The organism is Candidatus Villigracilis vicinus (assembly GCF_016702885.1).
Classification (GTDB): domain Bacteria; phylum Chloroflexota; class Anaerolineae; order Anaerolineales; family Villigracilaceae; genus Villigracilis; species Villigracilis vicinus.
The window spans coordinates 57,672-288,357 of record NZ_JADJDD010000001.1 but is presented as its reverse complement, the minus strand read 5'-3'; the positions used below and the strand labels follow the sequence as shown (position 1 = coordinate 288,357).

Genomic DNA, 230,686 nt, shown 5'->3' with positions numbered 1-230,686 from the left:
GTTGGCGATGAAGCCAAGATCAAACCGGTTCTTGAAAAACAGAACACACAGGGCTTGAAGGTCAGAGTAGTGCATGCGCCAGAGATGTTGACGATGGAAGATAAGGGCGAAGCACTTGTCTTGAAAGCACGTGCAAAAGATGCGCAAAATTCCATGGCGGTCGGTATGGATATGGTCAAACGCGGCGAAGCGGATGCCTTTGTGACGGCTGGCAACACCGGCGCGGGCATGGTCTCAGCCCTCTTTCGCCTCGGGCGTATCCGCGGCGTGGATCGCCCTGCCCTGGCTCCCATCTTCCCGACAGCTACCGGAACCTGTGTCGTACTCGATATTGGCGCCAATCCTGATTGCAAACCTGAGAACTTAATTCAATTTGGCATTCTTGGAAGCATTTACGCAGAAAAAGTTCGCGGCGTCAAAAATCCCAAGGTTGGGTTGGTGTCCAATGGTGAAGAAGAAGGCAAAGGAAACGAATTGGTCAAAGGTGCCACCCCCTTGTTCAAGGCATCCAAATTAAATTACTTTGGCAATGTGGAAGGCAAGGAAGTCATTGGTGGCGCAGTGGATGTAGCGGTGACGGACGGTTTTACCGGCAATGTCATGCTAAAAACTTCTGAGGCGGTTGCAAAATTGATCACAGATACGATCCGCACGCTGATCAAGAACGGCAGCTTGCGCACCAAGATCGGCGGATTGCTTGTTAAACCAGCGCTGGGCGCCATCAAGAAATTATTGGATCCCGGCGAACAAGGCGCCGCCCCCATGTTGGGCGTGAACGGACTGGTATTCATCGGTCACGGAAGATCTGATGCATTCGCCATCAAGAATGCCGTCCGCGTAGCAAAAGAAGCTGTTGACGTAAAAGTTTTAGATGCAATGAAATCTGCCATCGAAGAGAGCCTCAAGAAATAAACATGAAGATCATCAAAAACGAAAAACTGATTAAACGCAATGGAACGATCGGCAACTGGACCAGTCTTGTGGCATTGCTGGTTTTGGGGGGCGGTATGTACATTTCCTTTACCAGACCAGATTGGTTTGTATATTCACTGGCATGTCTTGTCATCGGGTTTGTAATGACGCAGGTGGGTATGTATATGGGGAATCGCTGGGGGCGCTCCCCTCGTCGCGACGAAAAAATTGACGCTGGGCTAAAAGGACTTCATAGCGAATTCAGCATCTATCATTACACCACCCCAACCTCCCACTTGCTGGTTGGACCCTCTGGAATATGGGTAATTCTGGCATATCAACAAATAGGAACAGTAACTTTTGAAAAAAACCGCTGGAAGATCAAAGGCGGCGGCTTTATGCAATCCTATATGCGCATATTTGGACAGGAAGGTATTGGTCGCCCCGATCTTGAAGCCGAAACCGAAGTGGCAGCGATTAAAAATTTCCTTGCCAAAAAAATGGAAGGCAAGGTCGTACCTGAGATCCAGTCTATCATGGTGTTCCTCAACGACCAGGTTGTTATAGAACCAGGCGAAGCTTCGATCCGTGCGATAAAACTCAAACAGCTCAAAGGCTTCATACGGGAAACAGCAAAGCAACGCAAACTTACCAGTGCTCAAGTCCAGGATCTCAACCATATTTTGGAAGCCCAGTAATTCAAGATTGTTCTTTTTATGCCTGAAATTCTAACCTCCCTGCGCAAGCCCCTCCCTGCAACAGTATATTCGATTGTTGTCTTCGTGATCATCATTGCAGCTTCCATCCTGCGCATTAAGTTGTACGGTGACCCATCATTATCCATTGCAGGAAATGACACGATTTCATATGTTGAGGCGTCTCATGCTCCTTTATTTTCAGCGGAGATCATGACGGGGCGGCGCTTATTAACCACCAACCTGGTTTATAAGGTCTTTGAACCCCAAAGTGGGTATGAAATACTTGTGAATGGCTCTGTTGATACGAGTAAACGCGCATTTCAACCGGGGTTCGATAAGATCGTTCTGTTCCAGCTGGTTTTGTCGCTTATAGGATGGGGCATGCTCGCATGGGTTGTTGCAGAAAACCTTCGAAATCCGTGGCTAAAGGTCATCAGCGTCTTGTTCATCCTTGCCTTCGCATATACTCCGCAAATGGCAGATTGGGATAGCATCCTGATGTCCGAGTCGCTGACATTCTCCCTTTTTGCCTTGCAACTTGCATTATTGGTCAAAATAGCGTTCATACTCTACAGAGATCCTAATACAAAAACAACGGGAGTAGTTGTCATTTGGGGCGTTGTGACCTTCTTCTGGACCTTTCTACGTGACACAAACCTCTTTACCGCGCTCATGACCATTGGAATGATCGCAATTCTCTTCGCATCACCGCTCTACCGAAAAAACAAGACTCTTGTTGGAGCAGTAATATTTCTATCTTTGACCTTCGCACTTGGGTTTATCACTTCTTCCATTAGCGTCCGATCTGTAGTTCAGTTGAGAAATCTATACCACGATGATGTATTTCCGCATACCGAAAGAGTGGAGTTCTTCAAGGAATTTGGAATGCCTGCCTACAATACAGCCGAATTCGATATATGGCTGGAGGAAAAAGGATCCTCTACCATGATGCGCTTTATGCTTGCGCACCCCGGGTATCCAACGCTGAAGATAGCAAGAGATTTTCAATATTCTTTTAATGAGATCAAGCAAACCTATTTTAATGCTCGCAACCTTTCTCCGTCTCGAGATATTTTATTCTCCATCGGCGATGCGTTGCACCCGGAAAACACAACCCCATTTCTGATGAGCATCCTTCTGTTATCTGGGCTCCTGCTACTGGCGAGAAAAAATATAGGCACCAGCCGCCCCTGGGCATGGTTGGGGGTATGGCTCTTTTTATCCTCAAACCTCACACTGATTCCCACCATCCTAGGTGACACTTGGGCACTAAACCGACACGCACTTTACTCAACCATGATCTTCCGTCTTGCCATCTGGGTCTTCCCCATCGTTCTCGCGGATATTGCTCTGGCAAAAGAATTGACAACGCCTGACCACAACTTATGAATTTTCTAAAAAAGCAATTCACCAATCTCATCATCCTGCTCGTTTTTGCTATTGGCATTTTTCTTCGGGGAACCTGGTATGGCGACTTAAGATTATCTACAGCCAATGCCGAAACGGACAGTTACATCAACTCATCCCGTGCTCCGATATTTTCCTGGGGCATGTTTGCGGGTCAACGCCTCTTTACCACCAACCTGATCTTCAAAGTTGCCAACGACCCTGCCAACTGCCCGATTATTTCATACAGTCTGCCAGGGCTGGGCGAGGAAGGCAAACGCGAAGTTCAACCCTGCTTTGACAAGATCGCTCTTCTCCAAAATTATCTTTCCATTTTTGGGTGGTGTTTCCTTGGTTGGATGGTCGCTTCCAAACTTAGCAATCCGCTCATAAGGATTTTTAGCGCAACTGCGATCATGCTTTTCGGCTTCACACCGCAAATCGCTGAATGGGATAGCCTACTTAGTCCTGAGTCACTTTCGCTTTCTTTATTTGCGATTACTCTGGGCATCGCTCTCGAACTCATCTTCCGTGTCACAAAATCTGAAATACCATTTAAAACGAGTGCAGAAAAACTATTACTTGCACTTCTAATCACTGTCTTCTTACTTTGGGTCTTCGTGCGTGATGTGCATCTCTATGCCATTCCCATTACGATTATTTTGCTTACCCCTCTTCTCTTGATAAAAAAAATCAAAGCGACCAGAGCCCTTCCGGTCACACTCGCCATTTTACTCATCACCTTTTTGGTCGGTTACGCCTCCGCCCGTGACAGCCTTCGAGCCACACGCTTCCCACTCATGAATTCATTGGATGAATATATCCTGCCACACCCGGCACGTGTTGAATTCTTCCAAAAATTCGGCATGCCCGAAAAAGAAGCAGAAAGCTATTTCGACGCGCCAAACTATCAAACATGGGCAGACGAGAACGCCGCCAAAGCCTATGCCATCTTCCTCGTGACACACCCCGGTTTTGTCATAACAACGTTATGGGAAAATATGGATCTTCTCACCGGGGAATACGGTCAGCCGTACTTCATCACAGACGAAGTTAAGAACCGTAATTTCCTTCTAACCCTCGGCGAAATGGTAAACCCGGATTCAGGCGTGGTGTATTTGCTAAGCCTTGTGATCCTTATAGTATATTTTTTCCAAGCAATGGGCAAACAATATACAGCAAAGCTTTCCGCTTGGGCATGGCTGGCAATTTGTGCATATGGGATCGCAGCCGCCACCTTGTTCATCAGCTATTTCGGAGATACAGCCGGGTTGCGCCGCCACATCATGCCTTCAGTAGAGATGTTCCGCCTTTTCCTGTGGGTATTTCTATTACCATTTTTTGACATGGCATTTAATAAAACTTCGGAATAGAACCACAAACAGCGGGCATACTTCTCATTCAATTCACCTGGAGTAAAAGAATGGAATTAATAAAGAAAAACATCGTATCCATTTTCATTCTGATTGTCATGTCGATCCTTGTTTGGGGTCGACTACATTGGTACGGAGATCTGCGCCTCTCCATAGCCAATGGAGAAACTCACAGCTACATCAGTGCATCACGCGCTCCGCTCTTTTCCTGGAAGATTTTTACGGGAGAGCGCATGTTTACCACCAGTGTTCTCTACAAACTAGCAAACGATACGGTTGCCTGCCCCAGCGTTGCGTACAGTTTTCCATCCTCAGGGACAGAAACTCCACGGGAGATCAGTCCTTGCTTCGACAAGATCGTATTGATCCAAAATCTTTTGGCTGTATTCGGATGGGTAATTCTAGCTCTGGCAATTATCAAACGTCTAAACAACGGTTTGATAAAATTCGTTGCAGCGATAACTATTTTATTATTTGGATTCACCCCCCAACTCGCGGAATGGGAAAGCGCACTGGGACCCGAATCTTTGTCATTTTCTTTATTTTCCATCTCGCTGGCACTCGCCATGGAACTTGCTTTTCAATTATCCGAGAAAGAAATTCCTTTCAAATCATTCTACGAAAAGGCTTTACTCACTAGTTGGCTGATCGTCTTGTTCTTATGGACATTTGTTAGAGATGTACAACTGTACGGCATTTTAGTCACATTTGGGTTGGTCGCCTCCCTCTTATTCATCAAAAAAGTGAGAGTTACAATCCAATTTAAGATCGCTGCCGCCGTCTTGCTTGGAATTTTTATTCTAGGGTATGTATCCGCAAGAGATAGCTTCCGAGCTGCCCTCCCGGTCATCAACGCAATTGATGAATATATTTGGCCCCACCCAGCCCGCGTAGAATTTTTCAAAGAATACGGAATGCCTGATCGCGATGCACCTGCTTACAAAGAGTGGGCAGATAAATACGCCTTTAAAGCTTATGGAGCTTTTCTCGCCACTCATCCTGGTTTTATTGTTACAACGATCTGGGAATACAAAGATTATTTTCGATCTGATTTTGTTCAAGCATATTACCCGGCAGACGATGTGAAAAACCGAGACATCCTCCTGCTCATTGGGCAAATTTTTCATATGGAAAATTTTTCGGTTTATCTACTCGATTTACTCCTGCTTTTAACTCTTCTTATTGGCGCATTCCAGCACCAAACAATAGACAAGTCTGCGTGGGCATGGCTGGCATTATGGGTGTTTGGAATCGCTGCAGTAACACTCTTGCTCAGCTTTTTAGGGGATATATATGGAACCAGGCGCCATGTGATGCCTGGAGTGGAATGGTTTCGCCTCTTCTTCTGGATATTTCTCATGCCTGTTCTTGATATGTCATTGAATACAGGAACAAAGCCCAAAGCTACTGCTTAAAGCAGACACGACCCTCTTTTTCTTTATGGTACACTTGTTCTAATATGACCACAATTGTTTCACTGGATATCGAATCTACCGGCTTGGACGAAGACCGCGATGCGATCATTGAAATCGCCGCGGTTCGCTTTAATGGCAAACGCAAAGAAGATGAATTCAACACCCTCATCAACCCCGGCAGGCAGATCCCTGATTTCATTACCGGGCTGACCGGCATTGACAATGCCATGGTGAGGCAAGCGCCGCGCGTGCAAGATATCATGCATGAACTGGTCGCCTTCGTCGGCGATGCACCCATTCTCGGTCACAACGTCAAATTTGATGTCGGCTTCCTGCGCAAAAAAGGCATGTTCGAATATCAGCAGACGATCGACACACTCGAACTCGCCTCCGTGCTGATGCCCACCGCCAGCCGCTACAACCTTGGTTCCCTCGGCAAACAACTCGGCATTCCCCTCCCTGCCACCCACCGCGCGCTGGACGACGCGCTCGTTACGCACGCTTGTTATCTGAAATTATTTGAAAAAGCACAAGAACTTCCGCTTGAAGTATTGGAAGAGATCGCTGACCTTGGCAACTTCGCCACATGGGATTCAAACTGGGTTTTTGAACAAGTCTTGCGCGCCAAGATCAAAGAAGGCATCAAACCCAAACAGACGAAGACCCGCGCCTCAATTTCCAAGCCGATATTTGATTCTGCGTCCGAGCAGAACGCCCCGCCGGTCACGCGCACTGAAGAACCAATTGCGCTTGACCCCGAAGAAGCCGCCGCCGTTTTAGAGTATGGCGGACCCTTCTCACAATACTTTGACTCTTACGAACACCGCACCGAACAAGTGGAAATGCTCAAGGCAGTGGCAAATGCCCTTTCCAGTGGCGGACATCTCCTCGTCGAAGCGGGAACCGGCGTAGGTAAATCCTTTGCCTATCTCGTCCCTGCCGCATTATTCGCTTATCAAAATAATACTCGTGTCGTTGTTTCGACCAACACCATCAACTTGCAAGATCAACTCATAAAAAAAGACATCCCAGACCTGCAAGCAGCGCTCAATTTAGGCGTCCGTGCCGCCGTACTCAAAGGACGCTCGAACTATATCTGCCCGCGCCGCTTCCAATACCTGCGCACACATGGACCCACCAACGCCACTGAAATGCGCGTACTGGCGAAGATCATCGTCTGGCAGGTGGATAACATAAGCGGCGACCGCAATGACCTGAATTTACAAGGTCCGCTTGAGCGTGAGGTCTGGAGCAGACTCTCAGCGGAGGATGATAACTGCACAACAGAGGCATGCCTCGGCAGGATGGGAGGCGCGTGTCCGTTCTTCCGTGCCAAGCAGGCGGCTCAAAATTCCCACATCCTGATCGTCAACCACGCCCTGCTGCTCTCAGATGTTTCAACGGGCAGTAAGGTATTGCCCGAATACGATTACTTGATCGTGGATGAAGCTCACCACATGGAATCAGCGGTGACAAATGCACTTTCCTTCCGCATGACACAAGGTGATCTTGACCGCATGTTAAAGGAGCTCGGCGGCTCATCGGCAGGTTTGCTCGGAACGATCCTGAACGATTCACATGATACGCTGCGTCCATCCGATTTTGGTTTGATGCAGCAAAAAACAAAACGCGCGACAGACCAGGCGTTTCGATTGGAACAGCTCGCAAAAGAATTCTTTGCATTTCTCGGTGAGTTCATCGCTACTCAACGCGAAGGACAACCACCGAGCAATTACTCGTGGCAAATGCGCATCACACCCTCTGCCCGCACACTGCAAGGCTGGGATGATCTCGAGATGCTCTGGGGGCAGATCAGCGAAACGATGGAAAATCTACTCAAGACTCTGGACGAGATCTACAAAGCGCTTGGCGATCTATATAACGATGGGCACGATAATGTGGAAGATGTGATGGGCAGCCTGGGCACGCTTGTTCGCAGGCTGACTGAAGCAGAAACCGCCGCGTCTGGCTTGATGCACAAACCCACTGCCGACTTGATCTATTGGATCGAAGTCAACCCGCGCGGCGAACGCCTCTCACTTAATGCCGCTCCCCTGCGCGTGGGACCGCTCGTTCAAAAGAATTTATGGTATGAGAAAGCCAGTGTGATCATGGCATCAGCTACATTGACCACGCATGGCGAATTCAATTACATTCGCAATACCCTGGATGCAGCCGAGGTCGATGTACTTGCTCTTGGCTCACCATTTGACTATGAATCAAGCACCCTTCTCTATGTTTCAAACGACATGCCTGAGCCAAATGCGTTTAACTATCAGCAAATGCTGGATAAAACCATTATTTCCACTGCCAAAGCCACTGGCGGGCGAATGCTGGTTCTATTCACCTCGTACGCAGCGCTGAAAAAGACTTCCCAAGCCATCACTGGTCCGCTCGCGCGGGAGGATATTTACGTATACGAACAAGGCGAAGGGACATCTCCCACTGCCCTGCTCGAATCCTTCAAAACTACAGACCGTGCCGTCCTTCTGGGAACCCGTTCATTTTGGGAAGGTGTAGATGTACCCGGCGATTCACTTTCGGTTGTTTTCATCACCAAACTTCCGTTTGAAGTACCGTCTGACCCTATCATCTCGGCGCGATCAGAACTCTACGAAGATTCTTTCAACGAATACTACCTGCCTGAAGCCATCCTCAAATTTCGGCAGGGATTTGGTCGCCTGATCCGCACTGCCTCAGATCGCGGCATCGTTGCCATCCTTGACCGCCGTGTGCTAACCAAACAGTACGGCAGGATGTTCCTTGAGTCTCTGCCGCAATGTACCGCTCGCCAGGGTCCGGTTGCAAACTTAGCAAAAATGGCAGGTCAATGGCTAGGGATGTGAAACTGAAAGAGTAAGACGGCAATCATCAAGGTGATTGCCGTCTTTTATTTTACCGATTAAAATCGCTTGCATGCCCAATATCTACTTTTTTCTATTCGAACTTATAGTTTACATTCTATTCGCTCTTTGCTTCCATCACGCATTCAAACACGGAATTTCAAACTTGCTCAAGCTCGCCTTTGGCATTCTCTTTGGAGTGATGCTTGAGCTTGCCACGATTCGTCAGTTAAACGCTTATGAATATGGTCGCTTCTTGTTAATGGTATTGGATGTTCCTCTTTGCATTGGCGTGGCATGGAGTTGCATCATCTACGCGTCCATGGAATTTTCCGACGCCAGCAGCCTGCCTTACTTCCTTCGCCCCGTTCTAGACGGTCTGTTAGCTCTAAACATAGACCTGGCACTAGATGCCGTTGCCATCCGTTTCGGATTCTGGGATTGGGGTCAGGGGTTGAGAACTCAATATTTCGGCGTCCCCTTCGCTAATTTTTGGGCGTGGTTTTGGGTGGTATTTTCATTCTCGCTTGGGTATCGTGTATTGGCGAGAAACACAAACTGGGTAGGCTTATGGCTTTCTGCGCCATTTGCGTTTCTGGTCGGGCTGGCTGGTGTCCTCGGAACCAACGCAGTTATCGTCTTTGTCGTACCGACCAGCATTCGCCCTATAGTGATCTTTATAACACTCGTCGCTGCCACCCTGCTTGTGTTATCCAAACGCCCAAAATTTTACCTGCGCCCAGTTCACCCCATTGCTTTTTGGGTTCCATTTCTATTCCATATCTATATTCTGATCGCAGGCATGATCTCAGGAGTTATTTTGATCCCGTTATACTTTTTGTAGTCGGCTTGCTCATGTTGGCGATTTCATATTACTTACATGGAAGAACAGCTCAAAAATTATTTTCCTTCTCAAAGTAATTTAGCTGATCGTCACAACCGACCTCAAGGTCTGGTCATCCAGTTCAAGAAAAGCATCCACAACCTGCGGGTCGAAGTGTCTGCCCGAATCTTCGCGAAGCTTTCGTTTTACGTCCTCAGGCTTCATTGCTTTGCGATAAGGTCGGTCTGATACCAAGGCATCCCACACATCGACAACTGCGAAAATGCGTGCTGCCAATGGGATCGTATCACCGCTCAAGCCGCGCGGATAGCCCGTACCATCCCATTTTTCATGGTGGCAATACGGAATATCCAAAGCTGGGCTGAGGAAACGGATCGGGGTAAGCATTTCGTAAGCATAGACCGGGTGCATTTCGATCAGAGTCCGTTCTTCAGGAGATAGAGCCGCGGGCTTGAGCAAAATCCCATCTGGGATCGCCATCTTGCCGATATCGTGCAAGAGAGCCCCGCGCTGAATGTGAACAAGTGCATTTTCGTCCACGCCCATTTTACGGGCGAGTTTTTCAGTCAGCGCCGTTACACGTTTGGTATGCCCTTCCGTTTCTTTATCACGCAAATCCAAAGCACGCACCCAGCCTTCCAGAGTGGCGTGATACGCCTCCTGCAATTCTTCATTACTCGCCTGCAATCCATCAAAGAGACGCGCATTGTCGATCGCCACCGCTGCCTGATTGGCAAACATGGAGATCAACTCCAACTCGTCACTGCTGAAAATTCCGGTCTGAGCACGGTTATCTACATAGATCACACCGATCAACTCATCTTTGACCTTCAATGGTGCGCATAAAATAGAAAGAAGTTGATATGCCGCCACACTTGCCTGTTGCTCAAAACGAGGATCGGTACGTGCATTGGTGGTAAGCACCGTTTCACCTCGCTCCAAGACCTGACGGACAATGCTCTTACTGATCGAAAAGACATCCTCGGTCAGATCTTGATTATTTGCATCACGTGCGATCTGCACCCTAAAATCCCCCTTCTCGTCCTTAAGCATAAGAAAGCCACGTTCAGCCTTCATCAAGACGATCAGCGAATCCATGACCTCATCCAAAACTTTTTTTAGCCCCAAAGAAGAATTGATCACACTTCCAACACCCGCCAATGCTTCCATCCGCTCGCGTTGGGTCGCAAAACGCACCCTGGTATCCTCCTGTAACCTTGCCAGGTTGCGAGCCAATTGCGTCAACTCCAGGTTGATCGATGAAACTTGCGGATTTCCCACACTGGTCAGGCGCACCATCACCTGCATCATCTTCCGCTGAATAGAATCGATCTCATTTAGGATGCTTTCTTCGGTTCGGGTTTGTGTCATGGTGCTGCTCCTATCATGGATACATAGAACACGCAGGAAAGAGTTGCGGTGCTTACAATTTTGGTAACACGATCGATTGCTGCTTCTGATATTTCCCCTTCTTATCGGCGTATGAGACTTCACACTCCTCATCCGCTTCAAAAAAGAGCACCTGCGCCAATCCTTCATTCGCATAGATCTTGGCAGGCAATGGCGTTGTATTCGATATCTCGAGGGTCACGAAGCCTTCCCATTCGGGCTCGAACGGTGTTACGTTCACAATGATCCCGCAGCGCGCATAAGTGGACTTTCCCAAACAAACCGTCAGCACCTTGCGCGGCACTCGAAAATATTCCACCGTGCGCGCCAGCGCGAACGAATTAGGCGGGACGATACATACATCCCCTTTAAAATCCACCATCGAGTTGGTGTCAAAATTCTTAGGATCCACCGTCGCTGAAAAAACATTTGTAAAAATCTTGAATTCATCCGCTACGCGAATGTCATATCCGTAGGAGGAAACCCCATAAGAGATTACCCCCTGCCGAACCTGCTTGTCCACGAACGGTTCGATCATGCCGTGCTCCAATGCCATCTTTCGAATCCAATGATCGGGTTTCAATCCCATGTGTTACTCCTTGTGTCAAGTTTGTTTTGATTTTATCAAAAATGAAAGTCCAACGCCTGCCTGAAACCATTTTGGTATAATTCCAAATATGACAGACAAAACCTACCGCCAGATCATTGAAGAATGGCGCAAAGAACGCAATGAGATCATTCGCCAGGAGAACAGCTGGCTGGCACTTGCCGGGTTGTATTGGCTAAAACTTGGAAAAAACCAGTTTGGCTCAGATCCAAAGAACGAAGTTCAACTTCCTGAGCGCATCCCTGCCAGTGTGGGAGCATTCGAATATAACGGTAGATCCGTCTCGTTGCGTACCAATCCCGGGCAAAAGGTCATGGTCAATGATGCAATGACTGACTTTGCCATCCTCCAACCAGATATCTCCGAGGCTCCAAGTTATATAAAAATGGACGGCTTGCAAATGGTCGTGATTCAACGTGGAAACAGAATGGGCGTCCGCATGTGGGATAACCTCAGCGAAAAACGCGCCTCTTTCCCCGCTCGCACCTGGTACGCCATCGACGAAGTTTTTCGCATCCTAACAGTTTATACTCCCTATGACCGCCCTAAAATGGCTTTCTTCCCCGACCTCACCGGCGAAAAATCCGAGTTCCCCGTCGAAGGTTACGTCATCTTCGAGTTTGATGGCAGATCCCATAAACTGGATATCAACAAAGAAGACGATGAAACTTTTTTCCTGCGCTTTTGGGACCCAACCAGCAAAGATGAAACCTATCCGACCGGGCGCTATCTGGTCGCCGATATTCAACCCGACGGCACGCTCATCCTCGACTTCAACAAAGCCTATAACCCACCCTGCGCCTTCACCGATTTTGCCACCTGCGTCTTTGCTCCCGAGCAAAACCATTTGGATTTTAGAGTACCTGCAGGCGAAACCAGCCCTAAAAAATAAATGCAAGACAAACAAAAAAGACGCTGTTTTGAAAACGGCGTCTTTTTTTATATAAACTAGAATAAGTTCAAGAACCAGTCTGGCACAAAATATTCGCCAATGCCAAAACCGAAACGTAGTACAAAACCGCCTACAAGAATGGTCAACGCCAGGGCAAGCATGAAATAATCACTGCGCTTGTATTTCAGATCATCGGCTTTGATCCACGTCCGTTTGCTCGCGCCAAAGGCGCGCAGGTCCATTGCATCGATCACTTCTTCGCCAGTCACGGTTGATTGCATCACAACCGGGATAATCAAGGGCGCAAGTCGGCGCAGACGGGCGGCGATGCCACCCTTTACTTTCTCCATTTCATACCCACGTGCCCGCTGAGAATCCATGGTAATGGTGAAATCACGAGCAAAGGTTGGCAGGAAGCGAAACGCCAAGTCCATAGTGAACGAAACTTTATCAGAAGCACCCAATTTCCAAAAGGAAGTCCCGTAAATATTGGGGTCGATCGTATACGGGATGGGAATAGCGAGCAAGGTCATGGTCATCATACGAGTAACCTGGGTAAGCGCGAACCAGATCTTGGAGACCGTGATCGGAATACCCAGCAACGTAAAGACAACAGGAGTAACAACGTTGGTCACCGAGGCCGGACCGCCGCGCCCGGAAATCAGGGCATTTAACCCTACAATGGCAAATACTAGGATAAAGATGAAAAGCCAGACGCGTCTGACATCCTTCCACTCAATGCGCGCAAGCAAATACAGGGTCAGCGTCAGCGCAAGCAACGAAAGAATCACGCGATAATCCCAGATATCGGGGAGGGTCAAACCAAAGATCACACAAAAGAAGAAGAGCAATCTTGTGCGCGGATCCAGGCGTTGAATGAACGTATCCCGCGGGCGGTACTTCCAGGTGACCAACATTTAATTTAGCGACCTCGTCGAGATGCAACCGCCGCGAAAGCGATCATAAGGACAGGCAAGAGGACGGCGACCACAACTGCGTTACCGATGAAAGCGGGAACGAAATACCCAACCAAGGCAGTATTGATGTCAATGCCACCGACAAGCATTTCTGTCAGGGAGGAGAACAGCATACCGACCGCCACACCAACGACGCCGTAGATGACTGCCTTGATGATGTCACCCTGAGCGCGGAAGTCCTTGATCTGGGCAGAGACCAAACCGGCAACCAAACCCATCAAACCGTTGCCAATGCTCCAGTTCCAGAAGAAACCCCAACCGCTTATAGCATCGCCAAGCGTGTTACCGATGAAACCGGCAAGGAAACCAACCCAGGGACCATATGCCGTGCCGAAGAAGATCAACACAGCCACAGCCGGGCGGAAGGTAACATTCCCTGCAGCAGGCAGGGGAACGAAATTGGACGCCCATGAAAGGACGCCATACAGCGCTGCGCCGATTGCACCGTACACAACCTGACGGGTTCCAAATTCCCAAGTACTCTTATCGTTCATGACTTCTCTCCTTTTTACAATTGAAATATAACGAAAGCTGACCCTGAATAAATAAACCCTGCACACGCATCGGCGTTGCAAGGAAATTTATTTGGAATAAGCCGCCAGTGCCTCGGCGGATAAGAACCGTCCCGTTTTGGGGAACAGGTCCAGGTTGAGATGCAGAAGCGAGGTTGGGCGCACACGATACTTCTGAAGCATGTCTGTGTCCTTCAAGACATCTTGCGGTTTTCCATCTGCCACAATGTGTTTATCACCGAACAAAAGCACACGGTTCGCATATGTCACCGCAAGGTCAACATCATGCGTGATGAATAAGGTTGCAGCAAAATTCGATGTAAGTATGGATTCTGCTTCTGGCGAAACATCACAAAGCGTATCCATAAAGTGAGTGTAATTGGAAAAATCCTGCCCTGCGGTCGGCTCATCCATGACCATGATCTTCGAGCGCATGGCAAGTACAGCAGCAATGGTTGTGCGTTTTTGCTGCCCAAATGACAAACCCAATGGCGGATACTCCACAAAATTGTTCAAATTAACGGTTGACAGACTCTCGTTCACAAATTTTGGGATCAAGAGCGGGTCAAACTCCAAATTCTTCGGACCAAATTCCAGCTCTTCACGTACGGTCGGCGCATACAACATATGGGTTGGGCTTTGGAAAACATATCCAAGCACGCGCGCGATCTGGGCAACGCTCATCTTGCGAGTATCTTGCCCTTCGATCAACACACGCCCTTTCGTAGGCTTAAGCAAACCAATGGCATGTTTCACCAACGTGGACTTGCCCGCCCCATTAGGACCCAACACCGCGATCAGGTCACCGGGGTAGATTTTCAAATTGACATTTTGAAGAATGAGTGGATATTCATCGTCATATCGAAAATCCACATCTTCAAATACAACCAGTGGCTCGCCTCTCTCTACAACTTTGGGCTTGGGCGCCTCTACCGGAGCGATCGCCTGCGCTTTGACTCGCTGTACCACCCACGGCGCGGGTAATTTCACCTTGGTATGGTCGATCTCTGGAGGCAGGTCATGAATGCCGCCCAGATACTTAATGCGCCCATCCTCCATATAAAGCATACGGTCAGGTTTTGTTGCAATGGCATCTTCTACACGATGCTCAACCAAAATGACGGTCTTACCTTCATCCGCTAAGCTGCGGAAAACCTGCAAGGCTTCATGAGCGGAGGCAGGGTCGAGAGAGGCGAGCGGTTCATCCAACAGCAGGATGGAGGGATTCATCGTCAACACACCGGCAAGTGCCACCTTCTGCTTTTCGCCGCCAGATAAGTTGAATGTCTCGCGTTCACGTAAGTATTCAATGTTTAGGCGTTTCAATGCCTGATCCACGCGCAACATGATCTCTGCACGCGGCATTCCCAAATTCTCAGGACCAAATGCGATCTCGTTATAGACATTACTCGCAACAATCTGACGCTCAGGGTCTTGCAATAGCGTCCCCACAACCTGAGCGATCTCGGGAATCTGCATTTCGGCAACTTCCTTGCCATGCAGCAACACTTTACCTGTTCGCTCACCACGGTAACTGCGAGGAATCAAACCGTTGATACAGCGGGCAAGTGTAGTCTTCCCACACCCACTGGATCCGGCAATTAATAGCAACTCGCCCTGCTTAAGCTCCAGGGAAACATCCTCTAAAGCCAACTCAGGACGAGTTCGATATTTGAATGTCAGGTTCTCAATAACAAGTGGTCGGTTCGTCATTTCAGCTTTATTTTACTCTGAAAAATAACTTTCACAAGGCTGATTAACTTGTCTATTCGTTTTAATTTCCTACCAAATCAATCAAAGCCTGATAATTTGCCGGAATCACTTCGGGCGCCTTAAAAGACTCGGTGATAATGGACGGGTCTTTCATGCCATGCCCTGTACAAACGACAACGATCCGCTTGCCCTTCGCATCCAACGTCCCTTGGCTTGTTTCTGCGATCAACCCAGCCAGCCCCGCCGCAGATGCCGGCTCGACCCACACCCCTTCTGAAGCGAGGATATGTTGCGCATCCAGTATCTGAGCATCAGACACTGCGATGATCTTTCCATTGGATTCCTGCGCTGCGTCCAAAGCTTGTTCACCACGTGCAGGCTTGCCTATGCGAATGGCAGTAGCAATCGTTTCAGGCTTGTCTACGGGGTGCCCCAACACAAGCGGAGCGGCTCCCTCTGCCTGTACACCAAGTACTTGAGGAAGTCCTTTGTTGTATTGTTTAAAGCCTGCCCAATAGGATGTAATGTTTCCGGCATTTCCGACCGGCAGGCACAGCCAATCGGGTGAAGAACCAAGCACATCACAGATCTCAAACGAAGATGTTTTTTGCCCTTCGATGCGGTATGGATTAATGGAATTTACCAAGGCAATGGGGGTCTTTTGCGTGATCTCTACAACCAGAGTCAAGGCATCGTCAAACGATCCTTGAATTTGGATGACTTCTGCGCCGTAGGCAATGGCACCCGCTAATTTGCCAACGGCTACTTTCCCTTCGGGAATCAAAACAATGGACCGTAACCCTGCGCGAGCTGCATAGGCTGCCGCGGATGCAGCGGTATTGCCGGTGGAAGCGCATATGACGGTTTTCGCACCGCGACCGACAGCTTCGCTAATTGCGGCGGTCATGCCGCGGTCTTTAAAGGAGCCGGTGGGATTCAGTCCCTCATATTTGATGAACAATTCGCAGTCAAAATCCCGGCTGAGGCGCGGCATTGGAATCAATGGGGTATTGCCTTCGAGAAGTGAAACGGTCTGAGTGTGGGCAGGTAAGTCGAGATACTGCCTATAACGCTGGATCAAGCCCTGGTAGGTCATATCAACTCCGAGTTTAAGGATGAGCCGATTATAATGTCGGCATGATAAAAATCCGAGTCCCAGCTACCTCCGCAAATTTGGGTCCCGGCTTCGATTGTCTCGGGCTGGCGTTAGACCTTTGGAATGAAATCGCATTTGAAGAAGCCAAGCGGCTAAAATATCGCGCAACTGGAGAAGGTGCAGAGAAGTTAAATAAAGGCAGCAAGAATCTGCTCACCAAATCATATGTGCGGCTTTTTGAGATCTGCGGAAAAAAAATGCCCGGGGTTCATGTTGCCGCCAAAAATGACATTCCCATGAGCAGCGGGCTGGGGTCGAGCGCTGCAGCGATCATGGCGGGGTTATATGGCGCAAATGAAATGCTAGGCAAACCTCTGAACAACATGGAACTATTGAAGCTAGCCACCGACATGGAGGGGCATCCAGATAATGTTGCCCCGGCATTATTCGGCGGCTTGGTGGTATCTGCGATGAACGGTGATGAGATCATTCTGCGCAGGTTTGAGCTTCCAAAATGGACGGTTGTGATCGTTAAACCAGATGTAGAGTGGCTGACCAAAACCGCGCGCGCTGTTCTGCCGAAGTCGGTCTCACGTGCAGATGCGATTTTCAACATCGGTCGAGCTTCGTTGGTTGTGGAAGCCTTGCGTACTGGCGATCTGGAACTGCTGCAAAAGGTGATGGATGATCGCATCCACCAGCCCTATCGCTTGCAGCACATTTCAGGTGGTACAGCAGCTTACAAGAAAGCGTGCCAGTTTGGAGCGGCCGCACTTTCAGGAGCCGGACCATCTATTATCACGTTTGTTCCACCGCAAAAAGCAGAGGAAGCAAAGAAAGAAATTGCGAGGGGTTTTGAGGAGCTTGGCATCATGGCGAAGTCAATCATCACTTCACCGGGTATTTTGGGGACGCACCGAATTTAATAAAAAAGCGGACTCTTTCGAAAGAGTCCGCTTTTTTATTGCAGATTATTTTTTCTTTTTTCCGGATTTTGGTTTAGGCTTCGCTTTTCCGCTTACTACGGCAGGAGCGGATGCGCCAGCCGCCATAACAGGCTGCAGCTCAGGCTTGGCTTCTTTATATGCATCACGCAGATTAACCGGTTTAACGTGCGGGTTACGAACACGAAGGTTAAGCATTTCAACCATCACGGAGAAGCCCATGGCAAAATAAACATAACCCTTCGGGATATGCTGATGCAGTCCCTCCACAACAAGAGTGAAGCCGATTAGCAGCAGGAAACTCAATGCAAGAATTTTGATAGTGGGGTGACGTTCCACAAATTCACCGATGGGGGCCGCCACAAAGATCATGATGGAAGCCGCAATGATAACAGCAATAACCATGATCGTGATGTGATCGACCATCCCAACCGCAGTTATCACAGAGTCGAGTGAGAAAACAATATCCAGCAACATGATCTGGATGATGACACTTGCAAAATTTGCAGCCACCTTTGCAGATGCCGCACCTTCCTTGCCCTCCAATTTTTCATGGATTTCATGCGTGCTCTTCCACAACAGGAAGAGACCGCCAACGATCAGGATCAGATCGCGTCCAGAAATGCCGATGCTATCATGTTCGCCAAACCAGGGAATATAAAAGAATGGTTCTTCGAGGCTGATGATCCATGAGAGAGAGAGTAACAAGAGGATACGCGTGATGACTGCAAGCATAATGCCCGTAGTACGCGCGCGAGGTTGATCTTCCTTCGGCAATTTACCTGAAAGGATCGAAATAAAAATAATATTATCCACACCCAAAACTAATTCAAGCGCGATCAGTGTGATCAGCGCAATCCATGACGCCGGATCGGACACCCAGCCAAATTCAAAGTACATCGCTTCTACTCCTACGAAAAGATTGATGCAATTCTACCAAATTCGATAAAAAAGCCGGGGAGTTGATTGGGGATCTGCTTAAACAACCGTAGTGAAGGGCATTATTTCTTAATTGATCGATCTATTTCGCTCTGTATCCAATACAGCCCATTTGGGGTTCTGGGCATCATAACGAATAAAAACCTTTTTCCCTACGGAATATTTCGCAAATGCAGTTTCACCGATCAACACATCACCTTCCGCCTGAAATGGGAAACCTGCCTTGGGTGTAACCTCAAAATAAATATGCACTGCACGTGAATTTTTCGATGGATAAGGAAGATTCAGGTCATCCACACGGGTGATAACAGCCTCAGCCTGTTCGCCACGGATTTTGAGGTCTTCGTTGCCTTCTGTCATTTTATTGAACGCTGCCCGGCGACCATTAACTTCACGTTCTTTCATGGCTGATTCGTGGTCGTCATCATAATGATCCAGATATGCCCTTGAAGTGTCTTTGGAATCATAGGTCACCCAAATTTTTCGTCCATGCTCGGTGAGCATTTCTTCATTGTTAGCTCGAACAAAGGATGGTCTATAAATTTCATTACGAAAGCGAGTTCGGAAGGGTGCAATATCTTCTGAAAAGACATCCACTTCAAAATCGACCAAATGCCAAGAATGATCTCGGCGATTACGACCGCCCCAGGATACGACTCGTTTAGCAGAAACGATGACAGCCGGAGCCAACATACCGCCGGACAGGAAAATATCTTCCTTGTATTTTGATAAGTCTTCAATGGCTTTGTTTATTTCCTTGATCTCCCCCTCCGCCTCTGTTTTTTCTAAAAAGCCTCCTATGAAATCAGTGAGGTCAAAACCTGTAAAAACTAATATAAACACAATAACTAAAACATAAACAAGTATTGCCTGCCAACTAAAGAAATCTACCATGACGCATCCTCCAATAAAATGAACCCCACTATATCGATAGTGGGGTTCATTTACCAGAGTACTTAAGTCTTAGAGAACTACTTGATCTTGAACATCTGGGTCAACTTCATCGCCAGGTTAAGGTCGCCTGCGAGTTTGAGCTTGCCCTGCATGAACGCCTGCATTCCGTCGATCTCACCAGTGAAAATTTTGACGTAATCAGCAGAATCAGCCGTAAGGGTCATCTTGGGGGAAGCGTGCGTTCCCTTCACAACTTCACATTTGCCGTCTTTGATGGCAGCATACCATTCGCCGGGCTCGGCGCCTGTAAAATTGAACTGAATGGTGGCATCCAGTCCTGCTGCTTTTTCAGGAATGAATGCGCCAGGCATTTTGGACATGAGGGTTTCGATTGTGAGAGCCATTGGTTAGTTTCCTTTTTGTGGTTAGAAAATTACCAATCACTAATTACTGGTAAATGGTAATTAGTGATTGGGGGTTGGTAATTACTGAAGGTTTTCAAAGATCGCCGCCGCACCCATGCCGCCGCCGATGCACATGGTGACCATGCCATACTTTGACTTGCGGCGTCCCATTTCATAGATGAGTTGGGTAGTGAGCTTGGAGCCGGTACAGCCGAGCGGATGTCCGAGGGCGATCGCGCCGCCGTTGACGTTGACCTTATCAGGGTCCATCTCGAGGGTTTGCATCACGGCGAGGGATTGAGCCGCGAAAGCTTCATTCAACTCGAACAAGTCAATATCCCGGAGAGACAGACCCGCGGTTTTAATCGCCTTTGGAATTGCAGCAATAGGACCAATTCCCATCAATTCCGGTGGGACGCCTCCGACTGCGAAGGAGACGAATCTTGCTAGGGGCTTGAGTCCCAGCTCGTGGGCTTTCTCTGCGGACATGACCATGACCGCCGAAGCGCCATCGGACATTTGAGAAGAATTTCCAGCGGTGACAAAGCCACCCTCTTTGAAAGCAGGCTTCAGTTTGGCGAGACCGTCGAGAGTCGAGTCGCCGCGCGGACCTTCATCCCGTTTGACGGTGAAGTTTTTCTTGACTACTTTGCCATCCACATACTCGTTGACTTCCACATCCAGCGAAATCAGCTCCGGGTCGAAGATACCAGAATCAACGGCGTGCGCCGCCTTTTGGTTGCTCTTCAATGCAAACTCATCTTGCTGTTCGCGAGTAATGCCATACTTTGTGGACACATTCTCCGCGGTGAGACCCATATTGGTGTAGTAATGAGGCAACTCCATCGCAAATTGCGGATTAGGCGAGAACTTGTAGCCCATCATCGGCACCATTGACATGGACTCAACACCCGCGCCGATACCGATTTCAATATCGCCAGCTTTGATGGCATGGGCAATATGCGCAATGGACTGCACACCCGACGAACAATAACGATTGATAGTCTCGGCAGGGACGGTATCCGGTAGACCCGCACGAATGGAAATGGTGCGCGCCACGTTCATGCCCTGCTCCCCTTCGGGGAAGGCACAGCCAAAAACCACATCTTCGATCTGAGCAGGGTCAAGATTCGGTGTGCGGTTGAGTAATTCTTTAATTACCGCAGCCCCCATCTCATCGGGACGAACCGTTGCCATGCCACCACGCTTGGCTTTGCCAACAGGAGTGCGGACTGCGCTAACGATAACAGCTTCTTTCATAATATGTTCTCCTTTGTACACGGATTACACTGATTTCACGGAAAAGAACGGATTTATTTCTTATTGGTTTAGCCAGGATAACGAGCCTTTGCGTTCATTATCAAAAACTTTTCTTTTGAAAGTTGCAGATTTTCCAAAATTCATCACATAGCCGACTTCGATTTTAGTTGCCTTGAGGTAGTTCAACAATTGCGCCTCATGCTCTTCAACAATCTGATTAACCGTTTTCAACTCAAGGATAATCAACTCATTCACCAGCAGATCGGCAAATAACTCGCTTATGATCTGCCCACGAAAGTAAACCTTGATCGGAAACTCATCATCTACTTTCAAGCCAATGGATTCCAGCGCAATTTTCATAGCCTTGCGGTAGGTCTTTTCACTAAACCCAAAGCCCAGCTCATTATGGACTTCGTAAAAGACCTTTATGATTTTCTCACTCAACTCCGAGTGCTTACCTTGAAATATCGGTTTTTGTCCTGAGCTGAACTTGTGCATAACTATAACTCCAAGGTTTACCAAATCAAAAGAAAATCCGTGTTACTCCGCGTAATCCGTCAAATCCGTGTCCAGATTTTTTAATTTCTCAATGGTTTGCCTGATTGCAAAATCGACCACATTCTGGCTTGGGTTTTTTCCTCACCACAAAGAGATAAAAATGCTTCTCTTTCCAAATCCAGAATATATTGCTCGCTCACCCAGGTCGGCTTGGTGATGTCGCCGCCCGCAATGATGTGTGCCAGTTTAGTAGCGATGTGCGAATCATATTCGGTGATGTAGTGACCTTCTTTGAACGCCCAGGCACCGATCTTCATCGCGCCAAACATGTCACGCCCTGCAGCATAGATGAGTTCGGGTGTGGGCGGTCTGTAACCTGCATTGACCATATGCAGCACTTCTTTTTTAGCTTCGGTGAGCAGATGGTCGCGGTTGGTCACAATGCGGTCTTGCGGACCGAGGATGCCCATTCCGCGCGCTTCTTCTGCAGAGGTGGCAACTTTCGCCTGACCAATTTGCAGAAAAGCCTTTTGAATGAACGGGAACGGCTCGGCATCAGGAACTTTCACCGCAGGATTAATGATGCGGCGCATGTATTCTTTTGTACCCGCGCCCGCAGGGATGACGCCCGCGCCGAGTTCCACCAAACCGATATAGGTTTCAGAAGCCGCCACCACACGCGAGGCATGCATGGTCACTTCACAGCCGCCGCCGAGTGCCAGCCCAGCAGGAGCGACGACCACAGGCTTGGGCGAGTAACGCATGCGCATGTTCATATTTTGCAGGCGGCGAATGGCATCATCGAGTTGATCCCACATGCCTTGCTGCGCCGCAACGACCACCATGAACAAGTTCGCGCCCGCGCTGAAGTTATCCGCTTCACTGCCGACGACCAAACCGTCGAAATCGGTTTCGAGTTTATCCAACGCTTCAGAGGTGATCGCAAAAATATCGTCATCGAGCGCGTTCATCTTGGTGTGGAATTCCACCAAGCCCACGCCGTCGCCAATGTCAAACAAGGTCGCGCCCGCGTTCTTGCTCACTTCTTTCTTCGTGCCGCGCAAATCCTTCAGGAACACAAATCCTTCAGGCTGCTTGAACTTCACATACTTGCCCTTGGCAACGTCATACGCGCCGATCTTGTTCGCACCTTTGTATTGATAGAAAGTCTCACAACCGTTCTTCAACATCTCGTCCACCCACTTGGCAGCGGGGTAACCTTCCGCCTTCATGCGCTTGACGGTTTCTTTCACGCCGAGCATATCCCAAATTTCAAACGCGCCCGCTTCGTGCATAAAGCCCCAGCGGATGGCATCATCGATCGGCTTGGCAGTGTCTGCCACTTCAGGGATGATGGATGAGACGTATTGGAAACTTTGATATGTGAGCGCCTTGACGAGTTTGGCAGCCTTGTCGTCCGCTTCAAGCATGACCTTGAGCCTGTCACCCAACCCCTCGACATCTTTCGCCGCCTTGACCGAGTCGAAGCGCGGCTTGCTCGCAGGGACATGCTCCAGCGTGTTCAAATCGAGAGAGTAGAACTGCTTCTTCCCCTCCGCGTCGCGGACTTCCTTATAGAAACCGACTTTGGTCTTATTACCGAGCCACTTGCGCTCCATCAACGTATCCATCAGTTTCTGCGGCTTTTCAGCTGCAAGATATTTCTGTCCGAGTTTGTCATGCGGGATCAAGGGCGCAAGATTCTTGCCCACGTGATGCCACACGTCTACACCGACCAGATCTATCAGTCTGAACGTGGCTGTTTTTGGGCGACCCATCAAAGGTCCAGTAAGAGCGTCCACTTCATCCACGGTGTATTCGTTGTTGAGGATAAAGTCCATTGCAAACGCACCCGTACCAAACGCCACACGATTGCCGATGAAGTTGGGTGTGTCCTTGCACAACACAATGCCCTTGCCCAAACGATATTCGCCGAAGTGTGAAATGAACTCAACCACTTCATTCGAGGTATCGGGCGTGGGGATGATTTCCAAAAGTTTCAAATAGCGCGGCGGGTTGAAAAAATGCGTGCCGAGGAAATGCTTCTTGAACTCTTTTGAAAGACCTTCCGCGATTGAAGCGACGGGAATGCCCGAAGTATTCGTCGAAACGATGGCATTCGGCTTGCGGACTTCGTCAATGCGCACCATCAAATCTTGCTTGATCTTGAGGTTCTCGATGATGGCTTCGCAGATCCAATCCGCTTCAGCGACGGCGCCAAAATCATCTTCGAGATTGCCGAGCTTGACCAAGGTCTTCAACTCGTCGCCCATCAAATTGGCAGGGCGGGCTTTGATACAGCGATCCCAACCTTCTTTGACGATCTTATTTTTATCTGGCGAATCTTTCGCAACAATATCGAGCAAGGTCACAGGCACGCCGATATTCGCCAAATGCGCAGCGATCGCTGCACCCATTGTTCCCGAGCCGATTACAACTGCTTTGTGGATGTTGTATTCTCATAGTTTCCTTTGCGAAAAACGATATCGATACTCGTTCTTCGAATATCGAATATCGAATTATCAGCTATCGTAATTCCGCACCGGTATAACCCAAAATCTGCCTTGCCACTACGAGGCGATTGATCTGACCCGTACCTTCATAGATATCGGTGATCTTTGCATCGCGGAACCACTTCTCGAGCAGGAACTCGCGGCTATAGCCGATGGGTCCCAAAATTTCCACGGCTTTCTGCGTGACCTTGGTCGTGACATCACCCGCGCGAACCTTGCTCATCGAAGATTCGAGCGCGTTGGATTTCTTATTATCTGCCATCCAAACGGCTTTCAAGGTCATCAACCATGCCGAGCGCAGTTGGATATCCATATCGATCACATCACGTTCGATGGAGGTCAGTTTATTGCGCGGCAAACCATATCGAATTTGGACGCCGTTCTCGGCGAGTTTTTCCTTGAGGAATTCAAGCGCGGCTCTTGCCACACCCAAGCCTGATGCAGCCACAAGCGGTCGGGTTGCGTCGAAGGTTGCCATTGCACCCTTGAAGCCGGTGTTGTTCTTCTCAACAGTTGGTTTGCCGAGCACATTCTCGAACGGAACGCGCACATCGACGAGGGAGATGGCAGCCGTGTCACTGGCTCGGATGCCAAGTTTGTGCTCTAACTTGCTGATTGTGACACCCTTGGTACCAGACTCGACCACAAAGGCACGCATGCCTGCGCGTCCGGCAGAGGGATCAATGCTTGCCCAAACGACGATGAAGCCCTTGCCAAGTTTTTCATATTCAGTGAAGGATTTATCACCGCCAGTGACAAAAATTTTCTCGCCGTTGATAATCCATTCGTTGGTCTTTTCATCCAACACGGCACGCGAACGAATGGCGGAAGTATCAGAACCTGCGCCGGGTTCGGTCATGCACATGGCGGCGTAGGTCGGCTTGTCGCTGTTGAATCTTTCGAGGAACTTGGCTTTTTGTTCAGGGGTTCCAGCCGCTTGGACAGCCGCTGCACCCAGTCCGCCGCCGGGGGTGATGAGGTAATAGCCCACATCGCCCCACGCCAGCATTTCGATCTGCGCGGCAAGTTTCTGATATCCAAGCGGTGGGCGCTTCTCTTCGCCTTCCTTGGGCTTGGGCTCGGTGACAGTCAAGCCGCCTCCGCCGCCCATCGAGCGCATGGCAGTGTGCATGAATTCAACATAATCCCACGGGATGGCATGTTCGTTCTCGTCCATTTCGCGTGAGGTGGTGCGCATCATATTTTCAGCAACCGTCTTCAGCATGGCTTGCATCTGAGCGATCGGTTTGGGGGTTTCGAAATCAATGGTCATGATTTGTTCTCCTAGTATTCGTCATTGCGAGGGCGCTCTTGCTCTTCGCCCGAAGCAATCTCGTTGTTGGAACATGAGATTGCTTCGTCGGGAAGAACGCCCTCCTCGCAATGACGGAATTAGATAATCACCAGTCCCAACAGCGACGCAAATCCGCGCCCGTTGCGCATGAGCAATTCGACCGGGTTCTCACGGATGTAACCGTGACCGCCGTAAATTTGCACGCCGCGGTCAGTGACCATCATCGCCATATCGGCAGCGCCAGTTTGAGCGAGGTATGCCGCTACACAAGAATCTTCCTTGTTGTTATCGAGCTTCCAAGCGGCTTCCCAAGTGAGCAAACGCATGGCTTCCATTTCAGTCACCATCTCAGCGAGGAAGAAGGCAATGGCTTGCTTCTGGGCGATCTTCACGCCGAAGGCATCGCGCTCTTTGGCGTAATTCTTTGCATACTCAAAAGAGGACTTGGCAACACCCAAAGCAGCTGCAGCGGAGGCAACTCTCATCGCAGACAGGATCAGTTCAAAGTCATGACCGGAAGCGCCACCGAGTCGGCTGGCGGAAACATTCTCGAGTTTGACTCTGTACATGGGCAGGGCGTTGAGTCCCATCAGTTTTTCGCGTTCAGCAGAGATGGATAACCCTGCGCTTCCCTTCTTGACGATGAAACCTTGAGTGACCCCATTGAGATTCGCGTACACGATGAGCGCTTCGGCGTCCTTCGCAAACGGAACGAAAATTTTCTCGCCATTGAGCACATAGGCATTGCCTTCAGCTTTGGCAGTGGTCTTGAGGGCGTTGGGGTCGAAGTCGAAACTCATTTCCATGAGCGCGGCAGTGTACGGAGCCCAATCGCCGCCGACGATCTTGGGGAGATATTCCTGCTTCTGTTCTTCGCTGCCGCCGAGCAGAATCGGCGTAGCGAAAAGCGACGGGGTCAGGACAGCCAGCGTACCGGCGAGATCGCCGAATGCCATCTCTTCGAGAGCCAGCACGCCAGTGACGGCGCTGCGCTCACCGAAACCGCCATACGCCTCAGGCGTGGAGGCTTGCAAAAAGCCGAGCTCCCAGCCTTTACTGACGAGTTTCTTCGGCAGTTCGTGACTTTCCTCGGCATCATGCGCAGCGGGACGCAAGTCATTGGCTGCATACTTCCCCACCGCATCGATCAACATCTGTTGCTCTTCATTGGGTTCGAACGAATACATGTGTCTTCTCTCCTTTGTTAGACGATAGACCAGTGACCGTGGACGGTCGGCGTTTACTTCAACATACCTTTCAATACAAAATCAGAATAATCATCGGCGATCTGCTCGATGGATTTTCCGCCATCGGGGTGATACCAGGTGAGGGTCCAATTCATCACACCCATTAATGCACGAACAGCCAACCCGGTATCTTTTAGGTCAAAAACCTTTGTCTTCACCCCTTCATTAAGAACATCCCGCCAGAGCGCCTCGAACGTATCGCGTTGAGGGACATGGCGGGCATGGGACTTTTTATCGAGGGAGCGGTGCTCGAATAGCAGAACAGCGGTCAGGTCGGCATTTTCGGCAAGGGCAGATAAATATCCGCGGATCATGAGCTTGAGTTTTTGATCGGCGGGCAGGCTTTGCTGGGTAATGGAGGCAATATGGTCTGTTAACATCACCAAAGCGCGGTCAAGCAGAGCAAGCAGCAATTCCTGCTTGGAAGTGACGTGATGGTACAGGCTTGCCTTTTGGACATCCAACGTGGCGGCAATATCAGACATGGACGCGCCATGAAAGCCCTTCTGGCGAAATACCTGTGCGGCAGCATCGAGAATATCGTCTCTAGTCACGAACGTCTCCTTCCCTACCGAACGGTAGGTAGGCAGAGTTTACTACTGTCATCAGGCAGAGTCAAGGGATTTCATCCGCCTCAACACAAATTTATTGGGGTGTAAAAAATACGGCGGTAGAATTGTCTGGGTTCATAACCTACAGGAGAATGAAGATGAAATATTTTGTGACAGGTACAACCGGTTTTGTCGGCGGCGTATTGGCAAAGAAACTTCGTGAAGCCGGGCATGATGTCAACGCCTCCGTCCGCTCGCCAGAGAAGGCGAAAGAACTGCAAGCTCTCGGCGTAAAATTGTTCAAAGGCGATGTGACCGACAAAGAGTCGATGCGTGAGGCAATGACCGGTGTGGACGGGGTCTATCACGTGGCAGGCTGGTACAAAGTCGGCGTAAAAGATAAGAGCGGCGGAGTACAGGTCAACATCAACGGCACGCGCAATGTGCTGGAATTGATGCAGGAATTGAAGATTCCCAAAGGCGTGTACACGAGCACCTTGGCGATCAACTCAGATACCAAGGGCGTGCTGGCAGACGAGAAGTACCACTTCACAGGTGAACACATCAGTGAATACGACCGCACCAAAGCGGAAGCCCATAAACTGGCGGATGAATTCATCGCGCAGGGACTGCCGCTGGTCATCGTCCAACCGGGGCTGATCTACGGACCCGGCGATACGTCATCGGTTCGCGCCTCGCTGCTTAATCTCCTCAAGGGTCAACTGCCCATGCTGCCCCGCCAAACCGCGATGAGTTGGGCGCATGTGGACGATATTGTCCACGGGCATATTCTGGCGATGGAAAAAGGCAAGATTGGCGAAAGCTATATTATTTGCGGTGAAAAATATGAGCTTTATGAAGCCTTCAAACTCGCCGCACAGACGGCGGGAGTCCGCGCGCCGATGGCGGCTGCCCCCGGCATGATGAAAACCATGTCGGTATTGGTCAAGCCGTTCGATGCCTTCATGCCCGAGTCGTACACATCGGAAGGTCTGCGCATCATCTCCGGTGTGACATATATCGGTGATAACAGCAAGGCAAAACGAGAACTTGGTTATGATCCGCGCCCGGTGAGCGAGGGCTGGGTGGAAACGGTCAAACTTGAGATGAAATTGCAGGGTAAGTAATCGCGAAAGAAAAGGCGGATGGACGGAAGCAGGCAGCCCTTAAGGGAGAAGCGCCTGTTTCCGTATCCGGCTTTTTTCTGCATCGCTTATCTGCTATAATTAATTCATGGCACTACCCAACCCCACCGAATCCGTTCCACAAGCTCCCCCTCCGTTAACGCCTGAACAATTGGCTGAACTGCGTGAAAAAGAACGCCAGCAAAAACAGATGATGGCTGGCGTCATTGCCATTGTTGTCGTGCTGGTTGCCCTGCTCGGCGTAGCGATCTATTTCCTGCTTCAGCCCGCCACCCCCACGGACAAGATCCGCGATGTTTTCATTATTGTCGTGGCGCTTGAAACACTGGTGATCGGCGTGGCATTGATCGTGCTGGTCATTCAATTGGCAAGCCTGATCAACCTGCTCCAAAATGAGGTCCGCCCGATCTTACAGGCGACCAGCGAAACCGTGAACACCCTGCGAGGGACCGCCGAGTTTCTGGGTGAAAACGTGGTGGAGCCCGTCATCAAACTCAACGGCTATCTGGCTGGGTTGAAACGCATGATGGAAATGCTGGGCATCAAACCCAAGTAAAGACCGCGAAATTCAGCCGCGAGTGCTATGTTAGAATTAGCGGCATCAAACCTGAACAAAATAACATCAACTGACTAAAAAGGAGAAATACCATGTCTGACCGTGATGAATTTGGAGCCTTTCTTGTAGGATTTGTCGTCGGTGGGTTGACTGGCGCCGTGGTGGCGCTGCTCTTTGCCCCGCAATCAGGCGAAGAAACCCGCGCCCTGATCAAAGACAAGTCGATCGAACTGCGTGACAAAGCCCAGATCAGTGCAGAAGAAGCCTATGCCCGTGCCGAATCTGCCGCCAAAGAAGCCCGCGCCCGCGCTGAAGAACTTGCTCACGAAGCCCGCGCCCGCGCTGAACAGCTCGCCGCTGAAGTAAAAGAACGCGGTAAGGGCGCCATCGAAGCTGTACGCAAGCCGAAAAAAGACGGCAGCGAAGCCACACCCGCGTAACCTCTTTAAAACCGTAACGAGGGTTTGACACATGTCAAACCCTCGTTTTGTTTACATCATGCGCAGTTTCATGCGGCACTTTTTTCAACTGCTCTACCATCCCTTTGCTTTCACTTACGATCTGGTGGCATGGGTCGTTTCTTTTGGTAAATGGAACAACTGGGTCTTGAGCATTTTCCCCTTCATCGAGGGGACTCGCATTCTCGAAGTGGGTCACGGTCCCGGACACTTGCAGCGCTTCCTGCGTGACCGTGGGCTGGCACCTGCCGCGATCGACGAATCATCGCAGATGGGGCGTCTCGCCAGCCTCCGCCTCGGCACGAATCACAAACTGGCGCGGGCGCTCGCCCAATCCCTGCCTTATGCAACAGACTCTTTTGATACGGTCGTATCCACCTTCCCCAGCGAATACATCTTCGACCCGCGCACACTTGCCGAAATCAGACGCGTCCTCACGAATGACGGCAAACTGGTGGTGCTGCCCGCAACATTCCCTTCGAACTCCTTTCTCAAATGGCTGTACAAGGTCACAGGCGAAAGCCCGCAGGCAATAGACTCTTTATTGGTGCAGCGTTTTGCCAAACCTTTTGAACAGGCTGGGTTTAACACCGAAGTCAGGATCCAAGACCAGCAAAAAGGGGCAGTCTTGATCGTGATCTTGGCCAAGAAAGAAACACGATCATTTTAGGCAAACTAAAACTTTAGAAATATAAGGAACCTATCATGGAAGATCAAAAGGACGTTATCCAGAATGAAACGCGCGGCAACAATACAATTAAAATATTGGGGATCATTGTTTTTATAGTTGCCTGCCTGGCGTCTATCAGTGCAGCAATGCTCGACCTGGCTGGCGAACAAGCTGTTGGTAAGGTATCCAATGCCGCCACCAATTGTTCTGGCGGCAAAACCTGCTGGACGGGTAAAGTAGAATTCACCACTACCAACGGCGAATCCATCTCGTTCTATCCCTTCACAGCTCCAATGTTATTTGATGCAGATCCATTTTTGAGCGGCAGATCCTATGCAGATTACGGTAACTATCAGGTTCGCTATCTGGCTGCGTACCCGCAGTTCGCGAAAGTAAAATTAGCATACTTCCTCGAATATACAACTCATATCAGTGGGTTGTGTCTGGGCGGCTTTCTGCTCCTGATCGGCTCGGCGTTTTCAGGCTCGAAGAAACCCAACAAACCTCTCGTCCTTGACTTGAGCAGTTTTAGAAAAAAAGGCGAATGATCCATTCTTAACAGGAACAATAATGAAAAAATATCTTCTCTTCACCGTCTTCATTTCAGGCATGACCACACTCGCGGCAGAACTCGCCGCAGGCAGGCTCATAGGGAACGTTTTTGGCACGAGCAATCTCGTTTGGGCAAGCATCATTGGTCTGATCCTTATCTATCTCACCTTGGGATATTTCCTTGGCGGCAAATGGGCAGACAAGAATCCCACTCCGCTGGCAATGTACCGCATCCTTGCATGGGCGGCGTTCACCGTGGCACTTGTGCCATACGTCGCAGTCCCCGTTCTCAGGTACGCGGCAGATGCATTTCAAGCGCTCAGTGTTGGCATTCTCGCAGGTTCGTTCATCGTGGTGCTGATCCTTTTCATTGTGCCGATCACGCTGCTCGGAACGATCTCACCATTCGCCATTCGCCTCTCCATGGAAGATGCCGCAACCGCAGGGCAGACCTCCGGGCAGATCTATGCCGTTTCCACGCTGGGATCATTCATTGGTACTTTTTTGCCAACACTTATTTTTATTCCCACCATCGGTACGACCAAAACCTTCCTGGTGTTTGGGCTTTTCCTGCTTTTTGTTGCATTGGCTGGGCTCGGTAAATTCGCCAGTAGAAATGAAATGCTCAAACTCATTTGGATGCCCATCGTACTGGTGATCATCGCTGCCATCTTTGCGAATCAGTCGCTCAAGAAAAACACCGGGCAGGTCTATGAAACCGAATCAGAATACAACTATATTCAAGTGCAGGAACTGAACGGCTATACCCTCCTGCGCCTCAATGACGGGCAGGGTATCCATTCCATTTATCATCCCGAACAAAACTACTACAACGGTCCCTGGGAACTTTTCATGGTTGGACCCTATTTCTATGAAAACCGCTCACCGGATGATATTAAGCACATGGCAATCGTTGGTCTTGCGGCAGGGACGGCGGCACGCCAGGCAACCCTTGTTTACGGCGAAGACCTGCTCATTGACGGCTTCGAACTGGATTCAAAGATCGTAGAGGTAGGGTACAAATACTTTCACATGGGCTCGCCTAATTTAAACGTGGTCATTGGCGACGGCAGATTAAACCTCGACCGTTCTCAAGAAAAATATGACATCATCGCCGTGGATGCCTACCGCCCGCCGTACATTCCACCGCATATGACGACACTCGAATTCTTCGAGATCTGCGCCTCCCACCTAGCCGAGAATGGTGTGCTGACCTTGAATGTTGGCTCCACGCCGGGAGACCGCCGTCTCATTGACGGGCTGGCAACCACCATGGCTCAGATCTTCCCCTCGGTTCACATCATGGACATCCCCGGCACGCTCAACACAATGGTCTATGCCACCATGCAGCCGACCACGTCGGAGGCGTTCTACACCAACCTCATCCGTCTGGCTGAAGACAAAAGTTTGGATCCACTGCTCGTCACGACCATGTCATCAACATATGTCAATCTAAACCCCGGCTACGAAACCACCACCGTCTTCACCGACGACCTCGCCCCCATCGAATGGATCGTCAACGACATGGTTGTCCGCTTTGTCTTGAAAGGCGGGCTGGAATTTTTGCAATGACCAACACGCCGAAACTCCCCAACTTCCTTTCCTACCTCGTATCTCTTGCCACTCCGCTCGCGTTGATCGGTCTTGCGCTGCGCATTCTGCTCACTCCGGCTTATTACACCGTTGAATACAACATGCCCTACTTTCCAGCTGATGAATACGGCTTCACCAGAGAAGACCGTTTGAAATGGGCGGAACCTTCCGTAAAATATCTTGTCAACAGCGCGGATATTTCGTACCTCGGCGATCTAAAATTCGATGATGGCACTCCCATCTACGGCGAGCGCGAGCTCAGCCACATGGCAGATGTCAAGAACGTCATTCAGGGCGCCTTGCAGGCTTGGTATATCTCCCTGGCTATTTTGATCCTGCTGGCAGTCTACGCTCAACGCAGCAGCTGGATGCCCACTTATATGGACGGACTTCGCCGCGGCGGGTGGTGGATGATCTGGCTGGCATTGGCACTGGCTTTCATTGCTGGTGCCGGCATTTTGCTCAACCCCGATATTTTCTGGGCATTTTTCACCTGGTTCCATTCCCTATTCTTTGAAGGCGACTCCTGGCTTTTCTATTATTCAGATACCCTCATCCGCCTCTTTCCGATCCGCTTCTGGCAGGATGCCGTCATTGTCATGGCGATTATCGCGCTAGGCGGCGGAGTCGGGCTGGCGTTCGGGCTGAAAACAAAATAAACATTTTTCCCCGAAAGGGGGATTCGTCATGCCTCTCACTGACAGCCAATGCAAGGATTTCTTTGGTCTCTCGCATCAAGAATTGATCCATATCACGGATGCACATACGCTTAAAGTGCAGGCGTGGCTCTCTTCGCGCAGTCCGCAGGCAAAGAAGTGGAAGCCCTCAAGCATTTTTTGCTGAGCGAAACGTCCTTACCCAAATACTAATGGAAGCTTCGAAGATGGAAGCAAACATGATCGCCCTGACCGCCAGCGAGGCAGGCGCAGGTTTGTATTCGCAATTTGGGTTCATGCATCTATTCGATTTCGATTTTTACTCAATTCCAGATGAAGTATAATTTCAATACAGGAGCCCCTTTATGTCCTTCAAATTATCTTTAGAAAATAAAGTCGCAATCGTCACCGGTGGTTCGCGCGGGATCGGACGCGCCATCGCCTTTGAATTTGCCGAACGCGGCGCGGCAGTTGTGGTCAACTACAATAAATCTCCCGAATCTGCCGAAGAAGTGGTCAAGAAAATTCAAGAAACCGGCGGGAAAGCCGCAGCCTTCCAAGCGGATGTTTCAGATTTCAAGCAGGCAGAGGCGTTGATCAAATTCGCCGTTGATACGTTTGGCGATCTCAGCATCCTGGTCAACAACGCCGGGATCACCCGCGATCAACTCATCATGATGATGCCCGAATCCGATTGGGATGCAGTCATCAACACCAACCTCAAGAGCACTTTCAATTGTTCCAAAGCCGCCGTAAAACATATGATGCGAAAACGTACCGGACGCATCATCAACATGGCATCCGTTGCAGGGCAAATGGGCAACCCCGGACAAACGAATTACTCCGCCTCGAAGGGCGGACAGATCGCCTTCACCAAAGCACTGGCGCGCGAAGTTGCCGCACGCAATATCACCGTCAATGCCATTGCGCCGGGGTTTGTCGATACTGAGATCCTCGATGCCATGACCCCCGAAACTCTTGAAGCCGCGCTCAAAATGGTGCCGCTGGCGCGCAAGGGTAAACCTGAAGAGATCGCTTTCACCGCTTCCTTCCTCGCCTCCGATGGCGCCGCGTATATTACCGGTCAGGTCATCGGCGTGGATGGCGGCATGGCAATGATGTAAATAACAGGAGCAAGAATGACAGAAAATACCCAAGGCAAGACCACGGTTTCACCGGAAGTACTCACCGCCATAGCAACCCTCGCCGCTTTGGAAGTCCCCGGCGTCAGCCGCCTCGCACCCGTCAGCGGCGGTGTGAATCGGCTCTTTCGGCGTGGCGTGAGCGACGGTATCCGCATCGAAGTCAAAGACAACACGGTCTTCGCAGATATCTTTCTGATCCTCAAGGATGGAGTCAACATCCGTGAAGTGAGCCGCAATGTTCAGGCGAATATTGCACGCTCGGTTCAGGAAATGGTCGGTATGGATATCGGTGAGATCAACGTTCACATCGAAGACATTGATTTTGAAGGGGACGAGGCGTAACGCATGAAACCCCGAACCCGGGCGCGTGCGCTCGCCCTGCAAGTGTTATATGAGACCGATCTTTCCGCGCACCTGCCCGGTGAAGTGCTAAAAACGCGCCTCGAAGAAACCACCCTGCCGCCAGACCTCGCCGAATTTGCGCGCGGTATCATATTTGGCGTACTACCCATGCGCGAACATCTCGATGGTGTGATCGCAAAGTACGCACCCGAGTGGCCCCTCGATCAGATCGCCGCCATCGATAGGAACATCCTGCGCATGGCATGTTGGGAATTCGCCATCTCGCGCGATACACCCGTCAAAGTTGCCATCAACGAAGCCGTGGAGCTTGCCAAGTTATTCGGCTCAGACTCCACGGCGCGTTTCGTGAATGGCGTACTCGGAACATTGGTGGAGCATGAACGGGAAATCTCTGAAGTCCTGAAAAAAGAAATTCCGCACGAAACGAATCTGGAATCATAAGCAATGGAAATTCTCGGCATAGGAATGCCTGAACTCATTTTTATCGTGATTATTGCCCTGCTCATCCTCGGACCAAAGGATATGCAAAAAGCAGGCAAAACGATCGGAAAATTCCTCCGCGATGTGGTCACATCCGACGGCTGGAAACTTTTCCAACAAACCTCCCGTGACTTGCGCACCCTGCCCAATAAACTGATGCGCGAAGCAAACGAGGAACTCAACCAGTTCAACAAGGACCTGCAAAGCGCCGCCTCCATTCCAGACCCGACACGCCCCACCCCCGCAGGTTCTCGCCCGCAACCCCAGCCGTACGCTGCCACACCTCCAGCCAAAGCAGTCAGCGAGAACCGTATCGCACCTGCTTCTCAAGATAAACAAGAATCCGAAAGCGAACCACAGAACAATGCGTAAGTTCTTTATCGGCGTATGGCGGGTGATCACACTCCCATTCCGCCTTGTCTTTGCCATCATTGCCTTCCCGTTTCGAACCATCCATCGTTTTTACAAACTCCTGAACTCGGAGCCGGATGAACGCCCCATCGCAGATGTATTCGCAGACCTGGTCACAGAAAAAGAAGTGCGCGACCAGCTATGGGAACAGGTCGAAGCGTTTCGCATGCATCTCCTGCGTTCGGTGCTGGTGCTAGCCGCATTTGTTATTGCAGCATTTTGGGTGGCGCAACCTGCAATGGCATTCCTCGCCGAACCCGTGGGCGGACTCGAAAAACTGCAAGCCATTCAGGTGACAGAAGAGATCGGTGTCTTTATGCGCGTGGCAATGACACTCGGAATCGCAGCCGCTTTCCCATACATTGCCTTTGAGCTATGGCTTTTTGCCGCCCCAGGGCTACGTCCACGCGAAAAGAAAATGGGGTTGGTGGGCATCCCGATCGCCTCTCTCCTTTTTTTGACCGGCATGGCATTCACTTTTTATGTTTTGCTTCCCGCGGCATTACCCTTCCTTGGAAGTTTCACCTCCATTTCACAGTTCTGGTCAGCAAGGGAATATTTCTCCTTCGTCACCGGGCTGATGCTGTGGATCGGCGGTTTCTTTGAATTCCCGCTCATCATTTACCTGTTGACCGCCATTGGGCTGGTCAACCCGAAATTTCTTGCCGACCAATGGCGGTTGGCAATCGTCATCATTGCTGTATTGGCAGCTGCCATCACACCCACCGTTGACCCTGTCAACATGGGGTTGGTGATGGCTCCGATGATTTTGTTATACTTTATCAGCATCGGCTTGAGCTATCTCGCCTACGCCGGGCGGAAGAAGAATGCCGAAGCTCAGGAATCAGCCAGTGACGTTGAATTAGGCTAGGGCTTGGTAAGAAGCGCACCATTGTGCGTTGAGGAGAAGAGAATGAACGTTTCATCCATTCCATTGCGCCGTTGGTTATCCGCGGCGGCGCTTGTTGTTCTGGTTGGTCAGGCGTGTACGATATCCCTGTTCAACCCGCCAAGCGACGGTACAGGCACAGCCACCCCTGGACCCGTTGCCATTACAAACACCCCTTATGCTGCAACTCAAACCACATTCATCGTAACCCTGCCAGAACCGCTTCTGCCGGGTGAGACGCTTGCCATTTCCATATTGGATGAAGTCACCGGGCTTTCACTGAATGCCACACAATACCCCATGACTCCGCGCGACAATCTGACATACACCGCCACCTTGCCATTGCCGGTGAGTTCGGTCGTTAAATATCGGTATATTCGTTTGGGCGGCGCAGGCGCTGTGGAAGACACCACCTTCGGTACAGCAATCCGTTACCGCCTGCACAGCGTCGCCAGTTCCGCTGAAGTACATGATGTCATTGCAGATTGGAGCGACAGAAGTTATGCGCGCGCCACAGGTACGATCCATGGTCAGGTATATAACTCTGATACCGGCTCACCGATCCCTAACATTCTGGTTACGGCGGGCGGCATTCACTACATTACCGATTCGCTGGGTCGTTTTGAGATCGCCGGGCTGCCCACTGGCACGCACCAACTCACTGCCTACAGCCTCGATGGACTATATCAACCCTTTCAGCAAGGCGCAGTTGTAGCGGAAGGCAACCCCACCATTGTGGATTTGCGCATCAAGCCGACCAGCCTTGTCAATGTGACCTTTATGGTCTCCGTGCCACAGGATACTGTCCCCGGTGTGCCGGTGCGCATTGCTGGCAACATCTTGCAATTTGGGAATACCTTCGCAGACTTGCAAGGCGGCGAAAGCGTGGTCTCTGACCGTATGCCCATCCTTAACTTGCAGCCAGATGGGCGATACTCCATCACGCTTGGGCTTCCGGTTGGAACTTATATTCAATACAAATACACATTGGGCGGCGGTTATTGGAACGCCGAACACAAGAATGATGGCGGCTGGATCGTGCGTGAGTTCCTCGTCCCCAACCAGGATATCGTAGTGCAAGACACAGTGGCGACATGGCTGGCATCAGACCAATCTGGACCGATATTATTTGAAGCCAGCGTGCCCTCTGTAACATTGGCAGAAGATATTGTTTATATACAATTCAAAGGCGCCGGTTGGATGGAACCCATCCCCATGTGGCCGCTTGGGAACAATCGCTGGGCTTACCAGTTGTACAGCCCTCTAAACTTCCTCGGCTCTTTTTCGTATCGTTATTGCCGTAACGGACAATGCGGCAGCGCCGATGATAATCAAACCGTTGGCAATGCACCAACCGGCAGGATCGCAAGCACCAGCCTGCTCGGTCAGGACATTCAAGATAGTGTCGGTTCATGGAAATGGTTCGAGAACCCCGAAACCTTCCCGCTGGTAGGAACCACCATCACACCGCGCACAGCCGGATTTGTGGCAGGCGTGGAATATCAACCGGTTCACCACCCGAACTTTTCCTACTATGCCCCCCAAGCCTTTGCAAACACCAAAGCCATTGGCTCCAACCTGGTCGTGCTGACACCCACATGGTCAGTAACGAATGTAGCGCCGCTGCGATTCTCCACCACGCCAGGTCAGGATCCGTTCTGGATCGACAGCGCCATCATGATCTCACAAGCGCGCGCACTGGGATTAAATACGGCGATCTTCCCAACTCCGCAATTCCTGCCTTCGGCAGATACCAGCATTTCCGCCAGTACGCAATTCTGGAAGAACGCCCCAAAAGATGCCGCCTGGTGGCAAACCTGGTTCACACGATATCGCGCTTTCCTCGTCAACTATGCAGACCTTGCAACCCAGACCGGTGCTCAAACCATCATCCTCGGCGGAGACTGGGTCACCCCCGCCCTACCCGGCGGACTTCTGCCTGATGGCAGCGCTTCAAACGTCCCGGCAGACGCCGAAGCGCAATGGCGTGCCATCATTCAAGATGTGCGCTCTCATTTCAAAGGGCAGGTGCTATGGGCAATGCCTTATGAAAAATCTAGCTTCACCACACCGGTAAGTTTCCTGCGTGATATGGATGGCATCTACCTTTTGTGGTCAACACCGATCGCACCCAGCCCGACCTCCACAAAAACGGATTACACCAACGAAGCCGGGCGTTTGCTTGATAATGAAGTTGCCCCGCTGGCATCCTTGTTGGGTAAGCCCGTCATCCTTGCAGTGTCTTATCCCGCCGTGGCAGGCGCACCCAACGGATGTGTAGCAAATGGCTCCGGCGGCTGTTTGGACTTTAACGCACTCTCTCGACCCAACACCGACCTGCCATCCGTGAGCCTAAACTTGCAAACTCAGGCGGATATCTACGAAGCCATGCTGACCGCCATCAACGCGCGCCCATGGGTTGCAGGGTTTGTCAGCCGCGGCTACTATCTCCCTGTGACCTTGCAGGACAAATCCACATCCATTCACGGCAAACCTGCCGCCAATGTGGTTTGGTATTGGTACCCAAGGCTTCTGGGAACCGTTCGATAATTTTTTGTTTAGCAGGAACAACGGATGCAGATGGCGAATATCCCATCTGCATCCGTTGTATTAATAGAACCACTGACGCTCCCCGCGCAGTGGATAATTTCCAACTTTGGAGGCGGCATGAAAAAAGCAGGCAAGATCATAGGGCGGATCCTGGTGGGGCTACTCATCATCGTTTTGATCGTCGCATCAGGCGGATTGTTCTACTTCAAAAGTTATCTGCCCAACACCGTTGCGCCGAAATCCTTCCCACAAATTGATGGTGAGATCCAGGCAGATGGATTGGACGGTCAAGTGGATATCTATCGCGACGCAATGGGCATCCCGCACATTTATGCGAGCACACCCCACGACCTCTTCTTTGCGCAGGGGTACGTCCACGCGCAGGATCGTTTCTGGCAGATGGACTCGTGGCGGCATATCGGCTCTGGTGAACTTTCCGAAATGTTCGGCGAAGGTCAGGTTGAAACCGACGCCTTCCTGCGCACCCTTGGCTGGCGTAAAACCGCCCAAGCCGAATGGGACTCGCTCGATGCAGACTCCCGCGCTATTCTGCAATCGTATACAGATGGCGTGAACGCCTACCTCAAAGACCACAGCGATACCGCCCTCAGCCTCGAATATGCCATTCTTGGTTTACTCAGCCCAGACTATGTCATCGAACCGTGGGAACCCGTTCACTCACTCACCTGGGGCAAAGCCATGGCTTGGGATCTGCGTGGCAACATGGGCGAAGAGATCGAGCGCGCCGAACTATTAAAGACGCTCACTCCAGAACAAGTTGCTTTGATCTACCCAAAATACCCTGAAGATCATCCAGTCATTGTCAATGAGATCCCAACCGAAAGCCAAGCCTCGACGGTAAAACCCAACTCTGGGTCTTCAACCTTCGACTATGCTGCCCTGTCATTAGACTCTACTGTCCGCAACGCCTCATTACTGGACCCGATCCTCGGTCCGCTTGGTGATGGAATTGGTTCAAACTCCTGGGCAGTTTCGGGCAAACTGTCTGATACTGGCATGCCTTACCTTGTGAACGATCCGCACCTGGGCATTCAAATGCCGTCGATTTGGTATCAGGTTGGCTTACACTGTGTTGAAACCTCCGATACCTGCCCATTCGAAGTAGCGGGGTTCTCCTTTGCAGGCGTGCCTGGTGTGATCATCGGTCATAACGCAAAGATCGCCTGGGGTTTCACCAATGTAGGTCCAGACGTAATGGATCTGTACATTGAAAAGGTCAATCCTGAAAATCCAAATCAGTATGAAGTCAATGGTGAATGGGTTGATTTTGAAATGTACGACGAAACCATCAACATCGCTGGCGGCGAGCCCGTAACGATCACCGTAAAAAAGACCCGTCATGGGCCGGTCATCTCAGATGCTTACGGACCAACCAAAGATGCTGGTGATCCGGAAGACGAAAAGTTTGTTCCATTCAAAGATCGTGTTGGTATCGAGCTCCCCGATCCATACGTTGTTGCCCTGGCTTGGACAGCACTCACCCCATCGACTCCATTCGAAGCCATTTGGGGCTTTGACAAAGCACAGAACTGGGATGAATTCCGTGAAGCCGCACGCGGTTTCCATGTGCCAGCCCAGAACCTTATCTATGCAGATATTGATGGCAACATTGGCTATCAAATGCCAGGAGACATCCCCATTCGCAAGAATGGCGACGGCACTCTACCCGTCCCCGGCTGGACAGACGAATATGAATGGACGGGCTTCATCCCATTCGAGGAGCAGCCTTACACCTTCAACCCTGCTGAGGGATACATCGTCACTGCCAACAATCAAGTCAACCCCTGGGATTATCCTTACCTCATCACAGAAGATTGGGATTATGGCTACCGCGCCCAACGCATTGTAGATATGATCGAAAGCGCTCCCGGCAAGATAGACAAAGCCTACATCCAATCCATGCAGGGCGATTCGACCGACCTGAATGCTCAAAGCATCATTCCGGTCTGGGATGAGATCACCTATGCAGACGCAACTCCGAATCAGGCGTATGCCCTCGATCTGATGAAAAATTGGGATACCGTCTGCTCACGCGACTCTCAGGCATGCGCCGTCTTCCAATGGTTCTGGTGGAACCTCGACCAGAACACCCTAAACGACGACCTGCCCGAACGTTCTGCCGTCAGCGGCGGTTCAAAAGATTTCGAGACCTTCCGTCTGCTTTTGCCAACTCCCGATAATTTCTTCTGGGACGACAAACTAACCACAGATATTGTTGAAACCCGCGATGATGTCTTTATCGCTTCACTGATTGAAACTGTAGATCAACTGGAAAAGGAATACGGCAAAGACCCTGCCAAATGGCCGCAATGGGGCAACCTCCACACTGCCACATTTGAGAACGGGACACTGGGACAATCGGGAATCAGCCTGATCGAAGACTTGTTCAATCGCGGACCCTTTGAAACCAGCGGTGGTCAAAGCATCGTCAACGCAACCGGTTGGGACTTGGGCACTTCCTACGAAGTGGATTGGCTGCCATCCATGCGCATGATCGTGGACACAAGCAACCTGAACAACTCTCTCACCGTTCATACGACAGGACAGTCTGGTCATGCCTATCACCCGCACTATATAGATATGGCACCGCTTTGGGCGGGTATCGAATATTACCCAATGTGGTGGGAGCAAGACTCCATCATCAACGATGCGGAAAGTCACCTGATCCTCAAACCGTAAAAAGCAAAAACAAAATAGGTCGTGCTTCTGCACGACCTATTTTTGAAGTCGCAAAGCAACCCAGCCGCCAGCAAGAACTCCTAAATAACTGGCGGCGAGATCGATCAAGTCAAATGTGCGGGTGGAAAAATACAGCTGTGAATACTCTTCGGCGGCAATGGCAAGGGCGAGAATCAAACCCACTGCAAGAGCAACCCGATATGAGTTCCGGTTGGGAAGCGCGCGAAGAAACGCCAGGGTAAAGAAAAGGTTGAGCAGTCCAAAAAGGATGAAGTGCCCGAATTTATCTCCATACGGAAAATCATACAGAAATTCCAAAGGACCAAGCTGACCGCGGTCTGCCAATATAACGATACAAATTATAAAAAGAAGAAAAAACGCCGCCAAATATTTCATATAAAAAAGGGCGGGATTCTCTCCCGCCCGCATTGGTTACTTGCCTGCTTTCGCTTCCTGACGGTGTTTCCACCATTCGAAGACCATTGGCAATACTGACACCAGAATAATAACAATGATGACCAGTTCGAAGTTGTTTTTCACGAAAGGGATATTTCCAAAGAAATAACCCAACAGGGTAAAAATAGTGACCCAGGAAATGCCGCCAACAATATTATAAGTAGCGAAGTACCCATAAGACATGCGCCCAATACCAGCCACGAACGGCGCGAATGTACGCACGATCGGGACAAAACGCGCCAGGAAGATCGCCTTGCCGCCATGCTTTTCAAAGAAAGCGTGGGTCTTATCAAGATATTCTTTTTTGATCCATTTGATATTGTAAGCACGGTCACCCAGGTAATGACCGATCGAGTAATTGACTGCATCGCCCAAGATCGCTGCCACCATTAGCAGTCCGATCAGACCCCAAACATTAAAGGAGCCGAGAGCCGCAAAAGTTCCCGCAGCAAAAAGCAGCGAGTCGCCGGGCAGGAAGGGCATAATCACCAAGCCGGTTTCAACAAAGATCACCACGAACAAAATGGCATAGGTCCAGGTGCCGTAATCGGTAATGATCGTCTGCAAATATTCATCGAGGTGCAGAAAAAGGTCAAGAGCGCTTTTCAGGAATTCCATTGTATTTTTGTCTCACTTTCAATATTATTCACAACGGGCGTGGATTATACACTGCTTTTATTTGCCGGTTTGATCTGCATAAGCCAATCGCCCAAGCCGAGAAAGACCAGGCTTCCGATCACACCCAACCCAATATCCAAAACACCCAGTTTCAACAAAACAAAGTTAAACCAAACACCGATCCACTGCCCAAGCCAAAAGCCCAGGGCGCTAAAGCCCATGTTAATGAGCAGGCGCCAGCCATTCCCGCCACGCAGAATGTGAAACAACGTAGCTGCAAGAAATGCGATCACCAAACTGAACAAAATAGCTGGAAGATTCATAATGCCTACTGTGGCGCAACGAACAAACGAACAGATATAAATGATTCAATTCGATAGTTCACAGCCATCTCCTTTACTCGACGTAATCATCAATTCCAACACCTGTATGACTATACGCAAATCATTTATTGGATAATGCCCCCGCCAAGCATTCTCTCGCCTTCATAAAATACCGCCGCCTGACCCTTTGTCGCATCTCGCACAGGCGCATCAAACGTGACCTTTACCTGATTCCCCATCATCGGCTGAACCAACGCCGGAACCTCTTTCGCCGTATAACGGATCTTCACATCCGCACGGAATGGCTCTGCAGGCACTTCTCCGCTCACCCAGTTGACGTCACGTGCAGTCAACTCGGTTGTGCCCATCTGTTCGTGCGTGCCCACGATTAAGGCATTAGTATTTGCATTCTTTGTAATCACATAAAGTGGAACCGCCGAAGCCACACCCAATCCCTTGCGTTGACCAATGGTGTAATTCGCCAAGCCGTTATGTTCACCGATCACTTTACCGTCTGGAGTTTCGATACTGCCCGGTTGTAATATCTCCGGCAGGTTGCGTTGCAGAAAGTTACGATAATCCTCGCCTGCTAAAAAGCACAAATCCTGTGAATCTTTGCGTGAGGCGGTCGGCAGACCAAACCGCTCAGCAATCGCCCGAATCTCCGGCTTGGGATAATCCCCCACCGGAAAGAGCGCGTGCTTCAACTTATCCTGCTCCAACACATGCAACACATAAGACTGGTCTTTAGAATGGTCAACGGCACGAAGCAAAATCCGCATTCCGCCTTCTGCATTCTGAATTCTCACGTAGTGCCCCGTCGCCATGAAGTCCGCCCCTAACGCCAGAGCATGATTGAGCAAAAACGTCCAACGGATCTGGCGATTGCACATCAAGCACGGATTCGGCGTTTCGCCATTGGCGTATCCATCCAGAAAATACTGCACGACCGTCTCGCGGAAAACATCCTTGGCATCCACTACATAAAAGGGGATGTCCAAAATCCCTGCCACACGACGTGCCTGCGCCATGGAGTCGGGTGTACAGCAGCGGTTAGATTCTTCCTTGCCGGGCTCGCTCCACAGGCGCATCATCATACCGGTCACGTCATAACCCTGCTCCTTGAGCAAAGCCGCTGCAACCGAAGAATCCACGCCGCCAGACATGGCGACCACTACTTTCGTCTTTTCAGTCATTAAGAATGATTATAAACCACCGCGGTAAAAGTTTCTCTTGCCCGCCGGTCATAGATAATGTATATTCAGGTCACACAACTCAAGGAGAGTGACGTATGGTTACCAAGGCAGATCTCGTAGTAGAGAACGCGAAAGTTTTCACCAGCAACAAAGACATGCCGCAAGCCGAAGCTGTGGCGGTTAAGGGGAATCGCATCGTGTATGTTGGCACCAATGCAGGCGCAAGTGCTTATAAAGATGCAAACACGCGAGTTTTAGATGGTCAGGGACGTACCCTCACCCCCGGATTCATCGATTCGCATTTTCATCTGCTTTGGGGTTCGATCTCGATGGGTGGAGCTCAGTTGTATGATGCAAAAAATATCGAAGATGTAAAAAATATTCTGCTTGAGTTTGCAGAAAATAATAAGACCGCCGAATGGATCGATGGACGCGGCGTACGCTATGACGTCATCGCGAATCGTCACGAGTTAGACGCTATCATCGCCGATAAACCGATCTACATCAACGCCTATGACGGGCACACCTCTTGGGCGAATACCAAAGCCTTGGAATTGGCTGGCATTCTCCAGCCGGGGAAAGAGGCGGAAGGCAATGGCGTCATCGTCCGCGATGAGAATGGACTCGCCACCGGCGAACTGCGCGAAACCGCCATGGGGCTGGTCTCCGACCTAATCCCTGAACCGAGCGAAGCCCGCAAACGCGAACTGCTCAAAATGACCATGGCACGCATCAACGCCACTGGCGTGACCAGCGTCCACAACATGAACGGCGATATGGAAGAATTAATGACCTACGCCGCTGTGGAAGATGCCGGTGAAATGACCGTGCGCGTTTACGAACCGTATCACATCAAACCGGAAACCACCGAAGCCATGCTCAGCGAAGCCGCGGAGATGGCAAAGGTCAAAGGGGAATTTGTGCGCGGCGGTGCGGCAAAATTCTTTATGGATGGAGTATGGGAGTCGTATACGGCACTCAACGTGGAGCCGTATGCCGATGTTGCAGACGCCAACCCGGATGGTATTTTCTCGCTAGAACATTTCACACGCATGGCAAGCCTTTGCGACAAAATGGGCTTGCAGATCTTCGTCCATTGCTGCGGGGATGGCGCAGTGAGGCGAACGCTGGATGGATACGAAGCCGTTCAAAAGGCGAATGGGAAGCGTGACAGTCGTCATCGCATTGAACATATCGAAGTCTATCATCCCGATGACTTGCCACGTTTCAAACAATTGGGCGTCCTGCCTTCTATGCAAACCAGCCATGCGCCTTTCAGCATTTCAGAAGGAGATGTGTGGCCCACTCGCGTTGGCAAGCAACGCTGGCATCTCTCGTTTGCCTGGCGTGATGTTCTGAATGCAGGCAACCAAATCGCTTATGGCAGTGATTGGCCCGTAGCACCCTTCGACCCGATGATCAATTTACATGTGGGCTTGAATCGTGAGACTTGGGCTGAGGGCATTCCATCGCATAATCTGACTCTTGAAGAACTCATCATCGGATACACGCGCGACGCAGCCTATGCCGAGTTCATGGAAAATGAAAAAGGACAAATAAAAGAAGGCTATCTCGCGGATATGGTCTTGTTCTCGCATGACCTCTTTGCTTTGCCAAAAGAAAATATCATGGAAGCCAAACCCGTCTTGACCATGGTGAACGGCAAAACTGTCTTTGAGGCATAAATGACCACATATGCGTTGCGCCGCATTCTGCAAACGGTTCCGATCTTGTTCATCATCAGTATTCTGCTGTTCCTGATGGTTCGTTCTGCGCCGGGCGGTCCGCTCACGGCGGCGCGACGCAACCCGAATATTTCGAAAGAACAGATCGAAGTTATTGAAGAACAACTGGGGTTGAATGACCCTTTGCCCGTGCAATACGGACGTTGGCTGGGTGACATGTTAAAAGGCGATATGGGCGACTCGATCAAGTTTCGTCGTCCTGTTTCAGAAATGATCGGGGAACGCATCCCCAATACGTTGGTCTTGGTCGGCGCTTCCTTTTTTGTGACCCTGCTGTTGGCGATCCCCATTGGGATTTTCTCTGCGCGCAAACCGTATTCGCCGTTTGATTATGTCATGACAACAGTCACATTCATTGGGCAAGCGATTCCGGTCTACTGGCTGGGATTGGGCTTGATCGTTGTCTTTTACATCACGCTGAAAAATCCTTTCACCGGCGACCCGCTCTTCCCGGTTGGCGGCATGAACTCACGCGGACAGGAAGGCAACCTGCTCGATACACTCTGGCATCTGGTATTGCCGGTTACCGCACTGAGCTTGGGATGGTTTGCTTGGTATTCACGCTTTCTGCGGTCGAGCATGATGGATGTGCTGCATGAAGACTACGTCCGCACGGCGCGCGCAAAAGGCTTGGGGGAACGCGGCGTGTATTTCAAACACGCACTGCGCAATGCCATCCTGCCGTTGGTCACGCTCATCGCACTAGACTTGCCAAGTTTATTTGCAGGCGCGTTATTCGTAGAAACCATCTTCTCATGGCCCGGCATGGGACGTTTATTTTGGGATGCGGCGAAGGGTCGTGATTATCCGGTATTGTTGGGCGTGGTCATGATCACGGCGGTGCTCATCATCGTCTGCAATATCCTTGCTGATCTGGCGTATGGCTGGCTCAACCCACAGGTGAAATATGACTGAGTCCGTCATCGTACAAGAAGAAAATATGACGCTCATCATCCTGCGGCGTTTTTTCAAGCACAAACTCGCAGGCATTGCCGTTGCCGTTTTGTTGCTGTTGATCGTTGCCAGTGCGTTGGCGAGTTTAAATCCGTACAGCCCTACGGATCAAGACCCGACCAATAAATTTCAAGACCCTAGCGGAGCCCATTGGTTCGGCACGGATGAATTAGGACGTGATGTCTTTTCGCGCATTTTGCACGGCGGGCGCGTTTCGTTGGCAGTAGGCTTGCTTTCTACTTTACTTTCGATTTTTGTCGGCGTGGTCGTGGGTTCCTTAAGCGGATACTTCGGCGGCTGGACGGATTCCATTTTGATGCGCATCACTGATGCCTTCTTAACCTTCCCCACCATCTTTGTGTTGATCTTACTAGGCGCTTTTCTGCGTGAACAACAATTGTTCATTTTGCAGAACAGCATCTTTGTGGTGGTCATCATCATCGCCGCGTTATCCTGGATGTGGCCCGCCCGCCTCGTACGCGGACTTTTTCTGGTGTTGCGCGAAAAAGAGTTTGTGACGGCATCCCGAGCCATGGGCGGCAGTCCGTGGCGGATGATCGTGCGTCATATTCTACCCAATTGTGTGGGTCCGATCCTGGTGAGTGGAACCTTGCAAATGGCATCGGCGATCATCACCGAATCGGGTTTGAGCTATTTGGGTTTTGGTGTGCAACCACCCACACCCACCTGGGGCAGCATCCTTTCGACCGCGCAGGATAAAATCCTAACTGCACCGTGGCTGGGATTTTTTCCGGGCTTTATGATCTTTCTGACAGTGATGGCGATCAATTACATCGGCGATGGCTTGCGCGATGCGTTTGATCCGTTTGTGATTCATGCTGAATAAGACCTGACAGGTTTTGAAAACCCGCCAGGCTCTATGATTAAAAGGAGAAGAGATGAAATTAAAACTGTTGACACTGTTCGTTGTAATGGGACTGATTCTCAGCGCATGTGGGGCTGGAAGTGCTGAACCCGCTGCTGGCAGCGAAGGAGGCGGGACAGTCGTCCTAATCCTGCCGGAAGAACCGACCACGCTGAATTTCTATCTAGCAGATGCCGCGATTGTGCGTCAGGTGGCGGATTCAACTTCGATGACGGGGTTGGTAACTATTGACGAGACCGGTAATTTCCTGCCGGTGCTGGCAGAAGGATTGCCCACGATCTCGGATGATTTTCTAACCGTAACGTGGAAGTTGATGGCAGACCTGAAATGGTCCGATGGCGAGCCGATTACATCTGATGATGTGCGTTTCACGATCGAGGTTCTTTCGAACCCGAACTCTGGCGCGTTGGTCGGCACTAGTGGATTCGATTTGATCTCCAATGTCGAAACGCCCGATGACTTGACGATCGTGCTCACATACTCAGAGCCTTACCCCGGCTATCTCGATCAATTTGCTTATGGCTTATTCCCGCGTCACGCCACGGGTGCGGCAGAGGACATGGCGAATTGGGAATGGAATCGCCAACCGGTGTCGGCAGGTCCGTTCGTGGTGAGCAATTGGGAATCGGGCAAGCGCATCACACTCACCCGCAACCCAAACTACTATGAAGAAGGCAAACCCTATCTCGACGAAGTTGTCTTTGAGATCGTGCCAGAAGCCTCGGCTCAAACGGCGATGATGTTAAACGGTGAAGCGCAATTCCATTTGTGGCCCGGTGAATTCACAGCTGAATACAATGAATTGCTTAAGGGCAAAGCCCAGCAATATCTCATCCCCGGCATTTGGAACATGGCGATTGACTTCAACCTGAGCGCGCCCTTCGATGGTGACCCAACGGCTGCGACTCCGCACCCGATCCTCGGTGACATCCGCGTGCGGCAGGCAATTGCGCATGCCATTAATTATGGCTCTCTGCAACAAGATGTATTGCAAGGCAGCGTCGGCGATTCGACCAATCCCTTCGCCTATGGTTGGTACAAGTGTGAACTGCCCCGCAAATACGGTTTCGATGTAGAAGCCGCCAATAAATTACTCGATGAAGCTGGTTGGGTCATGGGCGATGATGGCATCCGTGTTGCGAAAGGCGCGATGTATGCTGAAGATGGAACCCGCCTCTCGCTGGAACTGCAAGGGTATACCGCTTTCGATCCTTTGCAGCTCACTGAAGAATTCCTCGTCGAAAACCTGAAAGCCGTTGGCATTGAAGCGCGCATTCAGAATTATGACTTCTCGATCATCTTCGGCACCTTCGAAGATAATTCTCCGCGTGCCGTCGGCGACTATGACATGCTCATCTTTGACCGTGGCTTCACCACCGAACCGCAGGGCTACAACTTCGATGCCTATCATTCGTCGCGCATCACCACGGCAGAGAATCCCACCGGCGGAAATTACTTCCGCTGGGAGAACCCGGCTGTAGATGCCGCGCTCGAAACGGCTGGCTCCAGCTTTGACCTTGAAACCCGCAAAGCCGCCTACTGTGAAGTCGGTCAGGCAGTGATCGATGACCTGCCGCAGGTGTACCTGTATCTCTTCCAGGATAATTACGGCATTGCCGATAACCTTGAAGGATACGTACTTAATACCTGGGGCAGCATGAGTTGGGGCATTCAGAACTGGAAGTTCAAAGCCGCTCAATAAGAAATAAAAATCCCGCCCTGAAAACAGGGCGGGATTTTTTGTACTAAAAGAACATCGTCATTGCGAGGAGGGTGATCTTCCCGACGAAGCAATCTCGCCCTCAAGTCTTGGGATTGCTTCGCCGCACACCGTCCTGCGTTCGGTGCAGGGAAGACCGCGTCTCGCAATGACGGAATTCTAATTATTTTTGACGACCACTTACTACCGCAAACGGGTGGCTTGCTTTACAAGGTCAACAAATTCTTCCATTTCATCGTCGCGATAGAGATAATCTTCCAAACGGCGGGCTTCATCATAGACATCGTTCAAAGAGCTATCCTCTGCCCAGTAACTGCCTTTCAGGATCTCGGCATATTCAGCCACAATGACAGCCCGCTGGAAATACGGGTCGGTCTCGCGGAAGTCACGCTCAATCTGTTCGGCAAAATAATCCTGCGAGATCTCCACGACTTGATTCGTATCCGGGTCCTGCCAGCGCATGTAGACGGTGGCGATCTTTCCAAAGGCATCGGGGTATAGTTTCACTTCGTAGAGCGCCGTCACAGAGTGACCCGCACCGATCTCGCCTGCATCCACACTATTATCGCGGAATTCATCATCGTCCACGGCGCGGTTCTCGTACCCCACCAGGCGATAATTCTTTACCACCTCGGGGTTGAACTCTACCTGCACCTTGGCATCCATGGCGATAGTTTGCAGTGTACCGGTGATCTCGTCAATGAACAGTTTGCGGGCTTCGTCGCGGTCATCCACATAGGCATAGAAGCCGTCGCCATTATCTGCGAGCTGTTCCATCAAGGTATCGTTGTAATTATCCATACCAAAGCCGATGGTCGTCAACGTGATGCCTTCGGCGACATAGTGGTCGATCTCTTCGAGGATGGCTTCGGGTCCGGTCTCACCGACGTTTGCCACGCCATCCGAGCAGAGGATCACCCGATTAATTCCACCCGGCTTGTAGGCTTCCATCGCCATGCCATACCCAAGGCGGATACCCGCTTCGGCGTTGGTGGCACCTTCGGGGCTAAGGCTGTAAATGGCGTTGAGAATTTTCCCAGAATCTGAACCCCGTGTCGGCTCAAGAACGACGCGCGCTTCTGATCCATAGACCACAATACTGACGGTATCGTCACGGTGCAATTGCTCCACCAGCATCTCAAGCGATTGTTTGACCAAGCCCAGGCGGTTATCCATGTCCATTGAGCCTGAGACATCGATAACGAAGGTCAGAGCCGCGTCTTTTCTTTCATCCTCTGGCACATCATAGCCCTGAATCCCGACGCGGATCATGTCGTAGCGTTCGGTCTGGGTGAATGGGGATGGTCCGCCATCGATATAAATGCCAAAAGTCTGATGCGCGGACGGAAAGTCATAACCTTGATCAAAGTAATTGACATATTCTTCCACGCGCACTGAATCTTCGGGCGGAAGGTTACCGTCATTCAGGTAATTGCGCATGACGGTATAAGAACCGGTATCCACATCCAAAGCAAAAGTAGACAGGTTGTCATCTTCGGTATCTATGGATGGATTGACCCCATAGTCTTCGAAGAACATATCATATGGTTCGTTACTTGCAGGGAGATTTCCGCCACTTTGCTGCGGACCTTTGAGGGACTGTTCTTCAAGGGCAGCTGCCTCTGTGGCAGCAGGGGCAAGATCATATACTTCAGGAAAGGACGGGGATTCAGTGGAAGCGGGAGCACTTCCGCAAGCTGCTAAAAATAGCAGCAAAAATACGGCACAATAACCAAAGGTTTTGCGTAAGGTGGACATTTTTCTTCTCCTTAAGAATATATAATTTGAATACGAACAGGTGAAGAAGATCAGCTGGCGGCGTCCGACTGGTCTTCAAAAGAATTCACATCACATCATGCGCCCTCCTTTCAGGGATGGCATTCCCTACGGGTTCGTTCTGTTTCCTAATGGACGTATCGCTGTTGGGGAAAGTTCCCCCATCGAACGATATGATTCATTTTGACATGTTTCAAGAGGGATTTCAACTTTTATTTTTGATAAGGGAAGACATTACCGGAAGCAATCGCCTCACAAGGAACGCATCCACTCAACTATTTAGCGCCTGAAATGTATTCACGTTTTGGGCTTAATCCCTTTGGCACGATTGGACAATTCATCACAAGCCAGTGGTAGAATTGCCAATTGCCAAACGGAAGAGAGAGAAAAGCACTCCCAAAAAGCTCAAATAAACGCAAAGGTTGCGCCGTTTGGAATACACTGGAGCGGCAGTCATGATCAAATTAAGTTACAGTACCTTCGGATTAACCAACCTGAGCTATCTGGATTCGATCACCGAGGTGGATAAGGCAGGGTATCCGGGGATCGAGTTATCGTTTCACCGGGATCAATTTAATCCCTTTGATATCACAGATGAAAAGATAGCAGCCATCAAGAAGCGTTTTGAGACTGTGCAGGTAAAACCCGCCTGCGTTTCAACCGCCTCGCATTTTTTTACACCCCAACGCCCCCATGAACCCTCCCTAATGACTCCCGACCTGGCAGGCAGGAAACGCCGCATTGATCTTGTCCGGCGCGGAATTGACTTTGCCCGCAAGATGGACGTATCCCTGGTCACCTTTGGCAGCGGTTTCATTCGCGACGAACATGTTGCAAACCCGTCAGTCAACCCGCGCGAACTCCTGATAGACAGCATCCAGCAATGCCTGCGCTCTGTTCATGATGATGAAGACATTACCTTGTTGATCGAGCCTGAGCCGGGAATGTACATCGAAACTCTACAGCAAGGTATGGATCTGGTAAAAGAGATCAATTCGCCTAAATTCCAGCTTCATCTGGACCTGTGCCACAATTTCTGCTCTGAACAGGACTATCTCGGCGCGCTTGCCAAAGCCGCGCCTTATGCAAAATTCCTGCATGTTTCCGATGCACAAGAGGGGTATAACCTCAAACTTGTCAAAATGACCGACGACCTGAAACTCGACATGGATTTTGCGCACTACCTGATCTACTTCCCCGATTCCGCAGAATACCTGTTGGTGGATCGCGATCACCCGATCTATTTTTACGATGGCGAAAAACCGGACAGCAGGAAATTGAAACGCATCGAATCGATCCTGGCTTCTGTCAATATCTCCCAGTCACCCGCCTTCGTAGACTATAACAGTCTATTCGCAGGCACATCCCAATTCGAGAGCGAGATCTTCGTTTATTTAATATCCGTTCCCGGATTAACATACGATGTGCTTGAACGTGCGCGCCCCATTATTATTTACCTGCGCAGCACAAAAGACGCGAACGGCAAATTGTTGATGAACAAAATGGTGGCGAACACCCTGACGGGCATTGTCCACTTTCATGAAATTCCCGGCGAAGGAACAATGGATTTTGCCGCAAGCCTCAAGGCATTGAATGACAATGGATTTTCAGGGTACGCATCCGTTGAACTGTATCACCACGTACAATCCTGGCAAAAAGCCCTGAACGACAGCTACAGGCATTTGTCACAATTCGTATAATAAGCACTTGTTCAGACAGAGGAGTAAGTAAAAATGATAAACGTTGAACAACTCGGTTGGGAACCCGCCACGGTCGGGGAGCTTGACCATCGTTTATTGAAGGCGCCGCATGTCAAACTGCGCTCATTCACAACCGGACCGGCAGGCGATGTGGTTTACGCAGTCGACCTGCGGATCAATGAACCAAATGTTACATTCCTTTCTTCCACCGAAATGCACTCGTACGAGCATTTTCTACTGGCTGGCTTTCAAAAATACCTGCCGCAAAATTTTATCTCCATTGGCTTAATGGGCTGTCAGACCGGTTTTTATTTGACCCTCTTCAACGAAGGCAATGCCGGGAAGATCTGCTCAGTATACGAGAATATTCTGAATGATATTTTAAGCGCCAGTGAAGTGCCGTACGTCAACATCATGCAATGCGGCAATTATAAGAATCACAGCCTTGAACTCGCACAACAGCTTGCCAGGAGGGTGTTGGATGCCAAATCCAACTGGCGCAAAGTAGTATGACAGATAGAACGCAAACATGGCGTGTGACCCATCAACACACGATCGAGTACGAGGTTGTCAATTCACCCAACCTGTTTCATCCGCAAAACCTATCCCTGCTTTCTGCAGGAAAAACACAAAACGCCCGCAGATTTGTGGTGGTGGATACCACCGTCTACAAAAATCATGCGTCACAGATCAGAAGTTACTTTGAGTCCCATCAAATCGAGGCGCAGATATATCCGTTCCCCGGTGGGGAAGAAAATAAGACCCCGGAGAACTTTATCTCCATCGTACGTGCGCTGGACGCCTTCCCGATCCACCGCAGGGATGAGCCGATCATCGCCATTGGCGGCGGGGTACTAACCGATATAGTCGGCTTTGTCGCCAGCACATACCGGCGCGGCATCCCGCACATCAAGGTTCCCACCACACTCATGGGGTATGTTGATGCGTCCATTGGCATAAAGACCGGCTTGAACTTTGACGGTCATAAAAACCGGCTTGGCGCGTTCACGCCGCCGCAAAAGGTTCTGCTCGACCGCTCGCTTCTTAAAACCCTTCCAAGGCGGCACATCCTTAATGGCGTTTGTGAGATCATCAAACTGGCAGTAATAAAAGATATCGAGTTATTCCAAATGCTGGAATGCCATGGCTCACAAAGCGTGGATTCTAATTTTCAGGATGAACAAGGCGGCATCATTCTGGACCGGGCAATTTCAGGTATGTTGGAGGAATTGCAGCCGAATCTCTTCGAAGAAGAACTGGCTCGCAAAGTGGACTTTGGTCATACCTTCAGCTACGGGCTGGAGACCCGCCATGAAGCGCATCTCTTCCATGGCGAAGCTGTGTTGCTTGATATAGTGCTCTCCATGCTGATCGCCAGGTCGCGCGGCATGCTCTCCGAGGCAGAGACCGGGAGATTTTTCAATTTGATCGCCGCATTGGGCATTTCCCTTAACACTGCGATCCTGGATACCGAACTGTTGTGGGAGTCGCTTGAAGAACGAACCTACCACCGCAACCGCCTGCAGCGCGTCCCCATGCCAAACGGATTGGGTGAATGTATATTCCTGAACGATATTTGCAGAGACGAGATCGAATCTGCCGTAAAAAACCTAGAAGATTGGATTGCCATAAAACATGACCACATTTGAAAATGCCGATAACAAAGAGATCGATAAATTCGACCGTGTCTCCCAGATCTGGTGGGATCCCAAAGGAGAAATGGGCACTCTCCATACTATTAATCCACTGCGCACGAACTTTATTACAGAAAAGCTTTCTGTGAGCCAGCCCAAGATCCTGGATGTAGGCTGCGGCGGCGGAATCTTGTCCGAAGCGCTCGCCAAGGCAGGCGCCCAGGTGACAGGCACCGATCTTTCCGAAGCTTCTTTGCAAGCAGCAAGGCATCATGCAAAACAAGGCGGTCTCGAAATTGAGTATTTATACGAACGCGTGGAAGATCTCGCTGAAAAACGCGCAGGTACCTACGATGCCGTGACCTGCATGGAAATGCTTGAGCACGTCCCCGAACCGAACAAGATCATTGCCGCCTGTGTCAAGGCATTGAAGCCCGGTGGGCACATCTTTTTTTCCACCATCAACCGCACGCCCAAAGCTTTCCTCTTCGCCATCGTCGGCGGGGAATATATTCTGCGGCTTTTACCGCGCGGCACCCACTCGTACAGCAAATTGATCCGCCCAAGCGAGTTAAAGGACTGGTCAGCACAGAATGGGCTCACCTATGCACGCATCGCAAGCCTGATGTACAACCCATTCAACGGCACGTTCAAGGTTGCCATGGGTAAAGAAGATGTGAACTACATGATGCACTTCACGAAAAGCAAATAATCCGACGCAAAGGATAATTAATGAAGAAATTTTTCGCACTTTCGAGAACCACTCACGGCGTACTGGATCTCGCCGGTCCCGGATTCATCGCCTTGCTTTGGCTGGGAAAATTCCCGGAAATTGGAACCATCCTACTTTCGATCTTCACCGCTTTTGCCGCCTATACCGCCATCTATGCATTGAACGACCTGATAGGCATTGCAGTAGACAAAGAAAAATTCAGCGGCGGGATCAACGCCGGGTATTCCGTTGAAGCTTCAGACCTGCGCTACCCCCTTGCACAAAATGCGCTCAGCTATCGCAGCGGCTGGCTATGGTTCATTGGCTGGTTCACAATAGCCCTGATCGGTTCTTATTTTTTCAATCCCGCCATAGACATCATCCTGATCGCAGCCGCAATTCTGGAGATCATCTATGTCATGCTTCTAAAAGTCACTTACCTGCGTACTTTCGTGAGCGGGTTTGTCAAATCCAGCGGACCCATTGCTGCGATCTTCGTTGTAGATCCTTCCCCTGCCCCCACACTCGTGCTGCTGGTTCTGGCATGGGTCTTTTTCTGGGAGATCGGCGGGCAGAACATCCCGGCTGATTGGAATGACACTGTTGAAGACAAGCGCGTCAACGCCAAGACCATCCCGATCCACTTTGGCACAAAACGAGCGGGACAGATCGTTGTTGTTACGTTGTCCGTTACATCCGTCTTGAGCCTTCTCCTGCCGATGGCGTCACCGCTAAATCTAGGCTGGGCATATCTGCTCGCAAGCGCCGCCTCTGCCGGCTATCTGCTCCTGCGCCCCGGGCTTCAACTTGCCAATGGACAGGAAGGGCGCCAAGCCGCCGCATTGTTCGACAATGCCAGTTTCTACCCAATGGCACAATTGCTGATCATCACCATCTTCGTTCTCTTCAGTTGATACATTGAAAAAAAGCGCCCCCTGGTATCACACAACCAGCATCTATCATATTTATCCGCGTTCCTACAAAGACAGCAACGGTGACGGGATAGGCGACATTCAAGGCATCATCCAAAAACTGGATTACATCCGTGATCTTGGTTTTGAATCGATCTGGAGTTCGCCTTTCTTCGCCTCGCCTCAAGCGGATTTTGGGTACGACGTTGCCGATTTCACCAGCATCTCACCTGAATTTGGCAGCATGGATGACGCCCTGCAATTGATAGATGAAGTTCACAAGCGTGGGATGCGCATGATCTTTGACCTGATCTTGAACCACACTTCCGACCAGCATGCGTGGTTCAAAGAATCCAGATCGTCAAGAGATAACTCCAGAGCAAACTGGTACATCTGGCGCGATAAACCGAATAATTGGAACAGTATGACCGGCGGCAACGGCTGGCATTTTGCAAAAGAACGCGGTCAATATTACTGGTCAAGTTTCCTGCCCTTTCAACCAGACCTGAACTGGCGCAACCCGGATGTAAAAAAAGCCATGTTCGATATCATCCGCTTTTGGCTTGGCAAAGGCGTGGACGGGTTTCGGTTGGATATTTTCAACACGATTTATAAAGATGCCGAATTTCGAAACAATCCATTCACCTTCAAACTTGCACCCACACCAGATGATCCCTCGGGATATTTCCAGAAGGCGAAATTCTCACAAGACCAGCCGGAAAGTTTCGAGCTTGCCAAAGAATTAAGACAGGTCTGTGAAGAATTCGGCGATACGCTGACGGTCGGTGAGATCACGGCAAAACGGAATATTGTCCGTAAATTTGCCGGGGAAGAAAAAAATGACGGTCTGACGCTCGCCTTCGATTTCGAAATGCTCGAATTCAAATTCACAGCCGGATATTTCCGCAGATTGATCAGCGACATCGAAACCCATTTCCCGCCGCCTTTCATGCCGGTTTATGTATTCAGTAATCTCGACAAACGTCGCAGCATCCACCGGCTTGGGAATGACATGCGCAAGGCAAAACTACTGCACATGCTGCAGCTAACCGTGCGTGGCGTACCCTGCATGTATTACGGCGAAGAGATCGGCATGACCAACCTGCATCTGCCGTTCAAGACCGCCCTGGACCCCATCCCTCACAAATACACATTCGCACCGCGCTTCGTCTTTGACCTTCTCAATGTGACCGTCAACCGCGACGAAGTCCGCACCCCAATGCAATGGGACTCCACCAAACACGCAGGCTTTTCTTCTGCAGAACAGACCTGGCTGCCAGTCCACCCGGAATATGGCAATATTAATGTTGCCAGTGAAAATTTAGACAGCGCCTCACTTCTAAACACCATCCGATCATTGATGCGTCTACGCAGAGAAAACCCGGCGCTGCAGACAGGGACACTCGAATTTCTGGAGGGTCTCCCTGACGAGGTATTTGGATACACGCGCAAGACCGAGACCGAAACATTGCTTGTGCTTTTGAACTTTGGCGAGACCGCCAAAGAGGTCAGACTTAAATTTTCAGAAACAGCGTACAAGCTTTCGGTCGGGGACGAAGCTCAGGGAGAATCCGCCCGCCTGAATGGATTCGGGGGCTTGATCCTCGTCGGCTAGCCTGCATCCAAAGAGCGCACTAGGTATAATTTCACCATGTCCAGATCTAAAACCTTTATTTTGTCATTTGTCACCATCGGCTTTCTGTTTATAACTGCCGCAGTAGTTTTCAACTTCGATGTCGTCATCCGATTGAACAATGCCTATAAAGCAGGAACATTGAGCGAACAAAAAATTCGCTACGAGATCGCCGCTTACAACCTTAATAGTTGGAAGCGGATAACGCCCATCAAAAAACAAGTTTCCCCTGCAGATGGAATGGTACAGGTCTATGTACCTGAGGGCGAGTTTGAAATGGGCAAACCAGGCACTCCAGACGGCAACTCACCCGAACACATGGTTTATCTCAACGCGTTCTGGATCGACCGGGTGGAAGTTTCCAATGGCATGTATTCCAAATGTGTAGCAGCTGGCACCTGCGACCTGCCGATCACGAGTGAAAATCCATATTATGGTCAGTGGGTGTACCGCGACCTGCCAGTCGTGTATGTGAGTTGGTATGCAGCGACAACCTATTGTGAATGGGCTGGGCGCAGGTTGCCTACCGAGGCAGAATGGGAAAAAGCAGCACGTGGTACTGATACACGCAGCTACCCATGGGGCAACCAACTTCCCAACCCGAGGTTGGCAAATTTCACTGGGTCATTGGTCGGAGAGCCTGTTTCGGTATATCGCTACCCCAGCGGCGCAAGCCCATACGGCGCGCTCAATATGGCAGGCAATGTGCGCGAATGGATTGCAGATTGGTTCAGCCTGACCTACTATGTGGAAACTCCCTACGAAAACCCCACTGGACCTGAAAATGGCATTGAACGTTCAATGCGCAGCGGCGCCTATGATGCGGATGCAAATGAGATATATGCCGTCTCACGCTACAAGCATGAACCACAGTCAGCAGGACTTAGCCGCGGGTTCCGCTGCGCTGAATCGGCAAAATAAAAAATGGCGGACGTAACGTCCGCCATTTTTGTTACTTCACTTTTTCTTCGACGACTTTCGGCAGTTTCGCCAGTGCTTCTTTGACATCTCCATTGAGGCTGCCCTGCGCCAGATTAGGACGCCCGCCTCCCTTTCCGCCGATGCCTGTGATCAAGTCCCCAGCCTTGACTCCCCGTTTGACCACGTCTTCGGTCACGGTGGCAATGACGGTGGCGCCGGTGACGAGAACCGCAACGCCATTCTTCGGATACTTCTCGCGGAATTTATCTGCGAGCGAACGCAAGGTATCTGCATCCGCATTGGGGATTTCCACTGCAAGTACATTCACATCTTTCACAACTTGAACCGCTGAAAGCTGCGTGCTAAACGCTGACATCGCCGCTTGCGTGCGCAGATTGGCAAGCTCCTTCTTGAGTTCAGAAACTTCATCCTGCAAGGCATCCACTTTGGCAGGGACTTCATCCAACGAGGTCTTGAGAGTGCCCGCGGTTTGCTTCAAGGTCTTGAAACGTTTCTGGATGAGTTCATACGCGCCGCGCCCGGTGACGGCTTCGATACGACGCACACCTGCCGCCGCCGAACCTTCACTAAGGATAAGGAACGCGCCTACATCAGAGGTGCGGTCGAGATGGGTACCGCCGCAGAGTTCATAGGAATACTTCTCCCCGACAGTAGAACTGTCGGATTCCATAATCGAGATCGTGCGAACGACCTCGCCGTATTTTTCGCCGAAGAGCGCCATTGCGCCTTCCTTCTTGGCTTCATCCAAAGACTTGGTCACTTTGACAACGGGCATATCGGCTGCCACGGCTTCGTTGACCATCTTCTCAACGCGTTCGATCTGCTCGGGCGTCATGCCTTCGGGATGATTGAAATCGAAGCGCAAGTGCGTCGGAGAGACGAGTGAGCCCGCCTGTTTGGCTTGGTCGCTGAGAACTTCATGGAGCGCCTTGTGCAGCAAGTGAGTCGCTGTGTGATTGCGCATGATGTCGTGACGGCGGGACGCATCCACTTCGGCGGTGGCTTTGTCACCCACTTTGGGATGACCGGAGATAACTTCGCCGATGTGAACGATGACGCCTGCCGAAGCGCGGCGCATGCCGTTGATTTCAATTTCCCAGTCCGCGCCACGGATGAAACCAGTATCGTTGACCTGACCACCTGCTTCAATATAGAAGCCAGTCTTAGGCAAAATAACTTCGACCTGGTCATCGAGAGAGGCGGAGTCTACGGACTGTCCGTTCACGACGAGGGCGAGGACTTCAAGATCGGAATAGCGGGCAACGTCCAAGCCGTTATACGGATCATATTCGACGCCATCTTTGCCGAGTTTCTTTTTCGATTGCAAGTCTTTGAGAATGCCTGCAAAGTATTCGGCATCTTCGCCGCCGAGTTTGCCCATGGCTTTGCCGCCGCCGGAGGCTTTGGCGTGTTCTTCTTTCGCGGCAGTGAAACCGGCTTCGTCTACGTCGAGTCCTTGTTCGCGGGCGATGTCGCGGGAAATTTCAAAGGGCAAACCGTACGTGGCATACAGGTCAAATGCTTTGTGACCATCGAGCACGGATTTATTGGCGGCGCGAATCTCAGAGAATAGATTCTCTAAATGAGCTGTACCCGCCTCAACCGTACGTGCGAAGCGGACTTCTTCGCGAGTCAAATTATCTAAAATGGCAGGTTGAGCCTTGACGAGTTCGGGGTAAAAATCGCCGTATTCATTAATCACAGCTTGCGCCACTTTAGCAAGGAAGGGTTCATTGAGACCGATCTTGGAACCAAAACGCGCGGCGCGGCGGATGATCATGCGCGCCACATAGTTGCGACCTGCGTTACCGGGCACAACTCCATCGGCAATGAGGAATGCACCCGAACGGACGTGATCACAGATCACGCGATAGGGTGTGAAGTTCTCAAGCATTTCTTTTTCGGTGTGACCCGTGAGGCTGCGCAATACTTCAAGCGAGCCAGCAAAGAGGTCGGTCTTGTAATTTGAGTCGACGCCTTGCAAGACGGAGACGATGCGCTCAAAGCCCATGCCGGTGTCGACATGCTTAGCGGGCAAGGGTTCAAGGCGACCATCTTCGAAGAGGTTGTATTGAATAAAAACGTTGTTCCACAATTCGAGGTAACGCGTGCATTCACCGTTAACGCCGCAGACGTGATCTGTACCGCGCAGATTGTCGCGTTCTTCGCCGAGGTCAATGTGAATCTCGGAGCATGGGCCACAGGGACCGAACTCAGCCATCTGCCAGAAGTTTTCTTTGCGCCCGAAGAAGAGGACGTGCTCAGGGTCGAAGCCGGGTTGTTCTTTCCAGATGTTCGCCGCTTCATCATCCTGTGGGACGTTGCCTTTGTCGTCTTTGAAGCAGGTGGCGTAGAGTTTGTCTTTGGGCAGCCCCCACACTTCGGTAAGAAGTTGCCACGACCAAGCGATGGCATCCTTCTTATAGTAGTCGCCGAATGACCAGTTGCCGAGCATTTCAAAGAAAGTGTGATGCGTATCATCGCGACCAACATCTTCGAGGTCATTGTGCTTGCCCGCCACACGCATACACTTCTGCGAATCGACGGCGCGCTTGTAAGGACGGGTATCAGTACCCACGAAGACGTCTTTGAATTGCACCATGCCCGAGTTGGTGAAGAGCAGGGTTCCATCCCCACCCGGCACGAGCGGCATGGACGGCACAGCCGTATGCCCGTGTTCGACGAAAAAGTCTATGAAGTCCTGGCGGATCTGGTTGCCGGTTAGTTTTTTGCTCATGAGTACTCCGAAATTTGTAGAATAGCGTGCGAATTATACCAAGTGATTACTCATGTCATTCTGAGCGTAGCGAAGAATCTCTGCGATTGTCCTAGCGACCCTTCGCTATCGCTCAGGGTGACACGTTCTTTACAACAAAAAAGTCCCGAACCTGTTGGTTTCGGGACTTTGGATTTCATTCCATTCGTCTCAAGCCGTGGCAGGTTCACAGGTCGCGCATGTAGCGGCGGCGGTAGCTTGAGCAGCTGCGAACGGGTTGAAGATGGTGTTCATACTGGGCGCGATTATACAGGGCATATGGAGATTTGGGGAGGGAGAACTTTGAAAAATTTGGAGAATAACCTCTTGAATCTTTTGGTCAAATGATCTATTGTGATAGGGAAAAGGAATCAACATGAATACTACTAATCAGCCTACTTTATGGAGTCTCATCCTCAAATCCAGTGTGGCACATACATTGACATACTTCCTGATGGGCATTCTCGCCTATAACTTCCTTAACTATGAGAACAGCTTCGCCTCGGGTGCATTGGAAAATTACATGCGTCCCACGGATAGTCCCTGGGTGGCAGCGGGACCCGGTCTACAGTGGATTCGCGGCATCATTTTTGCGCTGGCGTTCTATCCATTGCGAGATACATTCTTCAGCAAGAAGAATGGTTGGCTCATCCTTGGTTGGGTGCTTACCGCATTGGGAATCCTCTCCACGTTTGGCGCGGCACCTGCATCCATTGAAGGCATGATCTACACCAATTACCCCACCAACATCTTCAGCTATATGGAGGTCGTTCCGCAAGCGTTTCTATTTGCAGGTTTGCTGTATTACTGGATTAACCATCCTGAAAAGAAATGGTTGAACTGGATGCTGGGAATTTTGTTTGTCTTGGTTGTGCTTATGTCTATAATGGGAATACTGGCAGCAACTGGAGCATTAACAGTACCAGAGTAAGGAATGCCTTCTTAACATCCTCTCATAGATGTCCATGTGAAAATGCTATACTCACATGGACATCTATTTTTGGAGAGAGAATGAAAACAAATAATTCACCCATCATGCTCGTAATTGCAACCCTTGTTTTAGCAATGCTGGCTTGCAACCTCGGAGCAAGCGCACCTACAGGCGACGGCAGTAAACCCACAAACGGTTCCACCACCGAAGCACCAAACGCCGAGTCAACAGAATCGGCTCTTACTTCACCAAATGCATGTGACAATCCATACATGCCGATCATCATCGGCGCGACTTGGAATTACAACCTCACAGGTCCTGTGCCTGATACCTATATTCACAGTATCCTTTCAGTGGAAGCGGACGGCTTCACCGAACAGGATGTCTTTGGCACAGGCGTGACGCGCCAAGGTAAATGGAGCTGCGAGAACGGCAACCTAATCGCGCTTAACCCATCAGGCGGAGGCTCTGCCAATGTAAGCGCCGACGGCACCTCTATAGATTTCCAAACCACTGCTCTCGAAGGTGTAACAATGCCCGCCTCCATCAATCCCGGCGACAACTGGACTCAATCCCTGACCTTGGAAGGCACTCAGACGATCAACGGCGAAGCCTTCCCTGCCAGTAACCAGACCACCCAAAACTGCACAGCCGCCGGAGTTGAATCCGTCAGTGTGCCTGCCGGGACATTCGACGCCATGCGCGTGGATTGCCAGGTAACCATGAACATTACTCTCGACATGTCTGGGAGTCCACTTGCCACCACCATCACATTGACCAATACGAACTGGTATGCAGTCAAAGTTGGATTGGTTAAAACCGTATCCACTGGCAGCGGGTTGGATAGCACCATTGAATTGACATCGTACTTAATTCCTTAAACCTTACCCCTCTGTCCTTCGGACACCTCCTCCAAATGCGACGGTAGCTTGTCCTTTGGGGGGGGGGGCGCAACGGAATGATATACTACGCCTATATGAGCCTCCCATCCCTTCACATCGACATCAATCAACCTGGTTTCATCAAAGACCCGTACGAAAAACTGGCTTCCCTGCGCAAGGAAATGCCGGTCTATCATGACCCGGTCTGGGATAAGGTCTTCTTTACCCGTCACAGTGACATTGCTGCCCTGCTCAAAGACAAACGCCTCGGGCGCACGATGCTGCATCGCTACTCACGTGACGAGATCGGCTGGCCCCCGCCTGACCCGCGCGAAGCTCCCTTCCGCCGCTATCAAGATAATGTCTTTATGGATATGGAAGCGGACGCTCACAGCCGCATCCGCTCGCTGGTGACGAAGGTCTTCACGCCCAAGCGCGTGGAAAGCATGCGCGCCACCCTCGAACGCACTACGCACAAACTCATCGATTCTGTCGAAGCCAGCGGCAAAGCGGACTTTGTCCACGATATTGCCGAGCCGTTGCCGGTCATCATGATCGCAAGTCTGCTCGGCATTCCTGATGAGCAGATTCAATATTTACGTCCGTGGTCAAATGCCATCGTCAAGATGTATGAGCTGGGCTACACCGATCAACAAGTAGAAGAAGCCAATCGCGCCGCCACCGAATTCATGGAGATGATCGGCGGGCTCGCTGCGGAACGTCGTGTCAAGCCGCAAGACGATCTCATTACTGAACTCGTGCAAGTGGAAGAAAAAGGCGACAAGCTTACCGAAGATGAACTGCGTGCTACGGCTATCTTCCTGCTCAATGCAGGGCATGAAGCCACGGTCAATGGCTCGTCGCTTGGGCTGCGGGCACTTTTTCAGAAACCCGACCAACTCAAGGCGTTGAAAGAAGCGGTTGCTCAAGGCAACACATCCCTGCTCAAAACGGGCATCGATGAAATGTTACGCTACGAAACTCCGCTGCCGATGTTTGAGCGCTACGTCATCGAAGATATGGATTTCAACGGCGTTCAACTTAAGCGCGGAACGGAAGTGGCATTGATGTACATCTCGGGCAATCGCGATGAAACCCGCTTCACCCAACCGAATGAGTTGATCCTGTCTCGTGAAGATAACCCTTTGCTGACGTTTGGTCTCGGCACCCATTACTGTCTCGGCGCACCGCTCGCCCGCTTGGAGTTGCAGGTGCTGTTTAGCGTGTTGTTCACACGCTGCCCGAACGTCCGCCCGGCGGGAGAAGCAGAATTTTCTTCCGGGTTTGTCATTCGCGGGTTAGAAAAATTGCCCATCGAATTTTAAGTGAATCAAAAATTTATAACTCAGTATCAAAAAAGCAGCCATTTGGAGCTGCTTTTTTGTTGCAAACATATTCTCACAAAATTTTCAGCTAGCTGGGGAAAGATATTCTTCTGATCTTCAATCCATATCTAGCAGACACCACATCACAAAAGGAAGTAATTCATGAGTAAAACAATTTTGATCACAGGCTCGTCCACGGGCATTGGCAAGGCAGGCGCATTGGAATTAGGGCGCCGCGGTTGGAAAGTATTTGTCCATGCCCGTTCAACGGAGCGCGGAATACCTGTTCTGGATGAATTGAAGCAAAATGCACCCAATGCCGATTTTTCGCTTGTCACTGGCGATGTCTCTTCAATAGAGCAGGTCAAGTCTCTTGCTAAACAGGTCAAAGAACAAACCAATACTTTGGACGTCCTCTGGAATAACGCAGGGTTGACGCTGAACGAACGCCAAGTCAGTGTGGATGGATGGGAAATGACGATGGCGATCAACCATCTCGCCCCGTTCGTGTTGACCCGCGAACTGCTCCCGCTTATTGAGCCGGTTCAAGGACGCGTCATTACCACCAGTTCAGGAGCTTATGCATTTGGAAGCTTCAACTGGGATGACTGGATGAACGAGAAAAGCACATACAACTCATTCAAAGCCTACAGCAACAGCAAACTCGCCAATATCCTCTTCACACGCGAGCTGGCACGTCGTGTTAACGCCCAAGCTGTTACAGTGCATTGTTTTCACCCAGGATTAGTCAGCACCGATTTTGGCAAACCGCGTGAAGAAGAAAAGCAGAAGAGTTACATTCCGGGTCCATTAGTCCGATCCCTGTTCATGATTGACGCGAAAGCAGGTGCGGACACAGGTGTATTTCTGGCAGAAGATCCATCCGCGAGAAACATCAACGGAAATTTCTGGTTCAAGCGCAAGGTTCGCAAAACAAATCGCTTCGTAAATGATGTTAATGCCGCCAAACTTTGGGAACTCAGCGAAAAAGCAACCAGCTAACTATGAAATCATCCCTGCTTTTACGGCAGGGATGATTTCATAGTTAAGTTATACTCGCGCCCATGTCTTCACAAAAACCCACTCTCGACCCCATGATCTCCTCGCCCGACAGCAATGAGTATTTCAACTCCATCAGCCACCTGATCGGCGCGATCCTTTCGATCTCTGCTTTGGCAGTGCTGGTCTCACTTGCAGCCATCGCTGACAAACCTGCTCACGTAGTAGGTTTCACCATTTACGGCGTCAGTCTTTTTCTGTCGTTCCTGTTCAGCTGTTTGCTGCATTTCTTTTTGCTGTTCAACAAGTATTATCGGGTCTTCGGCATCCTTGACCATAATGCCATCTACATCCTCATTGCTGGAACCTACACACCTTTCTGCCTGACCATTTTCAGCGGCGCGACAGGCTGGGTGCTGTTTGGCATCATCTGGAGCTTGGCAGTTTTCTTCATCACACTCAAATCCATCTTCTTTGCAAAGATTCCTGTATGGCTTTCGCAGGGATCCTTCCTGCTTATGGGTTGGATCGTGGTCTTTCTCATCCAACCCGCCTACACCCAACTCGGCATGGATGCCATCATCCTCATGATCGCTGGCGGATTGAGCTACACTATCGGCGCGATCAGCTTCGCCATCGGCAAACCGAATCCTTTCCCACCCTATTTTGGCAATCATGAGATCTGGCACATCTGTGTCTTGTCTGGGAATACCTTTATGTTTCTTGTGATGCTCTTGCACGTTTTGCCGTATCCTAAAAGCTAATTTGGACAGTAAAGTTCAAAATTTTCAGTAAGGTCTATAAAATTTAAAAAGCAGGCTTCCATGGACTATCTCCGATTTCGTTCCCTCTGGGGTGTTGAAGAACCGCTGGAAAGTGTTTTACCGAAGATCAAAGCTTTGGGTTATACAGGCGTTGAGTGTCCACTGCCTGAACCGGAAAAATCAAATTCATTCAAAAGCCTGCTTTCAGAGACAAGTCTAAAATACATTCCGCTCATTTTCACCAGCGGAAATACAGTGAGCGACCATATCCAAACCTTCCAATCACAGATCGACTTGGCGTTGTCCTTCGACCCGTATCTCATCAACTCGCACAGCGGACGTGACGCGTGGACGCCAGCAGAACGCAACCGCTTCTTCACTCAAGCACAGAAGGTCGAACAGGCGACCAAAGCCCGGGTGTCGCACGAAACGCATCGCGGACGGATTCTATTCAACCCATGGGTCACGCAAGAAGTTTTGGGCGAATTCCCCGATCTCAACCTCTGCTGCGACTTCAGCCATTGGGTTTGCGTCAGCGAGCGGCTGTTGCTCGACGGTGAAGAGGAATACATCAAAATCGCTGCGGAGCATTGTCTGCATATCCATGCACGTGTTGGGTACGAAGAAGGGCCGCAAGTTCCCGATCCGCGTGCGCCGGAGTATCAAACCCACTTGGATGCACATGAACGTTGGTGGCAAATGGTCTGGGAGGCACAATCTCACCGTGGGTTCACAGCCACAACCCTCACCGCCGAATATGGACCGCCTCATTACCTGCACACCCTTCCACATACAAATCAACCTGTAGCTGATCTATGGGAAGTTTGCGAATGGCAAGCCCAACACACGACAGAACATTATGCAAACTGGAAAACAAAGCTAGTAAAATAGTCAAAACCAAATCAAAAGGATCCGTTCACATGAAAATCGGCATCATCGGCGCATTAGACGAAGAACTTATCCCCATCCGCGCACTCTCGAGTCACCTCGAAAAGATCGAACGCGGTCAGCGCACCTACTGGCACGGCGATATGCACGGACATCAGGTCTATCTCACCCGCTGCGACCCGGGCAAGGTCAACGCGGTCATCGCCACTCAGCAACTACTCGATTTCTTTGAACCGGATGTGCTCTTCAACATGGGCAGTTCCGGCGCACTCGCCCCAAACCTCGAAGTCGGTGACCTCGTCGTTGCCACTGACGCCATTCAACATGACTTCGACCTGATCGGTTGGGGTATGAAGCCCGGCGAAATTCTTTTCGATGTCGTCACCAAACCAGAAACAGGGCAACTCGGCTTCACATCGCGCCACGCCTTCATCACCGATCCCAAACTCACTGACCTGGCATTTGAAACCGCCCGTTCACTAACCCTCGACGAGATCAATGGGCACAAACCTGCGGTCTACAAAGGGCGCGTCGTCAGCGGAGACCAGTTCATCAGCAGTGTTGAAAAAGCCGGTCAACTCCTCACCACCCACAACGCTCTCGCCGTGGACATGGAAGCCGCCGCCATCGCTCACACCTGTGAGATCAACAAAGTACCTTTCCTGTGCGTCCGCGCCATGTCCGACAAAGCGGATCACTCCGCCAATGTCAGCTTCACTGATTTCCTCGTCGCCGCCACCGATAACTACGGCAAGGTCTTCGATAAAATCATTCAACAACTTGGAAAATAGAAATAAGGTGACAGTCACTTCTTTTACAACAAAATAAGTTAAAAATCATTCAAAGTGACTGTCACCTTCTAAATCATGCAACTCTTCTTCTTCGGCTTCACTCTCTGGCTGGGCGCATATCTCATTGCACGCGCATCTCAAAACCGCAGCGTACAATTCACAGGTTGGGGTTTACTTGCATACGCTCTCGCCCTTGGCATCTACATTCTCACCGCGCAATTCTTTTTCATCCTTCTGCTCATCCCCGCCCTGTTATGGATCGGCGCCGCCCTGCACCTGCTCCCCGAAGAAGACCCTCGCCGAAATATCTATATTCGCACCTGGGCAGTGACCGCCATTCCGTTGGCAATCCTCACACAGGTCAATGCCTGGTTCTCTGCCATCGTCGTTTTATGCTTGCTCATTTCGGCAGGCATGGTCACACGGCTCGCATTTCGTTCCCAATATAAAAACACCTACACATTACTCGCCGTCATCGCACTCTTTGTCGCGCTCAGTTCAGGCTTGCTGATCCTCCCGCTCAATTGGATTCCGCTCAACTGGGGTTTCAATTTGCTCGGCTTCGATCTTATTATCCTCGGCATCCTTATCACCACACTAGACGCTTTCGCTGAAGGCGAGGCGATCCGTGCTCATCTCGTCCGCTCGTTGATCTCCAATCTCTACTACGCGGGTGCGCTTCTGCTCATTGGCAGTCTCTTCAACTCCCCTGCGTCGCTCTTGCTTGCCTTGCTAACCTTTGGCATCCTCACTCAAACATTTTCCAATTCCATTCAAAAGGGATTGGACTCACTCACCTTGCCTGCTCGCTTGAACGATCAACGCGCTGCCTTGCGCCAAACAGCGGATGCGCTTCCGCTTCTTTCCCCGCTCGAACCGGACTCTGCCAACGAGGAGCAGTTCACCCGTCTGACGCGACGCGCACTCTCCCATCTCGGTGACCTGCCCAAATTGGCGACCAGCCCGCTCGTAAATCTTCCCGCCGTGCAAGGGACAAATCCGCTCGACCGTGCGCACTCGCTCAAGTCTCTGCTCATTCAAAGCATTCAAAAATTAAAACCGCAAACCGGTGAAGCCTTTGGCACCAGTGACGCCTGGCGTTACTACAATGCGGTTTATTTCCCTTACGTGCTTGGTCTCAAACCCTACACCCGCCGAACAGACCTCGCCTCGCTCGACGAATCCGCCCGCGCTACGCTCGAGTGGTTCCAAACTTCCGTCCCCGAGCGGACGCTGCACAACTGGCAAAATACCGCCGCACGATTGATCGCAGAAGACATTCGCAAATAAACTGGCAGTACATGGCAGTCTTTTTCGTGGACATGGCAGTCCGCGAACTCCTAAAATGGGGCAAAAAAGGAGAAACTCAAAATGAACAAAACAACCAACCTCAACTTCTGGTGGCGCTGGCTCGTCGCCGCCGACATCATCGTGATCGTTTTCGGTACCGCACAATCGCTGCTCCCAAATTTAGTGCGTCAGGGCTTTAGCTTGATGGTCTTCGGCTCAGCGACTTACATGGAATCTTTTCCGCCAGATGCCATCCGATATATCACCCTTGCACATGCCATCATGGGCGCAGTCATGATCGGCTGGGGCATCTCAATGATGTACACCCTCTTCACCCAATTCCGCAGCGGCGAATGGACAGGCTGGGTCAGCATTGCCATTGCCATGACCCTTTGGTTCATTCCAGATACCATTATGTCTATTGCCACCGGCTTCTGGCAGAATGCCGTGCTTAATGTTGGCTTTATCCTGATGTTCGCAATTCCTTTGGCTGCCACCTACAAATCCTTTCGCGCGAAATAAATCCAGCAAAGGACGAGACATGCATAACCAGATCAACCTCAGCCGCTTGCTCGTTTCCAACGGAACCTTCTGCTTCACCAGTGGCATCATCTTCACCCTCGCTGCCAATCCGCTGGCTGGTTTCCTAAACACTCTCCCCAGCGTAATACACATCCTCAGAATGGTGTTGATCCTCTACGGCGCCTTCGTCACATACATGGCAACCCGCCCGACCATCACCGGCGGATTTACCCTCTTCACCGTCATTGCAGACTCCGCATGGGTTTTGCTAAGCATCCTTTTTCTCGTGTTGCCCACCTTCGATTTCACCCCAGAAGCAAAATGGGCAATCGGTATCACCGCGATTTGTGTAGATACCTTCGCAACCCTGCAATTTCTTGAATGGCGCAAGATAGAATAGCAATTAAACGAACAGGCAGACTTTTGAAAGTCTGCCTGTTCGCATTATACAAGTCATTGAGTCGTTAGCCAATGATCCCGCCAAATGTCAGCAGCGCAATTGGAGCAAGGATCCAACCCAACATCATGTGAATATATTTATAGTACCGCGCCCATTTTCTTTCGGGATTAGGTTCCCATTTCGCTGCGATCCCGAGGTCAATATAAGGAAGGAACAAAGCAAAAGAATACCAAACAGGGTGATATTCCACTTGCACATCATCCTGTTCCACAGGCAACATATTTTCCTTGTTGCGATATACAAATGCGCCCATCGCAACAACTAAACCGCTCCAAATAAATGCCAGTGCAGGACGCTGCCCATATCCCGAGAAGATATCTAGAAACCAGGACCAAAGCCATGCCCCAGAAAACGGTCTTAACACCTCATTACGTTCCCGGCGTTTTTGGGCAAGCTCCACCTCTGCTGCCCAATCGGGGTGCCCTTTGTCTATGAGAAACTGCGCCAGAGCTTGATAGGACTGTGGGCTATACGCAGAGTCATTAATGAACATTAGCAATCCACGCCATGTTCTATCTGTAAGACCTTGATCTCCAAGATCAATGTCAGTATATGTCATACCGCGCAAATTAAAGGCTGTCGGTTCGGTTGGTGGAGTAAATTTTTCATCCACCTTAAGAAAGCCGATCTCTGCATTCCGCAGGTCCAATTGATTTGAAATAGCAACTTGATACAAAGTAGTTGACCCGCCAACAGACAGCCCATCTGCCAATAGATCTTGCAAATTGGCATTCTCAATAACAAAATCTCCATCAATTTCTGAACCAGAAATATTTATAAAATGAAAACTAGAACTTTCATCGGTTTCAATACTTAAACTGCCAAAATGGCTATTAGAGAAATCAAATCCTGCCGGGGCAACTATGTTTGTAAAACTGGCAGCGCCATCTACATTTACAATTGCCACAGTAAAAGGTTCATCTGCATACGTATAGGATACATCGATAAATTCAAAGTCCTGGGTGACTTCCATTCCCTCAAATGTCACAGGTCCATTAAACACTGTACCTTCAAAATAAGGGTATCCAGCCAGGGTGTAGTAAAAAAGGAATTCCTCACTAAAAACAGCTCCGCTAAAATCGGCAAAACGTTCCACAGTAAGATACGGAAAACTTGCCGTTCCCTTAAACTGAGTGCCTTGAAAATTTGCATCGCGCCCAATAAACGCGTTTTCAAAAGTGACAGTATTTGCAAATACGGCATCTCGAAAGTTGGCATCACTTTCAGCATGAAAGTTTAAGAAGTCGGCATCTCCTGAAAAATGGGTAGCGTCAAAAGTGGCGGTTTGTTCCACCACCGTTTCACTAAAGCTTACACCATCCTTGAAAACAGCCCCATATGTTTCAAGTCTTTCAAATCGCGAACCATAGATATAGGCATATCCATTTATTTCTGTATAAGCAAGAGATACTACCCCATCTACAGTAGCATTCCATATTTCAACCGGGAATGATGTACCTGACATGGCTTGAGTACCTAATATTTTTGTTTCATCTAATAACAACTCGCCTTCTACATACGAGCCATACATATTCAGTCCTTCAGAAATCGTATTATCACGCAAATCAACATCACCATTCATGTCAGATCGCAAGAAGCTCAGGCTGCCTTTTATAGTATTACTCGAAATATTAACATACCCATTCACTTCAGCTGTTTCAATTCGAACCGTCCCTGCAATTGAGTTGCCCATCAAATAAACCTGACGGCTGACAGAAGAGTCGTTAAGATATATGTCATTTAGAAACGCAGAGTCATACGCTTCAAATGACTGAAGTTGAGTGCCGGAAAAGTTTACAAGCCCGGCAAACTCCACTTCACTAAACACAAGATTGGCAGGGATGATCAGATCGCGCGCCCAAAGGTCATCTATTACAACAACATTGGAAACATAGATCAAAGGCTTACTTTGAACCTCTGGATCTTTTAATGCAGCGAGCAATGCACTCCCGCTAATTCTGCGCTCGTCTTCAGAAAAATTCGTTTGTAGGTCTGCAACACCAGTGGCTCTTAACTCATTAATTAGGTATTGTTCTGCCGCTGGATTGGGTAAAATGTCCTGAGCTGAAACAGGTCTTGTTGCAAAAATTGACCCAAAAACAATACTCAAAGAGACGAAATGAAAAAGGGTTTTATACAAGGCGGTAATTTTCTGCATGGCGACTCCTATGTCAGGAAATTTTATTCTATTTAATAGATAATTTGATATGATATTTAAATCCTAACATAATTAGAAAGTCCATCTTTTTATGAAAGGGTTTAATGTTCAGGCTGATATACTATTTCCCCTATGTTTAAACACATTTCCGGCACTCTCATTCAAGGACATCAAGTTGCATCACGCCCATCGGCAGCTTACCCATACAGCTCACTGGAAAAACAAAAGCCTTTCTTCAAGGCACTAGGGTTGGATTTATCTCCATATTTCAACGGCACATTGAACATCTCCATCGCACCATTTATTTTTGAAATGACTGCGCCCGAATTTACTTTTCCGCTCGTAGAGTGGACAGACCTGCACCCACCAGAGACCTTCTCCTTTTCACGTTGCAAAGTCATCTTTAAAAGTGTTGAATATGCAGGTTGGGTGTATTATCCGCATCCAGAAACAAAAAAGACCCACTTTCAAAATCCATCTCTGGTAGAAGTGATCGCTTTTCCTATCCCGGGTCTCCAATATGGAGATGCGCTTGAGGTGAGGCTGAATTTGGACGAGATCAAGGTCCAGCCGGGTTGACGGATAGAATATTTCTTGCAAAAACCGAAATCTATCACCCAAAAGTTCTATTGAGAGAATAAAATCGGTACTCGTCGTGTACAATTATACAAATTATGCGTATTGGATTTATTTCTGACATTCACGGAAATTTTACAGCCTTACAAGCGGTCCTCTCAGATATTAAGCAGCAGAAATTAGACTTGCTGGTGTGTTTGGGCGATACGATCAGCCTAGGTCCCCAACCCAAGGAAGTGCTCAACGCACTAAGGGAATGGAATGCTGTCACCATCATGGGAAACCATGACCAGGCGATCCTCGAACCCGAAAAAGCTGCCGAGTTTGAGATCACAGAACATCTCATTCCAGACCTGTATTGGGGACGCGATCACATATCCCTGGAAGACCTGAATTTCATAAAAAGTTTCAAAGCAACCCATTCCATTCAGTTTCCAAACGGGATAGAGTTACTTGCATTCCACGGATCGCCAGAATCTACCACGCACCTCATTCAAGCCATCACCCCAACAGATATACTGGACCATTACTTTGCAGAAAGATCCGCTTCGGTTTTCATCGGAGGACACTCTCACATTCAACTACACCGGCGCCTTGGGAAAAAGCTCATATTGAACTCCGGCAGTGTCGGCAATGCATTTGAGTATGTCTTTTCTCCCGGCAACCCGCCAAAACTGCTGCCATGGGCAGAGTACACCATTGTTGAACAGGATAATGATTCTTTGCGTACAGATATGCGCCGCATTTACTTCGACACGAAAACCTTGATCGAGTCCGTCAAAGCCAGTGGGCTGCCCGGCACGGATTGGTGGCTCCAGCAATATCAAAACAAATAAACAAAAGCAGTACAACTCAATGCGGCATGATGCCGCATTGTTGATTCAAACCCACAGGAAGGTATATATTATCCATGACCATTCACGCCCTCAAGAATGCAACACTGATCGACGGAACCGGAGCAAAACCGGTGGAATTCGGAATCGTCGTTATTGAAGAAGATAAGATCGTTCACGTTGGGAAAGCAGAAAATTGGAAAAACCCGGAAGGAAAAACAGTCCATGAAATCGACCTGACGGGCAAATACATCCTGCCAGGCTTGATCGATTGTCATGTTCACATCGCTGCGGAATCTTTGCCAGACAGCACCATGGCGGGACCTTGGGGCTGGTCCACGCTCATCATGTTGAAGCACGCTCAAAACACATTATCAGCCGGAGTAACCACCATCCGGGACGTAGGCGGCAGGCACCACCTCGAATTCTCTTTGCGCAAAGCAGTGGATGCAGGTATGTTCGTTGCACCACGCATGTCCCTCGCCGGAAAATTGCTTTCCATTACCACCACTGGAACCGAATGGTACGACGGCATGTACCGTGAAGCTGACGGGGTGGATGAAGTCCGTAAAGCAGCTCGTGAACAATTAAAAGCCGGTGCAGACTTGATCAAAGTGCTGGCAACTGGCGCGGTGCTCGCCCCTGGTGAAAAACCCGGTGCAGCAACCTTTGAAATGGAAGAGATCCGTGCCGCCGTGGTGGAAGCTGCCAAGGTCGGCAAGATCGTAGCAGCCCATGCCCACGGTATCGAGGGCATCCGTAATGCGGTGGAAGCTGGCGCAAAAACCATTGAACACGGCACCTACCTAAATCAAGACCCACGCATCATGGAACGCATGGCAAGGGAAGAGATATTCCTTGTCCCCACTTTGAAGGCAGGGTTTGACGTGATCTACGGCGATAGACCAGGTATTCCGGATTGGATCATGGAAAAAAGCAAGGAAACACAGGAAGATGCGATGCATTCGATCCGCAAAGCCTATCAAATGGGAGTGCCTATTGCAATGGGTACCGATGCCGCCACACCATATAACTTCCACGGAGAGAATGCGCTGGAGTTGTACTACATGTCGCAGGCAGGCATCTCAACCATGGATTGTATCGTTGCATCCACCAGGAATGCAGCGCGTGCGTTGGGCTGGGATTCGAAACTTGGCACGCTCGAAGCAGGGAAATTGGCAGATCTGATCGTTGTAAAAAAGAATCCTCTCGATGATCTGCGTTCATTGGCAGACCGGACAAATATTGAGTATGTAATGCAAGGCGGTAAATTTGTGGCGCGGCAATTCAGCGATCCTTCAGGCATCCCCGAAGAACTGATGGCAGGCGCCTGGATCTGTTGTGGTTTTTAAATTAATTTGGAGGTTAGAAATGAAGCGAGTTTATTGGTATCTATCATTGATCTTGATTTTCACATTCGCTTGTTCCAGCCTACGCCCGGCTGACTCCGCTGGCACGGGATATCGCTACGACAATCACCCGGTACCAGGCGCCGATTCTGCCGATTTTCGTGCGCTCTCAAAATGGGGCAAAACTGATATCAGCTACTTTTTTATTAACGGTACAGAAAAAATACCCGGTGACACAGAGCAAGCCATTATCGCCCAGGCATTCGCGCTTTGGGCAGATGCAACCTCGTTGACCTTTACAGAAACCTCCTCTCGCCAGAATGCCGATATCGTCATCGGCTGGGCGGAGGGAGAACACGGCGATGGCGATCCATTCGACGGTCCTGGTGATGTTCTCGCCCATGCATCTTACCCCAACCCTTATGAAGATCGTCAGGTCTTTTTGCATTTCGATGATTCGGAGCGCTGGGTGGATAGCAACTCGCAAAATGTAGATTTACTCACGGTCGCTGCGCATGAGATCGGGCACGCACTGGGGTTGGGACACAGCGATGACCCGAATGCCTTGATGTTCCCCTCGTATAGTGAGCCGCACCGCTTCCTCAACAGGGACGATATTGCTGGTATCCAATCTCTTTATGGACTGGCAAGCACCGCCCCTTCTGCACCGGAACAGCCCAAACCCAATGAAACCCCGCCGCAAAGCCCCAGCGCCGATTCAGACAAAGACGGTCTGGCAGATACCGATGAAACCCTCATCACCGGCACCGACCCAAACAATAAAGACACCGATAGAGACGGGCTTGGCGACGGAGTGGAAGTTGTTAACCGCATGAACCCGCTCGACGCGGATATGGATAATGACGGAGCAAAAGACGGCGACGAGGTCACCGCTGGCAGCAATCCATTCCTGCCGGATCAAGCAAATGGCATTTCACCAGACCTTGCGAAAGAAGTGGGAGATTTTCTGACGAAGGCGGTCAAACTCCAGATCGAAGCCTACCGGCAAGGCGATGCTTCCGTGGCGGCTGTCATCATGGCAGGTGAAACACTGCAGCTGCTACAGGAAGAGATCGAGTCGCTTAATGGGCAGGGATTGGTCGAGATCGCAGACATCGACTATTACAAAAGTTATATCGATGATATCCGCATTCTCAGTAACACTCAACTGGAAGTAGATACCTGTGAGGTCTGGTCAATTCAGTTCTACCGCCGTTCCGACGGGTCTCTTGTCCAAAGCAATGAAGCGAGACTCCTGCCTCAAACCATCAAGATCCAAAAAGTGAATAACGGATGGTTTATCACTTCGGTCGAATTTTTCGAAGCGCCTGCGTTTTGTCAATGATACAAAATTTTGGGTAAAAACAAAAAGCTCTAGAAAACGAGATTTTTTTACAAAAAGCGAGGCTTGAGAATTGTTTCCACCTTAAAATATTGCAAGATTATTGCAGATTAAAATAGAGTAAAATTGCCTAAATTAAGTTCGAAATATGGAAAACGGAAGTAATTTCCATGCTTTTTTATAAAACCCCGAACGCAGGAGGCATTTCAGTATGTTTGTTACAAAAAATCTGTACCAAAACGACGAAGCTTGGAAAAACACCCCTCTTGGTTTTTCGTCTGAAACCATTGGTTCGTGGGGATGTTTACTCACTTCCGTCACCATGATGCTGAATGGGATCGGGTATAGCGAGACCCCTGACTCTGTCAACAATAAAATGAAAGCTGCTGGTGGTTTTCAAGGAGCACTTTTCATTCCTAGTGTGCTCCCCTACGTTTGGGCAAATTGTGCATACCGGGATATGCAGCCATGCGAGTCTGTTCCTGCGCCCATTCCACTAATTGATGATGCTGTTGCTCAAGGCAAACCTGTCATCCTTCAGGTGGACTGGAACAAACAGGCTGGAATTCAAACCCACTTCGTTCTGGTCAAAGAAAAGAAGGGCGACGATTACGTCCTTTACGACCCGTACAAATACGGCGGTGACAGCCCCACCAAGGATGTGCTGTTGACAACCCGCTATAAATATAATGGCGCCAAACTCGCGTCTGAGATCAGTGCTGTCTTATGGTTCGAGAATTACAGTGTCGCCGCCCCTGAGCCTCCCGCCAAAGTAGAGCTTCCTGCTGAAAAGTTCATTCTTTATGCTTCCGAAGATGATCTCGCCCTGCGCTCACAACCCGCGACGACTGGTTATCTCTGGAAGCGCATGTTGATGAACACTGAACTCATCTGCCTTGAACCCAAAGCCCAAGCCGCTGCAAAGATCGGTGTGCAGGGGCAATGGATCCAGGTTCAAGATCCGAAAGGCGATCAGGGATATGTTGCCGGCTGGTTCGTCTCCGATAAGAAAGCCGTACCTGCTCCTCCACCTGCCGCCTCATCCACACCGAAACCTGGCACAGCGCCCAAGCCGGGTGCAGCGCCGAAACCAGGAGCAGCCCCAAAACCAGGTGCCGCTCCAACACCGGTCAAGCCTGCCGCTGTTCCTCCTGGCGCACTGGCTTTCTTCCCCACCGAAGAACTTTCCTTCCGCAGCCAGCCGGTTGTGGCAGATAACACCCTTATTCGAAAGATCCCAGTAACAGAACAACTCATCAGCGTTGAACCCGCCAATCAAGTGATCCCAAAAGTAGGTGTGCAAAACCAATGGCTTAAAGTTCGTGCCGCTGACAATAAAGAAGGCTATGTAGCTGCCTGGTATGTCAAATACGCTGGCGGTTCCACTGCCCAGGCAACAGCCGCAGCAGCACCAGCTCCCGCTGCAGGTACGGGTGGTGCCATTAAAGTGCGCGCCACAGCTGAGGGCGTTTCCTTGAGAAACCAGCCCCTCGTCAGTGATGCAACCCTGATCAAACGCGTCCCGATCGGTTACGAATTCACGATCACAGAACCCGGCGGTGAAGCGAAGGTCGGCAAGAATGACCAGTGGATCAAGGTCAAAGACGCAGCGAATGAAGGATATGTCGCTGCCTGGTTCGTTGCCCGCTAGGCATCACACACAAGAGGATACACCATGGAAAATCAAACCCAAGAACCCACCCCCATCCTCCAGATCGCGTGGACCCGTTTCGCGCAAATGGATGCCTACTCAACAAAACGAACAAAAAACCATCTGAGATTTCGCCGCTGGCTCGGCGCACTGAGCATCATAGCCACACTTCTGGCGATTATCACCACTCTTTTCCCATCAGACAATCCGTCACTGATCAGCGTGGTCTTTAAGTTTCTACTTATCATGACCCCGATCCTTTCCTCAGGGTTAGCAGTTTACGGCAGCAAATTCCTCTCTAGCGGTGATTGGCTGGTAACTCGCGCCGGTGCCGAAGAGATCCTCAAAGAGATCTATACCTATCGCACGGTTCTCAAAAATTCCCGAACACGAAATATCTGGCTGGAACAAAGACTTGCTGAGATACAGCGTTCTGTCTTTCGTGGGCTGAACGGCGAATTAACCATCCCTCCATATCAAGGGTATCTCCCTCCGCATTTCAAACAAGACGACCCCTATAGCGACGCTGGTTTCCACGATCTGGCCGGTGACGAATATTTTCAATACCGACTTGAATCCCAACTTGGTTGGCACGTAAGCAAGGTTAATAAATTCCAAAGGGAACGTGTCCGTCTGCAAGTGTTCATTATTATTTCTGGCGTCCTTGGAAGTATCCTAGCCGTTGTGCTGCCCATATGGACAGCTCTCGCCGCTTCCTTTACCGCTGTGTTGCTTGGCTGGCAGGAACTCCGCAATCTGGATTCTGTGGTCCGCAACTACAGCAAGGTCGTAATGGAATTGACCCTTCTTTACGATCACTGGAAAAATCTGCGCCCACACGAAAAGACCCCCTCCGAGTTTTACAAGATGGTCCGCTCCACGGAAGATATTCTCTGGAGTCAGAACGTTGAATACATCAAAGCCATGCAGGAAGCCCTCAAGGAGGCTGACCTCGAAGAGGAAGCCAGCCTGGTCAATCGCGTTATCAAGGAAGCACGCGAATCTGACCGCCGATTAAAGAAAAATATGCAAGATGCGGTCTACGAAGTAACTTCAGATGCTCTGAGAGAGACCGAAGAGACTCTTACCGAGACCTTCGAAGCGGCATTGGCAACACTGGCAGAAGAAGCATCCTCCGAGATCGTTCAGGCGGAACTTGCTGCAATGAAGGAAGCCATTCAAGAATTTGCCGAAAACGCCTTCCAAAGTTTATCCTCCTCTCTTAAGGAAATTGCCGAAGAATACAAAGATGTCGATGTGAGTGAGAATACCCCGCGTGATGTTCTCAATAATTTACTTTCACGTTATCCGAAGACCAGCGAAGTCAAGGGCTAGACATACCTCTCCAGGAGACCACCATGACCGGCACCATAGAAACCTCGCAAAAAACTGAGACTAACAATTCATCGACTCCGGCGGGTAACGCGTCTCCACAGGCGCAGCCTGCTACACCCGGCACTGAAAACAAGGCTGCTCCCGCTCCAATTATTGGGACCACCAGCAATGCTGGCAAGACGACTGAAGATACCGGAGTTTTCAAAGAAGAAAAACCGAAGCTCACCATTGAAGTCCGTCCGCATGCCTTTATTGTGATGCCGTTCGGAAAGAAAAAAGGCGGAGACGGCTCACTTTATGATTTCAACGCCATCTACAAACAGATGATTAAACCTGCCTTGGAAGAAGCCGGTTTCGAGCCCTTCCGCGCAGATGAAGAGACCGCCTCAGGCGACATCCTGACCGACATGTTCCAGGAACTGCTGCTTGCAGATCTGGTCTTATGTGATTTGAGCATAGACAATGCCAATGCCTATTACGAACTGGGGATTCGCCATGCCTTCCGTAAACGCGGTGTAATGCACATTCAGGCTGGGCGTGCCTATATGCCATTCGACATCTTCAATGTGCGCACCCTGCCGTATCACATTACGGCTGAGGGTGTGCCAGACCCGGAACACATCAAAAACGATATTCAAGCCATCGCGCGTATGGCAAAAGACACCTGGGCTTCTGACCGAGACGCCATTCACAGCCCGATCTTTAACCTGCTGCAAGGGTTGAAAGAACCGGAACGAAAAACCCTGCGCACACCTCTCGCAACCGGTTTCTGGCGGGAATATAACGAATGGAAACAGCGAGTGACTGTAGCCCAACGCCAAAAACGCATTGGCGATATTCTTCTGCTCACCGAAGAAATTAGCAATCCACTCATAAAAGAAGAAGCGATCGGCGAAGCGGGCAATGCACTTGCAAATATGGGACGCAACGAACTTGCCCTGACCCAGTATCGCAAAGGATTGGAAGTAAATTCAGGCAATCTCGAATTCCGCCGCAAGGAAGCCTTTCATCTCAATCGCCTGGGACGCGTGGATGAAGCCATCGTCAAAATCGAAAGCCTGCTTGCTGACTTCCCCAATGACAGTGAAGCCATCTCCTATTTAGGGCGCATCTACAAAGAAATGTGGGCAGATTCGTGGAAAGAGATCCCTGACAAAACCAAACGCCTCAAAGCTGCATTTGACGCCTATCACTGGCTCATCAAAGCCATCGATACTTACCTCAAAGGTTACAGGATCGATCTTAACAACCACTATCCAGGGGTTAATGCACTCACCCTTTCTTCCATCGCATTGCATCTCGCTGACAAATTCGACGACAAGAAAGACCCGGACCCTGATATTATCCGCATCCGTGAAGAGTTCCCAGAGTTGAAGGGCGCCCTTATTTTTGCACTCGAAAAACAGGTAAATACCGACAACGCCGATTACTGGACGCTGATCTCGCTGGCAGAATTACGCGCCCTCACAGCAGATAACACCTCTGCAGTTGTTCGCTCCTATCGAAAGGCGCTAACCGCCTCACGCCGTAATATGTTCTTCTTGCAGGCATCGCTCTCACAATTGGAGATCCTGCAAGCTTTGGATATGCGCATGGCATTTGTTGAAGCTGGTATCGGCATTCTTGAAGAAGAAATGGCTCGGATTTCCGGCGAGAAACAACCCACTGCTACGAAAGGCAGCAAACCTGGGCGAGCACCCGAAGGGCAGGTCTTCCTTTTTACTGGATATATGGTCGATTACCCTGCAAAGTCCAAGAATTATTTTCCTGCAAATAAAGAAAAGGGACTTCACGAAGAAATTTCAAGGACATTGACCAGGCTAAATGCAGGACCAGGCGATATCGCCATCCTTGCTGGTCTTTCTGCCGGGAGCGAGATCATTTTTGCTGAGATATGCGCTGAAAAAGGCATCCATGTCAACGTTCATCTTCCTATGTCCGAATCCAAATATATCCGTGAATTCGTTTCGGTTGGCGGTGAAAATTGGGTGGATCGCTTCTACAAGATATGCAGCCACCCAAACGTGGACGAATACTACCAGCTTGAACAGGTGGGTTCTCCTAAGAAAAACGCCGACCCCTACGAACGGAATAACCGCTGGGCACTCTACTCCTCCCTGCTTCGCGGCATATCCAAAACGACCCTGATCGCCGTTTGGAACAATGTTGGCGGACGCGCAAAAGACCGCGACGAATATCTAGTTCAGCACATGGTTGATTTGATGCGCGAGACAGGCGGCAAGATCGAAGCCATCAACACAACGAAATTTCTATTCGAAGGCACCCCGCCCGCTCCAGCCGCTATCACGGGTGGAGTTCCAAAGAAAACAAAAAAACCTTCAAAGAAATAAAAAAACAAAACCCGTCGAGCTTACTCGACGGGTTTCATTATGGTTGCAACCTTCTCCTTGGGAAAGGACCAAATCTCCCCTTTCACGCCGCGCGCCAGATAGAAATCTCCAGCGCGTATGGTTTGCTGTCCTTCCAACGTGTCCACCGTTACCAATCGGTCTGCATCTCCACCTGTTACAGCAGTCATGGGCACCAGCATAGTCACAGCGCTCTTAATACAATAGCCGGGTTCTATGACCAGGTAGGTATCATCAAAGATCACTGCATCTACTGGCCAGACATCATTGGGAGTATCGATCTCGCTCAACAACATATCACCATATTTTGCAATCAGGGTGGCTCCCCAAGGGGTTTTTATCTCTGCTGTTTGAGGCTCTCCCGGCTCAGGCAAAAAAGGTTTCACCCGCCGCATAACAGAATTGCGATAAGCTTTGAAGTTCAAAGTATTCAAAATCGGACTATCAGAGGTTAAAAAAATGGGATCGGTCATGACTACCAACTATTTAGTTTTTTGATGGAAACCAACGCTTTAAATCCAGGCGGTTTTTAGTGAATACGATTATAAGCATCACCACCCCGCCAATAAATATTAGATCACCGAAAGCAATGAAAGTCGGAGGGACATCAATTCCAGCGTCCAATGCGGCATGATAAACAGCTTTATCTACAGCAGTTAACCCAGCCATTAAGCTTCCCTGGGCAATGATCCCGCCAAAGATCAGCAGAGATCTTGAGAACAAGCCGGTGCGTGTTAATAAACTACGGATCATAAAAAATGACAGGGAACCAAATAATAAAGCCCCCGCAACCAGACCGCCGACGATCAAGTTATACGATTCAGGATCAAGAATACTTAATATATCAGTAAAAAACACATAGTCAAGTATAGCACCTACGAAAATCACGGACAACACTAGTATAAAGTAATAAAGCGTGGTAACCATGGGCGGGTATACCGAAAGCGAACTGACCGGACGCATCCCAAGTGCCTTCAACAATTCCCTAGGGTTGGGGAGTAATTGGGCGATCGCATCCAAACCGCGTACACCTGGACGGAAATCGATCCATTGAACTTTGGATAACGTGCTTGAAATTTTCGCATTCTCCTGCACCATTACTGGAAAAACGACCTGCTTGGCGGGTACAGCGCTTGTCTCTGCGTTAAAACGAGAGACGACCACCAAAACAGCTTTTGCATCATGAACGTTCTCCGCCTCAGGATGTCCATATTTTTTGAGGACGGACTTCAGTTCCTCTGCGACAACACGGTCTTCAAAAGCGTGTTCTATAAAAAAAGGTGTTGGTTCAGGGGTATTAATATTTGGCTTGTATGGATTCTTAAATTTAGGCGGCGTGGCTTCAGGTCTGCCCCAACGAAGCATGGCTGGCGACCGAAGCAATGCCAGGAGAATCCAGCCCCACACCCCAAGGATCAAACCAGAGGATAGGGCTGTTAACCAACTGGTAAGAACAGGGTCGCTTGTTTCAATGTGCAATGAGAGTAACTGCCCGTAAAGAGTGTTCCCCAATACCAAATAAGAAAGGGTAATTGCAAATGGCATTGCCAGTAGAGCGGCTTGCACACGCATAAAATCAAAGCTGCGTTTAAATATCTGATAAGGCAGCGGAATCAACAAAAAGGGTATAAAAATCGTCCACAAGGTATTTAACGAGAGGAAAGCAACGATGGCACTAAATACAATTGTGCCCCATACTACTGCTGGTGCCTTAAAGCCTGATTCCGGAACAGGATGTTCCTCCTGTATCGGATGAGCTAATTGTGAGAATAATTCGTTCAAGCCCGCCTGATAATTGCCACGGAAATCCACCCATTCATATTTTTCAAGTTCGGCGGGGATGTCTACTGCTTCAAAGATCAGCAAAATAACACGTTTTTTCGTCTCTAAAAAATGACGCCATTCCAAGGCAACAAATTCTGAAGCCAGCGAAGCCTTTGAAACCACCAAAAGAACTGTATCTGCTTCTTTCAAACCTTTATCGATCTGTTCCGCCCAAGGAGAACCCGGGATCAAAACCCGATAATCCAGCCAGACATCATATTTTTTCTTCCAAATCGCCGACAAGATCGTCAACAAAACCCAGTTCGCGCCGTGAATAACTAATAAAAATTTTGTTTTCATTAAAATTACTCCTAGAGGCGGATTATACCAAGAGCCATGCAATTCGCAGTAAGGTTCAAGGGGGTATCTCAAAAACAGACCTAGTAAAGCCTCTAAACACAAAGGTTTTAAGGGATTTCTCTACGATCTCATTGCAGAAACAATATATAAATGGCATCGAAATTACAACTTGACACATTAAACAAACACACCGCCTTCGGGTAAGGCGGTGCAAAAACTGCTGTCGGGGTGGAGAGATTTGAACTCTCGACCTCACGGACCCGAACCGTGCGCTCTACATCCGATTGTTGGATACCGTTTCTGCTGGTGTGCAGGTTATCCAGAACTTTTTCAGTTGCAACGCCCCAGTATGCATCCAGATTTGGTACGGCGTTGGGCTATCGGCTTGAGGGAAGGTCAAATGGTTTCAATAGACGGATCTCTTAAAAGAGGTGTAGATGCCAGATGACCAACTTAATTTCTTATTGGAAAACGCTCGCGGACTTTCGCCGAGACCTGACGGTCGGTCATTTTGTCCGCCGCTTCCACTGCCAGGACATGTGCTTTGAGTCCTTCATGCTCCAAACGTTTTTCCAGTTCACCCTTCGCCTCACCGGGACCAAAGATTTGAATGGTCTCAGCATCACGAATAGCAGCAATGATCTCATCGTAAAATTTATTGAGGGTGTTTGTAAATTTTCGATCTCTCTGATCTTCTGCTGTAACCTCTTTTAATCCTTGCGGTGTTTTGGAATGCGCACTGCCGGAATAACGGATGTGCTTTCCGCTGCCGGAGGCAATACGCTTCGTCTCTTCCACGCCATCGTTAAGAATTACAATGATGGCTTCTCGATGATCGACCCATAAACCAATTTCTTTTTTCATGGCAATCTCCTTATATCTTTCTGGATGAATTGATTTTTCTAAAATCGATAAAGCCCTTTTGCACATCCACCAATATGAGTTGTACCCTGATCTGGTCTCCTACATCCAAACCTTCAAAACCTTCTTCCAGTTTGCCCTCCACAGGGATCGTAAGCAGCCGAACCCATGTTCCTTTTTCAGAGGCGCCAGTGACAATAGATTCGAACGTCTCTCCAAGACTCGATTCAAGCATGAGAGCAGCGGCGGATTTTTCAACGCGTCTTTCCACCTTTGTGGCTGCATCCTCCGCCTCTGTACAGTGGGCTGCCAATTCATCCAGTTCATCTTTACTATAAGGGCAAGGCTTTCCCTCCAATGCCGCCTTCAATAACCGCTGGGTAAGCAGATCTGGATAGCGACGATTTGGAGCCGTGGAATGGGCATAATCTTTGACTGCAAGTCCAAAGTGTCCTGGAGCGGTTTCATCAGAAGATTCGGCTACATATTCACCAGAACCCAGAAGTTTGATCACAGCCAGAGACAAGTCCGGGAAGCGGATCGGATCCACAGCTTTGGCTTGGACGAGAAAATCTTCCAACGCTTTTGAGTCCGGTTCGGAGGGAAGCTCATAGTGTTGATCCCAGGCGATCTCAATGATCCGTTCCCAGCGTTTTGGCGTTCGCACGACACGCCGGATCGAGGGAAAATCGTTGGCGGCAAGGTAACGCGCCGTGACGCCGTTCGCAGCAATCATAAAATCTTCAATGAGTTCCTTGGCACGATTCTTCTCTTCGATTTCCAGTGTCCTAATCTGGTCACCGTCAAATACTGGTTTTGACTCGACGGTCTCCAGGGTTAACGCTCCATTGGCATGGCGTAGTTTCTTCAAATTTTGGGCGGCTTTATCCTGTAGGAGCAGATTTTCTGCCAAGCCGATCACAGAAGAGACCGCTTCAGGAACAATGCCGCTTCCTTCCAACCATGGGGCAATATTGTTATACGCCAGTTTGGCATGATTACAAACCAACGCCCGATACATACTGGAATCCAAAAGTGAACCATCAGCGCCGAGTTCCATTGCAACTACAAGAGCGAGACGTCCTTCATTAAGATTGAGCGAAGTCAAATTCGTGGAAAGCAGGTCGGGTAGCATTGGGAATATTCTGGCAGCCGTATACACAGAAGTGGTATTGTGGCGGGCATGGTTATCCAACGCCGTCCCATTGTGGACGAGCGCATCCACGTCCGCAATGGCAACCATGATCCTGACTTTGCCATCGGGCATTGTCTGAGCAACAGTCAGTTGATCCAGGTCGAGTGAATCATCATTATCAATAGATGCCCATGGAAGATTGCGCATATCACGGACATTTGAGTCATCCCTGGCTGGTTTATTGATGGACATTTGAATCCTTTTAATTTCAGCAAGTGCTTCATCTGAAAAATCAGGCCACAACCCCCGCTCGATCATCACCCTGCGTGCAATGCTCTGTAGAATAGTGCGGTGATGCTTTTCATTTATATGTATATTCACAGGAACTCCTTTACGATCTTTCCATCCACTACTGCGCTGTATAGCCGCCATCCACCATCAATGCATGACCAGTAATGAACGAGGCAGCGTCCGAACAAAGCCAGGTGACTGCATTGGCGATTTCTTCAGATGTTCCCATACGCTTCATTGGATGAAGATTCGAGATCTGGGTATGCAAGTCTGTACCGGTCTTCATACCCGCTTTCTCCAGCAATGGGGTGTAAATGAAACCCGGGCAAACAGCATTGACGCGAATATTCTGCGTGGCATATTCCAATGCCGCTGTCTCGGTTAGACCTATTAATCCATGTTTGGCTGCCACGTAAGCGGATGCTGTTGCAAAGCCCACCTTCCCCAAAATGGATGCCATATTCACGATCACGCCTCCGCCTTGTTTTTGCATGATCTCAAGCTCATATTTCATGCACAACCACGCCCCGATCAGATTCACATCAATGACTGCGCGCCAATCTTCTTCCTTATATTCGCCAGTGAGCATGGACGGTCCGCCAATGCCTGCGTTGTTGCAGGCGTAGTCCAGCCTGCCGTAATTTTTAAGTGCCGTTGTCATCACTGATTTAACTTCTTCCGATTTTGTGACATCACAAGAAGTAAAAACGGCTTCTCCGCCAGCAGTGTTTATCAAACGGACGGTTTCTTCTCCGCCAGCTACTACAATGTCTGCGACAATGAGCTTGGCGCCTGCTTTTGCAAACATCAACGCACACGCCCTGCCAATGCCTGAACCAGCCCCGGTGACAAGTGCAACTTTATTCTTAAACTCATTCATGGTTTATCTCCTAATAAAATTCATCAACATTCTAAAGGGCACAGTTTTAATTGCGGCTAAACTCACTTATGGTCCGTAAAAAACTAATAATGTCATCCCGACCCAATATGCCCTGGATCTGGTCGCCTATCATGACCGGTAGTTGGCTGACCCCATCTCTATCCATTTCTTCAAGGGCAGGTGCTAATTCCGCATCTGGTCGTATCCATTTCATCTTTGCAATGGGTATCATGGCATGGACTGCGCTTGTCGTTGCCCAATCAGAAGATGGAATCGATTTGATGGTATGCAAGGTCAGCAAACCGATGACCAAATCGTTCTGTTTAATGACCAGGACACGCTGCCCATCCCCAAGAATGTGCTTATTTATTAATTGTTCCAGGGTGGTATCGGGGAAAATTGTTACGTAGTGTTTTCGCATGGCATCTGACACATGATGCCCCGACAACAAGTCATGGATCGTCTGCTGACTGATCTGGGATGATGCAGCACTTTCCAAAAACCAGCCGATAAAGGCGATCCATAAGCCATTGCCAAAATTGCCGGTGAACATCTGCCATACCCCCAGAGCAATAAAACAAAAAGCAATAAAACGCCCCAGGTTTGCGGCGATCAGAGTTGCGCGCCGCAGACTTTGCGTGGCACCCCAAATAACGGCTCTAAAGACACGCCCACCATCTAGTGGAAATCCAGGAATCAAATTGAAAAGCCCCAATGATCCATTGATATATGCAAGGTACTTTGTAACAGCAAGAACGGGCGCCAAAGTGTCGACAAGGGGTTGCATCAAGCTAAAGAAAATTGCCAGGGCAAAACTTGTAACGGGACCGGCTATGGCGATCCATAATTCTGCTCTGGCACTGGGTGGTTCACTTCCCAGTTGGGCGACTCCACCAAAGACAAATAATGTAATACTGCGCACCTGGACTTTAAATCTCTGTGCCACTACCGAGTGTCCCAATTCGTGCAGCAACACACTGCCAAACATCAAAACAACAGTTATTGCGCCCCAAAACCAATACTGTGCTGTACTCCAGTTCTTGAATTCAACAGGATAATAATTTGTTGCCAACGACCAAGTAAGCAGCCCAAAGATCAGGAACCAGGAATAATCCAAGCCGATCGGGATGCCGAGAATGCGCCCTAAAGAAATTGTGCTTCGGTTCATATTCGAACACCTTTCTTCTCCATACTAAGCATGCTATTATGGATACAAATACAAACCAAACCTGTAGCCTGCCCATGCGATCAAAAGTCCACCAAGCAGATCAGCCAGATAATGCTGGCGGGTAAAGAGTGTGGAGAAAATAACAACGATCACCATGCCAACCCAAAGCCACATCAGGCTGGGATACAAGTGTCCATAGAACAGGCAGATCAGTGACGTTTGAGAGACGTGTCCGCTTGGAAAAGCGTTATAGTCGCCGTCATTTTGATAGACCATCTGCAAGATTCGAGTTGTCCAATTACCGCCGGGCAAAACAGGGCGTTTCACATATGTTGGAAAGAAGTAATAGACCAATGCAGCCGAAAGCAGAACGAATAAACAGGCGCTGATAAAGGAACGAAAGAGTTGTTCGTCCATTTTCCAGGCTGCCCAAACAAGCCCGCTTATCCATATGGGCAAAAAAATTAGATAAGGAAGTACCCATACAGACCAGATCGGGATCAAGTCATCAATCCAAATTGACATTTTGAAACCTCCTGTTAATTTCCGATTGAGGGGAAAATACAGACAGGCTGCACAAATAACGAGAACCACCATTACCGATCGAATTATCATGGTATGAGCTCTATCAGAGAGAACATCCTCGTCTACCAGCGCTTGTTCTTCTAATTATGGATGCTTTTCAATATCTTATTGACCTTTTCGCCGTCTGTACTAACAGGCAGACTGCCCAGCAAAAGTGTCGGACTGATACCATGTTCTGTAATAACGATCTTTGAATTCTCGCGCAGAGAATTTTCGATCATCTCCAGCTTCTTCAATTCCTGGGCATTGCCGACAAAATATTTTTCGGCGGCTTCATTGACCAGGCGGATCGCCTCTGCCTTGCCTTGAGCGACCTGAATGACCGCTTCACGCTCACCTTCAGCACGCTGAATGATCGCCAGTTTCTGCTGTTCCGCAGCTTCAAACTCACCTGTCGCCAGGAGGCGCATTGAGCGTCGCTCTTGCTCGGCTGTCTTTTGTTTGTGCATGGCTTTCTTAATATCATCCGGTGGGTCGATCAGGCGGATCTCTACCTTGCTGACGGTCAGCCCCCATTCGACAGCATACGTATTCAGAACACGCTGAAGGTTGGTAGCGATCGTCTCACGTGCGACCAGGCTCTCGTCGAGGGTGAGATCGCCGAATTCCTGCCGCAGGTTGGTCATTGCCAGTTGAACGATCGCCCGCTGCCAGTCATCGATATTGTAGAAAGTTCTTTTGATCGCTTCTTCATCGATGGTTGGTCGCACCCACATAATGCCATCCACCATGATCTCAACATTATCTTTGGTGATGACGGCCTGCGGGTGGATATCCATGGTGTGTTCACGCACATCGCGAACACGGGTAATATGCACCAACGGGATTTGAAATCCCAAACCGGGCATCACAAAGCCATTATATTTACCCAACGTTTCCTGAATACCGCGTTCGTACGGGCGCAGGGTGTAAACAAATCCATAAATTGTTCTCATTGGAACTCCAATCCTTCTTCACAAAACGACTAAGTCTAATGTTTCTTTTTCTTTTTATTCCATCCGCCTGATATCTTTGCGGGATCGTTTTGTGTGGATGTGCCTTTGTCTTTCACCAAGGCTTGCACCGGCGAATTACTGCTGACAGTGATATTGGCATTCGCACTCTGCTTATTCTGTTTCGGCTTACGTTTACTTGTACCTTTGCGTCCCATGGCTTGCTCCTTTTTCTATATCATGATGGTGAAGAATAAAGTTAATCGCGCTTGTTCAAGAAGAAGCACGAGGTCGATCGACATGCAAAAGGGCGCGAATCGCTTCGCTGATCCGTTCATCCGCATTCCCCGAAACGACCGTGATCAATCCGTTACGGTCAAAGTCCCTCGATATTTCATCCGCCAAACGTCCCGTACGACTTAATGCGATGACAGGGCGCCCTCTTTCCAAGCTCAGTTGAATATCTTTTCTTGAAATCTCGCCGCCATTGATCAGAACCGTCACAGATTGAAAACCCTTTGAGAATACAGCCGCAGCATCATCGATCCACGCTGACTCATCTCCGAACTGACTGCCTGGAACCAGAATGAAGTATGGGTAATGCGGCTCCAACTGCCAACGTTCCTTGCCCCACCATAAAAATTTCGTGCTTTGCGGACCGCCCGGCCAGGCAACAAGATCTTCCAGAGTTATTCCCACCAAAGGGAAAGTGTAAGCGTGCTCTGAGCGCACCTGACCGATGACAGCCATAACGCCCATGTCCGTCCCCCCACAAACAACTAGAGCTTTCATTTCCTGCGCCAGTCTGGCGATCGTGTGAATGGCTTTGTCAGCTATGACAGCTTCTTGATCTTCGATCGCACCACCTATTAATACAATGACAGGAAATCCGCTTTCAAGATTCAGTTCTGTTAACGCCTCGGAAAGCTGCAACCGCGCAACCGGGAAAATACACTGCGTTTTTCTGTCGGGGAATTCGATCGTTTGAGTACGCATAATCATCCTTCTTTCAGGTATTCGTTTCAAAAATTATTCACTTATTCAATATGACCAAAGCCACAGGCAATGGGACTCCAGGAACGCCAGCTTCTTTTACTTTTACCAAGCGGCGAAACCTGCCATGTATAAACACAAATGGGTAGATAAGCAGGGTAAGCAGATCCATAACGATAAAAATCATATTTAATTTCATGGTTAGCTCTTCTCTACCTCATTAAAATATTCCTTGATGTGTTTAACTTTCAAACGATTGACCTCATGCTCCGCCACCCGCGTATTAAATTCTTCTTGATTAATAATCACGATATCGGGCGGGTTTTGAGCAGAAAGCAACAAAGCGGCATCATCTCTGAGTTTGATATCTTCGAAAACTTTCATAAAAGCTCCGGCAACCTGACGCATAAATCTGTTATCGGTCAGAACAAGAGTTTCAACCTTCGGGACCGGATCGGGTTGAGGGTCATCCTCAAAAACAACTCGGACCATGACCTTTCCATTATTTACAAATGGATAATCGACATGACTTGGCAGCATTCCGAAACTACCGCGATCCAGAATAAACGCATAACGAAGACTCTCACTGGTACAAGATACCACCTGTACCTGCAGTTCATTTGCAAGGTCATGCAAAAAACGGGGAGCAAAATAATCACTGAAAGGGGTTGAGGTATGTTCAGCGATGTATTTATCATTAAGGACACCAAACAAGACGACCATTCCAGTCTCAGAATCCTGAGTCAGACGCCAGCGTTTAAACCTCGGATTCAGCCCCCATTTTGTAAAAACAGTCATCACCCGGGTTTTAAGTTGCCGGGCTTTTTGATCGTAATGACGCGGATCAATTCCTTTGATCATTATTTTCTTCCTTCTCATCACTGTTGGATAGCTCATCTTTAACCTCGTCCAGCCACTGATGCACTTTGTCTTCCGGCGTTGTAACCTGGTAACCACCTTCATCAAGCACGTCGCTGTCAATATATGTATAAGGTTCAACTTCTACCGCAGCTTCTGGCAGCCTTTTCACCGTATTTTCAAGGATGCGCTGGTTGGTCTGTTGAATATTCAGCCAGCGCCGAAAGCCCCAAAGGGCCGAAACGGTAAGTGCTACAAAAAAGACCAGTGGACACCATATCCAAAATAAGGTCATCGAACCACGCCATTCTTCATCACGCTGACGCTCCTGGTCGGCATACCATTGTGAAGTTGCGGCAGCCGACTGGGTTTGTGTGGCGATCGTATTAGCGATCGCTGTTTGCGTCCCGGCGGCGAGGTCATCTTTATTTTGCTGGGTTTGCATCGCAATAACGCCTTGCGTCCGTGCAGAATCTGTTGCTTGCAGGTTATATTGCGCCTGGGTCATTGCCGCAATTTGCGTTGAACCCGCCGAATTTAACGTGGCCTGCGCATTAGCACGCACAATCTCAGCTGTGGCTGCTATTTGAGCAGCAATAACATTGGAATTGTTTTGTTCCTGGGTCTGAGCGGCACTTAATGTCGCCACTGCAGAATTCAAGGTTGCCTGAGCATTGACTCGCAAGATTTCCGCAGTGGCAGCCGCCTGAAAATCCGCATTCCCCTTCTCTTTTGTAAGAATAACTGCCAAAGTTGCCTGAGCACAGGCTTCGCAGGGAGGTTCGGTGATCAACACCTGGGTTGACATCAGCAAACTATCGTTTGCAGCGTAGGGTGTCGTCGTTACGGCGTCGCATGCATTGATGAGCAATGACAACAAACTTACCCAACAAAACAGGGCAATATGCAGGGAAAGGCGCTTCAGAGTAATAGACGTACCCAGCCAATGAGAGCTTCTCCAGACAATTTGTTTCATTTTTTGCCTATTCTGCAGTTGAAAAATCTACTGTCTTCCTTCAGCTTGTGAAATACTTTTTACCATTTTGGCAGTCCTCTTCGGGTGCTTGCCTCGTGTTGCCACATCCGCCTGGGTGATGATCCCAAGAATTTTGTTTTCTTTGTCGACGATAGGAATACGCCGAACTTGATTATGAGACATCGAATCCAATGCTTATTGGAGATCATCTTTTGCAAAGCAAGTGACCACTTTGCGTGTCATTACTGCCTCCACTTTCATGGATTTTGCATCGAGCCTCGCCTTAAATAGCACCCAACAGATTTAAAATCACTAGGACAACCACGATAACGAGCAGTACGTGGACAATATTGCCTGAACTAGGGAAACCAGCAAAGACGGTCGGTCCGAAATAGCCAAGCAACCATAGAACAAGAAGAATTACGATGATCCAAGTAAGCATAAGATTTTCTCCTTTCAATTGATTTATCTTGTAAATTCATCATAAGCAAAATACCCTCTCAATACATCCTTCCGCCGGGGAGTTTAAAAATCCGCCACTTGGGGGATAAAATTCAGACATTATGCTGCTCCGCCATCGTCCTCCCAGAGTAGGATGCTGCATTTATGGTTCCTATTTTTTCGATTCCTTTTTTCTGTGAAGATAAAAATACTCCTTGAAACCCCGCCCGGATATCGCCGCATAAAAATATAAGGCTGTCTGCTGCGGGCAGGAGTATCATCTTCCATGCTTTCCACCCGGGTTGCCTGCAAAGGCAAATTGTTTATTAAATTAAACCTTTTTCGGTATCGAAAAGAATGAACCTTACTGAGGTGTGTTCCCAATCTAAATGTCGTTTTCATGATTTTCCAAAGAAAACAATACGTCCTCGGGGCAATAGGGATACGGAGGCGTCCAGTTATAAGGAGGAGCCACAAAATGAGCAGGGGCGAAATCCATATACTGATTCCTTTCAGCGCTGGTAATATAAAGAAAACCCGAAGTCTTGGTTAAATAACGGACTGCACTCATGGGAATAACGATCAGCCGCTCCAGAGAAAAGGTTCTTTCATCATCCATTGAAGGAGGTCCATCCAGCTGCCTGATAAATTTCCCTTGAAGCACCATAGCCATTACACGTCGATTATTCGGATTCACGATCACCTGTTTTACTGTTCCGGAGACCCAATCAAGAAAATAAATGGTTTCCCGAATGATCGGCTGGAGGAAGGGCGCATCAGAAAAATTTTGTTTAATTCCCATGAATTGAATGTTATTGATCACGCCACGGGTGTGCGGGTTTTCAGATACACATCTCTCTGCCAGCAATCTAATATTCTTATCCCTGACAATACCGTTTAGAGATACCACCCCATGAGAAGCACCTGTAAAGAATTTGCAGTCATAAGCATGTTCCAAACTTCCCAACGCAGATGCCACATCAAGGACAAGCTGGTCGTCTGAAACAAGAAAATTTTTTACTTCCACGATACCTGGGAGTAGATGGAGAGCGTTTTTAACCCGATTCTGACTCCTTGAACTTGTAATATGTCCACTCAAGGTGACGACCCTGTTTCTGACACGAATATCGATCTCGTAAAAATCCAATGACCGTATGATGGCATCTCCCCAAAGCGCATTAGTAACATCCAGTTTCAACTCCTCATCCTGTTTTTCGACCGGACTGAGGCTTTTCCCATGTACCGGGGTCAGAATACGCTCCTGACACCTCGAAATCTGTGCAGATGTATTCTCGTAGAGTTGTTCACTAAACATGGCTTGTTCCTTTCGCATTAACGCACGATGTAATCCATATTTCACAATAGTGTGCTCAAAACTTTAAAAATGAGACAAAAGCAATGATCAAGATAAAAATCCAGCAATGACCAGGGCGATAAATACAATGGTCAAAAAATAAGTCAAATTGCCTGAGAGGCGTGGACCAAGAGTTTTTGGATGTCCAAAAAATACATATACCCATAACATAAGCATTATTAGGATGGAAAGCTTAAGCACAAAATACCTGCCACTCACTCAGCGAAGAGAACTTTGTGAAAGGAGCAGCGACTAATTAGAAGCTGCTCCCATATTGGATCAGCGGTTGATCAAGAACAAAATACCTGCGATCAACGCACAAATTCCGGCGACGACATTCAATACTCCGCCGAGTCCCACGCCAAGCAGACTCAAGCCGAAAATGATCAAAAAGACCGCAAGCAAGATCCATTTCAATTTTTCCATGTTCATGTTATTTCTCCATTGATGTATCATCATTACGATCATACGGGTTGCCGAAATAGATTCCGGCCGCATTCTGCTCCTCATCCGTCAACCGGACAAAATTTACCAGCCATTGCAATATAGCTAGAAAGCTAAATCGTTTTTGTGTTTCAATCTCTGATTGACGAGGGGCATTTTTCATAAAGTCTCTAGGCTTTATCTGGGCGTACGGCTCTCGCTGGTACTGGTCTCTGTTACTGAAACCATGTTTCTGCGCGGACGATAAAAAATCAACCAGACAGTTCTTTCTACGGCCCAGGCGATAAGCCCATAGATCAAAATGGCAAACATGGATGACAGTTCAAGGATCATGCTGCCCATCGACGGTGAAGCGACTAACCCCTCAAATGGAAACAGGAATAGATAGGTAAACCCATAGATCAGGGCGACGATCGGGCTGGCAGGGTTGGCACCGACCAACTTAAGCCCGATGCGGAGCACGATTAGCGCTTCCAAAACACCGAACAGCAGCCAGACCCATTGCGTCAGCTTGAAACTAAAAATTCGCTGTTCACGCTCCGGTTCGCTTTGAGATGTTCTAACTTCTGATATTCTATTTTCGTTTGACAATTTAATAACTTCTTTCTATCTAGTTGGTCGAAATAAATCTTAGAAACTGCTGCTCAAGGCGCCGCTGAGGACGACACCTTGAGCAGGGATTTGTTTGCTAAATACTTACGAGAGACTACTTAAAGCCAGATCGAATTCTACTAACGGCGGATCTGTTTAACGATCCATAACAGAATGACCGAACCCAGCAAGGTTACGAGCAGCGTTGGGATGGTGATCGCATCATTAATCGTGCCGATTCCAAGAAGCGGGCTGATAAAGTATCCAGCCAAAAACGCGCCGATGATACCAACGAGAATATCAAGCAGGAGTCCTTGTTGAGAATTGGTTCTCATAATCCTGCTGGCGACATAGCCAACAATCGCCCCAAAGATCAAATAGATAATAATGTTCATGACTTTTCCTTTTCTTGTTGATGACCATGCAAGCACGGTCATCATTCCTTTTATTTGGAGGTGGGTTGGGTGGTCTTCTTCAGGTTGGCTTCATATGTGGTGACGCGCTTTTCGATCTCATCGGCTGCGGCTTCACGGGTATAGCCATATTTTTCCTGAAGGATACCTGTCAGAACTTCAAACTTGCCAGCGGCACGATCCAGATCGTCGTCTGTGAGTTTGCCCCACCAGACCTTCGCTTCACCTTTCATTTGTTTCCATTTGCCTTCTAAAATATCTTTGTTCATGTTTTGATCCTCCAGATCATTTGAAATCGCTGTCTCAATGTACGCCGGCACTCGAGACAGCGTGGGTGTGCCGGATTTCAAGACTCTCAATCAAGTATTGGCGTCAGTGATTACGAATGCCTGCGGCAACAGAACGCAGACGTTCGGCCACCCGCTCAGGAGATTCACCTTTGCTGATAAATGCGTCGGCGCCAGCGGAAAGCGCGGCTTGCTGACGGGCGTCCAGATGACTGATGAGAATAATGACAATTGCAGCTGGGCAGTTTTTTCGAAGCGTATCCAAAGCCGGGGTTTGCGAAGGGGGAAGCAACTCCCAATCGATCAACAACATATCCGCCCGGCTGGCAGGTGTAAGCACCAATGTAGTTGCCCAATCAGCAGCTTCACCAACGACTTCCATTTTTAAGTCCAGCAATACCAGGCGCAGGGCAGAACGTTCTTCAGAATTTGCATCGGCAATATATACGCGGGTCATACATCCATCGTATGATACAAACTCCCCAGCCGCATCCATCGGCTGGGGAGTTTGTATCTCCGCCACTTGGGGGAGGTGGTCATTCATTCTGTTGTTTTCCCGTCAAAATGCTCGCTATCCTTTTCAGCATCAGCGCGTGTACGATGAACGACTCCTTCACGGTGATTTGGAGGAGCATATAGTGTATAAAGCTTCAAAGGCACCTTACCGGTATTGATAATGTTATGCTTTGTGCCAGCAGGAACAAGAACTGCGAAGCCTGCGTTGATCTCAGTACGAACCCCATCGAGAAACGCCTCTCCGGTCCCCTCCTCGACACGAAAAAATTGATCCAGTTCATGCAATTCAACCCCGATATCCTCTTTGGGGTTCAAGCACATGACAACAAGCTGTATGCTACCCGCTGTGTAAAGCACTCTGCGAAACTCCCCATTTTTATTGACAATATCTTCGATGTTTTGAATAAAACCTTTCATTACATACCTCCAACTTATGATTTTTTATTTACTATTGAAGAAAAGGCAAAGCTCTAACGCTGATACAAAAAGCAGACGTTGCGCTCATCGTCCAGCAGTTGAAATACACATAGACCAACAGAAGAATCACCACAACCAATAAGAACCCGGAAACATTACGAAATAGTTTAGAGATCGCCAACAGGATGATGGCGCCGCCCAATGAAACCAAAAGGGCCGGAAGGCTAAAGTTACCTTCATTGATCGTGCTAATATTGAAAAGCGGGCTTAAAAACAGCCCCGCCACAAAGGCGCCTACAATGCCGACGATAATATCGGCAATCAACCCCTGGCGGTTGTTCGTTCTCATAATGATGCTGGCTACCCAGCCAATAACAGCCCCGACAATAATCCACACAATAAAGTTGATCATTTTTTCTCCTTATAAAGGCATCTTGATGCCTAAAAGATATATCCTTATTAATATTTTGAACTTTCAGGCTGTAACGCCTAAATAAGTCTTTAATAGAGCACAACGCTAATTCATCATACAACGCGCACTTTCCGGTCGCATCCATCGATTGGGGAGTGTCTATCTAGTTCGCTTGGGGGAGGTCAAAAATATCCCAGATCAAAATTTCTGTATTCACTTTTATAAATCAAGTACCCAGTCCAATTTCAGGTCTCATATAATTTCCTTGCCTCTCTGAAGCTCACCTATGCATTTAAAGCCCCATCTTTTTCAAGTTGATGCCGATGCAAGCTTCCTGCCAATAACATCCAAGAATAGGTTAACCACCTGCGGGTCAAAGTGTATCTCTGAAGAAGCCTGGATATACTTCAATGCATCGGGTATCGTCCAGGCGATGCGATATGGACGCTCGGATATGAGTGCATCCCAAACATCCACTACCGCGAAAATACGGGCTGTCACTGGAATTTGATCGCCTTTTAAACTTCGCGGATACCCGCTGCCATCCCATTTCTCATGATGACAATATGGAATATCCAGCGCCAATCTCAGGTAGCGAATAGGGGAAAGCATCTCATATGCAAAGACCGGATGCTTTTTCATCGCAATCCATTCATCATCTGACAAGACGCCGGGCTTGAATAGGATCGCATCCGGCACACCCATTTTGCCGATATCATGCAACAGCGATCCCCAGCGAACCTGCACTAATTCCGCGTCATTCAAACCGAAGGCGCGCGCAAGCTCCACAGTCAACTCTGTTACGCGCAGGCTATGCCCTTCCGTTTCCTTATCACGCAGATCAAGTGCATGCGACCAGCCTTCGATCGTGGCATCATATGCCAGAGTCAGTTCCGCATTGGAACGCTGCAAGCTCTCGAAGAGTGCAGCGTTATCCACTGCGATCGCAAGATGACTTGCCAAGGTATTAAGAAAATCAAACCATTCTGTATCAGGATCCAGTTTAGTGCGATGAAAAACTTCCAACACGCCTTTAATTTGTCCCTTAACGATCAACGGCGCGCCATAATAGCAGACAAAATCCTCGCCCTTTAAAAATTTGGATAATAACAAATTATCCGGTTCATCTTCTATGCTTGAGATTTGAATGAGTCTGCCTTCCATCGCGACCCGCCCGGCATAACTTTCACCTAAGCGCACCTGCGCCGTTTTCACAGAGTTGGTCCGGAAACCTTGTTCGGCACCATACTCCAACATTTGGATGTTCGGATTAAATATTAAAATATCAGCCGCATCAACCCTAAGCTCTTTCGTTACATTTTCAAGAACCTCCTTCAAGCTAAACTTCAAGTCAAAATTTGATGTAATAGCCCGGTCAATAGCGCTCAAGGCGATTAGATGCTCAAGTTGTCTCTGTATCTTTTCTTCGGCAAACTTCCGTTCCGTAATATTACGAATATTGCATTGGATCACTTTCTCATTACCCACAAGGTATACGTTGCTGACAAACTCTACATTTACCAGCGTTCCATTTTTAGCTTTAAGCGGCAGGTCATCATAACGGATAAACTCATCCACCTGTAAGGCTTCAAAGGCATCCTTACTGGCTTCGATGTCTCGAAATGCGCCAACTTCCCACAGCTTCCTTTTTAAAAACTCTTCCCGCGAATATCCCAGCATTTGTATCAAATATGGGTTTACATCCTCGATCATTCCAGTTTGGGCATCTAAAATCAGGATGCCATCCTGCGCCGCCTCAAAAAGACGGCGGTACCGAATCTCAGAATCCTTCAGCACTTGCATGATAGATCTCCCGATGTTTCCAATGTCAGCTGCATGGGCTATTTACTACCTTTCCTAACTACCTTCATACATTGGCGCAGCGATACTCATTAATTTTAGTATGCACACTCCCCAGCCGTATCCATCTGCTGGGGAGTGTTTTTATCCGCCACTTGGGGGAGGTCGAAACAATATATTAAGTGCTCAGCACCAATATTCACTCAACCCTCCAAGAACTATTCCAGGATTCATAAACATGATAAATCATGTTTATTTTCAGACTTCATATTATGCTTTTATTTCTCTGCCAGGTTACAGGAGAAAATCATTCGGTTGGCTCAGCGACCACAATCTGTCCACGCCCTGCACGCTTGGCACGATAAAGCGCAGAATCAACAACACGCAAAATAGTAGAACCAGTAGTGCCATGTTCAGGAAAAGCAGCAACACCAATAGAAAGAGTAATTTCATTGAGTGATAGTCCATCAAATCGATAATCAAACTGTCTGGCTTTTTCACAAAGGAGGTGAGCACGTTCATGGACGATCACCTGCGGGGCGTCTGGCAAAATAATAATAAATTCATCGCCGCCATAACGGCAGGGAACATCCTCCCCACGAACATGGTTTAGAAAGAGCCTGCCCAGTTCACGCAGAATCACGTCACCTGCCGCGTGTCCATGGGCATCATTGACGCCTTTGAAATTGTCCACATCGAGCATGATCACGCCAAGGGGTAAATGACTTCGGGCAGCTCGCAGCAAATCCCTTTCCAAAGTCTCTTCCATATATCGGCGATTAAACAAACCTGTTAAATAATCACGAACCGATTGTTCTCGCAGGTCTGCTTCGCTTTTTTGAAGGGCATCCTGAATGCGCACACGTTCGGTGATATCGCGAATATTGCATTGAATGACTTTCTCATCACCAGCCCAATAAACATTACTGACAAATTCAACCTGGATCATCCGCCCATCCTTTGCCCTGAGCGGCAGATTCTTATATCGAATGTATTCGTTCTTCTGCAAGGCTTTAAAAGCATCCTTGCTGGCTTTAACATCCTTGAATGCGCCAACTTCCCAGAGCTTCTTTTGGACAAACTCTTCGCATGAATATCCCAGCATATTGATCAGGAAGGGATTTACATCGGTGATCGCACCTGTATCAGCATTCAAGATCAAGATACCATCCTGAGCTGCTTCAAAAAGGCGGCGATATCGGATTTCAGAATCCTTCAGAGATTGCGTAATGGTTTCCCCGGTGCTTTCTACGTCAATATCCATAAATATAAGCTGCCTTCCTGCATCTTTTCAAAATGACTGCGCCGATACTCCTTAATTTTATAGTGCATGAGCGTCCCTGTTATCCATCCATTGGGGAAACTTTTTATCCGCCATTTGGGGGAGGATAAATCATCCCTAAACGGGTACTATAAATATACCCTTCGTCAGGATGCCCCCCTCATCCTGGTGGAGGGTATTTTGTAGAAATATTTTAATTAAAACTTCAGGGAACGATCCGGCTGCGAAGCGCCAACGTCACTGCCTCGGTGCGGCTTGCCACACCAAGCTTTGATAACACATTACTTACATGCGATTTGATGGTGGATGAACTGACCCCCAGCCGTGTTGCGATCTGTATGTTGCTCAATCCTTCAGTCATCAAGGCTAACACTTCACGTTCGCGCTCGGTCAAATCCAAGCCGGGAACAGGCGGCAGATTGGCAGTTTCTACAAGAGATTGGGCAGCTTCGGGCGAGAGAATGGCGCGTCCCGCGTGCGCAGACCGAATCGCCCTGGCAAGCTCATCCGCCGAGACATCCTTAAGTAAATAACCGATCGCCCCCGCTTCCAGCGCTTTTTTGATCAACCCGCCTTCTTTGAAACTGGTCAATACAATGACCTGCACATGTTGAAACTGTCGGCGGATCTGCCGGGTGGTCTCTGCCCCATCCATATCAGGCAGGACCATATCCATAAGAATTACATCCGGCTTGACCTCGCCACACAACTTAATGGCAGCAGCACCATTTTCAGCCTCCCCTACCAGCAACAACCCATCAAATATTTTCAGAAAAGTCACAAGCCCTTTACGGACCATGGCATGGTCATCCACAAGCATAACGCGAATAAGGTCGGTCATAATGCCTCTTTTCTCTCCAACTCTCTCCAGTAAATCGTCAGTTCCGTCCCCTTGCCCGGCTGGCTTATGATCGTTAATTGTGCACCAACCGCTTCAGCACGTTCGCGCATCATACTCAAGCCGTAATGACCCGATGCGATTTGTGCGGGGTCAAACCCTTTGCCATCGTCACGAATATTTAATTCGATGGAAGTATTTTCCTGCTTCAGGATGACCTCTACGCTGTGAGCTTCGGCGTGTTTTGCGATATTACTCAACGCTTCCTGACCGACACGGTACACTGCCACTTGAACCTCAGCAGGTAACATGCCCTCACCTTTCACAATAATGGTCGAAGGTATATTCGTACGTCCTGTGAATGAATTACCTAATAAACGTAATAGATCACCCAGCTCTGCATCGATCAATGTTGAAGGGCGAAGTTCAGCCAGCAAGGCACGCATTTCCGCCATAGCGCCACGCGTTAATTTCCGCAAGTCTTCGAGCGAATGCCGTGCCTCATCCTGATCGCGGTCCCATAAACGTGGTAGTACTTCTGCGATCAGCCCTGCCGAAAAAAGGGACTGATTAACAGCGTCATGCAGGTCACGCGCCAATCGTTGACGTTCTTCCAAAACCGCCAACTCCTGCGCATGCCCGTAGAGTTCGGCGTTGATCATTGTGATGGCCGCCTGGTTGGCTACACTAAGAGCCAGGTCAGCATGGTGAGACGTAAAAAAGTCCGGTTTCTGATGCGCCACCCCCATGCCACCGATCACACGGCTCTTCACAGCCAGAGGAACCCACATCCATGAATTCATACCATCCAGCAATAAGGCTGCGCCGTCCTCCAATAGAGCACGCAGAGACCGCGCTTGAGGTTCATCGCTCCACACGTTCGCAATACGCATCGGGCGATGTTCATTGAATAATGTCTTCAGGGTCTCAGGGTCGTTTAAAAGAATACGAACAGGCGCAGATTTTTCCAATGGTGTTGCTCCGCGCATTGCCAGGGTAATGAAAGTCGATTTTTCCAGAGAGAACAGCCCGGCATGGTCGTATTCGATGATTTCGCGCAATTGGTCAAGGATCAGCCCAGGCTGGAGTTCAAGTGTTGATGCCAGTGTATGCGATATCTCCAATAGTGTGGCTTGTTCATGCAGGCGAGTTTCCACGCGCTGATTGAGATGCTGTTCTGCAAGTATTTGTTTGCTCACATCACGAACGACCCCCAACAGGCATGGATGCTTGTGATAATTAAATATACTCGTACGCCACTCGGCATTGAAGGTTGAGTTGTCCTTCCGCACATGCAACGTCTGCACATCGAATGCGCCACCTGCTCGAGTTGTCTGTAAAAAATCATGGAACGCAGGCTGGCTTTCTGGATGAATGAACTTTAATAATGGCATTCCAATGAACGCATCATGAGTATAGCCATGCATGATGCAGGCCGCTGGGTTCGCTTCGAGCACCAACCCAGTTTGTAGATCGCCGATGATTACCCCATCATTGGTTGCTTCAAAAATACTGCGATATTGCCAGTCCACGGGCGATTCATTCGCGTGAACCAAGCTTTTTTTCAAGGATCAACCTCTTTCTAAAAAACTCCCGGCTTCAGGAAAATTCGATGCATTAGTATGATATTCATTCTACATCAATAAAAAAGGCATTTCATTAATACATTCATATTATTGCCGCGTATTATGAGTTGATAGTGTGCTACACTGTTAATGGCGCTTTAAGACAATATTTTTATCAAACTGGGGGAAACGGAGGATATTCCATAGGGACTATCCATTAATCCATGCCCGTTTAATCGGAAATGGCACGAATAGCAAAAAGGAATACATTATGAATAAAAGAGAGACTGTTCAAGTTCTTATGGATTCGATCCAGAAGGGCGAATTTGAGCTCGCAAAATCCATGCTGGCAGATGATTTTCAATTCAGCGGCTCGGTCCCTGAGCCGCTCAACAAGGATGCTTGGCTTGAGATGAGCATAAACCTGAAATCTGCATTCCCCAACCTGAACTATCACTTCAAAATGATCGGCACAGATGGTGATGTTGTGAGATCCACCACACAAATAAGCGGCACACAGACGGGGACACTCAACCTTGTGAACATGAACATGGGTTCAACGCCCGCCACAAACAAATCTGTTTCCGCAAAAACAGCAAAAACGAGGATAACCATCAAAAAGGACAAGATCACATTATGGGCAGTGGAGCCAACCGAAGGCGCTGATCTGACCGATATTCTTAGTCAACTTGGGGTGAAGCATTCAGGTCATTAACAGCTTAAAAGGCTATACGATCTCGGTTGGTGTGGCTTCACCGCCGCGGACCTTTATGGGGTTGGCGGCGTTTTTATTTCGACAACAGGGGAGAAAGCGATTTTAAGGCATGGAAATAGAACTATATGTGGGAAATCTCTCAAAGCTAACAACTCACGGCGACTTACGATTTTTATTCTCGCAAGCAGGGAAAGTTACTGAAGCGATACTAAGTTTGGATGGAAAGAGCGGCGAGCCCAAAGGCTACGCCTTTGTTACTATGAGTGCTCAAAGCGAAGCCGACAAAGCAGTCAATATGTTCGACGGCTATTTATTTTTTGAACATGAACTGACGGTACACCTTGCCAAACCAAGGGCACAACGCGGTTTTAAAGACCTGACAGCCAAACGATAATCATTCTCAAATTATGAAAAAACAAATGATCAATCTAAATATCAATACGATAATTTACAAACCAGTCAAACTGGTCTTTGATTTTATGAGTACGCCCGAAAACGATTTTCAATGGCAGTATGGCACACTGGCCTCCGCCAGACTCTCTGAAGGTACAAATACCATCGGCTCATTTTTTCGAAGTATTGGGCACCTCATGGGTCAACGTGCTCAAGGCACTTTTGAAGTAATATGGCATCGCCTTGGTAGGAATAGATTTTACAACCTATTGCGAAGGGTGACAGTTCGAGTAGGAACCGATTATTTAAAGATCCTGCAATATTCTTAATTCTATAAAAATACGAAACGATTAATGAGAAAAGCCTTCTCAAATCGAGAAGGCTTTGGCGGCCAGATAAAAATGGAAAGTCTGGTTGGCACATGGTAACCGTGCTGCCCATCTGCCAACCAGACTTTACTGATTCAAATGGCGATAGACGCCCTTCATTTGTTTATAAATTAATTGGAAGTTTTCAAACCCGCGATCGTACACGGCTCGATTCTGGACTTGGGGTTGATACGCCCTTCGGAACTGGATCAACTCTGGGATATCGGCAAACTTAATTTCGCCCAATCCTGCCGCCGCGATCCACGCCGCGCCGCGGGCATTGGCATAGATGGGGTCTGCAACCTGTTTGATCTCCACATTCATCACATCCGCAAATATCTGGCACCACACATCCGACTGCGCTCCCCCGCCAACGATGTTGATGTTGTTCACTTTGCGCCCCAGGAATTTCTCCACAGGTGAAAGAAGCCAACGTGTGTTGTAAGCTATGCCCTCTAAAAAGGCGCGGATGATATCCTCCCGTGTGGAGTTGAGCGACAAGTTATAAAGTCCGGCACGAAGCGTTTTATCATCCACTGGCGCACGCTCCCCCCAGATCCAAGGCGTGTACATGACTCCATTCGCACCTGCAGGGACACGGTTCGCGATCTGATCGAGCACTTTGAAAATATCGGGCACATCGGCTTCTTGCAGTAATTCATCCTTGTGATAGATGATGTTGTCGCGCAGGAAGGTGAGGTTGCCGCCCGCCGTGGCTTGCAGCGCCGTGAGCAAATAACGCCCCGGCACCGCACATGGAATCGACGCCATGCTCGAAGCCACATCCGTTTTCTTGAACGGCACATGCGCTGCCATCCATGAAGAGGTACCGATGTAAAGATGAAGTGCGTAATCGTCTACAGCACCCGCGCCTATTGCCGCGGCTGTGTTATCAATCGCACCAGCCACCACTTTCACATTGGATGACAAGCCAAGTGCATTGGCAACATCGCCACGAAGATCACCGATCACTTTTGTGCAGGCGACCACATCGGGGAGTTTCTCGCGGTCAATGCCGAGCGAACGGATCAGCGAATCGTTGTAATGAATATCATCGGGGTTGCGATTATCCGTCACCCAGGAAGTCACGATTGAATCAAAACTTGCTACGAACTCGCCGGTCAGGCGCAGGTTGATGTAGTCAAGCACGTTCAAAAACTTGTGAGTCTTTTTGTAAATCTCCGGCATCGTATCGCGGATGAAAAGCATGTGTGCCGCCGGGTCTTTGCCGGTCATCGAAGGCATACCGCCGGTGAGCCGAACAAAACGAAGCACATTTGAAATCCCTGCGCCGTCGATGTTGATCAAGCCGCCAATTTGTTTTTTCAAATTCGCCGCGCCGCGCATGTCCATCCATAGGATGGCGTTGCCAAGTGCATTGCCATCTTTGTCAACCGCAACCGTCCCTTCCCCTTGTGTGGATGCACAAACCGCAATCACATTCGCACCGTAATTCTTCTTCATCAACCTTCCCGCCGCTGAAAGAAACGCCTGCCACCACTCTTCTGGTGATTGCTCCGCGCCGCCATCTGGTGTGAGAATCAGGCGCACGGGTTCAGCTTCCCATCCCAGCACCTTTCCGCTGACGGAGATCAGTGCTACCTTCATGCCAGATGTACCAAGGTCAATTGCGAGAATCAGTTTTTCTTGGGTCATTGTTTTTCTCTGCTTAATTGTCACCCTGAGCGATAGCGAAGGGTCTCTACCATTGAAGTAGAGATGCTTCGCTATCGCTCAGCATGACACGAAAAGGGTTTTGTGTAAATTATCTCTGCGGATCTTTCATTTGCGTTACAAGCGCGGCACTCACAACCAACAAACCAATTGCCAATAACAACGCAGGTGTGAACGAGCCGTCTTCCGTCTTCAAGGCTTCCATGATGTACACAAACACCACCGACGCCTGACCGAACAATTGTATCAAGCCATTCGAGGTTCCCTCAGGAGTCGGCTGGGTCACTTCAGAGGCGTATTGCATCCCAATTGGGCTGGTACTCACAAGGAAGAATCCCATCGCAAAAGCAGAGACGAATAACAGCCAACCGGTTGTCGCAAATGCCAAACCGATCAAGCCGGGAATCGCCAACAACATGCCAGCCAAAATATAAGGCTGACGTTTGCGAGTTTTATCCGAAAACGGCGGGATGATGACTGCGCCTAACACGCCGCCCACCAACATCAACGCACCGAGGGTGCCTGCATCGGTCGGCGTAAACCCACGCGGACGGATGATATTCTCCACCCAGGTGGTCACACCGTTGAAGATGCCCAATCCAACAAACGAAACGAATAGATACAGCCAAAACGATTTGACCGTGAAAGCATGCTTCAATCCGTCCAACATCAAAGCGCGGACGTCACTGCCATCCGGTCCCGGAGGCGTGGGCGGAGTTTCTTTGGCAAAGATAATGAACAGCACAGATGATACAGCCGCGATCCCGCCATAGATCAATTGTACGGTCGGGATAGCCATGGTTTCAGTCAACACAGGGGTCAACACCATACCCAATGCAGTCCCGACCAAATTGGCAAGTGTGACAAGTCCAACCGCGGTGGCACGTTCTTCGATGGCAAACCAGTTCGCAGGAACTTTTGTCCACGCATTGAGCAGGAAAGGCTGAGCGGCGGCAATGCCTACCGTACTCCACAAAACAAGGGAGTAATTTGCCCCAGCAAATCCGCGCAAGATACCAAAAATCCCCATCATTACTGCGCCGATGCTGACCGCTACTCGAAACCCGTATGTATCGATCACCCATGAAACCGGAATCGAGAGTGGAATGAAAGCGATCATGAATGACATCGCCAGCAAACCGATCTGTAGATCAGTCACGCCATAGAATGCGGCGGCAGGACCCGTGATCGGTGCATAGGTGATCCATAACATTTGGATGGTCAGGTTGATGAACATGAACACGCCCAACACCACCCAGCGATACCCATAAAGTTTAAATTTGTCTGTCATGCCATGATGCTCCTTTGTTATTTGTTTTGTCATCCTTCGCTGCTGCTCCGGGTGAGATGAAATCAAACACACGCCGCTAAAACAGTTTCAAACTTACTCAATGCGCTATCGATCACTTCATCCGTATCTGCCATCGAGGTGTACATGCGCGAACCAGCTAAAGTGATAAGCCCTTGCGACATATACGCTGCGCCCATTTCTTCGATCATGTGCTTGCGCGGCTTGAGTTCCTTCGCCAAGCGGATCGGGTTACGCAAATCCAGCAACATCACTCCGGATGTCTCCAAATGGACGATCGAACCTTGGTTGTACACCACGAACGGCAAGCCGTATTTTTCAATGATGGCTTGCAAACCTTTGGTAAGCCTGTCCCCTGCCTTGCCAGCAATCACCGCCGCGTTCGTGCGTTCCATCTCTAACAAAGAGTAATAACCCGCCACACATGAAAGTGGGTTCGCAGAAAGCGTCCCGCCCACATAAGCACGTTCACCAATACCGCCAATGCCCGCCGCAAAACGCGAAACGACTTCGGCGCGTCCGCCCACACCGCCCGCCATTGGGTAACCGCCCGTGATGCATTTGCCGAACACCGTCAGATCGGGTTTGACGCCGAAGTAGCCTTGAGCACCGCCCAAACCCACGCGAAAGCCGGTCACAACTTCGTCGAAGATAAGAAGCGCACCGAACTCATCACACAACTCACGGATCTTTTGATTGAAGTCAAACGGCACAGGACGTGTCCCCGATTCAGGTCCCAACGGCTCGACGATCACCGCCGCGGTGCCGCCCCGCAGCCTGTTCAGCCAAAGTTGACGTTTCAATGCCCCGAGGCTATTCGGAAAAAATTCTTTTGTTGCAGCGCTCGCTCCGCGTGGAATACCCGTCGCCTCAAGCCGCCCCGTGCCGGGAATGTGCAAGCCATAGACCATCGGGTCACTCCAGCCATGATACGCGCCGCCGACCTTGATGACATATTTTTTCTTGGTGAACGCCCGCGCCGCACGAACCGCCGCCATCACGCTCTCTGTGCCTGAGCCCAGCATGCGGAACATCTCCACCGCGGGCATGAAGCGATTGACGAGCTCTGCCAGTTTCAATTCGTATTCATGGAATAAACCAGTCACAGGTCCGCATTCATTGAGCATCTCAAAAACTTTTTCGCGCACGGGCGCATAGTTGCTGCCCAACACGGTCGGACCGCCCGCCTGCAAAAAGTCGATGTATTCATTGCCGTCTGCATCCCAAAGATAAGCGCCGTCCGTTTTTTCGATGGCAATCGGAAACGGATAATTGAACGCCAAGTTGTGTTGCACGCCGCCCGGGATGAACTTCTTGGCTTCGTCGGTTAATTCTTTGGAACGTTTGCATTGGTTATCAAAATAACTCAGGAACTCCTGCATCTTTTCGCGCTTTACATGGCGCAACGGCTGACTGATGAGGTTGTTTAGTTTTTTATAAACTTCATCGACATCATGATATTCACTAATCGCATATTTTTGTTCATTCATTTTATTCACCACTTTTTACTTCTTCACCCTTTTCAACTTTTTTCTGGTCCTTACGCAGCTTGGCAAAGGCGATCTCACGCACCGCCAAAGGAATCTTGCTGATCTTCTTCTCAGTACAAATTACTAATAAATATGCCATGGCACATTTTTCTAGAATCTCAACATTATGCACAGCTCGTTCCATGTCGTGACCAAAAACCAACGCACCGTGATTTTGCATCATGAACGCATTGTTGTGATTCTTTACATGCTTTGCCACTGTATTCTTCAACATCCCCGTCCCAGAAGGCGCATATGGAATGATCTCGACACTGCGACCTAAAAAGCGCGCCTGCTCATCAAACAGAGCCGGGATCGGTGACTTGATCAAGGTCAATGCGCTGGTGTAGACCTGATGCGTATGGACGATGGCATTCACATCTCCCCGCACCTGATACACCGCCCCATGCATGGCAGACTCGACCGATGGCTTGAGATGACCTTCAAGCATGTTCAAGTCAAAATCCAAAATGCAGACGTCTTCCGGCGTCATCTTCATATAATCGTAATTCGACGGGGTGATGGCAAAAGCCTCCTTGTTTGCTACACGCATGGACAAATTCCCACCCGTTGCCATCAAAAATCCTTTGCGCACCAACTCGTGTGCGGTTTCGACGATCAGCTTTTTTTCAAAATCAAAACTTCCCATAGGATATTCCTTCGCTCATAGTTGCCGGTCGGCGTAATTTCAAAAACCCCCCCCCCGGGACCCCCCCCCCCCGCGCGTGGTATAACTAGACACTGTCCAGATTTTAGGTCACAATCTTGACGGTGTCAAGATTTTAGCTTAACATCTCCCCATGCCATCGAAAAAGTATCATCATGGAGATCTAAAAAACGCCCTCATCAAAGCCGGAGTGGAAATTCTGGCAAAAGAAGGCGTTGGTGGATTAAGCCTGCGTAAAGTGGCTCAACGTGCTGGAGTGAGTCACTCCGCGCCGTATGCGCACTTCCCGGATAAACAATCGCTTATCGCTGCGATCTCGACTGAGGGTTTTAATCAACTTTACGCAGAGTTGGAAGCGGCAATATCCTCCCATTCCAAAAACCCCAAAAAGCAGCTCATTGATGGCGCAAAAACATATGTCCGCTTTGCAGAGGAAAACACTGACACATTCAAGATCATGTTCTCCGGTGTGTTGGAAAAAGAAAAAGATTATCCATCCTTTGTAGAGATATCAAGTAAGACGTTTAAATTGGTCGTGGAAGTTATACAAGCCTGTCAAAATGCTGGCATCTTACCCACGGCTCCCGCAGATCTGATGGCTGTTTCCGTTTGGGGGCAAGTGCATGGGGTAGTGTCGCTGGCGCTGGAAGGACAGATTTCTCATACTCTGTTGGAGAAAAAAAATATAGAGAATATTGTCTCATTCGCCCTGGGAGAGATGATAAATTCTTAACACGAACTAAACAAGTTCTAAACATCTTCCTGCTATCGTAGGGGCGAAAGGACAAACGATATGCTACGCAAATTTCTCTCCATCTTCTTTCTCCTATCTCTGCTAACGGGATGTATGGTTCCGCCTACAGAAATAGCAGTTGTTGTTCCTGCAACCAATGAAACTGCCGTTATCACTTCCCCGATCTCACAATTGACAAATACAGGGTTTACCCTTACCAGCACAGATGTTACCGACGGCGGACGCCTACCCGTCGAGTACACCTGCGATGGTGACGGCTCGACTCTCCCCCTCACCTGGAGCGGCGCACCCGCCGAGACTCAGAGCTACGCTGTCATCATGCACCACGAAGCACCTGACGGGATTCATTGGTATTGGGTGCTATACAACATCTCAGCGAATGTGACCAGCCTGCCCAAAAACGTCAGCGGAATCGGCACACTCGGCAACAACATCAACAACGGACTTGCCGAGTATTCCCCGCCCTGTTCAAAGGGACCCGGCGACAAGACCTACACTTACACCGTGTACGCACTTTCTGCTGAACCTCAGATCAACGTCCCTGCCGAACAAGTGAACCGTGATACTCTGCTTGCCGCAATGGAAGGCTTCACCCTCGCCAGCGCCGAAATGAATGTGGTCTATGCGCGTGAAGGTATGACCGATCCAAACACTCAGGGGAATCAACAAGGGCAGGGTAACAATAATCAAGGCAACAATAAACAACCCGCTGACGGCGCTCCCGCCTACAACATCGAACAAGCGGTCTCCGACAAAGCTCAAGGCATGACTATCTCCTATGACGCACTGGCATTCATGACAGGTGACCTTGGCTCAGACTCCTTCTTCCCTCCTGGAAAAGTTGCGGACTTTTGGGGCTTCCAATATCTGCGCGACAATGATCCATCCCACATGGGACATGCAGGCGACTTCCTCACCAGTGCGGCGATGAACACACTCAATAACCTCACATCCGACCAACGCTCCCAACTGGTTGCACTTGCTGAAAGCCAAGTGGACGACATCAACGAGTACGGATACAAGCGCTTCGTGCTCATGGACGCATTCCGTCGCCTCGCCGAAGGTGACCTCCCTGCTGGAACAACTGGTCTCGACAAAGAAGCGGTCAAATCCTACTCAGCGGAGTTGTACCAACTCGACGGGCAGATCAGTTTTGAGCGCGCCCAATTAATGGGACAGATCCTCACCAGTCTGAGCGCGGAACAACGTGCCTACTTCGACGCAATGGTCGGTAAAGGCATGTTGGAGTGGAACGATGTGCAGGAACCCGAAGACATCCGCGGACTCGACCGTGACACCAAAGTTGCCGTGATGACATACGCCGCCGACCTCTACAGTTGGTATGCGGGCTCCATCGAAGCGGATGTGTACTTCTGCCCCGAACGCCACGGCACCTACTTCGGCTCGTTCTATCTCAAGGACATCAAAGCCATGAGCGACCCGACCTACTCCATCCCCACCAATTTGACGGGCGACCTCGGTGAGATCATGCTGTCAAAATTGACTCCCGATCAAGCCGCGCTGATCACTGGTCTTGTCGATATTCAGAAACCGTCTCTGCAAGGATTGGTGGACGCGCGCGAACAGATTTCCATTGAACTCCGCAAATTCAAAGATGGCAACGCGGCTGACCAAGCCACAGTGATGAATCTGATGGCGCAATACGGCGCATACGACGGCGAGATCATTTACAACATGGCGATTAACTTTGCCGCGGTGAAGAACTCGCTGACTGCTGAACAACAAGCCGAACTCGACGCACTCCGCACGGAACTGCTAGGGGATGTCTCGCACCCCGACGGCGCATACCTGTATTCACAGGCGATCTCCCATGAAAAAAACTACTTATCACCCTCACAATTATTTCCTTCCTCGCTGCATGCGCTCCTACTACCACGCCAACGCCAACACAAATGCAACAGCCGAGTCAAATGTCTGTGGTGACGAAGCAACCCACGGCTACAGTTGAAGCGTCGCCCACAGCGGAGATACAGCCTACCGAAACGAAAAAGCCCAAGCGACAGAACCAACCTGTAGGGCCGACATCCGCCAGCGCTGATTTTGTTGCCACAGAAATTTTGGGGCGACCCACCGATACATCCGTTACGGTCAACATCATACCTGCGTTTGACATGGATATCACTATCATGTACGGTGCAATGAATGGCGCATCACAAACCGTAACGGTTGCTGGCAAAACCAACACGCCGCAGGAAATTCTACTTTCAAACCTGCAACCCAACAGCGAATATTATTATTCAGTGAACGGCGGAGCACAACACACCTTCCACACCGCCCGCGCACAGGGTAGCACCTTCACATTTGCCATTCAAGGCGACTCGCACCCCGAGCGCACCAAGAATCAGTTTGACCCAGATCTTTACACCAAAACGTTGTTGAGCGCCGCATCTATTCAACCCGATTTTTACATGACCATCGGCGATGACTTTAGCGTGGACACGCTCAAGGATGCCAACGCTGAAACCGTGCGAACGCTGTATATCAATCAACGTCAATGGCTGGGGCTGGTGGATGCGCCTGTGTTTTTAGTGAACGGCAATCACGAGCAGGCTTCACTGGCGAACCTTGATGGCACACCGAACAACGTGGCTGTCTGGGCTCAGACATCACGCAATGCGTATTACCCCCAACCTGCGCCTGATAATTTTTACACCGGCAATGTTGAGCCTGTTGAATTCATCGGACAGCTGCGTGATTACTACGCCTTTACCTGGGGCGACGCGCTCTTTGTCGTCATTGATCCGTACTGGCATTCCACAGTCAGTAAATAATCTATTCGGCGACGGAAAGCCAAACGAACAAGAACAAAAAGGGAAAAACGTGATCTTTGGGAGGTTACGCTTGGCGATGTGCAATATCAATGGTTCAGGCAAACACTTGAAACCAGCAACGCAAAATACAAATTCGTCTTCACACACCATGTGCTCGGCACGGGTCGCGGCGGCATCGAACTCGCGGACACCTTCGAATGGGGCGACTCAAAGATCTCTCCCAGCATCGCACATGGGACAAGACCATCCATCAATTGATGGTGGATAACAACGTCACCATCTTCTTCCAAGGTCATGACCACATCTTCGCCCGTCAGGAACTTGGTGGTGTCATCTACCAAACCCTACCCGAGCCTGCCAACCCGTTCTACAGTTGGGAAAATCAACAAGCTTACAAAAGCGGTGATCTATTCCCCAATAGCGGTCACGTACGCGTCACCGTTTCGCCCGATGGCGTCACCGTGGATTATGTCCGCTCGTATCTCGACAAGCCTGATGAAGTTGCATTTTCTTACATGGTCAAATAATTGGATTGCATCTCATGCAGACTCTTTCCCTCAAACCAACTACTCCTCGTCTTGATTCTGCTCCTCAGCAGTTGTGCGCCTCAGCCTACCCCAGCCTGATTCCACCCATCGAGCCGACTCCAACTTCATCGCCGACTCTCCCAACACCCGCGCCCACAGAAAACCACGCGGACAAAATCCGCCTCAAGATCAAGGCAGTGACGCGTCTCAATCGCTCGACTTCGAGATTCTACGCATCCCTACGATGTCATTCTCGGACGTCCCACGGCAAACAGCGTCACATTCTCTTTACTCGCCTACAATGATCAGACACTTTCCATTTCTTATGGAACATCATCTGGTAAATACGCATCCCAAACTGACCCCATTAACCTGACAGCCAATACCCCTCAAACCTTCCAACTTTCCAACCTGCAACCTTCAACGGAATATTTTTACTCCATCAACAACGGAATCGAAAACACCTTCCACACCGCCCGCCCCGCAGGCTCAACTTACACCTTCACCATCCAAGCGGACTCACATCTCGACTTCGAATGCCAGCGCCCAAGTCTATTTGCAAACCCTCGCCAACCAACGCGCTGACAATCCCGATTTTGTGATCGACATGGGCGACACCTTCATGACCGACAAGTACAAACCCTATACCGATGCGTTTCCACAATACCTTGCGCAGCGTTACCTCCTCGGTCAACTTGCGGATACGGCTCCGCTGTTTCTCGTCTTGGGCAATCACGACGGCGAAGGCGCGCCGCGTGGAAAGAACGGCGAAGAGATGTCCGTCTGGTCAGCACAAAATCGCACACTATATTTCCCCAACCCTGTGCCGAATGATTTCTACACGGGCAACGTCACTCCGCATCCCACCATCGGTGACTTGCAAAATTACTACGCCTTCACATGGGGCGACGCGCTCTTCATCGTCCTCGACCCGTACTGGTACACGCCACCCACCAAAGGCAACACAGAAAATTTATGGAACCCAACTCTTGGTGAAGAACAATATCAATGGTTCAAGCGTACGCTGGAAACCAACAATGCCAAATGGAAGTTCGTCTTCATTCATCAACTCATCGGCGGACTCGAAAGATGGGCGCGGTGGTGTAAGTTGCCCCTATCACGAATGGGGCGGACTCAACCCCGATGGCTCCTATGGCTTCGATGAAAATCGTCCCAATTGGGAATCTCCAATTCACCAATTACTAATTACCCATAACGTTTCTGCCGTCTTTCACGGTCATGATCATCTCTTCGTTCATCAGGAACTTGATGGCATCATTTATCAGAAATTCCTCAACCTGGTTCCACCCGACCGGACAGCACCGACAGCGCCGCGGACTATGGCTACGTCAACGGCACCGTCCTCGGCGGACCGGGTCACATGCGGGTCACCGTCAGCCCCGAGCAGGTGACCGTGGATTATGTCCGCTCTTATATAGAAGAAAAGCCCGCTCAACAGAACGGGCAGGTGGATTTTTCTTATACAATAAAATAGGTCACGCACGAAGCATGACCTATTCTGAAACAACATTGGTATTCCAAACACCTTCTAAAAAAGATTTATCGCTGTCATTACAATTAACAAAATTACAGCGACTATCCCACGGACAAAGAACAAACTAACTATGGGCTTCACTGGAAAGACCTGGGTCTTCCAATGAAGCCCATTTGTGAATGTCAAAACCGAGTCCCGCGATCTCGACTGCCATCTTCAGCATATCCCTGCGGCTGCGGTAGCGCACCATGCCGACCTGATCCCAATCATCGGCTAAATCGGGATGGATAAATCTTCCCGAACGCCGCCGAGAAAAACCGGGTGACCGCCGTATTTGAGAAGAAGCGGAATGATCGCGCGGTTGTATCGGTCATTGGCTGTCATTGGGTCATCGCCAAAGGGACTGCCTTCCGGGTAAAGCGTTTTTTGCGAAACTTAAGCAGGTTCACCATGTAGTATTCCCGTCCATCATCGTTTTGGGTCAAGTCACGAAATTGTTGCAGGATAGGAGACTCTTCTTTCGAGTCTTGTTTGCCTGCCCGCTTCTTTATTTCAGCCAGCAGCGCATCCACTTCAACGGCGGTTAGGGCTTGCCTCGTCCTCCATACCAAAACAGGAAAGCGATATACAGCAATACAAAGACAACGGCAATGATGGTAAATTCTGTTGGCATTTGGAAACCTTATTTTGATTCTTCGATATTCTTGCTGCCACTCCACAGCGACCAGACCACCATCACCACAGCCAATGGCAGGATGATCTGATTACCGATCGCTCCAGGCGGAGTATGGGCAAACGTAATCGGCTTCATCGCCCCTACTAATTCACGCAGAAGAACTTCCAGCGCAAGCATCAGCCACATGAACGGGATCAATGACCGGTAGCGAATGACCGCGAGCAGTTGAATCAGCGCAAACAGTAATTGCGAGCTTCCCCACAGCGCGGAAGGCGAAGATAATCCCATCTGCCCCTGCCACCGATAGATCCATTCCAGCGATCGTCCCTGCGCCGCCATCGGGTGAAAGCAAATGAATACAACTGCGCACAGTGCTGACGATGGCGTACAGGGCAAAAATGTAGAACGGGATTTTGTCCCGCGGATGACATTGTCTACTTTGGCGGGCAGTAATGTTTCAAAGATTTTTTCATGTTATTTTCCTTTTGCGCTTGGACAAAGCGATTGATAGCGTCAGCCACTTGTTCGGGCTGGTCGAAGTTGTCGAAATGGCTGGCATTTGTCACCCATTCCAATTGAACGTTGGGACATTCGCTGGCAATATCTGCGAAAATGGATTGGGGTTGTGCGGGGTCACTATCTGCCTGGAGTTGCAGAACTGGAAAAGGAAAATCATTTTTACAAATTTTGCCGATGGCAGTATTCAGGTCCCAATTATTCGTTAGAAAATATTTTGGGTTCATTATGGCAACACCCGGTCTGGAATATTCATAGACCAAATAGTCACGGTCTATCTGTTTGAAAGTGCTCGTCATACGGCCGGGATAAATGGTGTCGATCAACCAGCCTGCATCCTGATAAAGATAGGATGCGATCCAATTGTTTTGGAACAGGAGCCATTGCGGCTTTTCAAGATAAACGGAAGGCGGTGGTGTTGTACTGATTTCCTTTTTGAATCAAATCCGCTTCCATGCGAATGTACCCGAGGATGCGCTCTGGGTGGTCACTAACCATCACACTGCCAATGATCGTTCCCCAATCGTGCGAGACAACATAACATTTTTCGACACCTAGACTGTCCATCAAATCCACAATTTGACCGGCAACCGTGTGCCAGTTGTAATCTTCATCCTGTAAATCCGAGCGTCCATAGCCTTTCATGTCAATGGCGATGAGGCGGTAGTTCTGGTCAACCAGCGGCAGGACATAGCGCCATGAGTACCAGCCTTCGGGAAGACCATGCAGAAAGAGAATGACCTCGCTGTCCGGGTTGCCTTCTTCCACATAATGCCATTTGATCCCGTTCACAACCGTATCGTGTTGGTTGAACTGAGCATCGATCGCGTCATGCTCGGCTTGGTGCTCAGCGCGGAATTTCTCGTACTGCACCGCCAGTCTTTTAGCGCGGATGGGGGCATAGACCCAGACAAATATCGCTAACAGCAGGGCACTGCCTGCTAAAATTATCCCCAACCATTTCATTACTCTTTTCACTGTCTTTCCTTGTGATATAATATATACAACGTATAAATTATACATGGTATAAATAATAAGTCAAGTGTTTTGACCTAATCTATTCATTCCAAACCCAATAGGAACTGACCTATGCCTCGACCGAAAAAGACCCCGCCCAACTTGAAGCCACCCGCGAGAAAATTCTCGATGTCGCCCTCTCCATTTTGCAGGAGTCCGGACCCGAAGCACTCACCTCCCGCGCCATAGCCGAAGACTTGGGAGTCGCACACATGTCGCTATTCACCTACTTCGAGAATCACGCAGCGATCTTGCGCGCCCTGCGCGAACGCGAATTATCCAAGTGGCAGGCACAGCAGCAAGTCTTCGAGCAACGCGCCACACCCGAAAATATTGTGCAGGTTGTGGAAGATGTTCTGCGGCTTTATATTGATTTTGCGCACGAGAACCCCAACCTGTACCGCCTGACTTGGGTCATGCCTGAATTTGGAATCGAAAGCCCCGAAGAAAAACCGACAGCGGACGTTGAACACTGTTGGGCATTTGGCAGGCTTGCTTCAACTGGGTATGGCGTCAGGCGTTTTTGAAAACCGCGAACCGCTTTTGTCCGCAGGAACGGCGCTGGCGATGGTAAACACACTCCATATCCTCTTCCACAACGGAAGATTGAAGCTGATTCCCACCCATGCGTGACCGCATGGTGGATGAAGTTTTTCAATAATTATGAATTATCTAAAAAAAGAAGTAACTTTAACAACTTCTGAACATCTTTCTGCTATCATGGGCGCATGAAAACCATCCTCGTCGCCGACGATAAAGCAAACATCGGCAACCTGGTGCGCGAATATCTCGAAGCCGAAAACTTCCCGCGTGATCATCGCCGCCAACGGACGTGAAGCCCTCTACGCCGCCCGCGCAGAAAAGCCCGACCTCATTCTGCTCGACATCATGATGCCCGAGATGAGCGGTTACGACTTCATCAAAGCCTATCGCAAAGAAAGCGAAACGCCCATTATTCTGCTTACTGCGAAATTAGATGAGACCGATAAAGTGCTGGGACTCGAACTCGGCGCGGATGATTACGTCACCAAGCCATTTGGGATGAAGGAACTGACCGCCCGCATCCACGCCGTTTTACGCCGCGCGCTTCGCACTCCGCTCGAGTTGGATACGCTAAAGATCGGCAGTATCTCCCTGGATAAAGACTCCGCACCGTCACGGTGGATGACGAACCCGCCTCCCTCACCCCTCCGAATTTGACTTGCTCTACGTGCTCATGTCTACACCTGGCAAAGTCTTCTCCCGCTCCGACCTGCTGCTCAAACTGCAAGGCACCACCTTCGAAGGCGTCGAGCGGACCATCGATGTCCACATCCGCAATTTAAGAACCAAGATCGAGCAAGACCCATCCGACCCGCAATTCATCATCACCGTGTTTGGAGTCGGCTACAAATTTACCTCTGATTAAAATCAACCTGACACCTGACACCTGAAACTTGGAACGTGGAACCTGACACACTGGAACCTTCAACTTGAACCTCACCCACAAACTCACCCGCTCCTGCTCCTCAGCCTGATCGTCATTGGGCTGGCGGTGACTTTGATATGGGGTTGATCAACTACCAGTTCAATCAATATCTGGAAGTTCAACGCCAAAATGACTTTGCAGTGGCGGCAAATAATTATTACCTTGAAAATCGCACCTGGGATGGCGTGGATAATTACCTGCGCGAACAGCAACTCCTGCCCCCATTGAATGAAGTCAACCCGCCGCCGCAGCCTTTGTATTGGTGAATACTGATCGTAAAGTGATTATTGCATCTGCACCTTATACAGTCGGTGAAAGGTGAAGCAAGGCACACTGGATAAAGGCATCCCCATCGAAAGCGGCGGCGAAGTTTTCGGCACAATCATTTCCACCGGGCAGCCGCTCGTCCGCAACCCGATCGACCAAAAATATGTAGACCAGATCAACCGCGGATTTTGGCTGGCGGGCATTGTGGGAATGTTAGTCGCACTAGGATCCGGCTTGCTACTGGCACGCTCGCTCACCCGCCCCGTGCGAGATCTGACCACCGCTACGCGCAGCATGGCGCAAGGACAACTCGGAACAGCAAGTCCCCGTCCGCTCGGAAGATGAACTCGGCGAATTGGCGCAAGCCTTCAATCAAATGAGCGCCGACCTTGCCCGGCGCAAACCGCTCGCGCAAACAAATGACCGCCGACATTGCCCACGATCTGCGCAATCCGTTGACAGTGCTAAGCGGTTATCTTGAGTCCTGCAAGATGGAAAGCTCAAACCTACGCCTGAACGTTTTGCTGTCATGCAAGCCGAAGCGCCTCACCTGCAGCATCTCGTCGAAGACCTGCGAACGTTATCCCTTGCGGATGCGGGCGAATTGAAACTGCACCTCGAACCGACATCGATCCCTGAATTGCTCGAACGTGTTGCAAAAGCCTATCGTCATCAGGCAGAACAACAACAGATCAACTTGAAGGTAGAAATCGAACCCAACCTGCCAGAGATCAATCTCGACCCTACACGCATGGAACAGGTGTTGGGAAACCTCGTCAGCAACGCGTTGCGGTACACTGCCGCAGACGGGGAGATTCGTCTCGAAGCGAAGCAATTCAATGGGAGTCTGAGCGTGAGCGTCATCGATAATGGCAGCGGATCCTAGTCGAGATCTCTGCCGCATATCTTTGAGCGTTCCTATCGCGGCGATGAATCCCGAAGCGGAAATGAATCAGGGCTGGGATTGGCGATCGCAAAATCCATCGTCGAATTACATGGCGGAAATATCCGCGCTGAAAGCGATCATGCAGGATCCTATTTTTATCTGAGGTTTTGAATTCCCGGAAAATTTCTTTCCTTCATAACCAGCACAGGTGGAGGTGATTGGGAGATAAAATTCATCAGCACAACACCCGACTCGCAAAAGATGCTTCAACTTGCACGGCGAAAAACAATTCCGATAAATTACAATATATCAATGGAAAATAAAACAGTTCTAATCACTGGCGAAAATAAACGCGCAAGTTGTCGTCACGGGTAGAAGCAAACAAAACTGAGAAGAAGCCGTTACCAAAATTAAACAACTAAGCGGCAACGCAAAAGTTGACTTGCTGATCGGCGATCTTTCTGCGCCTTGAAATGTCCGTGCTTTAGCCGGGCATTTCAAGGCGCAGTGGTTGCGCTAAGCAATGGTGATACCAAGGTAATTAAATCAATTTTCGCGGAAAACTACGATTAACCATTATGCTTTGGTACCGATGGCTGGAATGGTCTGGAACAATTGGCTGGTGTTTTTGGCGCACCAGGCTTTCAAATGTACACACCTATTCGGGCATTTGCCGATGGAGACCTGGTTTTACTGCACGGTATTTTTCACTTTGAAAGCTTGGAAACCTTTAAACCGAGTAAGGACGCACCAGGGGTCATTGCCTTTGATCTTTTCCGGGTTGAGAACGGCAAGATCGTTGAGCATTGGGATGTTCTTCAGAATAATGTCCCGACCGAACAAACAAACATCGGTATCTCAACTACAGGGGATGGAGAATCCAAGTAAGCAGGATGTTTTAGAGGCATCAATTCGTGTTAGAAAAAGTTACCCGTTTTTAAGAACGGGTAACTTTTAATCTTTTGATATGGCATCAACTGATTTTAGAATCAGGCTTATTATTTGACCAGAGAACTCTTAAGACTTACCCCATCTGCGCCATCCATGCACTAGAGAAATAAAAAATCTTAAGAACTATTCTGTTTCTTCAAACCGCTTCCAAAACGCCGACATTTGATTCAACTCTTTATCACTGAACTTGCTGAGAAAGTTTTCTCTCACAAAAGCGACATGCGCCTTGACTGCTTTTTGAAATCTCGCAGCGCCTTCTGCGGTCAACACAGCATACGCGCCGCGACGGTCTTCGGGCGCTTCTTCGCGCGTGACCAAACCTGCCTTCTCCAGCCGTTCCACCACTCTGCTTACTCCACTGCGCGTGAGAACGCTCTCAGCAGCCAGGTCTTGGATCCGCACCCGATGATTCTCATTCCACGAAAGCCGCAGCAAAATCTCAAACTCCACATGCGTGATGTGCGAATGTGACTGTAAATCCTCTTCGATCATGCGGTTCATGCGTCCATAAACACCGAGGAACCCGCCCCAGGCATTCTGTTCGATTTCTGTAAATCCGTCTCCCATGAAAATCTCCTTTCGCTCTTGACAGATGCGTGCTCACGCACATATAATAAGAATTACGTGATTAGTCACATAAATTTTATCACAAACTCAAGGAGAAATATTATGAGTAACTCGGCAAAACTAATTCCGCAATGGATACGAATTCTGGCAGGCGTTCTCGGCTTATTTGCATTGAGCATTGGCATCGCCGGATATTTCAAACCCGACATGGTTGTCCACGGGTTCGCATTTGACTCTGTAGCCAACCAAACCATGGGCATGATGTTTACAGTTAGAAACGTTGCCCTCGGTGTGGCATTGATCCTTGTCGCCATTGGTGGCGTCCCTGAGTCGTTTGCGGTGACCTTCATCATCCGCTTCCTGATCGAACTGCAAGACCTGATCACCAACTTCGTCACAGGCGGGCTCTTGAACGAAAAGATCTTTGTTGCAGTTTTGCTTGTGATCGAAGGCTTTGTCATCAGCCGCTTGTTCAAGATCATTGGGGAAAAGCACGCCGCTGAAAAAGCGGGGTAATCCCTCCCCTGCTTAAGCAGATCGTTCGTCAATCCAAAGAAGACCTTAAGTCTGTAACAATAGCCTTAAGGTTTATCTTATATTCAACCCCAGTCTGTAGGAATATAAAAGGTTTTTTTATGCAGAATACCAATAAAAAATTCAGCCTCACTCAATTCAAACTCTTTCTCGACATCCTTGTGCTCATTCTCTTCGTTGCCATCAATATCCCAGGCACAACGGGCATTCCCAATCACGAGTGGATCAGTTTCATCTTCGCCCTGCCCTTCCTGATTCATCTCACCCTCAACTGGAAATGGATCGTCAGCGTATTTTCACGGCTGTTCCAAAAACTGCCAGGCGAAACACGCTTCAACCAGATCTGGGATTCGGCTCTCTTCCTGCTGATGATCTTCGTCTCATTCTCTGGCGCGGTGCTCTCTGAAAGTGTTCTGCCAGCCCTCGGTATTCACCTTGAAATTGACCTGTTCTGGCGCACACTGCACACAGGCATGGCAAACCTGCTCATGCTCATGTTCGGTGTTCACCTCACCATGCACTGGAAGTGGATCGTCTCCAACTTCCGACGCTACGTTTTACAAGTGAGTTAATCATGAACTTCATTAAAGAATACATCCTCCCCGCGCTGGCGATCTTGCTCGTTGCCGCCATCCTCATGTTTGGATATCAATTCCTCGCGGACGCTTCATGGGCAGAAGGGATTCGCGCAAGCGCCGCCTCGACTCCGCCCGAAGTGGGTCCAGCCCCGACGAACATTTCCGAATTCCTGACCGCGTTTGCCACTTCCACCGTCCGCATGATTATCCTCATCGGCTTGCCGTTTGCCATTACCTCTGCCGTGTTGAAGCGGACACAGAAACAGAAATAAAAGGAATTCCTAATGTCTGATACATCCACCTGCCGCCAGGAACCTGGCGTCTTCATCCCAGTGATTGACCGAAACAAATGCGAAGGCAAAGCGGACTGTGTCCCCGCCTGCCCGTATTCCATATTCAAAGTGGAAACGCTTCCAACCGACCTGAGAACGGGACTGACTTTCATCGGCAGACTCAAAGGGACAGCGCACGGCTGGCAGCAGGCATTACTCGTCCAGCCTGAACAATGTCGCGCCTGCGGGCTGTGTGTCAAAAGCCTGCCCCGAACACGCAATTACATTGGCAAGAAAATAATTACTCACGAAGTACACGAAGTGTCGCAAAGGTCTTCCTTTGTGCCCCTTTGTGACACTCCGTGGTAGAAAAGGAATTTCCCATGACCAAATCCCGCCTCGAAGCATTTAGCGATGGCATGTTCGCCATCATCCTGACAATTCTCGTACTCGAACTGCACGTCCCTGAATTGGAAAATAGTTCCTTTGCCGCATTCAGCGCAAGCATGATTCAACTCGCGCCAAAGTTCTTCGCCTTCCTGTTCAGTTTCTTCATCATCGCCATTTTTTGGGTGAACCACCATCACATCATCCACCAGATCAAAAAAGTGGATACAAAACTGCTGTGGCTCAATATCGGACTGCTGTTCTTCTCCAGCCTGTTCCCTTTCATCACCGCCTTCATCGGTGACTATATGATGAATCCGTTTGTGGTTGCGCTCTACCCATTAAACATGGCGCTCTCTTCGCTTATGATTAACGCGCTGTGGAAACACGCTTTTGTGGACAGCGATCTTGCGTCCAGCACTTTAACTGCTGAAGAAAAACAAACGCGCCTTAAGCGGGATAGGATGGCATTGCTCATCAATCTCGGCTCAGCGGCACTCGCCTTCGTTTGGGTTCCCATCACGTTGACTATCATGGTGGTCATGCCGTTCGCGTTCGTGGTTCCTGAATTTTTGGCAAATAAAACAGAGGAAGAATAAAAGATGAAAGATAAAGTTGTCCTGATTACTGGCGCGACCAGCGGAATTGGAAAGCAAACCGCGTTGGCGCTTGCCAAAATGGGTGCGCGGGTTGTCGTCACTGGCAGAAGCAAGCAAAGCGGCGAAGAAGCGGTGGCTGAAATTAAAGCAGCAAGTGGCAATGCAAACGTGGAATTGCTGATCGGCGATCTGTCAGCACAGAAAAATGTCCACGTTTTAGCCGAGCAGTTCAAGGCGCGGTATGATCGTCTCGATGTGTTGATCAATAATGCAGGGCTGGCATCCTCTAAAAGAGAATTAACTGTAGACGGAATCGAATCCAATTTTGCGGTGAATGTGGTTACGCCATTTTTGCTCACCCACCTGTTGATGGATTCATTGAAGGCAAGTTCATCGCCGAGAGTGGTCACGCTCATGGGTGGCGATGTGCCCGCAAAGTTGGATATGGACAACCTGCAATCGGAAAAATCGTTCGACGGATTGAATACCTATTCCCAAACCAAACTGGCGATGATGGTATTGATGTACGAGTTTGCCCAGCGCGAAAAAGATGTGACGATCAACGTCTGCTATCCGGGGCAAGCCAGCACGAACATGACCCGCAGTGTCACGCCCGAAATGCTGCCCGGATTTATGCGTTTTGCATTCCCTCTTTTCAAATTGATGGTGCGCGAAGATGGCGGTAAATCTGCGGCGAAGGCTTCGCGTTCGTCGATCTATCTTGCATCTTCACCCGAGGTCGAAGGTGTGACGGGAAAATATTTAGATACGAATTGCAAAGAAGCCGCATGGTCGCCTGCGGTGCTCGATGGAAATTCCCGAGACCAGCTTTGGTCAATGGTGGAACAGTTGACTCAACTGAAAAGTTAAACGAATTTCTACAGTACAGGTCGTCCAACAAAAAAGACGGAGAGAACTCTCCGTCTTTTTTGTTGCATATTATTTCACCAGTTTTTCATCCGGCGGGCACACTTCCTGCGCCGCGGCAAGCATCCCCGGCGCTGACCCGACACCACCCGCGTACATACGCTTTTGGAGCCAGAAAGCCACATTGACCAACCCGATCATGACGGGCACCTCTACCAGCGGACCGATGACCGCCGCGAATGCCGCGCCGCTATTGATACCAAAGACAGCCACCGCCACGGCAATTGCCAGTTCAAAGTTGTTGCTGGCTGCCGTAAAGGATAACGTAGTAGTCTTGGAATAGTCCGCACCAAGTCGATGTCCCATCCAAAAAGAGACGAGGAACATTGCCACGAAGTAGATCAACAATGGGATGGCGATCCGAATGACATCGCCGGGGATCTGCACGATGAGATTTCCCTTGAGAGAAAACATGACCATGATGGTGAAAAGCAAAGCGATCAGCGTCAGCGGGCTGATGCGCGGAACGAACTGGGAGTAATACCATTCCTTGCTCTTGAATTTCAAGATAATGAAGCGGGTCAGAAAACCAGCCAAAAAGGGAATGCCCAGGTAGATGAATACACTCTTTGCGATCTCACCGATCGTGATCTCCACCACCGAGCCCGTCAGACCGAACAGCGGCGGCAGCACCGTGATGAACACCCAGGCATACACGCTGTAGAACAAGACCTGAAAAATACTGTTGAAGGCTACCAGCCCGGCGGCATATTCTGTATCGCCATGTGCCAATTCATTCCACACGATGACCATCGCGATACAGCGCGCCAGCCCGATCATGATCAGCCCTGCCATGTATTCGGGATATCCGCGCAGGAAAATGACAGCCAGCGCAAACATCAACACCGGACCGATCACCCAATTCTGAACGAGAGAGCGTGAGCACTTTCTTATTCCGAAAGACCTCGCCGAGTTCTTCATACTTCACTTTGGTGAACGGCGGATACATCATCAGGATCAAGCCGATCGCGATCGGGATGTTGGTCGTCCCCACCGTCACCGCATCATTGAACTGATTGACTCCATCTGGAAACAAATAGCCGATCAACACACCTACCGCCATTGCAAGGAAGATCCATAATGTCAGATAGCGGTCAAGAAAAGAAAGTTGCTTTGAAACACTGGTTTGCTGGGTCATGGGTTTCTCCTGATTAAGATTTCGATAGCAGCTCGGTCATCACACGCGCAATCTCATCGCGCACCGAGCGAAAATCATTCATATCATCCGTCACAGCAGGGTCGGGAAAACTACGATGGATCCTCTTTCCTTTTCCCAACCAAACGGGGCATTCCTCCGCCGCCGAATCACAGACCGTGACAACAAGGTCAAAGTCCATGCCTTGAAATTCATCTGCGTGCTTCGACCTGCCCTCGTGCTTGATCCCGATTTCTGCGAGCGCAGCCAATGCTTTGGGGTGGATGTAGCCCGCGGGTTTTGTCCCCGCGCTAACCGCCTGCCACTCCCCACCCATCCGCGCATTGACGATCGCTTCCGCCATTTGCGAGCGGCAGGAATTCCCGGTACATAAAAATAAAACTTGTTTCATGAGCTAGCTCTCCTCGATTTTTTGATGATTCTATCGAGTAGATGAAGGATCATTGTTATCGTCTCGTTAAAGAAAATCACGCAGTTTGTATCGCGTCGGTAACCCAGGTGCTCACTTCGGCGGGCGTGGGAATTCTTCCATAAGACATGATCTTCTCGTTGATGACCAGCCCCGGCGTGGATGTGATCCCATACGCCATGATATCGGGGTATTCGGTCACTTTGATCACTTCTGCCTGTGCTCCAGTTTCTTCCACGACCTTGCGGGCGATCTGCTCCAATCGTTTGCAGTTGGCGCAGCCTGAACCTAGAATTTTGATGGTTAACATTTTGAGATCTCCTTGTGATTTTGTTGCAGAAATTTACATGACCAGATTGAACAGATAGCCCGTCAGAATGATCGCCGCGGCGACCACCCCGATAAAAATAGTGATCAACTGCGGTTTGAGCACCCGACGCAGAATGATGACCTCGGGCAGACTCAAGCCGATCACCGACATCATGAATGCAAGCGCCGTGCCCAGCGATGCGCCTTTATCCAAAAGCGCGCTGACGATCGGGATGATTCCGGCGGGATTGGAGTATAGCGGGATGCCGATCAGGACTGATACAGGCACAGACCACCAGACATCTTTGCCCATGATACCGGTCAGCGCGTTTTCCGGTACAAAGCCATGAATTCCGGCACCTATGGCAATTCCGAAAATGACGAACCAGAATACCTTGCTGACAATTTCCTTTACGCTGTCCCATGAGCGGTTGATGCGGTCTGACCAGGTCAGTTTTTCTTCGAGCATCAAGTCGACGTTGGCGCGCGGTTTGATATCGTACACGAAGCCTTCAACATAGCGTTCCAGTTTCATGCGCCCCAGGATCAATCCGCTGATCATTCCGATCGTGACGCCCGAAAGCAGATACAGCAGCGCGATCTTCCAGCCGAACAGTCCAATTAACATAACGAAAGCGACTTCGCTGATCAAAGGCGATGTAATCAGAAATGTCAACGTAATGCCCAAGGGAATGCCCGCCTGCACAAATCCAATAAAGAGCGGCACGGACGAGCAGGAACAAAACGGGGTAACCGCGCCAAAAAACGCAGCCATGAGATTACCGATCCCTTCGCCGCGTTTTTCGACCAGCGTGCGAACTTTTTGAGTGTCTATGAAGGTTTGAAGAAGGGAGATGACGAAGATCATTCCGCTTAGCAGAAGCAGTAATTTGGGTACATCATAAAAAAAGAAAGCCAGCGATTCACCCAGACGGGAGCCGTGTTCCAAAGCAAACAAGCCGTATGCCAGCCAGTCTGCCATTGGCTGGATGATGTTGTAGAGAACCACCCACAAGATGGCGGCGAGCGCGACCAACGTCCATGAGCGCAGTTCTGGATTCTTTTGCAGAGGAGGTTGAGTGAGATTGATTTGCATGAGGATGCCTTTATACAAGTTTGAGACTCTCGACAGTAATGACCGCGGGCGTGCAATGCGGACATTCACACGTGGGGTAGGTTTTGGTATTAATGACCGCCGAGACAGTTTCAGCGGAGAGTCCGCTTAGAGGCGCTGAATCAAGGATCAGGTCCAGGTAAGACGCGGTTTTTAATCGGTAATAAACATAACGCCCTTCGCGGCGATCCTGCAAAATATCCGCTTTGCGAAGCGTCATCAAATGCTGAGAGATGTACGCCTGCCGCCAACCGAGGGCAGATTCAAGGTGACAGACACAGGCTTCACCCTTGCCAATGGCGAGCAGAATGGCAATGCGTTGCGGTGAAGCAATGGCTTGCAGCGGCGCGGCTAGTTTTTCAGAAAGGTCGGGGATGGATGACTTTTTCATATTCATAATCCTGAATACATAATACACCTTTACATTCAAAAATATGAATATGACAGATGTCACTTTTTAGTGCGTTGAAGGTTGCCTAAAAGTGAAGCGAACAGAAGTGATATGGAACGAGTGAACAGCAGACAGGGCGGTAAATAGTGATTTGTGGCACTGTTTGAAATTTAAAGAATACGATAAACTGAAAACATCTCTCCGAAGCCTGACCGCCTACCCATCATCGCACGGCGACAGGACTGACTGAGTACCCACCCAGTCCAGGTGAAGATGGAAACATCTTCATCCCCCTATTGGAAAGGAGACTCCGCCCTGTTTATTTTGCGCTGTCTCATTTCTGAGACAGCGTTTTTGTTGCAAACATGAAACTAATCAAATATCTCAAAAAATCCTCCCGTGAACATTCTCATCTCTGCCCGCGTCAAATCCTTGGCGTGCGCATAGGGCTGTGTGGACTCAAGGCATTGGGTTTACCCGCCAATGAAGGCAGCAAACGACTGCTGGTCATCACTGAAACAGATGGTTGTTTTGCAGACGGGCTCACCGCCGCAACAAATTGCGCGGTCGGTCATCGCACCTTGCGCGTGGAAGATTACGGCAAGACGTCAGCAACCTTTGTGGATACCCAAACCGGGCTGGCGGTCCGCGTTGCGCCCGCCTCGGATATTCGTGAGCGGGCATATCAGTTCGCGCCAGACGAATTCCGTCATTATTCTGCTCAAATGCAAGCGTATCAAGTTATGCCGGATGATGTGATGTTTACTGTAACCGAAGTACAACTCGCAACACCCATCGAAGAGATCGTCTCACGCCCCGGGATGCGTGTCAATTGCGAAGTATGCGGCGAGGAGATCATGAACGAACGTGAAGTGCACAAGGATGGACAGATTCTTTGCAAGGCTTGCGCTTCACAGGCTTATTATGAAATTCCTGTGTCCATGTCGATCTTTGAAAAAGTAAACACGTAACACCGGCTGATCTTCACGCCGCGCCGTATTCCAGCACATCGAGCCATCAGGTCTCGATGAGTCCTTGCAGTGTGCTGTAAATTTCATGGCAACTGGACCCAATTCCCATACCATTTTGTTTTTCTTGAGTTAAGTAGTAATACGAACTTCAATTAAGTATTTTCTCTATTGGTGTATCTACTGAGGATACTTATACTTATGAAGTTATTGTGGAAACTACTGCTTAAGAACTGTATATTATCCCCGTAATCAGAAGACTACCCCAAAATATATAACCTGTGATCTGGGTAAGCCCCATTGCGCAACAAGACAAAGACTCGCACTGAATTATTTTTACAACTAGTCCGCGATTTTATTGATACCAAAAATGATTAAGCCATAATTTTCGAGGCAGCCTGCACGTCTTTTTGTATCAAAAGGAGATTCCATGTCTTTGCGGATTCTGGTCGTTGATGACACCGAGTTAAATTTGAAGATGGTGGGAGCCATTCTCGCCAAGGACGGCTACGAGGTAGTGACCGCCCGGAACGGAATGGAGGCGTTAGGACTGATAAAAATATCCCCGCCTGCACTTGCGATTCTCGATGTCATGATGCCTGATATGGACGGCTATATGCTCTGCGGGCATCTTCGTCGCGACCCGATCACGGCAAATATTCCGATCATCATCCTCACCACTCTGAGCAGCGTGGAAGATAAGATAAAGGCTTTCGACTCAGGGGCTGATGATTTTTTGGCAAAGCCTTTTGAGCCGCAGGAGCTGCGGGCAAGGATTCGGGCATTACTGAAAAGGGTCACAGATCGCGGAACATCCCAGTCACATCCCGTCTCTGGGAAGGTGATCGCGGTCTTTTCTTTGCGTGGAGGCGTGGGGGTATCCATGCTTGCATCGAACCTGGCGGCATCATTTCCACAAATTTGGGGAGCCCCCTCCGTGCTTGTGGACCTGGCCTTCGTGAACGGGCAAAGCGCCCTGTTGCTCGACCTTCCACTTCGTAATTCCTGGGCAGACCTTGGGCGGTCTCCCGCCAGTGAGATCGACAAGGTCTTGCTTGATTCCGTCCTTCTGAAGCATGGCGCAGGAGTGCATGTTCTGGCTGCCCCCCGCCGACCCGAGGATGCTGAACTGATCAATGCAAGTTATGTCCGAAAGGTCATTGAGCTGCTTCAAAGCCGGTATGAATATGTGGTTGTGGATCTACCGCATGATTTTTCCGAGACCACGATCGAAGCGTTGGATATGTCCGATCAGATCCTTCTGCTTCTAACCCCTGAAACCGCCGCGGTACGATGCGCATCCAATGCATTAATGACATTTGAGCGCTTGAACTACCCGGCAAACCGCACCACGCTGATCATGAATTGGACGTGGAAGGGAAAGGGTTTGACCAAGGCTTCGATTGAAGGGGCGTTGAAACGGGAACTTGGGGTGGTCATTCCATATGCAGGAGACTCCGTTGTTTCCTCGATCATGTACGGCAAGCCATCCACCTTGCAGACGCCCTTAGAACCGCTCGGCGCTTTCCTTGAAGACATGGCATACCTTTACAGCAAGGACGATCACAAACAAAATCCACCAGAGACTGTTGGGGAAGGATACAAGCGGGTCAAAAAGCGGGCCAGCGCCCGACAGGAAAAATCATAACCTTACTGCTCTGATCACAATAACGATCCTCTGGAGTAGCACATGAAGAAAATATCAAACTTGAATTTTCAACCCGGGCAGGGGGTTACAGAATACGCTTTGTTGCTCGCCTTGATCGTCGGAGGGCTCATTCTGATCTTCAACTTAACGGGCACATCGATCACCGACCTGTATTGCCAGGCCGCGAATGGCATAAGCGGCGGGCGGGCCTGCGGGCAAGAAATCTACTGTCAGGATGATTTCAGCGGAAATGGGAGCGGCTGGCAGAATTTAAGCGGGTCACCCAGCCTTCAAAATGGGCAGATGTGCGTATCGGGGTATATGCAGATCATAAATACATGCTCGACTCAAAAAATATATTCAGACTATACGATCAACTTGAACGGCGTCACCCTGACGCAAGGCAATGGATATGGAATTTACTTCCGAAGTATTCTTACAGAGCGAGGTCTCGATGGTTACGCATTTCAATATGATCCTGGGGCGGGGAATACTCTCCTGATTCGCAGATGGATCAATGGGCGGGAAGTGATCGCACCCATTGGCAGGGTCGCCATTTCAACCGCCATTTACAACATTCCCCATGATTTCAAGATCGTAGTCAAGGGTGAAACATTCACCGTTTTCATGGATGGTGTGCAGGTGCTGACCGCCCAGGACAAAACCTACCCGATTGGCGGTGTGGGACTTCGGTCATGGGATAGCACATTTGCCTGCATCAATGATTTCAGCATGACCAGAAATCCGTAACGGGAGCCAACCATGTCTTTTGATCAATCCCCCTCCTTTGACCAGTTTCAGAACGGAATGCCAGACCCTCTGCCAAATCCTGAGATCCGGCGCAAAAAATTTCGAGCAGTGCTTTCTGGAATCGCTTCCATCGTTGCTTTGATCGCGGTCTTTGTGATCCTGAAAAATACCCATGTCATTGAAAATTTAACCGCCACCGGGTTGGTGCGCGGCAGAGTAACCAACGAATCCGGGCAGCCTTTCCACGGCAGTGTCTTCATCCTTGGCACCGAGTTAGCCGTGGAGACTGATGAAAACGGGTATTTTGAGTTGAGCGGTGTTCCGGCTGGAGATCAAATTCTGATCATCGCGGATGATTTTATCGGGCGCGATGTCGTCATTCGAGTCAATACAGCTTCGGAGCTTCAGGTAGGTGAACTTCGCTTTGAGCCAACGGCAATGCCGCCCAAATGAGATCCGTCTTCCGCGATCGCAGGGATCAAACGCCAATGCAGGCAATCGAGCAAGAAATGGTTTGTATATTCATAGAGGCAGAAAATGTCGTGGCGTAAAAATCGTTCAATGTACACCGCCGCCATCCTTGGTTTTTTGATTGGCTTTATTTTTATGTTTTCAGGTCTCTGGCTTGAGATGCAGAGACAGAACCTGCCATTCTCCTACTGGTCCTATCTATATCTGCATCGAAATCATTATGTCTTTTACTTGCTGGACCTTGCGCCATTTGGATTCGGAATCTTATTTGGGATGGTTGGGCTGCAGCGTAGTTCGAACCTGATCATGACCCGAATCAAAAAAGAATGGGAGACCACGTTCGACGCACTCTCAGACCCGATCATCATCATCGACGAACAAGGACGGGGCAATCGATATAACAAAGCGGCGATGGACCGGTTTGGTCCGCTGCTTACCATGAAGAACAGCGATCAATTGAAAGAAATTCTGGCTTTAGATGCCGACAAAAAGAGTAACTCTTCGGTCAAAGAACTTAGATGGCAGGGGCGTTTTTATGACACGGCCGCATACCCGATCCGCGTGCCAGGCGAACCCGAGAACGTGGTCTACCTTTTGCATGACATCACCGAGAGGGTAGAGGCAAATGAGAAGCTTCGCAAATTATCACAAGCGGTGGAGCAAAGTGCATCCACGATCGTCATCGCAGACCTGAACGGTAATATCGAATACACAAACAAAAAATTTAGCGAGATAACCGGCTATACATTTAACGAAGTGGAGGGGCAAAATCCGCGTATCTTGAAGTCCGGGTACACCACCCCCGAGGAATATAAGCGACTTTGGGAGACCATCTCCACAGGCAGGGAATGGCACGGCGAATTTCATAACAGGAAAAAAAATGGGGAGCTATTCTGGGAATCTGCCACGATCTCGCCCATCCTTAATGAGCATGGAGAGATGACGCACTATCTCGCGGTCAAAGAGGATATCACTGCCCGCAAGGAAGCGCTGGATGCACTGAGCGCATCCGAGGCTCAAATGCGGGCATTATTCTCGGCAATGACCGATGTGATCATCGTTTACGATCATGAGGGTCGGTACTTACGAATCGCACCGACCAGCCAATCAAAACTTTCACGCGCCCCACAAGATCTTGTTGGCAAAAAAGTGACCGAGGTCTTCCCGCCTAAACAGGCGAATTTCTTCCTTGAAAATATTCGCAGCACCCTGCAAAACGGCGGCGTGACCAGCGTGGAATACAGCCTGCCGATCAACAATGAGGTGGTGTGGTTCTCTGCCCTGGTTTCATCCATGACATCCGACTCAGTGATCTGGGTGGCGCGCGATATCACCGAGTACAAGCGGAACGCGGAGGATCTGGCTCGGGAAAAACAATATTTTGAATCTCTGGTGCAGAATAGTCCGGTGGCGATCGTTGTGCTGGATAATCAGGAAAAGATCCTTTCTGCCAACCCGGCATTTGAAGACCTGTATGGGTATGCCAGCGAGGAGATCATGGGCTTAGACCTGGATCACTTGATCACAGATCAAGCGGCGCGAGAGAAGGCACTCCAATACACCCAAACAGTCCAGACTCAGGCAGTCCATTTCATGGGCCAAAGAAAACGCAAAGACAACTCCATGGTGGATGTTGAGATCTTCGGCGTTCCGGTATTTGTAAATGGACAAAAGACAGGTACGCTTGCAATGTATCATGATATTTCTGAATTGATGCGTGCCCAACGTGAAGCCGAAGAGTCCAATCGGGCCAAAAGCGAATTCCTCGCCAACATGAGTCATGAGATCCGCACTCCCATGAACGGGGTGATTGGAATGTTGGAACTTGCCCTTGATACCCGCCTCACAGCGGAACAAAGTGATTACCTGCAAACATCGCTTCATAGCGCTGAAGCCCTTCTATCCTTGTTGAACGATATTTTGGATTTTTCCAAGATCGAATCGGGCAGGTTGAATCTCGAAAAGATAAATTTCGATCTACGGAATGCGATCGAGGACGTCGCTTACACACTCGCCAAACGCGCCCAAGACAAGGGACTCGAGATTGCCTGTCTGATCGATTCTGAGTTATCGGCTCAATTGCGCGGTGACCCGGGCAGGCTGCGCCAGATCCTTGTCAATCTGGTGGGCAACGCCATTAAATTTACACACCAAGGCGAGATCATCATTCGCGCTGAAACCATCGAACAAAGCGAAACTCAGGCTCATATCCGCTTTTCCGTTCAAGATACCGGCATCGGGATTCCGCATGATCGGCAGTCTGCCGTGTTCGAGAGATTCACACAAGCAGACGGATCCACCACGCGCACCTATGGCGGCACGGGATTGGGACTTGCGATCTCCAAACAACTGGTTGAGATCATGGGTGGAGAGATCGGGCTCACAAGCACGCCAGGGGTCGGCTCCACTTTCTGGTTCAATATCACTTTTGAAAAACAATCTTCAGAAAATCTGAGTCAGGCTCCATTCAAACTCGACCCGGTCAACCTATCCTATGCCCGCATTCTTGTTGTGGACGACAATCAAACCAATCGCATCGTGCTTACCAGAAATGCCGAAATCCTTGGCTCGCGTGTGGATGCGGTCTCCAGCGGCGCAAAGGCGCTTGAAGTTCTTCGGTCTGCCCACCGCGCAGGCGACCCCTATCATGTCATTCTGCTGGATATGCAAATGCCCGTCATGGATGGCGAGCAAACCGCCCGGGCGATCAAAAGCGATCCAGCGATTAAGGATGTAAAGATCCTCATCCTGACTTCAATGGGGCAGCGTGGAGATGCATCCCGGCTCGAGGCACTTGGATGTGCCGGGTACTTGCTAAAGCCAGTAAAACAGCAGATTCTCTTTGATGCCGTCTCTGCGGTCCTGCAGCGCAAGGAAGATCAAGCACCTCCGCTTATCACCCGCCATGTTCTTGCGGAACAGAGGAAGAGTACTCTTCGCATTCTGCTGGCGGAAGATAATCCGATCAACCAAAAACTCGCAATCGTGTTACTGCAAAAATCGGGTCACTCGGTGGACGCGGTTGAGACAGGGCTACAGGCTTTTGAAAAAGTAAAAACAAATCAATACAGCGTGGTGCTGATGGATGTTCAAATGCCGGACATGGATGGTTTTGAAGCCACGCGCCAAATCCGAATCTGGGAGCAACCCAGGCGCCAGCATATTCCGATCATCGCCATGACCGCGCATGCCATGTCAGGTGACCGGGAGCGCTGCATCGCAGCGGGCATGGATGATTATGTAACAAAACCTCTTGAACCGCGCGTCTTGTTCAATGTCCTCGACCGTTGGACCCAAGACACGTCCTCCCAGCCGCAAGTTGTGGTCGCCCCGCAAGAAGAAATCTCGGACAAGGAAGAAGACATCCTTCAAGATCCCCGCCCAAATTGGCTTGGCGACAGCGAGAACTCGGCATCTTTCGATACAGCGGATTCTGAAATTGGCGATCATGATGAGCAGGCTTCCGAACTTACACCCGTTGACCTGGAAGGGGCTCTGTTCCGCTTCGATGGAGACCGTGGCTTTATGATGGATATGTGCAGGGAGTTCAGAGATCACTTACCTGAAAGAATCTTGGAGATCCGGGCGGCGCTCGAAAACAAAGAGCTCGAAAAAATTGGAAGACTCGCTCACAACTTGAAGGGGATCTCACTGAACTTCAATGCCGGCACATTAGCGGAACTGACCGCCAAACTGGAAATTGCAGGCAGAGAGAATATGGTCGATCAAGTGGATGGATTGGTTGAACAAGTTTCCATTGAGCTCGAGCGCGTCAAGGAATATCTTTCCCGCCAATTAACCACCGAAGATTGACCTCCGCAGGAACATGCTTCACATCACGATCCCAGAGACTTGTAGTGGGAGGAATGTTTTTACTTAATCTCATTTCACTGGGTTGAATAAATGACATAAGCCATTTGGCTTACAAGGGGTCAGGCATAATAGCTCTTTTGTTGATCGATGATGTCAAATAGACTAAGGGGGCAATTCATAATCATTCCCAACAGGAGAAATCTAATATGGAAAACTCAATGACCCACTACATGGAACTGCTCGCCACCAATCAACCCTGGAACCTGATCATCTTCATGGCGATCCCTGTCATCTTCGCAGAGTTCATAGCGGTCACCGAATTGTTCATTCTGCTTAACCGCGGCGAAAATCAAAAGCTGCGGCTGTGGAACAAGGTCGCAGGCATCATCATCGGCATCTATTTCACAGGAATTTTCTTTTATCTGTTCTTCACCGCGGTCGTACCGCTCACAACCGGCGGCGGCTGGCGCGGCATTGCAGATGTGATCGCAGTCGGCTTCTACCTGTTGGGAATTGTCCCTCTGGGCGGGCTGGCGCTGATGGGTTTGGGTGTGATCGGAAAGAATCTCGATGACCCCGCTCAATTAAAACTCCATGCAACTTTTGTGGCTCTTTTCCTCGTGGTAGCGCACATAGCCATGATCTTCGGAATGCTGGACCCCACATTATTTACCGGAAATGCAATGCCCATGTAAGTGAAGCGAACCAAACAACATCCTTCCAAATACACATTCAACCCTTCTGTTTCTGTGATCCAGGAAATGAAGAGGTTGAATTGTATTAAATCCTGCGGACGATAAGCGATATACTTTGTGCAATGGAGAGGCACTTGCAAAAGAAAAAAACAAAGATCAAAGTTCTTCTGGCTGACGATCATCACATGGTGCGGGCTGGAATTCGTCAACTGCTCGCGAGCGCCAAAGATATCAGCGTCATTGCTGAAGCGGGCGATGGTCGAGAAGCTCAATCTTTGATTCAAAAGCACATGCCTGATGTTGCCGTACTCGACATTCAAATGCCAAACGCAAGCGGCATCGAAGTAACCCGCTGGGCGCGGGCGCATCTGCCTCAAATCGGGATACTGATCCTCACTGCCTATGATGATGAACCATACGTCAAAGCTGTACTTCAGGCAGGCGCGCATGGCTTTGTCCTCAAAACGGCTGGCGCTGACGATTTAATTCAAGCCGTGCGAGATGTGCATGAAGGCAAATCTGTACTGGACCCATCCATCACGCGCAAATTAATGTCCAGTTTTTTTACGGTCACTGGAAAAAAAGAGACCATTGCACTCACCGAACGCGAAATGGATGTACTGCGATTAACTGCGAAGGGATTTACCAATAAAGCGATCGGCGTCCAACTACAGGTGAGCAACCGCACAGTTCAAGGGCACCTCGCCCACATCTTCGCCAAACTGCAAGCCAACAGCCGAACCGAAGCGGTCATGCGCGGCGTATCTCTTGGGTTGGTCCCAAAGGTGGATGAATGAAGAAAGCCCTGCCCGGCTGGCGAGGGCTTATTCAACTCTTTGTAGTCACAATTTTGCCGCTAACGCTCCTGCTGTTACTGGTCATCATCAGCAGCATCACTTTACATGAAAGGGATATGCGCGCCCTGGTAGGCGAAAGGGACGAGCGGGCAGTGCAGTCCGCTGCAGCGGCGATCGAGTCTGAGTTACACCATCGCACCGCCATGATCACACTGCTTTCAACTTCGTTGGATGAAAGCCCGATCGGCGAAGAAATTCATTCGGACTTCGATGGCGGGATCGCTTACTTCGATTCGAATGGGGATCTGATAAAAGCCTCCCGGTCTCCCAACCTCTGGGGCTGGGTTGCCCAAAACAAGCAAAGCCTCGCTCTGGCATCCCCGCCCAACGAGGATGTTCTTTTCTCTCCCTCATTTTCCGACCCGGAATCAGGTCAGGTCTTCATTATCATCTCCATCTACTCTTCAGCGCAGAACAGGGTAATTGCCGGCGCGTTCACCCCTGCCAGTCTGGCATCTGAAGTGCTATCAGCCGCTTACCCTGCCAACAACCATGCCACCATCTTTCTCATGGACTCAACACGTCGCATACTTTTTGTCAGCGGCTCACTTGCGCCAGAAAACCTCCCCACTGATCATCCAGGTGTGACCGAATCCCTGCGTGGAGAAAGCGGCACACAGTATGTTGAAATGGCTGAGGCTGAGCATGTCGTTGCCTACAGTCCCGTTCCCATGACAGGCTGGGCGTTGATCCTCGAGGAAGAGTGGGCGCACGTTGTCAGCCCATCCTTGCAGGCAACTCAACTGGCTCCACTGGTGTTTGTGCCTGTCCTTATTCTGGCTGTCATCGCCTTGTGGTTTGGGGCAAAACAGATCGTTCAGCCCTTGCAAAAGTTAGAATCAAAAGCCGCCGCGCTTGCGATGGGAGACTTCAATGCCATCAATGAACCCGTTGGCGGCATCTCAGAAGTTCAACATCTGCAGCGGGAATTGACTGAGATGGCGCGAAAAGTGCAGGCGGCACAGGTGGGATTGCATGATTATATTGGAGCGATCACTTCTGCGCAGGAAGAAGAACGATTGCGACTGGCACGCGAATTGCACGATGAAACAATTCAATCGGTGATCGCATTGAAACAGCGGGTGTATTTGGCTGAAAAAGCGGTCAGTGAGAAGGCAGGGAAGGCTTCACTTCGCAAACTAGAGGGACTCGCAGAAGAAACGGTTCAAAACCTGAGAAGAATCATTCGTGCGCTCCGCCCGATCTATCTTGATGATCTGGGACTGACGACCGCTCTTGAAATGCTGGCAAAAGAAATCAGATCTCCCCAGGTTAGGTTTTCCTGCATCGGGCAGGAGCGGCGCCTCGAGCGGACCATTGAATTAATTTTGTATCGCATTGCTCAGGAGGCATTGAGTAATGTAGTGCGTCACGCTGGCGCAAGCCATGCATCACTAGCCATTAATTTTAATGACCATGAAATTCATCTTGAAGTGAGCGATAACGGGAGCGGATTTATCCTGCCAGAAGCCCCAACGGATTTCGCACTGCGCGGGCATTTTGGGTTATTGGGAATGAAGGAACGCTCAGAGTTGATCGGGGGCAGGCTTGTAGTTCAAAGCGAACCAAAGTCAGGCACTCGAATCTCGATCATGGTCCCGAACAGCGAAGATCAAACCGTCCTGCATCTTCCAGACGATCAAGATTGATCAAGTCAGTTCAAAAAAAGTTTATTTCTCCACAGCATGACAAGTATGGCAGTAGGCGGAAGATTGGTCTTTGCCTGTCTGCGTGCAGGAACTTCCCATCACAGGTTTGAAAGTGAACTCTTCACGCGTCGCCTTGCCAGTCATTGCATATGTGCCGTCAGGCAGGAGTGTCGTGTTCCAAAGCGGCTCACCTTTTTCAGTGACAAGGATCGTATCGCCGAGTTTCAATTCTACAACGGGGTTGAGAAAAGCCATGCGGAACGCAATGTCGTTGAGGTCGGTCAGTATTTGGGTCAGGGGCAATTCATCGGGCGTGCCGTGACAGGTCTTGCACTGCACATATTGAATATCCTTCTTGCTCGAATGGATGTCGCCGTCGCCCATTACTTCATCGCGGGTGTGGCAGTCCACACAGTCGAGGGTGTACTCGCATTGCGTGAAGTGCGCGATGGGTTGATAGTAGTCCTGCGGTCTTGTGGTCGGGTGATCATCGCGCTCGACGAAGGTCATCGTCCGCAGGTCATAATTGCCGCGGTTGTGACAGGAATTGCATTGGGTGTATGGAATGGCGGTTGAGAGTTTATGCTCCTCAGTGGAGTGACACGCGGCGCAGCCTGTTTTCCTTGCAAAGGCATCTCCCTCACGCGGCTGGGCGTTGATATGACAGGTCAGGCAGTTCTCGCCGAACTGCTGCAAAAACGGATTCTCCTCACTCGCGGGGTCAAATGCTTCGAGCGAAGGTATGCCCGTCTTTGTCTCTTCATCAATAACTGCACTGACGCCAAGATGCGCCTTCAACTCCGTCTGTGCGCCAAAGGTGTAGCGGATATTTGCGATCGCCCCTGCATACGTGGATTGGATGCTGGTGGTCACTCGCTGAATGTGATGACGGTCATCCGCCTCACTCCCGGAGTGACAGTTGCTCCCCCCACAGGACATTTCCACCACTGACAGATCAGACGGGTTCGCTCCGCCGCGCATGGTGCTGTGAGCAAGGTCAGCATCGAGGGCGAGCCGCTCCCCGCCATGACAACTGACACAGCCAAACACCTCCACAGGATGCGAGGCGCTGATCTCTGGCAGGTCTGCGTGGCATGTCAGGCAATATTCGGGCTGATCGGTCAATGTGGTGATCAATTCCACTGGCTGCACCCGCGAATCGACCCACCAGGCAAGGATAAGGGAGAGGAGGAAAAAGAACGAGAAGAGCGGAAGGATTCGACGCATAAAGAAAAAGGATGAGGGATGAATTATGAAGGATGAAAGATAAAGTGTTGTACCTGTGGATTCGTTTACCTGTTCATAAATGTCAGTGCAAGTATGAAAACAAGGATGGCTGAAAATAAAATTTGCACAAGGCGGTTGGATTTTGGAAACCATTTTCCAATGTCGCCATCAGCGGGCTTGGGAAAGATATATGGAATGAAAGCGGTGAATGCGAGAAGTGCGAGCGGAACGAGGATACCGTAGATGAACGGGTCGCCCCATTTGAGCATTTGCTGGATCCACAAAAAGAACCACGGCGCGCGCGCTTCACCCATGACTGTTGAGCCTTCAATCATCGGCGCAGCAATGGGAGCAGGGAAATAGCTAGACAGAAGAATTAACGCAACACACACAACCAACATGGCAAGCACTTCCCGCCTCACCAATTCATTGCGCGAGATACGCGCCAAATCCGTGCGGAGGTTGGGCGGCGGGACAGCGATCCCCCCGTCACGGCGGACGCGGAAAGCGTGCCAGACCATGAGGACGAAGGCAGCAATGGTTAAGCCAAAAATATGCCAGGTGTAGAAACGGAGCAGGGAGTCCGAGCAGGCTTCTCCCCCGCCCGTTGCGATGCGGTACAGAGAATCACCGATCAAGGGAATGGTCTTGAGCAGGTTCGTGCCAGTCAACAGCGGGTAACAGATATCCACATCCCAGCGCAGGATGTAGCCTGTGAAATCTAAAAGAACGGAAAGGACGAACAAGCCAAACCCAAGCAGGTAGTTGAATCGGCGCGGAGAACTGTACGCCGCAGTGAAGATCACCCGCAAAAGATGCACCGCAGAAACCACCAGTAGAATCTGCGCCGACCAGTAATGCAGGTTGCGGATCAACCACCCGAATGGGACGTGATACGTGATGGTTTGCACTGAAAGCGCCGCCTCACTTGGGTGCGGGGAATAATAGAACATCTCCAGCATCCCTGTCACACCAAGGACGAGCATCAGAAAGACGGCAGTCCCGCCTGCGCCCAAGGTGTATCGCCAGCAAGCCTGTGCGGCTGGAATGGTCGGCGGGTGAAGGTGGTGGAAGAAGGAAGGGCGCATGGGAAAAGGATGAACCGTGATTATAAAAGGTTACGAGTTACATTGTACGTTGCCGCACCCTGTAACTCGCAACTTGTAACTTTCAACCTGCAACTTGAAATTCAGTCCCCCGCATGTGTGGCGTGGCTTTCATCCTCAAAGACAGGGAAGTATTTGGCAAGCAGACCGAACGCCATAATGCCAGCCGAGAAAATGCCAAGAGACACGGCTACCTCAGGGATGGTCGGGAAGTAATCCACATTGCCCATAAAGGTCGGGACGTAGAAAAACGGGTCGGGATGTTCCACCGCAAACCAACTGACGTTGAAGCGATTGAGGATCAACCCAAGCAGAGTGATGACCGCTCCTGTAAGCAGCCCGCTGGAAGTGGTGCGATTCTTCTTATTCGAGAACCAGATTATGGGCGCAGCCACACCAAGCAGAATCTCTGCCCAGAACAACACGCTCATCATACCGCTGGAGAACAGCAAATCAAACTCACCAGCAACAAGCAGGTCGCCAAATTTCAAAAGCGCGTACACGCCAAGCGCAACGGGAATGGCTTTTGCAAGTTTTTCGAGCAGGTGGATCTCCAATCCGCGCTGGAAATACCGCGAACTGAGCGACGACTCAAAAATGATCATGGACATGCCGACCGAGATCGCAGAGGTGAAGAACAACACAGGAAGGATCGGGGTCCACCACAGAGCATGGAGTTTGGTCGGCTGGATCAACAACAGCGAGCCAAGCGAAGACTGGTGCAGCGTGGAAAGCACAACACCAAAGATCACAAAAGGCATGATGAAGCGGTGAATGAGATGCGCAACCTTGTGCAGCCTGGGGAAACGCTCCAACACCACAGGCGCGAACTCGACCGCGAGCACCGTCAGGTAACTCATCACGCAAATACCGATCTCCAAAAGCACAGATGTGTGATTCCAATGTATCATCATATACCAGATGCGCAGCGGCTGACCCAGATCCACGAGCAGCGCGACCGCCACCATGATGTAACCCAGGAACGCCGTCAAAATGGATGGTCGCAGCAAAGGCTGGAATTCCTTGATGCCGAGGATGTACACCGTACCCGCCATGATGAACCCACCGCTGCTGATGACCACCCCCGTGAACAGGTCAAAACTGATCCAAAAGCCCCACGGATACGAATAGCTCAGGTCGCTGATCGCGCCGATACCCAACACATAACGCACCATCGCCACCACGAACGCCACAACCATCAGAACGATGAGGACGATCGGGAGAGTCCCCATGCGGAGAAATTCAGGAAGTTGGATTCTTACTTTCATTTGGATGCCTCCGACTCCCCTGCGGGGACGATGTCTTTCTCCGCCGCGGCTTGTTTCTTCTTCTCATGCATCGCTACCCCCGCAGCAACTCCGCTCAAGACCACGCCCCATCCGAGCGCAAACGGAATGGTCATTGCCATCACCTTTTCACTGACCTCATTGACAGGAGTCTCGGGCAGGTTGGGCAATCCCAATTCACTGAACGGGATGTGCGAAAGGATCAAATACGATGTGCCGCCATTTTCAAACTCACCATAGACATGGTCTATGTACTTATCGGGATGCGCGGCAATGCGTTCATGCGCGCGCTTGATGAGTTCCTCGCGTTCGCCATATTCGAGCGCATCGGTGGGACAAGTTCCCACGCAGGCGGGTTTCTGGTCATTGTAGATCCTCTGCGGGCAGAAGGTGCATTTATCGATGAACGCGCCTTCGGCGAGTCCCTTGTCGTAGTCAAAGTGTGGCACGCCAAAGGGACAGGCATTCATGCAATAGCGGCAGCCAATACACAGGTCAGGGTTATACGTGACAGGTCCATCTTCAGCCTGTGTGTACGCCCCCACAGGGCAGGCAGACATGCAGTCAGGGTGCAGGCAGTGCATGCAGTGATATACCATCGTGCCGCGCTGCAAGTCAGGATACTCGCCTTTGATTCCAATGCCCGCCACCCAAATGCGGGTCTTGTCCATTTCGATCTTGTTCTCGACACTGCATGAGATCATGCAGGCGCGGCAGTCAATGCAGCGCGTCGCGTCAAATAAATAAGCGTGATGTTTGATCGTCATATCAAGCCTTCATTACCGTCACGAAGGTCTGGCTGAGCGCCTGGCTTCCGCTGACAGGGTCGGTGTAGGTTACGTGGATGTCCGAGTCGCTCGCGCCAAGTGCGTACGCCGTGTGCAGACCCATTGAGTAATGCCCAAAGCCCGGGGTCATGTAAACACAGTCAGGGCGGATGGCTTCGGTCACTTCCAGATGCACTTTGATCTTGCCCACTTCACTGGTCACTTCCACGAGGTCGTCATTTGCCAACCCCAAAGCAGAAGCAGATTTCGAGTTCATCCAGATTCGCGGCTCGTCATCATATTTGCGGAGCAGCATATTGTTCTGCGTGCCAAATTGAGTCTGGCGTGCATCCTTGCCGGTCAGTAGATAAAACTCACCATCCTTCGGCGCGGGAGGTTCTTCCCACACAGGCAGGTCGGCGTAGCCAGCATTCCCAAGCGTGCTCGATTTGATCTCGATCTTTCCGCTGGGTGTGTTCCACTTGTAAGGATCAGCTTCGCCCTCGGGAAATTCCACATACCCTCTGGCGCGCACTTCATCGAGCGAAACGCCTGTCGGCGCAAGCTGCTGGTTGAGATAATCCACCTCATCTTCATATTGGAAGAAATCGCCAATGCCAAGCCGTTCACCGAGATGTTTGAAGATCCACAGCGCAGACTTGGCATCACCTTGCGGTTCGATCACAGGCTGGCGGATGAACGCCCGTGCGCCAAGCGGCATGAGCGGATCGTAACGTTCGAGATACGATGCTTCAGGCAGGACTACATCCGCGAACCACGAAGAGTCGTTCATGATGACATCCACGCTGGCGATGAAGTCCATTTTTGCAAAGGCTTGCAAGGTCTTCTTGCGGTCAGGGATGGATTGGATCGGGTTCTGGCGCGAGATGAACCAGCCATGCGCAACATACGGGTCATCCTTGAGGATGTTGTCGCGCAGTTCCTGAAATACGCCGAGTTTGAGCGGCACGAAGGGATACTTCCACGGCACGCCGTCCATGCGCAGGGCAGAGGTGCGCGGATACGGCGGCTGGGGCGGTTTGCCAAGCCCGCCGCTTTCTTCGCCGCCTTTGGGGAACATGGTCACACCCCAATTGCCAACCAGCGCATTCAAGATCGTGATCGCCCGCTGGGTCTGGAACGAATTAACAAAGTTCGATGTGCGCCAGCCGTTGTGCGCCAGCGCATTCGGCGCGGCATCGGTAAACTCTTTTGCCACGCGGCGGATGGTTTCCGCTTTTACGCCAGTGATCTCAGCCGCCCATTCAGGGGTGTACTCACCAATGCTTGCAGCGAGTTCATCAAACCCTGTGGTGTACTTGTTGACAAAGTCCTTGTTGTACAGTTCCTCGCTGATGATGATGTTGAGCAGCGCCAGATGGAAGGCAAGGTCGGTCCCAGGTCGGATCGGGATCCATTCATCTGCTTTGCCTGCGGTCTTGGTGAAGCGCGGGTCAATGTAAACCATCTTCGCGCCGTTGCCGATCGCATCGATCAACTCGCCGGTTTCAGAGTTCGAAATGGCTTCAGCCAGGTTGCGCCCCGTCAGTAGAATATATTTCACACCCGCATAACTGCGCGCGGGTTCTTCCATGCCGTAGGTCATCTGGTTAGCAACGATCATCGCGTTGAAACACAAACTACGCTGTGTGCCGTAATTGGGCGAACCATACGCCTGCAAAATATTCTCGAACTGCACCTGTGAGAGATTATGAGTAGATGAAAAGATCATCGCCTCGGGACCATACTTTTGTTTGATCTCAAGCATGTTCCACGCAACGATATCGATCGCCTCTTCCCACGACGCCTGCCTGAACTTGCCCTCACCGCGTTTCCCCACACGAATCAACGGAGTCAACACACGGTCGGGATCGTAGGTCGTTGCCAGCCCCGCCTGCCCGCGCGGACAAAGTTTGCCCTTTGAGTGCGGCTGTTCGGGGTTACCGTCCAGCTTGATGATCTTTCCGTCCCGTACTTTTGCGAGCAAGCCGCAGCGCCACACACACATTTCACACAGGGTCGGGATCTCGCCATCGCCTTGCGCGTTGAGATACCCTGCCTCTCGCGCCGCGCGTGCCACCGGCGCAGAGACCAGCTGTCCCGCAGCCAGAGCCGCGGCGGCAGCGCCGCCCATCTTCAAAAAATCACGTCGAGAGATGGTTGCCATCCTCTACTCCTTCGGTTCCGCTTTGACAGGTTTTTCAAAAGTGACGATCACCCAACCCATTTTGATCACAAAGAGGATCAACCCGCCAAACACAACTACCACAGCCAAAGCCGCCAACCCGATCATGCTCCAATTTACAGGCTTGTTACCCAACACGTTCTCGTTGTAGCGCGCGATGTAATCAATTGACTCGGCTGGCTTGCTCAAAGAGAGGCTGGTGTCGGCGGGAGGTTCATTGGTTGGTTCGCAAATGGTAACGACCACCTGCTGAACTTCCACGGGAGCCGCGCTGCCTGCTGAAACACCCAAAATATCCATGTACACCTTGGCACGTTCATCAAGGTCTTTGGGGTGACATTGCTGGCAGGATGCTTTGGTGTCTGCAAAGGGAGAGACCATGCCCGTGTGCGCCGCATCTTTCTCCGCCGCTTGTTGGTTGCCCGCATGACAGATGTAGCAGAAGTCGCCAAAGGCATGTGACTGGTGCCAGCCTGTCCCGTCGGCATTGACGGGCATCTGCCCTTGCACTTCATGGCAATCCTTGCAGGTCGAAGCCTGCGAACCGCATTGTGCGCTGACGGGTTGCGCAGTCCCCAGCCAGATTACAGCGGAGAGTGTCAACATAAGCCCGGTAACGATCATCGTGACGAACATTTTTTTCTTTTGCATGAAATCCTCCAATGGATTTGCCAGCGCTATGAATGCTGGGCTTCAAATTTTTTGTTGGAAATATCCTTCAATAAGTCGAGCGCCTGAATTAGGCGCGGGTCAGAGAGGAAATACGTCACAGAGACTCCGTGCCGAATAGACCGAACCAACCCCCGCTCGCGCAGAATCTTCAAATGGCGGGAGGTCATCGGCTGCGGAATTTCCAATTCCAGAGTCAGTTCATTGACATTGTAGGGATGTTTTTCGAGCGCGTGAACGATCTCAACCCGTTTGGGGTCGGCAAGCGCGAAGCACAGGTCTGCTTCGTGGAGAGAGTTTTCACTGGCATGGGAAAGATTAACCATTAATCAACCTCGTTTATGCAGAGAAATGCATGAATTACGCCTGCATCGTATCATTGTGCCATTTAACACAATAGTGGATGTTGTCACATCCTTCCATTGTCTTTATTTATGCAATTCAATAAATATTTTCGATGGTTGATTGTGATAATTGTCACTATATAAAGATACATGGGTACTATATATTTGCACAAGCGAGTTTACATTTTGGGCAAAGTCCCAATTTTCAATCTTTTAGGAGAAGAAAATGAACAAGAAATTGAACCTGTCCCTGATCTTGCTGGTTATCTTCAGCATGATCCTTGCTGCCTGCGCCCCCGCAGCAGCCACCGAAGAAGTGATTGCTCCCCCCACAGAGGCCCCCGCTACCGAGGTGGTTGTAACTGAAGCCCCGGCCGTTGAGGAAGCTCCAGCCATTGATGTAGCGACCTTGTATGCCGAAATGATCGGCGGTTTGCCTCAGGGTTACGGCGGGATCAAGCCTGCTGATGTGAATACCGCAATGGCAGAAGCCACTCCCCCCTTCCTGCTCGATGTGCGTGATGCTGCCGAGCTTGAAAAAGACGGTTATATCAAGGGCGCAGTGAACATCCCCGTTCGCGAAGTGCTCAAGAACCTCGATAAACTCCCCGGTCTTGATGAAAAGATCATCGTGTACTGCGGTTCCGGTCAGCGCGGCGGCATGCTCATGGGCGTACTGCGCATTTTGGGCTATACCAATGTGTTGAACATGGCTGGCGGTTTGGCAGCCTGGAAGACCGCCGAACTCCCTGTTGAGATCGGATCCATGCCAGAAGCTCCTGCGGTCATCAGCACCCCGGTCATTGAAGACGAAGCGCTCTTCACCATGCTTGATGAAAGCATGTCCACCCTGCCCGATGGTTTCCTCGGAACCAAAGCGGATAAGGTGAAGGAAATGCTTGATAGCGCAACTCCTCCCACGGTCGTCGATCTGCGCACCGCAGAAGAACGTGAGAAGGAAGGCTACATCAAGGATTCGATCAATATCCCTGTTGGTGAACTCTTCACCAGCCTCGACAAACTTCCCGCTAAAGATGCCGCCATCATCTTGCAATGCGGATCTGGCTTGCGCGGTTCCATCGCAATCGAAGGCTTGCGCTTACTGGGCTACACCAATGTCCTGAATATGGGCGGCGGCATGAAGGCTTGGAAAGCCGCCGGCTACGCCGTAGAAGGTATCGTGGATTGGACAGCAGTCTGGACCGAATTCCTCACCACCCTCCCCGAAGATTACTACACCATCAAAGCTGACATGCTCAAAGGTCAGATCGATGCGGGCGCGGCCCCCTTCCTGCTCGATGTGCGTGAACCTGGTGAGTTGACCGAGAACGGCTACATTGCCGGCGCGGTGAACATCCCTGTCCGCAATGTGCTCAAGAATTTGGATAAACTCCCTGCTCAAGATCAGCCCATTGTGATCTACTGCGGATCTGGTCATCGCGGCGCGATGGCGATGGCTGCCCTGCGCCTGTTGGGCTACACCGATGTTCGCAATCTCGGTGGTGGTTTGGGCGGCTGGCTCAAAGTTGAGTTCCCCGTTGAAAAGGGAACAACCCCTGCCGAACCCGTAGCGGGAACCGCTCCCACGGTGGATGCACTCCGTCTCAAGGATCTGGACGCCTTCCTTTCATCCCTGCCGGATGGCTTTTACAGCATGAAGGCTGCCGATGTAAAGACTGCCGCAGAATCTGCCACCCCGCCGATGCTGATCGACCTCCGAACTGCTGATGAATTCAAGGCTGGGTATATCAAAGGCGCAGTTAACATCCCTGTTAATGAACTGCTGGTTGACATGACCAAATTACCTGCCGACAAGGGCGCATCTGTCATCACGATTTGCCAATCTGGTCATCGCGGCGCAATGGCGATGATGGCAATGCGCATGATGGGTTACACCAATGTGATCAGCATGGCAAAAGGAATGAATGGTTGGGCAGCCGAAAGCTTCCCTGTAGAAAAGTAAAGACATCCATTCTATCTAACTAAAACAGCCCGCAGGCAAATGCCTGCGGGCTAAAACTTTATTTATGACATTTGTCACTGCAAAATTACATATCGCCATAGTACAAATAAGACATGGTTATCCACTTTTTTGAATACAGGAAATTGTCATGCTCGACCTAAATTCTCTCAAGGTTTTTTTGGCAATTGCCGAACATGGAAACTTCAGTGAAGCCGGAAGGCGTTTGCATCTTTCGCAACCAGCTGTCAGCCAGATCGTTCAGGGATTGGAGCGTGTACTGGGAGCACAATTATTCATCCGGCAGGGACGCGCCACTCAACTGACCGAAGCCGGGCAGTTGTTGATTCCCATGGCGCGTGAACTACTTACTTCATCACAACGCGTTGAACAAACCATGCTTTCATTGCAAGATGACGTCATTGGTGAGATGACCGTTGGGTGCTCGACCGCCTCGGGAAAATATTTGCTTCCAGGAATTATCGCTCGTTTTCGGCGCGAATTTCCACAGGTGCGAATCAACGTACTGGTCACCAGCCGCGAGTCCGTTATCAATAAGTTGTTGAACGGGGATGTATGCCTGGGAGTGACAAGTAAACAGGTCGAACATTCCGATCTGGAATATAAGGATTTTTTTAGGGATGATGTCATTTTGATCGTGCCCGTGAATCATCGCTGGGCGCAATACCGAAAAATTTACCCCGACGATCTTTTGGATGAACCGATGATCCTGCGTGAAGAAGTTGCCGGGACGCGGGAGGTATTAATGGAGGGATTGAGAGAACACGATATCTCTTATGACATGTTGAACATCGATATGGTATTGGGAAATGCGGAAGCCATTGAGATGGCCGTAGAAGAAGGGATCGGTATCGCTTTCGTTTCCCGCTTGGCGGCCACCCGCGGGTTGGAATTGGGGAAAGTGGTGGAAGTGGAAGTGGAAGGGATGAATTTAACCCGGAATATATATCTGGCCCGAAACCGAAAACAACTAACAACACGCGGCCAGGAAAAGCTGTGGCAGTTTGTTACCCTCAAAAAAAGCGAACCCCAACGTAACAATCAACTCCTCGTAAGCAGCCATTAGAAATATTCACTGAATTTTATTCTGTTCAAGCTACCGCTAACATCCAGATAAATAGGTTTTAGCTGGCTTTGTTTTATGTTATACGCATTAATATCCTCCTGCTGCCGAGGTTAAAACCAGATTTTGGGGCAAAGGTAATAGCACAGCAGAAATACCAAAAAAAAAACAATAGAGTGAAAATTAAGCGCGACGGTCAGTTTAAAAGGTGCAGCGATGAAATTGAATTTAAATTCCACGACTTGACTCGCAACCTTTTTTCCTGTATGCTGTTTTAACGTTAGAACAATTTTTTGAACGATTGTTCAAAAAATCACAGGAGAAGAGAAAATGTCCCATATTAAGTTGAGTTGGCGTAACATCATCATCGCCGCGACCCTGCCCGCCGTGATGGAAGTAATCTGGCAGTTGTATAACACCTACGTGCCTGTCTATTTGCAGGCAGGCAACCCCGCCTTCACCGAAGCGGGAGCCACCACAGTCGGTTTCGGTCTCGGACCCGCCCTGACGGGTTTCATCCTCGTCTTCGATAACATTGCGGGCTTGTTCATCAGCCCCATCGTCGGCGCATGGAGCGACAGTCTGCGCTCGAAATGGGGACGCCGCATGCCCTTCATCCTCTTCGGCGTGCCGCTTGCTATCGCTGCCTTTATCTTCGTCCCACTCATCCCGATGGGAATCGCACCCGAACTCAACGGGCAGACGGGTCAGCTGACAGGCTTACTTGTCCCCTTCATCGTCTCGCTCTTCCTCGTCTTGCTTGCCTTCGCGGTCGTCCGTCCCGTTGCGGATGTTTTGCTCTTTGACGTAACCCCTTCCCCCCAACGCGCCACAGCCAATGGGATCGCGGGCGCGATTGCGGGTCTGCTGGTGGTGATCACTGCCCTGGCTGGCGCGGCTCTCTATGACGTGTACGGACCGCTTCCTTTCTGGATCGCAGCGGGTCTTGCGCTTCTGATCTTTATCCTCACCTGGGCATTTGTTAAAGAACCTGAAGAACTTGCCAGCGCCAAGGAACTGGCAGGAGAACCATTCAACCTAAAAGGCATCATCGCCTTCCTGCGCGGACTCCCCAAAGAACATTCCAGCAGTTTGAAATATCTGCTCCTGAGTAACTTGCTCGCGTATGTAGCACTCGCGCAAATGCAAGCCTTCCTTAGCTCCTACGGCGTCTTCTCCCTCGGCATGGAAGAATCTTCCGCCGCCATGCTGGTTGCCATCCCAGCGATTGCGTTCATGATCATGGCTGTGCCTTCGGGTTTGATCTCCAACAAGATCGGACGCAAGAACACCCAAATCGTCGGATTGGTTGGTTACGCCATCGGCGCATTGGTCATCTACCTCTTCCCCGACGCGACCATGCTCAATGTAGGACTCCTCATCTGCGGTTTGACCTGGCCCCTCGCCAATGTCGTCCAAGTTGCCATGATCGTGGACAGCGCTCCCGTCGAAACATTGATGGGAACCTACACAGGTCTGCGCCAAATTGCCGTGACCCTCGGATTCATCATCGGACCCATCCTCGGCGGGACTCTCGTCGAAGCCATGGGCAACGACTACCGCTGGGTCTGGCTCATCATGTTCGTATTCCTCGTCCTTGCTACGGTTGCGATTTTGCCCGTAACAAAGGGTGAAGCGAAGAAAGAAATTTAGGAATTAGGTATATTAGGGATTAGGAATTGTGTAATTCCTAATCCCTAATTTGTAATCCCTTTATGACTATCGTCTTGCAAGTCCTCCTCGCCGTTCTCGTCGTACTCGCGTTCTACGTCGTGTATGCCAACCACGCCTACATCCGCGTCCTGCCACAATCCCGCCCCTGCGTAGACTGTGCGACTCCCGTCCACATCAACGGCTACGACTTGTACTACCGCGAAATTGGCACGGACAAAAGCGCCCCGCCCGTCATCCTCGTCCACGGCGGACCTGGACACTCCAGCCTGAGTTTCAAGAACGGATTCGACTTCCTCACCGAAGAGACTCGCGTCATCTTCTACGACCAGCGTGGTTCGGGCAATTCGCAAATCAAGCCCAATCCCGAAGATTACACCATCGAGCAATTGGTGGAAGAACTTGAAGCCTTGCGCCGTGACGTAGTTAAAGCGGACAAGGTCATCCTCGTCGGTCATTCCTTCGGCAGCGCGTTGGTTCAACGCTACGCGCTCAAATATCCTGAACACGTCGAGAAAATGGTCATCGCAGGCGGCATTCGAATCAATAATGGCATGAGCAACCGCTTCGTGTGGAAGTATTTTGGCGGATTGCTGTACTCCACCGCCCTTGGCTTCCCTCCCACGGATTCAAAATCCGCAGACGCATGGTTTACCAAATCATCCGAAAAAGATAATCCACAAAGATTATTTGATAAAACAAAAACAGATTTACTCAAAGATACAGGCACAGTCTCCTTCGCCCCGTGGCGCGAAATTTCTTTTTCACTTGTCGGCTATGATTACAAAAAAGAACTCAGCCAGTTACAAGTGCCAACCCTCTTCATTTATGGCGCCGCCGACTCAGAATACACAGGCAAACCCGTCGCCGATGAACTCTGCGCCACGCTGCCCAACTGCCAATCCGTTGAATTCACCCAAAGCGGACACTGGGCATTCCTCGAAGAACCAGAAAAGTTTCAGCAAGTGCTAAACGATTTTCTTTCAAACAAAAAATGAACCGCCAAGAGCGCGAAGTCCGCGAAGAAAAACCAAAAAAATCTTTGCGCTCTTAGCGGGCTTCGCGGTAAAAAACTTCGTGACCCTTCGTGTCCTTCGTGGATAAAAAATGACTTTTCCTTCTACTGAATCACTCCGCTCTCCGCAATACAAAGGCTCCTCCGAGCAGACTTTGTACATCCCCATGCGCGATGGGACTCGTCTCGCCGTTGACCTCTACCTCCCGCGCGGACTCACGCCCGAAACCAAAATCCCTACACTCTTCGCCGCCACGCGCTATTGGCGTGCGCAACAACTCAAATCGCCGTTCTCATGGTTTCTTTCTCTGCCCGACTCCGCTCGTAACTTCTTCACCGCCTTTGGTTACGCCATCCTCCGCATTGATATGCGCGGCACGGGCGCGTCAGAAGGCAATCATCCGCACCCGTGGTCAGCGACCGACCTCACCGACCTTTACGACCTGACCGATTGGGTCACCCAACAACCGTGGAGCAACGGTCAAGTCGGCGGCTTTGGCAACTCGTATCAAGCCACCACCGCTGAAATGCTCGGCGCGTGCGGACATCCCGCCGTCACCTCCGCGCTCGTGCGCTTCAACGAGTACGACGTTTACACCGACATCGCTTTCCCTGGCGGCGCGCCTAACGAATTCATGCTCACGCAATGGGCAGACTACAACCGCGCCCTCGACGCCAATAAATTTCCCAAATCCATGAACATGCTCGAAAAGATTCTCGTCAAAGGCGTCAAGCCCGTCGGCAACCATCCAATTCCCAAACACACCAATCAACAAGTGGACTCCGCGCTGCGTCACATCACCTTCCGCGACGACCTTGACCCCGAGCTCAACATTCGCATGGACGACATCAGCATGTTCGCCCGCCCCACAACGCACGCGCTCGACCATTGGGGTAGTTGGTTCGACGCCGCCACCGCGAACGCGGTCATTCATCGCTTCGTCAACAATCCCCGCCCGCAGCGCGCTGTCATCGGCGCGTGGAATCATGGCGCAACTCAACACGTCGGCGCGAAGGAAAATCCTTTCCCATTGCTCGCGCAGATGAAAGAATCTTTGCGCTTCTTCGACAATCCGCCCGCGACCCGCGAGTTGCACTACTACACCATTTTTGAAAATGAATGGAAATCGACGCCTGAGTTTCCACCTGCGGGTTTGACCTCCACCCGATTCTTTTTCCAACCCCAAAGCGGACTCTCCTCGCTTCTTCCCCCGCCCGCGCCTGCTGACCGCTACCAGACAGATTTCAACGCCTCAACAGGACTCAACAACCGCTGGCAAACTGAACTCGACCAGCGACCTGTAAAGTACGCGCCCATCAAAGGACAACTCTCGTACACCTCCGCGCCGCTTGAACAGGATACCGAAATCACAGGCTATCCTGTTGTGACTCTGTTCATCAAGTCAACACATAATGATGGCAACTTCTTCGTCTATCTCGAAACGATTGATGAACAAGGCAATGCACACTATCTCACAGAAGGAATGCTGCGCGCTATCCATCGAAAAGTTTCAACCGATACGCCGCCTTATAAACAATTTGTCCCGTACCATTCTTTCAAACGCGCCGACGCCATGCCGCTCATCCCTGATGAAGTGGCAGAAATCACCTTCGGGTTGAATCCCATCTCGGCGCTGATTCGCCGCGGGTGGAAGATACGAGTATCCATTTCAGGCGCAGACAAAGACACCTTTGCCAGAATCCCGCTCACGGGTAGTCCGAGCGTGGAGATTATGATTGGCGGAGACCAAGCCTCCTTCATCGAGATTCCCATCAAATGACAGATATCCTTTTCCAATCCCAAGAAAATATAGCCGTTATCACCTTCAACCGCCCCGACGTGTTGAACGCGTTCAAGCGCAGTATGTTCCAGCAATTGCTCGACATGCTCGATACGATTGCGAGCGATGATTCGATTCGCGCCGCACTCATCACGGGCAACGGACGTGCGTTCTCGGCAGGCATTGACCTCGAAGAACTGTCGCACCTTTTCGACGGTTCGACGGTGGCAGAGCAGGCGCGCGCCGAGTTGGACGAAATGCAGGAACTCACGCGCCACATGGTGAATTTGCGCAAGCCGATTATCTCTGCCATCAATGGTGTTGCGGTTGGCGTGGGCGCGGAGATTGCGATTGCGAGCGACATCCGCATTGCGGCGGAGAGCGCTTATTTTCAATTCGCCGAAGTGAAGCGCGGAATTTTTGAAACCAACGGAGTCATGCACCGCCTGCCACGCCTCATCGGCATGGGACGCGCCGCGCATGTGATGATGACAGGCGAACGCATTTCCGCGCAATCAGCTTACGAGATGGGTTTGGTCACAAAGGTGACATCTGCCGAATCTATTTTACAAGAAGGCATGGACATCGCCCACACCCTCGCGTCGAACGCGCCAATTTCTGTGCGGCTTATAAAAGAAGTACTGCAACAATCCTACGACCTCGACCTCGAAACCGTCATGCAACTCGAAACCGAAGGCACGCTCGAATGCTTCGCCAGCGAAGACATGCGCGAAGGCGTGAAGGCATTCGTGGAGAAGCGTGTGCCGATTTATAAAGGAAGATAAAAACAGTACACGGATTACGCGGATTTCACGGAAAGTGCACGGAATTTTTTTCAAAAAGAAATCCGTGTTTGTCCGTGTAATCCGTCAAATCCGTGTCCAAAAAGGTTTTTATGCCAACCATCACCAAAATCGAAATCATCGACCTCAACATTCCCTTCAATCACCCCTTCAAGATCGCTTTGGCGGTGATGAACAGCGCCCATAACATCATCGTCCGCGTGCATGATAGTGACGGATTGATTGGCGTGGGCGAAGGTATCCCATCGCGCTTTGTGACAGGCGAAGACGCCGATAACGGATTTGAATCCGCCAAACTGTACGCGCAACTGCTCATTGGAAAAAATCCGCTGGAGATTGACACACGGCTGCGCGAACTTGAACAGTACATGCTCAAGAATCCTGCTATCCGCTGTGCGTATGACCTCGCGTTCTACGACCTGCTTGCCAAACATGCGGAACTTCCGCTTTATGCTTTGCTCGGTGGCGAGAAAAAAGTCTTGTACTCCAACCGCACCATCGGCATTGACGAACCCGACAAAATGGCGAAAACTGCGAAACAGCATGTTGAGAACGGCGTGAAGGCATTGAAAGTCAAGGTCGGCACTGGACGTAATGAAGACCTCGCGCGGATTCGAGCCATCCGTGAAGCAGTCGGTAGTAGCATTCCCATGCGGCTCGACGCAAACCAGGCTTGGGATGAAATTACCGCCATCAATATCCTCACCGCATTGGCAGAATATGAAATCGAAGTCTGCGAACAACCGCTGCCCTACTGGAACATCGAAGGTTTGAAGCGAGTCCGCGAGCGCAGTCCCATTGCCATCATGGCAGACGAATCCAGCTTCGACACGCATGACGCTTTTCGCCTCGCCTCCCTCGGTGCCGTGGATTATTTCAACATCAAACTCGCCAAGTCCGCGGGTATTCATGGCGCGCTGAAAATCAACGCTATCGGCGAAGCGGCGGGGATTAAATGTATGCTCGGCGGCATGTCCGAGTCCCTCATCGGAGTCAGCGCAGGCGCGCATTTGGTCTGTGCCTGCCCGAACATATCCCTGCACGACCTCGATTCTCCCTTTCACTTTGCCGAAGAACCTTCCATTGGCGGCGTAGACTTCCAAGCCAACGGCACCGTGACTCTCTCCGACGCTCACGGTCACGGCGCGGATGTGAGTCCTGAGTGGATGGAGAGAAGTAAAAAGATAGTAATCAGTGAAAAGTAAACAGTGGCTTTCCTTCGTGAAACTTCGTGTTCTTTGTGGATAAAAAATTATGAATAAATTCCCTTCCTTTCCATCCCCAGCAAAAATCGGATTACTCGGCGTGGCGTTCGATGAAAACTCATCTTATAAACGTGGCTCGGCATTGGCTCCACAACGGATTCGTGAAGCCTTTTTCTGTGACTCGTCCAACCTGTGGACAGAGAATGAAACCTATCTCGGCACGGATGGACTCTTCGCGGACATGGGCGACATCACACCGTCAGCGGAGAGAATGCCCATAGAGACCGAGCAAGCCGCAGGTAAATTATATGAAGCGGGTTTGAAGGTCATGGCATTTGGCGGCGACCACTCCGTCACCTATCCGCTGGTAAAGGCTGCGGCGAAGAATCATCCCAATCTCACCATCTTGCATTTCGACGCGCACCCCGATTTATACGATGACTTTGAAGGCAATCCAAATTCACACGCCAGCCCTTTCGCACGGATCATGGAATCAGGCTTGGCAAAGCGGCTCGTGCAAGTTGGCATTCGCACCATCAACGGACATCAGCGCGAGCAAGCAACACGTTTCGGCGTGGAAGTGTTGACCATGCAGCATTGGCGCGATGTCTTCAACCTGCAATTTGACTCGCCGCTTTACATCACCTTCGACATGGATTGTCTCGACCCTGCCTTCGCGCCTGGCATATCGCACCGCGAACCTGGCGGGCTGTCCACGCGTGAAGCGTTGAGCGTCATTCAATCGCTCAATGCAAACATCATCGGCGCGGATGTGGTGGAATTAAATCCAACACAAGATGTTTCGGATGTTACTGAAATGGTGGCGGCGAAAGTGTTCAAAGAGATTGTGGCGAAGATGTTGGAATCCACGAAGGGCACGAATGCACACGAATAAAAAACTTAGCTTCGTGTTTCTTCGTGTACTTCGTGGATAAGGGTTTTAAATATGAACTCACGCGAACGAATTCAAGCTGTGCTTCAACGCAAAACTCCAGACCGTGTTCCTCGCTTCGAGGTCTGGATCGACGGCATGTTCGATGAACTCGGCGTCACTGACCCTTATCGCGCATATGCCGAGTTGGGACAGGATGGAATCCTCATGCCATACCAAACTCCAACAGATAGCAACGCCTGGAAAGATGGCGTGGATGAATTCGGGCGTGTATGGAAAAAGGGGATGTATTTTTACGGTGCTGTGCAAACAGCGGATGACCTCAAACAGTACACGCCGCCATTGAGTTACGCGGATCGTTTCTTCGACGTGAAGCGGGTGGCAGACATTCGGACGAATTATCCACATCTTTGCCTTTTCTTCGGCACGCATATCGGTCCATTCATGGGAACCTATATGGCAATGGGCATGGAGCACATGTTCCGCATGTTCAAGAAGGATATGTCCTTTGTCCATGCTGTGATGGAAGCGCGCACAGATTGGTGTATTGAAATTTACAAACGCGCAGCAGAACTTGGCGCGGAGTTGATCGTGATGGGCGATGACGCTGCTCATCGCGGTGGCTCGATGATCTCTCCGCAAATGTGGCACGAGTTGGTATTGCCCTATCATCAACGTGTGGCGCGGGAAATTCCTGTGCCTGTTATCTGGCATAGCGATGGCAAGATGGACAAGCTGCTGCCCTTCGCCGTTGAGGCTGGCTTTGCTGGCGTGCATGGACTCGAAACCTTATCTGGCAATAAGTTGGATGAAGTCAAAGCCCAATATGGCGATAAATTAATTTTGATCGGTAACGTGGATATCAATCTATTCTTTGAGCCAAATCTTGAGCTTATCCGCGCTGATGTGAGGCGCAGTTACGAGCAAGGCGGCACAAGCGGATATATGATCTCGTCTTGCAACAGCATTTACCCTGGGATGAACCCCGAAGCCTTGCGCGAATATTTTCGTTGTCAGGGAGGGCTCGATGGCTGACCTCTCCCGCTTCCCTCTCGGCTCAACATTGACTCTCGACTCATTGAGCCTTGACCCGTATCCGTACTACCGCCTCTTACTTGACCGTGAGCCTGTCACCTGGGTTCCCGAAGTGAATCTCTGGTACGTGACTCGGCGCGATGATGTCATTTCCGTGCTTGATAACGCGGAAGCCTTCACCGTTCAATCGCCGCATTCCCTTCTTGATGATACCTTTGGTACGATGATGTTATCTGCCGAAGGGGATCTGCACCAACGAATGCGCAATCCATTCGCAGGAGCGTATGTGCCAAAGGCAGTACGTGCGTCATCCACTGCTTTCATTGAACAAAAAGCCAATGAACTGATCGAAACCTTCATCGCAGACAGAGAAACGGACTTGGTCAAATCCTTCTCCGACCCGATGGCGTTGTATGCCGTCGCCGCTTCGCTCGGCGTTCCTATCGTGGACTTTGGTCAACTGCGTCACTGGTACGATGACTTCGCCGCCGCGTTGAGCAACTTCCGTCACGACCCTGCGTTGCGGGAGCGTGGTCAACGAACGGCAAAAGAATTTGGCACACAACTTGCGGAGCACATCGCCCGTCTGCGCGCCGAGCCTGACGACAGTCTGCTCAGTCATCTCATCCATGATACGAACACAAACTTGAGCGAGCGCGAGATCATCTCGAATATCTTCGTCATCATCTTCGGCGGGTTGGAAACAACCGCTGCCATGTTCTCAAACACGGTTTGGGCATTGCTCAATCATCCCGATCAATTCGACGAAGTGAAACGCGACCCTGCCAAGTTAATGAAATCCGCAGTGGAAGAGACCCTGCGCTGGGAATCTCCTGTGCAGACCGCCACCCGCCATGTGACCCAGCCGATCACCGTCCGCGGCGTGGATTTTGCTGTAGGCGATACCGTTCAATGCATGTTGGGAGCCGCCAACCGCGACCCTGAATTTTTCCAAGACCCTGATCGCTTCGACGTCCACCGAGCGAATGCTTCTCACCATCTAGCCTTTGCCCGCGGACGACATCACTGCCTTGGTGCGGCACTAGCGCGACTTGAAGGTGAGATCGGCTTGCGCGTGTTGTTCGAGCGTTTGCCGCATTTGCACTTAAAATCAACTCACCCTTCCGCGCCGCATGGACATGAATTTCGCGCCGTGCCCAAACTCATGGTGGAATGGTGAAAGGACAGCAACTATGCCAACCAAAAGTAAACCTGTAGAAGAGAAGAAGACCTTCATTGAAGAAGCCCGCCGCAAACAAATCATCGACGCGGCGTTGCAGACAATTGCCGAGCATGGATATACCCAAACGTCCTTTGCGGAGATTGCCAAGAGCCTGGGAATCACCAAGGGACTGATTGCCTATCACTTCAATGGTAAGCATGACCTCATCACCTCTGCCATTCATACGATTCTGAATCGACAAGGCGCGTATATCCGCGGGCGGGTGGAAGATGAGACAAAAGGCAGTGCTAAATTACGCGTCTATATCGAAGCCAGTTTTGAGTACATTTCGCAGAACCGTTCGCAGTTCGTGGCGCTGGTGGATTTATGGGGCAGTTTTACGTCACCTGAAGAGAAGAAAGCCTTCAGCGATTCGGCATATAACCCGTGCCGTGCTCATCTCAAGAAAATTTTCCGCATTGGTGTAGAGCAGAAGGAATTTACGAAGTTCGATGAGCAGAGTATGGCGTCAGTGATTCAAGGCGCAATTGACGGAATCATGCTGCAATGGGTGTTTGACCCGAAGGCAGTGGATTTGCAAGAGTCGAGCCGTGAGTTGAGTGAGATGTTTGTGAAGCGGTTGAAAAAATGAATACAAGACCTGACAGGTTTTAAAAACCTGTCAGGTCTAAAAAGCCAAAGGAGAAGCGTGCATGGAGTGGAAGAGTTTAGGTCATTTGGTAGAGAGCGCGGCAGAGCGGTTTGGGGAGAAACCGTTGTTCATCTTTGAAGACAAGCCGCTTTCGTTCGTGGAAGCGAATCGACGGGCAAACAAAACTGCGAATGCGCTGAAATCCGTCGGTGTGACGAAGGGCGAACGCGTGGCTGTGATGTTGCCCAACGGCGTGGACTTCCCCATCGTCTGGTTTGCGCTGGCGAAGTTGGGCGCGGTCATTGTGCCTGTCAATATCAACTACCATGACCATGACCTGACTTATACGCTCGATGATTCGCAGGCGGGATTCTTTGTCGTCCACGAAAATTATCTGGAGCAATGGGAGCGGGTGCGCACGCACTTGCCGTCGGTGAAGGAAACGCTTCTCGTGACTGAATCAGGCTCAAAGTCCGATTGGATGCGTTTGGTGGATGAGTCGTCTGACTCGTTCGAGTCATCCAATGTTTCGGCGGAGGATTTGGTCAACATCCAATATACATCGGGCACGACGGGTTTTCCAAAGGGCTGCATGTTGACCCAAAAATATTGGATGATGCTCGGGCAGGTGGCGGCGGATTATTTCGGGCTGACGCCAGCGGATTGCGATCTGACCGCACAGCCTTTTTATTACATGGATCCGCAGTGGAACACGGTGTCGTGTTTGATCGGCGGCGCGCCGTTGGTGATTGTGCCGAGATTTTCGCCTTCGCATTTTTGGGGTGAGGTCATCAAACACAATGTGACCGTGTTGTACATGCTTGGCACGATGCCGTTCTTTTTGTTGAAGATGCCCGAAGACCCTGCGTTGGATCGCGGACATAAATTAAAAATGATTTTGTGCTCGGGGATTCATCCGAAGTTTCATGCGGAGTTTGAACGACGATGGAATGTGCCGTGGCGCGAAGCGTTCGGCATGACCGAAACAGGCGTGGACTTGTTAATTCCATTCGAGGATGTAGCGAGCGTGGGCAGCGGCGCGATGGGTAAACCGATTGCGACGAAAGAAGCGCGCATGGTAGACGCAAATGGAAATGATGTTCCCGAGGACGGCGTAGGTGAGTTGATTCTGCGCGGTGAGCCGATGATGTTGGGGTATTGGAATAAACCCGAAGCCACGGCGGAGGTCATGAAGAATGGCTGGCTACATACAGGTGACATGGTCACAAAAGATGCGAAGGGATATTTTCATTGGCAGGCGCGCTTGAAAGATACGATTCGACGCGCGGGTGAAAATATTTCATCGGTGGAAGTGGAAGGTGTGCTGATGGAACATCCCGCTGTGAAAGTGGCGGCGGTAGTGCCCGTCCCTGATGAGTTGCGCGGCGAAGAAGTGAAGGCGTATATCGTGTTGAAGGATGGATACACAAAAGAAAACACTTCACCTGAGTCCATTTTGGATCATGCGCGTGAACAGTTGGCGTATTTCAAAGTACCGAGGTTTATCGAGTATGCGGATGACTTGCCGAGAACGCCATCAGAACGAGTGGAAAAGCATAAGTTGGTGAAGATGAAAGCGGACTTGCGCGTTGGAAGTTATGACGCGGTGGATAAGATTTGGCGATAAGAGCAATTAAACACAAAGGACACCAAGGGCACGAAGTAAGAAATAGATCAGATCTTTGGTTTTCCTTTGTGTACTTTGTGCCCTTCGTGTTTAAAAAAGGAATCAAATGAACACACAGCAACTCAACGAAACAATTTCAAAAACACTCACCGCATGGAACATCCCTGGCGCGGCGGTCGCTGTAGTGCAAGGTGACGATGTTTTCACGCAAGGCTATGGCGTGCTCGAAGCGGGCAAGCCTGAAACGGTCAATGCCGATACCATCTTTGCAATTGGTTCCACCACAAAAGCCTTCACCTCCGCGCTCATTGGCATGTTGGTGGATGAAGGCAAACTGTCATGGGATGACCTTGTTATCCAATACATCCCTGAGTTTGAACTATATGATGATTGGGTTGCTCGTCACGTCACCGTGCGCGACTTGCTCTGTCATCGTCTCGGCTTGGAACGTGCCCAACGCCTCTACTATCATCGCGGATACGACCAGCGCGAACTCATGCGTCGCATGAAATATCTCAAGCCTGCCGTGGGTTTTCGCACAGGCTTCAACTACGCCAATCAGCAATATGGCATAGCAGGTCTGCTCGTCGAAGCGGTCACTGGCAAGTCATGGGATGATTTCATCACCGAAAGAATTTTCAATGCGCTGAACATGTCACGCTCGTTCAGTGGACACGACCGAATCACCGATAACAAAAACTTCGCCTCACCTCACGCTGTGCTCGATGAAACTTATCCCGCGGGCGTGCGTTTTCTTGGCGAGATGAGCGCCATCGAAAATTTCAAACTTACGCACGAACCTGCTGGCTCGATTCATACTTCCGCCAATGACCTCGCGCAATGGCTCAAAGCATTACTCAACAACGGCGCGCCGCTCTTGCAACCCAACACTTTCAACGAACTCACCACGCCGCAAGTCGTCATGCAGGATGTGCTCAACTCCGAACTCGCGCCGCTCGCCTATCTTCAACCCGCCACGCACTTCTGGACGTACGCGCTTGGTTGGTGGGCAATGGATTATCGCGGCGAAAAAGTTCTCATGCACGGCGGTCAAATGCCTGGCTACAATTCCGCCGTCGCGTTTTTTCCGCAGCGCAAACTCGCGCTCGCCGTCATGGTCAACGTCCATCAAACCCTCGCCCACGCCGCGCTGTTTTATGCGATTTCGGATATTCTGCTCGACAAAAAAGACCGCGACTGGTCAACTGAATTTCAGATGGTGGCGCAGGGATACATGGCACAAGTCAAAGGTCAGGTGGACGAAATGCGCCTCAAACGTGACCCGAACCTGCCTCCGTCCAACAAGCTAGATTCCTACACTGGGACATTCTCCAACGACCTCTTCGGCGAAATGACCGTGATTATCAAAGACGACTCGCTCAACTTGAAGTACGGAGTCAACACCGCTACGCTCGAACACTGGCAAGGCGACACCTTCCTCGCCCATTGGAATCTCAAAGGTCTGATGGACGACTCGATGATTGCTTTCAGCCCCAATAGCAAGACAATGACATTACTCAACGACAGAGCGGAATACAGGAAATCATCATGAACCCAACCGAACTCATCCTCAAGAATTTTGAAAAAGTATCATCCATCCCACGTGGTTCGAAGAACGAAGCGGCGATTCGCAACTGGCTTATCGAATGGGCGGCAGAACACAACTGCACCTCCAAGACAGACGCCGCGGGGAATCTCGTCATCTATGCACCTGCCAGCGCTGGCTACGAAGACCGCCCAACGTTAATTTTGCAAGGTCACATGGACATGGTCTGCCAGAAGACGCTTGAGTCTACGCATGATTTCACGAAAGACCCCATTCAACTCATCCGTGATGGCGATTGGATTCGCGCCAATGGCACCACCCTCGGTGCAGACAACGGCATTGGCATTGCGTTGATGATGTCGCTTGTTGAAGATGAGTCCGTAAAACATCCGCCGCTTGAGTTGCTGCTGACCGTTGAAGAAGAGTCGGGTCTTGTCGGCGCTGATACTCTTGACCCAGCCTTACTCACAGGCAAAACGCTCATCAATGTGGATTCCGAAACCGAAGGCGTGTTCACCGTCGGCTGTGCAGGCGGTGGGAATGTGTATATGACCTTGCCCGTCACATGGGATTCACAAAAGCAGAATGAAGTTGCTTTTGAGTTGAAAGTCCGCGGCTTGCAAGGCGGACATTCTGGAGAAGACATCAACAAGTTCCGCACGAATGCCAATAAACTCATCGCCCGCGTACTGGACTTTATTCAACGCGATATGGAAATTCGCCTGTCCACGCTCAAAGGCGGGACGGCGCGCAATGCCATTCCACGAGACGCGGAAACGGTGTTCGTTTGTGTAAAAGAAAAGGCGACACTGTGCAAGGAAAAATTTTCCGCCATTCAAGCCACCATCCAAAGTGAACTCGCCAAAACAGAGACAGGGCTTGTGCTCACGCTGAACGAACTCAGCGGCGAGCCTGTTCGCACTATTAGCCCCGCTGAAACGCAGGCGGCAATCCGCTTGCTGATGGCGTTACCGCATGGAGTCACATCCATGTTTGCAGATATGCCCGCCTTCGTCGAAACGTCCAATAACATTGGCGTGATGGAGTTGAAAGAGGACGGGCTGTCCGTTGTCTCCACAAATCGCAGCGCGGTCTTTTCGAGATTGGATGAAATTACCAGACGAGTCGAAACTGTCGCATGGCTGGCAGGCGCAAAGACCGAGCGAACGAAGATGTTCCCGCCCTGGCAGCCGAACATGGAATCTCCGCTCCTCAAGCAATGCGTCGACACGTATCGCGGTATCGTCGAAGAAGACCCCAAGATCGAGCTCACCCATGGCGGACTCGAATGCGGAATCATCAGCGAGCGTTGCGGCGGGCTGGATACCATATCAATGGGACCGACGATCAGAGATCTGCACTCGCCAGAGGAGAGGTTATTTGTCCCATCGCTGGCAGGGACTTGGGAGCTTCTACATGCGCTATTGGATTCCTGATTCTCCGGGACAAGTGCTAGTCGCTGAAGACCAAAAAATCCATAGGAGCGAGGGTTCCTGAAAATTCAGTTGCGGAAAAACCGTGCAAATAATTCAACTGCGATACTGAATTCTGTTCAAGAATCCAGGCGGGAATAGTTTGAGGTTCTTCTGAAAAGTTGGCAAAAATAACGGCGCGCTTATTTGCAGAAATTCTTGTAAAGCCAAGGACGTGCTCGTTCCCGGTTGAAATGGTTTGCAGCGAATAGCCGGCAAATGCATCATTTTGTTTGCGCAACGTGATCAGTTTTCTCAAGCCCTGATACACACGCCCTTCAACGGTCAGGGGGGCATTTCGCCTGGCGTATTTTTCCCAATCTGCTTTCGGGCGGTGCACCCAGCGGCTGTCGCGCGCGTGAGAAGGATCATCCAGATAGGAATAGTCGTTGAGGGTGGCGATCTCATCGCCAAGGTAGATGAGCGGGATCCCGCCGGCAGTGAGGATCACACCATGAATGAGAAGGATGCGGCGGATCGCAAGTTCGATCTCGGCGGGTCCTTCCTCATTGATCGCTTTCTCCAACCCGGCCAGTGAAGCGCATGTGCCGCTGATACGGCAATCGCCGGTCTTGGGGTTTTCCTGAAAGGGAAGCCCGCGTGCAAAACTGCCTTCAAAGCGCCCTCGATAAAATTCGTTCAAAAAACGGCGATGGTCATTGCCATTAATTCCAAATGATGCCGCATCTTCATCAGAGAACGTCCAGCCAATGTCGTCATGGACGCGAACATAGTTAACCCAGGCCGTTTCGGGATGGATATTGAAACGGGTAGACAGAGCTTGCGAGAGCAAATCCACTTTGCGGGTTGCAAGTGAGTTCCATAACAAGGCCATCAAAAGCGGATTATATGAAAGCTGACATTCATCGGGTGAAATATATTTCACTACATCATCGGGATGGACGATGGCTTCAGATTTGAACAATAAGGCAGGTGAGGCGATCCGCGAAACAGCATTGAAGGCTTGTATCAGCAGGTGCGCGCCCGGCAGATTTTCGCAATTGGTCCCAAGTTGTTTCCAGATGAAGGCCACCGCGTCCAGGCGGATCACCTCCACGCCCTGATTTGCAAGGAATAACATCTCCCCTGCCATGCGATTAAACACGGCAGGATTGGAATAGTTCAAGTCCCATTGATAGGAATGAAATGTTGTCCATACCCAGCCGCCTTCTTTGAATAAGTTGGGGAAAAAGGTGAACGCGCCAGTGTGCTCGTCTGGAAAGATCTCCCTGAGATCCCTTTCGTAGAGGTCGGGCATCTCACGGTTGGGGAAGATGCGGTAAAAATCGTTAAAGTCATCATCGCCGGTCTTCGCTCCTTTCGCCCATAGATGCTCATCAGAGGTGTGGTTGAATACCAGATCCACGACAAGGCTGATCCCCGCATTGCGGAATTCACGGGAGAGCGATTCGAGATCATCCATTGTGCCAAGCGGGGGATGCACTTCACGATAACTGCTGACGGCATAACCACCGTCATTTTCTCCTTCGGGGGCTTTGAAAAGCGGCATGAGATGAAGGTAGGTTATCCCCAGTTCTTTAAAGTATGGGATCTTGGATCGCACGCCATCGAGATCCCCTGCAAACAGATCAACATAACAGACACCGCCCAGCATTTGGTTTGATTGAAACCAAAGCGGATTCATTTCGCGGCTGGCATCCAGTTCGCGCAAGTCGGCAGGGCGTTGGAACCACGCCAGCGCAAGTCCCTGCAACAGATCTTCGAGATGAAAGAAAAAGTCATATCGGTCGCTGTAGATCGTAAAATACAATCTGAATAAAGATTCAAAATGCTGGTGAAGACGGTTCTTAAAGTCATCCCAGCCTTTGGTATCCTTTGAAATTTGATCTGCCATAGTTCTTTCAAGGCGAGGCAACAGGCGCCGGAGGGTAAGTTTGGATTCGATATCGAAGTTGTTCATAAAGACCGTCATTTTATGGATGTGATGTTGAAATCTGCGTGTTCAAGAAAGTAAATATCGAGCGAGTTCAAGTGAAGATACCCTTCCTCTACAAAAAACTTCAGCCCATGACTCTGGGCGGATGGAAAAACACAATCTGTGAGAGTCACCGAGCCATCATTGGCAAACACTTCCACCGAGCAGCGGTCGACCAATATTCGCAGGCGGATCGAGCCGCCGACCGGCGAAAGCGGCACAGATTGAAGCCGGGAAAAATCTTCATGAAAGTCCACCTGGCCCGAGCGAGAGCGATCGAGATAAAGCAGGGATTCTTCAGGTTGGTAGTAGATGATCGTTTCTTCTCCCTCTCCAACGAAAATGCGGATACCGAATCTTTTTGTGGCGTTAAGCACGGCAATTTCCGCATCGATCTCCAGTGATCGGCTTTGGATCCCTGCGAGCAAGTTGTGCTTCGGGGTGATAACTTCGTCTTGCCAGTGGATATGATCTCTGCGCAGATATGCCAATTCCACGATAGGCTTCTGAAGCAGGCGCAAACCATTGGAGGTTTGGGTGAGTGATAACTCGCGGGGCATGGTTAACATTCCGCGCCAGGTTTCGGTGGGAGTCTCACGCGCATAGCTCCAGTTGCTCATCCATGCAATGGAAATGCGGCGTCCATTCGGCTCGTCGTTCCAGGATTGAGGCGCATAGAAATCAGGTCCATGATCCATCCACAGAACCGTTTCTTTGGGGTTCTCTGAAGTAAATGTTTTGCCATCGAAATCGCCGACGAAGTATTGTGTGCCTGAGCCGCCAGCGTAGGCACCGCTGCCAACTCCAACGGTCAGCACCCAGCGTGAGTCTGAGCCGTTGAGCGGGAGTTGGAAAAGGTCTGGAGTCTCCCAAACGCCTGAGGTGGAACCGTATCCGCCGCCAAAGGATCCGCTTGATTCCCAATGTTTGAGATCGGGTGAAATATAGAAGAGCACCCAGTCGCCTGCGGCAAGCGCCATCACCCAGTGATCTTTATGCCAGAAAACTTTCGGGTCGCGGAAGTCGGTCAGGTTGCCGGGGTGCGGCACGACCGGGTTGCCTGCGTACTTCGTCCATGTGAGTCCGTGGTCTGTGCTGTAAGCAATGTTCTGATCTTCGACGCGCTTTTTATCGTCGTAGGTATGGTTGTTGTAGGTAAAGATGGCAACCATTGCCTCTTTGCCAAACCCGGCGGTGTTATTCCAATCAATCACTGCGCTGCCGGAGAAGATCAATCCATTTTCATCGGGGTAGAGCGCAATGGGCAGGTGTTCCCAATAAATGAGGTCTTTGCTGACCGCATGCCCCCAGTGCATCGGTCCCCAGACCGTGCTATGCGGATGATATTGATAGAAGAGATGATACTCGCCAGCATAGTAAACCAGTCCATTGGGGTCGTTCAACCACATGGACAGCGGAGTAAAGTGAAAGGCGGGGCGGTAAGAGTCGCTCATTTCTAGAGTTTGATCCAAAGATAGGAATACGGTTGCAAGCTGACATGCGCATTCAAAATATATGGACGGTCTTCAAATAAATTTTGTCCGCTTGTTTGATATTCTGCAGGAATGTGCGCCACTTGAACATGCTCGCTCAAGTTATTGAGCACAAGGATCGCCTCATCGCCTTGTCCGCGCAGGTATGCCAACACCGCCGGGTTATCGGTCTCGACCCATTCCAATTGATTCCCGCCCAACGCCGCGTACTGTTTGCGCAGAGATATCATTTTCTGTATGGTTCGCAGCAAAGAATGCTGTGACTTCATCTGGTCGGCAACGTTCACCTTTAGATAGTGATAGTCGCCTTGTACCATTTCAGTGAAAGGTGTACCAGCGGAAAAACCAGCATGCAAAGAATCATCCCATTGCATGGGCGTGCGCACACCATGACGGTCTGGCAGGTTGAGGTTATCGCCCATGCCGATCTCATCGCCATAATAAAGGATGGGCGAACCGGGCAGGGTGAACAACAACGAATTGACCAACTCGATCTTCCGGCGATCATTGTTCAAAATGGGCGCCAATCGGCGGCGAATGCCCAAATTGAGAATCATCTTTTCTTCGGGCGCATATTCACGCCACATCAACTTGCGTTCTTCATCAGTCACCATTTCCAAGGTCAACTCATCGTGGTTACGCAGGAAGGTTGTCCACTGGCAGTTGGCAGGGATGACAGGTGTGTCGTTCAGGATCTTTACAATGGCACTCGCATCACCCTGCGCCAGCGCCAAATAGATGCGCGGCATGAGCGGGAAGTGAAATGCCATGTGGAATTCATCGCCATTGTCAAAGTACTGGATCAACTCGCGGGGCCACTGGTTGCTCTCTGCAAGCATGATCGCGTTGGGAAAATCTGCATCTATCATGCGGCGCATGCGCTTGAGGTAGGCATGCGTTTCGGGCAGGCTTTCGCAATTGGTGCCTTCACGTTCAAAAAGATAGGTAGGCGCATCCACACGGAACCCGTCAATGCCCATGCTCAACCAAAAGCGCACCACATTCAACATTTCGTCCTGCACGTTGGGGTTATCAAAGTTCAAATCGGGTTGAGTGGAATAAAAACGATGCCAGAAATACTGCACGGCTTTTTCGTCCCACGTCCAATTCGATGTTTCCACATCCTGAAAGATGATGCGCACGCCCGCATATTTTTTATCGTCGTCGTTCCAAACGTAATAATCACGATAAGGCGAGTTCTTATCAGCCCGCGCAGACTGGAACCAAGGATGCTCATCAGAAGTGTGATTCAGCACCAGGTCCGTGATGATACGGATGCCGCGCTGATGCGCCGCTTCAATCAAAGTCTTGAGCTGGTCTAGCGACCCATAGGTTTTATCCACGCTGTAATAGTCGGCAATGTCATAGCCATCGTCGCGCAATGGTGACGGGTAGATCGGCATGATCCAAATGCAGTCCACACCAAGGTCTTTGAGATAGTCGAGCTTCTCGGTCAGACCTTGTAGATCGCCGTGACCATCGCCATCGCTATCCTTAAATGCGCGGACAGAAATTTCATAAAAAACTGCGTTCTTGTACCAGAGAGAATTCGTCATATATAAAAAGTGGACTGGTTGCCCAGTCCACTTGTCCATTCGGAAAGTTTAGCCTTTGACTGAGCCTGCCAGCAAACCGCGAACAATAAAGCGCTGCAAGCTGAAGAAAACGATCAACGGAATGATCAAGGAGACGAAAGAGCCAGCCGCCACATCCTGCCAGCCTTCTCCATATTGACCCAGAAGCCTGAGCAAACGATAGGTCATCACCGCTTTTTGCTCACCTACGAAGATGAAGGCGATCAGATAATCATTCCATACCCATAGGAATTGGAAGATCGCAAAAGAAGCGAGCGCAGGCATGGACATGGGCAAGACCAATTTCCAGAAGATCTGGTAATAGCTGGCACCATCCACAGTGGCGGCTTCGATCAGTTCCTTGGGCAGGGTCATCATGTAATTACGCAACGTGTAGATCGCCAATGGCATCGAGAAGGCGCTATGCACGATCCATGCGCTGACGTAAGTACCGGTCAATTCAATATCAAAGGTGCGTTGCAACCAGACCATTCCACGCAGTACCGGAATAAGGGAGGATTGCAACGGGATCACCATCAATGCCACCAACAGTGCAAAGAAGAACTCCTTGCCTTTGAAGTTCAAAAAGGTGAATGCAAATGCAGCATTGGCGGCAATCATCAACGGCAAAATGGTGGAAGGGACAGCCACTGCAATGGTGTTTACCAACGAGTCCAACATGCCGCTTGCGAGTGAGTTCTGATAGGCTTCAAATGTCCATGGGGTAGTGAGCGGGGCAGCTAACGCCTCCCACCAGGGAGAGACTTCAGCGAGGTCACGCGGACGTAGGGAGGTGATCAACAACCCAAGGGTAGGCGCAGACCATACTGCCACCAAAATAAGCATGGCAATTGTGCTGCCCAGACTCGTCCTTCGAAGGAAGTGGTTAACCTTGTTCATCGCAAAGACTCCTGTTGTCGCACTGTCCGAATTTGCAGCCACATCAAAGGCGCGATCAATACAACCAGAATGGTCACCACTGCAGAGGCAGGGCCGAGATTGGAATTCTCAAAGAACTCTTTGTACCATTCAAAGGCGAGCACACTGGTGGTGAAGTTACCACGTGTCATGGAGAGCACAATGTCGAAGATCTTCATGACCATGATCAGGATCGTCACGAAGACCGACATGACCGTTCCCCAAACCTGCGGAAGGACCACTCTGAAGAAAACCTGCCATGAATTCGCGCCATCCAGTTGTGCAGCTTCGAGGGTCTCTACAGGAACATTTTTTATTGCGGCTGAAATGACTACCATGGCATACCCACCCTGCAGCCAGATGATGACTACCATAAGCAGGAATGAGTTCAAGCGTCCCTTATCAATGGTCAGCCAGGGTTGAGCATCTCCACCAAAGAGCTGTACCAATGCATTTAATAAACCAACTTCCGGGCGGCCAGGCGGAACAAACGAGTAAAAATAAGCCCAAATGGTCGAAGCCGCCACAAAACTGATCGCCATGGGCATAAAAATCAAGGACTTAAATACTCTTTCGCGCTTTGGTCCCACCTGATTGGTCAGGGTGGCTGTTGCCGTGCCAACAATAACTGTAGCAGCAGGTACAACCAACACCCACAACAAGTTGTTGAGCAGGATGTCCATAAAACGGTCATCCAAAATACGATCATCCGCTACAAAAACAGCCCCTTCTTCCTTTTTTACTTCAATTTTGTCGGGTTTTACTTCATCGGTAAAAATTTCAACGTAATTCTTGAATCCCACCCATTCCTTGGCATTGTCGCTCTTGAACGACCAAGTCACTGTTTGAACAAGAGGAGCCACAAGAACAAGGATCACCAATAGTGCAGCTGGCAGCAGGAAAGCCATCCAGTTGACCTTACGATAAATGCGCTCTGGCAGAAGGGAAAGCAGAAAATTAAGCAGCCAAAATACCCCATAACTAGCTGCCACACCAATCACAATGGAAACCAAACCAAAGATTAAATCGCTCATTTCTCAATCTCCATTTTTTAGGGGGCTTCACCGGCATTCAGCCGTTTTTTTATTGAGCGAGTGCTAAAAGATCGTGGCACCGACTCCACATTAGACCAAGAGCCGGTGCCACTATTTTACCTAGTTACAGTACGATTACGGGTACTTGCTGTCAATGCGTTCGGCAGCTTCAGCCCAGGTGGCGCGACCGGCAACATAGTCGGTACCGGCAGCCCAGAACTCAGCGTTCACTTCAGCGGGCATCTGATCGGAGGCGTCGAAGCCGAAAACTGCAGCACTGGCAAGAGCTTCACCGATCTTCTTCTGCATTTCGTTCGGGTAGAGGGAGGAGTCGAAGGTCTTGTGCGGGGAGAGGTCACCGGTGGCAACCTGGTACTTCAACACTTCGGGGCTGAAGATAAAGGCTGCAACCTTGGCAACATCCTGGTCCACGTGACCCTGGAAGACAGCAGCGAGGTCACCACCACCGATCACGCCAGCCTGACCACCTTCAGGAGTGGGGATCGGGAAGACATCGAGGTGGCTATAGTCACCAGCTTTGACTTCAGCCTGAATATCTTCGGGCATGAAGGAAACGATGAAGGAACCCTGGCGCAGCATGAAGCATTGACCTTCAGCAGCACCATTGGCGAACAAGGCAGCGTTGTCACCGAAGCTGGTGGTCGCCATGGCAACACCACCACCATTTACCTGACCTTCAGCGAGAAGGCGGGCGGCAATGAGATCGGCGGCAGCAGTAATTTCAGGGGAAGCAAAGTCAACTTCGCCAGAAATCCACTGAGCGTACACTTCCGGTCCGTTCAAAGAGAGGACATATTGTTCCATCCAATCGGTGAAGGGCCAGCCAGTGGCGCCGCCAGATTCGATACCAGCACACCAAGGAGAACCGGCGCCATCTGCAATGATCTGAGCCTCAAGGGCAACCAATTCGGCTTCAGTGGTCGGCACAGCGTAACCCGCAGCTTCAAAAGCGGAGGGGTTGTAGAAAACGAGGGATTTCTGATTGGCAGAAACTGGAAGTCCGTAGAGCTTGCCATCCACAACAGCCAGAGTGTCCCAACCGGGCACCAAAGTGGACTGAGGAATGCTCACGTCAATGACTTCGTCCAACGGAACGAGCACATCAACCAAGCCCTTCAAACCACCGGGCTGAGGCCACATGGCAATATCGGGTTCCTGACCGGCTTCGATCTTCACTTTGATGTCGGTGTCGAAGCTGGCGAGGGAAGTGAAGGTGACTTCAATACCATTGGCTTCACCGAACTCGGTAAGAGCCTGTTGGAAGGCAGCAGCCTGAGCTTCGCCATATCCGCCAAAGATCTCAACTTTGCCATCGCCTTCAGGAAGCGCGGAGGCTTCTTCAGCGGCGGGAGCTTCGGTTGCAGCAGCAGGAGCTTCTGTAGCGGCGGGAGCTTCGGTTGCAGCAGGAGCTTCAGTGGCGACAGCGCCGCCACCACATGCCGCAAGCAGCATGGAGGCCAGAACGAACAGGCTCATAACAGACCATAACAGGGATTTCTTATTCATTGTTCTCCTCTTTTGTTTTGAAAAAATTTTACAGTTGGCCAAACACATTTTTTCTTACACCCCTTCTCAATGCAAACACCTAAGTAAACATTGAGAAGGGAATGAAAGTGTTATCGTGAAAGCACTTTCATTCACGTAATATAGCACCTTCCCCATCAAGAGTCAAGAGGGAATTTTTGGGGTCGGGAATGATTTGTGAGGAGAGGCGGGTTTCAGCTTTGAGTGAGGCGGGTGATTCTTATCACCTTGCTTTGCAGATTCTTCAACTCCACCCGCACCCCCGCTTCCATCCATGCCAAGCCAGAGCGGGGTTGATCAAAACCTTCGATGCTGTATAAGGCTTCGGGGTCGAGCCCGCGCAAATGGATCACAGGGAAACGGAACGGGTCGGGGATGAGCGTACGAAAGACGAACAACACGCCTTCGCTTTTGTCCTTGCTGATGTATTGCACCGCCGAGTAATTATTTTTTTGCGGCGCGATGAGGCGATACTGGTCACCAAATTGGATGATGTGCCGGATCGATTTATACAACTCAATGCAATCGGCTCCCATCTGACGTTCAGCCTGATTCCATTCCAGTAAGTTTCCGCCTACGCCGAGAGAACCGCACATGCTCACATGAAAACGAAACTCAAGCGGCACAGTCTCTTTGCCCCAATCGGTGACCCAGGCTTCCATGGTGATGGCAGGCATGAATTGCGAGAAGCCTTCTTGAATGGAAAGACGCTTGGTCGCTTCAGTGTTATCACTGACCCAAACCTGATCGGCAAATTGCAGGATGCCGAAATCGGGTCGTCCGCCGCCGCTGGCGCAGCTTTGCCAAATCACATTCGGGTGCCGCCGACGCAGTTCACCCCACACGCGATACAAGCCATAGACATAGCGCACCCACAACTCACGCGGGTCACCGGGCGCATCTTGCCAACCCGGTTCACTGGCGGGACGGTTCATGTCCCATTTGATGAAGGCGATGTTGTTCTCGCTGAGAATTTTATCGAGTGTGGTGATGATGTAATCTTGCACATCGACGCGCGCCATGTTGAGGATGAGTTGATTGCGGGCTTCGGTGCGCGCACGGGTCGGGAAGTGAATCACCCAATCGGGATGAGCGCGGTACAAGTCGCTATCGGGGTTGACCATCTCCGGCTCGACCCATAAGCCAAAGTCCATGCCGAGGTCGTTGACTCGTTTGATCAAGCCGCCGAGCCCGTTCGGGAATTTTTTCGCATCTGGGAACCAATCGCCCAGACCGGCATTGTCCCAGTTGCGGTTATGGAACCAGCCATCGTCCATGACGAAGAGTTCCACGCCCATGTTCGCGGCGATCTCGGCAAGGTTGGCTTGCGAGGTTTCGTCCACGTTGAAGAGAGTCGCTTCCCATGAGTTGTAAAGGATCTTGTGCAGCACTTTGCCATGCGGCAGGAGTTCATTGCGCACATAATCATGGAAGATGCGGCTGGCGTCGCCGAATCCGTTCGGGGTGTAGCCGGAAATAGCAGAAGGTGTAACGAGCGGTTCATTCGGCTTGAGTTGCCAGGCGAAGTCCCAATCGTTGAGCCCGATGCTCAGGCGGGTGGACGCATACTCGGTCACTTCGGCGGTGATCTTGAAATTGCCGCTCCAAGCGAGGGTGCCGAAGAACACGTCACCGTGATTTTCGCTAGCCTCTCTTTCAACCGTGAACCAAGGCACGGCGCGATGACTTGGGATGATGCGGCGGCTTTCAATGACCTTTAAGCCGGGTGTGAGTATTTCGCGCTGCATGTTGAACTCGTCAATGTGACGCCCATACATGTGTGTGAGTGAGTAGCCGTTTCCGTGAGGGAAGGTCCACTTGGCGGAGAAGGCGCGCTCGACTGAGATGGATTCGGTGCCGAGGTTTTCGAGCGTGACCCAGCGTTCGATCAGGTCATATTCTTCATGGATGCGGTAATGGAGAGTCAACTGCAGCGGGTAGGCTGAGTCTTTGAAGCGCAGGGCAAGCTCCGGCTGGGGTGAGCCGCCGGTTTTAAAATCCACAAGAGAAAGAACTACATCCCGCACACCATCAGCGAAGGTTACTTTGAGAGTCGGGTCAGTATATTTGGTGCCCGCATAGCCAGGATATTCTTCAGGGATGAAATGATCGTATCCATCCGTAGATGCCCAGCCTGACGGTTCGAAAGGCGCGGGATAATCCTTGACGAAGGGCAGACGTTTGCCCCAGTAACAATGCGAGAGCAGGTTGGATTTGTTGAGACCAAAGGCGTAGGCGCTGTGACGTGTTTCAAGGATCCAGTAGTTGGGGGAAGTGTGAATAGGCATGAGAACCTCTGTAAGGATGGAAAATAGAGAATGCAGAAAGATGAATTTCAAAGCCATTCATCATTCTGCATTCTTCTTTCATCAATTCATTTATGCGGTTTGACGCTCAATGAGCGTAAGCGGTAGGTGAATGTGCTGCGCCGGGCGGGAGGGATCGTCGATGCGCGAGAGCAGAATTTCCACGGCCAAGCGGCCCGACTCATCGAGGTGCTGTCGGATGGTGGTCAGGTCGGTATAGTCGGCAAGGTCGAGGTCATCGAAACCCACAATGGCAAGCTGCTCGGGCACCTGCACTTTCATCGTGCGCGCGGCTTTGAGCACCCCCAATGCCTGGAAATCGGTTGCAGCAAAAATGGCGGTCGGCGGGTTGGGCAGGTTGAGCAATTCATTGGCCACACGCAGGGTCTGCTCCTGGGTGTAGGGGGCCAGGCGGACAAATTCATCGGGGATCTCAATGCCCGCATTTTGAAGCGACTGCCGGAATCCCGAAAGGCGCAGGCTGACAGGGTGAATGGCATACTCGGGCAGGTCGGTGTCGCCAAGGAAAGCGATACGGCGATGTCCCTTTTTGATAAGGTAGTCTGCCGCAATGCGCCCGCCTTCCACATCGTCGATCTCCACACTGCTGAGAGTGGGGTGCGGATATTCGATGAGGACAGCCGGGATGTTGTATTTGGTCAGGCGGTGGGCATTCTCTTCGCTAATGGACAAAGACATGATGATCAGTCCATCTAGGTTGCTGGTAAGGGGAATGGAAGCGAAGTAGTTTTCCAATTGAGCGGCCGATTCGACCGTGTACACCACCAGTTCGTAGTTGGCCTTTGATAAAGCCGAGGCAACACCCCTCAACCTCTGCACGAACGACGGGGCGGTAAAGAACGGAGTGAGAACCCCGATCCTTCCCGTGTTACGCATGGCACGGGCGCGTGCTTCCGCTTTGGGCATAAACCCCAGCTTGTCGATCGCCTCGATCACCCGTTTGTGGGTTTCGGCATTCACTTTATCGGGAGCATTAAGAACGCGTGAAATGGTGGAAATACTTACGCCAGATAATTCTGCTACATCATAAATGGTGGGAGTCTTTTTTCTGGGCATATAATTCTCATGAAAGAGATATGAAAGCATTTTCAGTTTAGCACATCGAATCGAAGTGCGTCAATGCTAATATGCGGTCAGAAATGGACCACCACCATCTTCGGTTGTAAGTTTTTTAGTTTAGTTTAAATTGTTGGACAATTTCCTGCAGCGATCTTGCCATGTTGCGGAGGGATTGAGCCGAGGCGGTGACCTCACCCACTTGGGCGCTCATCTCCTCGGTCGAGGCGCTGACCTCTTCGATCGCCGCGCTATTCTGTTCGGAGACTGCCGCAATATTCTCGATGGCGCGCGTCATTTCAGACATCCCGGTGCTCATCACATCCATTGCACTGACGTTCCCCTGCGCCACGCCGCCGACATCCTCCATTGAAACGACCAACTGCCCTGAAGCGGTTCTCATCTTCGCCGCGCCGCTGTTCGCCTGCTCGGCCTGCCGGTACACTTCTTCCGCGGCTTTGAGAATATCTTCAAGAGCCTTGCCTGCTTCATTGGCAAGCTTCACTCCGTTGGCTACTTCCTCCCCGCCTTCATCCATGGCAACCACCGCTTCTGAAACGGTGCGCTGAATGTTCTTGATCAGCCCGCCGATCTCCTTGGTGGCATTCCCCGCCCGTTCGGCGAGTTTGCGAACCTCATCGGCAACCACGGCAAAGCCTTTACCATGCACTCCGGCGCGCGCCGCTTCAATGGCGGCATTCAAAGCAAGCAGGTTGGTCTGGCTGGCAATGTCTTCGATGGTTTCGAGGATCACATCGATCTGGTCTGAAAGCACACCCATTTGAGCCACCCGCTGGGCGGATAATTGAACCTTGGACTTGATCTGCTCCATGCCTTTGACCGTTCCCGTCACGGTCTTGGAACCTGCGCGGGCAGCTTCAGCTGCGCCGGCAGAGACCGTGGTCACCGCCTGGGCATTCCCGGCCACCTGCTGAATGGTCTCGTTAATCTGGCTGGTGATCGATGTCGCTGTGGTAACAGATGCAGCCTGAGCCTGCGCACCGCGAGTCACGGTCGTGATCGTCTGCGACATCTGCTCCACCGAGCTGGCGGTATGGGTCACTGATTCTGTTTCCATCGTGATTCCGCGCGCCACCTGCTGAACGGTAGTGGCGATCTGGGTTGTAGCCTGTCCTGCCTGGTCGGCAGAGATCGCCAACTGATCAGAGGCGAGCGTAAGTGTGTTTGCGCTTTCCGCCACCCGTTGAACGGCAGAATGCAGGCTTTCGATCATATCCTTGAAGGCCTGCCCCAAAACATCTCTTTCGGACTTAGGTTGGATATGCCCCGTGAGATTCCCCTTTGAGATCAAGTTAGCTGCATCGGCCATTTCTTTTTGATAGCCAACGATTTGACGAATGGAATCGGCAAGCACACCATACTCGTCCCGGCTGACGTAGTTAAGAGTCTGATCAATGTCACCCATCGCGAGTTTATTGGCTGTCTCCGCCATCGCCCGGATCGGACGAGTGATCCCGCGGGCGATAAGAAAAGCAACCAGCCCGATCAAGAAAATTGAACTGACGATCATGATAAGGCTGATATTGGCAAGTCTCGTGGCGGGAGCGTACGCCTCGGAAGTCTGCACCTCGGTCACCAAACCAAGGTTCAAATCAGAAAGCCATGTGTACCTCCCGATCACTTCCTTGCCCACATAGTTGTCATAAATTCCGTTGCCCGATCTGGCGGCTTGCAGTTCTTTGCTTGCAACCGTCTCAAGCTGATACACCAATTCGGCAGTCTCTTTGATCATTCCCTTTTCGCGCATCTCGATCACAAAGCGGGGTGAAGTGACAAAATAGCCATCGGAGTTAAGCAGGTAGCTTTCAGATGTCTTGCCTGTTCGATTTTTGACAAGCAGTTGGGTGATGGAATTGATGGTGATCGTCTCTCCGATCACGCCCATGATCAGCCCATCCTTGGACCTGACAGGCGATGCAAAAACAATGATCGTGTTCCCGGTGGCTTTGGAAACCAGCGGCTCAGAGATAACCACCCGGCCGGTGATCGCTTCTTTGAAATATTCACGTTCATGAACATCCAGCGGTATGTCGTTGGAGATGGCAATGGTCTTCCCATCCAAACCTGTAAGGAATATCGTCTCGTAATTGCCCCACAGGTGGTAATACTGTTTGATCGCAGCATCGGCAGTCACCGGGTCCATGGATGAGATCCTGGCTACGCCGGCAAGGGTTACGATATCCTGCCTTCTTTCGTTCGCCCATGAAGAAAGAAAAGTGATCTGATCCCTTTCCACAACCTGCAGATTCACATCGGCGGCATTATCCAAAGCGGACTTGGCAACGTAATAGCTGACAATGGAATTAACAAGGATCGGAAGTGTACCGATCAATAAAAGGATCAGCAGCAGCTTGCCAAGAAATGAATATCGGAGCGGGATGCGAATGCTTGATTCGATGGGCTGGGTTGTGTTCATGGTATTACCTCTGGTTTTGACGTTTTACGATCTTCAAGTCCTATCAATAAACTGCAAATTATTTTTGAAACTTAAATCGGGCGATCTCGTGAGCCAACTGTTTGGCCATCTCCATCAGCGAGTTGGCAGAAGCAGAGACTTCCTCCACCTGGGCTGAGACATCTTCGGTCATGGCTGCCACCTGCTCAATGGATGCAGTATTGGTTTCGCCGATCCGGGAAATGTTCTCGATCGACTGGGTTAGCTCAGAAGAGTTTGCGTCCATTTCCTCTGTTGCCGCGGTATTTTCTTCGATCACGGCAGAGACCGCATCCACAGATTCCACAAGTTCTGATGCCGCGGCGCTGACCTTCGCGGCGGCGCGCCCGGCATCTTCTGCCTGCTTGTAAACAGACTCAGCCGAAGCCAGAATATCATCGAGCATCATGCCCGCCGAATTGGCGCGTGACACACCGGCATTCACTTCATCCGCGGATTCTTTCATAGCGTTCACGGCTTCACCCACAGTGCGTTGAATTCCCTGGATCAAACTCGCGATCTCTTTGGTGGCCAGGCTTGAGCGCTCTGCCAGTTTGCGAACCTCATCTGCAACCACGGCGAAGCCCTTGCCCTGCTCTCCAGCGCGGGCGGCTTCAATGGCAGCGTTCAAAGCCAACAGATTAGTCTGCCCGGCAATGTCTTCAATGGTCTCCAGAATGGTTCCGATCTCTTCTGAGCGCGCTCCCATTTCCTTGACCTTTGAAGAGGAAAGCTCCACCTTGCCGCGGATCACTTCCATGCCCATGATGGTTTCTTTGACCGTTCTGGCGCCGTCACGCGTATGACTGGCCGCATTGGCCGAGTCGCGGGTAACGGCTTGAGCATTTTGTGTGACCTGCTCTATGGCGGTGCTGATATTCGATGTGACAAGGGAAGCCCTGCCGATGGCCTGCGCCTGTTCCTGCGCCCCACGGGCCACCCCGTCAATGGCGCGATTCAATTGCTCGACCGAACCAGCAGTTTTAGACACACCTTCGGCTTGCTGAATAATGCCTGTCGTCACCTGCTGGGTGGTGGCAGCGATCTGATTCGCCGCATCGCCCGATTGGCTGGAAGCCATGGCGAGAGAACTCGATGCGAGAGTCAACTCATCTGCATTCTGCGCCATTTTTCTGATCAGACTTTGAAGGTTCTCCACCATGCTCGAAAATGCGAGTCCCAGTTCATCTGCATCGCTGCGCGGAGTGACTTGAACGGTCAAATCTCCAGATGCGATCTGGCTTGCAAAGCCGGCCATTTCCTGCAAATACTGCACTGTGCTGTTGAAGCCTTCTCCGGCGATCCCCATTTCGTCTGAACGGCGGACGATGTTTTCTTTCACCTCATCTGAAATATTCCAATGCAGATCGCCTACGCGCAAGTTCTGCAATCCACTGGCCATCGCATGGACGGGGGTACGGATGTTTTTGGTAATGACAAATCCCAACCAGGCAGAAATGAGGACTCCCAAAATACCCGTGATCAACATCCGAACGGATGAAGAGTCAAAGGTACGATTAGCTTCCTGCTGGGATAGATTCGCGAGGTCCTGATTAAGAACGACCAGATGATTGATCGAATTTTCAACTTCGCCCTGACTGATGAGGGCGTCTCCGCCCACCACCCGATGCAGGGAATCTTGTGATTCTCCATCACCGGCTTTTATGATCAGGTCATTAATGATCGCTTGATAGCTCTCCCACGCTGCGTCGAAAACAGCGAGTTCATTTTTCTCTTCGGCGGTCAAAAACGGATTGCTGCGGTATTCCAAAATGATCTCGTTGATACGAGCCACTTCAGCTCTGATGTTTTTCTCGACCTGATCATGTTGTTTTTGGATCACATCGGCCGGGTGACACACGGCGCAATCCTGCACGTTGGTCATATCGGTCGTTGACCGCCCGTGCTGTAGATCCTTTGCCTGCTCCGAATGACAAGCCACGCAGCGGTTGATATCCCCTGCCTCAACACCTTCCTTGAGGTGGTGCTCGCCGGTGGTCTCTGAAACATGGCAAACCCCGCATTGCAGATCGCTCTGGCTGTCTGCCGCCTTGGGTTCGGGAATCTGCAGGTACAACTGCACGTTGCTTTTTATCTGTCCGAGGAGAGCCTTCGCTTCGCCCAGATTTTGAATGGGAATGGTGTGATCGGCATACATGCTCACCATTCCCTGATTCAACTGGCTAAGATCAAAATAGCCGAAAGTAATGGAAGCGGCCATGATCAAAACGATGATGAAAAAACTTCCACCCAATTTCAGACCAATGGACAAATTGCCCAAAATTCGATCCATACGAACCGTCCTTCAATGCTGAAGGCTCCTGACATTCAAACACCAACACAAGGATCTGTCAGACCGCCCCCAATTTCGCTTGTTAACGCTGCAAAATTGCGCTCAGTGACTACACAACCAGAGCTTCCAAAGATTTCTGTTCTTCAAGATTCAAAACCTTGCTCAACTCCAACAAAATGATCAGGCGGTTTTCAAGGCGCACGATGCCCTTCAGAAAAGCCGAATCCACCGAGTTAACCAGCGGGGGCAAAGGCTCGATCGATTCGTCCGAGATCCTCAACACCTCCGAAACACCATCCACTACCACACCTACTTTGACCGTGCCCATCGTAACAATGATGATGCGGGTCTGCCGGGTATCTTCCTTGGTCTCTAACGCAAAGCGGGTCCGGAGGTCGATCACCGGTAATACGCTGCCGCGCAAGTTCGTAACACCTTTCACGTATTTGGGCGTTTGCGGGAGCTGCGTGATCGCCTGCACCTTGATGATGCTCTCGACCAGCGCGATATTGATCCCGTAAAATTCATTGGCGAGTTCAAAAACCACAAGTTGCTGTTCCATGTTTTATCTCCAGATCTTTGCAGCGAATTTGATGGGAGGATTTCCAATTTCTGGGAAACCCTCCCTCTCAATTTATTTGGTCGATTCGGTACCCAGCTTGAAGCGGGAAACGATCTGTGCGAGCTGGCGGGCCATATCCATCATGGATGTAGCCGAAGCGGAGACTTCTTCCACCTGAGCGGAGACTTCCTCTGTGGAAGCAGAGACTTCTTCAACAGACGCGCTATTCTCTTCGCTGACGCTGGCGATGTTCTCGATCGACTGGGTCAACTCTGATGAATTCGCCGCCATTTCTTCAGTGGCCGCGGTGTTCTCTTCAATGACCGCAGAGACCGCATCCACTGCTTCTACGAGTTCCGTGGCCGCTGCGCTTACCTTGGCCGCGGCGCCGCCTGCATCTTCAGCCTGCTTGTAAACCGATTCAGCCGCAACGAGGATGTTCTTCAGCACCTCGCCAGCAGAATTGGCGCGTAACACGCCGGCTTCCACTTCACTGGCTGAGTCTTTCATGGCACCCACCGCTTCATTGACCGTCTTCTGAATGCCCTTGATCAATGTAGCGATCTCTTTGGTGGCAAGGCTGGAACGTTCGGCAAGTTTGCGAACTTCATCAGCCACCACAGCAAAGCCCTTACCCTGTTCACCTGCGCGGGCGGCTTCAATCGCGGCATTGAGAGCCAACAGATTGGTCTGGCTGGCGATGTCTTCGATGGTTTCCACGATCGCGCCAATCTCTTCGGAGCGCACACCCATCTCTTCCACCTTGGTCGCGGAGAGTCCCACCTTGGTGCGGATGGCTTCCATACCGGCAATCGTTTCCTGCACGGTCTTCGCGCCGTTGCGTGAATAGCTCGCCGCTTCAGCGGAATCTCTGGTGACAGATTGGGCATTGCTGGCAACCTGTTCAATGGCGGTGCTGATGCGTGAGGTGACCTGCGAGGCCTTGCTGATCGCAGAAGCCTGTTCCTGAGCGCCCTTTGCCACACCTTCGATCGCGCGGTTCATTTGCTCCACCGAGGCAGAGGTCTTGGTCACGCCGGTGGTCTGCTGGGTAATTCCCTGGGCCACTTGTTGAATGGTAGTGGCGATCTGTCTGGTGGCGTCTCCAGATTGTTCCGAAGCAGAAGCCAACTGCGCTGCCGCGGCAGAGACCGCGTTGGCGCTCGAAGCGACCTGTCCAACTGCATCACGCAGTCCGGCGATCATCTTGGCGAAGGCATTTCCAAGTTCATCTTTTTCAGAATTGGGTTTGACCATCACGGTCAGGTCGTTACCGGCAATGGATGTGGCGGCGGCGCCCATCCCCTGCATGTAATTGATCAAGGCATCGAAAGCTTTGCCGATCGCGCCGATCTCATCCTTGCGCAGGCGTACCTTGTCTTTTTCAGCATCGCTCACATCACGGACCAGGTCACCCACCGAAAGCAGGTTGGACATTCTTGTCACGATCGCCAACGGGTTGGCGATGCTGTTGGCAATGACCAGACCAAATCCCATGGCGAGCACCACAGCCACTACAGCCACAACGATCATGATCGTTGTGGCTTGATCGGCGGCCGCAGTATTTCCATCGGCGGTCTCACCGGCTTGCGTAACCTTCATTACTTCCATCGCATCAATGCTTGCCTCAACCGCCTTTGCGCTGGCAAAAGCATCGCCGCGCATTAACAAAAGGGCTTCATCGCTTTTACCCGCGGTGTACAGATCCACGATGCGATCACGGTAGCCGACAAATTCTTCATAGGCCGCCTGATAATCATCATATAACTTTCTCATTTCGTCGGTGAGGATCAGCTTCTCGTATTCAGCCGAGGTTGTATCGATCTCGCCGGCCAGTTCATTGATGGTGTTGATATATTTCTGACCTTCTTTGGTATCCGGGGTTAGGAGCATATCACGCAGATTGACCCGTGTCCGCTGAAAAGAGACAGACAGGTCAGCCAGCTGACTGATGGGCACGGTATTGTTCTTGTACAAACGGGTATCCGCCGCATCGATCTGGCGGATGTAAACGATCCCGATAACCCCCACTGCAGCAGTCATAATGGCGATGATCAAAAAACTGCCGATCAGTTTCACACTTGTCTTCAAGTTGTTGAGAAAATTCATTTGCACGATCTCCTTTGTGGGTATTTCAGTGATCAGGCTTCAGTCAAAGATTCCGGCAAAACTTAATCAGCGCAGAAACAGACGCCTGCCAAATTAATCCCATTGTATGAATGGAATTTTTTTTCATAATAAAAATCAAGAGAAGAAACCGTTAAATTCCTGTAAATCTTTTTTATGCAAAAAGCCCAACCAACGGGTGGTTGAGCTTCCACATGATCAAGCCGGCTCGAACATCATGACCGGAATTTGAACCGGCAGCGGTATCCACTCGGTCTGGTCAATTTTTTCAGCCAGCCCAATATTGAAGACGCACTGCGTGCAGGTCTTCATCGCGTCCGCAAGCAGGCAGCATTTGCAATTCGCAATATAGGATATGATCTTTTCTTCTTCAGTCATGGTGTTCTCCTTTCGTTGATCATTCGGCAGCGACACAGGTGTGCTGGCGTGATGTAAGTTATTTTATGGAAATCGCAGGATTCCATAATAAAAATAGAGGGAAGAAGTCGTTAAAAAGCCATGAATTTAAACGTAAAAAATTCACCTGCTTTTTACGCGGTAAATTAAGGAAAAGACTATACTAGGGGTTGTCGGACAACCTTTCCGTCCACGATTCGAGGTATTTGTGAACTCATTCGAATACTCATCCACTGACACAGACCAATTGGAAGTTGAACCTGGGAATACAGAGACCGTATCCCCTGAACCTCTGCCCATTTCTGTTTCTGTGGTCATTCCCCAAGCCACTCCTGCTCTGAGCCCGGTCGTTGAAGAGGAAAAGCCGGTCAACACGGACCTGCCCACGGCAGCCCCGCCCGTTGAGGTTGAATCGTTTCCGCAGATTACGAACGAGCTGACCTACTCCTGCCTGCTGCTTCCCCGATTTAGCGATCACTATCTCTCTGGTGATGTCGTTAAAGACCTGGAGATTTGGTTGAAGGAAGTCTGCATCTCTTATGGGTGGCGGCTAAATTCCATCACTATTCGCCCCGGGTATCTTCACTGGCTGGTCACCGTTCCCATCACTGCAAATCCAGCAAAGGTCATCAAGGTCACCTGCCAGCAAACTTCACAAAAGATCTTCGAGTACTATCCGCGGTTCAAGCGGAAGAACCTGTCTCTCGACTTTTGGGCTCCAGGTTTCTCGGTTGTTCCGGGCAGCGCGCCCCACACCATGGAAACCATCAACAATTTCATTTTGCAGATCCGCCGTCAACAGGGAATCTTTTAAGTAGAGTCTGCCTGAACTGAGTTAATGTAAATTTAATTGCAACCTCGCCCCCGTTCGGGGGCGATTCGCTTTTGGGGATTTCATAAAAATGCAAACCGGGTGGGAGATCTTCATCCAGCCCTCAAGTTTTTCTTTTTTCTGTCGATGCTTGTATTGGAGTGAAAAGATTCTCCGGAGGCAGTTATGAGCGCGATCGCATCGACCGAAATGTCCAACCTGATGGCAGCCCATCGTCTGATGGAAATGGCAAGGGATTCTGAAGCGCGCCGCAAGGGGAAAAATGTAGACGGCAAATCTGCACTGGACTACATGGAAGAAGATCAGGCATTGATCAGCGATTCTGCCAAGGATGCCCAAAAGCAGGAGAGCGCTCCCCTGCCGCCGATCGAGAATGTCAATATCCGTCTTGCCGACCTGCATGAAAAAAGATCGGGGCAGACCCGCCAGACACAAGTGGTCGTTCAGGAAGAACAAAGCGTTGAGATCGAGATGGAATTCAGCTATCGTCCCAACACACCCATCGAAGGTCTGGTGGTTCATAACCAACGCTACGCTGAGTCAGACCGTTATCTTTTCAAGTTCGCCGATGGATCGACCTTTACCATCCTCGATAAATGGAGCAACAAAAGTACGACCGTTTGGGGTGACCCGCATGTGGATGTGAGCGATCTGGAAGGCAGCAACGACGGAGATTTCAAAGATCTGAAAGCGAGCGACGATGTCACCACTTTCATGCTGAGCGATGGCACCCGCGTCACCTTCAAAGCCAAGGATGCAGGGATCATCGAACAGGTGGATATCTTCAAAGGGTCGCAGCATGTTCGCGGCTTGGGGCAGGCTTCTGAAGACTTTTCGCCTGAGAGCGGCTTGTTCTCCACGACCGTGTACCTGGATGGTGAAACCCGGGCAAGCTCAACGCCCCTGGGAGATGTGGTCCGCGCTGGCGGCGATGGAAATGACTGGTTTGATACGAGCAACAAACTCGTTTGGGGAAAAACGACCGGTCCCGTTGTCACCCAGCGACCGCCCGCCACCATGGAATTTTTCTACAAGCAGACCATCTCACAATCGGTCTCCATTCTGGCGCAAAAACTGGCAAGAGACGCCTGATCTGCGTTTTTAGCCTTTTCAATTAAAAATCGGGGGAATTCGCGTTGGCTAAATATTTTTAGCCAATATTTATATTCCTTTCACGGCCTCTTTACATGAGAACCCCCGGGGGTATGCTAAATTTACTCCGACAAAACCCCCGTCCTGCTTAAGGAACAACCCGTGATCATTCTCACCCGTCCAAATGGCAAAACCTTCTTTATTAATCCGGAATTGATCCAGACCGTGGAAGCAACTCCAGACACGGTCGTTACCCTGATCAATAGCAAGAAGCTGATCGTCATGGATACGCCAGAGCAGATCGCAGAGCGCTTCATCGAATATCGCAGAAAGACTCTGGTCCCTTTTGATCTTCAAAAGATGGATTAACGGAAACCACGCAGGCACAGGAAATTCAGGAGTACTTTATGGATATTGCAACGATTGTAGGTCTGGTATTGGCGATCACCGCGATCATGACCGCGCTGATCCTGGATGGCGGCTCGCCCGCTGAACTGTTTGCCGCTCCTGCCGCGATCATCCTCATCTTCGGCGGATCCATCGGAGCGACGGTCATCACCTCCCCATTGAAGGTCGGGCTCAAGTTGCCTGTGTACATCATGCAGGCCTTCAAGACCAACAAGTTCAACACAAAGGCAGATATTGAACTCCTCACAAAGCTGGCAGACAAGGCCCGCCGTGAAGGGCTTCTTGCTTTGGAAGAAGACAGCAGAAAACTGACGGACAAATTCCTCAAAAAGGGACTCATGATGGTGGTGGACGGCGTGGAACCTGAACAGGTATCTGCGATCCTTGAAAACACCGTGGACCAGATGCGCACCCGTCACAAGCAAGGCATTGGCTTCTTCACCGCGGCAGGCGCGTTCGCCCCCACCTTCGGCATCATCGGTACGGTCATGGGTCTGATCAGCGTGTTGAAACAATTAGACAATCCTGCTGCGCTAGGCGAAGCAATCGCTTCCGCCTTTTTGGCGACTCTGTGGGGTCTGCTCACCGCGAACCTGATCTACCTCCCAGTGGCTGGAAAACTCAAGGCTAAGAGTGAAGAAGAAGCCCATAACCGTTACATGCAGTTGGAAGGGATCGTATCCATTCAAGCGGGCGAAAATCCGCGCGTCGTACGTGACAAGCTCATGGCTTATCTGCCTCCATCTGAGAACAAAGGCGACGCGGATGCCAAGGCTGAAGGCAAGGCTCCGGCCGGAAATGCCGGAAGGGCACAGGCTTAACCCATGGCACACCGCAAAGAAGAACATGAAGAGCATCATGATGAGCGTTGGCTCGTCAGCTATGCCGACTTCATCACCCTGCTGATGGTGCTTTTCGTGGTGCTGTACTCGATGGGTCAGGTCAATGTTGAGAAATACAAGCAGCTCGCCGAGAGCATGCGGACAGCATTCTCAGTTGGCGGCGCTTCGCAAGTCGTGGACAGCCAGATCAACCAAGCCGGAGGCACAAGCGAAGACGGAACCTCCAAGCCGATCGTTGTTCCCGGCATCCCTGAAGGTCCCACTCAATCGGAAGAAGTCGCCGGGCAATTGACCGCCATGCTCTCATCGCAGAACCTCGGAAACCAGGTGAGCGTGCAGACCAACATCGAAGGCGTATTGATCTCGCTCAGCGAGAAGCTGGTATTCGCGAACGATCAATCGGATCTGCCTCCTGACTCCTTGCAGGTACTCAATACCATTGTGGATATGCTGCGCCCGATCGACAACAAAGTCCGCATCGTCGGGCATACGAATAACATACCATCCACAAATCCGCTTTACCCGAGCAACTGGGAACTCTCACTGGCACGCGCCACCTCGGTCGCGAAATATTTGATCGGCTCCGGCATTGCCCCTGAGCGATTGATCATCTCGGGGCAGGGTGAATACGCGCCGGTCTTCCCGAACGATTCAGACGAGCATAGAAATCTCAACGCCCGGGTTGAGATCATCATTGTCTACAAAGTTGAAAGTGAGATCATCAACCTTTCTTCTCCGGGCATTATTCCATAACCCCAAAACAGGGAACCGGAAATTTTTGGAGCACAGCTTATGTTAGATAAAATCCTGAAAGTTCTCAACGTAATCACTCAAGTTATTTTGATGATCACCGCGATCCTCTCGCTGGTCACCGCTTATGTCGTCTTTGCGCCAGATGAACTTCCCAAACCGTTCCGGCTGGTCTACGATTACGAAACCGCGTTCACCACGCCTGAAGCGCACGTCGCCACCGAAGCCCCGGCAGCAGAAGCGGAAGCAACCACGCATGAAGCAGCCGCCGCAGCCGAGGAATTCAAACCTGGCGATGGCATCATGCTCAACATGTCCACCAAGATCATCAACCTGATGGACCCCGGCGGACGGAAGTACATCCGAGTGACCGTGGTGGTGGAATTTGCGCCAGACGAACCGGAATATGAATCCCTGCCCGAAGAGGAAAAGAACGCGTACCTGACCGAGTTCAACAACAAGCTCAACTCACGGCTTCCCATCATGGACGATACGGTCATCACCCTGCTCTCCACAAAGACCTACGAGGAGCTTTACACCGCCGAAGGCAAGGAAAAATTACGCCTGGAGATCCAGGAAATTCTTGCGCAGAAAATGCCCGACCTGCATATCATTTCGATCTACTTTACAGAATTTGTGGTCCAGTAGCCATGTTAGCTCAATCAGAAATTGACGCCCTGTTATCCGGAGCCATTAACTTCGACCAGAAAGCCGGCGAAGATAATGTGAACGTATCTGAGAAGTTAAACCCATCAGGAGAATCTGCAGGGCTGGACGGCAAACGTGAAAAGAAGGTGCAGCCTTATAACTTCTGGTCGCCGGCGCGCTTCTCGAAGGATCAAATGCGCGCGGTGGAATTGGTGCATGAAGACCTGAGCGAACGCCTCACCACATCTCTGCCCACTTTCCTGCGAACCAACGTCCGCCCGCGTCTTGTCCACATTGAACAGGGACGCTTTCACGATTTCATCAAGGACTTCCCTGCCAACACATTGTTCCACTTGATCTCGCTGGCTCCCCTGCCGGGACACATGGTGTTGACCATGAGCCTCAACGTCAGTTACCTGATCCTGGAGCAGCGCCTGGGCGGAAAGATCGAAGGACGTTTCACCGAGCGGGCATTGACAGAGATCGACCAATCGCTGCTGCGAGGCATGGTGGAACATATGCTGGGCGATATGAAAGGCGCATGGAGCAAGGTCGCTTCGCTTGAGCCTTCATTGGAAGACAGCACGATCAACCAGCACTGGGTGCAGATGATGATGGGCAATGAAAGGGTTTTGCTCCTAACCCTTGAGCTCAACATTCAAGGCATCACCGGCACCATGAGCATCGTCATTCCTTTCAACACGCTGAAGCCCATCACCGAAGTGCTCAACCCGCACATCTGGATCGCGGGACGCAAGGAACATCAACAAGACCCGGTGGCGCGCCAGATGGCGATCCAATCGACCTTGAGAGCCATTGTTCCCGTCACCGTCATTCTCGGCTCCGTGGACCTTTCCCTGCAGGAGTTAATGGGACTCTCGATCGGCGATGTGATCGAACTGGATACCAGCATAGACAGCCCGCTGGTCATCAAAGTGGCAAATAAAAAACAGTTCTATGGGCGGGTTGGGAAATCCCGCAAACGACTCGGAGTGCAGATCACCCGTGTCTATCGTGAAAATGAAGAAAATCCGCAAGGTTATTGATAAGGAAAAAATCTAATGGACGATATCATTACCGAAACCCAGGAAAAGCCCGTTGGCAAGACGACCGAAGCCATCGCCGAAAAGCAGCCTTCAGCCCCGGCCGGCTCCCCCAGCGAATCGAACATTGACCTTCTGCTGGATGTCACCCTGCGTGTGACCGTTGAACTCGGGCGCACGCGCATGAAGCTGGCGCAGATCCTCGAGCTGCAGCACGGCTCTGTGGTGGAATTGGATCGACTCGCCGGCGACCCCGTGGATATCTTCGTCAACGACCGGATCGTGGCGCGCGGCGAAGTGGTGGTGGTCGATGACAAATTCGGCGTCCGCATCACCGAAATGGTCTCACCCAATCATGAGAAGGCTTCGCTTCTATGAACCAGGTCCTGGCCGGCATCCGAAAGTGGATCGATAACAGCAGCAGCAAGCAAAAGCTCACGGCGGGGTTAACCGTGATCGGGGTGCTTGCCACCGCGGCTCTCATGAGCATGGGAGGCACCTCGGGTGTTGCTCAAGACCCTCTCGGCTCGACCACTTTCTATTTCATCAGCGCGTTCGTCAAGCTGATGGTGGTGCTCCTGCTCATTGTCGGCAGTGCTCTGATCTTCCGCCGCTGGCTGCAAACAGGCTCCAGTGGAAAGCCCGCCCGGCAAATGCGCTTGGTGGAGACCATTCGGCTTTCTCCCAAGCAAGCCATTCATCTGGTGGTGATCGGCGAGCAAAAACTGTTGATCGGCGCCACTGACCAGAACGTCGCTTTGATCTCCCCCATCGAAGACAACCTCTCTCCTGTTCTCGCAGAAGAAAACCAGCCCCAGCCGATCCTGGATTTTGGGTCCATGTTCCGGTCCTTTAATCTCCCGGCTGAAAACGCGCAAGCCAAGGAATAAGCTCACCATGAAAGCACCATCGCTCCCCAAACGCCGCAACCTGAAAAAAAGATATTTCATCATCCTGGCCATGCTTCTGGGATTGTTCCTCAGCAGCTGCTCGGCCGTGCCCGGCGTCTCATTGACCGTGGATGGGCAGGCTCCCGAACCCAAGCAGGTGACTTCGGGTGTGCAGCTGCTTGTGCTCATGACCGTGCTCTCGCTCGCGCCCACGGTGCTGATCCTTGCCACGTCCTTCACCCGCATCGTGATCGTGCTTTCAATGGTACGCAACGCCATCGGCACCCCCACGGTACCGCCCAATCAGGTCATCATCGGCTTATCTCTGCTGCTGACCTTCTTTATCATGGCGCCGGTGTACAAACAAATGGATGAAACCGCCATTCAGCCGTACCTGAACGAACAGATGGATCAGGCGACAGCACTGAAAGCGGCGCAGCTTCCGATCCGTGAGTTCATGTTCAAGCAGACCCGTGAAAAGGATATTCAATTATTCATCGATCTTGGGAATGAAGCTCAGCCCTCCACCCTTGAAGATATTCCCTCTGTGTCCCTCTTCCCGGCCTTTGTCATTAGTGAGTTGAGGACCGCTTTCGCCATGGGCTTCGTGATCTACATTCCCTTTCTGGTGATCGACCTTGTTGTATCAAGCATTCTGCTGTCGCTGGGTATGATGATGCTTCCGCCGTCTCTTGTCTCTCTGCCCTTCAAGTTGCTGCTGTTCGTGATGGTGGATGGCTGGTATCTGCTCGTGCAAAGCCTTGTGCTCAGTTTTGCCGGCGGCTAGTGAGGAATCACAATGACCGAAACCTATGTACTCACCCTTGGACAAAATGCGATCGTCATGTCGCTCATTCTTGCCGGACCGATCCTGTTGATCAGCCTGATCGTCGGCAGCCTTGTCAGCCTAGTGCAAGCCGCGACCCAGATCAACGAATCTACATTGATCTTTATTCCAAAGCTGATCGGCATTATTCTTATTTTGCTGCTTCTTGGGTCATGGATGTTGCAGCACGCGATGACCTTTACCCACTCGCTATTCATCAGCCTGCCCAGCCTCGTCCACTAAACGAACGAAGGATATCATGCCCATTCGTGTTGAAGAAATCATTCGATCTGTTTCAAGGCTAAAACCCATGCCTTCCAACGTCTCCCAGATCCTCAGGGAGGTGGATAAGCCGAATGTGACGATCGAGTCTTTGGCCGGGATGATCGGGCTCGATCAGGTGTTGACCGCTCTGGTCTTGCAAACCTCGAACTCGGTCTCCTTGGGATACGCCCGCACCTGCTCTTCCCTCACCGAAGCCATCATGCACATCGGTCTGCGCAGACTCAAATCCACACTGATGACCTCCTCTGCCACAAGCCTGATGGGGCGCGGATTGAGCGGTTATCAACTGGGCGCTGGCGAACTATGGCATCATTCGTTGATGGTGGGAGTCACTTCCGAATGGCTGTCTCAAGCCCTGCGGTATCAAGACTCGGAACAAGCCTACGTGGCCGGACTGTTACACGATATCGGCAAACTGCTGCTCGATCAGGCAGTGCTTTCCAATTACGCCGGCATCGCAGATTATGTTCAAAGGTATCATTTGCAACTTTGGCAGGTCGAAGAAAAGCTGATCGGCATTGACCACGCCCGGGTGGGCGGGTTGATCGCGGAACACTGGAACTTCCCTGTCACCCTTGTGGATGCGATCCAATTCCATCACGCGCCGTCTCTGGCCCGCATCAATCAACGCCTGCCTGCCATTGTAAACCTGGCGAACTCATTCTCTGAAGATTATCAGGTCAACCGCTCCGAACTTCTAAGCTTCCAAGCCCATCCTGAATCTTTGACCATTCTAAAACTGACCCCACAAGACGTTGCCAATCTTAAGGTTAAAATGAAAGCATCTGGCATCTTCCCCAACTTTGCGAAAGCCGAATAACCCATGAAACGCGAAAACCTATCCGTCCTGATCCTTGAGCCCAACGCCTTGCAATGTGATCTCATTAAACTTGCATTGATCCGCCACCGTATGAATCCGATCATCTGCGACCAGCCCCTCGCGCTGCGAGAGAGGTTGATGGAGAATACGCCGGATGTCTTGTTGATCGATACACATCTTCCCGGGTGGAACGGGCTCGATCTGATCGAACAGTTAAATTCCGAGGTCCTGCTCAGCCGGACAAAGGTCTTTTTCATTTCTTCCCTGGCTTTCCCCGAAGTTGTGCATAAAGCGGCTAAAATGGGGGCTGCCGGATTCCTCGTGAAGCCGCTGGACCCCGACCTGCTTGTCTCTCGCATTCACACCAGTTTCAAATCGGCCAGCGGATATTTTCAATAGCAAAATCCAAAATTTTAGGGTCCACCCATGCCTGAAACCGCCAAACCAACCCTCAAAAAAAAGATGCTCCTGATCGATGACGATCCCAAATTATTGATCGGGCTTAAAGCCGTCATGGCTCGCAAAGGGTATGAAGTCATTTCTGCCGCCAATGGGAATGAAGGCATTCAACTGGCAAAGGATATTCACCCAGACATTATCATTTGCGACGTCATGATGCCTCCCCCCAATGGGTTTCAGGTGAAAAACATGATGCTGGGTGATGAAGCCACAGCAGACGTTCCCTTTATTTTTTTAACCGCGCGCACGCTCGGCGCAGATAAGATCGCCGGTCTGCAGCAAGGTGCAGATGATTATGTGACCAAGCCGTTTAACATCGATGAGTTGACCTCGCGGGTCGAAGCCATCTTGCGCCGGAACGACATCGGATACCGCCACGGTCAGCGGGATATGGAAGCCGCGCTTGAAAAGATGCGACACAGCATCTCGGCCAATCTGGGACATGAATTCCGCACCCCGCTCACGGTCATCCTTGCAAACATGGAAATGGCCATGCGGGAGAAATTTAAAGGGTCAACCGAAAACCTCGATTGGTATCTCGAAAGCAGTTTAAGCAGCGCTCAAAAGCTATCCTCCCTGGTGGAAGACATGATCATATTGAACGATATAGATCAAGGCGGGATCACCCCGCTGACAAACCCCGCCGGTCTGGACGTGGATGTAGAGGATTACATCCGGCATATTTGCGCACAGTATGAGCATAAAAAACTTAACATCCTAATGTCCATTGAGAGCGGGCTGACAACCTACCTTCCGCAAGAAGCCTGTCTGAAAGCCATTTCACATTTGGTGGATAACGCCTGCAAGTTCAGCCCGGAAGGCGCAAAGGTAATGATCGCCATACGAAAGCACGGGCTGGGCGGCTGCAGCCTGACCGTGGAAAACGAGGGGTCCTTCATCCCAAGGGAACTGCGCGAAAAAGTATTCGATCGGTACTTCCAGGTAGACCAGGGAGATTCCCGCGCCTACAATGGACTCGGGGTCGGGCTGACGATCGCCCGCGCGGTGGCCAGAGCCTGCCGCGGCGATGTGAATATCCTTGATTCGGAGTCCGGCTGCAAGGTCCGCATGACCCTGCCCTCCTTCAAATAAACTCAATAAATTAAGCCCCAAAAAGCGGGCTGGAACGATATTTTTGCACCTGGCGCACAAACGGGGAAATTTACGCCATCTTTAGTTTTGCTTCACCCCTCATTTACGGACATAAAAAGAGGCTTCTAGTATTATCGCCTCAAGGATACGTGACTTTCTATGACTATTTCTGTTGCCCAGGCGCAGTTGTTCTTTTTGGCCTTCACCCGCATCATGGCCATCATTATTCACGTGCCTGTGTTCGGCGGGCAAGCCATTCCGTCACAGGTCCGTATTGGTCTGGGACTGATATTCGCCTTCGTACTGATCCCATGGCAGCCGCTCTCACCAGAAGCCGTTGCGATCGGGACTTTTACGTTTGGGCTGGCCATTGGCAAAGAGATCCTCATCGGAACGATCATCGGCTTTGCCGCCGACCTGGCCTTTGGGGCGATCCAGATCGCCGGCTCGGCCATGGGAATGGGAAGCGGTTTTGAATCCAGCCGCATCTTCAACCCCTCGCTCGGAGATTCAGGCTCGGCTTTCGACCAGATCTTCGTGATGACCGCCACCATGATCTTCCTTGTCATCAACGGGCATCACCTCGTGCTGATCGCCATTCAAAACACCTTTGAAGTGGTCCCACTGAACGGAAGCCTGCCCTTCGATGGAATGCAATCCCTTTTGAAAGCTACAAGCATTTTTATCGCCGCGGGCATCCACATGGCCATGCCCGTTATTGCCGCGCTCATCCTGACCGATCTCACTCTTGGCTTGCTGGCAAGGGTCGCTCCGCAGGTGCAAGTCTATTTCTTGGGACTTCCCGTCAAAGTCGTTGTGGCATTGATCGCCATGGGAATGACCTTCGCCGCCATCCTCCCGTATCTGTCATCCCTTTTCAAGAACATGGCAGAAAGCATGATCGCGTTCGTGAACTGACGAGACCCCATGACGGATAAGACCGAAGCCCCAACCCCCCATCGGCTGCAGGAAGCCCGCGAAGAAGGACAAGTTGTCCGCAGTCAGGAATTGATCACTGCGGTTGTGATCCTTTCTGGGGCCTACCTGCTGCGCGGACCCGGCAAACAATTGGCTATGAACTTTGAAGCCGTGATCGTGGAAACCATTGCAAAACTCCCCACCGTGGAAGTGACCGTTGAATCACTGCGCGGAATGGTCTTCAACTTTGGGTCTGCCATTCTGCCGACCTTGATCTTGATCATGGTCGGGCTGATGCTGGCGGGAGCGGTCACCACCCTCGGGCAGACCGAATTCTTGTGGGCCGGAAAAAAGATCGGGTTCGACGCGAAACGCATCAACCCGCTCGAAGGCTTCAAGCGGATCTTCTCCACTCACGGGCTGATCGAACTGCTGCGGTCACTCCTGAAGATCGGCTGGGTCTCCTGGGTGGCATACAGTTTTCTACGCTCGCGGTTTTTACAGCTCGCCTCGCTCACCCAGTTTGACTTCAAGACCTCAGTGGATACGTTCGTGGAAATTTGCGGCTCGCTCAGCGTCCGTGTCGGCAGCATGTACCTGGTCATCGCGGTCGCAGATTATGCCTATCAACGCTGGGATTTGTACAAGAACCTGCGCATGAGCAAGGACGATATCAAACAGGAAATGAAACGCTCCGAGGGCGACCCGATGTTGAAGAGCCGCATCCGCAGCATGCAGCGCCGAATGGCGCGCGGGCGAATGATGGCTAACGTCCCCAAGGCCACCGTGGTCGTGACCAACCCGACCCACCTTGCGATCGCCATTGAATATCACGAAGGTATGAAAGCGCCGAAGGTCCTTGCCAAGGGACCGTATCACGTTGCTGAGAAGATCGTGAAGATCGCGAAGGAGAATCGCATCCCCGTGGTGCAAAATATCCCGCTCGCGCGCGCCATCTACAAGACCATCGACATTGGTCAGGAGATCTCCTCGGACCTGTATCTGGCGATGGCCGAAGTGCTGGCTTACGTTTACAAACTACGCGGCAAAGCAGCCTTTACGCCCAAGACCGCATCCGCTCAACACTCATAACTGGATATAGCGAATGACCACAAACACAATTGCCCCCGCTCAAAATCCGATCGTCGCTGCTCTGCAAAATTTGCTGCGCTCGAAAGATATCGTCATGGCGGTCAGCCTGGTCGTTCTGGTCGGCATGCTGCTCATCCCATTGCCCGCCTTCCTCGTGGACCTGGCCGTGGCCATGAGCATCGCCGCTTCGATTGGCATCGTGTTGTTGACAATGTTCATCAAGCAACCAATGGAGTTCTCGGTCTTCCCCACCGTGCTCCTTCTGATTACCCTCTTCCGCCTGGGCATCAATGTTTCGGTCAGCCGCCTGATCCTCTTGAGCGGTGAAGCGGGACAGATTATCAACACCTTTGGCAATCTCATCGTCGGCGGAAATTATGTGGTCGGCGTGGTCATCTTCCTGATCCTGATGATCATTCAGTTCGTTGTCATCAACAGCGGCGCCGGACGTGTGGCAGAAGTAGCCGCCCGCTTCACATTGGATGCGATGCCCGGCAAACAAATGGCCCATCGACGCAGACCTCAACGCGGGACTCATTGACGAGAACCAGGCCCGCCAGCGCCGCAAATTCATCGAATCAGAAGCGGACTTCTACGGCGCGATGGACGGTGCGAGCAAGTTCGTGCGCGGTGACGGCATAGCCGCCATCATCATCATGCTGGTCAATATCATCGGCGGTTTTGTGATCGGTGTGCTGCAGCGCGGCATGGACCTGACCACCGCCCTGCAAACCTACGTTCTGCTTACCATCGGTGCGGGCTTGGCGATCCAGATCCCTTCGCTGCTGGTCTCCGCCGCCGCCGGTCTCATCGTCACCCGGTCCACTTCCGAGTCCTCTCTTGGCACCGAAGTCTCGGGGCAGATCTCGAACTTTAATGTGCTGGCCGTTGGCGCGGGTGTGGTCGGGCTGATGACCCTCGTACCCGGGCTCCCCACCCTGCCATTTGTACTCGTGAGCTTTGGTCTGGGAGCCGCAGCCTTTTTTGTCAATCGTGAGCAGGCACAAGAAGTTGCAGCCCAGGAGACCACCTCTCTGCTGCCCACCCGCCCGGCCGAACCAGAAACTCCCGAACAGATGCTGGAATTGGTGGTGGTGGACCCGATCGAACTGGAGATCGGCTACAGCCTGATCCCGATCATCGATGAAGACAATCAGGATAACCTCCTGCGGCGCATCACCAGCATCCGCCGCCAACTGATGAGTGAAATGGGCTTCATCCTTCCTGTGGTGCGCATCCGCGATAACCTGCGCCTGCCGCCGCAATCGTACCGCATCAAGGTCCGCGGGCAGGAAGTTGCCGCCAGCGAGATCATGCTCGACCGTGTAATGGCCATCCCCGGCTCAGACGCCGAAGATCCGCTTCAGGGCATTCCCACCTCAGAGCCTGCTTTCGGTCTTCCCGCCATTTGGATCGGCAGCAACGAACAGAATCTAGCCGAGTCAAAAGGTTACACCGTTGTGACCCCGCTCTCGGTCATCTGCACCCACCTGACCGAAGTCGTGCGCGGCAACGCTTCAGAATTGCTCAGCCGCCAGCTCGTGCAGGAAATGATCAACCAGCTTCGACAAAAGGCTCCCGCCTCGGTGGAAGGGGTCACTCCTGAACTCCTCAACCTGGGAGAAATTCAGAGCGTGCTTCGCAACCTGCTTCGTGAACGAGTTCCCATCCGCGACCTGAGCGGAATTTTGGAAGTGCTCGCCAACAACGCCACCATGACCCGCGACCCGCATATTCTGGCTGAGGCCGTGCGCCAGAGCATGGCACAGACCATTTCCGGTCAATACAAGGACGAAGCGAACACCCTGCATGTCTTCACTCTCGCGCCGCAATTGGAAACCACCCTGCGCGCATCGCTCATCAACTCTGAAGGCAGCCCCGGCTTTGGCATTGATGCCGGCATGGCGCAAAAGATCCTGCTCAAGACCGGCGAGCAAATGGAAGCTCTCGCGCAGCTTGGTCACTTCCCAATTCTCATCTGTCCGCGTGAACTGCGGCTCGCATTTCGGCGACTGGTGGATCAATCGCTTTCCAATTTGATCGTCATGGCATTTTCCGAAGTCGGGCATGGTACAAAAGTCAAAGCGCATGGCATGGTCAAACTCGATTAACGACACCGCATAAGAGGTTTACATGATCACGAAAACTTTCAAATCCGAATCAACCATTCAAACCCTGCAGTTGGTGCAGCAGGAACTTGGCGCAGATGCCATTGTGGTTTCCATGCGCGAAGTGCCAGCGGGCCCGATCTGGAATCCGTGGAAGAAGTCGGCGGTTGAAGTGGTGGCGGTCTCACCGAACGATGAACCTCAGGTGCGCAAGCCCCAGCCTCCAATGCAGATGCCTCCGTCTCTGGAAGTTGCCGAAGAAATTCCCGAGATCGAGTGGGATATCCCGGCCAAGAAGAAAACTGCGAAGCTGCCTCCGCCCATCAAATTGAATCTGAACCCGCTTTCGGGTCAACCCGCCCCGGTGACTGAAACCGTCCGAATGACAGAACCAACCGCCCCGTCGAATGACCGCTACTCTCCTCCGGCGCTGAAGAAGATCCAACAACAGTTGACCCAACAGGGCGTTGAGTCTTCGCTCATCGAGCGTCTGATGGAACTTTCAGCCGAGACTCTCAGCCCCTCCACTCTCGCAGATGTTGAAGCCAGCAAGCGGTCGATCGTGCAATTAATGGGCGCGGAGCTTCGAGTGCAAAAAGGAGCGGGGGCGTTTGTGTCGAACAATGTGGTGGCTGTGGTGGGCGCAAGCGGAAGCGGCAAGACCAGCGTGATCGCCAAGCTGGCTTTGTTCTTCAGGCAGGGACTGCACAAGTCGGTCACCTGGGTCTGCGCGGATACCGTCCGCACCGGCGCGATCGCCGAAGCGAAAGCCTACACCTCTGCTTTGGGTCTGGACCTGAAACTGGTTTACACGCCGCAGGATCTGAAAGAAGTTTTTAACGGCGAGCAGGCGAACGATCTGTTTCTGGTGGATACCCCGGGATACAACCCCTGCAACGAAAAACAGATGATCGAGCTTGGCGCTTTGATTTCGGAGATGCCTTCACGCTGCACCTATCTGGTGGCTCCCGCCACCACCAAGGAAGCCGATCTTCATCAACTCTCGGCATCGCTTGGGGTCTTCAACATTGACGGGCTGATCATCACCAAACTGGATGAGACCTACACCTTCGGCGGCATCTATAACTTTGCGCGCAAGAGCAATACTCCTTTGGCCTACTTTACCAGCGGCAGGGAAACCTCCCGCAACCTTGAAACCGCTGACCCGATGCGGCTTGTCTCTGCCTTGTTCGGCAAAGAGTGGAACAAGTAAAAAAGAGAGGGTCCCGTGGCTGAAAACGAACTCCCTCTCGAACGACAGGATCCCGCCAAGAATGCCAAAAAGGCAAAGAAGGTGGAGAAACCCAAAGCCAAAAAGGAAAAGAACACAGCGCACGCGCCGCTGCTGGTGGAATTTACCGTCACGCTTTCGGTCGTCATTCTGGTCATTGTGTTCTTCACGATCGTCAGCGTTTCGCTGGTAACCGGAACAAGCCTGATCGATTTCGTGGTCCGCACCAGCATTTCCCTGCTGATCCTGGGCGGGCTGCTCTTTTTGATCGCGCATCAGGTTGCATCTGGCATGAAACCTTCAAGGGAAGTGAAGAAACCTGTGGAACCAGTTGAACCCAAAGAAACCAAGGAATTGGAAGCCCCCGCATTGTCAGAGGTGAAATAAAAGATCATGGTCATGCAGATTGAATCAACAGGTATTTTAGAGGAGTTCTTTGCGAACCGTTCTCCCGAACTTCGGGAAAAACTGGTCTTGCAATCGGTTCCGCTTGTACATTACCTGTTGGGACGAATGGGCATTACCCAGGAAAAAGGAAGCGACTACGAAGACCTTGCCCATCAAGGACTGATGGGGTTGATCGAAGCGGTAGACCACTATGACCCGAAGTTCAACACAAAGTTCAGCACCTACGCGAGCCTGCGCATCCGCGGCAAGGTAATGGACTACCTTCGCACCACCGATTGGATGCCGCGCTCAGCCCGCAAACGCTCACGGATGATCCAGAAGTCCATTACCACGCTTTGGTCTGAGAATTTCCGCGAGCCCACCGAGGGCGAGATCGCAGAGCATCTCGGAACCAACGTGGAGGATGTGCAGCAGGGATTGGCAGACACGAACCGTGTGCTGGTCTCACTGGATATGATGATGGAAGGCGACCAGGGCGAGAGCGATGTGCCGCTTCATGAAAAATATGGCGACGAACACCAAGCCAACCCGCTCGACATTCTCGAAGAAAAGGACATGGCCAACGAAATGATGAACGCCATCCATGATCTGGATGAGCGCGAGCAGTTGGTACTCTCCCTGTATTACAACGATGAGTTAACCTTCAAGGAGATCGGCAAAGTTTTGGATATCACCGAGTCGCGTGTCTGCCAGCTGCACGCCCGCGCACTCGTCTCACTGAAAGCGATCATGAAGCATGAATAACATTCCAAAAGTATCCCTCGAAGATTCCCTGTACGTGCTTCAACTGGCACGCGAGACTGCGTTGGCTCAGAACCGCCAAACGCAGGCAAAGCGCATGACCCCGCTGGTCGAGGAAATGCGCGGACTGGTAGCCAACCCGCCGCAAACCACCACCCCGCCCTCCACTGGCGTAATGGGACAGTCCGATTTCAAAACCCTCCTCAGCATTTCACAGGAGAAAGCAGGACAGCCGACCCAGGGCACCGATTCGATCACATCTGTGCTAGAACGAAACCGGCTGATCGGCGCAATGTCTGAAGCCAACATGTCAGATGTGGACATCGCCCGCCAGTTCAGCATGAGCCGCGAAGAAGTGCAGCTGGTATTGAGTTTTCAGAAGAACAGGTAAGGAGACGCCATCATGATCAAAGGACTTTATTCCGCAGTTTCAGCCATGGTAATGAATGCCACCCGTCAGCAGGTGCTCAGCCATAACATTTCCAATGTGCAGACCCCCGGCTTCAAGCAGATCCTCACCACAGCCACCGGCTTCATGCAGGACCAGGCCGCCTACTCCAATGGAAACTTGCAAGCCAGCCCGATCGAGTATGTTGGTAACATGGGTCTCGGCACACAGATCGGTCAGGAATTCGTGGATTACGGACAAGGCGCCATGCAGAACACCGGCAACTCATTGGATTTTGCCCTGCAGGGCAACGGCTTCTTCACGGTCAAAACCCCTGACGGCAACCGCTACACCCGCGACGGACGCTTTCTACGGGACGCAGATAACACCCTCGTCACCGTGGATGGATTTCAAGTCCTCGATGATGCGGGGCAGCCGATCGAACTTCCCGATGGAGAGGTCTCTGTTTCTTTGGAGGGAATTCTCAGCGTGAATGGCACCGAAGTTGCAACCCTCGGCATTGGCATCTTTGACGACCCCGAAGCGGAATTGCAGCACACCGAAGGCAACCTGTTCACAGGTCCCGCCGCTTCGACCGGTGAAGGGGTAACGCAGGTGGTTCAAGGCTATCTAGAATCATCCAATGCCAACGTCTCACAATTGATGACCCAGTTGGTGGAAGTGGGGCGCTCATACGAAGCGGCGCAAAAGCTGGTTCAAAATCAAGACGAACTGCTGGGCAGAACCATTGCCTCCCTCGGCAGGATCGGATAAGGAGTTCTCATGCCGTCTTATCTTTTTCACACGCTCAACATTTCCCGTCAGGATATCCTCAGCCACATGGTTGACCTGGATGTGACCAGCAGCAATCTTGCAAATGTCAATACAGCCGGCTACAAGGCCACCCGCTCCAACTTTCAAGAAATGCTCAACGAACAATTGAAGGAAGGCACCCTGATGAGCAGCACTCAAATGCTGACCACTCAAGGCACTTTGAAGACCTCATCCAGCGCGCTCGATTGGGCGATACAGGGCGAGGGATATTTTAGCCTCACCCTGCCCGATGGGACGATCGGCTACACGCGCGACGGTCGCTTTGCACTTGATGCAGACCGAAATCTCGTCAATGCCAATGGCTACCCGCTCGTTTGGGATGGTGAGATCGCCGAAGGTATGACCAACATAAACATCACCGCCAACGGCACGGTCACCGCCGTGGACGCAGAAGGAGCCACCGTCGAAGCGGGGACTGTCCAACTCACCCGCTTCACCAACCCCAGCGGATTAACCGACAACGGCAGCAATATCCTGCTTGAATCTGATGTTTCAGGCGCGGCACAAACCGGCGACGCCGGCTCGGAGAATTTTGGCACCATCAGCGGCTACAAGATCGAGAATTCCAACGTGGATCTCGGTCAGGAATTGACCCGCCTGATCGCCCTTCAGCGCAACCTGACCATGTCGCTTAAGGCCTTCCAGCAGACCGACACGATGATCTCAGAGGCAATTAACCTTCGCAAGGCTTAATGTTTTCAGGAAAATAGCCGATAATGGTATTGTGAGTCCATTTACCTTGCAGGAGAACCCTACCCATGAAAATCGAACCTACTGGAATTCAACCGCTTTCCACAAAACCCACCGAAAACACCAGCCCCGTTGAGAGAAGGGAAGAGCTCAACGAGACCGAGTCGACTCTTGGCGGGCAGGATAAAGTGGAAATGTCTGAAAATGCGCGTTTACTGGCTAAAGCCCGCGCCGCTCTCGGAAACACCGAAGAAGTGGAGAACGAGCGGCTTGCCCTGCTCAAACAGCAGGTGCAAAGCGGCGATTACTCCATTCAGATCGGCGAACTCGCCCGAAAACTGCTATCGAAAATGTTTCCCAAGTAATTAGGTTTCAAGGACTCCTGCGATGGTAAATCAAGATGAATTCACAAAAAACAAATATGAACTGGAACAGGTTCTTGTGATGCTCTTTCGAGCGTTGCAGGAAATGCTGACACTTTCAAAAAAGGAGCGGGTATCTCTGCTGAACGAACCCGATCAGATCCTGCAGATCGTGGAGGACAAGGAAGTTCTACTCGATAAGATCAGCGTGCTCGAAGACAAATGCAGGCAGGTCGTTCAGGGGCTTTCACTCTCGCTCGGCATTCACCTCGAGCAGACTTCCATTCAGGCGCTTCTGCCCCACTTAAAACCTGAAGATGCAAGACGCATCAAGAATCTGACCGATGGCATTTATACGATCACCAGCCAGGCGCGCGAATTGAACCATGCCAGTCAGGCGCTTGCCATCACAAAATTGGATTGGCTCAAAGCCACGCAATCCTTCCTCATCGATATTTTTCAACCCGAGGCCGGGTACCGCTCTCCCAAAGATGGGATCAAGCATCAGGAACCCGTGGCAGGTCTCGGCGTGGAAAGACGCGCATAGGATTTTCACATGCCAACCATTTCCTCCGGAATCACCACAGCACTTCAGGCAGTCCTGGCTCATTCGCAGGTTCTGGAAATCACCGAACACAACATTGCCAACGCCAGCACGCCGGGCTATCGCCGACAGGCTGCACTGCTCACGGCTGAAACACCAAATTCGATCAGCGGCGCGGAATACCGCACAGGTGCCGGGCAGCACGGCAACGGCGTCACCGTTGACCGGATCGAGCGTTTTAGTGTTTCGTTCTTCGACAGGCGCTACCGCGCCGTTTCGTCCGAAGCCGGAAATTGGGAGGCGCAAAGCGGCATTCTCTCGCAATTGGAATCAGCACTGGCTGAAATTTCAGATGACGGCGTGATCCCGAAACTCGATCAATTCTGGTCGGGATGGGAAGCGCTTTCAAACGACCCCACCAACAACAGCCTGCGTTCGATCTTGTTGGACGATGCGAACACACTCGCAACCGGCATCAACCGCCGCGCTGCTCAGATCAACCAGATGCGCACTGACCAAAACCTGACGGTCTTTGGGCAGGTGGAAGAGGTCAACTCGCTGGCAAGTCAGATCGCCCAGTTGAACGAAAATATTGCGCGGGTCATCTCGGTCGGTGAACAACCCAACGACCTGCTCGACAAGCGCGACCTGGCTCTCGACCGTCTCGCAAAAATCACCGGCGCGGTTTCAACAGACCAAAAGAACGGCGAGACTCTGGTTACGATCGGGGGACATGTTTTGGTGGTCGGGCACGACACCTTCAAACTGGAGACACGTACCAACCCGGTAGACACCAGCGTAGTGGATGTGCATTGGAGCGACGGACAGAAACTTGACCCGCCTAGCGGAGAACTGAAAGGTACCTTGGACGCGCGCGATGGCACACTGGTGAATCAGTTGGGCGGGTTGAGCACCCTGGCCAATGGGTTGATCACTCAAGTCAATACCTTCCATCAGACCGGTTACGGCTTGAACAACGCCACCAACATTCCATTCTTCAACGGCACCGATGCCATGAGCATTTCGGTTAATCCGCTGTTGGATGCCGCGAGCATCGCCACATCCAGCGCAGCCAACCAGATCGGGAATAACACCATCGCCCTGCAGATCGCCGGGCTGAAATCGGTCAAAGGGATGAAGGGCGGCACAGCCACCCTGAACGAGTTCTACAATTCCCAGGTCACTGAGCTGGGAGTTCTCACCAACCGGGCAACAAACAATTCCTATCAGCATGGGCTGATCGTCCAGGCTTTGGGAAACCAACGCGAATCGGTGTCTGGAGTTTCTCTGGACGAAGAAGCCGCGAACATGGCAAAGGCACAGAAGGCATATCAAGCCGCCGCTCGAGTGATGACCGCGTACGACGACCTGCTCGATCTGGTCATCAACCGCATGGGGCGGGTCGGGCTTTAGCCTGAGGAGATAAAATGAGAATCACACACATGATGGCCACGGAGAACGCCATTAAGAACATGGCAGATAATCTGGAAAGAGTAAGTAAATTGCAGGGCAAGCTCTCCACCGGAAAACAATTTCAGGCGGCATCTGAAGACCCCACAAATGCATCTGCAAGTTTAAGTTTGCGCTCGCATCTGCAAACCCTTGAGTCCTACTCAAGCACCGCAGAAAACACCCGAAATTGGATGACCACCAGTGACAGCGCTTTTGAAAAACTGGAGCAGGTAGCCAACCGCGCGAACAACCTTGTCCTGCGTGGACTCAACGATTCGCTCTCGGGAAATGAGCGGGCCAGTTCGCTGGCCGCCGAGATGCGAACCCTGGTCGATGAAGCGGTCGAGATCGGCAATACTTCGGTCAACGGGCAATATATCTTCTCTGGTTATCAGGTGAATCAAAAATCCTTTGTGTTGAGCAATGCCGCCGCTCCCCTGCTGGACTTTCAAGGCAACCCATTTACACCCAAGACGGTGGCCTACACTGGAGACACCGGCAACATGCAGCGCAACCTCGGACCCGATCAAGCGGTGACCTTGAACGTGCGCGGCGATCAGGCGATTTTGGGCTTTTTGCAAAACCTGATCCTGGCCACGAACGCCCTGACCCAGAACAACATCACCGATACAGGGAACCCGGCCACCGACCCATTAACTTTGCAATCCGTGCTAACGGGATTAAAATCTTCACTTGAGACGCTCGACCAATACCGCACCTCCAATGGCGCAAGGATGCGGCAGGTCGAATCGGCGGCGAACTTCCTTGAGTCGGTCAAACTGGAGACGAAGAGCCTGCTCTCCGAAAAGGAAGATGCCAACATGGCGGAAGGCATAGCCCTGCTGGCAAATCAACAGACCACTTATGAAGCCGTTCTGGAAGTCAGCCAGCGCGCGATCTCAGCCCTCAGTCTCTTCGATTATTTGCGCTAACCCCCATTCGATCGGAGCCATCCATGCTGGTCATCTCTCGCAAGATCAACGAAAGCATCACCATCGGTGACAACATCGTAGTCACCATTCTTGACATTGAAGGCGATCGTATCAAGATCGGCATCGACGCCCCGCGCGAGTTGACGATTCTGCGGCATGAGGTCTTTCAGGCTGTAAAATCACAGGAAAAGATCCAGGAATTACTGGCAGAAGACAAAAAGTCTGAAAAACTTGAACAATTGCGGAAACTACTGGCAGAAGAAACCGTGGATGTGGCGGTGGAAGAGCCCTCCACGAGCGAAAATCCGGTTTAGACAACATTTTGAAAAACGCCCCCTTTCAGCGGGGCGTTTTTTATTTTTGCAGAATTAATTTATTTATCCGTTTTTTGGTTTCTCTTTACGGCAGGTTTACAGTCAAAAGGAGGGTGGTGTGTTAACTTTGGCGGTGAGATAGTAGAGAATTCACGGGACCCGTCTATGGAAATCATTTTTGATATCAACGAAGAAGAATTGCCGATCTTTTTGGCGGAAGTCGATGAACATTTGCAAGCCTTGGATGACAGCCTGATCCGTCTTGAGCGCGGCGAGGCCGACCCTGAGCTTCTGCAAATCGTTTTTCGGGCCGCCCATACCATTAAGGGCATGTCTGGCATGATCGGTCATCAACGCATGACAGACCTGACCCACGCAATGGAAACAGTGCTGGACGGTGTCCGCAAGAATACCATTCAGATCAACAGCCGATTGATCAATGTCTGTCTGGACGCCGTGGATCACCTCCGTATGCTGCGGAACGAGGTCAGCGAATCGCAGACATGCGATGTGGATATGAACGACATCGTCATCGCGCTGAAGGATTTGATCGGCGCTGATGAGAAAGCCCCGGCTGCAGGTCAGGTGTCGAATCAGCAGCAAGCCGCAGTGGATAGCAGCGCGAACTTGAAGGTCGATGCTCCCAAAGGCACATTCCATGTGCGGGCGAAGATCGATATCAAGAGCATGGCATCTGCCGCGCGCGCATTCCAGCTCATGATGGCGCTGCAGGATGTGGGCGAAATTCAAGAAATGAAACCCACCCAGGCCGAGATCGAGTCTTCGACCGCCATTGAAGATTTCTCGGCGGTGGTACGCAGCGAGCAGGATTTTGAAGAGATCCGCTCGGCGCTCATGAGGATCTCGGGGGTGAATGAGATCTACATCAACGGCAAGTCTGTGCTTGCAGATGAAGCAGAGGCTTCAGTCCCTGAACCTCAAGCGGAGCAGGCTGAAAGCCCCGCAGCCACCCCCGCCGCGGGAAAACAATCTGCGTGGGCAAAAGATATCTCGGGTGAAAGACGGGCTCATAATCCGTTCGGCAGGCGCAACACAGATATGACGATCCGCATGAACGTGGAACGGCTCGACAATCTTGTGAACCTGGTCGGGGAATTGATCACAGACCGCAATCACTTAAAACAGATCCACAGCCGCCTGACCCGCATGAACAGCAATTACGACAAGATCTCAGAGACCATCCTGCACCTTGGGCGCATCACAGACGAACTTCAGGAAGAAGTCATGCACATCCGCATGCTTCCGCTTTCAAGCGTCTTTGGGAAGTTCCCGCGCATGGTACACGATATGTCTCGCAAGGTCGGCAAGAAGATCGATATCGTCATCCGCGGCGAAAAAACCGAAATGGACAGATCCATGCTCGAGGAGATCAATGACCCGTTGATCCATCTTGTGCGGAACTCGGTGGATCATGGAGTCGAATCTCCAAGTGACCGCCTTGCGGCTGGCAAACCTGAGCGCGGCACGATCACTCTCACAGCCCGCCACGAACAGGGGCGCATCATTCTGACCGTCGAAGATGACGGCGGCGGGATCAATGCCGCCAAGCTGCGAGCAAGCGCCGTGGAAAAAGGGATGATCACCCCGGAGGAAGCCGCTCTCTTAACTGAGGAACAATCGGTTGACCTGATGTTCATGGCGGGACTTTCCACCGCTCAAAAGGTGACGGATATTTCCGGGCGCGGCGTTGGGTTGGATATCGTGAACAACAATATTCAACGCATCAACGGCTCGATCAGCGTGGAAACTCATCTTGGGCGCGGCACATCTTTCATCATCACCCTGCCGCTCACCCTGGCGATCGTCCCCTCCCTGCTGGTCAAGGTCAGGCAGACCACTTTCGCGATCCCGCTGGTCATGATCACCGAGACCTTCCTGCTCAAGAAAAGCGAGATCAAATACGTGTACCAAAAACCGGTCACCATGCTGAGAGAAAGCGTGCTGTCACTGGTGAAGATCTCTGAGGTCTTTTCTCTGCCAAAGATCGAAGCCGGCACGCAAGACACCTTTGCAGTGGTGGTGCAATCTGGCAAGCAGCGCATCGGGCTGGTGGTGGATGAACTTGTAGGCGAAGAAGATGTGGTGGTGAAACCGCTCGGCGCTTTCATCGGAGATATCCCCGGCATTTCAAGCGCAGCCATCCTCGGTGAAGGTCAGGTGGCCTTGATCGTGGATGTGTTCGGTCTGTTCAAATTAGCCGGAATCTAAACCAAGGAAAAATTTATGATAAAGGATACAGCACAGTTCGATCAGGAACTAATGAAAATGCTGACGACCATTACAGGTGAAGGCATAAAGAACGCGGCGGTCGGATTCTCAGGGATGGTGGGACGCAGCATCGAAGTCAGCAACCCAAAACTGGAATTGATCCCGCTGTTGAACATTCCCAAGATCGTGGGCGGGTTGGAAGATGATGCCGTGGGCGTGTACCTGCGCTTTGAAGGCGACATGGTCGGGCAGATCATGATGATCATCCCCTACACCAAGGCACTCGAACTGGCGGACCTGTTGATGGGTGTGGATAAGGGCGTTACCAAAACCCTTGGCTCGGTCGAAAGATCGGCTCTGGGAGAGCTCGGGAATTTATGCACCTCCTTCTTTTTGAATTCCATTGCGAAATCGGTAAATGCGAGTTTCCGTCCCAGCCCGCCCGCCGTGATGGTGGATATGGTTGGCGCGATCCTCGATATTGTGGTGGCAACCGCGGGAGGCGTCAATGAACACGTTCTCCTGGTACACACTAACTTTATGGATGGTCCCCGTATAGTGGAAACGGACTTTTGGATCATTCCGGATATGAAAGCCCTCGGACAGTTATTACAAAAGAAGACCACTCCATGAACAATACGATCACTTTGGGCTTGGGCGAAAAAGCCATCAGCCGCGACCCGCAAGACATCCTCGTGGCCTATGGGTTGGGTTCCTGTTTGGGAATCTCCATGATCGATCCTGCCATTCACGTGGCGGGGTTGGTCCATGCAGTATTGCCAGAAAGCGTAAACGGCTCAGAAAAAGTGGACCCGGTCACAAGTTTCAAATATGTGGATTGGGGCATTGAGAACCTGCTGGCAGGAATGTTGAAGGAAGGGGCGAATAAAAGCCGCATCGTGGTTCGCATGGTCGGCGGCGCCAACATTCTTATCGCACCCGGACACACGAACACTTTCGATATCGGAACGCGGAATATCGAAAAAGCGCGCATCACCTTCCAGCGCTTGAACTTAAAGGTCGCCGCCGAAGAAGTGGGTGGAAACACCGGGCGGACCGTCCGCGTTTACGTCGCCGATAACCGCGTCACCGTGCGCGTCATCGGCGAAAAAGAACATGACATATAAAACTGAAGGAGTAACAGTATGGCAAAAGTATTGATCGTGGATGATGCAGAATTTCTGCGGGTGCGCCTGACCAAAATGCTCAGCACCGACGGCTACGAAGTCTTCCAGGCAGAGAACGGACTCAAGGCTGTTTCAAGCTACAAGGAACTCCACCCCGACATCGTGCTGATGGACGTCACCATGCCGGAAATGGACGGGCTGACGGCGCTCAAAGAGATCGTCGGGTTCGACCCCAAGGCGCGGGTCATCATGCTCACAGCGCTGGGGCAGGAATCTGTCGTGCTCGAAGCTGTCAAATCGGGCGCAAAGGATTTTGTTGTGAAGCCCTTCGAACAGGACCGCGTAATGAAGGCGATCACAAAGCTGCTGGCATAGAGCAAATATGACCGACAACGGCAATATCCCCAAATCGCTGCGTGTGATGGTCGTGGATGATTCCGCGTTCATGCGATTCTCCATCATCCAGCAGCTCAACGAAGACCCCGAAATTCAGGTTGTCGGTTCCGCCAGCAACGGCAGGGAAGCCCTGCGTCTCATCCCGCAATTGCAGCCGGATGTCATTACCCTTGATGTGGAAATGCCCCATCTGGACGGTCTTTCCACCTTGCGCGAGATCATGAAAAACTTCCCGCGGCCGGTCATCATGGTCAGCAGCCTCACCAAAGAAGGCGCGTCAGAAACCATTCAAGCTCTGATGTACGGCGCGGTGGATTTCATTCCCAAACCCGACAACCGCCTTGAGATCCGCACCGCAATGAGCGAGATCATCGCCAAGATCAAACATGCGGCGAAGGCTCGTGTCAAACATGCCACTTCCTATCTTCTCAAAACATCCTCCCCTTCGGCATCCAGCCAGGGAGACAAAGCGGTCCGACCGTACTCGAAGCAGGCTCCGGTTATTCTGATAGGTTCCTCTACGGGCGGGCCTGGAGCGTTGAGCGAAGTAGTCCCCGCGTTGCCTGCCAACCTGCCCTCACCGGTGGTCATTGTGCAGCACATGCCGGCAGGATTTACACGCTCGCTCTCAGAAAGGCTCAACACCATCTCGCAGCTAAAAGTGAAGGAAGCAGAGCCCGGCGACGCACTCATGGTTGGCCAGGTATTGCTCGCCCCCGGCGGCTTTCACATGACCTTTGACGAAGACGAGAAAGTTGTGCTCAACCAGAAACCCGCCGTGCACGGGGTGCGCCCCGCAGTGGATGTGACCCTCAATTCGCTGAACAAGCATTTTGGCAGGAATATGATCGGCGTGATACTGACCGGCATGGGCAGTGATGGCGCGATCGGAACATCCATCCTGCACAGCGCCGGCGGATATGTGATCGCAGAAGATGAAAGTACCTGCATTGTTTGGGGCATGCCCCGCAGTGTGGTTGAAGCCGGGGCGGCTAGCATCGTCCTGCCGCGCCCCCAGATCGCAAAAGGCATTGAGAACGCGATCCGCGAATTGACATCAACAAGGTAAGGAAAATAGTTATGGATGCTGAAGTTTATTCACAGGTAAAAACATCGATCAAACGCACGCTCAAGATCGACCTTGAAAATTATAAAGAAGAGCAAATGAAGCGCCGCCTGGACTCCTGGCTCGTCCGCTCGCGCATCTCCAATTGGAAGGATTATTTCAATCTGGTGGTGACCGATGACGCCGAGATGGAACGCTTCCGCAATTACCTTACCATCAACGTGACCGAATTCTTTCGCGACCTGAACCGCTGGGACAATGTCCGCAAAGACATTTTGCCTTATCTGCTAAAAAATTGCGGAGGTGGTCCCATGAAATTATGGAGCGCGGGCTGCTCTACCGGAGCCGAAGCCTACACCCTGGCCATCCTCATGGACGAAGCCGCGCCCAACCAGAAGTATTCCATTCTGGCGTCTGACCTGGACCGCGGCGCTCTGTTGAAAGCCAAGGCACGCGGACCGTACTCCCCGGAAGATATTCGCAACCTTACCCCTGCCCAGCGCCAGAAGTACGTCTCCCCCATTGCCCCGCACTTTGCGAACGAGAAATTGCAAAGGAATATTCGCTTTCAAGAGCAAAACCTCCTGGAAGAGCCCTTTGAAAATAATTTTGACCTGATCGTTTGCCGCAATGTGGTGATCTACTTTACGACAGAGTCAAAAGATGTGTTGTATGAAAAGTTCTGCAAAGCTTTAAAGCCCGGGGGTGTCCTTTTTGTTGGGGGCACCGAGATCATCTCAGGGTCATCAAAATTCGGCTTTGAAAATTTTGGGATCTCTTTTTACAGAAAAGCTTTATAGAAAACCAGTGATCGGCAATAAAAAATCTTTCAAAAAAATCCCATTTGGGAAGTCCTCATACCTTTATGGAGGTGAAATGTGGATGTGAAATTTCTAAACCCGTTTATCCAGGCAGCCATTGAAGTGCTAAAAACAGAAGTGGCGGCCAACCCTGTTCGCAAGGATATCACCCTTCAACAGTCATCGCTGACCTCAGACGACATTACTGTTTTCATCAATCTGATCGGCGATGTTTATGGCGTGGTCATGTATGGCATGTCCACTGTGACCTGCTTGAACATGGTATCCAAGATCCTCGGGCAGGAATTCAAGGAATTTAACGCACTCGCCCAAAGCGGCGTGGCGGAATTGGGAAATGTGATTAGCGGGCAGGCCACCATCCGCTTTTCGGAAGCGGGGTTCAAATCGAACATTTCGACCCCCACGGTCTTGAACGGCAACGGAGTTGAGATCTCCACTCTTGATTTTCCACGTGTTGTGGTTCCGCTTGAAACCCAGTACGGCGTCCTGACCGTTCACCTCGCCTTGCGCGAGAAGAAGACCGGCGAAGCTCACCTTGCCGATAATTTCATTTCCTCGATCAAAGCCTCTGCAACTCCGCAGGATGCTTCATTGCCGCCCCTCACCACCGGATAAACAGGAGTGAAACATGAATGTTAAGTTTCTAAACCCTTTTGTCACCGCCGCCCATGACATCCTGCACATGGAGTTGCATGGACCGGTTGAGCGCGGAGAGTTGAAACTGGAAAGCGGTCCCTATCGCACCGATGATGCGACCGTCATCATTTCACTGGTCGGCGCTGTGGACGGAACGGTCTTCTATAGCATGTCGAAGGAATCAGCTATTCAATTTGCTTCTGCATTAATGGGGGAAAAATTTGACGGGTTAAATTCGCTTGCCCAGAGCGGCATTGCCGAATTGGGGAATGTCATCACCGGTCAGGCGAGCATGAGACTGGCTGAGGCTGGCTTCGAGTCAAACATTTCGACGCCGTCTTTATTGATCGGCAAAGGCGCTTCGATCTCCACCCTTGAATATCCGCGCCTGGTGGTGCCTCTGACCACAGAAGCGGGATCGCTGACCATTCACCTTTCACTGCGTGAAAACCTGCAAACCAATCTGAAAACGCCTCAAATCGCCATCCCTGCAGCCTTTGAAACCCCAAATTCTTGAGCCGGTTAAGGAACGATCCCTGCGCAGGCCACACCATTCTTCGGAGCGTTGATCTTCTCCAATTTCCAGGGACCGTTATCCAGCAGGATGCGGCAGCTCAGTTCACCCGTCTCTGATGGGTTTGAAGCGGTTAGATACACTTCCGTGCCGCTGTCGATTCGGAGTGTCTTCGACCAGGGAACGGTCACCGTGGACGGTTTATCGATCACCACGTCACCAGCCCGCAGGGTAATGTTGGCATATCCGCCTGATGCCTTCACTTCAAAAAAAACAAGGCGGCTGCCCTCAGATGGTGCAAAAACCCCCAAAGAAGTTAAAAAGGCAACCGCTCCGCCCACAAGTGCCAGCACAAAAACCACTTGCAGGGCCGTTTTCGTTCTGTCTGACATATCTGTGAGCATGGTTTGTTCTCCTGTTTTTTCAGTGATTATATATCAAGAAGGGTTTTTTTCAGCCAGGTTTGTGATTATGCAAGGTAAATTTAATGCGGTATTTACGACTAGCCCTCAAGTAAAGTGGGGGTCTGCCGAAACTAGAAACATGATCGAAAAATTGAATATTTCAGAAAGGCACTAAGGAGGTGCTTATCGCGTAGATCGCCCGGAAAACCCACCACATCGTCATAAAAGTCCGTATCCGCAACAAATTGCAAGACCAATCGTCAAAATCAAAAAAATAGGGGAAGGATCCCCTACCTATAATTCAAACATGGAGGTTTGAAATGGCTACTGTAGATGTCACCCGCATTGCTTCAAATATCGGCGCTCTGAATTCCCTCAACTCTCTGACTGGTATCAACGCCAAACTGGCGACCCATCAGACTCGTCTCTCGACCGGCAAGCGCATCAACAGCGCTTCCGATGACCCCGCCGGCTTGACCATCGCCACCAAGATGCTTGCCCGCTCGGAAGGTTTGAAAGTTACGCTCGACAACATCGGTGATGCCAAGAACATGCTCTCCGTCGCCGAAGGCGGCTTGAGCAAGATGACCGACATCATCGTGCAAATGCGCAATAAGGCTGAGCAGGCTGCTTCCGATACGCTCGGTTCTTCAGAGCGCTCTACGATCCAGACCCAGCTTTCGTCCTATGCTCAACAGCTGCAAGACATCGTTGACCAGACCAAATGGAACGGCGTGAAACTGCTCGACATCACCACCGGCACCAAGCAATTCCAGACCGGTGTGGATGAAGGCGAAACCACGACCTGGAGCATGGCTTCCAACCTCGCCCCCGCTGGTTTGAACCTCTCCGCCAACCAGGTTGGTGATGCGGTTGCAGTGACAAGTGCAGACACTGGTTTCGTCAATGTTGGCGCAGGCGCTCAGGTTGTTCAGGGCGGAACCTTGGGCAACATGACCAAGCTTACGACCGGTGGATACTCCTTCGAGGTTTTGGGCAAGGCGACCGATGCCACCCACGGTTCTGCGACCGCCTCCACCGCTCTCTTGACCGGCGTCTCTGGTCTCTCCACCGCCACCACCGGCACAGCCGCGGCTGAAGCATCTGGTCACTTCCGTGTGACGATCACCGGCAAGGATGATACTCTTGACACGATCTCTTACAAGGTTGAAAACCTGGATAACAATACCTGGGGCACCAGTGGCTCAGTGACAGTCAGCGGTCAATCTTTGGCAGATGCTGCAGGCACGATGATCGTGCAAGACAGTGCCACCGCTCTCAACCACCACCTCGGTGTTGAATTGACCCTCGTCAGTGGTCGCAACGGTCTCGTGGTCGGTCAGACCATGGAGTACGAGTACATCAAGCAAGGACAGGCCAAGGTTGAGTTGAATGACGGCTCCGGCGTGGCGATGGAAATTGCCAAGAACGCCGCTGGGACCCAGACTGGAACGTATGCCTACACAACCGCTGACGGCACATCAGCATCCGATTACAACTCCGGTCGCGGCGCGACCATCCGCCTGAACGCAGTTGCAAGTGTGTCTGTTGGTAACAAGGCTGCCTTCACCTACAAAGCGGACAATCGCTACCTCGTGGACGTGTCATCCGCTTCCAAGGCTGGTGCTTACATGACCACAGCGAACAACGCTCTCGACAAGGTCACCAGCGCGATCTCTGACCTCGGTTCTCTGATGGCTCGCTTGACCTTCAAGGAAGACTCAGTCGCTACAGCCCAGGTCAACGTGGAAGCTTCTTACAACCGCATTATGAACGCCAACATGGCTGAAGAACAGATGAACGCTTCGAAGTTCTCCATCCTGCAACAGACGGCGATCGCGATGCTCGCGCAAGCCAACCAGGCTCCGCAGAACCTCCTCAGCCTCTTCCGCTAGGATGACGGGACCTTCATAGCAAGCGGTACGAATTCATTGGGGAGGCGCCTCCGGCGCCTCCCCAACAACCCTTCAAGGTAAAGTAATTTCTTGAGGCGGCCCAAACAAAACGAAGGTGAACCATGGCAACAACGATCACATCCATAGATGCCTCGATCAAGAACCTGGCAGTTCCATTTCAGACAGCGATCAAGACACAGATCGAGTCTGAAAGTGCGCCGCTTAAGCGGATCCAGGTTTTAAAGGATAGTATCGAAGTTCGCAAGGGTGTGTACACGGATGTGAAGACCAACCTCGATGCGCTGCAAAGCGCGATGCAGGCTCTGATCAGTTCCCAGTCCACCTATGGTCTCACCAGCACATCAAAATCCAGCGTGGTCCCTGCCACCAGCGGCTCAACTGTGCTCACGATCAGCAAGACCAGCGAAACAGCCGCCGCAACCGATTATGATTTTTATGTCTCCAAGCTTGCCAAGGCTCACAGCCGCGCAACCGCTGCCGCAGCCAGCCCGGATATCGCCCTTAACAAGAGCGGAACCTTCTGGATGGGAGGAACGGGCACAGCCAATCTGCAAACAGAAACCGAACCCGGCGTGTACGCGGACTTTGTCGCATCCACCTCCCTGACAGCCGCCTCTGCCATTTCGGCAGCCACCGGTCAAAAGGAACTTGGCACCGGCACATACACCCTGCAAGTGCGCGACTCATCCAGTGTGCGCCAGTTCCGCCTGGTCGATGCCGACGGCAACGCGGTCTCGATCCGCAAGTCTGACGGCTCCACCGGCTACACCTCTGAATGGCAGACCATGAACGATGGTGTGTTCGATACAGGGCGCGGACAATCGCTCACCCTGAACAAATCCGGCGGATTGGAAACCACAAGTTTCTACTACACCGCCAAAGGCACATCCATCTCGATCAGCACCAGCGATACCCAGCGAAGCATCGTCGCCTCGATCAACGCCGCTCTTCAACCTGAAGGGCATGATTTCAGAGCTTCGATCGTTTCCAACCAATTGGTACTCACCTCCTCGCAGACCGGCGCGAACCACTCCATGATCTATACCGATGGAGCGAGCCTGGGCTTCAACACCCTGCTGCAAAGCGCGCAGAATGCCGAGTTCACAGTCAACGGGATGAACGTCTCCCGCGCCAGCAACGCCAACTTGACCGATGTGGTCGATGGGCTCACCATCAATCTGGCTGGCGACGCAGAAGGCAAGAGCGCCAGATTGAGCGTCACCGCGAACAACGATAAAGCCCTCGGATTGATGAACGCGTTGGTTACAAAATTCAACGCATCCATCACACATCTGAAAGACAAGATGGCATCCACATCCAAGACCGAGAACGGCAAGACCACCTACACCCGCGGCCCACTCAGCGGTGAAACCGTCTTCAGCAATTTCCGCTCAGACATGCTCTACCGCATGAGCCGCAGTTACACGAACACCGGAAATTACAAACGACTTGAAGAAGTCGGTCTATCCTTCGATAAGGATATGAAGCTGACCCTGGACAGCACCAAGTTCAGCGATGCGATCAAGAACAACAAGGCGGATGTCACCGCCCTGTTGGATGCAGGCATGGGCGAAATGAACACCATGCTTTCACGCTACACCGGCACCAGCGGACTGCTTACAAAATCCTTGAGTTCCTTTGAGACCCAAAGCAAGGATTACGATCAGCGCATTGCCAAATACAATGCCTCGCTCGAAATTCGCAAGCAATCCCTGTACAACCAATACATTGAATATCAGGCTCAACTGGTTGACCTTGGCAACACCGCCACCATGTTCGGCATCAACCTCGGCTCGAACGTAAACACCTCGGGCTAGAAAATTGACCTGAAGATTCCAACATCCATATCTTGAAAATTTTTCAAGGCTGGAAGGATCGTGAACCATGAACGAATCATCCATAAAACCAATCAGTGGAGTACAGCTTTCGGATGGCAGCGCCATCTCACGGGCGCTGGCGGCACAGGCAGAATCAGCCGCGCAGGTCCGCGTGAGTGATGCAGCGCACAAAGCCAGTACGCAGGTCGAGACGAAGAAAGCTTCCAACGAGCTCGCCAGCCTGGCGAACGTCTCCATCCATTTCCGCGTGGATGAAGCGACAAACAATGTCACCGTATTTCTGGTGGACAGAAAAACCAAAAAGGTTTTGCGCTCCATCCCATCCAATGAACTTCAAAAACTCCAGATCAGCGATCTGTTAAAGCTCACCATTTGATACGATCAGCACCCCACTGGCGAGCAGGCACATCACGCAAGGTCACGCAATGCACCCCTGCGGCTCTATGTCTTTGCTTTAAATTTCATGACTGTGTAGGAAAAAATCAAAAATAAATTTTATGCCGAATTAATGCAGCTTTACTCAAGTTCGGCACGGCATAGCCGAAACTGAATGTGTAAGAATAAAAAATAGCATTCGCGAAAAAATCGAGGATTTAGACCATGTTTCAAACAGCTTATCGCAACCAATATCGGCAACAGGATGTAATGAACGCCAGCCCGCTGCGCCTCGTCATCATGACCTACGATCTGGCGATCCGCTCGTGTGAACAACAGGATTTCGGAAAAGCGATCAAGACCATCAGCGCTCTGCGCGATGCCCTTGACCTTGACTACCCCGAAGTCGCTGCCGGTCTATTCCGCCTGTATCAATGGTGCCTCGACTGCATCCGCAAAGGTGATTACAACTCTGCGATCTCCACCCTCTCCGAGCTGCGCAGCGCCTGGATCGCCACAGAAGAAAAGATCTCCGCCCGCCAGGTTGTGACCGTCGCCCCCACCTACTCAACATCCTTCGGCAATATTTTGACATAATTCGCCGATTTTTTCTCGAAAAAAGCCCAAAAGATAACAAAGCGCCTTTCCGAAAGGAAATAGGCGCTTTATTTTTATTCACACAAAATTTATTTTAACTTCACACTGCTTTTACTGTGGCAAAACCCCTCCTTTGATAATATCGAACCGACTAAGGAGAAGATTATGAGTTTCTGGAATTCCCTCCGAATTGGTTTATCTGGGCTGACGGCACAGCGAATGCGCTTGGACCTGATCTCGAACAATATCGCCAACGCACAGACCACCCGCACCGAAAAAGGCGGCGCCTATCAACGCCAGGATGTGGTCTTCCTGCCGGAAGAACAAAATGATTTTCTGCCTAAACTGGTGGCTGCCCGCCGCAAACAGGATGGCACCAGCCTGCAGGGCGGCGTCAAAGTGGCTGAGGTCACAACGGATACTGAAACAGGTCCGAGGGTGTACGACCCGACCCACCCCGATGCCGACGCTGAAGGTTTTGTCACCCTTCCCAATGTAGACATCGTGGTTGAAATGACCAACATGCTCTCTGCCACCCGTTCTTATGAAGCGAACCTCGCTTCTGTGGAAGCTTCAAAACGCATGGCGCTCAAAGCGCTTGAGATCGGCAGGTAATCATGGCAATTTCCCCAATTAATTCCAGCCCCATCCCGGTCATTCAAGATATTAATGCCACGCAGAAACCTTCTGCCAGCAGCAACACCCAGCAGATCACGAAGTCGTTTGAAGAAATGCTCAACACACTCAATCAATCTCAACTGAATACAGACAGCCTTGTTGAGCAAATGGCACGCGGCGAAGACGTGGACCTGCACACGGTAATGATTGCAATGGAAGAGAACAATGTGAATTTCAATGTAGCGCTCGGCATCCGCGACAAGCTGGTTGAAGCCTATCGCGAGATCATGAGAATGCAAGTCTAATAAACATTCGGGACTTACTCTATGCTTACCAATGTTCAACAACAATTCGTGACGTTATGGAAAAAGCAAAGCCTTGGGAAACAGATCACCATGGCTGCGCTTGTATTGTCCATGCTGATCCTGACCCCGGTGCTGGTAGGCTGGGCAAATACCCCGAGCTACTCTGTAGCGTACACGGGTCTCAGTGAAGAAGATGCGGCTCAAATCGTTCAGAAGTTGGATGATAACAACATCACTTATCAGCTTAAGAGCAGCGGCACCATTGAGGTGCCGAGTGACCAGGTGTACACCACACGTTTATTGATGGCTCGTGAAGGATTGCCCCAATCAAGCACGGTTGGGTACGAGTTGTTCAGCGGTAGTTCCATGCTGGGGATGACGGAATTCTCACAAAAAGTAAATTATCAGCGCGCCATTGAAGGCGAGTTGGAGCGGACCATTGGCAGCATAAAAGCCGTGAAGGCAGTGCGTGTCCATTTGGTGATCCCTGAGAAGAGCCTGCTCACTTCGGTCCAATCACTTGCCACGGCATCTGTGACCATGCAGATCAACCCTGGCGAGGTTTTGGACGACTCGCAGGTACGCGCGATCACGCATTTGATCGCAAGCAGTGTGGAAGGACTGAAGCCGGAAAACGTAGTGGTGGTTGATGGCAACGGCAACCTGCTGGCTTCAGGCGAAAGCTCTGAAAACGAAATGAACATGTCCATGAAGGATGAGCAGCGTTCGATCGAGAATGCGTACGCGCTCGAAGTGCAGAAAAAAGTGCAAGCCATTCTGGATAAGATCCTCGGTCCCAATCGTTCGGTTGTGCAAGCCACCGTTGAAATGGACTGGACACAACGCGAAGTCACCTCGAACACATACTCCCCCACCGAGGTGGCGATCCGCAGTTCGCAGGTGATCAACGAAGTCTCGAGCAGCGGCGGCACGACCGGAGGTGTTCCGGGCGCCACATCAAACCTGCCCACACCCGTTGCAACCACCACCGGCTCTGGTTCTGAAAGTTACCAGCGCAGTGAAGAAACTTTGAACTATGAGGTCAGCCAGGTCCAGTCGCACGAAGTCAGCGCGCCGGGCAAGGTCAGCCGCATTTCAGTTTCTGTCATGGTGGATAACATCAGCGACGCCGCGCAAATGGAGATCATTCGATCTGCAGTGCAGGTTGCAGCCGGCATTGACACCACCCGCGGCGATCAGGTAGCTGTGGAATCCTTCGCGTTCGACCGCACCGCACTGGATGCACTCAGCACCGAGCTTGCTCAACAACAGCAGCAGGAACTTTACCTGCGCATCGGCGCCGGCGTTGCGGCGGGGCTGGTGGTTCTCGCTCTGCTCTTCTTCATCCTGCGGTTGATCAACAACACACGCAACGCATCCAAGGAAACCTGGAAGCCCGTGATGCTGCCCGTGGGAGAAGTCTCAGCCCTTGGTGAGCCTGACTACAAGGTAGCAGCCATGAAACTGCAAGATGACCTGTCGCAAGCGCTCTCCCGCCTTGCCGAAAAAGATGGCGGCGCTGGCAGCGTAATGCCCATGAGCTCCAAAGTGGAAAGCAATGAAGATGTCGTGGTTCAGCTTCGGTCCAAGACCGCCCGCTCATCTGATGAAGAACAGAATGCCCGGATCATTACCCGACTCACTGAAGAGAATCCCGCGACCGTTGCTGAGATCATTCAGATCTGGCTGAACGAAGGGAAGAAGTCATGACCACCGGCATAGAGAAAGCATCAGCCCTCCTTCTTGGGCTTGGCGTGGATCGGTCTTCCCGGGTGCTTCAGTACCTGAATGAGGGTGAGATCGAACAGGTGCTGATGGTGCTTGGCAAGCCAGGCATGGTCTCGCCGGAAGTACGGCGTGAGGCTCTGCGCGAAGCCTGCGAACTCAGCATGTCAGACACTTCCGAAATGCGCGGCGGCATCGAATATTCCCGCCAGCTTTTGGCCCGCGCTGTCGGTCCGCGCAGAGGAACAGAGATCCTTGAACGCATCTCTGTTCATCAGCAGCTTTCGTCCTTTGAAATGTTGAAGAACGCAAACACCACTGAAGTGGCATCGCTGCTTCAGGAGGAAATGCCGCAAACCATCGCTCTTGTGCTTTCGTATCTCGAAGCCAAGGTCGCAGCCGATATTCTAACGAGCATGCCCAAGGACATCCAGATCGAAGTGACCTTGCGGCTCGCTGCCATGGACCGGGTCTCTCCGCAAGTCGTTCAACAGGTGGAAAAAAGCCTGAAGAGCAAACTCTCCAGCGTCATCAATGAAGCGGATTTTCGTGCCACGGGCGGCGTGACCTTTTTGGTGAAGGTGCTCAACCAGGTGGACCGCGGCGCGCAAAAATCCATTTTTGATGCGTTGGAAACGACTAATGCCAAACTGGTGGAAGAGATCCGCGCCAACATGTTCACCTTTGACGATGTGATCAAACTCGATGACCGAGCCATGCAGCGTGTGCTGCGAGACATCAACAAGGCTGACTTGGCTCTCGCGCTCAAAGGCGCGCCGGATCGTTTGAGAGAGAAGGTCTTTTCCAATCTCTCGGAACGCGCGCGCGAAAACTTGAAAGAAGAGATCGACATTCTGGGTCCGCAGTTGGCCAAGAATGTTTATACGGCCCAAAGGAAGATCGTGGATGTTTGCCGATCGCTGGAAGAATCGGGTGAGATCGTCATCGCAGGCGGCGGAGGGGAAAATGAAGTCATTGTATAAAGCGAATCAGAACGAAACCCCTGCCGCGTGGAATCCGCCGGAGTTCGATGAAGACGCGACCGTCAACGAGCAAAAGATCAACAAGGAAGATATTCTTTCCATCTTCCAAAACCTGGACGTCAATGAGCTGAAAACCAAAGCCGCTGCAACCGGAAAGGCTGTGAAGTCGAAGAATATTAAGTTCGCTTCGTGGAAGCCCGGTCAGTTGGGACAGGCGCAAGCGAAAGTTAGCCCGGCGGAGTGGAACTTCATCGAAGTCACAGACACTCCCTTCGATCGGACATGGAAGGTGCAAAGCCCGGCTCCGGTTTCGAACCAGCCGTCTTCACAGCAGTTGGAAGAAGACGAGACCGCACTGCTCATTGAACGTGCCCGTCATCAAGCGGAAGAGATCATCCTTGCCGCGCAAGCCGAAGCAGATGACATCCTGCTGCAGGCTGAGGCTGAGATCCAAGAGCAAAAGCAGGCAGGCTTTCAGCAGGGACAACGTGAAGCCCGCACCGAGATCGAAGACGCGCTCAAGGCTGTACACAGCACGGTCGAAGAGATCGAAAATTGGAAGCAGGAATTCTTCGCCCAGGGCGAGCAGGTCCTGATCGACATGCTGAAGGATATTTCCAACAAGATGTTCGGCGAAGGCGCGAAGCTAAATGCCCAGGCCTTGCATGCAAACTTGAGCCGTGTCATGGAAAACGCTCACGGACTTGGAGCATTAAAGGTCTTCCTCAACCCCAACGATGCAAGATTACTGGACTCCTACTGGAGCGAACAACAAATGTTGATCCACGGAGAACCGGTGAAGGTCATTGCGTCCAACAGCATTACCCCGGGCGGATGCCTGATCAAAGGAAACATTGGAACAGTGGATGGACGCGTGGAAACACAACTCAACGCCATCTTGAAATCACTGGATGAAACGGACACTCCCGAAGAGTAGATCATGGAAAAAGTCAGCCCTGACCTTTCACGCTTTCGCAACGCGCTTACGCAGCTCAACCCGTTATCGATCACGGGGAAAGTTGTGCAGGTCGTTGGCCTGACCGTGGAAACCATGGGGCTGAACTGCCAGATCGGCGAGGTCTGCGAGATCCAGACCAGCAATAAATCTGTGCTTCTGGCAGAAGCCATCGGCTTCCGCAACAACCGCATGCTGCTCATGCCACTGGGAAATATGGAAGGGATCCAGCCCGATAGTGTCGTCCGCTCGGTTTCGCAAACCTTCAAGGCTCCGGTCGGGCGGTCGCTCATTGGACGTGTTCTGAACGGGTTGGGAGAACCGATCGATGGCAAGGGTCCGCTCAAGCACTCAAGCCATGCTTCCATCAACCAGACTCCGCCTCACCCACTTCAACGCGCCGCGATCGAAGAGCCGCTGGTGACCGGGGTGCGGGTCATCGATGGCATGCTGACCTGCGGCAAGGGACAACGCATGGGTATCTTCGCGGGCAGCGGTGTGGGAAAAAGCACCCTGCTTGGCTCGATCGCCCGAAACTCTGAAAGCGACATTTCCGTCATCGCCCTGATCGGCGAACGCGGACGTGAAGTACGCGAATTTTTGGAAAGAGATCTCGGGCCTGAAGGTCTGGCGCGCTCGGTCATCATCGTCTCCACATCCGACCAGCCCGCATTGATGCGCTTGAAGGCTGCCTCGGTCGCCATGACCGTTGCAGAATACTTCCGCGACGAAGGCATGGATGTGATGTTCATGATGGACTCGGTCACCCGCTTTGCGATGGCGCAGCGTGAGATCGGTCTTTCGATCGGCGAGCCGCCCGCCAGCAAAGGGTACACACCCTCGGTCTTTGCCCTGCTTCCCAAACTGCTTGAACGCGCAGGAAAAGGCGAAACAGGATCGATCACCGGTTTCTTCACCGTGCTGGTGGAAGGCGATGATTTCAATGAACCGATCTGTGATGCGGTGCGCGGCATTCTCGACGGACACATCATCCTCAGCCGAACCCTGGCCGCACGAAATCATTACCCCGCCATCGACGTGCTCAACAGCGTCAGCCGCGTGATGCCGGCGTTGACCACCAAAGAGCATTTACAGCTCGCCGCCTTTGCCCGCAAAAATCTCGCGGTCTACGAAAAGTTTCGCGACCTCGTCAATATCGGCGCATATGTCAAAGGTTCTGACCCCGAAGCCGATACCGCCCTGCTCGTGATCCCTGAACTCAATCGCTTCCTGCAGCAAGGACGTTCCGAAGTCAGCGCATTCAACAGCACCATCCAATTTATGAGCGAGATCAGCCAGATCTCAGCCGTCAACTAATCGAGGTAAGACATGATGTCACCCAAATTTTCACTGCAAAATGTTTTGGATCTCCGCCACGGAAAAGTGGAACTATTGGAGATCGAACTGGGGAAGTTGACGGCCATCCACCAGGAAACCCAGGACTTGCACACTTCGCTCAAGCACTACCAGGAAAGCCTGCTCGGGCAATTAAGCGCAGCTCAAACCGGCGACATGGACATGGTCGAGATCAACCTCCTGCGCTTGAACATCCTGCAGATCAATAAGCACATTGAAGTGGTCGTGCTCGAACTCAAGAAGCAAGCCAGAGAGATCGAAGAGACCCGCATGAAATTGGTACAAGCCAAACAGGCCGAGGAGACCCTGGAGATCTTGAAGCGCAAACGCCACGAAGTGTATGTAGCCGAGCAGATTCAGATCGAATCGCAGGCGCAGGATGACATTTACATCGCCCGCGCATTCCGCAGCCAGAACGGAGCGTAACCCATCATGGATAACTCCTTCTTCACCGGTCAGATCCAATCTGTCATGCAGAATCTCATGTTCTCACTGCTTGAGAAACTGCTAAGCCGGATCGAGACCAAGGGACAAAACAGCGAGTCTGCCTTAACTACAAGCGGGGAACCCGTCAACGGAGATTTTTCCAGCCTCATAAATCAGGCTGCTCAAAAATACAACGTTGCCCCGGGGCTGGTGCAGGCGGTCATCAAGGCTGAGTCAAACTTCAATCCCAATGCGGTCTCCTCTGCCGGCGCGCAGGGATTAATGCAGCTTATGCCTTCCACCGCTGATTGGCTCGGCGTGAGCAATTCGCTCGACCCGGCGCAAAACATCGAAGGCGGCACACGCTTCCTCAGTCAATTATTAGACCGCTACAACGGCAACGTCCATCTGGCAGTCGCAGCATATAACGCCGGTCCGGGTGCTGTGGATAAATACAACGGCATCCCGCCTTATCAGGAAACACAAACGTACGTCAATCGTGTATTGGGTTACTTCAACTCCAGTAATGAATGGCAGGCATGAAATGAGCGATTCCCTTTTTTCTGATATCTCCTCTATCACGGCGAAAGCCGCGCTCAATGGGTTGAGCCTTAAGCAACAAGCCATCAGCCGCAACATTGCCAACATCGACACCCCCGGATACCAGGCAGAGGTCGTTGATTTTCAGGAAACCCTGACTCGGCTGGTGGATAACCACCACCTTCTGCCGATGAAGGTCACCGATGAAGATCATCTCACCACAGCCGAACAGGGAATGTTCTTTCAGTCTGAGCTGCGCCCGGGCGGCACACTGCGCGCCGACCAGAACAATGTGGATATCGATCTTGAATTGGCAGACATGTCTGAAGCTGGCATTCAGTATCAGGCGATCAGCCAGGCCGTCTCTAAAAAATTGTTACTTCTCAAAACACTGGCAAGATAATGATGTCTCTCATCCTCCCCCCCACCATTCCGCCCACCGCTCTTGAAGGCGCAACTGGCACAACCGCATCACGCGACTCTGAAACTGCGCTTTCGTTCGGAGAAGTCTTGAAGAGCGAAGAAAAGAAATTAAAGCAGGAGCAGGAAACCAACGCCCTGCCTCTCGCGGCTCTCTTTGTGACCACCCCGTCAGCAATCGTGGAACTCGCTTCAGAGACTCAGCACTCAAGTGAAACGACCTCTGCTTCGACAGGCGCATCAACCGTCACGGCGGTTGACCCTGCCCGAGTGACCCAACCTCCCTCCAGCCTTCAGCCACTCACCTCGCCGCAAAAAAATCCGCAGGCGGCTCAGTCACTTGTGTCTGGCAAGGAATTCTCCGTTCAAAAGACCGATGTCTTTGAAACTGAAATGCCCAAGCCTGAACAAACCCAGGGCATGATGAAGCAAGGCAATGATCTGCCTGCTGAAGCCAAGCCGTTTCGCGCAATGAAGCAACCCGCCGCCAAATCTTCGCAGCCGGTTGAAATGGTCACAGCAGAACAACGACCTGTCACCCCGCAGCAGATCCCGGTGAGCATTGAAAAGCCAATCTCAAATGCGGCGGCAATGACCAGCCAGACCGTTCAGGCACAAGCACAAGCCCCCGCGCCTGTTGATGTTGAGCAAAAAAATTCATCATCAAATAAACCTGTTATCACTTTCGAGTCCGCAGCCAACATGGAACCAAATTCTGCCGGGCAACCAAAGATGGTCAACCCGATGCCCACGATCAAAGCAACAGAAGAAGTGAAGACCAAACCAGTTGATACCCGCGCCATGGAAACGCAACCTGCTGTGCCGGAACAGAGCAAAGCAGTGTTCGATGATGACCGCCCTGTACCAGCCTCCAAGGCACAAACTCAGGCGGCAAGCGTCAACAAGCCTGCAGATGGGCAACCCAAAATGACACTTCCCCAAACTCAGCCCAAGGCAAATGTGAATGAAGTTGCCAGTGAAGAGAAGGTCGTCCGCCCGCAGGGTAAAGCCGCTCAACCCGCTGAAGTTCCGGCGAGCGAATTTACGGAAGCCAATGTCAAATCGAAAGTCAGCGCCGGTAAAGAAATAAAAGCCAGCGTTGAAGAAGAACCCGCTGCCCAGACAACTGCTCCCTTGCCAAAGGTCACCGGGTTTGAAGCACAACCGCAAGATGAAGGTCAAAGAACGACCAGCATGGCAACTGTCGCTGTTGAGCAAAAGCAAAACAATGTTTCGCCATCCTCCCCGGCTGATGTGGAATCTCCCCTGCCGATGAAGAAAGTAGAACTGCCGGCGAAGGACCTAAAAGCGGAGAATGAACCAGCAGAGAAAATATCTGAAAGCGGCTTCAAGCCGACGGTTAAGGATGAACCGGTTGTCTTAAACCGGGAGAATATCCCAGCCGAGGTCAAAGCTGTTGAGTCCGCTCCGCTCGAAGTGAAGGCATCCGCCAAAGAGGTTGAGAAGGAATCCGTGGAGCCAGTGCCCGCTCTCACTTCAGTGGAAAAAAGTTTGACCAGCGAAAAAATGGTGGAACATTCTTCGAATGACAAGATCGACCCCGCCAATATGGATGTGGTCGGGCAGATCACAAGCCAGATGAAGACCCGTGTAAAAAGCGGCGAGACTTCCATTCGCATCCGGCTGAACCCGGAGGAATTGGGAGCGATCGAAGTGCAGATGACCCACACCGCCCAGGGAGTGAGCGTGAGTTTCTTCACCGAGCATACGGGCACGAGCCAACTGCTTGAATCACAGGCGAATCAACTCCGCCAGTCTTTGAAAGAGGCGGGGGTGCAGTTAACGAATCTGAACATCAGCCAGCAGCATCAACCCACTCATGAAGGAGGTGGTTTCAAACAGAGCCAGCAATTCGTTCAAAATCCACGACGGGAAGCGCCGCAGCCCGCGCCAGTAAACGAGCAGGCACGCCCGCAACGGATCGGTTCGACCGGTGAGATCGATTATTTAGTTTGAAAAATTCAAAGCAAAGGAGATAACGCATGGAAGTAAATAATGTACTCAGCACCTACCAAGTCGCCGCGAACAATTCACCCGCGGCGAACACAGCCAGCAACGAACTTGATTCCGGCCAGTTCATGCAGATCCTGCTGGCACAGTTGACACATCAGAATCCGCTGGAGCCGATGGATAACGCGGAGATGATGTCGCAGTTCTCGCAGTTGAACTCGCTGCAGGAATTGCGCGGCATCAACTCATCGATGCAGAACGTATCGACGATGAGTCAGACCGCGTATTTGGCAAGCCTCGTCGGCAAGGTCGTGAAGGCCAACCGCGCAGATGGAAAAGTGATCGAAGGCGTGGTGGAAGGCGTGGTGACCGAAGTGGATAACCCGCAGATCCGCATCGGCGATGAAGTGATCGACCTGCTTGATGTGGTCGAAGTTAAAGGAGAATGATCATGGCTGATGCGTTCCAGGTCCAACTTGGACGGGTAAGCGGGGTCGGCGCGCAAACCGCAGCGCAGGCAAACACGACCGCATCCAATACCGTGAGCACAGCCGCCACCGATGGGATCAGTTTTCTGCAGACCCTTGAAAATGTACAACGCGTGCGTTTCTCCAACCACGCACAGAACCGCCTGCAAAGCCGCGATATCAACCTGAACAGCGATAACGTGAACCGCCTTTCAGACGCGATTGATAAGGCAGAGAAACGCGGCGGGAAGTCTTCGCTGGTGATGGTGGACGACCTGGCTTTCATTGTCAACGTCCAAAGCCGCACGGTCATCACGGCGCTGGATAAGGATCAGCGCGGCGAAGGTGTGTTCACCCAGATCGACAGTGTCGTTTTTGCCGACCCTGCAAACGTGGATCAAAAATCCTCGATCGATATCAAAGGATAGTTCGTTCGTCAATCTCACAATTCAATTCAGGCCGGCCCTCCTGGAGGAAGCCTGAAACAACCAATAGGAGAAAATATCATGATTCGCTCAATGTTCACCGCTATCAGTTCTTTGAACCTGCACCAGAAATATCTCGATGTCGTTTCCAATAACCTCGCGAACGCCAATACCACGGGTTACAAATCCAGCCGTGTTTTGTTCCAGGATCAGTTCGCTCAGATGATGTCGCCCGGCGCGGCTCCCTCTGCAACCACCGGCGGTATCAACCCCACTCAGATCGGTCTCGGCGTTGGCATGGGTTTTGTCTCCCCCGATTTCACACAAGGTACTCTGCAGAGCACAGGCCGCAATCTGGACTTGAGCATCGAAGGCGATGGCTTCTTCATCTACGGACAGGATGCCGGACGCCGCTATTCACGCGAAGGCTCAATGGGTCTGGACGCTGAAGGTTTCCTCGTCAACGCGGCCAGCGGCATGCGCGCCCAGGGTTGGGCGGCAAGCACCACCGGCACCGTGGACACGAATGCACCCGTGGATGATATTCAAGTGGACTCCACCAAATCGCTTGCCCGCGCAACCGGAAACGTACTGCTCGGCGGTAACCTGAGCGCCAGCACCGACGGCGGCGGGACGACCACCGTCTCGATCGCAGTTTATGACTCGCTTGGTGCGCTGCAAAATGCCGCGGTCCGCTTTACCCGCGGCGGTGTGGCTGGCGCCCCGACCAACGTCTGGACCTGGCAGGTGATGGATACTTCTGTTACACCGGCTGTGGCTGGCACCGGAACCGGCACGGTCACATTTGATGCGAGTGGACAGATCTCAGCCGCCACCCCGCCAGCCGTAACCACCCCGGCAACCATCCCCGGGTCGGCTGGCTCCACCAGCCCGATCCCCGTGACCTTTGACTTCAATGGGATGACCCAACTGACCGCCGTCACCACCGCCACGATCACCAGTCAGGATGGTTTGGCAGCCGGCTCAGTGACCGATGTGTACGTCTCCCCCGCCAATGGGCAGGTCTCTCTCGTCTACTCGAACGGTCTGACGGAACTGCTCGGTCAACTGGCGCTCGCTCGCTTCACCAACCCCAACGGTTTGGTAAAAAGCCAGGACACCACCTTCGTGGCAGGACTAAACTCAGGTGAGCCTGAGATCGGCGCGGCATCCAGCGGCGGTCGCGGTTCGATCGCAGCCGGTCACCTCGAAGCCTCCAACGTGGACATGGCGCAAGAGTTTACGAACATGATCCTCGCCCAACGCGGCTTCCAGGCATCGTCTCGTGTGATCACCACCTCGGATGAGATCCTGCAGGAACTTGTGAACCTCAAGCGCTAATTTGTAAAACCAAAATCCCCGATGCCGTTTGGCATCGGGGATTTTTTTATTTTGTGAAGCCCTCGGGCTTGTTTTGCGGTCAGCCAGAAAAGATCATCGCTCGTTGCGATGTTCGGTCACCCGGTATACATAAGCCAATACCTGCGCCACCACCTGATACAACTCGGGAGGGATCTCCTCGCCAAGGTTTACCGTGGAAAGGGCGTAGGTCAATGCGGTATCTTCATAGATCGTGATGTTGTGTTTTTTAGCTTCAGCAAGGATCTGCTCTGCAACTTTGCGCTGTCCGATCGCAACCACCCGTGGAGCGCCGTCTTTGCCGGCATCGTACTGTAATGCCGCAGCCGTCAGCGGCGCGGATTCGCTGTTGGTTGCTGGCTTGACCTTGAATCTTCGGTATGACATTTCAAACCTCGATATTGACCGTCATCCAATTGATGTCGCCGGTGCCGCTTTGTAGTTTGCTGAATGGCTGTGGGGTTAGCATTTCCACTTGGAAATCTTTGATCGAATAACCAAGTGAGTTCAGCGCTTCTGTCAATGCGGGCAATTCATCTTGAGCATGCTGACACCACTGAGGGTCTGGGCTGGTGATGGCGGTGCGCACCTGCGTGCCTGCAAAGGAAAGATCAACTTCCACGGTCTCGGTCAGTGTCAGGTCCACTTGCAGGATGAGACGGGTATTGGCCGGGTTGACCGCATTGGCTTGATGTTCGCGCGCGATGCGCAGCCTCGCAGACGAGAATTTTTCCTGCGCTTGCTGCGCGGCATTTTGAACCACAAAGCCCAGTTGCAGCCAGTCTTCCTGCCGTGAGCCTTCGGATCTCGCATTCATTAATTGTTCGCGCCGCACATCGGTGAGAAATTCCCTCACCTGGCGAGCTGTATCCTTGCGCCCCAATTGCTCCAGCATCTCCTGTAGTTTTACAAGGGATGCGAGTCCTTTTTCTGTTAACGCTGTTTCTGGGTTTTGC

Annotated in this window: 234 protein-coding genes, 3 pseudogenes and 1 riboswitch (2 of these 238 only partly in view); of the genes and pseudogenes, 151 read left to right on the top strand and 86 right to left on the bottom strand. The window is 51.0% G+C overall.

Features of this window, described 5'->3' with window-relative positions:
- From plsX to IPG80_RS01415, 7 genes are all read left to right on the top strand, one after another.
- Positions 1–912, top strand: partial view of a phosphate acyltransferase PlsX gene (plsX, locus tag IPG80_RS01445; RefSeq protein ID WP_345101880.1) — the 3' portion only. It extends 105 nt beyond the left edge of the window; the window shows 912 of its 1,017 coding nt (coding positions 106–1,017); its start codon lies beyond the left edge, outside the window; it ends in the stop codon at positions 910–912.
- A gap of 2 nt (positions 913–914) precedes the next feature.
- Complete coding sequence (locus IPG80_RS01440; protein WP_345101878.1) at positions 915–1,610, top strand: hypothetical protein; 696 nt, start codon at positions 915–917, stop codon at positions 1,608–1,610.
- A gap of 18 nt (positions 1,611–1,628) precedes the next feature.
- Positions 1,629–2,999, top strand: a complete 1,371-nt coding sequence (locus IPG80_RS01435; protein WP_345101876.1) for a hypothetical protein — start codon at positions 1,629–1,631, stop codon at positions 2,997–2,999.
- Complete coding sequence (locus tag IPG80_RS01430) at positions 2,996–4,369, top strand: hypothetical protein (RefSeq protein WP_345101874.1); 1,374 nt, start codon at positions 2,996–2,998, stop codon at positions 4,367–4,369. The genes IPG80_RS01435 and IPG80_RS01430 overlap by 4 nt, the downstream gene beginning before the upstream one ends.
- A gap of 50 nt (positions 4,370–4,419) precedes the next feature.
- Entirely contained in the window at positions 4,420–5,784 is a 1,365-nt protein-coding gene (locus tag IPG80_RS01425; RefSeq protein ID WP_345101872.1) for a hypothetical protein, read from the top strand.
- Positions 5,785–5,828: 44 nt separating this feature from the next.
- Positions 5,829–8,630: a helicase C-terminal domain-containing protein gene (locus IPG80_RS01420; protein WP_345101870.1), complete on the top strand. Its 2,802-nt coding sequence runs from the start codon at positions 5,829–5,831 to the stop codon at positions 8,628–8,630.
- A gap of 70 nt (positions 8,631–8,700) precedes the next feature.
- The gene (locus IPG80_RS01415) at positions 8,701–9,471 is read left to right on the top strand and encodes a carotenoid biosynthesis protein (protein WP_345101868.1); all 771 of its coding nucleotides are present in this window, start codon (positions 8,701–8,703) and stop codon (positions 9,469–9,471) included.
- 78 nt (positions 9,472–9,549) lie between these two features.
- Here the strand turns inward: IPG80_RS01415 and IPG80_RS01410 are convergent, their stop codons facing one another.
- Both IPG80_RS01410 and dcd read right to left on the bottom strand, forming a co-directional pair.
- Positions 9,550–10,842: an HD domain-containing phosphohydrolase gene (locus tag IPG80_RS01410; protein WP_345101866.1), complete on the bottom strand. Its 1,293-nt coding sequence runs from the start codon at positions 10,840–10,842 to the stop codon at positions 9,550–9,552.
- A 52-nt stretch (positions 10,843–10,894) separates the two neighbouring features.
- Positions 10,895–11,449, bottom strand: coding sequence for a dCTP deaminase (gene dcd / locus IPG80_RS01405; RefSeq protein ID WP_345101864.1), 555 nt, complete (start codon positions 11,447–11,449; stop codon positions 10,895–10,897).
- Positions 11,450–11,537: 88 nt separating this feature from the next.
- On the opposite strand from dcd, the gene IPG80_RS01400 reads away from it, so the two are divergent.
- Entirely contained in the window at positions 11,538–12,359 is an 822-nt protein-coding gene (locus IPG80_RS01400; protein WP_345101862.1) for a DUF1684 domain-containing protein, read from the top strand.
- A gap of 56 nt (positions 12,360–12,415) precedes the next feature.
- On the opposite strand, the gene IPG80_RS01395 is transcribed toward IPG80_RS01400, so the two are convergent.
- From IPG80_RS01395 to thrC, 4 genes are all read right to left on the bottom strand, one after another.
- Positions 12,416–13,276: an energy-coupling factor transporter transmembrane component T gene (locus tag IPG80_RS01395; protein ID WP_345101860.1), complete on the bottom strand. Its 861-nt coding sequence runs from the start codon at positions 13,274–13,276 to the stop codon at positions 12,416–12,418.
- A 5-nt stretch (positions 13,277–13,281) separates the two neighbouring features.
- Positions 13,282–13,830, bottom strand: coding sequence for an ECF transporter S component (locus IPG80_RS01390; protein ID WP_345101858.1), 549 nt, complete (start codon positions 13,828–13,830; stop codon positions 13,282–13,284).
- 87 nt (positions 13,831–13,917) lie between these two features.
- On the bottom strand, positions 13,918–15,561 hold the full coding sequence (locus tag IPG80_RS01385) for an ABC transporter ATP-binding protein (protein ID WP_345101857.1): 1,644 nt from the start codon (positions 15,559–15,561) through the stop codon (positions 13,918–13,920).
- A gap of 61 nt (positions 15,562–15,622) precedes the next feature.
- Positions 15,623–16,657, bottom strand: coding sequence for a threonine synthase (gene thrC, locus IPG80_RS01380; protein WP_345101855.1), 1,035 nt, complete (start codon positions 16,655–16,657; stop codon positions 15,623–15,625).
- 41 nt (positions 16,658–16,698) lie between these two features.
- Between thrC and thrB the strand changes: the two genes are divergently transcribed.
- Positions 16,699–17,583 carry a homoserine kinase gene (gene thrB, locus IPG80_RS01375; RefSeq protein WP_345101853.1) on the top strand — a complete coding sequence of 295 codons (885 nt, stop codon included), beginning with the start codon at positions 16,699–16,701 and terminating at the stop codon, positions 17,581–17,583.
- A gap of 45 nt (positions 17,584–17,628) precedes the next feature.
- On the opposite strand, the gene IPG80_RS01370 is transcribed toward thrB, so the two are convergent.
- The 9 genes from IPG80_RS01370 to IPG80_RS01330 form a co-directional block, all read right to left on the bottom strand.
- Complete coding sequence (locus tag IPG80_RS01370) at positions 17,629–18,501, bottom strand: TerC family protein (protein WP_345101851.1); 873 nt, start codon at positions 18,499–18,501, stop codon at positions 17,629–17,631.
- A gap of 108 nt (positions 18,502–18,609) precedes the next feature.
- Positions 18,610–19,434, bottom strand: coding sequence for a hypothetical protein (locus IPG80_RS01365; protein WP_345101849.1), 825 nt, complete (start codon positions 19,432–19,434; stop codon positions 18,610–18,612).
- Positions 19,435–19,511: 77 nt separating this feature from the next.
- A complete protein-coding gene (locus IPG80_RS01360; protein WP_345101847.1) occupies positions 19,512–19,838 on the bottom strand; it encodes an SCP2 sterol-binding domain-containing protein in 327 nt (108 codons plus the stop codon).
- 81 nt (positions 19,839–19,919) lie between these two features.
- Positions 19,920–21,098: an acetyl-CoA C-acyltransferase gene (locus tag IPG80_RS01355; protein WP_345101845.1), complete on the bottom strand. Its 1,179-nt coding sequence runs from the start codon at positions 21,096–21,098 to the stop codon at positions 19,920–19,922.
- A 60-nt stretch (positions 21,099–21,158) separates the two neighbouring features.
- The gene (locus tag IPG80_RS01350; RefSeq protein ID WP_345101843.1) at positions 21,159–21,596 is read right to left on the bottom strand and encodes a GxxExxY protein; all 438 of its coding nucleotides are present in this window, start codon (positions 21,594–21,596) and stop codon (positions 21,159–21,161) included.
- Between the two features lie 80 nt (positions 21,597–21,676).
- Positions 21,677–24,028, bottom strand: coding sequence for a 3-hydroxyacyl-CoA dehydrogenase/enoyl-CoA hydratase family protein (locus IPG80_RS01345; RefSeq protein WP_345102344.1), 2,352 nt, complete (start codon positions 24,026–24,028; stop codon positions 21,677–21,679).
- Between the two features lie 94 nt (positions 24,029–24,122).
- A complete protein-coding gene (locus tag IPG80_RS01340) occupies positions 24,123–25,382 on the bottom strand; it encodes an acyl-CoA dehydrogenase family protein (RefSeq protein WP_345101841.1) in 1,260 nt (419 codons plus the stop codon).
- Positions 25,383–25,501: 119 nt separating this feature from the next.
- Positions 25,502–26,590 carry an acyl-CoA dehydrogenase family protein gene (locus IPG80_RS01335; RefSeq protein ID WP_345101839.1) on the bottom strand — a complete coding sequence of 363 codons (1,089 nt, stop codon included), beginning with the start codon at positions 26,588–26,590 and terminating at the stop codon, positions 25,502–25,504.
- 53 nt (positions 26,591–26,643) lie between these two features.
- Entirely contained in the window at positions 26,644–27,204 is a 561-nt protein-coding gene (locus IPG80_RS01330) for a TetR/AcrR family transcriptional regulator (protein WP_345101838.1), read from the bottom strand.
- Between the two features lie 155 nt (positions 27,205–27,359).
- Between IPG80_RS01330 and IPG80_RS01325 the strand changes: the two genes are divergently transcribed.
- The 16 genes from IPG80_RS01325 (at position 27,360) to IPG80_RS01250 (ending at position 41,369) form a co-directional block, all read left to right on the top strand.
- Positions 27,360–28,328, top strand: a complete 969-nt coding sequence (locus IPG80_RS01325) for an NAD-dependent epimerase/dehydratase family protein (RefSeq protein ID WP_345101837.1) — start codon at positions 27,360–27,362, stop codon at positions 28,326–28,328.
- A gap of 106 nt (positions 28,329–28,434) precedes the next feature.
- Positions 28,435–28,902, top strand: coding sequence for a hypothetical protein (locus tag IPG80_RS01320; protein ID WP_345101836.1), 468 nt, complete (start codon positions 28,435–28,437; stop codon positions 28,900–28,902).
- A 92-nt stretch (positions 28,903–28,994) separates the two neighbouring features.
- The gene (locus tag IPG80_RS01315; protein ID WP_345101835.1) at positions 28,995–29,342 is read left to right on the top strand and encodes a YtxH domain-containing protein; all 348 of its coding nucleotides are present in this window, start codon (positions 28,995–28,997) and stop codon (positions 29,340–29,342) included.
- A 31-nt stretch (positions 29,343–29,373) separates the two neighbouring features.
- Complete coding sequence (locus IPG80_RS01310) at positions 29,374–30,030, top strand: methyltransferase domain-containing protein (protein WP_345101834.1); 657 nt, start codon at positions 29,374–29,376, stop codon at positions 30,028–30,030.
- A gap of 35 nt (positions 30,031–30,065) precedes the next feature.
- The gene (locus IPG80_RS01305; RefSeq protein ID WP_345101832.1) at positions 30,066–30,578 is read left to right on the top strand and encodes a hypothetical protein; all 513 of its coding nucleotides are present in this window, start codon (positions 30,066–30,068) and stop codon (positions 30,576–30,578) included.
- 22 nt (positions 30,579–30,600) lie between these two features.
- Positions 30,601–32,154 (top strand): fused MFS/spermidine synthase, encoded by a 1,554-nt coding sequence (locus IPG80_RS01300; RefSeq protein ID WP_345101830.1) that lies wholly within the window; start codon positions 30,601–30,603, stop codon positions 32,152–32,154.
- Positions 32,151–32,834 (top strand): TIGR01906 family membrane protein, encoded by a 684-nt coding sequence (locus IPG80_RS01295; RefSeq protein ID WP_345101828.1) that lies wholly within the window; start codon positions 32,151–32,153, stop codon positions 32,832–32,834. Before IPG80_RS01300 ends, IPG80_RS01295 begins: the two co-directional genes overlap by 4 nt.
- Positions 32,835–32,862: 28 nt before the next feature.
- On the top strand, positions 32,863–33,018 hold the full coding sequence (locus IPG80_RS01290; protein ID WP_345101826.1) for a hypothetical protein: 156 nt from the start codon (positions 32,863–32,865) through the stop codon (positions 33,016–33,018).
- A gap of 25 nt (positions 33,019–33,043) precedes the next feature.
- The gene (locus tag IPG80_RS01285) at positions 33,044–33,175 is read left to right on the top strand and encodes a hypothetical protein (protein ID WP_345101824.1); all 132 of its coding nucleotides are present in this window, start codon (positions 33,044–33,046) and stop codon (positions 33,173–33,175) included.
- Between the two features lie 21 nt (positions 33,176–33,196).
- Positions 33,197–33,955: a 3-oxoacyl-[acyl-carrier-protein] reductase gene (gene fabG, locus IPG80_RS01280; protein WP_345101822.1), complete on the top strand. Its 759-nt coding sequence runs from the start codon at positions 33,197–33,199 to the stop codon at positions 33,953–33,955.
- Positions 33,956–33,970: 15 nt separating this feature from the next.
- The gene (locus IPG80_RS01275; protein WP_345101820.1) at positions 33,971–34,318 is read left to right on the top strand and encodes an Asp23/Gls24 family envelope stress response protein; all 348 of its coding nucleotides are present in this window, start codon (positions 33,971–33,973) and stop codon (positions 34,316–34,318) included.
- Positions 34,319–34,321: 3 nt separating this feature from the next.
- The gene (gene nusB, locus IPG80_RS01270) at positions 34,322–34,780 is read left to right on the top strand and encodes a transcription antitermination factor NusB (RefSeq protein WP_345101818.1); all 459 of its coding nucleotides are present in this window, start codon (positions 34,322–34,324) and stop codon (positions 34,778–34,780) included.
- 24 nt (positions 34,781–34,804) lie between these two features.
- Positions 34,805–35,191, top strand: a complete 387-nt coding sequence (locus tag IPG80_RS01265) for a hypothetical protein (RefSeq protein ID WP_345101816.1) — start codon at positions 34,805–34,807, stop codon at positions 35,189–35,191.
- Positions 35,184–36,101, top strand: coding sequence for a twin-arginine translocase subunit TatC (gene tatC / locus IPG80_RS01260; RefSeq protein WP_345101814.1), 918 nt, complete (start codon positions 35,184–35,186; stop codon positions 36,099–36,101). Before IPG80_RS01265 ends, tatC begins: the two co-directional genes overlap by 8 nt.
- Before the next feature lie 42 nt (positions 36,102–36,143).
- Positions 36,144–38,669, top strand: a complete 2,526-nt coding sequence (locus IPG80_RS01255; RefSeq protein WP_345101812.1) for a carboxypeptidase regulatory-like domain-containing protein — start codon at positions 36,144–36,146, stop codon at positions 38,667–38,669.
- Positions 38,670–38,786: 117 nt separating this feature from the next.
- Positions 38,787–41,369: a penicillin acylase family protein gene (locus IPG80_RS01250; protein WP_345101810.1), complete on the top strand. Its 2,583-nt coding sequence runs from the start codon at positions 38,787–38,789 to the stop codon at positions 41,367–41,369.
- Positions 41,370–41,405: 36 nt separating this feature from the next.
- Here the strand turns inward: IPG80_RS01250 and IPG80_RS01245 are convergent, their stop codons facing one another.
- From IPG80_RS01245 to mnmA, 4 genes are all read right to left on the bottom strand, one after another.
- Positions 41,406–41,714, bottom strand: a complete 309-nt coding sequence (locus IPG80_RS01245) for a VanZ family protein (protein WP_345101808.1) — start codon at positions 41,712–41,714, stop codon at positions 41,406–41,408.
- 87 nt (positions 41,715–41,801) lie between these two features.
- Positions 41,802–42,443: a DedA family protein gene (locus IPG80_RS01240; protein WP_345101806.1), complete on the bottom strand. Its 642-nt coding sequence runs from the start codon at positions 42,441–42,443 to the stop codon at positions 41,802–41,804.
- A 44-nt stretch (positions 42,444–42,487) separates the two neighbouring features.
- Positions 42,488–42,766 carry a hypothetical protein gene (locus IPG80_RS01235; protein WP_345101804.1) on the bottom strand — a complete coding sequence of 93 codons (279 nt, stop codon included), beginning with the start codon at positions 42,764–42,766 and terminating at the stop codon, positions 42,488–42,490.
- Positions 42,767–42,891: 125 nt separating this feature from the next.
- Positions 42,892–43,962 carry a tRNA 2-thiouridine(34) synthase MnmA gene (mnmA, locus tag IPG80_RS01230; RefSeq protein WP_345101802.1) on the bottom strand — a complete coding sequence of 357 codons (1,071 nt, stop codon included), beginning with the start codon at positions 43,960–43,962 and terminating at the stop codon, positions 42,892–42,894.
- A gap of 95 nt (positions 43,963–44,057) precedes the next feature.
- On the opposite strand from mnmA, the gene IPG80_RS01225 reads away from it, so the two are divergent.
- The 4 genes from IPG80_RS01225 to IPG80_RS01210 are packed head-to-tail and all read left to right on the top strand — an operon-like array spanning position 44,058 to position 49,249.
- A complete protein-coding gene (locus tag IPG80_RS01225) occupies positions 44,058–45,647 on the top strand; it encodes an amidohydrolase (protein WP_345101800.1) in 1,590 nt (529 codons plus the stop codon).
- On the top strand, positions 45,648–46,622 hold the full coding sequence (locus tag IPG80_RS01220; RefSeq protein WP_345101798.1) for an ABC transporter permease: 975 nt from the start codon (positions 45,648–45,650) through the stop codon (positions 46,620–46,622).
- Positions 46,615–47,508: an ABC transporter permease gene (locus IPG80_RS01215; RefSeq protein WP_345101796.1), complete on the top strand. Its 894-nt coding sequence runs from the start codon at positions 46,615–46,617 to the stop codon at positions 47,506–47,508. The genes IPG80_RS01220 and IPG80_RS01215 overlap by 8 nt, the downstream gene beginning before the upstream one ends.
- Before the next feature lie 52 nt (positions 47,509–47,560).
- Complete coding sequence (locus IPG80_RS01210; protein WP_345101793.1) at positions 47,561–49,249, top strand: peptide ABC transporter substrate-binding protein; 1,689 nt, start codon at positions 47,561–47,563, stop codon at positions 49,247–49,249.
- A gap of 201 nt (positions 49,250–49,450) precedes the next feature.
- On the opposite strand, the gene IPG80_RS01205 is transcribed toward IPG80_RS01210, so the two are convergent.
- Positions 49,451–51,025, bottom strand: a complete 1,575-nt coding sequence (locus IPG80_RS01205) for a von Willebrand factor type A domain-containing protein (protein WP_345101791.1) — start codon at positions 51,023–51,025, stop codon at positions 49,451–49,453.
- 473 nt (positions 51,026–51,498) lie between these two features.
- Here IPG80_RS01205 and IPG80_RS01200 point away from each other — a divergent pair, with 473 nt between their 5' ends.
- The 7 genes from IPG80_RS01200 to IPG80_RS01170 are packed head-to-tail and all read left to right on the top strand — an operon-like array spanning position 51,499 to position 58,554.
- A complete protein-coding gene (locus IPG80_RS01200; protein ID WP_345101789.1) occupies positions 51,499–52,743 on the top strand; it encodes a sugar phosphate isomerase/epimerase family protein in 1,245 nt (414 codons plus the stop codon).
- A gap of 33 nt (positions 52,744–52,776) precedes the next feature.
- Positions 52,777–53,256 carry an S-ribosylhomocysteine lyase gene (locus IPG80_RS01195; protein ID WP_345101787.1) on the top strand — a complete coding sequence of 160 codons (480 nt, stop codon included), beginning with the start codon at positions 52,777–52,779 and terminating at the stop codon, positions 53,254–53,256.
- Positions 53,253–54,392, top strand: a complete 1,140-nt coding sequence (locus IPG80_RS01190) for a sedoheptulose 7-phosphate cyclase (protein WP_345101785.1) — start codon at positions 53,253–53,255, stop codon at positions 54,390–54,392. Before IPG80_RS01195 ends, IPG80_RS01190 begins: the two co-directional genes overlap by 4 nt.
- Positions 54,379–55,089: a bifunctional 2-polyprenyl-6-hydroxyphenol methylase/3-demethylubiquinol 3-O-methyltransferase UbiG gene (gene ubiG / locus IPG80_RS01185; RefSeq protein WP_345101783.1), complete on the top strand. Its 711-nt coding sequence runs from the start codon at positions 54,379–54,381 to the stop codon at positions 55,087–55,089. Before IPG80_RS01190 ends, ubiG begins: the two co-directional genes overlap by 14 nt.
- A 20-nt stretch (positions 55,090–55,109) precedes the next feature.
- The gene (locus IPG80_RS01180) at positions 55,110–56,003 is read left to right on the top strand and encodes a UbiA family prenyltransferase (RefSeq protein WP_345101782.1); all 894 of its coding nucleotides are present in this window, start codon (positions 55,110–55,112) and stop codon (positions 56,001–56,003) included.
- Between the two features lie 4 nt (positions 56,004–56,007).
- Positions 56,008–57,615: an alpha-glucosidase gene (locus IPG80_RS01175; RefSeq protein WP_345101781.1), complete on the top strand. Its 1,608-nt coding sequence runs from the start codon at positions 56,008–56,010 to the stop codon at positions 57,613–57,615.
- A 36-nt stretch (positions 57,616–57,651) separates the two neighbouring features.
- Positions 57,652–58,554, top strand: a complete 903-nt coding sequence (locus IPG80_RS01170; RefSeq protein WP_345101780.1) for an SUMF1/EgtB/PvdO family nonheme iron enzyme — start codon at positions 57,652–57,654, stop codon at positions 58,552–58,554.
- 31 nt (positions 58,555–58,585) lie between these two features.
- On the opposite strand, the gene alaS is transcribed toward IPG80_RS01170, so the two are convergent.
- Entirely contained in the window at positions 58,586–61,312 is a 2,727-nt protein-coding gene (alaS, locus tag IPG80_RS01165) for an alanine--tRNA ligase (protein ID WP_345101779.1), read from the bottom strand.
- Between the two features lie 394 nt (positions 61,313–61,706).
- Between alaS and IPG80_RS01160 the strand changes: the two genes are divergently transcribed.
- The 10 genes from IPG80_RS01160 to IPG80_RS01115 all read left to right on the top strand — a co-directional run bounded on the left by IPG80_RS01160 (position 61,707) and on the right by IPG80_RS01115 (position 70,121).
- A complete protein-coding gene (locus IPG80_RS01160) occupies positions 61,707–62,261 on the top strand; it encodes a hypothetical protein (protein ID WP_345101778.1) in 555 nt (184 codons plus the stop codon).
- 80 nt (positions 62,262–62,341) lie between these two features.
- Positions 62,342–63,142 (top strand): hypothetical protein, encoded by an 801-nt coding sequence (locus IPG80_RS01155; protein WP_345101777.1) that lies wholly within the window; start codon positions 62,342–62,344, stop codon positions 63,140–63,142.
- Positions 63,143–63,237: 95 nt separating this feature from the next.
- Positions 63,238–64,467, top strand: coding sequence for a cytochrome P450 (locus IPG80_RS01150; protein ID WP_345101775.1), 1,230 nt, complete (start codon positions 63,238–63,240; stop codon positions 64,465–64,467).
- Between the two features lie 162 nt (positions 64,468–64,629).
- A complete protein-coding gene (locus IPG80_RS01145) occupies positions 64,630–65,469 on the top strand; it encodes an SDR family NAD(P)-dependent oxidoreductase (protein ID WP_345101773.1) in 840 nt (279 codons plus the stop codon).
- A 62-nt stretch (positions 65,470–65,531) separates the two neighbouring features.
- Positions 65,532–66,230: a hemolysin III family protein gene (locus tag IPG80_RS01140; protein ID WP_345101771.1), complete on the top strand. Its 699-nt coding sequence runs from the start codon at positions 65,532–65,534 to the stop codon at positions 66,228–66,230.
- Positions 66,231–66,290: 60 nt separating this feature from the next.
- Positions 66,291–67,121 (top strand): TIM barrel protein, encoded by an 831-nt coding sequence (locus tag IPG80_RS01135; RefSeq protein WP_345101769.1) that lies wholly within the window; start codon positions 66,291–66,293, stop codon positions 67,119–67,121.
- 29 nt (positions 67,122–67,150) lie between these two features.
- On the top strand, positions 67,151–67,909 hold the full coding sequence (locus tag IPG80_RS01130) for a 5'-methylthioadenosine/adenosylhomocysteine nucleosidase (protein WP_345101767.1): 759 nt from the start codon (positions 67,151–67,153) through the stop codon (positions 67,907–67,909).
- Positions 67,910–67,984: 75 nt separating this feature from the next.
- A complete protein-coding gene (locus IPG80_RS01125; RefSeq protein WP_345101765.1) occupies positions 67,985–69,199 on the top strand; it encodes a hypothetical protein in 1,215 nt (404 codons plus the stop codon).
- Between the two features lie 81 nt (positions 69,200–69,280).
- Entirely contained in the window at positions 69,281–69,721 is a 441-nt protein-coding gene (locus IPG80_RS01120) for a hypothetical protein (protein WP_345101763.1), read from the top strand.
- Between the two features lie 19 nt (positions 69,722–69,740).
- Complete coding sequence (locus tag IPG80_RS01115; protein WP_345101761.1) at positions 69,741–70,121, top strand: hypothetical protein; 381 nt, start codon at positions 69,741–69,743, stop codon at positions 70,119–70,121.
- Positions 70,122–70,185: 64 nt separating this feature from the next.
- Here the strand turns inward: IPG80_RS01115 and IPG80_RS01110 are convergent, their stop codons facing one another.
- Positions 70,186–72,339 carry a pentapeptide repeat-containing protein gene (locus IPG80_RS01110; protein WP_345101759.1) on the bottom strand — a complete coding sequence of 718 codons (2,154 nt, stop codon included), beginning with the start codon at positions 72,337–72,339 and terminating at the stop codon, positions 70,186–70,188.
- A 132-nt stretch (positions 72,340–72,471) separates the two neighbouring features.
- Here IPG80_RS01110 and IPG80_RS01105 point away from each other — a divergent pair, with 132 nt between their 5' ends.
- The 7 genes from IPG80_RS01105 to IPG80_RS01075 all read left to right on the top strand — a co-directional run bounded on the left by IPG80_RS01105 (position 72,472) and on the right by IPG80_RS01075 (position 81,776).
- Entirely contained in the window at positions 72,472–72,918 is a 447-nt protein-coding gene (locus IPG80_RS01105; RefSeq protein ID WP_345101757.1) for a hypothetical protein, read from the top strand.
- Between the two features lie 95 nt (positions 72,919–73,013).
- A complete protein-coding gene (locus tag IPG80_RS01100; protein WP_345101755.1) occupies positions 73,014–73,751 on the top strand; it encodes a metallophosphoesterase family protein in 738 nt (245 codons plus the stop codon).
- Positions 73,752–73,825: 74 nt separating this feature from the next.
- On the top strand, positions 73,826–75,100 hold the full coding sequence (locus IPG80_RS01095; protein WP_345101753.1) for an amidohydrolase family protein: 1,275 nt from the start codon (positions 73,826–73,828) through the stop codon (positions 75,098–75,100).
- Positions 75,101–75,119: 19 nt separating this feature from the next.
- Positions 75,120–76,442: a matrixin family metalloprotease gene (locus tag IPG80_RS01090; protein ID WP_345101751.1), complete on the top strand. Its 1,323-nt coding sequence runs from the start codon at positions 75,120–75,122 to the stop codon at positions 76,440–76,442.
- 208 nt (positions 76,443–76,650) lie between these two features.
- The gene (locus IPG80_RS01085) at positions 76,651–78,090 is read left to right on the top strand and encodes a hypothetical protein (protein WP_345101749.1); all 1,440 of its coding nucleotides are present in this window, start codon (positions 76,651–76,653) and stop codon (positions 78,088–78,090) included.
- A gap of 24 nt (positions 78,091–78,114) precedes the next feature.
- Positions 78,115–79,425, top strand: a complete 1,311-nt coding sequence (locus IPG80_RS01080) for an SLATT domain-containing protein (RefSeq protein WP_345101747.1) — start codon at positions 78,115–78,117, stop codon at positions 79,423–79,425.
- A 23-nt stretch (positions 79,426–79,448) separates the two neighbouring features.
- Positions 79,449–81,776 (top strand): TRAFs-binding domain-containing protein, encoded by a 2,328-nt coding sequence (locus IPG80_RS01075; RefSeq protein WP_345101745.1) that lies wholly within the window; start codon positions 79,449–79,451, stop codon positions 81,774–81,776.
- Between the two features lie 20 nt (positions 81,777–81,796).
- On the opposite strand, the gene IPG80_RS01070 is transcribed toward IPG80_RS01075, so the two are convergent.
- From IPG80_RS01070 to IPG80_RS00945, 26 genes are all read right to left on the bottom strand, one after another.
- Complete coding sequence (locus tag IPG80_RS01070; protein ID WP_345101743.1) at positions 81,797–82,267, bottom strand: hypothetical protein; 471 nt, start codon at positions 82,265–82,267, stop codon at positions 81,797–81,799.
- A 13-nt stretch (positions 82,268–82,280) separates the two neighbouring features.
- On the bottom strand, positions 82,281–83,918 hold the full coding sequence (locus IPG80_RS01065; protein WP_345101740.1) for a toll/interleukin-1 receptor domain-containing protein: 1,638 nt from the start codon (positions 83,916–83,918) through the stop codon (positions 82,281–82,283).
- Between the two features lie 453 nt (positions 83,919–84,371).
- A complete protein-coding gene (locus IPG80_RS01060) occupies positions 84,372–84,782 on the bottom strand; it encodes a hypothetical protein (protein ID WP_345101738.1) in 411 nt (136 codons plus the stop codon).
- Between the two features lie 10 nt (positions 84,783–84,792).
- Positions 84,793–86,295: an RNB domain-containing ribonuclease gene (locus tag IPG80_RS01055; RefSeq protein WP_345101736.1), complete on the bottom strand. Its 1,503-nt coding sequence runs from the start codon at positions 86,293–86,295 to the stop codon at positions 84,793–84,795.
- A 28-nt stretch (positions 86,296–86,323) separates the two neighbouring features.
- Positions 86,324–87,085: an SDR family oxidoreductase gene (locus tag IPG80_RS01050; protein ID WP_345101734.1), complete on the bottom strand. Its 762-nt coding sequence runs from the start codon at positions 87,083–87,085 to the stop codon at positions 86,324–86,326.
- Positions 87,086–87,131: 46 nt separating this feature from the next.
- On the bottom strand, positions 87,132–88,253 hold the full coding sequence (locus tag IPG80_RS01045; protein WP_345101732.1) for a site-2 protease family protein: 1,122 nt from the start codon (positions 88,251–88,253) through the stop codon (positions 87,132–87,134).
- Positions 88,254–88,289: 36 nt separating this feature from the next.
- A complete protein-coding gene (locus IPG80_RS01040; protein ID WP_345101730.1) occupies positions 88,290–88,778 on the bottom strand; it encodes a phosphatase PAP2 family protein in 489 nt (162 codons plus the stop codon).
- Between the two features lie 140 nt (positions 88,779–88,918).
- Entirely contained in the window at positions 88,919–89,773 is an 855-nt protein-coding gene (locus tag IPG80_RS01035; protein ID WP_345101728.1) for an SPFH domain-containing protein, read from the bottom strand.
- Positions 89,774–89,808: 35 nt separating this feature from the next.
- Positions 89,809–89,988, bottom strand: coding sequence for a hypothetical protein (locus tag IPG80_RS01030; RefSeq protein ID WP_345101726.1), 180 nt, complete (start codon positions 89,986–89,988; stop codon positions 89,809–89,811).
- A gap of 55 nt (positions 89,989–90,043) precedes the next feature.
- Complete coding sequence (locus tag IPG80_RS01025) at positions 90,044–90,766, bottom strand: hypothetical protein (RefSeq protein ID WP_345101724.1); 723 nt, start codon at positions 90,764–90,766, stop codon at positions 90,044–90,046.
- Between the two features lie 198 nt (positions 90,767–90,964).
- The gene (locus tag IPG80_RS01020) at positions 90,965–91,624 is read right to left on the bottom strand and encodes a hypothetical protein (protein WP_345101723.1); all 660 of its coding nucleotides are present in this window, start codon (positions 91,622–91,624) and stop codon (positions 90,965–90,967) included.
- A complete protein-coding gene (locus IPG80_RS01015) occupies positions 91,608–92,597 on the bottom strand; it encodes a hypothetical protein (protein WP_345101722.1) in 990 nt (329 codons plus the stop codon). Before IPG80_RS01015 ends, IPG80_RS01020 begins: the two co-directional genes overlap by 17 nt.
- Before the next feature lie 283 nt (positions 92,598–92,880).
- Positions 92,881–93,039, bottom strand: a complete 159-nt coding sequence (locus IPG80_RS01010; RefSeq protein ID WP_345101720.1) for a lmo0937 family membrane protein — start codon at positions 93,037–93,039, stop codon at positions 92,881–92,883.
- Positions 93,040–93,423: 384 nt separating this feature from the next.
- The gene (locus tag IPG80_RS01005) at positions 93,424–94,353 is read right to left on the bottom strand and encodes a BON domain-containing protein (RefSeq protein WP_345101718.1); all 930 of its coding nucleotides are present in this window, start codon (positions 94,351–94,353) and stop codon (positions 93,424–93,426) included.
- A 318-nt stretch (positions 94,354–94,671) separates the two neighbouring features.
- The gene (locus IPG80_RS01000) at positions 94,672–94,824 is read right to left on the bottom strand and encodes a hypothetical protein (RefSeq protein ID WP_345101716.1); all 153 of its coding nucleotides are present in this window, start codon (positions 94,822–94,824) and stop codon (positions 94,672–94,674) included.
- 1 nt (position 94,825) lies between these two features.
- Positions 94,826–94,999: a hypothetical protein gene (locus tag IPG80_RS00995; RefSeq protein ID WP_345101714.1), complete on the bottom strand. Its 174-nt coding sequence runs from the start codon at positions 94,997–94,999 to the stop codon at positions 94,826–94,828.
- Positions 95,000–95,013: 14 nt separating this feature from the next.
- A complete protein-coding gene (locus IPG80_RS00990) occupies positions 95,014–95,427 on the bottom strand; it encodes a YggT family protein (protein WP_345101712.1) in 414 nt (137 codons plus the stop codon).
- A gap of 140 nt (positions 95,428–95,567) precedes the next feature.
- Complete coding sequence (locus IPG80_RS00985) at positions 95,568–95,822, bottom strand: GlsB/YeaQ/YmgE family stress response membrane protein (RefSeq protein ID WP_345101710.1); 255 nt, start codon at positions 95,820–95,822, stop codon at positions 95,568–95,570.
- 50 nt (positions 95,823–95,872) lie between these two features.
- A complete protein-coding gene (locus IPG80_RS00980; protein WP_345101708.1) occupies positions 95,873–96,109 on the bottom strand; it encodes a CsbD family protein in 237 nt (78 codons plus the stop codon).
- 103 nt (positions 96,110–96,212) lie between these two features.
- Complete coding sequence (locus IPG80_RS00975) at positions 96,213–96,671, bottom strand: response regulator (protein ID WP_345101706.1); 459 nt, start codon at positions 96,669–96,671, stop codon at positions 96,213–96,215.
- The gene (locus IPG80_RS00970; RefSeq protein WP_345101703.1) at positions 96,668–97,060 is read right to left on the bottom strand and encodes a cupin domain-containing protein; all 393 of its coding nucleotides are present in this window, start codon (positions 97,058–97,060) and stop codon (positions 96,668–96,670) included. The genes IPG80_RS00975 and IPG80_RS00970 overlap by 4 nt, the downstream gene beginning before the upstream one ends.
- A gap of 31 nt (positions 97,061–97,091) precedes the next feature.
- Positions 97,092–97,472: a GlsB/YeaQ/YmgE family stress response membrane protein gene (locus IPG80_RS00965; RefSeq protein ID WP_345101701.1), complete on the bottom strand. Its 381-nt coding sequence runs from the start codon at positions 97,470–97,472 to the stop codon at positions 97,092–97,094.
- Between the two features lie 309 nt (positions 97,473–97,781).
- On the bottom strand, positions 97,782–99,275 hold the full coding sequence (locus IPG80_RS00960; protein WP_345101699.1) for an HD domain-containing phosphohydrolase: 1,494 nt from the start codon (positions 99,273–99,275) through the stop codon (positions 97,782–97,784).
- A 304-nt stretch (positions 99,276–99,579) separates the two neighbouring features.
- Entirely contained in the window at positions 99,580–100,536 is a 957-nt protein-coding gene (locus IPG80_RS00955) for a sensor domain-containing diguanylate cyclase (protein ID WP_345101697.1), read from the bottom strand.
- A 223-nt stretch (positions 100,537–100,759) separates the two neighbouring features.
- Positions 100,760–101,395, bottom strand: a complete 636-nt coding sequence (locus IPG80_RS00950) for a response regulator transcription factor (protein WP_345101695.1) — start codon at positions 101,393–101,395, stop codon at positions 100,760–100,762.
- Entirely contained in the window at positions 101,392–102,960 is a 1,569-nt protein-coding gene (locus tag IPG80_RS00945) for a histidine kinase (RefSeq protein ID WP_345101693.1), read from the bottom strand. The genes IPG80_RS00950 and IPG80_RS00945 overlap by 4 nt, the downstream gene beginning before the upstream one ends.
- 268 nt (positions 102,961–103,228) lie before the next feature.
- On the opposite strand from IPG80_RS00945, the gene IPG80_RS00940 reads away from it, so the two are divergent.
- The 3 genes from IPG80_RS00940 to IPG80_RS00930 all read left to right on the top strand — a co-directional run bounded on the left by IPG80_RS00940 (position 103,229) and on the right by IPG80_RS00930 (position 104,394).
- On the top strand, positions 103,229–103,672 hold the full coding sequence (locus tag IPG80_RS00940; protein ID WP_345101691.1) for an ester cyclase: 444 nt from the start codon (positions 103,229–103,231) through the stop codon (positions 103,670–103,672).
- A 109-nt stretch (positions 103,673–103,781) separates the two neighbouring features.
- A complete protein-coding gene (locus tag IPG80_RS00935; protein ID WP_345101689.1) occupies positions 103,782–104,066 on the top strand; it encodes an RNA-binding protein in 285 nt (94 codons plus the stop codon).
- Positions 104,067–104,079: 13 nt separating this feature from the next.
- On the top strand, positions 104,080–104,394 hold the full coding sequence (locus IPG80_RS00930; protein WP_345101687.1) for a hypothetical protein: 315 nt from the start codon (positions 104,080–104,082) through the stop codon (positions 104,392–104,394).
- Between the two features lie 126 nt (positions 104,395–104,520).
- Here IPG80_RS00930 and IPG80_RS00925 read toward each other — a convergent pair whose 3' ends face one another.
- The 4 genes from IPG80_RS00925 to IPG80_RS00910 all read right to left on the bottom strand — a co-directional run bounded on the left by IPG80_RS00925 (position 104,521) and on the right by IPG80_RS00910 (position 109,594).
- The gene (locus tag IPG80_RS00925) at positions 104,521–106,089 is read right to left on the bottom strand and encodes an FGGY-family carbohydrate kinase (RefSeq protein ID WP_345101685.1); all 1,569 of its coding nucleotides are present in this window, start codon (positions 106,087–106,089) and stop codon (positions 104,521–104,523) included.
- A gap of 109 nt (positions 106,090–106,198) precedes the next feature.
- Positions 106,199–107,398, bottom strand: a complete 1,200-nt coding sequence (locus IPG80_RS00920) for an MFS transporter (RefSeq protein WP_345101683.1) — start codon at positions 107,396–107,398, stop codon at positions 106,199–106,201.
- Between the two features lie 62 nt (positions 107,399–107,460).
- Positions 107,461–108,906, bottom strand: a complete 1,446-nt coding sequence (locus tag IPG80_RS00915) for an aminotransferase class III-fold pyridoxal phosphate-dependent enzyme (protein ID WP_345101681.1) — start codon at positions 108,904–108,906, stop codon at positions 107,461–107,463.
- Between the two features lies 1 nt (position 108,907).
- Complete coding sequence (locus tag IPG80_RS00910) at positions 108,908–109,594, bottom strand: class II aldolase/adducin family protein (RefSeq protein WP_345101679.1); 687 nt, start codon at positions 109,592–109,594, stop codon at positions 108,908–108,910.
- Positions 109,595–109,745: 151 nt separating this feature from the next.
- Here IPG80_RS00910 and IPG80_RS00905 point away from each other — a divergent pair, with 151 nt between their 5' ends.
- From IPG80_RS00905 to IPG80_RS00880, 6 genes are all read left to right on the top strand, one after another.
- Positions 109,746–110,345 (top strand): TetR/AcrR family transcriptional regulator, encoded by a 600-nt coding sequence (locus tag IPG80_RS00905; protein WP_345101677.1) that lies wholly within the window; start codon positions 109,746–109,748, stop codon positions 110,343–110,345.
- A 60-nt stretch (positions 110,346–110,405) separates the two neighbouring features.
- Positions 110,406–112,310, top strand: coding sequence for a YbhB/YbcL family Raf kinase inhibitor-like protein (locus IPG80_RS00900; RefSeq protein ID WP_345101675.1), 1,905 nt, complete (start codon positions 110,406–110,408; stop codon positions 112,308–112,310).
- Positions 112,307–113,158, top strand: coding sequence for a hypothetical protein (locus IPG80_RS00895; protein WP_345101673.1), 852 nt, complete (start codon positions 112,307–112,309; stop codon positions 113,156–113,158). The genes IPG80_RS00900 and IPG80_RS00895 overlap by 4 nt, the downstream gene beginning before the upstream one ends.
- A 78-nt stretch (positions 113,159–113,236) precedes the next feature.
- Positions 113,237–113,416 (top strand): hypothetical protein, encoded by a 180-nt coding sequence (locus tag IPG80_RS00890; RefSeq protein ID WP_345101671.1) that lies wholly within the window; start codon positions 113,237–113,239, stop codon positions 113,414–113,416.
- A complete protein-coding gene (locus IPG80_RS00885; protein WP_345101669.1) occupies positions 113,356–113,685 on the top strand; it encodes a hypothetical protein in 330 nt (109 codons plus the stop codon). The genes IPG80_RS00890 and IPG80_RS00885 overlap by 61 nt, the downstream gene beginning before the upstream one ends.
- Positions 113,686–114,241: 556 nt before the next feature.
- Entirely contained in the window at positions 114,242–114,850 is a 609-nt protein-coding gene (locus tag IPG80_RS00880; protein WP_345101667.1) for a metallophosphoesterase, read from the top strand.
- Positions 114,851–115,304: 454 nt separating this feature from the next.
- On the opposite strand, the gene IPG80_RS00875 is transcribed toward IPG80_RS00880, so the two are convergent.
- The 5 genes from IPG80_RS00875 to IPG80_RS00855 all read right to left on the bottom strand — a co-directional run bounded on the left by IPG80_RS00875 (position 115,305) and on the right by IPG80_RS00855 (position 117,350).
- A complete protein-coding gene (locus tag IPG80_RS00875) occupies positions 115,305–115,430 on the bottom strand; it encodes a hypothetical protein (RefSeq protein ID WP_345101665.1) in 126 nt (41 codons plus the stop codon).
- 130 nt (positions 115,431–115,560) lie between these two features.
- On the bottom strand, positions 115,561–115,791 hold the full coding sequence (locus IPG80_RS00870; protein WP_345101664.1) for a hypothetical protein: 231 nt from the start codon (positions 115,789–115,791) through the stop codon (positions 115,561–115,563).
- 71 nt (positions 115,792–115,862) lie between these two features.
- Positions 115,863–116,252 (bottom strand): hypothetical protein, encoded by a 390-nt coding sequence (locus IPG80_RS00865; RefSeq protein WP_345101662.1) that lies wholly within the window; start codon positions 116,250–116,252, stop codon positions 115,863–115,865.
- A 38-nt stretch (positions 116,253–116,290) separates the two neighbouring features.
- Positions 116,291–116,698, bottom strand: a complete 408-nt coding sequence (locus IPG80_RS00860; protein WP_345101659.1) for an alpha/beta hydrolase — start codon at positions 116,696–116,698, stop codon at positions 116,291–116,293.
- Positions 116,699–116,765: 67 nt separating this feature from the next.
- Positions 116,766–117,350: an alpha/beta fold hydrolase gene (locus IPG80_RS00855; protein WP_345101657.1), complete on the bottom strand. Its 585-nt coding sequence runs from the start codon at positions 117,348–117,350 to the stop codon at positions 116,766–116,768.
- 104 nt (positions 117,351–117,454) lie between these two features.
- Between IPG80_RS00855 and IPG80_RS00850 the strand changes: the two genes are divergently transcribed.
- The 7 genes and pseudogenes from IPG80_RS00850 to IPG80_RS00820 all read left to right on the top strand — a co-directional run bounded on the left by IPG80_RS00850 (position 117,455) and on the right by IPG80_RS00820 (position 120,898).
- Complete coding sequence (locus IPG80_RS00850) at positions 117,455–117,916, top strand: TetR/AcrR family transcriptional regulator (RefSeq protein WP_345102342.1); 462 nt, start codon at positions 117,455–117,457, stop codon at positions 117,914–117,916.
- Between the two features lie 283 nt (positions 117,917–118,199).
- Positions 118,200–118,589, top strand: a complete 390-nt coding sequence (locus tag IPG80_RS00845) for a response regulator (RefSeq protein ID WP_345101655.1) — start codon at positions 118,200–118,202, stop codon at positions 118,587–118,589.
- A gap of 16 nt (positions 118,590–118,605) precedes the next feature.
- Complete coding sequence (locus IPG80_RS00840) at positions 118,606–118,797, top strand: helix-turn-helix domain-containing protein (protein WP_345101653.1); 192 nt, start codon at positions 118,606–118,608, stop codon at positions 118,795–118,797.
- A gap of 137 nt (positions 118,798–118,934) precedes the next feature.
- Complete coding sequence (locus IPG80_RS00835) at positions 118,935–119,123, top strand: hypothetical protein (RefSeq protein WP_345101651.1); 189 nt, start codon at positions 118,935–118,937, stop codon at positions 119,121–119,123.
- Between the two features lie 52 nt (positions 119,124–119,175).
- Positions 119,176–119,469 (top strand): HAMP domain-containing protein, encoded by a 294-nt coding sequence (locus IPG80_RS00830; RefSeq protein WP_345101649.1) that lies wholly within the window; start codon positions 119,176–119,178, stop codon positions 119,467–119,469.
- 184 nt (positions 119,470–119,653) lie between these two features.
- Positions 119,654–120,181 (top strand): annotated as a pseudogene (locus IPG80_RS00825) (HAMP domain-containing sensor histidine kinase).
- A gap of 477 nt (positions 120,182–120,658) precedes the next feature.
- Positions 120,659–120,898 carry an ester cyclase gene (locus IPG80_RS00820; protein ID WP_345101647.1) on the top strand — a complete coding sequence of 80 codons (240 nt, stop codon included), beginning with the start codon at positions 120,659–120,661 and terminating at the stop codon, positions 120,896–120,898.
- Positions 120,899–121,084: 186 nt separating this feature from the next.
- Here the strand turns inward: IPG80_RS00820 and IPG80_RS00815 are convergent, their stop codons facing one another.
- Complete coding sequence (locus tag IPG80_RS00815; protein ID WP_345101645.1) at positions 121,085–121,528, bottom strand: MarR family transcriptional regulator; 444 nt, start codon at positions 121,526–121,528, stop codon at positions 121,085–121,087.
- A gap of 102 nt (positions 121,529–121,630) precedes the next feature.
- Between IPG80_RS00815 and IPG80_RS00810 the strand changes: the two genes are divergently transcribed.
- The 6 genes from IPG80_RS00810 to IPG80_RS00785 all read left to right on the top strand — a co-directional run bounded on the left by IPG80_RS00810 (position 121,631) and on the right by IPG80_RS00785 (position 124,768).
- Positions 121,631–122,044, top strand: coding sequence for a hypothetical protein (locus tag IPG80_RS00810; RefSeq protein WP_345101643.1), 414 nt, complete (start codon positions 121,631–121,633; stop codon positions 122,042–122,044).
- Positions 122,045–122,163: 119 nt separating this feature from the next.
- Positions 122,164–122,634: a DUF4405 domain-containing protein gene (locus IPG80_RS00805; protein WP_345101641.1), complete on the top strand. Its 471-nt coding sequence runs from the start codon at positions 122,164–122,166 to the stop codon at positions 122,632–122,634.
- Positions 122,635–122,636: 2 nt separating this feature from the next.
- The gene (locus tag IPG80_RS00800) at positions 122,637–122,912 is read left to right on the top strand and encodes a hypothetical protein (RefSeq protein ID WP_345101639.1); all 276 of its coding nucleotides are present in this window, start codon (positions 122,637–122,639) and stop codon (positions 122,910–122,912) included.
- A gap of 12 nt (positions 122,913–122,924) precedes the next feature.
- Positions 122,925–123,281: a 4Fe-4S ferredoxin gene (locus IPG80_RS00795; protein ID WP_345101637.1), complete on the top strand. Its 357-nt coding sequence runs from the start codon at positions 122,925–122,927 to the stop codon at positions 123,279–123,281.
- Between the two features lie 14 nt (positions 123,282–123,295).
- Positions 123,296–123,898 carry a TMEM175 family protein gene (locus IPG80_RS00790; RefSeq protein ID WP_345101635.1) on the top strand — a complete coding sequence of 201 codons (603 nt, stop codon included), beginning with the start codon at positions 123,296–123,298 and terminating at the stop codon, positions 123,896–123,898.
- A 3-nt stretch (positions 123,899–123,901) separates the two neighbouring features.
- Positions 123,902–124,768, top strand: a complete 867-nt coding sequence (locus IPG80_RS00785) for an SDR family oxidoreductase (protein WP_345101633.1) — start codon at positions 123,902–123,904, stop codon at positions 124,766–124,768.
- A gap of 69 nt (positions 124,769–124,837) precedes the next feature.
- Here the strand turns inward: IPG80_RS00785 and arsB are convergent.
- The 5 genes and pseudogenes from arsB to IPG80_RS00760 form a co-directional block, all read right to left on the bottom strand.
- A pseudogene (arsB, locus tag IPG80_RS00780) lies at positions 124,838–125,963 on the bottom strand (ACR3 family arsenite efflux transporter).
- A gap of 13 nt (positions 125,964–125,976) precedes the next feature.
- Entirely contained in the window at positions 125,977–126,372 is a 396-nt protein-coding gene (locus tag IPG80_RS00775; protein ID WP_345101631.1) for an arsenate reductase ArsC, read from the bottom strand.
- 76 nt (positions 126,373–126,448) lie between these two features.
- Complete coding sequence (locus IPG80_RS00770) at positions 126,449–126,700, bottom strand: thioredoxin family protein (protein ID WP_345101629.1); 252 nt, start codon at positions 126,698–126,700, stop codon at positions 126,449–126,451.
- A gap of 33 nt (positions 126,701–126,733) precedes the next feature.
- Positions 126,734–127,795 carry a permease gene (locus tag IPG80_RS00765; RefSeq protein WP_345101627.1) on the bottom strand — a complete coding sequence of 354 codons (1,062 nt, stop codon included), beginning with the start codon at positions 127,793–127,795 and terminating at the stop codon, positions 126,734–126,736.
- Positions 127,796–127,805: 10 nt separating this feature from the next.
- Positions 127,806–128,204, bottom strand: coding sequence for a metalloregulator ArsR/SmtB family transcription factor (locus tag IPG80_RS00760; protein WP_345101625.1), 399 nt, complete (start codon positions 128,202–128,204; stop codon positions 127,806–127,808).
- A gap of 187 nt (positions 128,205–128,391) precedes the next feature.
- Positions 128,392–128,527, top strand: a riboswitch (molybdenum cofactor riboswitch).
- A 42-nt stretch (positions 128,528–128,569) separates the two neighbouring features.
- Between IPG80_RS00760 and IPG80_RS00755 the strand changes: the two genes are divergently transcribed.
- From IPG80_RS00755 to IPG80_RS00720, 8 genes are all read left to right on the top strand, one after another.
- Entirely contained in the window at positions 128,570–129,175 is a 606-nt protein-coding gene (locus tag IPG80_RS00755) for an FmdE family protein (protein WP_345101623.1), read from the top strand.
- A gap of 427 nt (positions 129,176–129,602) precedes the next feature.
- Positions 129,603–130,820, top strand: a complete 1,218-nt coding sequence (locus IPG80_RS00750; protein ID WP_345101621.1) for a response regulator — start codon at positions 129,603–129,605, stop codon at positions 130,818–130,820.
- A 42-nt stretch (positions 130,821–130,862) separates the two neighbouring features.
- Entirely contained in the window at positions 130,863–131,570 is a 708-nt protein-coding gene (locus IPG80_RS00745) for a hypothetical protein (RefSeq protein ID WP_345101619.1), read from the top strand.
- Between the two features lie 12 nt (positions 131,571–131,582).
- Positions 131,583–132,023: a hypothetical protein gene (locus IPG80_RS00740; protein WP_345101616.1), complete on the top strand. Its 441-nt coding sequence runs from the start codon at positions 131,583–131,585 to the stop codon at positions 132,021–132,023.
- 84 nt (positions 132,024–132,107) lie between these two features.
- Positions 132,108–135,854: a PAS domain S-box protein gene (locus tag IPG80_RS00735; protein WP_345101614.1), complete on the top strand. Its 3,747-nt coding sequence runs from the start codon at positions 132,108–132,110 to the stop codon at positions 135,852–135,854.
- 206 nt (positions 135,855–136,060) lie between these two features.
- Positions 136,061–136,549 (top strand): DUF6803 family protein, encoded by a 489-nt coding sequence (locus IPG80_RS00730; RefSeq protein WP_345101613.1) that lies wholly within the window; start codon positions 136,061–136,063, stop codon positions 136,547–136,549.
- Positions 136,550–136,683: 134 nt separating this feature from the next.
- Positions 136,684–137,346, top strand: a complete 663-nt coding sequence (locus IPG80_RS00725) for a response regulator transcription factor (RefSeq protein WP_345101611.1) — start codon at positions 136,684–136,686, stop codon at positions 137,344–137,346.
- Entirely contained in the window at positions 137,343–139,055 is a 1,713-nt protein-coding gene (locus IPG80_RS00720; RefSeq protein WP_345101609.1) for an ATP-binding protein, read from the top strand. Before IPG80_RS00725 ends, IPG80_RS00720 begins: the two co-directional genes overlap by 4 nt.
- A 21-nt stretch (positions 139,056–139,076) precedes the next feature.
- Here the strand turns inward: IPG80_RS00720 and IPG80_RS00715 are convergent, their stop codons facing one another.
- The 7 genes from IPG80_RS00715 to IPG80_RS00685 all read right to left on the bottom strand — a co-directional run bounded on the left by IPG80_RS00715 (position 139,077) and on the right by IPG80_RS00685 (position 146,621).
- Complete coding sequence (locus tag IPG80_RS00715; protein WP_345101607.1) at positions 139,077–140,282, bottom strand: hypothetical protein; 1,206 nt, start codon at positions 140,280–140,282, stop codon at positions 139,077–139,079.
- 65 nt (positions 140,283–140,347) lie between these two features.
- On the bottom strand, positions 140,348–141,370 hold the full coding sequence (locus tag IPG80_RS00710; protein WP_345101605.1) for a cytochrome b N-terminal domain-containing protein: 1,023 nt from the start codon (positions 141,368–141,370) through the stop codon (positions 140,348–140,350).
- A gap of 101 nt (positions 141,371–141,471) precedes the next feature.
- Positions 141,472–142,656, bottom strand: a complete 1,185-nt coding sequence (gene nrfD / locus IPG80_RS00705) for an NrfD/PsrC family molybdoenzyme membrane anchor subunit (protein ID WP_345101603.1) — start codon at positions 142,654–142,656, stop codon at positions 141,472–141,474.
- Positions 142,653–143,441: a 4Fe-4S dicluster domain-containing protein gene (locus IPG80_RS00700; RefSeq protein WP_345101602.1), complete on the bottom strand. Its 789-nt coding sequence runs from the start codon at positions 143,439–143,441 to the stop codon at positions 142,653–142,655. The genes nrfD and IPG80_RS00700 overlap by 4 nt, the downstream gene beginning before the upstream one ends.
- A 1-nt stretch (position 143,442) precedes the next feature.
- On the bottom strand, positions 143,443–145,608 hold the full coding sequence (locus tag IPG80_RS00695; protein WP_345101600.1) for a molybdopterin-dependent oxidoreductase: 2,166 nt from the start codon (positions 145,606–145,608) through the stop codon (positions 143,443–143,445).
- 3 nt (positions 145,609–145,611) lie between these two features.
- Positions 145,612–146,277 carry a hypothetical protein gene (locus tag IPG80_RS00690; protein ID WP_345101598.1) on the bottom strand — a complete coding sequence of 222 codons (666 nt, stop codon included), beginning with the start codon at positions 146,275–146,277 and terminating at the stop codon, positions 145,612–145,614.
- A 26-nt stretch (positions 146,278–146,303) separates the two neighbouring features.
- Entirely contained in the window at positions 146,304–146,621 is a 318-nt protein-coding gene (locus tag IPG80_RS00685) for a metalloregulator ArsR/SmtB family transcription factor (protein WP_345101596.1), read from the bottom strand.
- A 244-nt stretch (positions 146,622–146,865) separates the two neighbouring features.
- On the opposite strand from IPG80_RS00685, the gene IPG80_RS00680 reads away from it, so the two are divergent.
- From IPG80_RS00680 to IPG80_RS00615, 14 genes are all read left to right on the top strand, one after another.
- Positions 146,866–148,602, top strand: a complete 1,737-nt coding sequence (locus IPG80_RS00680) for a rhodanese-like domain-containing protein (RefSeq protein WP_345101594.1) — start codon at positions 146,866–146,868, stop codon at positions 148,600–148,602.
- Positions 148,603–148,750: 148 nt separating this feature from the next.
- Entirely contained in the window at positions 148,751–149,686 is a 936-nt protein-coding gene (locus IPG80_RS00675; protein WP_345101592.1) for a LysR family transcriptional regulator, read from the top strand.
- 327 nt (positions 149,687–150,013) lie between these two features.
- Positions 150,014–151,336 carry an MFS transporter gene (locus IPG80_RS00670; protein WP_345101590.1) on the top strand — a complete coding sequence of 441 codons (1,323 nt, stop codon included), beginning with the start codon at positions 150,014–150,016 and terminating at the stop codon, positions 151,334–151,336.
- A 62-nt stretch (positions 151,337–151,398) separates the two neighbouring features.
- Positions 151,399–152,352: an alpha/beta hydrolase gene (locus IPG80_RS00665; protein ID WP_345101588.1), complete on the top strand. Its 954-nt coding sequence runs from the start codon at positions 151,399–151,401 to the stop codon at positions 152,350–152,352.
- A 109-nt stretch (positions 152,353–152,461) separates the two neighbouring features.
- A complete protein-coding gene (locus tag IPG80_RS00660; protein WP_345101586.1) occupies positions 152,462–154,150 on the top strand; it encodes a CocE/NonD family hydrolase in 1,689 nt (562 codons plus the stop codon).
- Positions 154,147–154,935 carry an enoyl-CoA hydratase/isomerase family protein gene (locus IPG80_RS00655; protein ID WP_345101584.1) on the top strand — a complete coding sequence of 263 codons (789 nt, stop codon included), beginning with the start codon at positions 154,147–154,149 and terminating at the stop codon, positions 154,933–154,935. The genes IPG80_RS00660 and IPG80_RS00655 overlap by 4 nt, the downstream gene beginning before the upstream one ends.
- A gap of 110 nt (positions 154,936–155,045) precedes the next feature.
- Entirely contained in the window at positions 155,046–156,158 is a 1,113-nt protein-coding gene (locus IPG80_RS00650) for a dipeptide epimerase (RefSeq protein ID WP_345101582.1), read from the top strand.
- 49 nt (positions 156,159–156,207) lie between these two features.
- A complete protein-coding gene (gene speB, locus IPG80_RS00645) occupies positions 156,208–157,053 on the top strand; it encodes an agmatinase (RefSeq protein ID WP_345101580.1) in 846 nt (281 codons plus the stop codon).
- 51 nt (positions 157,054–157,104) lie between these two features.
- Positions 157,105–158,085, top strand: coding sequence for a uroporphyrinogen decarboxylase family protein (locus tag IPG80_RS00640; protein ID WP_345101578.1), 981 nt, complete (start codon positions 157,105–157,107; stop codon positions 158,083–158,085).
- Positions 158,078–159,265 (top strand): cytochrome P450, encoded by a 1,188-nt coding sequence (locus IPG80_RS00635; RefSeq protein ID WP_345101576.1) that lies wholly within the window; start codon positions 158,078–158,080, stop codon positions 159,263–159,265. Before IPG80_RS00640 ends, IPG80_RS00635 begins: the two co-directional genes overlap by 8 nt.
- Positions 159,266–159,278: 13 nt before the next feature.
- Positions 159,279–159,899 (top strand): TetR/AcrR family transcriptional regulator, encoded by a 621-nt coding sequence (locus IPG80_RS00630; RefSeq protein WP_345101574.1) that lies wholly within the window; start codon positions 159,279–159,281, stop codon positions 159,897–159,899.
- Between the two features lie 61 nt (positions 159,900–159,960).
- Positions 159,961–161,526 carry an AMP-binding protein gene (locus tag IPG80_RS00625; protein WP_345101572.1) on the top strand — a complete coding sequence of 522 codons (1,566 nt, stop codon included), beginning with the start codon at positions 159,961–159,963 and terminating at the stop codon, positions 161,524–161,526.
- Positions 161,527–161,632: 106 nt separating this feature from the next.
- Positions 161,633–163,078 (top strand): serine hydrolase, encoded by a 1,446-nt coding sequence (locus IPG80_RS00620; RefSeq protein WP_345101570.1) that lies wholly within the window; start codon positions 161,633–161,635, stop codon positions 163,076–163,078.
- Positions 163,075–164,508, top strand: coding sequence for an aminoacyl-histidine dipeptidase (locus tag IPG80_RS00615; RefSeq protein WP_345101568.1), 1,434 nt, complete (start codon positions 163,075–163,077; stop codon positions 164,506–164,508). The genes IPG80_RS00620 and IPG80_RS00615 overlap by 4 nt, the downstream gene beginning before the upstream one ends.
- Before the next feature lie 16 nt (positions 164,509–164,524).
- On the opposite strand, the gene IPG80_RS00610 is transcribed toward IPG80_RS00615, so the two are convergent.
- From IPG80_RS00610 to IPG80_RS00550, 13 genes are all read right to left on the bottom strand, one after another.
- Positions 164,525–166,465, bottom strand: a complete 1,941-nt coding sequence (locus IPG80_RS00610) for an amylosucrase (protein WP_345101566.1) — start codon at positions 166,463–166,465, stop codon at positions 164,525–164,527.
- Positions 166,466–166,473: 8 nt separating this feature from the next.
- Positions 166,474–167,934, bottom strand: a complete 1,461-nt coding sequence (locus tag IPG80_RS00605; RefSeq protein ID WP_345101564.1) for a glycoside hydrolase family 32 protein — start codon at positions 167,932–167,934, stop codon at positions 166,474–166,476.
- Positions 167,935–167,936: 2 nt separating this feature from the next.
- Positions 167,937–169,529: a maltose alpha-D-glucosyltransferase gene (gene treS / locus IPG80_RS00600; RefSeq protein ID WP_345101562.1), complete on the bottom strand. Its 1,593-nt coding sequence runs from the start codon at positions 169,527–169,529 to the stop codon at positions 167,937–167,939.
- A 48-nt stretch (positions 169,530–169,577) separates the two neighbouring features.
- The gene (locus IPG80_RS00595; protein WP_345101560.1) at positions 169,578–170,447 is read right to left on the bottom strand and encodes a carbohydrate ABC transporter permease; all 870 of its coding nucleotides are present in this window, start codon (positions 170,445–170,447) and stop codon (positions 169,578–169,580) included.
- The gene (locus IPG80_RS00590) at positions 170,444–171,499 is read right to left on the bottom strand and encodes a sugar ABC transporter permease (protein WP_345101558.1); all 1,056 of its coding nucleotides are present in this window, start codon (positions 171,497–171,499) and stop codon (positions 170,444–170,446) included. Before IPG80_RS00590 ends, IPG80_RS00595 begins: the two co-directional genes overlap by 4 nt.
- Positions 171,500–171,634: 135 nt before the next feature.
- A complete protein-coding gene (locus IPG80_RS00585; protein ID WP_345101555.1) occupies positions 171,635–173,026 on the bottom strand; it encodes an ABC transporter substrate-binding protein in 1,392 nt (463 codons plus the stop codon).
- 212 nt (positions 173,027–173,238) lie between these two features.
- Positions 173,239–175,332 (bottom strand): alpha-galactosidase, encoded by a 2,094-nt coding sequence (locus tag IPG80_RS00580; protein WP_345101553.1) that lies wholly within the window; start codon positions 175,330–175,332, stop codon positions 173,239–173,241.
- Between the two features lie 90 nt (positions 175,333–175,422).
- On the bottom strand, positions 175,423–176,427 hold the full coding sequence (locus IPG80_RS00575; protein WP_345101551.1) for a LacI family DNA-binding transcriptional regulator: 1,005 nt from the start codon (positions 176,425–176,427) through the stop codon (positions 175,423–175,425).
- 115 nt (positions 176,428–176,542) lie between these two features.
- Positions 176,543–178,864 (bottom strand): methyl-accepting chemotaxis protein, encoded by a 2,322-nt coding sequence (locus IPG80_RS00570; protein ID WP_345101549.1) that lies wholly within the window; start codon positions 178,862–178,864, stop codon positions 176,543–176,545.
- Between the two features lie 58 nt (positions 178,865–178,922).
- Positions 178,923–181,175: a methyl-accepting chemotaxis protein gene (locus IPG80_RS00565; protein ID WP_345101547.1), complete on the bottom strand. Its 2,253-nt coding sequence runs from the start codon at positions 181,173–181,175 to the stop codon at positions 178,923–178,925.
- A gap of 109 nt (positions 181,176–181,284) precedes the next feature.
- Positions 181,285–181,737 carry a chemotaxis protein CheW gene (locus IPG80_RS00560; protein ID WP_345101545.1) on the bottom strand — a complete coding sequence of 151 codons (453 nt, stop codon included), beginning with the start codon at positions 181,735–181,737 and terminating at the stop codon, positions 181,285–181,287.
- 72 nt (positions 181,738–181,809) lie between these two features.
- The gene (locus IPG80_RS00555; protein ID WP_345101543.1) at positions 181,810–183,846 is read right to left on the bottom strand and encodes a methyl-accepting chemotaxis protein; all 2,037 of its coding nucleotides are present in this window, start codon (positions 183,844–183,846) and stop codon (positions 181,810–181,812) included.
- Positions 183,847–184,062: 216 nt separating this feature from the next.
- A complete protein-coding gene (locus IPG80_RS00550; RefSeq protein WP_345101541.1) occupies positions 184,063–184,242 on the bottom strand; it encodes a hypothetical protein in 180 nt (59 codons plus the stop codon).
- Positions 184,243–184,468: 226 nt separating this feature from the next.
- On the opposite strand from IPG80_RS00550, the gene IPG80_RS00545 reads away from it, so the two are divergent.
- The 37 genes and pseudogenes from IPG80_RS00545 (at position 184,469) to IPG80_RS00365 (ending at position 213,053) form a co-directional block, all read left to right on the top strand.
- Positions 184,469–185,074 (top strand): transposase, encoded by a 606-nt coding sequence (locus tag IPG80_RS00545; RefSeq protein ID WP_345101539.1) that lies wholly within the window; start codon positions 184,469–184,471, stop codon positions 185,072–185,074.
- A 183-nt stretch (positions 185,075–185,257) separates the two neighbouring features.
- Positions 185,258–186,184: a DUF1521 domain-containing protein gene (locus IPG80_RS00540; protein WP_345101537.1), complete on the top strand. Its 927-nt coding sequence runs from the start codon at positions 185,258–185,260 to the stop codon at positions 186,182–186,184.
- Positions 186,185–186,346: 162 nt separating this feature from the next.
- On the top strand, positions 186,347–186,553 hold the full coding sequence (locus IPG80_RS00535) for a flagellar FlbD family protein (RefSeq protein ID WP_345101535.1): 207 nt from the start codon (positions 186,347–186,349) through the stop codon (positions 186,551–186,553).
- 38 nt (positions 186,554–186,591) lie between these two features.
- Positions 186,592–187,413 (top strand): motility protein A, encoded by an 822-nt coding sequence (locus IPG80_RS00530; RefSeq protein WP_345101533.1) that lies wholly within the window; start codon positions 186,592–186,594, stop codon positions 187,411–187,413.
- Between the two features lie 3 nt (positions 187,414–187,416).
- A complete protein-coding gene (locus IPG80_RS00525) occupies positions 187,417–188,187 on the top strand; it encodes a flagellar motor protein MotB (RefSeq protein WP_345101531.1) in 771 nt (256 codons plus the stop codon).
- Between the two features lie 39 nt (positions 188,188–188,226).
- Positions 188,227–188,832 (top strand): flagellar basal body-associated FliL family protein, encoded by a 606-nt coding sequence (locus IPG80_RS00520; protein WP_345101529.1) that lies wholly within the window; start codon positions 188,227–188,229, stop codon positions 188,830–188,832.
- A 2-nt stretch (positions 188,833–188,834) separates the two neighbouring features.
- A complete protein-coding gene (gene fliM / locus IPG80_RS00515; RefSeq protein WP_345101527.1) occupies positions 188,835–189,878 on the top strand; it encodes a flagellar motor switch protein FliM in 1,044 nt (347 codons plus the stop codon).
- Between the two features lie 108 nt (positions 189,879–189,986).
- A pseudogene (gene fliN, locus IPG80_RS00510) lies at positions 189,987–190,253 on the top strand (flagellar motor switch protein FliN); the annotation flags it as partial.
- On the top strand, positions 190,250–190,765 hold the full coding sequence (gene fliO / locus IPG80_RS00505; RefSeq protein ID WP_345101525.1) for a flagellar biosynthetic protein FliO: 516 nt from the start codon (positions 190,250–190,252) through the stop codon (positions 190,763–190,765). The pseudogene fliN and the gene fliO, both read left to right, overlap by 4 nt.
- Positions 190,766–190,772: 7 nt before the next feature.
- Entirely contained in the window at positions 190,773–191,552 is a 780-nt protein-coding gene (gene fliP, locus IPG80_RS00500; protein ID WP_345101523.1) for a flagellar type III secretion system pore protein FliP, read from the top strand.
- Between the two features lie 12 nt (positions 191,553–191,564).
- Positions 191,565–191,834 (top strand): flagellar biosynthesis protein FliQ, encoded by a 270-nt coding sequence (gene fliQ / locus IPG80_RS00495; protein WP_345101521.1) that lies wholly within the window; start codon positions 191,565–191,567, stop codon positions 191,832–191,834.
- Between the two features lie 16 nt (positions 191,835–191,850).
- Positions 191,851–192,696 (top strand): HDOD domain-containing protein, encoded by an 846-nt coding sequence (locus IPG80_RS00490; protein WP_345101519.1) that lies wholly within the window; start codon positions 191,851–191,853, stop codon positions 192,694–192,696.
- 3 nt (positions 192,697–192,699) lie between these two features.
- A complete protein-coding gene (locus IPG80_RS00485) occupies positions 192,700–193,095 on the top strand; it encodes a response regulator (RefSeq protein WP_345101517.1) in 396 nt (131 codons plus the stop codon).
- Between the two features lie 27 nt (positions 193,096–193,122).
- Positions 193,123–194,247 carry a hybrid sensor histidine kinase/response regulator gene (locus IPG80_RS00480; protein ID WP_345101515.1) on the top strand — a complete coding sequence of 375 codons (1,125 nt, stop codon included), beginning with the start codon at positions 193,123–193,125 and terminating at the stop codon, positions 194,245–194,247.
- Between the two features lie 159 nt (positions 194,248–194,406).
- Entirely contained in the window at positions 194,407–195,165 is a 759-nt protein-coding gene (gene fliR, locus IPG80_RS00475; RefSeq protein WP_345101513.1) for a flagellar biosynthetic protein FliR, read from the top strand.
- A gap of 9 nt (positions 195,166–195,174) precedes the next feature.
- Positions 195,175–196,257 (top strand): flagellar biosynthesis protein FlhB, encoded by a 1,083-nt coding sequence (gene flhB, locus IPG80_RS00470; RefSeq protein ID WP_345101511.1) that lies wholly within the window; start codon positions 195,175–195,177, stop codon positions 196,255–196,257.
- A gap of 13 nt (positions 196,258–196,270) precedes the next feature.
- A complete protein-coding gene (locus IPG80_RS00465; RefSeq protein ID WP_345101509.1) occupies positions 196,271–196,798 on the top strand; it encodes an FHIPEP family type III secretion protein in 528 nt (175 codons plus the stop codon).
- On the top strand, positions 196,740–198,368 hold the full coding sequence (locus tag IPG80_RS00460; RefSeq protein WP_345101507.1) for a flagellar biosynthesis protein FlhA: 1,629 nt from the start codon (positions 196,740–196,742) through the stop codon (positions 198,366–198,368). Before IPG80_RS00465 ends, IPG80_RS00460 begins: the two co-directional genes overlap by 59 nt.
- 22 nt (positions 198,369–198,390) lie before the next feature.
- Positions 198,391–199,578 carry a hypothetical protein gene (locus IPG80_RS00455; RefSeq protein ID WP_345101505.1) on the top strand — a complete coding sequence of 396 codons (1,188 nt, stop codon included), beginning with the start codon at positions 198,391–198,393 and terminating at the stop codon, positions 199,576–199,578.
- Positions 199,579–199,593: 15 nt separating this feature from the next.
- Positions 199,594–199,983, top strand: coding sequence for a hypothetical protein (locus IPG80_RS00450; RefSeq protein WP_345101503.1), 390 nt, complete (start codon positions 199,594–199,596; stop codon positions 199,981–199,983).
- 12 nt (positions 199,984–199,995) lie between these two features.
- Positions 199,996–200,748, top strand: a complete 753-nt coding sequence (locus IPG80_RS00445) for a FliA/WhiG family RNA polymerase sigma factor (RefSeq protein ID WP_345101501.1) — start codon at positions 199,996–199,998, stop codon at positions 200,746–200,748.
- A complete protein-coding gene (locus tag IPG80_RS00440; protein ID WP_345101499.1) occupies positions 200,741–201,136 on the top strand; it encodes a hypothetical protein in 396 nt (131 codons plus the stop codon). Before IPG80_RS00445 ends, IPG80_RS00440 begins: the two co-directional genes overlap by 8 nt.
- 12 nt (positions 201,137–201,148) lie before the next feature.
- The gene (locus IPG80_RS00435) at positions 201,149–201,907 is read left to right on the top strand and encodes a flagellar hook-basal body protein (RefSeq protein WP_345101497.1); all 759 of its coding nucleotides are present in this window, start codon (positions 201,149–201,151) and stop codon (positions 201,905–201,907) included.
- Positions 201,908–201,916: 9 nt separating this feature from the next.
- The gene (locus IPG80_RS00430) at positions 201,917–202,660 is read left to right on the top strand and encodes a flagellar hook basal-body protein (protein WP_345101495.1); all 744 of its coding nucleotides are present in this window, start codon (positions 201,917–201,919) and stop codon (positions 202,658–202,660) included.
- A gap of 65 nt (positions 202,661–202,725) precedes the next feature.
- Positions 202,726–203,022: a flagellar biosynthesis anti-sigma factor FlgM gene (gene flgM / locus IPG80_RS00425; RefSeq protein ID WP_345101493.1), complete on the top strand. Its 297-nt coding sequence runs from the start codon at positions 202,726–202,728 to the stop codon at positions 203,020–203,022.
- A 22-nt stretch (positions 203,023–203,044) separates the two neighbouring features.
- Positions 203,045–203,566, top strand: a complete 522-nt coding sequence (locus IPG80_RS00420; RefSeq protein ID WP_345101491.1) for a flagellar protein FlgN — start codon at positions 203,045–203,047, stop codon at positions 203,564–203,566.
- 9 nt (positions 203,567–203,575) lie between these two features.
- Complete coding sequence (gene flgK, locus IPG80_RS00415) at positions 203,576–204,976, top strand: flagellar hook-associated protein FlgK (protein ID WP_345101489.1); 1,401 nt, start codon at positions 203,576–203,578, stop codon at positions 204,974–204,976.
- A 14-nt stretch (positions 204,977–204,990) separates the two neighbouring features.
- Positions 204,991–205,947 carry a hypothetical protein gene (locus IPG80_RS00410; RefSeq protein WP_345101487.1) on the top strand — a complete coding sequence of 319 codons (957 nt, stop codon included), beginning with the start codon at positions 204,991–204,993 and terminating at the stop codon, positions 205,945–205,947.
- A 23-nt stretch (positions 205,948–205,970) separates the two neighbouring features.
- Positions 205,971–206,261 (top strand): carbon storage regulator CsrA, encoded by a 291-nt coding sequence (gene csrA, locus IPG80_RS00405; RefSeq protein WP_345101485.1) that lies wholly within the window; start codon positions 205,971–205,973, stop codon positions 206,259–206,261.
- A 165-nt stretch (positions 206,262–206,426) separates the two neighbouring features.
- Positions 206,427–208,490: a chemotaxis protein CheA gene (locus tag IPG80_RS00400; RefSeq protein ID WP_345101483.1), complete on the top strand. Its 2,064-nt coding sequence runs from the start codon at positions 206,427–206,429 to the stop codon at positions 208,488–208,490.
- A 15-nt stretch (positions 208,491–208,505) separates the two neighbouring features.
- Positions 208,506–209,123 (top strand): chemotaxis protein CheC, encoded by a 618-nt coding sequence (locus IPG80_RS00395; RefSeq protein ID WP_345101481.1) that lies wholly within the window; start codon positions 208,506–208,508, stop codon positions 209,121–209,123.
- Positions 209,120–209,617 carry a chemotaxis protein CheD gene (locus IPG80_RS00390; protein ID WP_345101479.1) on the top strand — a complete coding sequence of 166 codons (498 nt, stop codon included), beginning with the start codon at positions 209,120–209,122 and terminating at the stop codon, positions 209,615–209,617. The genes IPG80_RS00395 and IPG80_RS00390 overlap by 4 nt, the downstream gene beginning before the upstream one ends.
- Before the next feature lie 18 nt (positions 209,618–209,635).
- A complete protein-coding gene (locus IPG80_RS00385) occupies positions 209,636–209,992 on the top strand; it encodes a response regulator (protein WP_345101477.1) in 357 nt (118 codons plus the stop codon).
- Positions 209,993–209,999: 7 nt separating this feature from the next.
- Positions 210,000–211,082 carry a chemotaxis response regulator protein-glutamate methylesterase gene (locus IPG80_RS00380; RefSeq protein WP_345101475.1) on the top strand — a complete coding sequence of 361 codons (1,083 nt, stop codon included), beginning with the start codon at positions 210,000–210,002 and terminating at the stop codon, positions 211,080–211,082.
- A gap of 11 nt (positions 211,083–211,093) precedes the next feature.
- On the top strand, positions 211,094–211,879 hold the full coding sequence (locus tag IPG80_RS00375; RefSeq protein WP_345101473.1) for a protein-glutamate O-methyltransferase CheR: 786 nt from the start codon (positions 211,094–211,096) through the stop codon (positions 211,877–211,879).
- A gap of 84 nt (positions 211,880–211,963) precedes the next feature.
- On the top strand, positions 211,964–212,515 hold the full coding sequence (locus tag IPG80_RS00370; protein WP_345101471.1) for a chemotaxis protein CheX: 552 nt from the start codon (positions 211,964–211,966) through the stop codon (positions 212,513–212,515).
- 13 nt (positions 212,516–212,528) lie between these two features.
- Entirely contained in the window at positions 212,529–213,053 is a 525-nt protein-coding gene (locus IPG80_RS00365) for a chemotaxis protein CheX (protein WP_345101469.1), read from the top strand.
- A 5-nt stretch (positions 213,054–213,058) separates the two neighbouring features.
- On the opposite strand, the gene IPG80_RS00360 is transcribed toward IPG80_RS00365, so the two are convergent.
- Entirely contained in the window at positions 213,059–213,454 is a 396-nt protein-coding gene (locus IPG80_RS00360; protein WP_345101466.1) for a hypothetical protein, read from the bottom strand.
- 320 nt (positions 213,455–213,774) lie between these two features.
- On the opposite strand from IPG80_RS00360, the gene IPG80_RS00355 reads away from it, so the two are divergent.
- From IPG80_RS00355 to IPG80_RS00275, 17 genes are all read left to right on the top strand, one after another.
- Positions 213,775–215,349, top strand: a complete 1,575-nt coding sequence (locus tag IPG80_RS00355) for a flagellin (RefSeq protein ID WP_345101464.1) — start codon at positions 213,775–213,777, stop codon at positions 215,347–215,349.
- 122 nt (positions 215,350–215,471) lie between these two features.
- Positions 215,472–217,187, top strand: a complete 1,716-nt coding sequence (gene fliD / locus IPG80_RS00350; RefSeq protein ID WP_345101462.1) for a flagellar filament capping protein FliD — start codon at positions 215,472–215,474, stop codon at positions 217,185–217,187.
- 67 nt (positions 217,188–217,254) lie between these two features.
- Positions 217,255–217,584 (top strand): flagellar protein FlaG, encoded by a 330-nt coding sequence (locus IPG80_RS00345; RefSeq protein ID WP_345101460.1) that lies wholly within the window; start codon positions 217,255–217,257, stop codon positions 217,582–217,584.
- Between the two features lie 224 nt (positions 217,585–217,808).
- On the top strand, positions 217,809–218,180 hold the full coding sequence (locus IPG80_RS00340; protein ID WP_345101458.1) for a flagellar export chaperone FliS: 372 nt from the start codon (positions 217,809–217,811) through the stop codon (positions 218,178–218,180).
- Between the two features lie 165 nt (positions 218,181–218,345).
- A complete protein-coding gene (gene flgC, locus IPG80_RS00335; RefSeq protein WP_345101456.1) occupies positions 218,346–218,795 on the top strand; it encodes a flagellar basal body rod protein FlgC in 450 nt (149 codons plus the stop codon).
- Positions 218,796–218,797: 2 nt separating this feature from the next.
- Positions 218,798–219,103, top strand: coding sequence for a flagellar hook-basal body complex protein FliE (gene fliE / locus IPG80_RS00330; RefSeq protein ID WP_345101454.1), 306 nt, complete (start codon positions 218,798–218,800; stop codon positions 219,101–219,103).
- 21 nt (positions 219,104–219,124) lie between these two features.
- A complete protein-coding gene (fliF, locus tag IPG80_RS00325) occupies positions 219,125–220,813 on the top strand; it encodes a flagellar basal-body MS-ring/collar protein FliF (RefSeq protein WP_345101452.1) in 1,689 nt (562 codons plus the stop codon).
- On the top strand, positions 220,810–221,811 hold the full coding sequence (gene fliG / locus IPG80_RS00320; protein ID WP_345101450.1) for a flagellar motor switch protein FliG: 1,002 nt from the start codon (positions 220,810–220,812) through the stop codon (positions 221,809–221,811). The genes fliF and fliG overlap by 4 nt, the downstream gene beginning before the upstream one ends.
- Positions 221,795–222,748: a FliH/SctL family protein gene (locus IPG80_RS00315; RefSeq protein ID WP_345101448.1), complete on the top strand. Its 954-nt coding sequence runs from the start codon at positions 221,795–221,797 to the stop codon at positions 222,746–222,748. The genes fliG and IPG80_RS00315 overlap by 17 nt, the downstream gene beginning before the upstream one ends.
- Positions 222,749–222,751: 3 nt before the next feature.
- A complete protein-coding gene (gene fliI / locus IPG80_RS00310; RefSeq protein ID WP_345101446.1) occupies positions 222,752–224,083 on the top strand; it encodes a flagellar protein export ATPase FliI in 1,332 nt (443 codons plus the stop codon).
- 12 nt (positions 224,084–224,095) lie between these two features.
- Positions 224,096–224,548 (top strand): hypothetical protein, encoded by a 453-nt coding sequence (locus tag IPG80_RS00305; protein ID WP_345101444.1) that lies wholly within the window; start codon positions 224,096–224,098, stop codon positions 224,546–224,548.
- 6 nt (positions 224,549–224,554) lie between these two features.
- Positions 224,555–225,091: a lytic transglycosylase domain-containing protein gene (locus IPG80_RS00300; RefSeq protein ID WP_345101442.1), complete on the top strand. Its 537-nt coding sequence runs from the start codon at positions 224,555–224,557 to the stop codon at positions 225,089–225,091.
- 1 nt (position 225,092) lies between these two features.
- Positions 225,093–225,491 carry a flagellar basal body rod protein FlgB gene (flgB, locus tag IPG80_RS00295; RefSeq protein ID WP_345101440.1) on the top strand — a complete coding sequence of 133 codons (399 nt, stop codon included), beginning with the start codon at positions 225,093–225,095 and terminating at the stop codon, positions 225,489–225,491.
- A complete protein-coding gene (locus tag IPG80_RS00290) occupies positions 225,491–227,485 on the top strand; it encodes a flagellar hook-length control protein FliK (protein ID WP_345101439.1) in 1,995 nt (664 codons plus the stop codon). Before flgB ends, IPG80_RS00290 begins: the two co-directional genes overlap by 1 nt.
- 26 nt (positions 227,486–227,511) lie before the next feature.
- Positions 227,512–227,928, top strand: a complete 417-nt coding sequence (locus IPG80_RS00285; RefSeq protein ID WP_345101436.1) for a flagellar hook capping FlgD N-terminal domain-containing protein — start codon at positions 227,512–227,514, stop codon at positions 227,926–227,928.
- A gap of 2 nt (positions 227,929–227,930) precedes the next feature.
- Positions 227,931–228,374, top strand: a complete 444-nt coding sequence (locus IPG80_RS00280) for a TIGR02530 family flagellar biosynthesis protein (RefSeq protein ID WP_345101434.1) — start codon at positions 227,931–227,933, stop codon at positions 228,372–228,374.
- Between the two features lie 78 nt (positions 228,375–228,452).
- A complete protein-coding gene (locus IPG80_RS00275) occupies positions 228,453–229,712 on the top strand; it encodes a flagellar hook protein FlgE (protein WP_345101431.1) in 1,260 nt (419 codons plus the stop codon).
- 93 nt (positions 229,713–229,805) lie between these two features.
- Here the strand turns inward: IPG80_RS00275 and IPG80_RS00270 are convergent, their stop codons facing one another.
- Positions 229,806–230,117, bottom strand: coding sequence for an EscU/YscU/HrcU family type III secretion system export apparatus switch protein (locus IPG80_RS00270; RefSeq protein ID WP_345101429.1), 312 nt, complete (start codon positions 230,115–230,117; stop codon positions 229,806–229,808).
- A gap of 1 nt (position 230,118) precedes the next feature.
- Positions 230,119–230,686: the final stretch of a hypothetical protein gene (locus IPG80_RS00265; RefSeq protein ID WP_345101427.1), read on the bottom strand. 770 nt of this gene lie beyond the right edge of the window; the window shows 568 of its 1,338 coding nt (coding positions 771–1,338); its start codon lies beyond the right edge, outside the window — the gene reads right to left on this strand; its stop codon occupies positions 230,119–230,121.

Coding starts and splice junctions, on each gene's coding strand:
- IPG80_RS01285 (WP_345101824.1), top strand. CDS start 33,044: ATGGAAGCTTCGAAGATGGAAGCAAACATGATCGCCCTGACCGCCAGC.
- IPG80_RS01210 (WP_345101793.1), top strand. CDS start 47,561: ATGAAATTAAAACTGTTGACACTGTTCGTTGTAATGGGACTGATTCTC.
- IPG80_RS01420 (WP_345101870.1), top strand. CDS start 5,829: ATGACCACAATTGTTTCACTGGATATCGAATCTACCGGCTTGGACGAA.
- IPG80_RS01030 (WP_345101726.1), bottom strand. CDS start 89,988: ATGGGACGCAAAGGTACAAGTAAACGTAAGCCGAAACAGAATAAGCAG.
- IPG80_RS01310 (WP_345101834.1), top strand. CDS start 29,374: ATGTCAAACCCTCGTTTTGTTTACATCATGCGCAGTTTCATGCGGCAC.
- IPG80_RS01095 (WP_345101753.1), top strand. CDS start 73,826: ATGACCATTCACGCCCTCAAGAATGCAACACTGATCGACGGAACCGGA.
- fliI (WP_345101446.1), top strand. CDS start 222,752: ATGGAAAAAGTCAGCCCTGACCTTTCACGCTTTCGCAACGCGCTTACG.
- IPG80_RS00615 (WP_345101568.1), top strand. CDS start 163,075: ATGAACCCAACCGAACTCATCCTCAAGAATTTTGAAAAAGTATCATCC.
- fliP (WP_345101523.1), top strand. CDS start 190,773: ATGAAAGCACCATCGCTCCCCAAACGCCGCAACCTGAAAAAAAGATAT.
- thrB (WP_345101853.1), top strand. CDS start 16,699: ATGATAAAAATCCGAGTCCCAGCTACCTCCGCAAATTTGGGTCCCGGC.
- IPG80_RS00355 (WP_345101464.1), top strand. CDS start 213,775: ATGGCTACTGTAGATGTCACCCGCATTGCTTCAAATATCGGCGCTCTG.
- IPG80_RS00740 (WP_345101616.1), top strand. CDS start 131,583: ATGTCTTTTGATCAATCCCCCTCCTTTGACCAGTTTCAGAACGGAATG.
- IPG80_RS00765 (WP_345101627.1), bottom strand. CDS start 127,795: ATGCAAATCAATCTCACTCAACCTCCTCTGCAAAAGAATCCAGAACTG.
- IPG80_RS00465 (WP_345101509.1), top strand. CDS start 196,271: ATGACCACAAACACAATTGCCCCCGCTCAAAATCCGATCGTCGCTGCT.
- IPG80_RS00365 (WP_345101469.1), top strand. CDS start 212,529: ATGAATGTTAAGTTTCTAAACCCTTTTGTCACCGCCGCCCATGACATC.
- fliG (WP_345101450.1), top strand. CDS start 220,810: ATGACCACCGGCATAGAGAAAGCATCAGCCCTCCTTCTTGGGCTTGGC.
- IPG80_RS01010 (WP_345101720.1), bottom strand. CDS start 93,039: ATGCTTACTTGGATCATCGTAATTCTTCTTGTTCTATGGTTGCTTGGC.
- IPG80_RS01050 (WP_345101734.1), bottom strand. CDS start 87,085: ATGAATGAGTTTAAGAATAAAGTTGCACTTGTCACCGGGGCTGGTTCA.
- thrC (WP_345101855.1), bottom strand. CDS start 16,657: ATGACCTACCAGGGCTTGATCCAGCGTTATAGGCAGTATCTCGACTTA.
- IPG80_RS00930 (WP_345101687.1), top strand. CDS start 104,080: ATGAAAAAACAAATGATCAATCTAAATATCAATACGATAATTTACAAA.
- IPG80_RS01370 (WP_345101851.1), bottom strand. CDS start 18,501: ATGTACTTTGAATTTGGCTGGGTGTCCGATCCGGCGTCATGGATTGCG.
- IPG80_RS00565 (WP_345101547.1), bottom strand. CDS start 181,175: ATGGATCGAATTTTGGGCAATTTGTCCATTGGTCTGAAATTGGGTGGA.
- IPG80_RS00550 (WP_345101541.1), bottom strand. CDS start 184,242: ATGACTGAAGAAGAAAAGATCATATCCTATATTGCGAATTGCAAATGC.
- IPG80_RS01005 (WP_345101718.1), bottom strand. CDS start 94,353: ATGTTTAGTGAACAACTCTACGAGAATACATCTGCACAGATTTCGAGG.
- IPG80_RS00885 (WP_345101669.1), top strand. CDS start 113,356: ATGGGGCGACTCAAAGATCTCTCCCAGCATCGCACATGGGACAAGACC.
- IPG80_RS00595 (WP_345101560.1), bottom strand. CDS start 170,447: ATGAACAAGGTTAACCACTTCCTTCGAAGGACGAGTCTGGGCAGCACA.
- IPG80_RS00960 (WP_345101699.1), bottom strand. CDS start 99,275: ATGCAAGTGCTGAAGGATTCTGAGATTCGGTACCGCCGTCTTTTTGAG.
- IPG80_RS01340 (WP_345101841.1), bottom strand. CDS start 25,382: ATGACCATTGATTTCGAAACCCCCAAACCGATCGCTCAGATGCAAGCC.
- IPG80_RS00375 (WP_345101473.1), top strand. CDS start 211,094: ATGGATGCTGAAGTTTATTCACAGGTAAAAACATCGATCAAACGCACG.
- IPG80_RS00965 (WP_345101701.1), bottom strand. CDS start 97,472: ATGATCAACTTTATTGTGTGGATTATTGTCGGGGCTGTTATTGGCTGG.
- IPG80_RS00730 (WP_345101613.1), top strand. CDS start 136,061: ATGGAAAACTCAATGACCCACTACATGGAACTGCTCGCCACCAATCAA.
- IPG80_RS01195 (WP_345101787.1), top strand. CDS start 52,777: ATGATAAACGTTGAACAACTCGGTTGGGAACCCGCCACGGTCGGGGAG.
- IPG80_RS01110 (WP_345101759.1), bottom strand. CDS start 72,339: ATGCAGAAAATTACCGCCTTGTATAAAACCCTTTTTCATTTCGTCTCT.
- IPG80_RS00410 (WP_345101487.1), top strand. CDS start 204,991: ATGAGAATCACACACATGATGGCCACGGAGAACGCCATTAAGAACATG.
- IPG80_RS01120 (WP_345101763.1), top strand. CDS start 69,281: ATGAACAAAACAACCAACCTCAACTTCTGGTGGCGCTGGCTCGTCGCC.
- IPG80_RS00445 (WP_345101501.1), top strand. CDS start 199,996: ATGCAGATTGAATCAACAGGTATTTTAGAGGAGTTCTTTGCGAACCGT.
- IPG80_RS01070 (WP_345101743.1), bottom strand. CDS start 82,267: ATGACCGATCCCATTTTTTTAACCTCTGATAGTCCGATTTTGAATACT.
- IPG80_RS00525 (WP_345101531.1), top strand. CDS start 187,417: ATGGCACACCGCAAAGAAGAACATGAAGAGCATCATGATGAGCGTTGG.
- IPG80_RS00560 (WP_345101545.1), bottom strand. CDS start 181,737: ATGGAACAGCAACTTGTGGTTTTTGAACTCGCCAATGAATTTTACGGG.
- IPG80_RS01080 (WP_345101747.1), top strand. CDS start 78,115: ATGGAAAATCAAACCCAAGAACCCACCCCCATCCTCCAGATCGCGTGG.
- fliD (WP_345101462.1), top strand. CDS start 215,472: ATGGCAACAACGATCACATCCATAGATGCCTCGATCAAGAACCTGGCA.
- IPG80_RS01130 (WP_345101767.1), top strand. CDS start 67,151: ATGAAAATCGGCATCATCGGCGCATTAGACGAAGAACTTATCCCCATC.
- IPG80_RS00345 (WP_345101460.1), top strand. CDS start 217,255: ATGAACGAATCATCCATAAAACCAATCAGTGGAGTACAGCTTTCGGAT.
- IPG80_RS00910 (WP_345101679.1), bottom strand. CDS start 109,594: ATGGGAAGTTTTGATTTTGAAAAAAAGCTGATCGTCGAAACCGCACAC.
- IPG80_RS01290 (WP_345101826.1), top strand. CDS start 32,863: ATGCCTCTCACTGACAGCCAATGCAAGGATTTCTTTGGTCTCTCGCAT.
- IPG80_RS01240 (WP_345101806.1), bottom strand. CDS start 42,443: ATGGAATTCCTGAAAAGCGCTCTTGACCTTTTTCTGCACCTCGATGAA.
- IPG80_RS01390 (WP_345101858.1), bottom strand. CDS start 13,830: ATGAACGATAAGAGTACTTGGGAATTTGGAACCCGTCAGGTTGTGTAC.
- IPG80_RS01145 (WP_345101773.1), top strand. CDS start 64,630: ATGAGTAAAACAATTTTGATCACAGGCTCGTCCACGGGCATTGGCAAG.
- IPG80_RS00800 (WP_345101639.1), top strand. CDS start 122,637: ATGAACTTCATTAAAGAATACATCCTCCCCGCGCTGGCGATCTTGCTC.
- IPG80_RS00980 (WP_345101708.1), bottom strand. CDS start 96,109: ATGAACAAAGATATTTTAGAAGGCAAATGGAAACAAATGAAAGGTGAA.
- fliF (WP_345101452.1), top strand. CDS start 219,125: ATGCTTACCAATGTTCAACAACAATTCGTGACGTTATGGAAAAAGCAA.
- IPG80_RS00300 (WP_345101442.1), top strand. CDS start 224,555: ATGGATAACTCCTTCTTCACCGGTCAGATCCAATCTGTCATGCAGAAT.
- fliQ (WP_345101521.1), top strand. CDS start 191,565: ATGACCGAAACCTATGTACTCACCCTTGGACAAAATGCGATCGTCATG.
- IPG80_RS01040 (WP_345101730.1), bottom strand. CDS start 88,778: ATGTCAATTTGGATTGATGACTTGATCCCGATCTGGTCTGTATGGGTA.
- IPG80_RS01090 (WP_345101751.1), top strand. CDS start 75,120: ATGAAGCGAGTTTATTGGTATCTATCATTGATCTTGATTTTCACATTC.
- IPG80_RS01300 (WP_345101830.1), top strand. CDS start 30,601: ATGAAAAAATATCTTCTCTTCACCGTCTTCATTTCAGGCATGACCACA.
- IPG80_RS00815 (WP_345101645.1), bottom strand. CDS start 121,528: ATGGGAGACGGATTTACAGAAATCGAACAGAATGCCTGGGGCGGGTTC.
- IPG80_RS01305 (WP_345101832.1), top strand. CDS start 30,066: ATGGAAGATCAAAAGGACGTTATCCAGAATGAAACGCGCGGCAACAAT.
- IPG80_RS01205 (WP_345101791.1), bottom strand. CDS start 51,025: ATGTCCACCTTACGCAAAACCTTTGGTTATTGTGCCGTATTTTTGCTG.
- IPG80_RS00715 (WP_345101607.1), bottom strand. CDS start 140,282: ATGCGTCGAATCCTTCCGCTCTTCTCGTTCTTTTTCCTCCTCTCCCTT.
- IPG80_RS01325 (WP_345101837.1), top strand. CDS start 27,360: ATGAAATATTTTGTGACAGGTACAACCGGTTTTGTCGGCGGCGTATTG.
- IPG80_RS00985 (WP_345101710.1), bottom strand. CDS start 95,822: ATGAACATTATTATCTATTTGATCTTTGGGGCGATTGTTGGCTATGTC.
- IPG80_RS01020 (WP_345101723.1), bottom strand. CDS start 91,624: ATGATCAAAGGAATTGATCCGCGTCATTACGATCAAAAAGCCCGGCAA.
- IPG80_RS01045 (WP_345101732.1), bottom strand. CDS start 88,253: ATGAACCGAAGCACAATTTCTTTAGGGCGCATTCTCGGCATCCCGATC.
- IPG80_RS00915 (WP_345101681.1), bottom strand. CDS start 108,906: ATGAATGAACAAAAATATGCGATTAGTGAATATCATGATGTCGATGAA.
- IPG80_RS01200 (WP_345101789.1), top strand. CDS start 51,499: ATGATCAAATTAAGTTACAGTACCTTCGGATTAACCAACCTGAGCTAT.
- IPG80_RS00290 (WP_345101439.1), top strand. CDS start 225,491: ATGATGTCTCTCATCCTCCCCCCCACCATTCCGCCCACCGCTCTTGAA.
- IPG80_RS00665 (WP_345101588.1), top strand. CDS start 151,399: ATGACTATCGTCTTGCAAGTCCTCCTCGCCGTTCTCGTCGTACTCGCG.
- IPG80_RS00315 (WP_345101448.1), top strand. CDS start 221,795: ATGAAGTCATTGTATAAAGCGAATCAGAACGAAACCCCTGCCGCGTGG.
- IPG80_RS01315 (WP_345101835.1), top strand. CDS start 28,995: ATGTCTGACCGTGATGAATTTGGAGCCTTTCTTGTAGGATTTGTCGTC.
- IPG80_RS00690 (WP_345101598.1), bottom strand. CDS start 146,277: ATGCAAAAGAAAAAAATGTTCGTCACGATGATCGTTACCGGGCTTATG.
- IPG80_RS00795 (WP_345101637.1), top strand. CDS start 122,925: ATGTCTGATACATCCACCTGCCGCCAGGAACCTGGCGTCTTCATCCCA.
- ubiG (WP_345101783.1), top strand. CDS start 54,379: ATGACCACATTTGAAAATGCCGATAACAAAGAGATCGATAAATTCGAC.
- IPG80_RS00955 (WP_345101697.1), bottom strand. CDS start 100,536: ATGGATATTGACGTAGAAAGCACCGGGGAAACCATTACGCAATCTCTG.
- IPG80_RS00995 (WP_345101714.1), bottom strand. CDS start 94,999: ATGAAAAATGCCCCTCGTCAATCAGAGATTGAAACACAAAAACGATTT.
- IPG80_RS01395 (WP_345101860.1), bottom strand. CDS start 13,276: ATGTTGGTCACCTGGAAGTACCGCCCGCGGGATACGTTCATTCAACGC.
- IPG80_RS01065 (WP_345101740.1), bottom strand. CDS start 83,918: ATGAAAACAAAATTTTTATTAGTTATTCACGGCGCGAACTGGGTTTTG.
- IPG80_RS01275 (WP_345101820.1), top strand. CDS start 33,971: ATGACAGAAAATACCCAAGGCAAGACCACGGTTTCACCGGAAGTACTC.
- IPG80_RS00580 (WP_345101553.1), bottom strand. CDS start 175,332: ATGCCTATTCACACTTCCCCCAACTACTGGATCCTTGAAACACGTCAC.
- IPG80_RS00680 (WP_345101594.1), top strand. CDS start 146,866: ATGAACAAGAAATTGAACCTGTCCCTGATCTTGCTGGTTATCTTCAGC.
- nusB (WP_345101818.1), top strand. CDS start 34,322: ATGAAACCCCGAACCCGGGCGCGTGCGCTCGCCCTGCAAGTGTTATAT.
- IPG80_RS01220 (WP_345101798.1), top strand. CDS start 45,648: ATGACCACATATGCGTTGCGCCGCATTCTGCAAACGGTTCCGATCTTG.
- IPG80_RS00735 (WP_345101614.1), top strand. CDS start 132,108: ATGTCGTGGCGTAAAAATCGTTCAATGTACACCGCCGCCATCCTTGGT.
- IPG80_RS00435 (WP_345101497.1), top strand. CDS start 201,149: ATGATCAAAGGACTTTATTCCGCAGTTTCAGCCATGGTAATGAATGCC.
- IPG80_RS00400 (WP_345101483.1), top strand. CDS start 206,427: ATGGAAATCATTTTTGATATCAACGAAGAAGAATTGCCGATCTTTTTG.
- IPG80_RS01440 (WP_345101878.1), top strand. CDS start 915: ATGAAGATCATCAAAAACGAAAAACTGATTAAACGCAATGGAACGATC.
- IPG80_RS00275 (WP_345101431.1), top strand. CDS start 228,453: ATGATTCGCTCAATGTTCACCGCTATCAGTTCTTTGAACCTGCACCAG.
- IPG80_RS01190 (WP_345101785.1), top strand. CDS start 53,253: ATGACAGATAGAACGCAAACATGGCGTGTGACCCATCAACACACGATC.
- IPG80_RS01255 (WP_345101812.1), top strand. CDS start 36,144: ATGAACGTTTCATCCATTCCATTGCGCCGTTGGTTATCCGCGGCGGCG.
- IPG80_RS01335 (WP_345101839.1), bottom strand. CDS start 26,590: ATGTATTCGTTCGAACCCAATGAAGAGCAACAGATGTTGATCGATGCG.
- IPG80_RS00620 (WP_345101570.1), top strand. CDS start 161,633: ATGAACACACAGCAACTCAACGAAACAATTTCAAAAACACTCACCGCA.
- IPG80_RS00385 (WP_345101477.1), top strand. CDS start 209,636: ATGGCAAAAGTATTGATCGTGGATGATGCAGAATTTCTGCGGGTGCGC.
- tatC (WP_345101814.1), top strand. CDS start 35,184: ATGCGTAAGTTCTTTATCGGCGTATGGCGGGTGATCACACTCCCATTC.
- IPG80_RS00975 (WP_345101706.1), bottom strand. CDS start 96,671: ATGAATGACCACCTCCCCCAAGTGGCGGAGATACAAACTCCCCAGCCG.
- IPG80_RS01365 (WP_345101849.1), bottom strand. CDS start 19,434: ATGGTAGATTTCTTTAGTTGGCAGGCAATACTTGTTTATGTTTTAGTT.
- IPG80_RS01085 (WP_345101749.1), top strand. CDS start 76,651: ATGTTTGTTACAAAAAATCTGTACCAAAACGACGAAGCTTGGAAAAAC.
- IPG80_RS01425 (WP_345101872.1), top strand. CDS start 4,420: ATGGAATTAATAAAGAAAAACATCGTATCCATTTTCATTCTGATTGTC.
- IPG80_RS00530 (WP_345101533.1), top strand. CDS start 186,592: ATGGATATTGCAACGATTGTAGGTCTGGTATTGGCGATCACCGCGATC.
- IPG80_RS00395 (WP_345101481.1), top strand. CDS start 208,506: ATGATAAAGGATACAGCACAGTTCGATCAGGAACTAATGAAAATGCTG.
- IPG80_RS01215 (WP_345101796.1), top strand. CDS start 46,615: ATGACTGAGTCCGTCATCGTACAAGAAGAAAATATGACGCTCATCATC.
- IPG80_RS00905 (WP_345101677.1), top strand. CDS start 109,746: ATGCCATCGAAAAAGTATCATCATGGAGATCTAAAAAACGCCCTCATC.
- nrfD (WP_345101603.1), bottom strand. CDS start 142,656: ATGAAAGTAAGAATCCAACTTCCTGAATTTCTCCGCATGGGGACTCTC.
- IPG80_RS00750 (WP_345101621.1), top strand. CDS start 129,603: ATGTCTTTGCGGATTCTGGTCGTTGATGACACCGAGTTAAATTTGAAG.
- IPG80_RS01025 (WP_345101724.1), bottom strand. CDS start 90,766: ATGCGTACTCAAACGATCGAATTCCCCGACAGAAAAACGCAGTGTATT.
- IPG80_RS00900 (WP_345101675.1), top strand. CDS start 110,406: ATGCTACGCAAATTTCTCTCCATCTTCTTTCTCCTATCTCTGCTAACG.
- IPG80_RS00970 (WP_345101703.1), bottom strand. CDS start 97,060: ATGAAAGGTTTTATTCAAAACATCGAAGATATTGTCAATAAAAATGGG.
- IPG80_RS00305 (WP_345101444.1), top strand. CDS start 224,096: ATGATGTCACCCAAATTTTCACTGCAAAATGTTTTGGATCTCCGCCAC.
- IPG80_RS00485 (WP_345101517.1), top strand. CDS start 192,700: ATGAAACGCGAAAACCTATCCGTCCTGATCCTTGAGCCCAACGCCTTG.
- IPG80_RS00770 (WP_345101629.1), bottom strand. CDS start 126,700: ATGTTAACCATCAAAATTCTAGGTTCAGGCTGCGCCAACTGCAAACGA.
- IPG80_RS00575 (WP_345101551.1), bottom strand. CDS start 176,427: ATGCCCAGAAAAAAGACTCCCACCATTTATGATGTAGCAGAATTATCT.
- IPG80_RS00835 (WP_345101651.1), top strand. CDS start 118,935: ATGGGGTTGATCAACTACCAGTTCAATCAATATCTGGAAGTTCAACGC.
- IPG80_RS01135 (WP_345101769.1), top strand. CDS start 66,291: ATGGACTATCTCCGATTTCGTTCCCTCTGGGGTGTTGAAGAACCGCTG.
- IPG80_RS01170 (WP_345101780.1), top strand. CDS start 57,652: ATGTCCAGATCTAAAACCTTTATTTTGTCATTTGTCACCATCGGCTTT.
- IPG80_RS00540 (WP_345101537.1), top strand. CDS start 185,258: ATGAGCGCGATCGCATCGACCGAAATGTCCAACCTGATGGCAGCCCAT.
- IPG80_RS00360 (WP_345101466.1), bottom strand. CDS start 213,454: ATGCTCACAGATATGTCAGACAGAACGAAAACGGCCCTGCAAGTGGTT.
- IPG80_RS01075 (WP_345101745.1), top strand. CDS start 79,449: ATGACCGGCACCATAGAAACCTCGCAAAAAACTGAGACTAACAATTCA.
- IPG80_RS00570 (WP_345101549.1), bottom strand. CDS start 178,864: ATGAACACAACCCAGCCCATCGAATCAAGCATTCGCATCCCGCTCCGA.
- flgB (WP_345101440.1), top strand. CDS start 225,093: ATGAGCGATTCCCTTTTTTCTGATATCTCCTCTATCACGGCGAAAGCC.
- mnmA (WP_345101802.1), bottom strand. CDS start 43,962: ATGACTGAAAAGACGAAAGTAGTGGTCGCCATGTCTGGCGGCGTGGAT.
- IPG80_RS00280 (WP_345101434.1), top strand. CDS start 227,931: ATGGCTGATGCGTTCCAGGTCCAACTTGGACGGGTAAGCGGGGTCGGC.
- IPG80_RS00625 (WP_345101572.1), top strand. CDS start 159,961: ATGGAGTGGAAGAGTTTAGGTCATTTGGTAGAGAGCGCGGCAGAGCGG.
- IPG80_RS00675 (WP_345101592.1), top strand. CDS start 148,751: ATGCTCGACCTAAATTCTCTCAAGGTTTTTTTGGCAATTGCCGAACAT.
- IPG80_RS00520 (WP_345101529.1), top strand. CDS start 188,227: ATGTTAGATAAAATCCTGAAAGTTCTCAACGTAATCACTCAAGTTATT.
- IPG80_RS00920 (WP_345101683.1), bottom strand. CDS start 107,398: ATGACAGACAAATTTAAACTTTATGGGTATCGCTGGGTGGTGTTGGGC.
- alaS (WP_345101779.1), bottom strand. CDS start 61,312: ATGAGCAAAAAACTAACCGGCAACCAGATCCGCCAGGACTTCATAGAC.
- IPG80_RS00420 (WP_345101491.1), top strand. CDS start 203,045: ATGGTAAATCAAGATGAATTCACAAAAAACAAATATGAACTGGAACAG.
- IPG80_RS00840 (WP_345101653.1), top strand. CDS start 118,606: ATGTCTACACCTGGCAAAGTCTTCTCCCGCTCCGACCTGCTGCTCAAA.
- IPG80_RS01000 (WP_345101716.1), bottom strand. CDS start 94,824: ATGAACATGGAAAAATTGAAATGGATCTTGCTTGCGGTCTTTTTGATC.
- IPG80_RS01015 (WP_345101722.1), bottom strand. CDS start 92,597: ATGAAACAAATTGTCTGGAGAAGCTCTCATTGGCTGGGTACGTCTATT.
- flhB (WP_345101511.1), top strand. CDS start 195,175: ATGACGGATAAGACCGAAGCCCCAACCCCCCATCGGCTGCAGGAAGCC.
- IPG80_RS00745 (WP_345101619.1), top strand. CDS start 130,863: ATGAAGAAAATATCAAACTTGAATTTTCAACCCGGGCAGGGGGTTACA.
- IPG80_RS00695 (WP_345101600.1), bottom strand. CDS start 145,608: ATGGCAACCATCTCTCGACGTGATTTTTTGAAGATGGGCGGCGCTGCC.
- IPG80_RS01060 (WP_345101738.1), bottom strand. CDS start 84,782: ATGAAAAAAGAAATTGGTTTATGGGTCGATCATCGAGAAGCCATCATT.
- IPG80_RS01435 (WP_345101876.1), top strand. CDS start 1,629: ATGCCTGAAATTCTAACCTCCCTGCGCAAGCCCCTCCCTGCAACAGTA.
- IPG80_RS01150 (WP_345101775.1), top strand. CDS start 63,238: ATGAGCCTCCCATCCCTTCACATCGACATCAATCAACCTGGTTTCATC.
- IPG80_RS01140 (WP_345101771.1), top strand. CDS start 65,532: ATGTCTTCACAAAAACCCACTCTCGACCCCATGATCTCCTCGCCCGAC.
- IPG80_RS00720 (WP_345101609.1), top strand. CDS start 137,343: ATGAAGAAAGCCCTGCCCGGCTGGCGAGGGCTTATTCAACTCTTTGTA.
- IPG80_RS00390 (WP_345101479.1), top strand. CDS start 209,120: ATGAACAATACGATCACTTTGGGCTTGGGCGAAAAAGCCATCAGCCGC.
- IPG80_RS00925 (WP_345101685.1), bottom strand. CDS start 106,089: ATGACCCAAGAAAAACTGATTCTCGCAATTGACCTTGGTACATCTGGC.
- IPG80_RS00700 (WP_345101602.1), bottom strand. CDS start 143,441: ATGACGATCAAACATCACGCTTATTTATTTGACGCGACGCGCTGCATT.
- IPG80_RS00685 (WP_345101596.1), bottom strand. CDS start 146,621: ATGGTTAATCTTTCCCATGCCAGTGAAAACTCTCTCCACGAAGCAGAC.
- IPG80_RS00605 (WP_345101564.1), bottom strand. CDS start 167,934: ATGAGCGACTCTTACCGCCCCGCCTTTCACTTTACTCCGCTGTCCATG.
- IPG80_RS00430 (WP_345101495.1), top strand. CDS start 201,917: ATGCCGTCTTATCTTTTTCACACGCTCAACATTTCCCGTCAGGATATC.
- IPG80_RS01385 (WP_345101857.1), bottom strand. CDS start 15,561: ATGACGAACCGACCACTTGTTATTGAGAACCTGACATTCAAATATCGA.
- fliE (WP_345101454.1), top strand. CDS start 218,798: ATGGCAATTTCCCCAATTAATTCCAGCCCCATCCCGGTCATTCAAGAT.
- IPG80_RS00585 (WP_345101555.1), bottom strand. CDS start 173,026: ATGAATAAGAAATCCCTGTTATGGTCTGTTATGAGCCTGTTCGTTCTG.
- flgC (WP_345101456.1), top strand. CDS start 218,346: ATGAGTTTCTGGAATTCCCTCCGAATTGGTTTATCTGGGCTGACGGCA.
- flgM (WP_345101493.1), top strand. CDS start 202,726: ATGAAAATCGAACCTACTGGAATTCAACCGCTTTCCACAAAACCCACC.
- IPG80_RS00820 (WP_345101647.1), top strand. CDS start 120,659: ATGTACACACCTATTCGGGCATTTGCCGATGGAGACCTGGTTTTACTG.
- IPG80_RS01415 (WP_345101868.1), top strand. CDS start 8,701: ATGCCCAATATCTACTTTTTTCTATTCGAACTTATAGTTTACATTCTA.
- IPG80_RS00630 (WP_345101574.1), top strand. CDS start 159,279: ATGCCAACCAAAAGTAAACCTGTAGAAGAGAAGAAGACCTTCATTGAA.
- IPG80_RS01320 (WP_345101836.1), top strand. CDS start 28,435: ATGGCACTACCCAACCCCACCGAATCCGTTCCACAAGCTCCCCCTCCG.
- flgK (WP_345101489.1), top strand. CDS start 203,576: ATGCCAACCATTTCCTCCGGAATCACCACAGCACTTCAGGCAGTCCTG.
- fliR (WP_345101513.1), top strand. CDS start 194,407: ATGACTATTTCTGTTGCCCAGGCGCAGTTGTTCTTTTTGGCCTTCACC.
- IPG80_RS00810 (WP_345101643.1), top strand. CDS start 121,631: ATGAGTAACTCGGCAAAACTAATTCCGCAATGGATACGAATTCTGGCA.
- IPG80_RS00950 (WP_345101695.1), bottom strand. CDS start 101,395: ATGACCGACCTTATTCGCGTTATGCTTGTGGATGACCATGCCATGGTC.
- IPG80_RS00635 (WP_345101576.1), top strand. CDS start 158,078: ATGGCTGACCTCTCCCGCTTCCCTCTCGGCTCAACATTGACTCTCGAC.
- IPG80_RS01355 (WP_345101845.1), bottom strand. CDS start 21,098: ATGAAAGAAGCTGTTATCGTTAGCGCAGTCCGCACTCCTGTTGGCAAA.
- IPG80_RS01160 (WP_345101778.1), top strand. CDS start 61,707: ATGAATACTACTAATCAGCCTACTTTATGGAGTCTCATCCTCAAATCC.
- fliM (WP_345101527.1), top strand. CDS start 188,835: ATGTTAGCTCAATCAGAAATTGACGCCCTGTTATCCGGAGCCATTAAC.
- treS (WP_345101562.1), bottom strand. CDS start 169,529: ATGACGAATTCTCTCTGGTACAAGAACGCAGTTTTTTATGAAATTTCT.
- IPG80_RS00760 (WP_345101625.1), bottom strand. CDS start 128,204: ATGAAAAAGTCATCCATCCCCGACCTTTCTGAAAAACTAGCCGCGCCG.
- IPG80_RS00555 (WP_345101543.1), bottom strand. CDS start 183,846: ATGAATTTTCTCAACAACTTGAAGACAAGTGTGAAACTGATCGGCAGT.
- IPG80_RS01225 (WP_345101800.1), top strand. CDS start 44,058: ATGGTTACCAAGGCAGATCTCGTAGTAGAGAACGCGAAAGTTTTCACC.
- IPG80_RS00455 (WP_345101505.1), top strand. CDS start 198,391: ATGATCACGAAAACTTTCAAATCCGAATCAACCATTCAAACCCTGCAG.
- IPG80_RS01360 (WP_345101847.1), bottom strand. CDS start 19,838: ATGGCTCTCACAATCGAAACCCTCATGTCCAAAATGCCTGGCGCATTC.
- fliO (WP_345101525.1), top strand. CDS start 190,250: ATGAACCAGGTCCTGGCCGGCATCCGAAAGTGGATCGATAACAGCAGC.
- IPG80_RS01115 (WP_345101761.1), top strand. CDS start 69,741: ATGCATAACCAGATCAACCTCAGCCGCTTGCTCGTTTCCAACGGAACC.
- IPG80_RS00755 (WP_345101623.1), top strand. CDS start 128,570: ATGAAACTAATCAAATATCTCAAAAAATCCTCCCGTGAACATTCTCAT.
- speB (WP_345101580.1), top strand. CDS start 156,208: ATGAATAAATTCCCTTCCTTTCCATCCCCAGCAAAAATCGGATTACTC.
- IPG80_RS00710 (WP_345101605.1), bottom strand. CDS start 141,370: ATGCGCCCTTCCTTCTTCCACCACCTTCACCCGCCGACCATTCCAGCC.
- IPG80_RS01100 (WP_345101755.1), top strand. CDS start 73,014: ATGCGTATTGGATTTATTTCTGACATTCACGGAAATTTTACAGCCTTA.
- IPG80_RS00790 (WP_345101635.1), top strand. CDS start 123,296: ATGACCAAATCCCGCCTCGAAGCATTTAGCGATGGCATGTTCGCCATC.
- IPG80_RS01180 (WP_345101782.1), top strand. CDS start 55,110: ATGAAGAAATTTTTCGCACTTTCGAGAACCACTCACGGCGTACTGGAT.
- IPG80_RS01035 (WP_345101728.1), bottom strand. CDS start 89,773: ATGAGAACAATTTATGGATTTGTTTACACCCTGCGCCCGTACGAACGC.
- IPG80_RS00270 (WP_345101429.1), bottom strand. CDS start 230,117: ATGTCATACCGAAGATTCAAGGTCAAGCCAGCAACCAACAGCGAATCC.
- IPG80_RS01430 (WP_345101874.1), top strand. CDS start 2,996: ATGAATTTTCTAAAAAAGCAATTCACCAATCTCATCATCCTGCTCGTT.
- IPG80_RS01350 (WP_345101843.1), bottom strand. CDS start 21,596: ATGCACAAGTTCAGCTCAGGACAAAAACCGATATTTCAAGGTAAGCAC.
- IPG80_RS01265 (WP_345101816.1), top strand. CDS start 34,805: ATGCCTGAACTCATTTTTATCGTGATTATTGCCCTGCTCATCCTCGGA.
- IPG80_RS00440 (WP_345101499.1), top strand. CDS start 200,741: ATGAATAACATTCCAAAAGTATCCCTCGAAGATTCCCTGTACGTGCTT.
- IPG80_RS00775 (WP_345101631.1), bottom strand. CDS start 126,372: ATGAAACAAGTTTTATTTTTATGTACCGGGAATTCCTGCCGCTCGCAA.
- IPG80_RS00670 (WP_345101590.1), top strand. CDS start 150,014: ATGTCCCATATTAAGTTGAGTTGGCGTAACATCATCATCGCCGCGACC.
- IPG80_RS01125 (WP_345101765.1), top strand. CDS start 67,985: ATGCAACTCTTCTTCTTCGGCTTCACTCTCTGGCTGGGCGCATATCTC.
- IPG80_RS00660 (WP_345101586.1), top strand. CDS start 152,462: ATGACTTTTCCTTCTACTGAATCACTCCGCTCTCCGCAATACAAAGGC.
- fabG (WP_345101822.1), top strand. CDS start 33,197: ATGTCCTTCAAATTATCTTTAGAAAATAAAGTCGCAATCGTCACCGGT.
- IPG80_RS00480 (WP_345101515.1), top strand. CDS start 193,123: ATGCCTGAAACCGCCAAACCAACCCTCAAAAAAAAGATGCTCCTGATC.
- csrA (WP_345101485.1), top strand. CDS start 205,971: ATGCTGGTCATCTCTCGCAAGATCAACGAAAGCATCACCATCGGTGAC.
- IPG80_RS00875 (WP_345101665.1), bottom strand. CDS start 115,430: ATGGTGCGCTACCGCAGCCGCAGGGATATGCTGAAGATGGCAGTCGAG.
- IPG80_RS00590 (WP_345101558.1), bottom strand. CDS start 171,499: ATGAGCGATTTAATCTTTGGTTTGGTTTCCATTGTGATTGGTGTGGCA.
- IPG80_RS01105 (WP_345101757.1), top strand. CDS start 72,472: ATGTTTAAACACATTTCCGGCACTCTCATTCAAGGACATCAAGTTGCA.
- IPG80_RS00640 (WP_345101578.1), top strand. CDS start 157,105: ATGAACTCACGCGAACGAATTCAAGCTGTGCTTCAACGCAAAACTCCA.
- IPG80_RS00380 (WP_345101475.1), top strand. CDS start 210,000: ATGACCGACAACGGCAATATCCCCAAATCGCTGCGTGTGATGGTCGTG.
- IPG80_RS01235 (WP_345101804.1), bottom strand. CDS start 42,766: ATGAATCTTCCAGCTATTTTGTTCAGTTTGGTGATCGCATTTCTTGCA.
- dcd (WP_345101864.1), bottom strand. CDS start 11,449: ATGGGATTGAAACCCGATCATTGGATTCGAAAGATGGCATTGGAGCAC.
- IPG80_RS00655 (WP_345101584.1), top strand. CDS start 154,147: ATGACAGATATCCTTTTCCAATCCCAAGAAAATATAGCCGTTATCACC.
- IPG80_RS00935 (WP_345101689.1), top strand. CDS start 103,782: ATGGAAATAGAACTATATGTGGGAAATCTCTCAAAGCTAACAACTCAC.
- IPG80_RS00285 (WP_345101436.1), top strand. CDS start 227,512: ATGGAAGTAAATAATGTACTCAGCACCTACCAAGTCGCCGCGAACAAT.
- IPG80_RS01155 (WP_345101777.1), top strand. CDS start 62,342: ATGAAAACAAATAATTCACCCATCATGCTCGTAATTGCAACCCTTGTT.
- IPG80_RS01250 (WP_345101810.1), top strand. CDS start 38,787: ATGAAAAAAGCAGGCAAGATCATAGGGCGGATCCTGGTGGGGCTACTC.
- IPG80_RS00490 (WP_345101519.1), top strand. CDS start 191,851: ATGCCCATTCGTGTTGAAGAAATCATTCGATCTGTTTCAAGGCTAAAA.
- IPG80_RS01400 (WP_345101862.1), top strand. CDS start 11,538: ATGACAGACAAAACCTACCGCCAGATCATTGAAGAATGGCGCAAAGAA.
- IPG80_RS00940 (WP_345101691.1), top strand. CDS start 103,229: ATGAATAAAAGAGAGACTGTTCAAGTTCTTATGGATTCGATCCAGAAG.
- IPG80_RS01410 (WP_345101866.1), bottom strand. CDS start 10,842: ATGACACAAACCCGAACCGAAGAAAGCATCCTAAATGAGATCGATTCT.
- IPG80_RS00460 (WP_345101507.1), top strand. CDS start 196,740: ATGCGATGCCCGGCAAACAAATGGCCCATCGACGCAGACCTCAACGCG.
- IPG80_RS00340 (WP_345101458.1), top strand. CDS start 217,809: ATGTTTCAAACAGCTTATCGCAACCAATATCGGCAACAGGATGTAATG.
- IPG80_RS00785 (WP_345101633.1), top strand. CDS start 123,902: ATGAAAGATAAAGTTGTCCTGATTACTGGCGCGACCAGCGGAATTGGA.
- IPG80_RS00650 (WP_345101582.1), top strand. CDS start 155,046: ATGCCAACCATCACCAAAATCGAAATCATCGACCTCAACATTCCCTTC.
- IPG80_RS00610 (WP_345101566.1), bottom strand. CDS start 166,465: ATGAACAACTTCGATATCGAATCCAAACTTACCCTCCGGCGCCTGTTG.
- IPG80_RS00805 (WP_345101641.1), top strand. CDS start 122,164: ATGCAGAATACCAATAAAAAATTCAGCCTCACTCAATTCAAACTCTTT.
- IPG80_RS01295 (WP_345101828.1), top strand. CDS start 32,151: ATGACCAACACGCCGAAACTCCCCAACTTCCTTTCCTACCTCGTATCT.